This window comes from Streptomyces sp. GSL17-111 (genome assembly GCF_037911585.1).
Taxonomy (GTDB): Bacteria; Actinomycetota; Actinomycetes; order Streptomycetales; family Streptomycetaceae; genus Streptomyces.
The window spans coordinates 4,815,992-5,043,159 of record NZ_JBAJNS010000001.1 but is presented as its reverse complement, the minus strand read 5'-3'; the positions used below and the strand labels follow the sequence as shown (position 1 = coordinate 5,043,159).

Here is a 227,168-nt window from a genome sequence, read left to right as displayed (position 1 = left end):
GGCGGCTGCGGCGAGGGGAGCGGCGATGAGGCCGGCGGCGCGGACGGTTTCGACGGCGGTGAAGGCGGGGCCCGCGGTGCCGGTGGCGCGGAACATGCGCAGTTCCACGGCTATCTGGGCGAGGCCGAGGCCGAGGCCGAAGAGGATGCGTCCGGCGGCGAGGGTGGGGAGGTTGTCGGCGAGGTACTGGACGCCGAGGCCGGCGGCGGTGACGGCGAGGGCGGCCGGCAGGAGGGTGGGGCCGTAGCGGCCGAGGCAGTGGCGGGCGGTGGGAAGGGTGGCGAGGGCGGCGGCGGAGGGGAGGAGGAAGAGGGCGGCGGCGACGGTGGTGCTGGTGCCCAGTTCGGTGGCGTGGGTGGTGAAGAAGGGGCGGGCGACGCTGATGGCGAAGTCGAAGGCGACGCCGATGAGAGCGGCGGCGGCCAGCAGGAGGAGCCAGGCGGTGCGTCCGGCGGGGTGGGGGGCGCGGCGTCCGGGTTCGGGGGCGGGGAGGTGGCGGAGGGTGCGCAGGAGGAGGGCGGCGAGGAGGAGGTCGAGGAGGGCGAAGGCGGAGATGCCGAGGCGCGGTTCGGGGAGGGCGAGCACGGCGGCGCCGGTGGCGGTGGCCGCGATGGAGGCGAGGTGGAAGACGGCGACGATGGCGCGGATGCCGGCGAGGCGGGCGGTGTCGCTGTCGGGCTGGCCCTCGGTGGCGTGGCGGCTGTATTCGCCGATGAGGGCGGGGTAGGCGAGGAGGAGGGAGCAGTTGGCGGCGACGGAGGCGGCGGAGAGTGCGGTGAAGGTGGTGTAGGTGGGGGCGAGGCCGAGGGCGAGGTCGCAGGCTGCGGAGGCGAGGAGGCCGGTGAGGACGAGGCGGTGGGCGGGCCAGCGGCGGGCGGCGAGGCCCCACAGGGGGAGGGCGGCGAGGCCGATGATGCGGCATATCCACAGGTAGTAGCCGGTGGCGCCGGTGTCGGTGATGTCGTAGAGGCGGTGGAAGAGTTGGGGCAGGAAGGGGGCGAGTGCGGTTTCGGCGACGAGGTAGAGGGCGATGACGGCGATGAGGACGCCGCGCAGGTGGCGTGCGGGTGGGGAGGCGGCGGTGGCCCCCGTCGCGACGGCGGCGGGGGCGGTGGGCTGGGCGGGTTCGGCCGGGTGGGTGGTGGCGCCGCCGGGGGTGTGGGTGGTCACGGGCGGGTTCCCACGGTGGCCGGTGGGGTGGGGGTGTCGTGGTCGGGGGTGGCGTCAGTGGTGGGGGCGCCGAAGGTGGTCCACGAGGTGCGGCGGGGAACGGGGAGGGTGTCCTGGCCGGTGGCGGCGTTGAGGATGGTGGCGGCGCGCCAGGCGCCGAGGGTGAGGTCGGGGGCGCCGACGCCGTGGGTGTGCATTTCGGCGTTCTGGACGTAGAGGGTGCCGGTGACGCGGGGGTCGAGGGCGATGCGGTAGTCGCCGTCGATCTGGTAGCGGCCTCGGGGGTCGAGGTCGATGAGGTCGAGGAGGGGATCGAGGAGGGCGGGGCGGGCGGGTGTGTAGCCGGTGGCGGCGACGACGGCGTCGGTGGTGACGGTGAAGTCGCGCTGCTGTTCGGTGTGGTGGCAGGTGAGGTGGTAGCGGTGGCCGTCGTGGTGGGCGGCGGTGATCTCGACACCGGGGTGGAGGTCGGCGCGGGGACGGCCGCCGCCGATGGTGCGTTCGTAGAGTTCGTCGTGGATCTCGCCGAGGGTTTCCTCGCTGACGCCCTTGTAGAGCTGCCACTGCCGGCGGGTGAGGCGTTGCCGGGTCGTGTCGGGGAGGGCGCGGAAGTAGTCGATGTAGTCGGGGGTGAAGTGCTCCAGGCCGATCTTGGAGTACTCCATGGGGGCGAAGGCCGGGGTGCGGGCGAGCCAGCGGGTGTGGGGGCCGCCGTGGCCGTCGCCGTCCTGGTGGCGGATGAGGTCGAGGGTGACTTCGGCGCCGGACTGGCCGGCGCCGATGACGGTGACGTCGTCGAGTGCGCCGAGTGCGGTGCGGTGGGTGCGGTAGTCGGCGCTGTGGAGGACGCGGCCGGTGTGCTGCGGGGTGAGGAGGTGCTGGAGGGCGGGGGGCACGGTGGGGGTGGTGCCGGTGCCGAGGACGATCTGCCGGGCGGAGAGCCGGCTGGTGGTGCCGTCGGCGGCGCGGTGGGTGACGGTGAAGGTGTGGGTGGCCTCGTCCCAGGTGAGGGCGGTGACGTGGGCGTCGAAGCGGGTGTTGGGGAGGTGGTCGGCGACCCAGCGGCAGTAGTGGTCGTACTCGCGGCGCGGGATGTGGAAGCGCTCGGAGAAGAAGAAGGGGAACATCCGCCGGTGGTGGCGGAGGTAGTTGAGGTAGGACCACGGGTTGGTGGGGTCGGCCATGGTGACGAGGTCGGCGAGGAAGGGCACCTGGAGGGTGGTGCCTTCCATGAGCAGGCCGGGGTGCCAGGAGAAGGCGGGTTTGCTGTCGAGGAACAGCGTGGTGAGGGTGGGGACGCGGTCGGCGAGTGCGGCCAGTGACAGGTTGAACGGGCCGATGCCGATGCCGACCAGGTCGTAGGTGGGCTGCTGGGCTGTCACCGCTGGGCCTCCGCGAGGGGGTTGGGTAGGTCGATGTAGACGGACTGGGTGTGGACGTCGCCGACGAGTTCGTCGAGGCCGTCGACGCAGGTGAGGTAGTTGCCTTTGCAGCGCAGGGTGGGGGCGTCGAGGAGGAGGCCGAGGAGGCCGTCGGCGCCGGGGTGGGTGGTGCGCGCGGCGGTGAGGCGGGTGTGGAGGGTGGTCAGGAGGTGGGTTTCGTCGGCGAGGCCGAGGGCGCCGAAGGCGCCGACGAGGCCGAGGAGGTTGTTGATGCCGAGGTAGTAGGCGACGCGTTCGTCGACGAAGGTGTCGTCGAAGACGAGGTCGACGTCCTTGGTGGCGCCGGGGAGGAGTTCCTCGATGGCGTCGGCGTGGGAGGCGGCGAGGTAGTAGCCCTGGCTGTCGCGGTACCAGCCGGCGCGGGGCAGGCCGGTGTCGTCGAGGGTGACGAGGGTGTTCTGGTGGTGGGGTTCGAGGGCGATGCCGTAGTGGGCGTGGAGGGCGATGAGGGGGACGGCGAGGACGTCGAGGTAGCGGCCCAGCCACAGGTCGGCGGCCTGGGCGGGGGTGAGGTGGTGGGCGCGGGCCGCGCGGTGGACGGCGTCGGCGAGGTGGGCGCGGTGGGCGGGCGGCGTGCCGTCGCCGGTGCGTTCGGCGAGGAGGCCGGCGACGCAGAGGGCGTCGTCGGGGCCGCCGTGGAAGGGGTTGTCGCGCAGGGCGGTTTCGAGGCCGGTCTCGGTGTCGCCGGGGCCCGCGGAGATCCAGGCGTGGTCGCGGAGGATGCCGAAGGCGGGGTGGTGTCGCTTCAGCCACTGGGCGGGTCCGGCGGCCAGTAGGCGGGCGGCGCGGACGCCGAGGCGCATCTCGGCGCGCAGGTTGTTGCGCCGGGAGTTGGTGATGCGCATGCCGAGGGAGAGTTTGAGCTGGTGGGGGGCGTCCGGCCGGTGGACGGTGCGGACGGAGGAGGTGGGGTGCCAGGGGTCGCCGTGGGGGCCGAGGGGGGTGAGGAGGCCGTCGTCGATGAGGGCGCGGACGGCGGGGCGGCGGAGGATGTCGCGGGCCTGCCAGGGGTGGGCGGGGACGGGGAGGGTGCCGTCGGGGAGGGTCAGGCCGCGGGTGAGGGGGCGCAGGAGCTCGGCGGGGTGGTCGCCGGTGGTCGTCTCGCCGGTGACGATGTCGGGGTGGGCGGCGAACCAGTGGAGGGGGAAGGTGCCGCGCAGTTCGGGCGAGTAGGTGTCGAGTTCGGCGTCGGAGGCCTCTTCGCGGCTTTTCGGCGCGGGGTGGAAGGGGTGGCCGAGGAGGAGGGCCTGTTCGGCGTCGAGGAAGGGGGTGGGGCCGGTGGTGCCGGGGGGTTCGGCGCGGCGGGCGGTGAGGTGGGCGGCGGTGCGGCGGGCGGAGCCGAGGACGCGCGCGGCGGCGTCGGTGCCGTGGTGGGGTGGCAGGCCGCGGCCGAGGGTGGTCTGGCGGATGGTGGCGGCGGCGACGAGGGCGGCGTCGGCGGGCAGCGGCGCGGCGTCGGGGGCGTCGGGGCCGGGGAGGACGGTGGCGGGGCCGAAGCGGTGCCAGCCGGTGGGGCTGTGGTGGTGGACGGGCACGGTGAGGGTGATGCCGGTGGCGGGCAGCGGCAGGTGCAGGTCGTGCCCGGTGGGGGGTACGGGGGTGCGGGTCTCGCGGACGTAGGCGCGCAGCAGGGTCTCGGTGGCGGCGTGGTCGGCGGCCTGCTGGGCGTCGGGGTGGTCGAGGGGGTCGGGGGCGGGCGGGGGCGGGGTGTGCGGCATGGCGGGCTCCTGGGATGGGGTGTGCGGCCGGGTCACAGGACGTGACGTTCGGCTGCGGGGTGCCCGAGGAAGTGGGGCATGGCGAACTCCCAGCCGTAGGAGCCGGCGTTGGGGAAGACGACGAGGTCTCCGGCGCGGATGCGGTCGACGCGGACGTCGCGCAGGAGGGTGTCCTCGGGGGTGCACAGTTCGCCGACGACGGTGAGGGGGGCGTTCTCGGCGGTGGGGCGGGGCAGTTCGGCGGGCCAGTCGTCGACGGGCAGGACGGCGATGTTGTGGACGATGTCCCAGGAGGTGGGGAGCTGGAAGTGGTTGATGCCGCCGCGGAGCATGGCGTACCAGTGGCCGTAGGAGTTCTTGAGGTCGGTGACCTCGGCGGCGTACCAGCCGCACTCGGCGGCGAGGTAGCGGCCGGGTTCGAGGATGACGCGGACGCCGGGCGGGGGCGGGGTGTCGGCGATGAGGGTACCGAAGCGGGCGGTGTCGAAGGGCTTCTCGTCCTCGAAGGCGACGCCGATGCCGCCGCCGGTGTCGATCTGGCGGAGGTCGATGCCGTGGGTGCGGGCGGTGGCGGTGGCCCAGGTGACGCACCAGCGGACGTAGGCGGCGTGGGATTCGGCGTCGAGGTTGCCGGAGGCGGCGTGGATGTGGAAGCCGACGATGTCCAGGGCCGGGAGGGTGGCGGCTTCGGCGAGGACGGCGGGGACGTCGGGCTCGGGGACGCCGAAGGCGGACGGGACGCCGCCCATCTGGAGGGAGCCGGTGAGGGGGATGTGCGCGGGGTTGACGCGCAGGGAGACGCGGGCGGTGGTGCCGTGCCGCTGGGCGATGTGGTTGATGCGGTGGAGTTCGAGGAGGCTTTCGGCGTTGATGCTTTCGGCGTCGGCCCGGACGAGCGCGGTGAGGACGGCGGTGGACTTGGCGGGCCCGGCGGCCAGGACGGGGGTGGGCGGCGCGGTGGCCGCTCGGGGCGCGGTGGCCGGTCGGGGGTCGGTGCGGGAGTCCAGGGCGGTGCGGGCGAGGGCGAGTTCGCTGAGGGAGGCGACTTCGAAGCCGTCGACGTGGTCGGCGAGGCCGGCGAGGACGGCGGGGTGGGAGTTGGCCTTGACGGCGTAGTAGACGGCGGCCCAGTCGGGCAGTGCGGCGCGCAGTTCGCGGGCGCGGGCGGCGGCGGTGTCGGGGTCGTAGAGGTAGGCCGCCAGGGGTGCGTGGGTGCGGGCCAGTTCCGTGAGCCGCGTGCGGACCCGCTCGGGGAGGCGGGTGAGCGGGTAGGCGGCGCGGTGGGCTGCGGAGGGCGGGAGCTCGATCGACACGGAGTCTGCCTTGACTGGAGGGTGCGGGCCGGGGGACGGGGGCGGGGCGCTCGTCAGCGCAGGGCGCCGACGACCATGGTGTGGCGGCGCCATCCGGGGTAGGGCTCGACGGTGCCGACCTTCTCGAAGCCGTACTTGGCGTAGCGGTCGAGGACGACGTCGTTGCCGTCGGCGAGGAGGGCGGCGGCGCGCTCCTCGGTGCGGTCGGCGATGAAGGCCTGGAAGAGCGCGAGACCGACGCGGGTGCGGCGCCAGGCGGGGGCGACGAGGAGTTCGCAGACGCCGACGGTGCGGCCGGGGTGTTCGCGGACGTACTCGGGTGCGGGCTGCGGGGTGAGGCCCTCCCACCACAGGGTGTCGGTGGGGAGGGTGTAGCCGTAGATGTAGCCGGCGACGGGCGCGTCGGCTCCGTGGGCCTCGGTGGCGGGGGCGGTGTCGGTGGCGCGGGCGGCGACGAGGGCGAAGCCGGGGCGTCCGGCGTGGCGGGTGAGCCGTTCGCCGATGGGCGGGTCGCAGTGGTCGCTGAGGCCGATGGCGTGGGCGTAGACCTCTTCGTAGGCGCGGGCCCAGGGCTCTGGGTCGGCGGCTATGTCGGCGCCGGTGTGGTGTTCGATGCGGACGCCGGCGGGGAGGTGGGCGATGAGGCCGTCGGGTCTGACGTCGGTGAGGGCGGTGGCGGTGCCGGTGGGCATGGTGGTCCTCCAGGGGTGGTGCGGCTTTGCGCCAGGGATCGGTTTCGGTTAGGCGAGGCTAAGCTAAATCACAGGGCGCTGCTTTCCAAGCGGGCCTGGGGGGTGGGGAGGGTCACCACGTCGGCGGTGGGGGTGAGTTCGGCGCGTTCGGCGACGAGCTTGAGCAGCGCGTCGAGGTCGGCGGCGACGGTCTGCGGGTGCAGGAGGGTGGCCTTGAGCCACAGCCGCCGGGTGCCGTCGTGGTCCTCGGCGGTGGCGCGGCCGAGGACGGCGAGGCCTTCGGTGAGGAGCTGGCGGCGGATGCCGGCGACGAGTTCGTCGCCCTCCTCGGCCGGGAGCCGGTCGGCGGCGGTGGGGCGGAAGAGCACGGTGGAGATGCCGACGGGGCCGGGGCGGCGGCGCAGGGCGGGGTGGGCGTCGACGGCGTCGCCGAGGCGCTGGGCGGTGCGGACGCAGTGTTCGACGACGCGGCCGAGTCCTTCGCGGCCGAGGGCGCGCAGGGTGACGGCGATCTTGAGGGCGTCGGGTCGGCGGGAGGTGCGCAGGGAGCGGCCGAGGAGGTCGGGGAGGCCGGCTTCGGTGTCGTCGTCGGCGTTGAGGTAGTCGGCGCGCAGGGAGAGGGCGTGCAGCAGGTCGGCGTCGGGGACGGCGAGGACGCCGGCGGCGACGGGCTGCCAGCCCATCTTGTGCAGGTCGAAGGTGACGGAGACGGCGTGCTCGATGCCGCGCAGGGCGTCGGCGAGTTGGTCGCTGAAGAGGAGCGGGCCGCCGTAGGCGGCGTCGACGTGGAGTTCGGCGCCGTGCCGCTGAGCGGTGAGGGCGATGTCGGGGAGCGGGTCGATGAGGCCCTCGTCGGTGGTGCCGGCGGTGGCGACGACGAGCGCGCGGCCGGTGGTGCCCGTGGTGTCGGCGAGCTCGCGCAGGGCGGTGTCGAGGGCTGCCGGGTCCATGCGTCCGCCGGGGCAGCGGATGTGACGGGGTGCGGGCAGGCCGAGGATCCAGGCGGCGCGGTGGACGCTGTGGTGGGCGTTCTCCCCGCACAGGACGTGCAGCGTGCCCCGGCCGTCGGTGGCGGCGCGGGCGCGTTCGCGGGCCAGCAGCAGGGCGACGAGGTTGGACTCGGTGCCGCCGCTGGTGATGAGGGCGTCGGGCCGCTGTTCGGCGGGGTACATGAGGGTGGCGAGGGCGGCGGTGACCTCTTCCTCGACGACGGCGGCGGCCGGTGCCTGGTCCCAGGAGTCCATGGAGGGGTTGAGGGCGGAGGCGGCGAGGTCGGCGGCGGCGGCGACGGCGAGGGGCGGGCAGTGGAGGTGGGCGACGCAGTGGGCCTCACCGGGGTCGGCGGCGCCCTGGGCGGTGGCGCGGACGGTGTCGTAGAGGGCGTCGTGGGCGCCGACGCCCTGGGTGGGGAGGATGGGGGTGAGGAGGTGCCGGGTGCGGGCGGTGACGGCGTCGGGGCCGCCGGCGGGCAGCGGGCCACCACGGGCGGCGGCTCCGTCGGCGAGGGCGTCGAGCGCAACGGCGGTCAGGGCCCGCAGGGCGCGCGGGTCGCCCGGTCCGGCGGCGACGGCGGTGTCGGGGTGCTGGCTCATGCGGCGGGCTCCACGTCGGTGAGGGCGTCGGCGAGGCGGGTGAGGACGGTGTCGGCCTGGGCGTCGGTGAGGACGAGCGGGGGCAGCAGGCGCAGCACGGAGCCGTCGCGGCCGCCGAGTTCGAGCATGAGCCCGCGGTCCAGGCAGGCCTTCTGCAGGGCGCGCGCGTAGTGGGGGTGCGTGGGGCGGGCGCCGGTGGGGTCGGGGTCGGCGTCGGGCTGGACGAGTTCGACGCCGATCATGAGGCCGCGGCCGCGGACGTCGCCGATGACGGGGTGGCGCGTGGCGAGTTCGCGCAGGGCGCTGCGGATGCGGGCGCCGGTCTTCTCGGCGTGTTCGGCGAGCTGTTCCTCGGCGACGGTGCGCAGGGTGACCTCTCCGGCGACCATGGCGAGGGTGTTGCCGCGGAAGGTGCCGGTGTGGTCGCCGGGCTGCCAGGTGTCGAGGTCGGGCCGGTAGGCGATGAGGGCGAGCGGGAGTCCCCCGCCGACGGCCTTGGAGATGACGAGGATGTCGGGGGTGACGTCGGCGTGTTCGCAGGCCCAGAAGCGGCCGGTGCGGCCGATGCCGGTCTGGACCTCGTCGATGATGAGGAGGACGCCGTGTTCGGCGGTGATCCGGCGCACTTCGCGCAGCCAGCTCGCGGGGGCGGGGATGACGCCGCCTTCGCCCTGGACGGCTTCGAGGATGACGGCGGCCGGGGTGGCCATGCCGCTGCTGGGGTCGGTGAGGTAGGTCTCCAGGAGCCGGGTGGTGAGTTCGGCGCCCTGCTCGCCGCCGACGCCGAAGGGGCAGCGGTAGGCGTAGGGGTAGGGCAGGCGGGTGACGGGCTGGGCGGCGGCGGGGCCCTGGCCGTCGGCGCCTCGCATGCGCAGCGGGCCGGAGACGGAGGCGGCGCCGAGGGTCATGCCGTGGTAGGCGCCGGTGAAGGCGACGACGCCGTTGCGGCCGGTGGTGGTGCGGGCGAGTTTGAGCGCGGCTTCGACGGCGTCGGTTCCGGCGGGCCCGCAGAAGTGCAGCACGGCGTCGTCGCGCAGCTCGCCGGGGAGGCGGCTGAGGAGTTCGGTGGTGAAGGAGTCCTTCTGCGGCGTGATCATGTCGAGGGTGTGGAGGGGGGCACCGGAGCCGAGGGCGCCGTGGAGTGCGGCGATGACGGCGGGGTGGTTGTGGCCGAGTGCGAGGGTGCCGGCTCCGGAGAGGCAGTCCAGATAGGTGCGTCCGTCCGCTCCGGTGACCTCGGCCCCGGCGGCGGTGACGGGGGCGACGGGGAGGGTGCGGGCGTAGGTTCGGGCGGCTGACTCGCGTCGCGCCTGCCGGTCGAGGAGTTGAGCACGCAGCATGCGGCGAAGCCCTTCGGGTCACGGTGAGGGTGGTGCGGTGCGCCGTTTCGGCGCAGGGCCGCACAAGCAGAACTTAGGTTAGCCTAACCAACACCGTCGACGGTACGGGGCCTCCGGGGTAAGGGGCTCGCGGCCGACGCGTCCCCGACGGGGTTCCGCCGGGGTGGTCAACGGCCCTTCGCCCGCCCGGGTTACGACCTCGGGCCGGCCAGCGGGGAGGCGTCCAGGTGGGCGAGGAGGTCGGCGGGCCCGGCGTAGACGCGCGCGGCTCCGGCCTCCGCCAGGTCCGCGCGGGGGATGCCGCCGGAGAGGACGCCGAGGGCGGTGACGCCCGCCCGTCCGCAGGCCTTCATGTCCCACACGGTGTCACCGACGAAGACGGTGTCGCGCGTCGGCGCCCCGGCCCGGCGCACCGCCTCGGCGACGAGGTCGGGCGCGGGTTTGGTGGTGTCGACGTCGTCGCCGCTGGTGGCGTCGTCGATCACGTCGTCGGCGTCCAGCGCACGGCGCATCGCGGCCAGCTCGGTGCCGCTGGCGGAGCTGGCGAGGACGACGCGCCACCCGGCGCGGGAGACGGCGCGCAGCAGGTCGGCGGCGCCGGGGAGGGCCGTGAGGGTCGGGAAGTGCGCCGCGTACAGGGCCGCGTGCGCCTGCCGGACGGCCTCCTCGCGCGCGGGGTCGCGGGACTCCCCCAGCAGGTGGGCGGGCAGCCGGTCGGCGCCCATGCCGACGGTGCGGTGGATGTCCGCCATCGGCACGGTGTGGCCCGCCTGCCGGAACGCCTCCCACCAGGCCACGACGTGCAGGTAGTTGGTGTCCACGAGCGTGCCGTCGACGTCGAACAGGGCGGCTCGCGCCGCGTCCGCGCTGTGCACCATGGCCGGCTCCTCCGTACGCGATCACGCCCGGAGCCACCGGTTCCCCGCCCGGCGACGGCCTAATCCCGGCCCCGGCCGCGTGCCCCGAACGGCCGTCGCGGACGAGCGCCCCCGGTCAGCCCTTGGCGGGCCGGTCGTGGCGGCTGAGGGGGACGACGAGGGGTGCGCCGGTCTCCTCGTCGGTGCGGACGCGGGCCCGCAGCCCGAAGACGTCGGTGAGCAGGTCCTCCGTCAGCACCTGCGTGGGCGGGCCACTCGCGGCGATGCGGCCGTCCTTCATGGCGACGAGCCGGTCGGCGTAGCGGGCGGCCAGCGACAGGTCGTGCAGGACGAGGACGACCGTGCGGCCGGTGTCGTGGTGCAGCTCGCGCACCAGGTCCAGGACCTCGATCTGGTGGGCCAGGTCGAGGTGGTTGGTGGGTTCGTCGAGCAGGAGTAGCTCGGTGTCCTGGGCGAGGGCCATGGCGATCCAGGCGCGCTGCCGCTGGCCGCCGGAGAGTTCGTCCAGGGTGCGTTCGGCCAGGTCGTAGGTGCCGGTGGCGCGCAGGGCCTGTTCCACGACGCGCTCGTCGTCGCCGGACCAGCGGCGGTACCACGTCTGGTGGGGGTGACGGCCCCGGGCGACGAGGTCGGCGACGGTCAGCCCCTCGGGCGCGACGGGGCTCTGCGGCAGCAGGCCCACCAGGGAGGCGACCTGACGGGTGGGCATGGTGTGGACGGGCCGGCCGTCCAGCAGCACCCGTCCGGAGCGCGGCTTCATCAGCCGTCCGAAGGCCCGCAGGAGGGTCGACTTGCCGCAGCCGTTGGGCCCGATGACGGCGGTGACGGTGCCGTCGGGGATGTCCAGGTCCAGGTCGTGGACGACGGCGCGGTCGCCGTAGCCGAGGGTCAGCCCCTCGGCGCGCAACCGCACCGGCGGGGTGGGGGCGTCCGTCGTCGTGCCGGGGCCGGCGGGGGTGGAGGCCGGGGCGGTGGTGTCGGTCATGAGGTGCGGGCCTTTCCGCTGCGGACGAGCAGGTACAGCAGGTAGGGCGCGCCCAGGGCCGCGGTGAAGATGCCCACCGGCAGCTCCACGCCGCTGATCAGGGTGCGGCCGAGGAAGTCGGCCCACACGGTGACGGCGGCGCCCAGCAGCGCGGACGCGAACAGCGGGGGGTGGCCGGTGCGCAGGAGGCGCAGCGCGAGCTGCGGGCAGGCGAGGGCGACGAAGGCGATGGGACCGGTGGCGGCGGTGGCGACGGCGGTCAGGAGGACGGCGGTCAGGAGCAGGGCGGCGCGGGCGCCCGTCATGCGGACGCCGAGGCCCCGGGCGGTGTCCTCGTCGAAGGCGAGCGCCCCGAACTGGAGGGAGAGCAGGAGGGCGGCCGGCAGCAGCAGGGTGAGGGCCCAGGCGGCGGGGGCGGCGATGTCCCAGTTGGTGCCGTTGAGGCTGCCGTTGAGCCAGATCAGGGCGCGGCCCGCGTCGACGATGTCGGCCTTGACCAGCAGCCAGGACAGCACGCTCGTCAGCGCCGCGTTGACGCCGACGCCGACCAGCAGGACGCGGTAGCCGCTGATGCCCTGCCGGACGGCGAGGACGTAGACGAGGAGGGCGGCGGCGAGCCCACCGGTCACGGCGGCGGTGGGGATGCCCACGTCGCCCACGAGGCCACCGGCCGCGCCGTGGGAGCCGGCGAAGACGATCACACTGACGGCGCCGACGCCCGCGCCCGCGGTGATACCGAGGATGTCGGGGCTGGCCAGCGGGTTGCGGGCGATGCCCTGGAGGATGGCGCCGGCCAGGCCCAGGGACGCGCCGACGAGGGCTCCGACCACCGAGCGGGGCAGCCGCAGCTCCCACACGACGAGTTCGGCGACGCCGTCGGCCGTGCCGAGGAGCGCCTGGAGGACGTCGCCGGGGCTGAGCGGGAAGTCGCCGCGTCCGGTGTTGAGGACGACGGCGGCGCACAGCGCGAGCGCGATGGCGCACGGGACGAGGACCGTGCGGGGCCGCCACACCGCCGACAGCGGACCGATGCGCACCGGGGTGCGGCCGGGGACGCGGGACACGGTGCTCCCTTCCTTGGCGGGCCGGTGGCCTCCGGCGTCCGGACGGCCGGGCTCGGCCGGGGGCTCGGCGGCCGCCTCGCGGGCGGCGGGTGCCGGGCTCACAGCCGCACCGGCTTGCGGCGGCGGACGAGCTGGATGAAGACGGGCGCCCCGATGAGCGCGAGCATGATGCCGACCTGGAGTTCACCGGGGCGGGCGACGACGCGTCCCAGGACGTCGGCCACCAGGACGAGGGTGCCGCCGAGCAGCCCGGCGTAGGCGAGCACCCAGCGGTAGTCGGGGCCGGTGAAGTGGCGGGCGATGTGCGTGGCGACGAGGCCCACGAAGCCGATGGGCCCGCAGGCGGCCACGGCGGCGCCGGTGAGCAGGGTGATGGCGGCCATGCCGACGGTCCGGGTCGCGCCGACGCGGACGCCGAGGGTGCGGGCCACGTCCTCGCCCAGGGAGAGGGCGTTGAGGCCGGGCGCGTTGTACGCGGCGAGCAGGAGGCCGAGCACGATGAAGGGCAGGAGCTGGGCGGTGAAGTCCAGCGGGCGTCCGTTCACGGCGCCGACGGTCCAGAAGCGGTAGGTGTCCAGCGCCTGCCGGTCGAAGATGACCATGCCGGCGGTGATCGCGGTGAACAGGGCGTGCGAGGCGGCGCCGGCGAGGGCGAGGGTGACGGGGGTCGCACCGCCGCGGGTGAGGGAGCCGACGAAGTGGACGAGCAGGGCCGCCATCGCCGCTCCGAGGAAGGCGAACCACACGTAGCCGTAGAGGTCGGTGATGCCGAGGAGGAAGACGGCTCCGACGACCCACATGCCGGCGCCCGCGCTGAGCCCCAGGATGACCGGGTCCGCGATGGGGTTGCGGGTGTGACCCTGCATCAGCGCGCCCGCGACGCCGAGCGCCACCCCGGCCACGAGCGCGAGCACGGTGCGCGGGAGCCGCAGCGCGTGCACGATGACGTCGGCCTCGGCCGTGCCGCCGGGGTTGCCCAGCGCGCTCCACACCTCGCCCGGCGTCAGGGACTTGGATCCGAAGGCGACGCTGGCCAGCAGGGCGAGCAGCAGCGTCGCGATGAGTATGAGCAGGCCCGTCCAGCGCCGGTGGGCACGCTGCACGGCGACCTGTCGCCGCTTCCCCTCCCGGGGCGGCGCTGATAGCGCTTCGATCACAATCTCCTTCGCCGACACCATGCTGTAGGTTAGGCGAGCCTATCCTTAGGGCGCACCCCCCCGTGAACGAAGGGACCACCTGATGAGAGCCCGTTGGCTCCCCCGCATCGGCCGCTCCGTCGGCGCCGTCACCGTCGCCATCGGTCTGTTCGCCACCGCCGCGTGCAGCGGCAACGACGCGGACAAGAATACGGACGACACGGCGGACAAGCCCGCCGCGTCCGACGCCGCCTTCCCCCGGACCGTCGAGCACGCCATGGGCGAGACGGAGATCGAGGAGGCCCCGAAGCGGGTCGTCGCCCTCGACATGACCTTCGTGGACGCGACGTTCGCGCTGGAGGGCAACGTCGTCGGGTACACCACCTTCACCGGTCCCGAGGAGAAGCTGCCGCCGTACTTCGGCGAGGACATCGAGACCTACGGGGCCGAGGCCACGGAGGTCGGCACGCTCGACGAGCCCAGCCTCGAGAAGATCATCGCGCAGAAGCCGGACCTCATCCTCTCCGCGAAGGTCCGCCACGAGAAGCTGTACGACCAGCTCTCCGAGATCGCCCCGACCGTCTTCACCGAGGACACCGGCGCGACCTGGAAGGAGAACCTGGCACTGGTCGGCGAGACCCTGGGCAAGGAGGAGCTCGCCGAGGAGAAGGTCGACGCCTTCGAGACCCGCGCCAAGACGATCGGTGACGCCGTCCGGGAGAAGGAGGGCGCCAACCCGACCGTCTCCGTGGTGCGCTTCGTGGACGGCCCGACGCGGCTGTACAAGGAGGACACCTACGTCGGTGTCATCATCAACGACCTCGGCTTCGACGTCCCCAAGGACGCCCAGGGCACCGGCTTCAACGCCGACATCTCCGAGGAGCAGATCGCTAAGGTCGACGCCGACGACATCTTCGTGACCGCCTACCCGGACCCCGCCGGCGCCGGTGAGAAGAGCAAGAAGAAGTTCATGGCCAACCCGCTGTGGGAGCAGCTGGAGGGCGACGTCCACGAGGTCGACGACATCACGTGGATGATCGCGGTGGGTCTGTACGGCGCGGAGGTCGTCCTGGACGACGTCGCCACGACCTACGACGTGGACGCGGCCCGCGCGTAACACCGCACCCGACGGCGACCCGCCTTCCGGCGGGGTGCCCGGCACGCCCCCGTGCCCGGCACCCCGCCGCGGTCATGCCCACCCGCCGTCCGACCGCCCCTCCCCCGCCCTGGCACGGGCGACGGCGCGTCGGGAAGCGAGAGTGACGGTGAGAGAGGTCACCGCGAGAGCCGCCACGACGAAGCCCGGGTCCCCGTACTGGGCGAGGCCGCCCGCCAGCGCCGCTCCCAGCCCCTGCCAGGTCAGGCGGCCCGCCGACTCCACTCCCTGCACCTGTCCCCGCACGGCGTCCGGCGTCAGCGCGAGCAACTGCTCTTGGAGGGGCAGCGTGGCGGCGAACCCCGCACCGGCGGCGAACACCGCGACCGTCAGCACCGGCAGGGGCGGGTGGACGGCGAACAGCAGGAACGGCGCTGCCAGCAGCAGCCGGAGGGCGAACGCCGACCGGCCCCGCTGCACGGCGGTGAGCAGGCGGCCCACCGCGAGGTCTCCCAGGAGCATCCCCGCCGACGCCGCAGCCAGCAGAATGCCCGCGTGAGCTGGTGTGTAGCTGAGGAACAGGGCCTCGCAGCCGACGATGAGACCGTTGGGCACCCAGAGGTTCAGCAGCAGCGCCCGCCGGCCGGGGTGGGAGAACAGCGTCCGGTTCGCCGCCCACGTCGCCCGGAGCCCGGGACGACGCGTCAGTCGCACGGTGCGCTCCCGCACCGTCGTGGCGACGACGCACAGCCCCACCGCCGTCAGTGCCGCCGCCACGGTGAAGAGCTGGTACGGGGTCAGGTGGCGCAGCAGCAGCGCGCCGACGGCGAACCCGAGGACGGCCGTACCTCCTGCGGTGATGTTCATCAGGGAGCGTGCCGTCACGTAGGCGTGTGGAGGTGTGATCTCCGCGACCAACCCCATCCGCGTGCCCGTCGCGAGGGACTGGAAGAAACCGAGCACGAGGAGCAGGGCGAACCGCGCCGGCAGCGGGAGTCCTGGGGCCGTCTGTGCGGCGAGCGCCGCCAGGGACACGCCGTGTAGGCAGATCAGAATCCGGCGGGGCCGGGTGCCGTCGGCGACCGACATCAGCGTCAACGCGCCGAGGACCGTCGCGAAGGTGGCGCCGTACAGGCTGACCGCCGTCAGAAACGGCGATCCGGTCCGGTCACCGACGAGCGAGCCGAGCGCGTAACCCGACAGGGTGCTCGCGGCGACGCTGAGGGTGAAGCCGAGGTACAGTCCGGCGAATTCGCGGTCCCGCAGCAGGGCGCGGTAGCGGGGCGGTGGGCAGATGTGAGTGGACATGAAAAAAGCCTCCGCACGCCCGGTGGCGCGGAAGGCCGACGCGCACATCATCTCACGCTGACGCCGGACCTGTTGCCTTGGAGAAAGGCGGTCGTTTGTCGGTGGCTCCGTGGGGCGGGGATCAGCGGACGCGGGGGCAGGCGGCGCAGAGTTGGGCGGCGGGGAAGGTGTAGTAGAGGCAGCAGTTGAGGCGGGTGCGGGTGCCGTCGGGGCGGAAGCGGGCGGAGCCCGCGAACGGGGGTGTGCCGCCGGGCAGCAGCGCGTCGGCGGCCCGGGCGGCGGCGGGCCGGTCGCCCAGCAGGTCGCCCAGGTAGCCGAGGCCGTCGGCGAGTTCGTCGGTGGCCACGCCCCACATGCCGCGCGGCCCCCGGCGCAGCAGCGGACCGAAGGCGGTGAGCAGCGGCTCCAGATGCGCGGCCACGGCGGCGCGCAGGTCGGCCCGCAGCGCCTCCTCGTCGGGGACGGTGTGCGCGCCGGGCAGGGCGGCGGCCGGATCGCCGGGGAGGACGGTGACGCGCGCGGGCGTCACCGCGAGGACGCCGCGTGCCTCGTGGTAGGCGACCCCGTCCGCGTCCAGCCACGGGACGCGCCGTTCGAGGTACCAGGGCGCGCTCATCGCCAGGCACGCGACGAACGCGTACTGGTGCAGGACCTCCGTCGCCGCGACGTCCGGGCGCGGCGCCGCGCCCTGGGCGGCCTCCATGGCCCGGGCCTGACGGCTGAGGAGGTGGCCGCGCAGCGCGTCGTCGGCGGCGAGCGCCTGCCCGGTGAGCCAGCCGTCCCCGGTGGGGGGCTCGGTGGTGACGCGCAGCAGCGGGAACGCCGCCGCGAACCGGCGGTAGGTTTCGGCGGCCAGGTCCCCGGGCTCCGGCGGCGCGGGCACGGTCGGTACGTCCAGCGGTGCGGTGATGGTCGGCACGGGCACCCCTTGGTAAGCACGGTCAGCACGGTCAGCACGGTCAGCACATCAGGTAAGCCTCACCTTAGAGCCACGATCACCTCCGGCGACACCCCTGTCCGCGCGCATGGGGCACCGGGCGGACGGGTACCGCGTGCGGTCGGTCCGCCTCCCCTGCGAAAGGCACGCCATGCGCGACGTCCGCATCCTGCTGCGCCCGCTGGGCAGCCCCCTGCCGCTCGGCTTCACCGGCCTCGCCGGAGCGACGTTCGTGCTGGCCGGGCTGCAGCTCGGCTGGGTCGCCACGACGGAGACCTGGACGGTGGCGCTCGTCATGGTGACGTTCGCCGCGCCGCTGCAGGCCGTCACCTCCGTTCTCGGCTTCCTGGCGCGGGACGTGGTGGCGGGCACCGGCATGGGCCTGCTGGCCGCCACCTGGCTGACGGTCGGACTGACGAAGCTGGGCTCGGCGTCGGGTACGACCAGCGACGCCCTGGGCCTGCTGCTCCTGCTGGCGGCGACCGGGCTGCTGCTCGTCGTCGTCAGCGCGGGCGTCGGCAAGCTGCTGGCGAGCCTCGTCCTGACCGTGGCAGCCCTGCGCTTCCTCGCCACCGGCCTGTACCAGCTGACGGCCTCCTCCGCCTGGGAGACGACCGCCGGCGTCACGGGCCTCGTCCTCACGGCCGTGGCCCTGTGGGCGGTCCTCGCCTTCGCCTCCGAGGACTCGCTGCTCAGGCCCCTGCTGCCCACCCTGCGCTCGGGCCCGGGCCGGACGGCCACCGAGGGCACCCTCGCCGACGAGGAGCGCGGCCTCCGCCACGAACCCGGCGTCCGCCGCATGCTGTGAGCCGACCGCCGGCCCCGCGCCGTCAGTCGAGGCAGAACTCGTTGCCTTCGGGGTCGGCCATGATGAGGTGCCCGGCCGCCAACGGCGGGGACGGTTCGTGGCGGTGAAGCAGGGTGGCGCCGTGGGCGGCGAGCCGGTCGGCCTCGGCCTCCAGGGCCGCCATCCGGGCCTCGCCCTGAAGCCCGGGGGCCGCCCGAACGTCGAGGTGCACGCGGTTCTTGACCCGCTTGCCCTCGGGGACACGCTGGAAGAACAGCCGGGGCCCGGCGCCCTCGGGGTCGACCACGGCCGAGGCGTCGTTGCGCCGCTCCGGTGGTACGCCCATCGCCTCCAGTGCCTGTGCCCAGGTGGCGAAGCCGCCGGGCGGTTCCTGAAGGCGGTAGCCGAGCGCTTCGGCCCAGAACGCGGCCAGTGCGGCCGGGTCGGCGCAGTCGAAGGTGATCTGGACGTCGCGGGCCATGCCGGCTCGCCTCCCGCCAGTGCGAAGGGGTGGGTGTGCCCCGATGGGCACGCACCGACCAGCTTCGCCCGCGTTGCGGTCGGTTCCGTTCCTCAACCGACGGGTGGTGGCGCGTGTCCCCGGACGGCACCTGAGCGGGCGCACCGCGCGGGCCGTCCGGGCGGGCCGTCCGCTCGGTGACGGGCGCGTGGCCGGGGTGGGCCGGGGGCCGGCCCACCCCGGGGGTGGTCAGCCGTTCGTGGCGGCTTCGCGGACGCGGAGGGCGCGGGCCAGGTCGTCCAGTGCGTCGGCCAGCGGGCGGCGCAGGGCGGGGTCGGGCTCGCTCTGCGCCAGGCACTGCTCGCCCAGGGCGAGGACGTGCGGCTCCACCAGGGTGCGCGGGAAGGCGGCCCCGGCGGCGAAGTGGGCGAGCGAGGGCCCCCGGCGGGCGGCGAGTGCGACGGCGTCGTCGAAGTACCGGTCGGCGTAGGGGCGGACGAGGTCGGCGTGCTCGGCGTGCCAGAAGCCCTGGGCGGTGGCGTTGAACAGGTAGTTGGACAGTTCGTCGCCGGGGCCGAACAGGGCGTCCCAGGCCGCCGCCTTGGCCTCGGCCGTCGGCAGGGCGGCCCGGCAGCGGGCGGCACCCTCCCGTCCGGTGGCACTGGCGTCCCGCTCGGCCTCGGCACGGATCTCGTCCTCCCCCACGGCGCCGAGGACCGCGAGCCGGTGGAGGATCTGCCAGCGCAGTTCCGGGTCGAGGGACGGGCCGCCGGGGACGGTGCCCTCGACCATCCACCGGGTGCAGTCGGCGGGGTCGGTGGCGGTGGCGACGGCGGCGCGGACGGCGGTGAGCCTGAGGCCGGGGTCGGAGCCGTCGGCCGTCTTGGCCAGCAGCTCGCGGCACAGGGCGTGCAGTGTGGCCAGCGCGTCGGGGCGGCGTTCGGCGGGCAGCAGCCGGTCGGCGACCTCGGAGCGGGCGAAGGCGAGGACGGTCTGCACGACGGCGTTGTCCGTCTCGTGCGGGAGGTGGGCGCGGGCGGCGTCGAGGTACTCCTGCGGCGGGAGTTCGCCGTCGCGCACCATGTCGCGGGCGGCGTTCCACACGACGGCGCGGGAGAGCGGGTCGGGCAGGCCGGAGAGCGCGGCGCGCACGGTGTCCCAGGAGGCGGCGTCGAGGCGGATCTTGGCGTAGGTGAGGTCGCCGTCGTTGAGGAGCACCAGGTCGGGGCGGGGGCCGGGCAGGTCGACGGCGGTGGTGCCCGGGTCCTGCGGGACGTCGACGTGGGGGCGTTCGCGCAGCACGAGCTGGCCGGGCTCGGCCTCGGCGCGGTCGTAGACGCCGACGAGGAGCCGGTGCGGGCGGGTGCCGTCGTGGCGGATCTCCAGGCGCCACCGGTCGGGGGCGGCGTCGCCGACGGCGGGCACGAGGGTGTCGACGCCGCTGGTGCGCAGCCAGCGCTCGGCCCAGGCGTGGACGTCCTTGTCGGAGGCTCCGGCGAGGGAGTTGAGGAAGTCGGCCAGAGTGGCGTTGCCGAAGCGGTGGGCGGCGAAGTGGGCGTTGATGCCGGCGAGGAAGTCGGCGGGGCCCAGCCAGGTGACGAGCTGACGCAGCGCGGAGGCGCCCTTGGCGTAGGAGATGCCGTCGAAGTTGAGCCGGGCGGAGGCGGTGTCGGGGACGGCCTCGGGGTCGGGGGCGACGGGGTGGGTGGAGGGCCGCTGATCGGCGTCGTAGCCCCAGCTCTTGCGGGCGACGGCGAAGTCCGTCCAGGTGTCGGTCCAGCGGGTGGACTCGGCGAGCACCTGGTAGCCCATGTACTCGGCGAAGGACTCGTTCAGCCAGATGTCGTCCCACCAGCGCAGGGTGACGAGGTCGCCGAACCACATGTGGGCCATCTCGTGGGCGATGACCATGCCGCGGATCTGGCGCTGGGTGTCGGTGACGGCGGAGCGGAAGACGAACTCGTCGCGGAAGGTGACCAGGCCGGGGTTCTCCATGGCGCCCGCGTTGAACTCGGGGACGAAGGCCTGGTCGTAGGAGTCGAACGGGTAGGGCTCGTCGAAGAGTTCGTGGTAGCGGTCGAAGCAGCGCCGGCTGACGGCGAAGAGTTCCTCGGTGTCGGCGTCGAGGTGCGCGGCGAGCGAGCGGCGCACGTGCAGCCCGAAGGGGAGCCCGGCGTGCTCGGTGTGCACCGAGTGGTAGGGGCCTGCGGCGACGGCCATGAGGTAGGTGCTGATGGGCGGGGTCGTCGTGCACGTCCAGCGGCCGGGGTGGGCGGCGTCGCGGGTGGCGATGCCGTTGCCCAGCACCGTCCACTCCTCGGGGGCAGTGACGGTGACGGCGAACTCGGCCTTGAGGTCGGGCTGGTCGAAGCAGGCGAAGACCAGGGGGGCGTCGGACTGGCAGCACTGGGTGTAGAGGTAGGTCAGGCCGTCGGCCGGGTCGGTGAAGCGGTGCATGCCCTCGCCGGTGTGCGAGTAGGGCATGTCGGCGACGACACGCAGCTCGTGCTCGCCCGCGGCGAGGCCGGTCAGGGCGATGCGGCCCTCCGCGTGGGCCCCGGCGGGCAGCGGGGCGCCGTCGAGGGTGGCCGCGTGCAGGGCGTGCGGCCGTACCTCCACGAACGTGTCGCCCGCACTGCGGGCGGTGAAGCGGATGACCGTGGTGGCGCCGAACACCTCCTCACCCCGGGTGACGTCGAGGTCGACGGTGTAACGGTGGACGTCGAGGAGGGCTGCTCGGGCCTGCGCTTCGTCGCGCGTGAGTACGGACATGGCCACATCGTGCCTTACCGAGCGGGGCGCGCCCACGCAGATTCGGCCCTCTTCGGCGCTGCGGGGGCGGGTGGCCGACTCCGTTCCGGGCCGTGGCCGCGTGCCGGGGGGACGGCCGGCCAGTTGCACGAGACGGTGCGTATCGTCTAGCATCTCGGCATGCCCACACAACGCCCCGCCCACATCGCCGTGTTCAGCATTCCGGCCGCCGGTCACGTCCACCCCGGCCTGGAGGTGCTGCGCGAGCTCGTCGCCCGGGGCCACCGCGTCACCTACGCCGTCCCCGCCGAGTTCGCCGACAGCGTGACCGCCGTCGGCGCCGAGATACGCCCCTGGACGTCCACCCTCCCCACCGACGAGGCGCCCGAGGCGTGGGGCGAGGAGCTGATCGACCACCTGGAGCCGTTCCTCGACGACGCGATCCAGGCCCTCCCCCAGCTCGCCGCCGCCTACGCGGGCGACGAGCCCGACCTCGTCCTGTACGACATCGCCGCCTACCCGGCCCCCGTCCTCGCCCACCGCTGGGGCGTCCCGGCCGTCCAGCTCTCCCCCACCATGGTGGCCTGGGAGGGGTACGAGGAGGAGGTCGCCGAGCCGATGCTCGCGCCGCTGCGCACCTCACCGCGCGGCGTCGCCTACTTCGCGCGCTTCCGGCAGTGGCTCGCCGAGCACGGCCTGGAGGGCACCGACCCCGAACGGTTCACCGCCCGGCCCCGGCGCTCCGTCGTCCTCATCCCCCGCGCCCTCCAGCCGAACGCCGACCGGGTCGACCCGGCCGTCTACACCTTCACCGGCAGCTGCCAGGGGGACCGCACCCACCAGGGCGACTGGACGCGCCCGGCCGACGCCGAACGCGTCGCGCTCGTCTCCCTCGGCTCCACCTTCACCGACCGGCCCGCGTTCTACCGCGCCTGCCTCGCCGCCTTCGGCGGGCTGCCCGGATGGCACCTGGTGCTGCAGATCGGCAAGCACGTCGACGAGGCCGCGCTCGGCCCCCTCCCGGCGAACGTGGAGGTGCACCGCTGGGTGCCGCAGCTGCGCATCCTCCGGCAGGCCGACCTGTTCGTCACCCACGCGGGCATGGGCGGCAGCCAGGAGGGGCTGGCCTGCGGCGTGCCGATGATCGCCGTGCCACAGGCGACGGACCAGTTCGCCAACGCCGACGTCCTGGCCGGCCTCGGCGTGGCACGGCGCATCGACACCGACGACGCGACGGCCGACGCCCTGCGCGCGGCCGCCACCGAGCTGACCACCGACCCCGCCATGGCCGACCGCTTCGCCGCGCTCCACGCCGACATGGCCCACGAGAGCGGCGCCCCGCACGCGGCCGACCTCATCGAGGCCGAACTCCCCCGCTGACGCCCGTTACGCGACGTCCTCCGGTCCGCCCGCCAGCGTCTCGTGGTGGCGGATGACCTCGGCGATGATGAAGTTCAGCAGTTTCTCCGCGAAGGCCGGGTCCAGCTTGGCGTTCTCCGCGAGCTGCCGCAGCCGGGCGATCTGCCGGGCCTCCCGCCCCGGATCGGCCGGCGGCAGCCGGTGCGTCGCCTTGAGCCGACCGACCTGCTGGGTGCACTTGAAACGCTCGGCGATCATGTGGACGACGGCCGCGTCGATGTTGTCGATGCTCTCCCGCAACCGGTCCAGCTCGGCCTGCACGGCGGGGTCGATCTTGCTGTCGCTCATGCGGTCAGACCTTAGACGGCCGCCGACGGCGGTGGGCGGTGCCGTCCACACGCTGAACGGCACCGCGGGCCGGTCCCGTCCCCGGGCCGACCGCGCCCCCGTGCCCTCCCCTCCCCCGGAGGCAGGGGACGCCGGGCGGCGCACCGCCCACCATCGCCCGTTCCCACGCCCTTCGGGGGAGCGCGTGACCCGGAACGGGCGCGGCGGCGCGGGCACACGGCCCGGGCCGACGGCCGCGCCGCACCCCCGGTGCAACGCAGCACCGCCGACCGGTCCCCATCCCACCGGACCCGACGGGCCCCGGCACCGTCGTCCCGCTTCCGGAAGAAACGCTTCCGGAAACCGGGCTTCCGGCCCCGCCACCCCTGGTCGGGGAGGCGCCGAGCGTCCCACGACCGCACGTCGGCCGAGCCCCGATACCGTCTGCCGCATGGGGATTTCGAGCGCGGTGATCGTGGGCGGCGGGACGACGGGGGCGTGCGCGGCGGTGCTGCTCGCCCGGCGCGGCGTGCGGGTGGATCTCGTCGAGGCCCGGCCGGACTTCGGGGCGCTCGGCACCGGCGTACTGCTGCACGGCAACGCACTGCGGGTGCTGCGCGAGGCGGGGGTCTGTGACGCCGTTCTCGCGGCGGGGACGCCGTTCGACTCCCTCGCCATCCTCCGGCCCGACGGCACCGTCCTCGCCGAGCAGCCCGACCTGCGCAGCGGCGGCCCGGACCTGCCGCCGACGTGCGGCATCACCCGCCCCCGCCTCCAGCGCGTCCTGCGGGACGCGGTGACGGCCGCCGGCGTGCGGACCCACCTCGGACGGCGGGTCCGCCACGCCGAACAGGACGGACGGGCGGGCGCGGCGGTACTGGACGACGGGGAGCGGCTGCGCGCCGACGTCGTCATCGCCGCCGACGGCGCGCACTCCGCCCTGCGCCAGCTGGTCGACCCCGGCGAGCCGCAGCCCACCGGGTGGGCCGTGTGGCGGGCCCTGGTGCCCCGCCCGGCCGAGGTCACGCGCACCTGCCTGGCCTACGGCGGAGCCGCACACATCGCCGGGTACGCGCCCATGGGCGAGGACCTCGCCTACACGATGTTCGTCATCGACGCCCCCCTCCCCGACGAGGCGCCGCGCCGCGCGGAGTACACCGACCGGGTGACGCGGCTGGCCGCCCACTACGGCGGTCCGGTGTGGGCGGAGATCCGCCGCCACCTCGCCGACGCGGAGATCCACCACACAGCGTTCACCCACTACCAGGCCCGGCACTGGACGTCCGGCCGTCTCGCGCTCGCCGGGGACGCCGCCCACTGCATGCCGCCCACCCTCGCCCAGGGCGCGGCCATGTGCCTGGAGGACGCCCAGGTGCTCGCCGAGGTCCTGACCTCGGCCGAGCACGACGTGACCGGCGCGCTCGCCGCCTACGAGGAACGCCGCCGACCTCGCGTACGGCTCGTGGCCGACACCAGCATGCTGCTCGGCGACCTCCTCGCCACCGGGCGCCACCAGGAGGGCCCCGCGCTCATCCACCGGACGCTCACCGCGCTCGGCGCTCACCCGTGAAGCGACGGGCGCAACGCCTCCCACCGCTCGGCCCGCTCACCCCACTCCACCGGGGCGAGCACCACCATCCGGCAGGAGCGCAGCGTCTCCGGACGGCTCACCAGCGGCACGACCTCCATCTCACCCTTGACGGGGTGCCGCACCCCGCGCCGGTCCATCCCCTGGTGCAGGGCCGGGGCCGCGACGCGGGCCTCCCGCGACGCCCACAGCGCGGCGCTCTCCGGGCAGCCGAGCAGCTCGTCCACCAGCGCCCGCAGCGCGGGATCGTCGCGGTGCACCTGGTACGTCGACCAGACGATGTTGACCAGCGGCACGGCCCAGTCCTCCCGCCACCGCAGCAGCACGTCGCGCGCCTCGGGCCGCAGCAGCACCGCCCGGACGATGCTCGGTTCGGGCCGGGGCGCCCACGGCGCCGCCCAGGGGAACAGCTCGTGGTAGGCGTCGTTGGCGGTGACGACCTCCCAGGTGGTCACCGTCGCCAGGTAGGCGGGCGCGGGCACCATGTGCAGCAGCGCGCGCCACGCCGGGTCGGGCTCACCGACGGGGACGGGCAGCGGGTGCAGCAGTTCTAGCAACCACCGCGCCGCCCGCTCGTCCACGCCCAGCAGGGCGATCACGCGCTGCGCCACGGGGGCGGGCATGCGCTCCCGGCCCGACTCCCACTCCCAGTACCGGCGTTCGGTGTACCGCAGGAGGGTGGCCACCTGCTGCTGGCTCACGCCCCGGCTGCGCCGCCGCCCGCGCAACTGCTCCACCGACGGCGGATCGAGCCCCAGTTCGACGGCGGCCCGGTGCGCGTCCTCCAGCGTCCGCTCGGCCCGGTGGGCGCGTAACAGCTCCCGCACCGACCGTGCCGTCCCCGCGTCCAGCGCCCCACCCGAACTCCCGCCCATGCGCCACAGGCTAGGCGCCCCCGCCGACCGCTGGCTCACATCCACCCCGGGACCCCTCATCCCGCCGCCCAGTCGCGGACGTGTGACTGTGACGTGCACCACGCGGAGGTGGGAACCGGAAGCGAGTGCGTCGGTGCCGCTCCCGAAGAGAGGCGGTGGCCCTTCCCGTTGCTGCCGACAGCCTGACGCGAATCGGAATCCGCTCCGCCCCGTTGTCCCCGCAAGAGTGTCCTCGGCGGTCTTCCCGCATCCTTCGCACGAGCTTAGCCTCGCCGAGTCAAGGCACAGCGCGTCTTCCATGACTGAGGGAGCGACACCACAGTGACCCTGTACAGACGTACGGTGTGGGGCTTATCCACTGCCGTGGCCCTGCTCGTGGTCGCCACGAGTTCCGCTTTCGCACACACTCCTCCGGCTGAGACGAAGCCGTCCACGCCGGGAGCGACCACGACTTCGCTCGCGGCGACGAGCGAGGGCGCCCGGGTGAACTCGACGTCGGCCGGCGAAGCGGTCGAGCACTACTGGACGCCGGAGCGGATGCGCAACGCCCGCCCGGTGTCCGTCGACGCCGCAGGCCACGGCGAGTCCGGCCACGACCGGCAGCAGGCGCCTCAAGCGTCCGGCACCGCCGGTTCCACCCCGCCTGCTGCGCCTGCCTCCGGTGAGATACGGACGGCTCTCTACGAGACGTCCGTCGCCGGCAAGGTGTTCTTCACCGACCCTTCCGACGGACGTGACTACGTCTGTTCGGCCAGCGCGCTGAACAGCGCGTCGAAGCAGATGGTCATCACGGCAGGTCATTGTGTGCACGGCGGTGACGGCGGTGACTGGATGCGCAACTGGGCCTACGTTCCCAGGTACCGGGACGGAAACCGCCCCTACGGAACCTTCGCGGCGAAGGAGTTCCGGGCGTTCAACGGCTGGATCAACGACAGCGACCTCGACTGGGACGTCGCGATGGTGACCACGTGGCCGCGCGACGGCGACAAGCTCGTCAACGTGACCGGTGGAAACGGGCTGAGCTACAACTACTCCCGCGAGCAGGACGTGACCGTCAACGGCTATCCCGGGAACCGGGACAACGGGCAGAGCCAGTGGTACTGCACCGGCACAACGGAGCGCGTCAGCGTCTTCGACGGCAAGATCCAGCTTCGATGTGACTTCGGGGGCGGATCCAGCGGCGGCCCGTGGATGCGCGAGTTCGACGACTCCTCCGGACTCGGCTACACCAATGGGGTCACCAGCACCGTCAACGGCGACGGCTGGAACAAGAGCCCGTACTTCGGGGACAGCGTCAAGCAGATGTTCGACGACCAGGGTTCGGCCACCTAGCCATGCGCTGGAGGCGCCCGCCGCGCTGCCGTGGTTAGGCTGAGTGGGCGGGCGCCGCCCGCAGTGTCACGTCTTCCGGGAGGCCGGCATCGTGAAGCGTTCCGCACAGCGCAAGCTCATTCTCATCATCGGCGTGGCCGGAGCCGTCGCGACGGTCGTAGCCCTGCGCGCCGGCCAGTCACCCGACCCCGCACCCACCCCGCCCGGTGACACCTCGACCTCCGAGGTCCGGGAGCACCCCTCAGATGTGGAGGAGTACTGGACGGAGGAGCGCATGAGGGACGCCGACCCGGCACCCATGCCGGAGGAGAACTAACCGGGACAGGTCCGACGATGGGCCCGCGTCAGGGCAGGTCAGGGCTGTTCGGGAGCGCGCATTCGGCCCACACGGTCTTGCCGGGGCCGACACGGTCGCGGACGCCCCAGCGGGTGGCGAACGCCTCGATGAGGACCAGTCCCCGGCCGTGGTCCTCGCCCGACGCCGGAACGACGCGCGTCGGCTGAGCCGGGTGCGTGTCCGACACCTCGACCCGGATCACGCCGTCACGGGCGTCCCAGGTGAGGTGCAGCGCGAAGTCCCGCCCCGGAACACGGCCGTGCAGGACGGCGTTCGCGGCGAGTTCGCCGACGACGAGCGTGACCGCGTCGTGCGTCGACGTCCCGTATGGGTGTCCCCACGCGGTGAGCTGATGCGCGACCAGCAGACGAGCAAGACGCGCACCGCGCCGAGTCGCCGAGAAGCGCTGCGCGAAGCTGCGGACCGAGGGAACGCTGGGCGTGTGAGGGGCTTGCATGCGGTTGATGCTGCTGTGGGACGACATCCCGTCGGCAGGTCCGGCACCCATACAGAATCGCTTGTATCGGTTCACCCGCTGGACCGGGTGCGTAACCGTGCGTGACCATGGATCAGTCGTGCGTGACGCAGCACGGGCGACGCACGGTACGGCACGCAACGGGGACCGGTACAGGGGAAGGCGGCTGCGATGGCGACGGACAACGGCGGTGCGGGCGAGGGTTGGGGCAACGGCGGTGAGCCAGAACTGTCGGACAGCCTCAAGACGTTCGGGGCAGTCCTCAAGGCGCTCCGGGACGAAGCCCGGCTCACACAGGAGCAGTTCGCTCCCCTGGTCCGGTACTCGGTGGCGTACATCGCCAAGATCGAGCAGGGCAAGCGTTTCCCGCCGAGAGACCTGCTCGACCGCGTGGAATCGGTGCTCGGTGCCTCCGCTGCCCGGGTCCTCGCAGCAGCCGCCAAGAGCCTCACCCGCAAGGCGGGCCTGGCGTCCTGGTTCCGCCAGTGGGCGGGCATCGAGGAAGAGGCAGTGTCGCTGTACGCCTACGAGTGCCGGGCGATTCCAGGGCTGTTGCAGCCGGAGTCGTACATCAGGGCCGCGTTCGAACGCCGCTTGCCACCTTTGTCCGAGGACCAGGTAGAGCACCAGGTCGCGGCACGTCTGGAGCGACAGCAGCTCCTGGCAGAGCGGCCGAATACAGCCTTCAGCTTCATTGTCGAGCAGGCTCTCCTTGAACGCTGGATGGGGGGCCCGGAGGTCCAGCGTCAGCTACTGGATCACCTGCTGGAGGCGACCGAGCTGCGTAACATCGAGATCCAAGTCATGCCGCTTCGCCAGTATGAGCACGCGGGAATCGACGGGCTGATGTACCTCGCGGAGACTGCACAACACGAGTGGGTGGGCTACTCCGAAGGCCAACAATCGAGCATTTTGATCACAGCGCCCAAGGACGTCAGCGCAATGCTCCAGCGCTATGGCAAGCTGCGGTCGCAGGCTCTCGGCCGCGAAGCCACAGTAAGCCTGCTGGAGCAGATGCGAGGAGCGCTATGAGCACCACGGAACTGACTTGGGTCAAGAGCAGCTACAGCGGTAGCTCCGGCGACAACTGCGTAGAGGTCGCCGTCGGCCACGAAACCGTCCACGTCCGGGACTCCAAGGACACCCCACGCGGACCGCTCACCGTCTCCCCCGACGCCTGGACGGCCTTCACCGGCCTCGCAGCCGACGCACGCGTCTGACACCGGCACGAGGAACACACGATGAGCAGCACGGAACTGCCCTGGTTCAAGAGCAGCTACAGCGGAGGCGGAGGCGGCAACTGCGTAGAGGTCGCCGCCGACCACGACGCCGTCCACGTCCGGGACTCCAAAGACACCCCACGCGGCCACCTCACCATCTCCCCCGCCGCATGGACCGCCTTCACCGCACTCGCAACCGACGCACGGGTCTGACACGCTCGGAGCCAGGTCACGGCGTGAGGTCGAGGACGCGGACCGGTTCGCCGATCCACCGGTCGAGAGCGACGGTGGCGACGACCGCCCCGTCGGGGCGTTCCGGCGTCGGCTGGGCCGCGTACTGGCAATGGGCGGCCGCCCAGGTGGCGTGCCGGGACACGACCAAGGCAGCCGCGAGGTCCAGGTCGAGCACAGTGACCCCCGGGAGTGCGGCGAGGTGTTCCGCCGTGCCGGGCCGGGCCCGATCGGCTTCGACGAGCGCGCACGCGGGGGCGTACAGGTACCAGCCGGCCTGGGTGTGGGCGCGGTGGATGAGGCGCGAGGCCAGGACGTTGCCCCGACCGGCCGCCACCATCGCGGTGTCGTCCAGCACGATGTGCAGAGCATCGCTCACCGGGCGGCCGCCTGTGCCAGGCGGTGGTCCAACGTGCTGTCCAGTTCGTGTTCCTGAGCGGCGGTGGGCGCGTAGCCGTTCCACTTCTTCAGCGCGGCCCGGGCCTGCTCGGCGCGGGCGGACCGCTCCTCCGGGGTGAGCAGGGTTTCGGCGAGGCGGGCCAGGTAGGCGCGCAGCGACAGGCCCTCCGCAGCCGCTATGGCGGCCAGTCGGTCGCGAGCTTCCTCGGGGATGCGGATGTTCGCGTCAGACATGGAGACTCCTACGACGGACATGGGTACGGGTACGTACCCGTACCGTAGCGCACGTCGATCCCCTCGCCCAGACATCACCCTCGGGCCCGGACCTCCTCGGCGGCTTCAGGTCTCGCAGGCCAGTTCCGCGCCGCAGACCGCGCAGCGGGCGCGGAGGGGGCCGCGTCCGGCGGGTAGCCGGAGGTGCTGGAAGCAGGTGGGGCAGGCGAAGGAGACGCGCGACGGGACGTCGGGGGTGAAGGCGTAGGGCGCGCCGGACGGGGCGTGGCCGCGACGGCGGTCGTGGGCGTAGCGGTGCCGGGCCAGCCGGCCGGCGGCGGCGAGCGGTGGGCGGCGCGCGTCGGCCTCGGCCTCCTTGCGGCCGGCCGTGTACGCGTCGTACGCCTGGGGGCTGGTGAACCAGACGGCCGGGTCCTCGGCGAAGACGGCGGCGCGTTTGGCGAGGACGTAGCCGAACTCCTCGGGGGTGAGGTAGCCGAGCTTCTGGGAGGAGACGGCGTCCTGGCGGAAGGCGTCGAGCAGGAGCCAGCCCGCGCCGAGGTAGGTCGTGGCGGTGTCGGTGAGGATCTCGTTGTCGCGGGTGCCGGGGAACGTGAGGTCCAGCCGGTGCAGGGCGACGTGCATGATCTCGTGCGCGAGGGCGGCACCGATGTCGCGGCGGTGCTGCTTGAAGCGGGCGTTCAGCTCGATGAAGTACTCGGGTCCGGCTTCGAGCTCGACGGTCGCCGCGTGCTCCATGTCGCGGAATCCGACGATCATCCGGGCCTGCGGCAGGTGGAGCTGGGCGACGACCGCGGCGGCCACCCGCTGCACGGCGGCATAGAGCTCCTCGTCGGCGTCGATGGCGACGTCCGCCGGTTGCAGGCTGGTGTCGAACTGCGCGACGCCGTCGGCGGACAGGCGGCGGTACAGCGCGGTGAGCGCCGCGCGCACGGTGTCCAGATGGGGGAAGCCGCGTTCGACCCGGTCAGCCGTCACGCGGTCAACTGTAGTGCGCGGTCGTCGGTGTTCAGCCCTTGACGGCGCCCGCCGCGAGCCCGCCGGACAGGCGGCGCTGGGCGAGGACGAAGAAGACGAGGACGGGCAGGGTGATGAGGGTGGAGCCCGCCATGACCGGCCCCCAGTCGTTGCCGTGCTGGCCGAAGAAGCGGTGGAGCCCGACGGCGGCGGTGAACTTGGCGTCGTCCTGGAGGAAGGTGAAGGCGAACACGAACTCGTTCCAGGCGACGATGAAGGAGAAGACGCTGGTCGCCACCAGGCCGGGGGCGACCAGGGGCAGCAGCACCGAGCGGAACATGCGCGGCCACGTGCAGCCGTCGAGGTAGGCGGCCTCCTCGACCTCCTGCGGGACGGCGGCCACGAAGCCGCGCAGCATCCAGATCGCGAACGGCAGCGAGAAGGCCAGGTAGACGACGGTCAGGCCGAGGAGGCTGTTGAGCATCTGGAGGTTGCGCATCTGCACGAACAGCGGGATGACGAGGGCCTCCAGCGGCACCATCTGGACGATGAGCACCATGACGAGGACGGCCGTCCGGAGCCGGAAGGTGTGCCGGGCCACGGCGACGGCGGCCAGCAGGGCGAGGAGCCCGGCGAGCAGGATCGTCCCGGCGCCGACGAGGGCGGAGTTGAGCAGGAAGCGGCCGAAGCCGCCCTCGTCGAGGACGAAGCGGAAGTGGTCCCAGGTGACGCCGGAGGGCAGCGGGTCGGCGCCCCGGGTGTTGGCGCCGGGGTCGACGGCGGACGTCACCATCCAGTAGACGGGCAGGACGGTGAAGGCGAGCAGGGCGGCGGTGGCGACGGCCGTCCCGACGCGGCCGGGGCGGCCGACGCGGGTCGGGCTGACCGGGCGCGCCGGGTTCGCGGTCACAGGCGGTCTCCCTTCTCGGCGCCGCCCTCGGAGAACAGCGCACGCACGTAGCCGACCGTGATGCCGAGGAGGAGCAGCGTGAGGAGGACGGCGATGGCGGCGCCCATGCCGTACTGGCGCTGGGCGAAGGACTCGACGTAGGACCACACGCCGAGGTTGAGCACCTGCGGGTTGGCGCCGTTGCCGCCGGGCATGAGGTAGAGCTGCACGAAGACCTTGAAGTCCCAGATGGTGGAGAGGATGACCACCACGAGGAAGACGGGCTTGATGGACGGCACGGTGATCGTCCAGAACCGCTGCCAGGCGTTGGCTCCGTCGACGATGCCGGCCTCGGTCAGTTCGCGGGGGATGGTGAGGAGTCCGGCGAAGACGGTGACGGCGACGAAGGGGAAGCCGTGGTGGACGACGTTGAGCGTGGCGATGGCGTAGAAGGTGAACCGTCCGGTGAACCAGTTGGTCGCGGCCGGGTCGACGAGGCCGAGTCCGCCGAGGGTCTGGAGGACGGCGCCGTTCAGCGGGTCGAACAGCCAGATCCACACGTACGTCCCCGTGACGGCGGGCATGGCCCAGGCCATCATGATCGTGCCGGCGGTGAGGTTGCGCCAGAAGGGGCCGAGGCGCTGGAGCAGCAGCGCCACCAGGGTGCCGAGGACGACGGTGAGGACCACGCAGGCGGTGGCGAACAGCACGGTGTTGGGCAGGACGGTCGTCCACAGGTAGGACGAGCCCAGGATCTCGGCGTAGTTGTCGGTGCCGGTGAAGTTGGTGCGGCCGGAGACGATCTCGCGCAGGCCGTAGTCCTGGAAGGACATCCACACCACGCGGCCCAGCGGCCACAGCAGGAGCGCGCCGACGGCCAGCAGCGCGGGGGCCAGCAGGAGCCAGGGCCGGGCCCGTCGACGGCGGCGGGCCGCGCGGGCACTGCGGGCGCGGGCGGCGGCGGTGGCGCGGGGGCCGGGCGGGCGGCGTCCGGGGGCGGGCCCGCCGGGCCGCTGCGGGTCCTCGGCCGTGCGGGGGGCCTCGGGGGTCTCAGTGGCCAAAGGACCGGTCCATGTCGGCGGCGGCGGCGCGGGCCGCCTCCTCGACGCTCTTCCTGCCGCTGAGGATGGACTGCATCATCTGGGCGAGCGTCTTCTTGCCCTGGATCTGCCCGTAGGCGGGGGTGACGGGGACGGTGCGGCCCGCGTCGCGCATCTGCCGGGCGAAGGGGGCGACGAGCGGTCCGCCCTCTTCGGCGGCCTGTTCCACGAGGGAGGCGCGTCCGGCGAAGTAGCCGGACTGCTCGGCCCAGCGGGCGGCGTAGCGCTCGGAGGTCATCAGTTCGACGAACTCCCAGGCAAGGTCCTGGTCGGGCGCGGCGTTGAAGACGCTGAGGTGGGAGCCGCCGAGGAAGGAGGGGCTCATGCCGCCCTCCGGGCCCGGGATGGGGGCGGCGGCGAGTTTGCCCTTCAATTCGGGGCTGTCGGCGACGATCGTGGCCGGGGTCCAGCTTCCGGCGACGGCCATGGCGACCTTGCCGCCGGTGATCCCGGCGACGAGGTCGGCCTCGTCCCAGGTGGTGGCGGCCTCGGCGGAGGTACCGTCCTCGGTGGCGAGGGAGGTGTAGAACTCCAGGCCGCGCAGCGAGGCGGGGGCGCTGATGGCCGACGTCCAGCCGCCGCCGCCCTGGGTCGCGAGGTCTCCGCCGGCGCCCCAGACGAAGGCGTCGAGGACGTACTCGCTGTCCCCGACGACGGGGAAGGGCAGCATGTCCGGTTCCTCGCGCTTCAGCGTGCGGGCGACCTCGCGCAGTTCCGGCCAGTCGGTGGGGGCGGCGAGCCCGTGCCGTTCGAAGACGTCCTCGCGGTAGAGGAGGGCCCGCACACCGGCGTACCAGGGGACGCCGTAGAGCTTGTCCTCGTAGGTCCCGGCGGTGCGCAGGGCGGGCACCATGTCCTCGTCCAGGCCCGCGTCCCGGCTGCGGTCGGTGAGGTCGGCCAGGGCTCCGGCGTCGGCGAACTCGGCCGTCCACGTGGTGCCGACCTCGGCGACGTCCGGCGTGGTGCCGCCCGCCATCGCCTTGGTGAACTTGTCGTGCGCGTCGGGCCAGGGGACGTACTGGACGTCGAGCTCCGCGCCGGTGCGTTCGGTGAAGGCGCGGCCGACCTCGGCGAAGAAGGGCTTCGAGTCGGGGTTGGTACCTTCCATGATCCACACGGTCAGTGTGTCGTCGTCGTCGGCCGCGCCACCGCCGCAGGCCGCCAGGGTGAGCGACAGGGCGGTGACCAGGGCGGCGGCACTCCGCCGGAGGCACTTCCTCATGGGCCGGGCTCCTCACGCGTCCACTCCGTACAGTGCCGCCTCGGACACCGTGGGCGACACTGCCACTGTGCGTCATTTCATATGATTTCGCGCGGTGGGTCATGCGCTGCCGCCGCCATTCACCCGACCGACACGCCCCCCGATCCGGTGAGGGCGGCCCGGCCGGGCGGGAGCCGGGGCAGGGGTGCGTGCCAGGCCGATGCCCGGCCCGACGGTCGGTGGGGAAGGAGGCGCCGTGACGGGTCCGCCCCGGCCGCGCGTACTCGCGGGGCTCCTGGTGCTCACCGCGACGTCCGGGATGGTGGACGTCGTGGGCTTCCTCGCGCTCGGCCGGGTCTTCTGCGCCCTGACGACGGGCAACGTGCTCTTCCTCGGGCTGGCGCCGGCGGGTGAGCCAACAGCTCGCGGTGACGACCACGGGGCTCGCGCTGCTGGCGTTCGTGGGCTGTTCCGCGAGGGGCACGGCACCCGGGCGGAGCGGCGGAACTGGGCCCTGGCGGTGGTGAGCCTGGGCGCCGGTGCGGCGGCCGGTGGGCTGTTGCTGGAGGTGGCGGTCAGTGTCCCGATCGCCGTGGCCGCCGGGTGCGCGGCGGTGGTCGCGATGGTGTGCGTGCCCGGACGCACGACGGCGGCGGGCCGCTGAAGGCGCGGCCCGCCGCCGACCCGGTGGGTCACTCCAGGGTCAGGGTGGGCGTCACGAGGGTCTCGCCCGTCGCCGCGTCGACGACCGCGCGGTCGCCCAGCGGTTCGTCCAGCTCGACGGTCACCTTCTCGGTGAGGAGCTGCTCGGTGCAGGCCTCCGCCGTGCCCTCCTCGCGCCAGCCGCCGAGGACGACGAGGTCGTCGGACTCCGCGACGTGCACGCCGTGGTCGGCGTCGCAGGCGCCGTAGCCGACGGTCACGGTGAGGGTGTCGGCGGCCTTGGCCTTCTTGGCGGCGGGCACGGGCTGGAGGTCGGAGCCGGTGGCCCGGCCGTCGGCGGCCTCCACGTTGGGCCAGAAGTGCTCGATGGCGTCGGCCCGCTTCTCGAAGGGGGTGTCGCCGCTCGGCTTGAAGGGCTGGTCGTCCTTCTTCGGCTTCGTCGGGGCCTCCCCGTCCTCGCCCTGGACGCCGTCCGGCCCGCCGTCCTCGCCGGGGGCGTCCTTGCCGGGCCCGTCGTCCTGCCCCGCGTCCTTCGAGCCGTCGGAGTCGTCGGGCTCCTTCGGCTCCTCGGGCTGCTCGGACTGCTCCGACGTCTTCACCGAGTCGCTGTCGCTCTGGTTCGAGCCGTCGTCACCGCAGGCGGAGGCGGTCAGGGCGGTGGTGACCGCCAGAACGACCGCTACTGCCGTGCGCCGGGTCCTGCTGCGGGTGTGTCGCATGTTTCCTCCTCGCCGGGTGCGGGTTCGACGCGGCGGGTTCCGTTCCGGTTCCCGGTGCGGAGGGATATGCCGTTGAGCGCCCACCGGGCGGGCCGCAGGTTCGCGGGATGGACACGCATGCGCTGCTCGCGGCGGTGGCGGACCGCTTCGCCGTGACGGGGGCCGCCACTCCCCCGTGGCCCGACCCGCACCCGGAGCGCACGGCCCCGCGCGAGGAGGAGTACGCGCGTTGCTCGGCGCCGGAGCGGTACCGCATCCTCGCGGCCCGTGCCGAGGCGTGGACCCAGGCGCTGACGGCGGCCGGGCTGGCGTCGGCCCACAGGGCCGCGTGCGACGCGGGGCTGTGGCGTCGCCACGCGGCGCTGGACGGTGGTGGCCACCGGGCCGGGTGAGCGGTCGGCGCAGAACCTGCCCGGAGGGCTGGACCCCGAGCGGGTGCTGGAGGAGGCCAGGAGGGGCCGTTCGCGCCATCGCGTGGTGCGTGGCCCGGCCTGGGCGTAGGAACGGCCCCTGCCCGGGGCCGGAGTCCGAAGGGCCCGCACCCGGTCGGGGGTGGGGCGGGCCCTTCGGCGGTGTCCGCACGCCGTTGTACGGGACAACGGTCGCCGAGGAGGCGGGCTCAGACGGTCAGAGCCCGGTCCGTCGGCTTGACGGGAGACGGCAGCGCGCTGCTGCCGGTCAGGTAGCGGTCCACGCCGCGTGCCGCGGAGCGGCCCTCGGCGATGGCCCACACGATGAGCGACTGGCCGCGCCCGGCGTCACCGGCGACGTAGACGCCGTCGATGTTGGTGCCGTAGTCCGCGTCGCGGTTGATGTTGCCGCGCTCGTCCATGGCGAGGCCGAACTGCCGGACCAGGCCGTTCTCCTGGTCGGTGCCGGTGAAGCCCATGGCCAGGGTCACCAGCTGGGCGGGGATGCGCCGCTCGGTGCCCTCCTTCTGGGTCGGCTTGCCGTCGACGAACTCCACCTCGATCAGGTGCAGCCACTGCACGTCGCCGTTCTCGTCGCCCTCGAAGTGGGTGGTGGAGACGGAGTAGACCCGCTCACCGCCCTCCTCGTGGGCCGAGGTGACCTTGTACAGCATGGGGAACGTCGGCCACGGCTGGTGCGGGGCGCGGTCCTCGCCCGGCCGGGGCATGATCTCCAGCTGGGTGACGGACGCCGCGCCCTGGCGGTGGGCGGTGCCGACGCAGTCGGCGCCGGTGTCGCCGCCGCCGATGACGACGACGTGCTTGCCCTCGGCGGTGATCGGCGGGGCGACGAAGTCGCCCTCCTGCACCTTGTTGGCCAGCGGCAGGTACTCCATGGCCTGGTGGACGCCGTTCAGCTCGCGGCCCGGCACGGGCAGCTCCCGCGCCGTGGTGGCGCCGGCGGCGATGACGACGGCGTCGTAGCGGCGGCGCAGGTCCGTCGCGCTCAGGTCGCGGCCGATCTCGACCCCGGTGCGGAACTTGGTGCCCTCCGCGCGCATCTGCTCGATGCGCCGGTTGATGTGGCGCTTCTCCATCTTGAACTCGGGGATGCCGTACCGCAGGAGCCCGCCCACGCGGTCGGCGCGCTCGTAGACGGCGACGGTGTGCCCGGCGCGCGTCAGCTGCTGGGCGGCGGCCAGCCCGGCCGGGCCGGAGCCGATGACGGCGACGGTCTTGCCGGAGAGCCGCTCGGGCGGCTGCGGGGTGACGTCACCGTTGTCCCACGCCTTGTCGATGATGCTGACTTCGACGTTCTTGATGGTGACGGCGGGCTGGTTGATGCCGAGCACGCACGCGGACTCGCACGGCGCCGGGCACAGCCGCCCGGTGAACTCCGGGAAGTTGTTCGTCGCGTGCAGCCGCTCGCTGGCGGCCTCCCAGTCCTCGCGGTACGCGTAGTCGTTCCACTCGGGGATGAGGTTCCCGAGCGGGCAGCCGTTGTGACAGAACGGGATGCCGCAGTCCATGCACCGGCCGGCCTGCTTGCTGATGATCGGCAGCAGGGAGCCGGGGACGTAGACCTCGTTCCAGTCCTTGACCCGCTCCTCGACCGGCCGCGTCCTGGCACCCTCACGGTCGGTGGTCAGGAAGCCCTTGGGGTCAGCCATTGATCGCCGCCTCCATCATCTTCTCGTGGGTCTCGGACTCGGTGAGTCCGGCCCGCTCGGCGGCGTCCTTGGCGGCGAGCACGGCCTTGTACGTGGACGGGAGGACCTTGCGGAAGCGCGGCAGCGCCTCGGCCCAGTTCGCGAGGAGCTTCTCGGCGACGGTGGAGCCGGTCTCCTCCTGGTGCCGGCGCACGACGTCGTGCAGCCAGCGCTGGTCGTCGGCGTCCAGCTCCTCGACGGCGCCGGCCAGCTCCCGGTTGACGTTGTGGGCGTCCAGGTCGATGACGTAGGCGACGCCGCCGGACATGCCGGCCGCGAAGTTGCGGCCCGTCTCGCCCAGGACGACGGCCGCACCGCCGGTCATGTACTCGCAGCCGTGGTCGCCCACTCCCTCGGAGACGACCGTCGCGCCGGAGTTGCGGACGCAGAACCGCTCGCCGACCTTGCCGCGCAGGAACATCTCGCCGCCGGTGGCGCCGTAGGCGAGGGTGTTGCCCGCGATCACCGAGTACTCCGCCAGGTGGTCGGCGCCCCGGTCCGGGCGGACGACGATCCGGCCGCCGGAGAGGCCCTTGCCGACGTAGTCGTTGGCGTCGCCCTCCAGGCGCAGCGTGACGCCGCGCGGCACGAACGCGCCGAACGACTGCCCGGCCGAGCCGGTGAAGGTGATGTCGATGGTGTCGTCGGGCAGTCCGGCACCGCCGAACTTCCGCGTCACCTCGTGGCCCAGCATGGTGCCGACCGTGCGATTGACGTTGCGGATCGGGATCTGGGCCCGCACCGGCTGCGCGGTCTCGGCGCTGTCGGCGCCCAGCGCGTCGGCGGCGAGCCTGACGAGCTCGTTGTCGAGCGCCTTCTCCAGCCCGTGGTCCTGCTCCACGACCTGGTGCCGCACGGCGCCCTCGGGCAGCTCCGGCACGTACATCAGCGGAGCCAGGTCCAGCCCCTGCGCCTTCCAGTGGTGCACGGCGCGCGAGGTGTCGAGCAGTTCGGCGTGGCCGATGGCCTCGTCCAGGGTCCGGAAGCCCAGCTCGGCCAGCAGTTCGCGGACCTCCTCGGCGATGAACTCGAAGTAGTTCACCACGAACTCGGCCTTGCCGCTGTAGCGCGAGCGCAGCACGGGGTTCTGCGTGGCGATGCCGACCGGGCAGGTGTCCAGGTGGCAGACGCGCATCATGACGCAGCCGGAGACGACGAGCGGCGCGGTGGCGAAGCCGAACTCCTCGGCGCCCAGCAGCGCGGCGATGACGACGTCGCGGCCGGTCTTGAGCTGGCCGTCGGTCTGCACGACGATGCGGTCGCGCAGGCCGTTGAGCAGCAGCGTCTGCTGCGTCTCGGCCAGCCCCAGCTCCCAGGGGCCGCCGGCGTGCTTGAGGCTCGTCAGCGGGGACGCGCCGGTGCCGCCGTCGTGGCCGGAGATCAGCACGACGTCGGCGTGCGCCTTGGACACGCCCGCCGCGACGGTGCCGACCCCGACCTCGGAGACGAGCTTGACGTGGATGCGCGCCTTGGGGTTGGCGTTCTTCAGGTCGTGGATCAGCTGTGCCAGATCCTCGATCGAGTAGATGTCGTGGTGCGGCGGCGGCGAGATGAGGCCGACCCCGGGCGTGGAGTGCCGGGTCCTGGCCACCCAGGGGTAGACCTTGTGGCCGGGCAGCTGGCCGCCCTCACCGGGCTTGGCGCCCTGGGCCATCTTGATCTGGATGTCGTCGGAGTTGACGAGGTACTCGCTGGTCACGCCGAAGCGGCCGGAGGCCACCTGCTTGATGGACGAGCGCCGGGCGGGGTCGTAGAGCCGCTCGGGGTCCTCGCCGCCCTCGCCGGTGTTGGACTTGCCGCCGAGCTGGTTCATGGCGATGGCCAGCGTCTCGTGGGCCTCCTGCGAGATGGAGCCGTAGGACATGGCGCCGGTGGAGAACCGCTTGACGATCTCCGAGACGGGCTCGACCTCGTCGATCGGGATCGACTCGCGACCGGACGCGAACTGGAACAGGCCGCGCAGCGTCATCAGCCGCTCGGACTGCTCGTCCACGCGCTGCGTGTACTGCTTGAAGATGTCGTACCGGCGCTCGCGGGTGGAGTGCTGGAGCCGGAAGACGGTGTCCGGGTCGAACAGGTGGGGCTCGCCCTCGCGGCGCCACTGGTACTCGCCGCCGATCTCCAGGTCCCGGTGGGTCGCGGAGATGCCGGAGACCGGGTAGGCCTTGGCGTGCCGGGCCGCGACCTCCTTCGCGACGACGTCCAGCCCGGCGCCGCCGATCTTGGTGGCGGTGCCGTTGAAGTACTGCCGGGTGAACTCCTCGTCCAGGCCGACGGCCTCGAACACCTGGGCACCCCGGTAGGACGCCACGGTGGAGATGCCCATCTTGGACATCACCTTGAGCACGCCCTTGCCGAGCGCCTTGATGAGGTTGCGGATGGCCGCCTCGGGCTCCGCGCCCTCCAGGAACGTGCCGGCGCGGACCAGGTCCTCCACCGACTCCATGGCCAGGTACGGGTTGACGGCGGCGGCGCCGTAGCCGATCAGCAGGGCGACGTGGTGGACCTCGCGCACGTCGCCGGCCTCGACCAGCAGCCCCACCTGGGTGCGCTGCTTGGTGCGGATGAGGTGGTGGTGCACGGCCGAGGTGAGCAGCAGCGACGGGATCGGGGCGTGCTCGGCGTCCGAGTGCCGGTCGGAGAGGACGATGATGCGGGCGCCACCGGCGATGGCGGCGTCCGTCTCCCGGCAGATCTCCTCCAGCCGGTCCGCGAGGGCCGGGCCACCCCCGCCGACCCGGTACAGGCCGGAGAGGGTGGTGGCCTTCATGCCGGGACGGTCACCGTCGGCGTTGATGTGGATGAGCTTGGCCAGCTCGTCGTTGTCGATCACCGGGAACGGCAGCGTCACGCTGCGGCAGGACTCGGACGTCGGCTCCAGCAGGTTGCCCTGCGGGCCGAGTGAGGAGATCAGCGAGGTGACGAGCTCCTCGCGGATCGCGTCCAGCGGCGGGTTGGTGACCTGGGCGAACAGCTGGGTGAAGTAGTCGAACAGCAGCCGCGGCCGGTCGGAGAGCGCGGCGATGGGCGAGTCGGTGCCCATCGAGCCGATGGGCTCGGCGCCGGTGCGGGCCATCGGGGCCAGCAGGACGCGCAGCTCCTCCTCGGTGTAGCCGAAGGTCTGCTGGCGGCGGGTGACCGAGGCGTGGGTGTGCACGATGTGCTCGCGCTCGGGCAGGTCGGCCAGCTCGGTGATGCCCGCTTCCAGCCACTCCTGGTAGGGGTGCTCGGCGGCGAGGGCGGCCTTGATCTCGTCGTCCTCGATGATGCGGTGCTCGGCGGTGTCCACCAGGAACATGCGGCCGGGCTGGAGGCGGCCCTTGCGGACGACCTTGCCCGGGTCGATGTCCAGGACGCCGACCTCGGAGCCGAGGACGACGAGGCCGTCGTCGGTGACCCAGTAGCGGCCCGGACGCAGACCGTTGCGGTCGAGAACGGCTCCGACCTGGGTGCCGTCCGTGAAGGTGACGCAGGCGGGGCCGTCCCAGGGCTCCATCATCGTGGAGTGGTAGGCGTAGAAGGCACGCCGGGCGGGGTCCATCGACTCCCGGGACTCGGGGCTCTCCCACGCCTCGGGGACCATCATCAGCACCGAGTGCGGCAGCGAACGGCCGCCGAGGTGCAGCAGCTCCAGGACCTCGTCGAAGGAGGCCGAGTCGGAGGCGTCGGGGGTGCAGATCGGGAAGATCCGCTCCAGGTCCCGGCTCTCGCCGCCGAAGAGGTCGGAGACGAGCTGGGACTCGCGGGCGCGCATCCAGTTGCGGTTGCCCTTGACGGTGTTGATCTCGCCGTTGTGGGCGATGAACCGGTAGGGGTGCGCCAGCGGCCAGCTCGGGAAGGTGTTCGTGGAGAACCGCGAGTGGACGAGGGCGATCGCGGAGCCGAAGCGCCGGTCGGAGAGGTCCGGGAAGAAGGGCTCCAGCTGCCCGGTGGTGAGCATGCCCTTGTAGACGATCGTGCGCGCGGACAGGGAGGGGAAGTACACCCCGGCCTCCCGCTCGGCGCGCTTGCGCAGCAGGAACGCGAACCGGTCCAGCTCCAGACCCGTGCGCGGGCGGGCGCCGTTCCCGGCGGCGTCGGCCACGAAGAGCTGGCGGAACTGCGGCATGGTGGCGCGCGCGCCGTTGCCCAGCAGTTCGGGCGCGACGGGCACCTCGCGCCAGCCGAGGACGGTCAGGCCCTCCTCGGCGGCGATCGCGCCGATCCGGGAGACGGCGGCCTCGGCCTCGGTCTCGTCGGCGGGGAGGAAGGCGATGCCGACGGCGTAGCCGCCCGCCTCGGGCAGGTCGAAGGACACGGACTCGCGCAGGAAGGCGTCCGGGACCTGGACCAGGATGCCGGCGCCGTCACCGGAGTCCGGCTCCGAGCCGGTGGCGCCACGGTGCTCGAGATTGCGCAGAACGGTCAGCGCCTGCTCCACGAGCCGGTGGCTCGCTTCGCCGGTGAGGGTGGCCACGAAGCCGACACCACAGGCGTCGTGCTCGTTTCGGGGGTCGTACAACCCCTGCTTGGCAGGGTGGGCCGCCATAGACGCTGCACGCATCGGCTCTCCCGTCGTCGTCGTGGCATGAACAAGTGCCGAGGGACGACGTTGGCCCTCTGCGATCAAAATTTCGTGCAGATTACATGATGGTCAGTTTCCCGGAAAGTGGATAACCGAGTCCACCATACGGACGCCGAACGGGTGGTCCGTACTCTGCGGAAGAGGTGTTGCCCCTGCTCACGCGGGGGGGTGGTGCGGGCGTCATTGCTCGCAGCGCTATGCGCTTCTGCCCGGTGCCCACGATTCTGAAACCGCTGGGAAACGTGAAACCTTCCACGGAAGCGCGGGGTCACCGAGCGCGGTCAGCCGATCGCGGCGCCCAGGAGCGATCCCAGGACGTAGGTCACCGCGGCGGCGGACCCTCCCAGGATGAACTGTCGGAGCCCGGTGTACCACCAGGGACGGACGGTGACCTTCGACACGGCCGCCCCGCACAGGAACAGCCCGACGAGGGCCAGCGTCACGGCCGGCCACACCTGCGTCGCGCCCAGCAGATACGGCGCGACGGGCAGCAGGGCACCGAGCGCGAAGGCACTGAACGAGGAGACGGCGGCCACCAGGGGCGACGGCAGGTCCGTCGGATCGACGCCGAGCTCGTCGCGGGCGTGGATCTCCAGCGCCTGGTCGGGGTCGCGGGAAAGCTGCTCGGCGACCTCCTCCGCCAGCGGACCGGCCACCCCACGCGCCCGGTAGCGTGCGGCCAGCTCCCGCTGCTCGCCCTCCGGGTCCTCGCGCAGCTCGCGCCGCTCCACGTCCAGCTCGGCCAGGACCAGCTCCCGCTGGGAGGCCACGGAGGTGTACTCCCCGGCGGCCATGGAGAAGGCACCGGCGGCCAGCCCGGCCAGGCCCGTCAGGACGATGGTCTGCGGAGCGACGGAGCCACCCGCGACGCCGGTGATCAGGGCGAGGTTGGAGACCATGCCGTCCATGGCGCCGAACACGGCCGGACGCAGCCACCCGCCGTTGACGTCGCGGTGGGTGTGAACGCGGGGCCGCTCTCCTGGCAACACACGTCCGACGGTAGGCGGCGGCCGGGGCCGCCGCCAGCAAGGCAGGCCGAACTGACCTGCCTCACCGGCATCCGGTCACGCCCGGCCGGAAGGCCCCGCCGCGTCGGACGCCGCGTCGGCCGCGCGGTCCGGAGCGGCGTCCTTGCCGGAGGTCGCCCCGGAGGTGCCGTCGGCGGGGGTGTCCTTCGCGGGGGTGTCCTTCGACAGCGTTTCGGCGTCGGATGCGGGCTTCACCCCGTCCGGGTCGGGCTCGACGACGGCCTCGCGGCCCGGGCGACGCTTGGCGGAGACGACGATGAAGGCCACCGCCGCCAGGAACACCAGCAGGGACGTCCAGTTGTTCAGCCGCAGGCCGAGGATCTCGTGCGCCTCGTCGATGCGCAGGTACTCGATCCAGAACCGGCCCGCCGTGTATCCGGCGACGTACAGCGCGAAGGCCCGGCCGTGGCCGAGGCGGAAGCGGCGGTCGGCCCAGATGACGAGCGCCGCGACGCCGAGGCACCACAGCGACTCGTACAGGAACGTGGGGTGGAACGTGCCCTCGTGCGTACCGTTGTCGATCTCCACGGCCCACGGGACGTCCGTCGCCCGGCCGTACAGCTCCTGGTTGAACCAGTTGCCCCAGCGGCCGATCGCCTGGGCGACGGCGAGCGCGGGGGCGACGGCGTCGGCGTAGGCGGGCAGCGGGATGCCCCGGCGCCGACAGGCGATCCAGGCGCCGAGCGCGCCGAACGCGACGGCGCCCCAGATGCCGAGGCCGCCCTCCCAGATCTTCAGCGCGTCGACGGGGTCGCGGCCCTCGGCGAAGTAGAGCTGGTAGTCGGTGACGACGTGGTACAGCCGTCCGCCGACGAGACCGAACGGGACGGCCCACACCGCGACGTCGGCGACCGTGCCGGGACGGCCGCCGCGCGCCACCCAGCGCCGGCCACCGAGCCAGACGGCGACGAAGACGCCGAGGATGATGCACACGGCGTAGCCGCGCAGCGGGAACGGGCCGAGCTCGATCTCACCGCTCGACGGGCTGGGGATAGACGCGAGGATGTCCATGGCCCTTCAGACGCTACCCTGCCCGGCCCGGGAGGCGGTAACCGCCCGGGCCCCGCACCCGTGCGTCACGCGGCGTCGGCGGCGGCCTTCTCGACCTTGGCGCGCAGGCTCTCGGGGGTGAGCGGGTCGTTCGGGTCCCCGTAGAGGCTCTCGCCGTTCAGCAGGACGGTCGGAGTGGCGTTGTACTCGGAGGCGGTGAAGGCGTCGTTGGTGCGCGTCACCCGGGTGTCGTGGGTGCCGTTCTGGACGCAGGAGCGGAACTCGGGGCTGTCGAGGCCGGGGATCTCACCGGCGAGCTCGATCAGGTGGTCCTTGTCGGCGAAGGTGTCCTCCTGCTCCGGCGGCTGCTCGGCGTAGAGCAGGTCGTGGTAAGGGGTGAACAGCTCTGCGTCCTTGGCACAGTGCGCGGCGTTGGCCGCGTACTTCGAACCGTTCCCGCCCATGTTGCCGTCGATGATCGAGACCAGGTGGTACTCGACCCGGACCTTCCCCTCGTCGGTCAGCTCGTGGACGGTGTCCTTGAACGCCAGCTCGAACTGGGCGCAGCCCGGGCAGCGGAAGTCCTCGTAGATCGTGAGCGTGACGGGGGCCTTGCCCTTGCCCTCGGTGACGGGCGGCGCCGCCTTGCCGTCGCCCTTCTCCTGCGAGCCGCCGGCCGCCGCGTAACCCACCACGCCGACGACGGCGAGTACGCCCACGGCGACGAGGCCGGCCTTCAGTCCGCGCCTGCGCTTCTGCGACGCCTGCTCCCGCTCGCGCTGCTCCCGCAGCCGCGCGACGGCGGGGCGGCTTCCCTCCTGGCTGCTGTGGCTCATCACACCCGGGCCAACGACCGTGCGGCCGTTTCGCCCGCGCTCGGCGCCGCATTTCCCCCGAAGGGACGACGGCCGGGGGCGGCTTGACGACCGCTGGGCGTGGTTTCGGACCGGTCGTCGCACGGAGGTGTACCGCTTGTCGCGCGCCCGGAACGTTCACCGCACGTACCGGAGTGCCGCTTCCCCCGTGCTGTGACGCTGCTTACCTTCCCCCCAGTTCCCCCTGCCGAGGAGGCGTTCATGCCGACAGATCACCCACCGCACTCCCGCTCACCGGAGGAGGAGCGGGCGGAACGGACGGTAGCGATGCACACCGACGCGCGCTTCCTTGAGCTGAAGCGACGGCTACTGGTCTTCGTCTTCCCCATGAGCGTCGCCTTCTTCGCCTGGTACCTGCTGTACGTGCTGATGTCCGCGTACGCACGCGACCTCATGTCCACGGTGCTGTTCGGGACCGTCAACGTGGCGCTCGTCTTCGGCGTGCTCCAGTTCGTCAGCACCTTCGGCATCGCCGTCCTGTACTCCCGCTACGCGGGCCGGCGGCTCGACGCGCTCGCCGACTCCCTGCGCGAGGAGCTGCACGGGCAGGAGCCCGTGCCCGCCGGCCGTACCGCCCCCGAGGATTCGGAGCGTTCCGCATGATGCTCGCCGCTGAGACCAGCGATTCCAGCCGCGCCATCACGCTGCTGCTGTTCGTGTCGATGATCGCGGTGACCCTGATCATCACGGTCAGGGCCAGCCGCCAGACGAAGTCAGCCGCCGACTTCCACTCCGGCGGGCGCGGCTTCACCGGGCTGCAGAACGGCTTCGCGATCGGCAGCGACTACATGTCCGCCGCCTCCTTCCTCGGTATCGCGGGGATGATCGCGCTGTTCGGCTACGACGGCTTCCTCTACTCGATCGGCTTCCTGGTCGCCTGGCTCGTCGCCCTGCTCCTCGTCGCCGAACTGCTCCGCAACTCCGGTCGCTTCACGATGGCCGACGTGCTGTCCTACCGCATGAAACAGCGGCCGGTCCGGACCGCGGCGGCCGTCTCGACCCTCACCGTGTCCGTCTTCTACCTGCTCGCGCAGATGGTCGGGGCGGGCGCGCTCATCGCCCTGCTGCTCGGCATCGCCCCCGGCGAGACGTACCTCGGCATGGACGCGGACACCGCCAAGATCGCCGGGATCGTCGTCGTCGGCATCCTCATGATCGTCTACGTCACCTTCGGCGGGATGAAGGGCACCACCTGGGTGCAGATCATCAAGGCCGGGATGCTGATGGGCGGCGCGTTCCTGCTGACGGTGATGGTGCTGGGCGTCTACGGCTTCGACCTCGGCGCCCTGATGAACGACGCGGCGGGCGCGAGCGGAGCCGGACAGTCGTTCCTCGAACCCGGGCTGCGCTTCGGCACGGAGGTTCCGGGCGACGCGCTCCAGACGCTGTGGAACAAGCTGGACATGATCAGCCTGGGCCTCGCCCTGGTGCTCGGAACAGCCGGGCTGCCGCACATCCTGATCCGCTTCTACACCGTCCCCGATTCCAAGACGGCCCGGAAGTCGGTGAACTGGGGCATCGGGCTCATCGGCACCTTCTACCTGATGACCCTGGTCCTGGGCTTCGGCGCGGCGGCCCTCGTGGGCAAGGAGGCCATCACGGCCCAGGACGCGGCGGGGAACACGGCGGCGCCGCAGCTCGCCGAGGCGGCGGGCGAGCACTTCGGCGGTTCGGGGCTGGCCGCCGTGATGCTGGCGATCATCGCGGCGGTCGCCTTCGCGGCGATCCTCTCCACCGTGGCGGGCCTGACCATCGCGTCGTCCTCCTCCCTGGCCCACGACTTCTACAACAGCGTGCTGCGCGGCGGTAAGGCCACCGAGCAGGACGAGGTGCGGGTCGCCCGGATGTCGGCGTTCGGCGTGGGAGCGGTGGCGATCGTGCTGGCCATCTTCGCGCAGAGTCTCAACGTCGCCTTCCTCGTGGCGCTGGCCTTCGCCATCGCCGCCTCGGCGAACCTGCCGACGTTGCTGCTGAGCCTGTTCTGGAAGCGCTTCAACACGCAGGGCGCGGTGGCCGGTATCTACGGCGGTCTGATCAGCGCGGTGGGACTGGTGATCTTCTCCCCCGTGGTGTCGGGCTCGGAGAAGGCACTCGTCACCGGCGCCGACTTCGCCTGGTTCCCGCTGGCCAACCCGGGCCTGGTGTCGATCCCGCTCGGGCTGCTGTGCGCGGTGGTCGGGACGCTGCTCTCCGACGAGCGCGACCCCCGGCGGTTCGCGGAGCTCCAGGTCCGCGCCCTGACCGGGGCCGGCGCCGAACCGGCGGGCGACCACTGACCCACCCCGCCCCCGCGCCCACGGTGCCCCGGCCGACCCCGTCGGCCGGGGCACCGCCGCGTGGCACGGCGGGACGGCGGACGTCAGGGGGCGTGGAGGCGCAGGACGGCGCGGGTGGCGCCCTCGGGGGGTGAGCCCCAGCGCAGGGAGACGCCGACCATCGTGGCGAACGCCAGGGGGACCGTCCACGCCGCCGGCTGGGCGAGCAGGACCGTCAGGAGGCCGGAGGCGTACGTACCGGCCACCGAGGCGAGCGCCGCGCCCGTCGCCGAGACGCCGCCGACGACCAGGCCGCAGACCGCGCCCGGCAGGGTGAGGCGGGGCCACCAGATGCCGAGGACCAGCAGCGGGCAGAAGGTGGAGGCGGCGACGGCGAAGGCCCAGCCCACCATGACGTTGATGTCGACGTGCGCGGCGGGCAGGGACAGCAGCACCGCGACGAACGCTCCGGCGGCGACGGCCAGCCGGAGCCGGGAGAGGCCGCTGCCGAACAGGTCGTGGGAGAGCCCGCCCGCCAGGGCGAGCAGCAGCCCCGAGGACGTGGAGAGGAAGGCGGCGAAGGCGCCGGCGGCCACGAGGGCCGTGAGCAGGCTGCCCAGGGTGCCGGGGGCGACCTCGCCGGGCAGGACGACGGCGACCGTGTCCGTGGCGCCCTGGTGCACGAGGTGCGGCGTCAGGACGCGGCCGAACAGGCCGTAGACCACGGGGAAGAGGTAGAAGACGCCGAGCAGGGCGATCACCATGACGGCCACGCGGCGTGCCGCCCGCGCGCTGGCGCTGGTGTGGAAGCGCATGACGACGTGCGGCAGCCCGACCGCGCCCAGCGTCGTGGCGAGGAGGACGGACCAGGTGCTGAGCAGCGGGTACCCGGCGTCCCCGATGTCGAGCAGCGGCCGGCTCCAGCCGTCGGGGACGGTGACCGGTTCCAGGGCCCGCGCGCGGGTGTCCGCTCCCGCCCGCACGACGAGGAAGACGGCGGGCACGGCGATGAAGGCGAGCTTCACGAGGTAGTGGAAGGCCTGCACGTACGTCGCCGACCGCATCCCGCCCATCGCGATCGACCCGCTGACGACCAGCCCGGCCAGCACCACGCCCACCCAGTACGGTGTACCGCTGACCAGCTGGAGCACCACACCCGCGCCCTTGAACTGCGGCACCAGGTAGAGCCACATGATGACGAGCACCACGAGCCCGCACAGCCGCCGCACACTGGTGGACGCGAGCCGGTACTCGGCGAAGTCGGGGACGGTGAAGGCGCCCGAGCGGCGCATGGGACCGGCCACCAGCGCGGCCACGGCCACGTACCCGGCGGTGAAGCCGACGGCGTACCACATGGTGCCGATGCCGTCCTTGAGGAGCAGCCCGGCCAGGCCCAGCACGGAGGCGGCGGAGACGTACTCCCCCGCGATGGCCATGGCGTTCCAGCCGCTACCGACCCGGCGGGAGGCGACGAGGAAGTCGGGGGTGGTGCGCGCCGCCCGCACGCCGTACACGCCGATGGCCAGGCTCGCGGCGATGAGGAAGCCGATGGCCAGCAGGCCGGTCACGCGGGCCCGCCCGTCGTCGCGCGCGTCATGGGCCGCCGTCCCCGGTGGCACCGTCCGGGCCGTCCCCGGTGCGGGCGGGCGGGGGCCGCAGGCGGTCCTCCGTGCGCTCGGCGGTCCGCACGTGCCGCGCCGCGATGAGCAGCAGGAGCGGATAGGTGGCGGTGGCGAGCACCAGCCAGGAGAGCGGGACACCGCCGACCGTCAGCCGGTCCAGGGCCGGGAGGGCGGCGATGAGGCCGCTGGTGCCGAACAGGACGAGGGCGAGCAGGGCGACGGTGCGCACGGCGGCGCGGCGCTGGGCGACGAAGACGCGACGGGCCAGCGCGGGGTCGGCCGGGCCGGGCAGCGGCAGCGGACGCCGGACGCCGCGCACGCCCCGGGCCAGGGCGATGCGGGTCTGCGGGCTGGTGACCCGCACGCGCCGGGGGCCGGTCACCGCGCGGCCCGGCCCAGCTGCCCGCTGCGGGCGGCCTCGATGAGCTGTTCCTTCAGACCGCGTGCGTGGCGGCGGCTGACCGGCACGTCCCCGGCCGGGGTGGCGGCCACCAGCCCGGCGGAGCTGGTGACGCGCAGGTCGTGTACCCAGCCCACGGCGACGAGGTAGCCGCGGTGGACGCGGACGAATCCGGCGGGCGCCCACACCTCCTCCAGGTAGGAGAGGGAGAGCCGGATGAGGTGGGTGCCGTCGGCGGTGTGCAGCCGCACGTAGTCGCCGTGCGCCTCGGCGAACTGGATGTCGTCCCGCCGGACGAAGACGGTGCGCCGGCTGTGCTCGATCTGCACGACGGCCAGCTCGTCCGCGGGAGGAGCGCCCTCGGCGGAGGCGCGCCGGAGCCGGACGATGCGCGCCACGGAGTCGGTGAGCCGCTCGGGCCGGACCGGCTTGAGAAGGTAGTCCACGGCGCCGATGCCGAACGCCTCGATGGCGTGCGACTCGGAGGCGGTGACGAAGACGATCGCGGGCGGCCGCGAGAGCATGCTGATCACGCGGGCGACCGCCATCCCGTCCAGGCCGGGCATGGAGATGTCGAGGAAGACGGCGTCGAAGGCGACGCTGCCCAGCAGCCGGACGGCCGCCTCGCCGCTGTCCGCCGCCAGGACGTCGGCGACCTCGGGCATCTCGGCGAGGAAGGCGCCGAGCTCCTCGCGGGTGGACGGCTCGTCCTCGACGACCAGGACCTGCAACGTCACTCCGCCACCACTCCTCGCATGAAGCGCGGCACCCGGATGATCACCTTGGTACCGCTGTCGGGCGCGGTCTCGATGAGGAGGCCGTGCTCCGGTCCGTACACCGCACGCAGCCGCTGGTCGACGTTGGCGAGGCCCACGCCCCGGGCGGGCGGGCCGCCGCCGGCCAGGACGGCCCGCGCGAGGTCCGGGTCCATGCCGACGCCGTCGTCCTCGACCTCGATGACCACGAAGGGCCCCTCGCCGAAGCCGGAGACGCTGATGTGGCCCCGCCCGGCCTTGCGCTCCAGCCCGTGCCGGACGGCATTCTCCACGATCGGCTGCACGACCAGGAAGGGGACGGCGACGGGCAGGATCTCCGGCGCCATCCGCACGGTGATGTCGAGGCGGTCGTCGAAGCGGGCGCGCTGGAGTTCCAGGTAGGTCTGGGTGGCCTGCAGTTCCTCGGCGACCGTGGCGTAGTCGCCCTTGGTGGAGAAGGAGTACCGCAGGTAGTCGGCGAAGTCGGTGAGCAGGCCCCGGGCACGTCCGGGGTCGCTGCGGATGTGCGCGGCGATGACGGCCAGCGCGTTGTGCAGGAAGTGCGGGGATATCTGCGCCCGCAGGGTGCGCAGGTCGGCCGCGGCGATGCGGACCCGCGCGGTGCGCAGCCCGGCGTGGTCGAGGTGTTCCGCGACGAGCCGGGCGACCTCACCGAGGTCCTCCTCCCCCAGGTCGCCGGCCGCGACGAGGCAGCCGGAGAGGTCGCCCGCGACGATGAGGGGCGCCGCGCACAGCGGCGGCCGGCGCAGGGCGGTGCCGTGCTCGTACACCTCGGCGAGGAGCGCGTCGGTGTCGCTGCCTGCGGGCAGGGTGCCGTGCCGGGCGACGGGGCCGTCCAGGTCGGCCAGGAGGACGGCGTCGGCGCGCAGGAGCCGCCGGATGCGCCGGGCGGCCGGCGCACCGCCCGCCCGCAGCCCGGCCCGCAGGTCGGTGCCGAGCAGACGCGCCTCGCGCAGGGCGCCGATCGTCACCGGCAGCTCCGAGCCCGCACGGCGGCGCTGCCGGCGGCGGTACCAGGGCTGGGGTGGCGTGCTCGTTTCCACGGGCTGACGCTACTCGGTGCCCGGGGCGCACGTCACGGCCCCGGCGCCACCCGCTCCGGGCCGGAGCGGCGGTGCGCGACCGCCGCTCCGGCCCGGGCGGGCGCGGGGTCAGCCCCGGCGGACGCCGGCGGCGAGTTCGCCCGCCAGGCGCCGGACGCCCGCGAGGCCGGCGTCCAGGTCGTCGGGGTGGGCGAGGAGTTCCTTGACGAACGCCGAGCCGACGATGACGCCGTCCGCGAAGTCGGCCACCTCGGTGGCCTGCCGGGCACTGGAGACACCGAGCCCCACGCACACCGGCAGGTCGGTCGTCGCGCGGGTGCGGGCGACGAGATCGGCGGCCTCGCGGCCGACGGAGTCGCGGGTCCCGGTGACGCCCATCAGGGAGGCGGCGTAGACGAAGCCGCTGCCCGCCGCCGTGATGGTGGCCAGGCGGGCGTCCTGGCTGCTGGGCGCGACGACGAAGACGGTGGCGAGCCCGTGGTGCGCGGCGGACCGGCGCCAGGCGTCGGACTCCTCGACCGGCAGGTCGGGCAGGATGCAGCCGGCGCCGCCCGCGGCGGCCAGTTCGGCGGCGAACCGCTCGGGGCCGTAGCGGTCGACGGGGTTCCAGTACGTCATGCACAGCACCGGCTTGCCGGTGGCGGCGTGCGTCTCCCGCACGGTGCGCAGGACGTCGGCGATGCGGACGCCGCCGCGCAGGGCGATGTCGTCGGCCGTCTGGATGACCGGGCCGTCCAGGACGGGGTCGCTGTGCGGCAGGCCGACCTCGACGACGTCGCAGCCGCTCTCCAGCAGGGCCGTGCAGGCGGCGATGCCGCCGTCGACGGTGGGAAAGCCGGCGGGGAGGTAGCCGACGAGGGCCGCGCGGTTCTCAGCCCTGGCACCGGCCAGGGCGGCCTCGAGCAGCTCCAGGTTGCCCTTCGCCCCGGCGGGTACCTCGGGGAGCGTGTCGTGGTGGGCGGCGGGGGCGGGGGTGCCGTGGATGTGGGTGGTGCCGGCCATCACTCGGCCTCCGTCTTCTGCTGGGGCTGCGGGTCGGGGGCGGCGTCGGCGTCGGCGTCGGCGTCGTAGTAGCCGAAGTAGCGGGCGGCGGTGTCCATGTCCTTGTCGCCCCGGCCGGAGAGGTTGACGAGGATCACGCCGTCCGGGCCGAGTTCCCGGCCGAGGTCGAGGGCACCGGCGAGGGCGTGGGCGCTCTCGATGGCGGGGATGATGCCCTCGGTCTGCGACAGCAGCCGCAGGGCGCGCATGGCCTCGTCGTCGGTGACGGGGCGGTACTCGGCCCGGCCCGTGTCCTTGAGGTAGGAGTGCTCGGGGCCGATGCCGGGGTAGTCCAGGCCGGCGGAGATGGAGTACGGCTCGGTGATCTGACCCTCGTCGTCCTGGAGGACGTAGGAGCGGGAGCCGTGCAGGATGCCGGGTTCTCCGGCGGTGAGGGTCGCGGCGTGCTCGCCGGAGTCGACGCCGTGTCCGGCTGCCTCCAGGCCGACCAGCCGCACGTCCTCGTCGCCGATGAACGCGTGGAAGAGGCCGATGGCGTTGGAGCCGCCGCCCACGCAGGCGGCGACGGCGTCGGGCAGCCGTCCGACGCGCTGGAGGATCTGCCGCCGCGCCTCGACGCCGATGACGCGGTGGAAGTCGCGGACGAGGGCCGGGAAGGGGTGCGGCCCGGCGACGGTGCCGAAGAGGTAGTGGGTGCTGTCGACGTTGGCGACCCAGTCGCGGAACGCCTCGTTGATGGCGTCCTTCAGGGTGCGGCTGCCGGAGGTGACGGGGACGACCTCGGCGCCCAGCATGCGCATCCGGGCGACGTTGAGCGCCTGGCGCCGGGTGTCGATCTCGCCCATGTAGATGGTGCAGTCGAGGCCGAACAGGGCGCAGGCGGTGGCGGTGGCGACGCCGTGCTGGCCGGCGCCGGTCTCGGCGATGACGCGGGTCTTGCCCATGCGGCGGGTCAGCAGCGCCTGGCCGAGCACGTTGTTGATCTTGTGCGAGCCGGTGTGGTTGAGGTCCTCGCGCTTGAGGAAGACCCGGGCGCCACCGGCGTGCTCGGCGAAGCGCGGCACCTCGGTGAGCGCGCTGGGCCGGCCGGTGTAGTTGACCAGCAGGTCGTTCAGCTCGGCGGCGAAGGCGGGGTCGTCCTTGGCCTTGGCGTACTCGGCGGCCACCTCGTCCACGGCGGCGACGAGCGCCTCCGGGATGAACTTGCCGCCGAACGCGCCGAAGTAGCCGGCGGCGCTGGGCACCCGGCCTTCGGGGTCGGGAAGGAAGAAGTCTTCGGACATCGGAGCACTCCACGGTGAGAAGCGGGCCACGGCGGCGGCACGACGATGACGTCGGCACGGCGCGGCGCGGTCGGCGCGATCGCGCACCGGACGCTGTGGAAAGGGGGGAGGCGGTGGAACAGACGCCCGCACGGGCGGCACGCCGGTACGCGGGGGCCGGCCCGGAAGCGTGGTGTCACGCTCCGGTGGTCCGGCGCGCCCCGGGCCGGCTGCGGGACGGGGGCCTGTTCAGGCGCGCCATCGCCGCCCGTTGATCTGGCCGGGCTCGGCTCCGATGTGGTAGCGCACGCGCCGCCCGTGCACGCGCCGTGCGGGCGCGCGGCAGCCGCGCGGCCGGCAGCCGCGGGCGAGTCGGGCGAAGGTGCGGTTCACGCCGCTCAGCCTACCGAAGGTCAGCGGCCGTGCCGCAGCGCCGGGTGCGTCCCGGCGGCGACGAGGTCGGCCACGGCCGTGCGCGGGTCCTTGCCGGTGACCAGGGACTCGCCGACGAGCACCGCGTCCGCGCCGTCGTTGGCGTAGGCGATCAGATCATGCGGGCCGCGCACGCCGGACTCGGCGATCTTGACGACGCTGTCCGGGATGGTGGGGGCGACGCGGGCGAAGTTGCCACGGTCGACCTCCAGGGTCTTCAGGTTGCGCGCGTTGACGCCGATGACGCGGGCGCCCGCGTCGACCGCGCGGGCGACCTCCTCCTCGTCGTGCACCTCGACCAGCGGGGTGAGACCGATGGACTCGGCCCGCTCGATGAGGGAGACGAGGGCGTCCTGCTCCAGGGCGGCGACGATCAGCAGGGCCAGGTCGGCGCCGTGGGCGCGGGCCTCCCACAGCTGGTAGGCGGTGACGATGAAGTCCTTGCGCAGGACCGGGATCCCGACCCGGCCGCGGACGGCCTCCAGGTCGGCGAGCGAGCCGCCGAACCGGCGCTGCTCGGTGAGGACGGAGATGACGGCGGCGCCGCCCGTCTCGTAGTCGGCGGCCAGGCCCGCCGGGTCCGCGATGGCGGCGAGCGCTCCCTTGGAGGGGCTGGAGCGCTTCACCTCGCAGATGACCTTGATGGCGTCGCCCCTGAGCGCGGCCACCCCGTCCTGGGCGGGCGGCGCCTTCGCGACACGCTCCTTGAGTTCGTCGAGGCTGACGCGCTGCTGGCGCTCGGCGAGGTCTGCGCGGACTCCGTCGATGATCTCGGCGAGCACACTCACGCGAGCGGCCCCTTTCTGCTGAGGTACGGAACGTCGCGGACTATCCCTGTGATGGTATCCGGCCATGCACGGAGGACCCGCATCCGGTTGAGCCGGACCTCACATTACGGACAAAACACCCGGCGGACCTCCGGCTTCGGGGGTGAGCGCCGCACCGAGCGGCGTGTTGCGCACCACCGTGAAGGCCACCGCGAGCACGGCCGCCCACCGGACGTGCCGGGGGGCGGGCAGCAGGGGCGGCGCGGCGGGCCGGAGGAACCAGCCCAGCCACAGCACCGCGAGGACCGCCGCACCGCACACCACGGCGGCGTTGGCGCCGAGGGCGGTGAGCGGGTCGCCGGTGACGAGGGCGTGCACGGCGCGCAGCCCGCCGCAACCGGGACAGAACAGGCCCGTGTACCGCAGGAGCGGACAGGGCGGATAGTGGCCGGATTCGTTCGGGTCGACGCGGCCCACGTACGCGGCGCCCGCGCCGGCCACGGCCAGCGCGGCCAGCGGGAGGAGCCGGGCGGTCAGGGCCCCGGCGGCCGGGGAAGCGGTACGCGGCATCCGTCCAGACTCACCTGGGCGGGCCCACGCCGCACTCCGGACGCGCCCGTCGCCCACCCGCCCCACACGGACGGCGCCCGCTCCGGCGGCCGTTCGGGGCCGGGGCGGGCGCGCGGAGCCGCTGCTCCGTAGGGCTGTCTGACACATGACGCCGGTCAGGCCAGGCGGGCTGTGTCAGACAGGTCCTGGGGGCGTGCCGGTCAGTGCTGGGAGGTGGCGGCCTGCTGGCGACGGGCGACGAGCCCCTCGTCCTCCTTCGGCATGCCCATCCCCATGGCGCGCATCACGCCACCGACGACGCCGCCGAGGACGATCACGACCATCCCGGCCCAGAAGCCCACCGGCTCGGCCATGACCATGAACGCACCGGCGATGCAGAAGCCGATGAAGGCGATGGTGACGCCGGTCCATGCGGCAGGGGTGTGTCCGTGGCTGCTGTCCGCCATGAGTGGCTCCTCGGTCGATCTGCGAGACGGATGAGCGGGGCCCGCGCGGGTGCGCGGGGGCTCACCGGCACATTGTGTCAGGGCCCCTTCGGGCGCTCGTCCCCGGCCGTCCCGTCCGCCGCCGGACGGTCCCCGAAGCCGCCGTCCTCATCGCTGGAGTCGGCACCGGAGTCGGCACCGGAGCCGTCGCCGTGCCCGCCGGTGGGGTCCTCGCCCCGGTCGAGGGCCTTCCACAGGTCCTCGGGGCGGTCGGCGTCCGCGCCGGGCCCCGGGCGGGGCCGCCGCGCGCCGGAACCGCGCTCGTAGCGACTGCCCATGGCGGGCCAGCGGCGGCCGTGCCGCAGGGCGAGAAGGCCGACCAGCAACAGGAGCGCGCCCCCGGCTACGGCGACGTAGGGCCACCCGCTGTGGCCGACGTCCTGGAGCGAGCCGCCGCTCAGCCCCGTCGCGGTGGCCGCCGCGTCGCTGAGCGCCCCGGTGTCGACGGCTCCCGCCAGCGCGGCGGCGACGGTCCCCGCCCCGCACAGGGTCAGCGTCAGCGCGACCAGGAGCCGCGCGGCGCCCCGGACGGCGAAGACGGCGACCAGCGCGGCCAGGCCCACGAGGGCGAGGGCGCTGGGCACCCCCGTGACGTCGCCGCCACTCACCTCGATCGGCAACTGGCCGCCCGGGCCGGTGGCGACGGCCTCGCCCCACGTCTGGCCGGCCGAGACCAGGACGAGGGCGGCACCGAGCGCACCGCCGAACAGGGCGGCGCCCAGGGCGCGTCGGGCGGCTCGGTCGCGATCGGTCGCTGAGGGTGCGGTGCTCACCCCGCCACGCTACCTCCGAGCCGCCCGGCGGCATGGACCGCCCTCAGCACGGCCGCCGCCTTGTTCCGGCACTCGGTGTCCTCCGCGGCGGGGTCGGAGTCGGCGACGACGCCGGCGCCCGCCTGGACGTAGGCGGTGCCGTCGCGCAGCAGCGCGGTGCGGATGGCGATGGCGGTGTCGGCGTCCCCGGCGAAGTCCAGGTAGCCGACGCAGCCGCCGTAGAGCCCGCGGCGTACCGGCTCCAGCTCCTCGATGATCTGCAGCGCCCGGGGCTTGGGCGCGCCGGAGAGCGTCCCGGCGGGGAAGCAGGCCAGCAGTGCGTCGAAGGCGCTGCGGCCCTCGTCCAGCCGGCCCGTCACCGTGGAGACGATGTGCATGACGTGGCTGTACCGCTCGACGGTCATGAACTCGACCACCTCGACACTGCCCGGCGCGCACACCCGGCCCAGGTCGTTGCGGCCGAGGTCGACCAGCATGAGGTGCTCGGCGCGCTCCTTCGGATCGGCGAGCAGTTCCTCCGCCAGGGCGTGATCGCGCTGGGGCGTCTCGCCGCGCGGCCGGGTGCCGGCGATCGGGTGGAGCATCGCCCGCCCCTCCTCCACCTTGACCAGCGCCTCGGGGCTGGAGCCGACGACGTCGAACGCGGTGCCGTCGTCGGGCGCCGACGGGTCGCCGAAGCGGAACAGGTACATGTACGGGCTCGGGTTCGTCGTCCGCAGCACCCGGTAGACGTCGAGCGCGGTGGCGTCCGTCGCCGTCTGGAAGCGCTGGGAGGGGACGACCTGGAAGGCCTCGCCGGCCCGGATGCGCTCCTTGACGTCCTCCACCGCCGCCCGGTAGTTCGCGCCGCCCCACAACCCCTCGTACCCGGGGACGGCGGGCTCGGGCAGGGGCGTCGCGCCGGAGGGAGCGGGGCGGCCGAGGTCGGCCGTCATCGCGTCGAGGCGGGCGACGGCGTCGGCGTACGCCTCGTCGACGCCGGTGTCCAGGTCGTTGTGGTTGATGGCGTTGGCGATGAGGAGGACGGTGCCGTCGCGGTGGTCCAGCACGGCGAGGTCGGAGGCGAGCAACATGGTCAGCTCGGGCAGACCGAGGTCGTCCTCGGCGCTGTCCCCGACCCGTTCGAGGCGGCGGACGACGTCGTAGCCGAGGTAGCCGACCATGCCCCCGGTGAACGGCGGCAGTTCGGGGTCGCGCGGGGTGTGCAGCGTCTCGACGGTGGCCCGCAGGACGTCGAGCGGGTCGCCGTCGGTGGGGACGCCGACCGGCGGCGTGCCGAGCCAGTGCGCCCGCCCGTCGCGGACGGTCAGCGCTGCGGCGCTGCGGACACCGACGAAGGAGTACCGCGACCAGGTCCGGCCGTTCTCGGCGGACTCCAGCAGGAAGGTGCCCGGACGTTCGGCGGCCAGCTTGCGGTAGAGGGCGATGGGGGTGTCCGCGTCGGCCAGAAGGCGGCGGACCACGGGGATGACCCGCCGGTCCTTGGCGAGCGTGCGGAAGGTGTCGAGATCGGGGGAGGCGGTCATGCGGTGGCTCAGCGCTCCTGTTCCGGCGTGCCGGTCTGCGGGGACGGCGGGGCGGCGTCCGGGGCGGGGGTGGCCAGCGGGAGCCGGCCGGCGTCGAAGCAGGTCCGGTCGCCGGTGTGGCAGGCGGCGCCGACCTGGTCGACCTGGACGAGCAGGGTGTCGCCGTCGCAGTCCAGCGCCACGGACCGCACGTACTGCACGTGGCCCGAGGTGTCGCCCTTGACCCAGTACTCGCGGCGGCTGCGGCTCCAGTACGTGCACCGGCCCGTGGTCAGGGTCCGGTGCAGGGCCTCGTCGTCCATCCACCCCAGCATGAGGACCTCACCGGTGTCGTACTGCTGGGCGATGGCGGGGAGCAGGCCGTCGGCGTTCCGCTTGAGGCGGGCGGCGACGGCGGGATCGAGTGCGGTTGCGGGCATGGGAGCATTCTGCCGCTGAGGCGGCCGAATCGGGAAAGCCGACATAACACGCTTACCAGGACGGGTCGTTCGGGCGTGTCCGCTGTTCCGAACCTGTGACGGGCCCGGGACCTCGCACGCCCGTGGCATGGGGCATCCTTTCGTGCATGAGCTATCCTCCGCCGCCGAACAACCATTCCGGGTCCGGCGCCGGCGGCGGTTTCGGTCCGCCGCAGGGTTTCGGTCCCGCAGAGCAGCCCGGTCCGCCAGCCGGTGGTTACGGCTATCCCCAGCAGCCCGGGCCACCGGGCCAGCCGGGGCCCCCGGACGGCTACGGCTACCCCGGCCAGCCCGGCCAGCCCGGTGGCTACCCCGGCCAGCCGCCCTACGGCGGCCCCGGCATACCCGGTGGCCCGCCCGGTCCGCCCGGCGGGCCCGGGGGCTACCCCCCGCCGCCGCCGAGCGGGGGCAACGGGCCGAAGGTCGCCGTCATCGTCATCGCGGCCGTGCTGGTCGCCGCGCTCGCGGTGGGCGGCATCCTCATCGCCACCTCGGGCGACGACGAACCGGACGTGAAGGCCGACAGCAGCGCCACGCCGACCGCGAGCGGCACGCCCGATCCCGAGGAGACGTCGGAGGAGCCGACGGACGAGCCCTCGGACGAGACGACCGACGACCCGTTCGACATCGACGTCCCGACCGAGTCGCCGTACCTGGAGTTCGAGGTACTGGACCCGGGGACGTGCTTCGACCACCCGACGCTGAGCAGCGACGTCACCGAGATCGAGGAGAAGTCCTGCTCGGAGCCGCACGACGCGGAGGTCATCACCAACATCACGCTCTCCGGCGACTACGCCGACGACAGCGCGATCGGTGAGGAGTCCATCTCCCTGTGCGAGAAGGACGCGCAGGACAAGGTGAACTCCATGCCCGCCGACGGGAAGGTCTACTACCCCTTCGCGCTCTACCCGCTGCAGTCGACCTACGAGTACCAGGGCGAGGACACCGTCTCCTGCGCCCTGACGATCAGCGACGCCCAGGACGGTGACGAGCTCACCGGTTCCCTTCCCTGACACCGGCCGTAGGGTGGGCGGCATGTCGACTCATGCCCGGCGTGAACGCCTGCTCCTCGCCGACCTCCTGGAGGCGGCGGGTCCGGACGCCCCGACCCTGTGCGGGGAGTGGCGGACCCGCGACCTCGCCGCCCACCTCGTCGTCCGGGAACGCCGGCCCGACGCGGCCGGCGGCCTCCTGATCAAACCCCTCGCCGCCCGTCTCGACCGGGTGCAGGGCGAGTTCGCGGCGCGGCCGTACGACGAGCTCGTGGAGCTCGTCCGTACCGGCCCGCCGCGTCGCTCGCTCTACTCCCTCAAGCAGGTCGACGAGGCGGCCAACACCGTCGAGTTCTACGTCCACGCCGAGGACGTCCGCCGGGCCCGCCCGGAGTGGACGCCGCGCATCCTGGACCCGGTCTTCTCCGACGCGCTGTGGAAGAGGCTGGAGAAGATGGCCAGGCTGCTGGGCCGCAGGTGCCCGGTGGGCCTGGTGCTGCGGCGCCCGGACGGGCAGACGGCCGTGGTCCGCAAGGGCACGCCGGTCGTCACCGTCACGGGTGAACCGGGCGAGCTCCTGCTGTACGCCTACGGCCGCCAGCGGGTCGCCCGGGTCGACGTCGACGGTGACCCGGACGCCGTCACCCGCGCCGGGGAGGCCCAGCTGGGCCTGTGACCGGCCGCCGCGCGCACGCGACCGTCGAAACGGACCGACGCGAGCGGGCCGGCGTCAGCGGACCGGCCGGCCCGCCGCGCGCAGGGCGTCCTTGACCTCGGAGATCCGCAGGTCACCGAAGTGGAAGACGGAGGCGGCGAGGACGGCGTCGGCGCCCGCGCTGATCGCCTCCGGGAAGTCCGCGGGCTTCCCCGCGCCCCCGGAGGCGATGACCGGCACCGTGACGTGCCGGCGCACGGCGGCGATCATCTCGGTGTCGTAGCCGTCCTTCGTGCCGTCGGCGTCCATGGAGTTCAGCAGGATCTCCCCCGCGCCCAGTTCGGCCGCGCGGTGCGCCCACTCCACGGCGTCGATGCCGGTTCCCCTGCGGCCGCCGTGCGTCGTCACCTCGAAGGAGCCCGAGGGGGTGCGCCGGGCGTCCACCGACAGCACGAGCACCTGCCGTCCGAAGCGTTCGGCGATCTCCCGGATCAGTTCGGGCCGGGCGATCGCGGCGGTGTTGACGCCGACCTTGTCGGCCCCGGCCCGCAGCAGCCGGTCCACGTCGTCGGGGGTCCGGACGCCGCCGCCCACGGTGAGCGGGATGAAGACCTGCTCGGCGGTGCGGCGCACGACGTCGTAGGTGGTCTCCCGGTTGCCCGAGGAGGCGGTGATGTCCAGGAACGTCAGCTCGTCGGCGCCCTCGGCGTCGTAGACCTTCGCCATTTCCACCGGGTCACCGGCGTCGCGCAGGTTCTGGAAGTTGACGCCCTTGACGACCCGGCCGGCGTCCACGTCCAGGCAGGGGATGACTCGTACGGCCAGGGTCACGAACGTTCTCCTGAGACTTCTCGGTGTGCTTCCACTTCCACTTCCACCAGGACCCGGGAGTCGGCGAAGCCCGACACGACGACCAGCGTGGTGACGGGCCGCACCGCTCCGAAGACCTCCTGGTGGGCCCGGCTCACCGCGTCGACGTCGCGGCTGTGGGCCAGGTACAGCCGGGTGCGGACGACGGCGCCGACGTCCGCGCCGAGCTCGGCCAGGGCGTCGAGGGCGAGCCTGAAGGCCACGCGGGCCTGCGTGTACGGATCGCCCTCCCCCTCCACCACGCCGTCGAGGAACGGCAGGGCGGTGGCCGTGGCCCGGTCGCCCGCGGCGACCGCGCGTGCGGAGCCGACGGCCTCCTCGAAGGGACTGCGGCCTCGCACGCGCTCGATGGTCATCCCGACACCGCCTCCAGGGCCTCTTCCAGGGTGAACGCCTTCGCGTAGAGAGCCTTGCCCACGATGGCACCCTCCACGCCCTGCGGGACGAGCGTGGCGATGGCCCGCAGGTCGGCCAGTGAGGAGACGCCGCCGGAGGCCACGACCGGGCGGTCGGTGGCGGAGCAGACGTTCGTCAGCAGCTCCAGGTTCGGGCCCTGGAGGGTGCCGTCCTTGTTGATGTCGGTGACGACGTAGCGGGCGCAGCCCTCGGCGTTGAGGCGCTCCAGCGTCTCGTACAGGTCGCCGCCGTCCCGGGTCCAGCCCCGGCCGCGCAGCGTGGTGCCGCGGACGTCGAGGCCGACGGCGATCTTCTCGCCGTGCTCGGCGATGATCTTCGCGACCCACTCCGGGGACTCCAGCGCCGCCGTGCCCAGGTTGACGCGGGTGCAGCCGGTGGCCAGCGCCGCCTTCAGGGACGCGTCGTCGCGGATGCCGCCGGACAGCTCCACCTTCAGGTCCATGGTGCGGACGACCTCGGCGATGCGGTCCCGGTTGTCGCCGGTGCCGAAGGCGGCGTCCAGGTCCACCAGGTGCAGCCACTCCGCGCCGGCCGACTGCCAGGCGAGCGCGGCCTGGAGGGGGTCGCCGTAGGAGGTCTCGGAGCCGGACTCGCCGTGCACGAGGCGCACGGCCTGGCCGTCGCGGACGTCGACGGCGGGAAGCAGTTCGAGCTTCTGGGTCATCACAGGGTACCGATCCAGTTGGTGAGGAGCTGCGCACCGGCGTCGCCGGACTTCTCGGGGTGGAACTGGGTGGCCCACAGCGGCCCGTTCTCCACGGCGGCGACGAAGCGTTCGCCGTGCGTGGACCAGGTCACCTTGGCCGGCGCGATCGCCGGGTTGTGCACCTCCAGCTCCCACCCGTGCGCGGCGTAGGAGTGCACGAAGTAGAAGCGGGCGTCGGGGTCCAGCCCGGCGAAGAGCTGTGAGTCGGCGGGCGGTTCGACCGTGTTCCAGCCCATGTGGGGGACGACGTCGGCCTTCAGCGGTCCGACGGTGCCGGGCCACTCGTCCAGGCCCTCGGCCGCCACGCCGTGCTCGACGCCCCGGGCGAAGAGGATCTGCATGCCGACGCAGATGCCCATGACCGGGCGGCCCCCGGCGAGCCGGCGGCCCACGACCCAGTCGCCCCGGGCCTCCTTGAGCCCGGCCATGCAGGCGGCGAACGCGCCGACGCCGGGGACGAGCAGCCCGTCGGCGTTCATCGCCGCGTCGTAGTCGCGGGTGATCTCCACGTCGGCACCGGCCCGGGCGAGCGCCCGCTCGGCCGACCGGACGTTGCCGAAGCCGTAGTCGAAGACGACGACCTTCTTGGTGGCGGCCGTGCTCACTGCCACACCTCCAGACGCAGGATGCCGGCGATCAGGGCGAGGGCGGAGCCGGCTCCGAGGAGCCCGACCACGCCCTTGGGCAGGCCCTGCCGCCAGAACGAGATCGCCCCGCCGAGCAGGAACAGCCCGACGAAGACGAGAGCCGTGGAGACTCCGTTCACAGGGCGCCCTTGGTGGACGGGATGCCCGTCTGCCGGGGGTCGATCTCGCTGGCGTACCGCAGGGCGCGGGCGAGCGCCTTGAACTGGCACTCCACGATGTGGTGGGCGTTCCGCCCGTAGGGCACGTGGACGTGCAGCGCGATCTGCGCCTGCGCGACGAAGGACTCCAGGATGTGCCGGGTCATCGTGGTGTCGTAGTCGGGGCCGATCATCGGGGCCATGTTCTCGGGCTCGGCGTGCACGAGGTAGGGCCGCCCGGAGAGGTCGACCGTCACCTGGGCGAGGGACTCGTCGAGCGGCACCGAGGCGTTCGCGAACCGGACGATGCCCCGCTTGTCGCCGAGGGCCTGCCGGAAGGCGGCGCCGAGCGCGAGGGAGGTGTCCTCGATGGTGTGGTGGCTGTCGATGTGCAGGTCGCCCTCGGTCTTGACGGTGAGGTCGAACAGACCGTGCCGGCCGAGCTGGTCGAGCATGTGGTCGAAGAAGCCGACACCGGTGGCGACGTCGACCTTCCCCGTGCCGTCCAGGCCCAGCTCGACCACGACGGAGGTCTCCTTGGTGGTGCGCTCCACCCGTCCCACGCGGCTCATCGCTCGTACTCCTTCATCACTGCGCGTACTGCGTCCAGGAACGCGTCGTTCTCTTCGGGGGTGCCCGCCGTGACCCGCAGCCGGCCGGGCACCCCGTTGTCCCGCACCAGCACGCCGTGCTCCAGCAGCGCCTGCCAGACGGCGTGCGCGCCGCCCTCGCCGGCGAACCGGCCGAACTGCACGAAGTTGGCGTCGGACGCCGTCACCTCGCACCCGGCCGCCCGCAGCTCCGTCACCAGGCGGTCCCGCTCGGACTTCAGCCGCTCGACGTAGCCGAGCAGGGTGTCCGTGTGCTCCAGCGCGGCGAGCGCCGTGGCCTGGGTGACGGCCGAGAGGTGGTACGGCAGCCGCACGAGCTGCACCGCGTCCACGACGGCCGGGTCGGCGGCCAGGTAGCCGAGCCGGAGTCCGGCGGCGCCGAACGCCTTGGACATGGTACGGGAGAGCACCAGGTTGGGGCGGCCCTCCAGCAGCGGCAGCAGGGACGGGTGGTGGCTGAACTCGCCGTACGCCTCGTCGACGACGACGAGCGCGCCCTTGCCGCGCGCCGCGCGCTGGGCGGCGTCGTACACGGCCACCACGGTGTCGGCCTCGACGGCGGTGCCGGTGGGGTTGTTCGGGGAGCACACGAACACCACGTGCGGGCGGTGCCGGGCGATCTCCCGGCGGGCCGCGTCGACGTCGACGGTGAAGTCCTCCCGGCGGGAGCCGGAGACCCAGTCGGTGCCGGTGCCCCGGGCGATCAGCGCGTGCATCGAGTACGACGGGTCGAAGCCCAGTGCCGTGCGCCCGGGACCGCCGAACGCCTGAAGGAGCTGCTGGAGGACCTCGTTGGAGCCGTTCGCGGCCCAGACCCCGTCGGCGTTGACCGCGTACCCGCAGGTGCGGGTGAGGTAGGCGGCGAGCCGGGTGCGCAGCTCGACGGCGTCCCGGTCGGGGTAGCGGTTGAGGCCGCGCGCGGCCTCGGCGACGCGCTCGGCGATCCGCGCCACCAGCTCCTCGGGCAGCGGGTACGGGTTCTCGTTGGTGTTCAGCCGGACGGGGACGTCGAGCTGCGGCGCTCCGTAGGGGGACTGGCCGCGCAGCTCGTCCCTGATCGGCAGGTCTTCCAGGACGGTCACGCGCCGGGCACCTTCCCGTCGAAGCGGGCCGTGAGGGCGGCGCCGTGCGCGGGCAGGTCCTCCGCCTCGGCGAGGTTCACGACGTGGTGGGTGACCTCGGCGAGGGCGTCGCGGGAGTAGTCGACGACGTGGACGCCGCGCAGGAAGGACTGCACGGACAGCCCCGAGGAGTGGCACGCGCAGCCGCCGGTGGGCAGGACGTGGTTGGAGCCCGCGCAGTAGTCACCGAGGGAGACGGGCGCGTAGGGGCCGACGAAGACGGCCCCGGCGTTGCGCACCCGGGCGGCGACGGCGGCGGCGTCGGCGGTCTGGATCTCCAGGTGCTCGGCCGCGTAGGCGTCCACGACGCGCAGGCCGTGCTCGACGTCGTCGACGAGGACGACGCCGGACTGCCGGCCGGCCAGGGCCTCGGTGACGCGCTCGGCGTGCTTGGTCGCGGCGACCCGCGTGGACAGCTCCGCGTCGACGGCCTTCGCCAGCTCCTCGGAGTCGGTGACGAGGACGGCGGCGGCGAGCGTGTCGTGTTCGGCCTGGCTGATCAGGTCGGCGGCGACGTGCGCGGGGTCGGCGGTGGCGTCGGCGAGGATCGCGATCTCCGTCGGCCCGGCCTCGGCGTCGATGCCGATGCGGCCCTTGAGCAGCCGCTTCGCCGCCGCCACCCAGATGTTGCCGGGGCCGGTGACGAGCTGGGCGGGAGCGCAGTCCTCGGTGCCGTAGGCGAACATGGCGACGGCCTGGGCGCCGCCGACGGCGTAGACCTCGTCGACGCCCAGCAGCGCGCAGGCGGCCAGGATCGTCGGGTGCGGCAGCCCGCCGAACTCGGCCTGCGGGGGCGAGGCCACCGCCAGGGAGGGAACCTCGGCCTCCTGCGCGGGCACCACGTTCATCACGACGGAGGACGGGTAGACCGCCTTGCCGCCCGGCACGTACAGGCCGACCCGCTCCACGGGCACCCAGCGCTCGGTGACGGTGCCGCCGGGGACGACGTGCACGGTGTGGTCGGTGCGGCGCTGGGCGCTGTGCACGGTGCGGGCCCGCCGGATGGACTCCTCCAGGGCCGCGCGCACGGCCGGGTCGAGCTCCTCCAGGGCGCTCCGGAGCGCCTCGGCGGGGACGCGGACGCGGTCCAGGGTGACGCCGTCGAACCGCCGCGCGTAGTCGATGAGGGCCGCGGTGCCGCGATGCCGTACGTCCTCGCAGATGGGCCGCACCTTCTCCAGGGCGGCTTCGACGTCGAGCTCGGCACGGGGCAGCAGGTCCCGGTCGATCCCGCCGGGGCCGCCCGAGGAGGCGGTACCGCGCAGGTCGATGCGGGTCAGGGAAATGGTTCGCAGCACGGGTCCAGTCTCGCAGACGGCATGCGGTGGCCTCGCCCCGTATCACTGCGTGATACGGGTGTCCGTTGTCGGTGCTGACCGATAGCGTTGGTTCCGTCACACACCGGTACGGCCGTTCGACCGGCGGCCGTCGGCGGAGGGGGACGGGTGTGAGCGAGTCGCTGACCGACGGCGAGCCACCTGCGGAGTTGCGGCTGACGACGGCGGAGTGGGGCCTGTGGCAGGCCTTCCGCAACGGCAGCCGGCACGACCTGCGCACGGGCGACCCCGCGCTGGACGACCCGGGCGGTGACGGGCCCTGGGGCCCCCGCCGCACGATCCGGGCCCGCGTCATCGCGCTGCTGCTCCTGCACGGGCCGCCGCCGCTGCTCGGGCGCGTCGCCTCGCTCAGCCTTGCGGGGGCGCACATATCGGGGCGGCTGGACCTCTCCGGCGGCCGGGTGGGGGCGTACGTCGAGCTGACGCAGTGCCGCTTCGACGAGGACGTGCTGCTGACCGAGTGCCGGATGGGCACCGTCCGGCTGCTGGACTGCCGGCTGCCCCGGCTGGAGGCCGCCCGGGCCGGTACCGACGGCGACCTCCACCTCGCCCGCTGCACGGTCACCGAGGGGTTACGGCTGACCGACGCGTCGATCGGCACGGACCTGCTGCTCAACGAGGCGACGGTCGGCAGCGGGGGCCGCTCCCGCGCCATCGCCGCCGACGGGCTGACCGTCGGCCAGGACCTCCAGGCCAGCCTCCTGATGTGCGACGGGGAGGTGAGCCTGCGCGGCGCGCAGATCGGCGGCTCGCTCTACCTGTACGGCAGCGTCCTGCGCAACCACCGCGGCCGGTACGCGCTGCACGCCCCGGAGATGCACGTCGCCCGCTTCGCGCACTGCGCGACGTCCGGGCCCGGCACCGCGTACGTCGCCCAGGGCGTGACGCCGCCCGGCGGGGTGCCCTCGCCTCCGGGGCACCTCCCCCCGGGTCAGGACGGACGGCCCGCCGACAGCCCGGCGCGCGGGGTGAAGCGGTTCCAGTGCACCGGCGGCATGAAGCTGGACGACGGGCGCTTCGGCGACTCCCTCGTGGTGGACCAGGCGCGGTTCACCCTGCGCCGGGGCCAGGAGATCTCCCTGCGCCGCGTCCAGACGCCGGAGCTGTGCTTCACCCCCGAGCGGCCGCAGGAGGGGCGCGTCGTCCTGTCCGGGGCCACCGTGGGGAACCTCGTGGACAGCGTCGACAGCTGGCCCGTGCGCGACGGCCTGTGGATGGCGGGGTTCAGTTACGACCAGCTCATACCCGTGGGCCCGTTCCCGCTGGCGCGGCGGCTCGCCTGGCTGGCCACCGCGACCCCCGAGTACTCCCCCGGGCCCTACGAACAGCTCGCCACCGTCCTGCGCAACGGCGGCGAGGACGCCGAGGCCCGCCGGGTGCTCCTGGCCAAGCAGCGGCGGCGCCGGGAGACGCTGTCGCCCGCCGGGAAGGTGTGGGGCTACCTCCAGGACTGGACGGTCGCCTACGGCTACCGGCCGGGGCTGGCGGCGCTGTGGATGGCCGTCCTGTGGCTCGCGGGCACGCTGTTCTTCTCGGGCCGCCGTCCCGAGCCGCTGGAGCTGGACAAGTACCCGCACTGGAACGCGGCCGTCTACGCGCTGGACCTGTTGCTGCCCGTGATCGACCTCGGCCACGACCGGGCGTGGAACCCGGCGGGGGCCGGCCAGTGGGTGGCCGTCGGGCTCGTCCTGGCCGGATGGGTCCTCGCCACGACGGTCGCCGCCGGTGCGACACGCATGCTCCGGCGGCAGTGACGTCCGCCGCGCGGGCGGGCCGCCCGCGCGGCGGAACCGGACGGGGCGTGCGTCCGGCGCTCCTCGGCGCAGCCGGAGCACGCCGGAGCGCGCACGCGCCGTAAGGTGGCCGACTGTGACCATCGCGCTGCCTCTGTTCCCGCTCAACACCGTGCTGTTCCCCGGGCTGGTCCTGCCGCTCACCGTCTTCGAGCCGCGCTACCGCGCCCTCATGGGCGACCTCCTGGAGATCCCGGAGGACGAGCCGCGCCCGTTCGGCGTCGTGGCGATCCGGGACGGGCACGAAGTGGCACCGACCGCGCTCGGCCTGCCCGACGGCTCACCGGCGCCCGACCCCGGTCCGGCCGCCGGCTTCGGGCCCGAGCCGATGGCGTCGTTCCACGGTGTCGGCTGCGTCGCGGACGCCTCGACCATCCGGGAGCGGGAGGGCGCCGAGGGCTACGAGGTGCTGGCGACCGGCACCACCCGCTTCCGCCTGCTGTCGGTGGACGCCTCGGGCCCGTACCTGATCGGCGAGGTGGAGGAGCTGGAGGAGGACAGCGGTGAGGGCGCCGGGGCGCTGGCCGCCGGGGTGCTGCGGGCCTTCGGTGAGTACCGCAAGCGGCTGGCCGGGGCGCAGCAGCTGACCCTCACCACCGGCCAGGAGCTGCCCGAGGAGCCGTCGGTGGTCTCCTACCTCGTCGCCGCCGCGACCGTGCTGGACACGGTGACCAAGCAGCGGCTGCTCCAGGCGCCGGACACGGCGTCCCGGCTGGCCGAGGAGCTGCGGCTGCTGCGCCGGGAGACGGCGGTGCTCGGCGAGCTGCCCTCGCTGCCCGCCGTGGACCTCACGCACCAGCCGACGAGCCCGAACTGACACACCCGGCGCGGGTGCCGGGAGGAACGAGGGGAGCGCGATGGGCAGGAAGGCGCGCGGGAGCGGGGGCGGCACGCCCGCCACGGTGGCGCTGACGGCGGCGGGGGTGGCGTTCACCGTCCACTCCTACCCGCACGACCCGGCGGCCGGGTCCTACGGCGAGGAGGCGGCACGGGCGCTGGGCGTCGGCCCGGAGCGGGTGTTCAAGACGCTGGTGGCCGAGGTGGACGGCGCGCTGACGGTCGCCGTCGTCCCGGTGTCGGGCTCCCTGGACCTCAAGGCGCTGGCCGCCGCCGTGGGCGGCAAGCGGGCCGTCATGGCGGACCCGGCGGCGGCGGAGCGGTCGAGCGGCTACGTGCGCGGCGGCATCTCCCCGCTCGGGCAGCGACGGCCGCTGCCGACCGTGGTGGACGTCTCGGCGCGGGCCCACGCGACGGTGTGCGTCTCCGGCGGGCGCCGGGGGCTGGAGATCGAGCTGGCCCCGGCGGACCTCATCGCGCAGACGGGTGCCCGCACAGCCCCGATCGGCGGCTGAGCGGCCGGGGCCACCGTCAGGGACGGGGCGGCTCGCCGGGCGCCTGGGGCCGAGGGTGTTCCGGGGCCGGCGGGGGCGGGCCCTGCGGGGGCCCGTCCTGCGGTGGGCCCCAGCCCTGCGGGAGCACGCGGGGGGCCGGCTCGCGCGGCCCGAAGGCGGCGACGAGCAGCAGGTGCGTGGCGAGGGCGGCCAGCGGCCACAGCAGCCACAGCACCCAGCCGCTCAGCTCCAGCGGCCCCTCGAAGACGCCGCCCCGGCCGGCCTCGACGGCGCGGGCCGTCAGGTCGCCGTCCGGGCCGAGCAGGCCGCCGAACCAGGCGCCCAGCCAGGAGCCGAGCACCCCGCCCGAGGCGAGTCCGAGCACGACGCCCACACCTCCCGCGCGGCGCAGGAGGAAGGCGGCGAGGCCGCTCAGCACACCGAGGCCGGCGGCGAGGGCCGCGAACGTCCCCTGGACGCCGAAGGAGTCCTCGCTCTCGTTGTTGCGCAGGAAGGCGTCGCGCCCGTCGGAGATGTAGGCGACGTCCGGGGCGAGCCACCACCACAGCAGGCCGAGGAGCAGCCCGCCGACGGTGACGGCGACCGCCGTGACGATCCCCTGCCACAGGTCGGGCACCCCGACGACGTCTCCGGTGGGCCCGCCGCGCTCCGGCGTGTCGTCACCCTCCGGGACGGGGGGACGCGCGGCCCACGGGTCGTGGCGGGGCTGCCGCCCGGGCTCGGGCCCCGACGGGCGTCCTGGCTGGGGTGAGGAGGGGGTCGGTGCGGTCACACCGCCATCGTGCCAGGCTCCGCCCGCCGCGCGGGAGCGGGGCGGCCCGCTCAGCGGACGGCGGCCCGGCGGTAGGCCCAGGCGGCGGCGGTCAGGGCGAGGACCCCCACGGCGGCGCAGACCCCGAGGTCCACGGCGACGCGTGCCCAGTCGGGTGACGGGCCGAAGGTGGCGGCGAACGCCTCGACCCCGTAGGTGGAGGGAAGCAGGTCGCGCGCCCACCGCACCGCGAGCGGCAGCGAGGCCGCGGGGAGCACGCCGAGCAGCAGCGCCGCCGACATGCCCAGCTGCCCGCACAGGGTGGCGAGCTCGGGCCGGGGGGCGAGCAGCCCGAGGGCGGCGCCGAGGCCGGCCAGCGCGGCCCCGGTCAGCGGGATCACCCCGATCAGCACCCACAGCCCGGTCAGCGGCAGCGCGTACAGGACGCTGCCCGTCACGGCCGTCACGAGGACGCCGGGGACGGTGAAGGAGGCGTAGGCCCCGGCGGCCCCCAGCACGACGGCCGCCGGGGGGACAGGCAGCGTCGCGTAGTGGTCCAGGCCGCCGGAGGCGCGCAGTGAGCCGAAGTACTGGGCGAGCAGGTTCAGCGCGACGAAGGCGACGACGAGGACGCTCGACCCAGCCACCACAGCCCGCGCCTCCGGTCCGGGGCCGGGTTCGACGACGCCCCGCAGCAGCACCATGATCCCGATGGACTGGAAGGTGGCCACGAACAGCAGCGGGATGCGGGCGACACGGGCGCGGGAGAGCTGGGCGCGGTAGACGGCGCAGAGCGCGGGCCACAGCCGGACGGCGGGGGCGAGGGGGGCGGGGTCGTCCCCGGTGCCGCCCCCGCCGCCCCGGCTCCGGCTGCTCACCGCGGGCACGCGGTCGACGGATGCGGCACTCACGCCTTCACCAGACCTTCCGTTCGGCCGCCGAGGGCCAGGTACACGTCCTCCAGGCTCGGCGTGGCCAGGGAGAAGTCGTCGAGCGCCGCGAAGGCGGGCCCGCCGGTGACGGCGGCGACCGCGGCGCGGGCGGCGTCCGGGGACAGCCGCAGCGTCCAGCGCCGCCCGGAGCGCTGCGCGGCGGGGCCGAGGGCGGCCACCTCGGGGACGTGCAGCGGCGGCTCGTCACGCCAGACGAGCTCGACGCGCACGTCGTCGCCGACGAGGGCCTTGAGCCCGCCGGGGGTGTCGCAGGCGATGACCCGGCCCCGGTCGAGGACGGCGACGCGGTCGAGCACGGACTCCGCCTCGATGACGTTGTGGGTGACGAGGACCACCGTGGCGCCCCGCTCCGCACGGCGGCGGTCGACGGCCGCCCACACCGCGCGCCGGGCCACCGGGTCCATGCCGGTCGTCGGCTCGTCCAGGACCAGCAGCGGACGCTCCCCGACCAGGGCGGTGGCCACGCAGGCGAGCCGCCGCTGGCCGCCGGAGAGCCGCTTCAGCGGCCGGTGCGCCAACGGGGACAACGCGAGCTCCTCCAGGACGGCGCCGGTGGCCCGGCGGGCGTCGTGGGCCGGCAGGCCGCGCAGCCGGGCGGTGGTCTCCACGGCGAGCCGCACCGTCAGCTCGTCCAGCGCGGTGGACTCCTGCCCGAGGTAGGCCAGCAGCCGGGCGGCTCGTCCGGGATGCCGGACGAGGTCGTGGCCGAGGACGTCGATGTGCCCGGCGTCCGGCCGCAGCAGCCCGGTGAGCTGGCGCACGAGGGTGGACTTGCCGGCGCCGTTGGGGCCGAGCAGCCCGAAGAGCTCCCCGCGCCGCACGGTGAGGGAGACGCCGTCGCAGGCCCGCACGGCGGGAGCGGCGGGCGTCCCGCGCCGGGCCCGCTGGGCCGGGTAGGTCTTCACCAGGTCGCGTACGGCGCACGCCGGCCCGCCCTCGGTCTCGTCCTGTCGTGCGCCCGTCTCCACGAGCTACGAGGGTACGCGTCCGGCGGGGCGGTTTCGTCACCCACCCGGCCGAGGCCGCGCGCCGGGGCGCTCAGTGCTCGGCCGGAGCGCGTTCCTCGCCGGTGTGGGTGTCGACCTCGCGCCAGAACCCCGCCCGGATGGCGTAGCGGTCGTGCTCGTCGATCTGGTCGTCCTTGTGGGCGAGCAGGCCGAACCGGGCGGCGTAGCGCAGCAGCTCCCCGTCGATCCGGTGCGGGATGCGGGGGTACTGGAGGGAGAGGCTGCCCAGGTGCGCGGCGCCGCCGAGCCGGGCGATCCAGCGGCGGGCGAAGACCTGGCCGACCTCGAAGGGGTCGCCGCTGACGGTCGTGATGTCCTCCTCCCGGTCGGCCCAGCGCTGCTCGGCGGTGGTGAGCTGGGCGAGCATCGGCAGGGCGGCGACCTCCGGCGGTTCGGCCGGGGACCCGCCCCGGTCCACCCAGCCCTTGTCGGAGGACCAGCGCAGGGTGGCGTTCGGCGCGGCGGTCTGCGGAGGGCTCTGCGGGGCGGCGGACGGCCGTCCGAGCCCGGCCAGGTCCTTCGGCGTGGGCACCCCCTTGGCGGCGGCGGGTGACTCGCCCGCGTCACCGGCCTCCGGGGCGGGCTCCGCCGGGCGCTCGGCGGGGGCAAGGCCGTTGCTGCGGGCGGCCGTGGAACCCTTGCCCGCCGTGCTGGGCGGGTCGGGCAGCGGGGCGGAGAGGATGGCGGCGATGTCGGGCCGGGTGGCGGGCTGCGGGGCGCAGACCCCGGCCGGTTCCCTGGCCCGGACGGCATGGGTGATCCAGGTGCGGTCCAGCACCCGGCGTTCGTCGGCCTCCGCGACGAGGTCCTCGGACTGGTTGTAGTCCCCGTCGGCCGCCTGCACGGCCCACAGGTGGACGGCGACGCCGTGCTCCTTGGCGGACATCAGCCCCGGCAGCAGGTCACCGTCACCGGTGACCAGGACGATGTCCGAGCAGGCGCGGTTGCGGGCGAGTTCCGTCAGCTCGGTGTGCATGGCCGCGTCGACGCCCTTCTGCGCCCAGCGGCCGTCGGTGCGGGTGAGGGCGCCGAGGCGGACCGTCACCCGGGGCATGACGCGCAGCCGCCGGTGCTCGGGCTGCGGGACGCGGTCGGGGGCGCCGTCGAACCAGTAGATCCGCAGCAGGGCGCACCCCGTCTCCTGCTCGGCCCGTTCCCGCAGGGCCCGGATGAGCACGGAGTGGTCCACGGTGATCCGGGACCGGGAGGGCTCCCCCGCCAGCAGACTCGCGGCGGCACCCAGCAGGTACCCGGCGTCCACCAGGACGACGCAGCGGTCCACGGTTCACCCCACTTTCCTCGGAACTCTTTCGAGTCTGCCCGACCGTACCGGGGTTATCTGCCGGAACTCGATCTTCGGCGTGGCGAATCCGTGAGCGGAGCGCGCAGATCCGTGCACGGACAGCGGTACACACGAAGGGTATTGCCCGACATGCGAAGAGTGTCCCCCCGTGCGAATCTGATCACGGCCGAGTTCCAAGGACCTTGAGGAGGTTCATCGTGGCCAAGAACAAGAACCGAGATCGCCAGAAGCAGCAGCACCGCCCGGCCCAGGGCGGCGACGTGCAGAACCCGGGCGCCGACCGTCCCATGGACGAGGAGAACCCCGGCACGTCGGCCAAGCGCAAGAACAAGCCGCTCGGTCACAACTGACCGGACGCGGCACCGGTTTCACCTCGCACGCGGCACTGGTGAGTGAGGGCGCCCCGGAACACCGGCGCGCCCTTACTCCCGTTGACTCCCCATCGCCGCCCGACCGGGCGGGCGGTCAGCCGCTCAGCCCGCCAGGCAGGAGGGGCCGAGCAGTTCCTTGAGGTCCCCGAAGAGCGCCGGGTCGGCGGTGACGCGGTGGCGGTCCAGCCGCAGGACCGTCGTCCTCCGGGCGCCCTGGAGGCGGACCCGCACCTCCGTGGCCCCCCGGTGGTGGGTGAGCACCTCCCCCAGCCTGGCCACCAGCGGCGGGGTGACCTTCACCGACGGGATCGTGATCGTGACCGGCGCGTTGGCCGAGGCCTCGCTGAGGTCGGGCACCATCAGCTCCATCGCGACCAGCCGGGGCACGTCCTCCCGCTTGTCGAGCCGGCCCTTGACGAACACCACGGCGTCCTCCACGAGCTGGGTGGAGACCAGTTGGTAGGTGGCCGGGAAGAACATGCAGTCGATGGAGCCCGCCAGGTCCTCCACGGTGGCGATCGCCCACGCGTTGCCCTGCTTGGTCATCTTCCGCTGGAGGCCGGAGATGATGCCGCCGATGGTGACCGTCGAGCCGTCCCCGTACTCCCCGGCGGTGAGCTGCGAGATGCCCGCGTCGGCCCGCTCGTTGAGAACGTGCTCGATGCCGAACAGCGGGTGGTCGGAGACGTACAGGCCGAGCATCTCCCGCTCCTGGGCCAGCAGGTACGTCTTCTCCCACTCCTCCGGCGTGAACTCCACGTCCAGCCCGAAGCCGGGGCCGTCGCCCTCGTCCGCCCCGAGGTCGCCGAAGAGGTCGAACTGCCCCTCGGCCTCCTTCCGCTTGACCTGCACGACGTTGTCGATCATCGGCTCGAACTGGGCGGTCAGACCCTTGCGGGTGTGGCCGAGCGCGTCGAACGCGCCCGCCTTGATCAGTGACTCGACCGTGCGCTTGTTGCAGACGACGGCCTCCACCTTGTCCAGGAAGTCGGGGAACGACTCGTAGGCCCCCTTCGCCTTGCGGCACCGCACGACGGCGTCGACGACGTTCTGCCCGACGTTGCGCACGGCGGTGAGGCCGAAGACGATCGTGTCGTCGCCGCGCGGCGTGAAGTTGGCGTCCGACTCGTTGACGTCCGGCGGCAGGACCTTGATCCCCATGCGACGGCACTCGTTGAGGTACACCGCCGACTTGTCCTTGTCGTCGCGCACCGACGTCAGCAGCGCCGACATGTACTCGGCCGGGTAGTTGGCCTTCAGATAGGCCGTCCAGTAGGTGACCAGCCCGTACGCCGAGGAGTGCGCCTTGTTGAAGGCGTACCCGGCGAACGGCACCAGGACGTCCCACACCGCCTGGATCGCCTCGTCCGAGAAGCCCTTCTCGCGGGCGCCCGCCTGGAAGTTGACGAACTCCTTCTCCAGGACCTCGGGCTTCTTCTTGCCCATGGCGCGACGCAGCAGGTCGGCCTGGCCGAGGCTGTACCCGGCGAGCACCTGAGCGGCCTTCTGCACCTGCTCCTGGTAGACGATGAGGCCGTAGGTAATGTCCAGGACCTCTTTGAGCGGCTCCTCCAGCTCCGGGTGGATCGGCGTGATGTCCTGCTGGCCGTTCTTGCGCAGGGCGTAGTTGATGTGCGAGTTCATGCCCATCGGGCCCGGCCGGTAGAGGGCCGAGACGGCGGAGATGTCCTCGAAGTTGTCGGGCTTCATCATGCGCAGCAGGGAGCGCATGGGGCCGCCGTCGAACTGGAAGACGCCGAGGGTGTCGCCGCGCTGCAGCAGCTCGTACGTCTTCGGGTCGTCCAGCGGGAGGTCGAGCAGCTTGATCTCGACGCCCTTGTTCTTGGCGATGGCCTTCTGGGCGTCGTCCATGATCGTGAGGTTGCGCAGGCCCAGGAAGTCCATCTTCAGCAGGCCGAGGCTCTCGCAGCTCGGGTAGTCCCACTGCGTGACGACGACGCCGTCGTTCTTCGGGGAGAAGACCGGCACGTGGTCGATCAGCGGCTCGCTGGACATGATCACACCGGCGGCGTGCACGCCCATCTGCCGCACCAGCCCCTCGATGCCGCGCGCGGCGTCGATGACCTTGGTGACGTCCGGCTCGTTCTCGTACATCGAGCGGATCTCGCCCGCCTCGCTGTAGCGCGGGTGGCTCTTGTCGGTGATGCCCGACAGCGGCAGGCCCTTGCCCAGGACGTCGGCGGGCATCGCCTTGGTGATGCGGTCCCCGACCGCGTACGGGTAGCCCAGCACCCGGGCGGAGTCCTTGATGGCGTTCTTCGCCTTGATCGTGCCGTACGTGCCGATCATGGCGACCTTGTCGGCGCCGTACTTCTCCGTCACGTAGCGGATGACCTCACCGCGCCTGCGCTCGTCGAAGTCGATGTCGACGTCGGGCATGGAGACGCGCTCGGGGTTGAGGAACCGCTCGAAGATCAGCCCGTGGTCGATCGGGTCGAGGTCGGTGATGCCCATGGCGTAGGCGACGATCGAGCCGGCCGCGGAGCCGCGGCCGGGGCCCACGGCGATGCCCGCGTTCTTGGCCCACATGATGAAGTCGGCCACGACGAGGAAGTAGCCGGGGAACCCCATCTCGATGATGACGCCCATCTCGTAGGCGGCCTGCCGCTGGCGGTCCTCCGGGACGCCAGCGGGGTAGCGGCGCGCCATGCCCCGCTTGACCTCCTCCTGGAACCAGGAGACCTCGTCGTACCCCTCCGGCACGTCGAACCTCGGCATGAGGTTGCGCGGCTTGAACATGCCGGAGACGTCGACCCGGTCGGCGATGAGGAGCTGCGTGTTGCGGCAGCCCTCCTGCCAGGCGTCGGAGTTGTCGATCGCGTACATCTCGGCGGCGGACTTCAGGTAGTAGCCGGAGCCGTCGAACTTGAAGCGGTCGGGATCGGAGAGGTTGCTGCCGGTCTGGATGCACAGCAGCGTGTCGTGCGCGGCCGACTCGTGCTCGTAGGTGTAGTGCGAGTCGTTCGTGACGACGAAGGGCGCGTCCAGCTTGCGGGCGATCTCCTCCAGCCCCGCGCGGGCACGGCGGTCGATGTCGATGTTGTGGTCCATCAACTCGACGAAGAAGTTCTCCTTGCCGAAGATGTCCTGGAACTCCCCGGCGGCCTTCAGCGCCTCGTCCATCTGCCCGAGCCGGATGCGGGTGGAGACCTCGCCCGAGGGGCAGCCGGTCGTCGCCATCAGGCCCTCGGAGTACTCCGCGAGCAGCTCGCGGTCCATCCGGGGCTTGCGGAAGAAGCCCTCCAGACTGGCCCGGGACTGCGCGCGGTAGAGGTTGTGCAGCCCGGTGAGGTCCCGCGCCCACATCGTCATGTGCGTGTACGCACCGGCGCCCGCGACGTCGTCCCGCTTCTGGTGGGGCGCTCCCCACTTCACCGGCCTCGCGTACCGCCGCGACTCGGGGGCGACGTACGCCTCGATGCCCATGATGGGCGTGATGCCCGCGCCCTGCGCCTGGTGGAAGAAGTCGTAGGCCCCGTGCAGGTTCCCGTGGTCGGTCATGGCGATGTGGGACATCTCCATGTCGCCGCACGCCTTGAACATGTCCTTGAGCCGCGCCGCTCCGTCCAGCAGCGAGTACTGGGTGTGCACGTGCAGATGCGTGAACGGCTGGTCGGTCACGGGTGGGGAACCTCCGGCGCGGGTCTTCGAGGGGCGGTGTCGAAGTCTACGACCGGGCACCGACACCGGGGCCCCAGCGGGCCCACGGGGCGTCCCGGGTCACGGAAGTATTCCGGTGTGGACCTCCCTCACTCCACGTTTACACCCGGCGTGGCACACTCGGCCGCGATGGGCGTGTCGTCGAGTACCGGTATCCGGACAGCGAGGGCCGCGGTGTTCACCGCGGTCTGCGTCGTGCTGTCCGCGGGCACCCACGTGCTCCTCTCGGCGACCCCGGTCCCGCTGACGACGCTGCTCGCCGTCACGGGCGCCGTCTTCCTCTGCGCCTACCTGCTGGCCGACCGCCGGCGCGGCCTCGGCACCATCGCCGCGACACTCGTGCCGCTGGAGCTGGCGGCCGACACCGTCTTCACCTCCGGGCAGGCCACCTGCTACGGGACGGCGGGCGGCCCGGTCACCGGGCCGCTGCGCACCATGGGGGTCGACCTCGTCTGCGCGGGCGGCGGCTTCGGCACACCGCTGGCGCGGATGGCCGCCGACACCCCGGCCCCGGCGCTGGCGCAGCCCGCCGCGCCGTGGCTGCTCCTCGGGGCCCACGTCCTCGTCGGGCTCACCGCCGCCGTCTGGCTCTGGCGGGGCGAGGAGGCGTTCGTCCGGCTGCTGCGCGCGGCCGCCACGCACGCCTACGCGCTGCTATGGCCCCCGTCGGTGCGGGCCGTCGCCCACCCGCTGCCGCAGCCGCGCTCCGGCGCCCGGTTCCGTGCCGCGCACCGGGTGCGCGCCGCACGCGCCCTGCCCCTCCTGACGCACTCCGTCGTACGACGCGGGCCGCCCCGGCCCGTGGCCGGCTGACCCGCGCCGGCCGCCGCCGTCCGCCCGCCCACGCGGGCGCGTCCCCCGTCACGTACCGATTCCACGGAGTTATCCAGCATGAGCAAGCGCAACAGCCAGGAAGCCAAGAGGGCCGCCCGCGAGCGGCTGCGCGTCGAGCGCGAGCAGCAGGCCAAGAAGGAGAAGATGCGCCGCCAGCTCGGCGTCGCGGGCGCGGTCGTCGCCGTCCTGGTCGTCGCCGCCGGCATCGGCGTCGCCGTCACCAACATGACCGACAGCGGTGGCGAGGGCGACAACAGCGACTGGTCCGCCGCGTCCGCCGTCGCCGGGGAGCCGAAGAAGTCCGAGGGCGAGGGCGCGTACGAGGGCTACGTCGCCCCGGCGAACACGCAGGGTGAGCACGGCACGGACATCATCGTCGGTGACGAGGACGCCGAGGACACCGTCACCATCTACGAGGACATGCGCTGCCCGGTCTGCGCCGCCTTCGAGCAGAACGTCGGCGACCTCGTCCTCAAGGACGTCGAGGACGGCACGTACAAGGCGGAGTTCGTCTTCGGCACCTTCCTGGACGGGGACACCGCCGAGGAGATCGGGAACAGCAGCGGTTCCAAGAACGCCCTCAGCGCCCTCGGCGCGGCGCTGGACGTGAGCCCGGAGGCGTTCCTGGAGTACAAGAAGCTGCTGTTCTCCGCCGATGTCCACCCCAGTGAGCAGATGGACGAGTTCGCCGACGACGCGCGGCTCGTCGAGATCGCCCAGGACGTCGAGGAGCTCAAGGGCAACGCGGAGTTCGAGGAGAACGTCACCTCGGGCACCTTCGACCCGTGGGCGCTGAAGGTCTCGGACAAGTTCCGCTCCGCCGAGGGCGTCCAGGGCACGCCGACGGTCAAGGTCAACGGCGAGGTGGCGAAGAACCCCCAGGGCTACGCGCCGGGCACGCCGGAGGAGTACAACGCGGTCGTGACGCCGCTGCTGGAGAAGTGATCCACCGCAGCCGCTGAACGAGCCGACGGGCGGCGCCCCTGCGAGCCGGGGCGCCGCCCGTCGGTGTGTGGCGCCGCGTCGACGGTCGCGTGAACAGCCGGAAGTCGTCTACCCGTTCGCCCCGGCGGGCCTCTAGCCTGCGCCCGTGACCCACGCTGACGCAGACACCCCGACCGCCGGCCCCTCGGACAGACCCGGCCGGACGCCGCACCGCCCCCGCCGCCGGACGGTGATCGCCGCCGCCGCCACGACCGCCGCCCTCGCGTCGCCCCTCGCGGCGGGCACGGCGGCCCGCGCCGCCGGGGGCGGGCCCGCCTTCCACCACGGCGTCGCCTCCGGAGACCCGCTCCCGGACGGCGCCCTGCTGTGGACGCGGGTCACGCCCGAGCCCGGCGCCGACCCCGGCTCCGGCCGGGGCGGCGCCCTGGACGTCGCCTGGGAGGTGGCCACCGACGCGGGCTTCACCGACGTCGTCGCCCGGGGCAGTGTCCGCGCGGAGGCCGCGTCCGACCACACGGTGAAGGCCGACGTGCGCGGGCTGCGGCCCGCCACCGCCTACCACTACCGGTTCACCGCCGACGGCGTCACCTCCCCCACGGGCCGCACCCGCACCGCCCCCGCCGACGACGACGCCCCGGACCACCTCCGCCTCGGTGTGGTGTCCTGCTCGAACTGGGAGGCCGGGTACTTCTCCGCCTACCGCCACCTGGCCGGACGCGGCGACCTGCACGCCGTCCTCCACCTGGGCGACTACCTGTACGAGTACCCGACCGGCGGCTACGGCACGCGGGGCCGGACCATCCGGCCGCACACACCGGCGCACGAGATCACCACGCTCGCCGACTACCGCGCCCGGCACGGCCAGTACAAGACGGACGCCGACCTGCGGGCCCTGCACGCCGCGCACCCGGTCGTCGCGATCTGGGACGACCACGAGTTCGCCAACAACGCCTGGTCGGACGGGGCGGAGAACCACACGCCGGGCGCGGAGGGCGTCTGGGCGGAGCGGATGGCGGCCGCGAAGCGGGCGTACTTCGAGTGGATGCCGGTGCGGCCGTCCGTCGCCGGAACCACCTACCGGCGTCTGCGGTTCGGCACGCTGGCCGATCTGCACCTGCTGGACCTGCGCTCCTTCCGCAGCGAGCAGGCCGGGGTCGGGGACGGCGACGTCGACGACCCCGCCCGCACGGTGACGGGCCGGGCCCAGCTGGACTGGCTGAAGGCGGGGTTGGACGCCTCCACCTCCCGCTGGCGGCTGGTCGGCACGTCCGTGATGATCTCCCCGCTCGCCTTCGGTTCGGTCCCCGCCTACCTGCTGCGGCCCCTGGCCCGGCTGCTCGGACTGCCCGCCGAGGGGCTCGCGCTCAACACCGACCAGTGGGACGGCTACACCGACGACCGCCGGGAGCTGCTCACCCATCTGCGCTCACGCGGCATCGACAACACCGTCTTCCTCACCGGCGACATCCACATGGCCTGGGCCAACGACGTCCCCGTGGAGGCCGCGACGTACCCGCTCTCCCCGACGGCGGCCACGGAGTTCGTCGTCACGTCGGTCACCTCCGACAACATCGACGACATCCTGCGCGTGCCCGAGGGCTGGGCGAGCCCGGCGGCCTCGGGGGCCCTGCGCGCGGCCAACCGGCACGCGCGGTGGATCGACACCGACGCGCACGGGTACGGCGTCCTGGACGTGACGGCCGAGCGGGCGCAGATGGACTACCACCGCATCTCCGACAAGACCGACCCCGACGCGACCACCCACCCCGTGCGCTCCTACCGCACCCGGTCCGGCACGCAGCGTCTGGAGCGCGCGGAGCGGCCCGTACGCTGATCCCCATGAGCGGGGGAACACAAGAGCGTGTCGTGGACGGCCGGTTCGCGTTGCTGGAACGTCTCGGCAGTGGCGGGATGGGCACGGTGTGGCGGGCCCGCGACCTCGTGCTGCGGCGCGAGGTCGCGCTGAAGGAGGTCCGCGCGGCCGAGCCGTCCACGGACGGCACGGGCGCCGAGCGGCTGCGGGTCCGGGTGCTGCGCGAGGCGCGGGCCCTGGCCGCGCTGAACCACCCCAACGTGGTCACCATCCACCACATCGTGGACGAGCGGCCCCATCCGTGGCTGGTGATGGAGCTGGTGCCCGGAGTCAGTCTCCAGCAGCACTGTGCGGCCCAGGGGCCGCTCTCCCCGGCGCGGGCGGCGCGGATCGGCCGGGACGTGCTGGCCGGTCTGCGCGCCGCCCACGCGGCGGGCATCCACCACCGCGACGTCAAACCGGCGAACGTCCTGCTCCGGCCGGACGGCGGCGCCGTGCTGACGGATTTCGGCATCGCCGCCGTGGGCTCCACCGGGCGCGTCACGGTCACCGGCGAACTCGTCGGTTCGCCCGAGTACATCGCCCCCGAACGCATCCGGGGAGCGGCGGGCGACGCGGCCGACCTGTGGTCGCTCGGGATGCTGCTCTACGTCGTCACCGAGGGCCACAGCCCGCTGCGACGAGCCGACACCCTCGCCACCCTGGCGGCCGTGCTGGAGGAGCCCGTCCCGCCGCCCGTGCGCTGCGGCCCGCTCACCCCGGTGGTGACGGCGCTGCTGGTGCGGGAGCCGGGGGCCCGCCCGGACGCCGAGCGGCTGGACGCCCTGCTCGCCGAGGCGCAGGAAGCGGCGGAGGCGGGGGCGGGGGGCGGGGGCACGCCCGCCACACTCCCGGACGCACCACGTGCCCTCCCGCCCCTTCCACAGAACCTCCCGCCCGGCCCGCCACCGGGAACGGCGCCGGGTCCGCCGCCGGGGACCGCACCGGGGGTGGGCGTCCCGCCCCCTGCGACGACGCCACCGCCGTCCCCGTCGCGCCGACGGGGTGCGGTGCGGGTGCTCGGCGCCGCAGCCGCCGTGGCCGTCGTCCTGGGGGCGGTGGGGGGCGGCTTCCTGCTGGCCACCCGCGACGAGCCGCCCGCCGCGCGGGCACCGGGCGCCGAGGTCGCCCCCTCCCCCGGCACCGACGAGGCGGGCCCGGAGGCGAACGGCCCCGACGAGGCCGATGCCGGGGCGGACACCGCCGAACGCCCGGCCGAACGGACCGCCGACCCGGAGCCCCCGGCGTCGCCGACGCCCGACGCCGGGACGCCGACGCCGAGCGCCACACCGTCCCCCTCCGCCCAGGTGGACGACACCTGGATCGCCCAGCTCCACTCCGAGCCCGTCTCCTCCGGCGCGGCCGAGCGCGACCGGCGCCTCGCGGAGCTCCGGGCCACGGTTCCCGACGCGCAGGTGCTGCTCAGCGACGACTACGCCTCGCTCAATCCCGGCTACTGGGTGCTCTACGCCCCCGGCCCCTTCACCGACGGCCGGGACGCGGTGGCCTACTGCGCCGCCCGGGACCGGACGACCGGCGACTCCTGCGTCGGCCGCTACCTCAGCCGCGACGCGTCCGACCGGGACCTCGTCTGCCACCCGGAGGACGGCGGCAGCGGCCGGTGCATCCGACCGTGACGTTCAGGGCGTGGGCAGTTCGACGGTGAAGCGGGTGCCCGGGGCGACGGAGACGACGTGGTCGCCGAGCGCGAGGCGCAGCGGCGCCTGAGCGGAGTGCGGCACGTCGACGTGGAGCCGGCCGCCGTCGAGCCGCAGCCGGACGCCCCAGTGGCCCCGGTGGCGCAGGGTCACCGTGAAGTGGGACAGTTCGGGGAGCGCCACGGGGTCGAGCCGCAGCATGTCGCCCTCGGGCTCCAGCCCGGTCAGCCCGCGCTGCACCAGGTCCAGGGTCCCGCCCATCGCGCCCAGGTGGATGCCCTCCGGCGTGGTGCCGCCCTGGACGTCGGCCACGTCGCCCACGAGGGCCTCCTGGCAGAACCGCCAGCTCTCGGCCGGGTGGGCGCGGGCCAGCACCCAGGCGTGCACCACGCTGGAGAGCGTCGAACCGTGGCTGGTGCGGCGCAGGTAGTAGTCGACCGTCGTGCGCCACACGTCCGGGTCCAGGCGGTGTCCGAGCGAGCCGAGGACGTCGGCGAGCCGGGCGGCGGGGAAGAGGTGACCGAGCATCAGGACGTCGGCCTGCTTGGAGGCCTGGTAGCGGTTGACGCTGTCCCCCTCCGCCTCCAGGATGCGGTCCAGGCGGCGGATGGTGCCGTAGCGGCGGCGGTAGGCCTCCCAGTCGAGTTCGGCCAGGTCGCCGTAGCCCTGGAACTGGCTGATCACGCCGTGGTGCCACGGTACGTGGAGCATGCGGCCGACCTCCCGCCAGCGGTCGGTCTCGGCGGCCGTCAGACCGAGGTGCTCGGTCAGTTCCGCCCGGCGCGGCGCGGGCAGGTCGCCCAGGACGTCCAGCGCCCGGCCGAGCACCCACGCGGCGGTGACGTTGGTGTAGGCGTTGTCGTCGATGCCGGGGCGCTCGGCACCGGGGTAGGCGTCGTGGTACTCGTCGGGTCCGACGACCCCGCGGATGCGGTAGCGGCCCAGGTCGGCGTCCCAGGTGGCGAGGTCCCCCCAGAAGCGGGCGATCTGCAGCAGCATCTCCGCGCCCGGTCCGTGCAGGAACTCGGTGTCGCCGGTGGTGCGGGCGTAGGTCCACACGTTGTAGGCCACGGCGCAGCCGACGTGGTGCTGCAGCCGGGAGTGGTCGGGGAGCCAGCGGCCCGAGCGCGGGTTGAGGTGCAGGACCTGGGTCTCCTCCCGCCCGTCGCTGCCGCTCTGCCACGGGTACATGGCACCGCGGTGGCCGGCCGCGGCGGCGTCCTGCACCGCGCGTCCCAGCCGCCGGTGCCGGTAGCCGAGGAGGGCGCGGGAGACCTCCGGGAAGTGCAGGTTGAGATAGGGCAGGACGAACAGCTCGTCCCAGAAGACGTGCCCCCGGTACGCCTCACCGTGCAGGCCGCGCGCGGGGACGCCCACGTCGAGTTCGGCGGTGTGCGGGGAGAGGGTCTGCAGGACGTGGAACAGGTGCAGGCGCAGCAGCCGTCCCGGCTCGCCGGGGACCTTCAGCTCACCCCGGCGCCACAGCCGCCGCCAGGCGGCCCGGTGGCCGGCGCGGAGGACGGCGAAGCCGGGGGCGGCCGTGACGTCGTGCACGGCCGCGTCCACCGGATCGCTGATGGCGGCGTCCTGCGACGTGTGCAGGGCGACGGTCTTGTCGACGGTCACCGCCGGGCCGCCCGCGCGGAGCGGCACGAGCAGCCGGTGGGTGACGGACCGCTCCGCGCGCTCGGCCGCCACGGCCGGAACGCCGGGACCGGTGGACCGGCAGCGGGTCGCGAGCGCGACGTCGACGGCCGAGCTGCGGGTCCGGCACGCCAGCCAGAGGACGTCCTGCGGTGCCTCCCCGGTGCGCCACCCGGTCAGGTGGTCGCCGTTCAGCGCCCGGTAGCGGGCCACCCCCTCGTTGCGCACGTCCCCGTCGAGGGCGGCCCGGACCTCCAGCGTGCCCGTCCAGTTCTCGGCGGTGAACTCGGTGCGCAGGGCGGCCAGGTGGGGGTCGCCCATGTGCACGAGCCGCTCCTGGCGCACGGACAGCACCCGGCTTCCGGCGTCGCGCCACCGCGTCCACCGGGTGAGGACGCCGCCCGCGAGGTCGAGGACGAGCCGGTGGTCGAGCACGTGCTCCGTGTCCGGGCCGAGCCACGGCCCGGGCTCCCCGGTGTCCCGGGAACGGATCCGGAACCGCAGGGGGAGCCAGTTCGGCAGGTTGACCATGTCCTCGTTCTCGACGGTCCGCCCGGCGACCCGCGAGGTGAGCCGGTTGTAGCAGCCCGCGTGGTAGGTGCCCGGGTAGTGCACGGCGTCGGCGGCGCACTCGGGCGCGGCGCCCCGGGTGGCGAAGTAGCCGTTGCCCAGCGTGCACAACGCCTCCCGCAGCCGCTCCCGCGCCGGGTCGTACCCGTCGTACTCCCATCGCCAGGTGTGCTCGTCGGGGTCCGGGCCGACCGGGGGCTGGTCCGTCATGGTGGTTCCTCCCCCGGCTCGGCGGCCAGTTCCCCGAGATCGGTGACGACGACGTCGGCCCCGTGGGCGCGCAGGGCGGCGGCGCCGGCGGGGCTCGCGGACCGGTCCACGCCGACCACCACGCCGAACCCGCCCCGCCGGCCCGCCTCGACACCGGCCCGCGCGTCCTCGACGACGGCGCAGTCGGCGGCGGGTACGCCGAGCCTGCGCGCGGCCTCCGCGAAGAGGGCGGGGTCGGGTTTGCCGGGCAGGCCGAGCCGGGCCGCCTCCGCCCCGTCGACCAGCTCCGCGAGCCAGGGCCGCAACCCGGCGCGCTCCAGCAGCTCCGAGGCGTGCCGGGACGCGGACACGGCGGCGCACGGCACCCGGGCCCCGGCGAGGACGCGCAGCAGCCGCAGACTGCCGGGCCAGGCCGTTACCCCCGCCGCCGCCGCGCGGACGAACGCCGCCTCCTTGGCGGCGGCGACGGCGTGCACGCTGCCGCAACCGGGCGGCTCCCGGACATCGCCGAGGGGCAGCCGCAGCCCCCGGCCCGTCAGCGCGGCGGCGGCTCCGTCCAGCCGCGACCGGCCGTCGACCCACCGCCGGTACTCGACGTCCGCGTCGAACGGGGGCTGGCCGGCCGCCGTGAGGCACGGGTCGAGCGCCTGCCGCCAGGCGGCGGCGTGCAGGCCGGCCGAGTCGACGAGCACCCCGTCGGTGTCGAGGACGACCGCTCGCACGCCCCGCAGCACCTCCGGGACCTCCACGCTGCGCACCCCTCCACCTTCGCCGCTGCCGCACCGGCCCACAACCGCGCGCCGAGGGGGACCAGCCCGAGCGGAGGGCCGGGATACGGCGGACCATGGAAGCGAGAGGCCCGACGCCGCCTGGAGGAGCCATGAGCAGCTCACCGCACATCGTCAGCGACGTGATGACCCACACCGTGGTAGCCGTGAGCCCGGACGCCCCCTTCAAGGAGATCGTGCGGACGATGGAGGAGTGGAACGTCAGCGCCCTGCCCGTGCTGGAGGGCGACGGCCGGGTGGTCGGCGTGGTCTCCGAGGCCGACCTGCTGCCCAAGGAGGAGTACCGGGCGGAGGGTCCGTCCCTGTCCGGGACCGAGGGGCGGCTCGACGAGCTGGCGAAGGCGGGCGGCCTGGTGGCCCGGGACCTCATGACGGCCCCCGCGATCTCGGTCCGGGCGGACGCCACGCTCGCCCACGCCGCGCGGGCGATGGCGCGGCGCGGCGTCAAACGGCTTCCCGTGGTGGACACCGAGGGCCGGCTCGCCGGCCTCGTCAGCCGGGGCGACCTGCTGAAGGTCTTCCTGCGGCCGGACGAGGAGCTGGCGCGGGAGGTGCGCGAGCACGTCGTCGCCCCGCTCTTCCCGCACCGCGACGCGGGTCTGGAGGTGCGGGTGCGCGAGGGCGTCGTGACCTTCACCGGGCACGTCCCGGACGCCGCGCTCGTCCCGGTGGTCGCCCGCCTGGCCCGGGCGGTCGAGGGGGTGGTCGACGTGCGGTTCGAACCCGACGGCTCGGCGGCCTGACCGGACGAGGCGGTCGAGGCGGTCCAAACGGACGGCGAGCCCGGGGTCAGGGCCCGCTGCCGTAGGGGGCGTACAGGTCCAGGAGCCGGGTGCGCGTCCGCTGGAGACGCCGCCCGATGATCTCGGCGACCTGTACGGCAAGGGCCCGGCCCAGCTCAGGGTCGTCGTCGCACACACCCCGGACCGCCGCCGCGTCGAACTCCAGCGCGCTGACGTCCCCGGCGGCCTGGGCACCCAGCCGCCAGGTGTACGGCGGCACCATCCACGACCAGCCGAGCAGGTCGCCGGGGTGGAGCGTCTCGATGTGCGCGGGACGGCGTCCGGCCACGTGCAGGTCGAGGGTGACCGTACCGCTGCGGATGACCCAGAAGCGGTCGGCGTGGCGCCCCTCCCGGAAGATGCGCGTCCCGGCCGGGAACCGCACCGGCCGGCCCAGGGCGAGCAGCCGCTCGCGGCCGCGCGGCGGCAACAGACGGAAGGGATGGGTGACAGTGCTGACCACGGCGCACCTCTCACGGCCCGGCGACGGACTGACCTCTTCATCCTGACCCCGCCCGGGACCGTCCGCCAGGGCTGAACGGCCCGGTCGGCGGGCCCGTCCGGCCCCGGCGTCGCGGTCAGAACCCCGGGCGACCCGAAAACGCGTTGCGCCGAAGGAGGCGCGGGGCCAGGCTACGGCGATGACCTCGAACACCGGGAACCAGCACAGTGGTCCGGACTGGCGCGTGCGCCCCTACCGGTCGGGCGACTGGGCGGCCGTCTCGCGCATTCACGACGCGGCGCGGCTGGACGAGCTGCGCGACTCGGTCGGGATCGAGGCGTTCCTGTCGCTCGCCGACACCTACGAGAGCGAAGGGCTCTTCGACGACAGGGTCTGGGTGGCCGAAGGGGCCGAGGACCCCGCGGCCGGGGACGGCGGGGCGGTCGTCGGCTTCGTCGCCCTCGCCGACGACGAGGTCACCTGGCTGTACGTCGACCCGTCCCGCTACGGCGAGGGGGCGGGGACCGCGCTGCTGCGCCACGCCGTGGCCCACGGCGGCCCCCGCGTGGAGACGACGGTGCTGGCGGGGAACGAGCGGGCCCTGGCCCTCTACCTCCGCGAAGGCTTCGTCATCACCGAGACGAAGGAGGGCCGGCTCGTGGGCAACGAGGCCTACCCCGCCACCGGCCACATCATGGAGCTGCGCAGGCCCTCCCCGGCGCCGTACTCCTGAGCCCGGGTCAGCGGGCCGCCCGAGACGCGCCGCACGGCGGCCGTTCAGCCGCCGGCGTCGACCTCCGCCAGGAAGGCGAGGGCGAGCCGCCAGGTGCGCTCGGCGGCCTCGGCGTCGTGGTCCGGGAGGTCGGGGTCGGTGTAGAGGTGGCCCGCGCCGGGGTGGCGGAAGACCTCGACGTCCGCGCCGGTCCGGCCCATGTGCAGGTACCAGGTGTTCAGCCAGTCACCGGGCTCGAACGGATCGGGGTCGGCGACGTGCAGCTGCACGGGCAGACCGTCGGCCGAGGCGTCCTCGGCCACGTCGTAGGTGCCGTGCAGGAGCAGCAGGGCGCGGGCGTGCTCGTCGGCGAGCGCCAGGCTCTGGGCGAACGCGGCGCCGAGGGAGAATCCGGCGTACACCAGCCCCTTCTCCGACAGCGGTGCGGCGGCGGCGACCGCGCGGCGCAGCAGCTCGTCCCACCCGATCTCCTCCTGCACGGCCCGGCCCTCGTCGAGGGTCCGGGCGGTCCGGCCGTCGTACAGGTCGGGGGTGTGGACCTCGTGCCCGGCCGCCCGCAGCCGTTCGGCCGCGGCCTCCACGGCGGGCCTGCGTCCGTACACCGAGTGGAACAGCACCACGGTGGCCACTGCGTCACGTCCTTCCGTCTCTCCGCGCTCGCCCCTGCGGACCCGGGGCGGACGTCCACATCGTGCCAGGTACGGTCTGATGAGCCCATCGCCTGCAAGGAGTAGAGACCTCATGGAGAACGTGCTGCGACCGGTCATCGTGTTCGGCGGCGCGATCGTCGTGGCCTGGGTGGTCGCCTGGGCCGTGGACCGGCTGCTCGTGCGCATCGACGCACGGCACCCGGAGACCCCCATGTGGGGCCTGCTGCGCCAGGGACGCTCGCCGCTCGCGGCGGTGCTGTTCGTGGCGCTGGTGCGCGGCTTCTTCGAGAGCACGCACCTGGCCGTCGACCGGCGGCAGACCGTGGAGCTGTGGCTGACGATCATCATGATCGCCGCCTCCGCCTGGCTGGCCCTGCGCGTCGCGGCGGCGGCCATGGAGACGGCGTCCACCCGCTACGCGGGCGTGGCCCACGACCCGGCGCGGGCGCGCCGGGTGCGCACCCAGCTGACGCTGATCCAGCGGCTGGTGACGGCCGTCGTCATCGTCATCGCGGGCGCGGCGATACTGCTGCAGTTCGACGGTATGAAGACCATCGGCACGTCGATGCTGGCCTCCGCCGGTGTGCTCGGCATCGTGGCCGGTATCGCCGCCCAGTCGACCCTGAGCAACCTGTTCGCCGGGCTGTCGATCGCGTTCGGCGACATGGTCCGCATCGGGGACACCGTGGTGGTCGACGGCGAGTACGGCGTCGTGGACGAGATCACCATCTCGTACCTCGTGCTGCTCACCTGGGACGAGCGGCGGATCACCATGCCGGTGTCCTACTTCACGAACAAGCCCTTCGAGAACTGGTCGCGCGGTGGATCGCAGGTGATCGGCACGGTCTACCTGCAACTGGACCACACGACGCCGGTCACCGAGCTCCGCGCCCAGACGGAGAAGGTCGTCCGGGCCAGCGACGCCTGGGACGGGCGGAGCTGGAGCCTGGTCGTGACGGACACCACGCCGTCGACGATCGAGGTCCGGGCGGCGATGTCGGCCCGCACCGCCGACGACGTCTGGACGCTGCGCTGCGAGGTCCGCGAACAGCTGCTGGCCTGGCTGCGGGACGAGCACCCCTACGCGCTGCCCCGCGTCCGCACCAGCCGGGAGTCCGAAGAGCCGGGGCCCGTGCTCGACCGGAAGGGCTGACACGACGGCGGCCGGGGGGCGGGCCGGGCCGGGCCGGCGCCCCCGGCCCGCGTCCCGGTTAGGCGCTGTCCGCCCGGACGCGGTCGAGGGCGGCGCGCAGATCGGCCGGGTAGGTACTCGCGAACTCCACCCAGCTGCCGTCGGCCGGGTGCTCGAAGCCGAGGCGCACGGCGTGCAGCCACTGGCGGGAGAGCCCCAGCCGCCGCGCCAGCGTCGGGTCGGCGCCGTAGGTGAGGTCCCCGGCGCACGGGTGCCGGTGGGCCGCCATGTGCACCCGGATCTGGTGGGTCCGGCCCGTCTCCAGCTTGATGTCCAGGAGGCTGGCGGAGCGGAAGGCCTCGATGAGGTCGTAGTGGGTCACCGACGGCTTGCCGTCCGCGACGACGGCCCACTTGTAGTCGTGCTGCGGGTGGCGCCCGATCGGCGCGTCGATGGTGCCGCTGAGCGGGTCGGGGTGCCCCTGCACGAGCGCGTGGTAGCGCTTGTCGACGGTGCGCTCCCGGAACTGCTGCTTGAGCAGGCTGTAGGCGCGCTCCGACTTGGCGACGACCATGAGCCCGGAGGTGCCGACGTCCAGCCGGTGCACGATGCCCTGGCGTTCGGCGGCCCCGGAGGTGGCGACCGTGTATCCGGCGGCGGCCAGGCCGCCGATGACCGTGGGCCCGCTCCAGCCGGGGCTGGGGTGCGCGGCGACCCCGACCGGCTTCATGACGACGACGAGGTCGTCGTCGTCGTGCACGATCTCCATCCCCTCGACCGGCTCGGCCACCACCCGGACCGGCGCGGGCGGGGCGGGCATCTCGACCTCCAGCCAGGCCCCGCCCTGGACGCGGTCGGACTTCCCGGCCTCCGCCCCGTCGACCCGGACCTTGCCGTCCGCCGCGAGCTCGGCGGCCTTGGTGCGGGAGAAGCCGAACATGCGGGCGAGGGCGGCGTCGAGACGCTCGCCCTCCAGACCGTCGGGCACGGGCAGCGTACGGACGTCGGGGGATGGTGGGGTACTCACCCGGTCGAGTATGCCCGACTCCCGCCACCCGTCCGGACCGGCCCCGCGTGCGGCCGCCGCGACCGGGGGTGACGCTGCGACCACGTGACGGGAGCCGCCACCCCACCGTCACGGGAGGGAGGACGCCGTGGCCCGACGTGCCCGGGGACGTCGACGGACCGTGCGCCGTCGCGCCGGAGCCGCGCGGCTGGGTCGGCGAAGGGCCCTAGGACGGCCGACACCTGCGACCGCTGGGCGAGCAGACGGCCACCGTCCTCCTGGTCGACTTCCCCGACCTCCCCGCCCGCAGCCGCGCGGCCGAGCGGGCGGCCCACTTCACCGACTACGCCGCCGAGCACCTGCGCCGCTCCTCCCACGGGCGGTACCGTCCGCGCTTCGAGCCGTCGGACGGCTGGCTGCGCATGCCGCGCCCCTGGCCGGAGTACGGCATCGAGCGCGGCATCCCCACCGCGACCCTGCAGCGGTACGTGGAGGACGCGATCGGCGCGGCGACGGAGCGGGGCGCCTCGACGGAGTTCGTCGGCGCGTGGGACCCGATGAGCGTGGCGGCCCGCAGCGACCTGCTGGGCTGGCACAGCGGCAGCCTCCGGGCCGAGGGCGCGGGCGTGACGGTGCACGTGACGGAACGGACCGACGAGGGCCACCGGGTCCGGATCACCCGGTGACACCGGCCGGGCCGCAGGTCAGTCGCGGTGCAGCGTGCCGTCCGGATCGAGCCCCCGGAAGGACAGGATGACGATGAGGACGCCGCCGCAGACGATGGCCGAGTCCGCCAGGTTGAAGACGGCGAAGTGGGCAGGGGCGATGAAGTCGACCACCGCGCCCTGGAAGACCCCCGGAGAGCGGAAGACGCGGTCGGTGAGGTTGCCGAAGGCACCGCCGAGGAGCAGCCCGAGCGCGATGGCCCACGGCGTGCTGTAGAGCTTGCGCGCGATACGGAAGATCACCACGATCACGGCGGCCGCGATGACCGTGAAGACGATCGTCAGGGCCTCTCCCATCCCGAACGCCGCGCCCGGGTTCCGCACGGCGGTGAACCGCAGCAGGTCGCCGACCACCTCGACGGCCGGTTCACCCTCCAGGCGCTCCACCACGATGATCTTGGAGATCAGGTCGAGCGCGTAGGCGACGGCGGCCACCCACAGCAGCACGGCCACGCGGCGCCTGCCGCGCGGCTCCCCGCCCTCGTCCGCCACGTCGTCCGTGGACTTCTCCGGCACCTCGTCGATGGCCTGCTCCGCCTCTGCTGTCACGTGACGAGCCTACGACACCGCCCCCGGCCGGCCCTCAGTGCCGCTCCTGCTTCTGCTTGCACTCCACGCACAGGGTGGCCCGCGGAAACGCCTGCATACGGGCCTTGCCGATGGGGTTGCCGCAGTTCTCACACAGACCGTACGTACCGGCGGCGATCCGCTCCAGGGCCCGCTCGCTCTGGTACATCATCTCCCGGGCGTTCTCGGCCACGGCCATCTCGTGCTCCCGGGTGATGTTCTTCGTCCCGGTGTCCGCCTGGTCGTCCCCGGCGCCGTCGCCCGAGTCGCGCATCAGGCCGGCCAGGGCCCGCTCGGCCGCCTCGATCTCGGTGCGCAGCCGCTCGACCTCGGTCGCCAGTTCGCTCCTGGCCTCGACGACCTCGCTCTCCGTCCACGGCTCCTCGCCCGCCCGTACGGCCAGCTCCCCGGGTGTGGCCGCGATGCGGGCCTGCGGTACCGCCGTCTGCGTACCGGTCGTCGTCTTCTTCGCAGCCACCGTTCCGGCTCCCGTCTTCCGTGCGGCCTTCTTCGCCGCCGCCTTCGTGGGCTCGGCCCTCGCGGCCGGCCTCTTCGCGACCGTCTTCCCGGCGGACGCCTTCGTGGCCGCCGTCTTCTTCGCCGCCGCCTTCTTCGCCGCCGTCTTCTTCGCCGCCGTCTTCCTGGCGGATGTCTTCTTCGCGGGCGTCTTCTTGGCCGCCGTCTTCTCGGCCGCCTTCTTCGCGGGCGCCTTCCTGGCCGCCTTCCGCGCGGCGCCGCCGGACGGCGCGTCCTCCGGCTCCCCGGTGTCCGCCGTCCTGGCCGCGGGGCGGCCCTCGGCCGGCGTCGTACCGGCGGCTGCCTTCTTCGCCCGGCCTGCCATCGCCGCGACCCCTTCACATAGTGTGATCTTGCTCGCGAATCGTGCCGGAACGATAAATCGGCACGAAGCACGCGGCAACGGGACGCGCCGTCCGGGTGTGATCTCCGCCCCCGGCCGAGCGCCGCCGCCGGGCACCCGCGAGGGCGTTGTGCCCGGGGCCCCGGGCGGGGAAACCGTTCGGCAGCGCTTCCGGGCGGCCCGTACACTGGGCGTCAGCGAAGGCGTTGAAGGGGACGAGTAGCGTCGTCAAGCGGCCCAGAGCGACCCGGGGACGGTGTGAGCCCGGGGGCGAGCGCGACGTGAAGATCACCCCGGAGCTGCCGGAAGAAAGCCCTCCGTGCGGGGGCGAGTAGAGCCGGCCCGCAGGAGCACCTCCGGGTGCCCCGGCCCAACGAGCGGGCGGTGGTCACCAGCACACCGCCAAGGAGGGTGGTACCGCGGGAGGCGCCGTGCGGGCGCGTCTCGTCCCTCTGACGGAAGCTGCCCTGTCCGCCGGAGGAACCATCCGATGAGCCCCACCCCGCAGTACCGCCAGGTCCCCGCCCAGGTGGACCTGCCCGCGCTGGAGCACGCCGTGCTCGAGTTCTGGCAGGAGCAGAAGATCTTCGCCCGGACGCTGGAGGCGTCCGAGGGCCGCCCCGAGTGGGTGTTCTACGAAGGCCCACCGACCGGCAACGGCATGCCCGGCGCGCACCACATCGAGGCCCGGGTCTTCAAGGACGTCTTCCCGCGCTTCCGCACCATGCAGGGCTACCACGTCTCCCGCAAGGCGGGCTGGGACTGCCACGGGCTGCCCGTGGAGCTGGCCGTCGAGAAGGAACTGGGCTTCAACGGCAAGCAGGACATCGAGGCCTACGGGATCGCGGAGTTCAACGCGAAGTGCCGCGCGTCGGTGACGCGGTACACCGACGCCTTCGCCGACCTCACCCGGCGCATGGGCTACTGGGTGGACCTGGACGACGCCTACCGCACGATGGACCCGCAGTACATCGAGAGCGTGTGGTGGTCGCTGAAGGAGATCTTCGGCAAGGGCCTCCTGGTGCAGGACCACCGGGTGGCGCCGTGGTGCCCCCGCTGCGGCACCGGGCTGTCCGACCACGAGCTCGCGCAGGGGTACGAGACGGTCGTCGACCCCTCGGTCTACGTGCGTCTGCCGCTCACCTCGGGGCCGCTGGCCGGTACGGCCTCGCTGCTGGTGTGGACGACGACGCCGTGGACGCTGGTCTCCAACACCGCCGTCGCCGCCCACCCGGAGGTGACCTACGTCGTCGCCACCGACGGCACCGACCGGCTGGTCGTCGCGGAGCCGCTGCTGGGCAAGGCGCTCGGCGAGGGGTGGGAGGCCACCGGGCAGAGCTTCACCGGCGCGGAGATGGAGCGCTGGACGTACCGGCGCCCGTTCGACCTCGTCGAGCTGGAGGGCGCGAACTTCGTCGTGAACGCCGAGTACGTGACGACGGACGACGGCACCGGGCTCGTCCACCAGGCCCCCGCCTTCGGAGAGGACGACCTGAAGGTCTGCCGCTCCTACGGCCTGCCCGTGGTGAACCCGGTCCGGGCCGACGGCACGTTCGAGCCGGAACTCGACCTGGTGGGCGGCCAGTTTTTCAAGAAGGCCGACGAGGCCCTGGTGGCCGACCTCGACGCGCGCGGCCTGCTGTTCCGCCACGTGGCCTACGAGCACAGCTACCCGCACTGCTGGCGCTGCCACACCGCGCTGCTCTACTACGCGCAGCCCTCGTGGTACATCCGCACCACGCAGATCAAGGACGAGCTGCTCGATCAGAACGAGAAGACCAACTGGTACCCCGAGTCGGTCAAGCACGGCCGCTTCGGGGACTGGCTGAGCAACAACATCGACTGGGCGCTCTCCCGCAACCGCTACTGGGGCACCCCGCTGCCGATCTGGCGCTGCACCGAGGACCACCTCACATGCGTCGGCTCGCTGACGGAGCTCGGCGAGCTGACCGGGACGGACCAGAGCGGCCTCGACCCGCACCGGCCGTACATCGACGCGGTGACGTTCACCTGCCCGACCGAGGGCTGCTCGGCGGAGGCCACCCGCGTCCCCGAGGTCATCGACGCCTGGTACGACTCCGGCTCGATGCCGTTCGCCCAGTGGGGTTACCCGTACCGGAACAAGGAGACCTTCGAACAGCGCTACCCGGCGCAGTTCATCTCCGAGGCGATCGACCAGACCCGCGGCTGGTTCTACACGCTGATGGCGGTCGGCACGCTCGTCTTCGGCCGGTCCGCGTACGAGAACGTGGTGTGCCTCGGCCACATCCTCGCCGAGGACGGCCGCAAGATGTCCAAGCACCTGGGCAACATCCTGGAACCGATCCCCCTGATGGAGCAGCACGGTGCGGACGCCGTGCGCTGGTTCATGGCCGCCGGCGGCTCGCCCTGGGCCGCCCGCCGGGTGGGCCACGGCACCATCCAGGAGGTCGTCCGCAAGACGCTGCTCACGTACTGGAACACCGTCGCCTTCCAGGCCCTGTACGCGCGCACCGGCGGCTGGGCACCGACCGACGCCGATCCGGCGCCGCACGAGCGTCCGCTCCTGGACCGCTGGCTGCTCAGCGAGCTGCACGCGCTGGTCGACCTGGTCACCCGGGCGATGGAGAACTTCGACACCCAGCGTGCGGGCAAGCTCCTGTCGACGTTCGTCGACGACCTGTCCAACTGGTACGTGCGCCGCTCCCGCCGCCGGTTCTGGCAGGGCGACGCGGCGGCGCTGCGCACCCTGCACGACGTCCTGGAGACCGTGACGCGGTTGATGGCGCCGCTGGTCCCGTTCGTCACCGAGCGGGTGTGGCAGGACCTGGTCGTGCCGGTGACGCCGGACGCGCCGGAGTCGGTGCACCTGGCGAACTGGCCGGTGGCCACGCCGGAGGCCATCGACGAGCGGCTGTCCGTGGACATGCTGCTGGTGCGCCGCCTGGTGGAGCTGGGCCGGGCCACCCGGGCGGAGTCCGGCGTCAAGACCCGCCAGCCGCTGTCCCGCGCGCTCGTCGCGGCCCAGGGCTTCGAGCTGCTCGACGACGACCTGCGGGCCCAGATCGCCGAGGAGCTCAACGTCAGCCGGCTGGCGTCGCTGGGCGAGGTCGGCGGTTCGCTCGTGGACACGACGGCCAAGGCGAACTTCCGCGCGCTCGGCCGCCGCTTCGGCAAGCGGACGCAGCCGGTCGCCGCGGCCATCGCGGCGGCGGACGCGGCGGAGCTCTCCGCCGCGCTGCGCGCCGGTACGGCCGAGGTGACGGTGGACGGCGAGCGGGTCGGCCTGACCGCCGAGGAGGTCATCATCACGGAGACGCCCCGCGAGGGCTGGTCCGTCGCCTCCGACTCCGGCGCGACGGTCGCGCTCGATCTGGAGATCACCCCCGAGCTGGAACGGGCCGGGCTGGCCCGGGACGTCATCAGGCTCGTCCAGACGCAGCGCAAGGAGTCCGGCTTCGACGTCTCCGACCGCATCAGCCTGACGTGGTCGGCCCGCACTCCGGAGGCGGCCGAGGCCCTGCGCGAGCACATGGGGCTCATCGCCGAGGAGGTGCTCGCCGACGAGGTCGACGAGCGCGCCTGGGACGAGACGGAGTGGGTCACCCGGCACCGCGAGGAGACCGGCCACCCGGTCTCGCGGGACGACGAGCTGGGTGTGGCGTTCGGGCTGCGGAAGCTCTGAGCACGGCGACGCCCCGGGCGTCCGGCTCCGGCCGGACCCCGGGGCGTCCGCGTTCCCGGACAGCGGGCCCGAACACCACACGGCCCGGACGCCACCGACCGAACGACACCGGCCCGGGAACGGCGTGAGGGCCGGACCCCGATGGGGTCCGGCCCTTCACGTGCCGTGCGGCGGTGGTTGCCCTGCCGTCAGTTGTCGTCCTCGTCGATGAGGAAGCCTCGCATCGGCGACGGCGTCTGCTGCTGCATGGGCTGCGGGCCCTGCGGCCGGACGGGGGCCATCGGCTGGGTCATCGCCGGGGACATCTGCTGCTGACCGCCGTAGGTCTGGCCGCCGCCCTGGTTGTGTCCGCCACCGTGGCCGCCCATGGCCTGGCCGCCGCCCATGGACTGACCGCCCATCGACTGGTGACCGCCCATCGTGCCGCCCGACGGCGCGCCGGCGGACGCCATCGACGGCGAGGCCGGCAGGGACGCGGCGGCCGGGCTGCGCGGCGGGGCGAGCGAGTCGTCCGACTGGTTCTCCAGCTGACGCAGCTGGCTCTCCAGGTACGACTTCAGGCGCGTGCGGTACTCCCGCTCGAAGCCGCGCAGGTCCTCGACCTTGCGCTCCAGCGTGGCGCGGGCGGACTCCAGCGAGCCCATCGCGACGCGGTGCTTCTCCTGGGCGTCCCGCTCCAGCGCGTCGGCCTTGGCACGGGCATCCCGCTCCAGACCCTCGGCACGGCTGCGGGCCTCACCGACGATCTTGTTGGCCTCGGAACGGGCCTCGGCGATCGCCTGGTCGGCGGTCTGCTGCGCCAGGGACAGCACGCGCGCGGCGCTGTCGTTGCCGCCGCCCTGCTGCATCTGCGGCGGGCCGCCGTGGCCGCCCATCGGCCCCGGGCCCATCGGGCCGGGACCGTGCTGCTGATGCTGCTGGTGCTGAGGCTGGTGCTGCTGGTGCTGAGGCTGGTGCTGCTGCTGGCCGGGACCGTGCTGGCCGGACTGGGGTCCGCCGGGACCTGCGGGCAGCTGGGGTGCACCGGGGAGCTGGGGCGGGCCGCCCATCTGCTGCTGGCCGCCCATCTGCTGCTGTCCCGGAGGCACCGGCTGCGGACCTGATATGGCAGCGGGCACCGGGCCCTGCTGTGATCGGTCCTCCGGAGGTTTGCGCATACCCTGTTGCTGCTGGCTCTGCGCGGCGGCTCGCGTCGCGGCGGCCAGCTTGGCGCGCAGGTCCTCGTTCTCCCGCAGCAGGCGGGTCAGCTCGGCTTCGACCTCGTCAAGGAAGGCATCGACCTCGTCCTCGTCATAGCCTTCTCGGAGGCGGACGGTCGTGAACTGCTTGTTCCGCACGTCCTCGGGGGTCAGCGGCATCTCTTCACCTCAACGTAGGTCATCGGCATATCGGCAAGACCGTACTCGTTCACAGCCCGCCCACGATCCGGATCAGGATGAAAACGATGATCATCAGTACGAAGAAGGACAGGTCTAGCGCCACGCCCCCGAAGCGCAGCGGCGGAATGAACCGCCGCAAAAGCTTCAGCGGCGGATCAGTGACAGTGTAGGTCCCCTCCAGGACGACCACCATCGCCTTGCCGGGTTGCCATGAGCGGGCGAACATGAAGACGTAGTCCATGATCAGCCGGAAGATCAGCACGTACAGGAACAGGTTCAACGCGACGAGGACCACTTGTTGTGCGATGCCCATCGTGCGCTTCCCTCTCCCCTGGGACCTGCCCGGCCGCCTGTCGGCCGGGGCTGTTTCCGGTGTTGCGTCTCAGCTCTGGTTGAAGAACCCGCCCTCTGCGATGCGGGCCTTGTCCTCCGCCGTTACATCGACGTTAGCAGGAGACAGAAGGAAGACCTTCTGGGTCACCCGCTCAATGCTGCCGTGCAGACCGAAGACGAGACCGGCGGCAAAGTCGACAAGTCGCTTTGCGTCCGTGTCGTCCATCTCGGTGAGGTTCATGATCACCGGCGTGCCCTCACGGAAGTGTTCCCCGATGGTACGGGCCTCGTTGTACGTCCGCGGGTGCAACGTGGTGATCCGGTAGGGCTCCCGCTCGGACACGACCTTGGGCATGATCACCGGTGCGCTCTTCTCCAGATTCGGGCGTTCGGATGTGATGGACGACACGGGGGCGATCCTGCTCACCCGGCCACCGTCGCCCACCAGGGCAGGGGTCTGTTCGCGCTCCCGCTGAGCCGGAGGCTGGACCACCCGGACGGGCTCCTCCGGCGGGGGCTCGTGCGCGGGCTGCCGCCGGCGCTCCCGCTCGGGCTCGGGCTCGGGCTCGGGTTCGAACTCGTCGTCAGGGTCGTACCCCCGGCCGTCATAACCATCGTCCTCCACGAGGCCGAGGTAGACCGCCATTTTGCGCATCGCGCCGGCCATGCTCCGCACCCTCCGCTCTGTGGTGGATCGGCTCCGTCACCGGTGGCCGCGCATCCACATAGTCTGACCGTTTCGCCGGAAATGACCATATTTTCGTCTGTAGTCCGACTTTCTTGGCGACGTTACCCGAGGCGGGGACGGACTCCGAGTACCGCAGTGCCGACGCGTACATGTGTCGCACCGGCGGCCACGGCCTCCTCAAGGTCCGAACTCATCCCTGCCGACACCATGGTTGCAGCAGGATCGTTCCGTCGCAGCCCGCTTGAGATTTCCCCCAGGCGCTCGAACGCGGCGGCAGGACGGCCCGCGTAACGGCCGGTCAGCGGGGCCACGGTCATCACGCCGGCCAGTGAGAGCCCCGGCGCCGCCGTGACCGCCGCCGCCAACGCGTCGACGTCGGCGGGGGCGACGCCGCCCCGGGCGGAGGACTCCGCGCCGGCGTCCTCCTTGTCCAGTGCCACCTGGAGCAGGCAGCGCAGTTCACGCCCCCGTTGCCGGGCCGCGGACGCGAGGGCGTCCACGAGCCGGAGCCGGTCGACGGAGTGCACATAGTCACAGAAACCGGCCACCGCTCGGGCCTTGTTGGTCTGCAGCTGCCCCACGAAGTGCCACACGAGCGGGAGGTCGGCCAGCGCCTCGGCCTTCGGCCCGGCCTCCTGGTGGCGGTTCTCCGCCACGTGCCGCACCCCGAGGTCGGCCAGCAGCCGTACGTCGCTCGCCGGGTAGGTCTTGGTGACGACGACGAGCGTCACCTCCTCGCGTGCGCGGCCCGCCGCCGCGCACGCGGCGTTCAGACGCTCCTCCACCCGCGCGAGGTTCGCGGCCAGTTCCGCCGCGCGCTCCCCCGGGTCGGCGTCCGCGCCCGGTGCGCGTGTGCCCTCGGCCATCGTTCAGCCCTCCAGCCAGACGTAACTCGCCAGCCGCCCGGTGCGCTGCTCCCGGCGGTAGGAGAAATGGTCCTCCGACTCCAGGGTGCACACCGTGCTGTCGCCGATGTCGGCGACCCCCGCTTCAGCGAGCTGGGCCCGCACCCCGGCGGCCACGTCGACGGCCGCGGTGCCCCACCGGGTCGTGGCGTGGGCGGCGGGCGCGACGGCGGTCACCTCGGCCCGCATGGCCTCCGGCACCTCGTAGCAACGACCGCAGACCGCGGGGCCGATGCGGGCGGTGACGCGGGCCGGGTCCGCGCCGAGGGCGACCATGGCCCGCACGGTGGCGGGCACCACCCCGGCGACCAGGCCCGGACGTCCGGCGTGGGCGGCGCCCACGACCCCGGCCGTGGTGTCGGCGAGCAGGACGGGGGTGCAGTCTGCGGTGAGGACGGCCAGGGCCAGTCCGCGCCGGGCGGTGACCAGGCCGTCCACGGCGGGCACGGCCTCCGTCCCCCACGGGCGGTCGACCTCCGCGACGTCGGCGCCGTGTACCTGGTTCATCCAGACCACGCGCTCCGGGTCGAGGCCGAGACTCCGGGCCGCCAGGGCGCGGTTGGCCCGGACGGCCGCGGGGTCGTCCCCGACCGCGCCGCCGAGGTTGAGGGTGCCATAGGGAGCGGCGCTCACCCCGCCCCACCGGTCGGTGAAGGCGAAGTGGGCGCCGCTGCTGGTGTCGTGCTGTCGTATCACGTCGCGAGGGGCCGGTCCGTACGGTGGTGGCTACTTGAGGAAGTCCGGGACGTCGAGCTCCTCGGCCTGGCTGTCCTGGTAGTCACGGGCCGACGGGACGTGCGGCGGGGTGACGGGGGACGCCTCGGCGGCCGGCGCCGGATCGGCGGCCGGCTCGGGCTCCTCGTCGCGGGCCGGCACGCTGCCGAGGCCACCGAAGGAGGGGCGCTCGTCCGGCACCGGCGGGGCGGGACGGGGGCCGCTGCCCGCCGACTCGTCCTTCCCGTACGAACCGAGGGCCTTCTCGCGGTTCTTGGCGGGCGGCTGACCGCCGTCGAAACCGGCGGCGATGACGGTGACCCGGACCTCGTCGCCGAGCGCGTCGTCGATGACGGCGCCGAAGATGATGTTGGCCTCGGGGTGCGCGGCCTCGCTGACCAACTGGGCGGCCTCGTTGATCTCGAAGAGTCCGAGGTCGGAACCACCGGAGATCGAAAGCAGCACACCGCGTGCGCCGTCGATGGAGGCTTCGAGGAGCGGTGAGGAGATGGCCATCTCCGCCGCCGCGACCGCGCGGTCGTCGCCCCGGGCCGAGCCGATGCCCATGAGGGCCGAACCGGCCTCCGACATGACGGACTTGACGTCCGCGAAGTCGAGGTTGATGAGACCGGGGGTGGTGATGAGGTCGGTGATGCCCTGCACACCGGAGAGCAGCACCTGGTCGGCCGACTTGAAGGCGTCCAGGACGCTGACCTGGCGGTCCGAGATGGACAGCAGCCGGTCGTTGGGGATGACGATGAGGGTGTCGACCTCGTCGCGGAGGGCGGCGATGCCGTCCTCCGCCTGGTTCGCCCGGCGCCGCCCCTCGAAGGTGAAGGGGCGCGTCACGACGCCGATGGTCAGCGCGCCCAGCGAGCGGGCGATGTTCGCGACCACGGGCGCGCCACCGGTGCCGGTGCCGCCGCCCTCTCCGGCGGTGACGAAGACCATGTCGGCCCCCTTGAGGACCTCCTCGATCTCCTCGCGGTGGTCCTCGGCGGCCTTGCGGCCGACATCGGGATTGGCGCCGGCGCCAAGGCCCCGGGTGAGCTCGCGGCCGACGTCGAGCTTGACGTCGGCGTCGCTCATCAACAGCGCCTGAGCATCGGTGTTGATCGCGATGAACTCGACGCCCTTGAGACCGACCTCGATCATCCGGTTGATGGCGTTGACGCCACCGCCGCCGATACCGACGACCTTGATGACTGCGAGGTAGTTCTGCGGTGCTGCCACGTCGAAGGCCTCTCGCCTCGAGTTACGTGTCGTCGCGCCACACGTGGTGTGGCCGCCGACCTATGCCGATGGGGCGGTTCGAACGCCGACCCCTAACCCTAACGGTCAAGTTTAGGGTTACCAGTGCCTGTCATTCCTTGGAGTCTTAGGAACGGACACTAGGTCGACACGCACTGCGCGTTCAACGAACACGCCGAACCTCCCGTTTTTCTTTTCACCCTATGTGATCACCCTCGGTGGTAACCAACCAGGGTGCCCACCAGGCCGAAAGACCGTCAACCGAGTTGTCACGGCGGACGGGGACCGCGCGGCGGCCGGCGGGAAACGGGATCCGTGCCGACGCCCCGGCGGGCCGCCCGACGTCAACCGCCCGAGACGGCCGGGGCGGTGGGGACGCTGACGTTGTAGTGGGCCGCGTCCGGCTCCGCCTTCAGCAGAGCGGTGAGCGCCTTCGCCTTCGCCTCGCCCTCCTCGGCGCTGCCCCACAGCACGGTGCGGTCCCCGGTCAGCTCCAGGGTGACGGAGTCGTAGGAACGCACGCGCAGCGTTCGGGTGGCCTTGCGCGCGCCGGGGGGCAGGTCCGTCGCGACGCGCACCGCCGCCGCCCGCAGCCGTCCGGTACCGAAGAAGTCGTTGCTGCGCGAGGCGTCGAGGTCGAGGACGACCAGCGGCACGCCCGCCGGACGTTCCCGCGCCTCCGCGTAGCGCACCCCCTCGGCGTCGACCTCGTAGTACGTCCCCCGCTCGCCCGGTTTCTCCATCACCACCTCGGGCGTGCGTTCGGTGACGCGCAGGACGACGCCGTCGGGCCAGTCCCGTTCGACACGGATCCGCGCGATGCGGGTGAGCGCCTGCCGGGTCCGGTCCTCGACGGCGCCGGTGTCCAGCGCGGCGAGCGGTTCGCCGGGCGGGACGTCGGCCGCGTTGCGGACCTGGTCCCCGGTCAGCTCACGGACACCCTCGACCGTGACACGCTCCACGCGCAGCCACGACGAGCCGTACAGCACCCAGGTCCCCGACGCCGCGACGACCGTCACCAGGGCCGCCGCCAGGACGAGCCGGATGCGGCGACGGCTCGGGAGCCGCAGGCGGGGCGGGCGCGGCCGGGGCGGGCGCAGGCGCCGCAGCGGGCCGGGCAGCCACCGCCGCCGGCCCTCCGGTCCGTCCCCGGCGGACTCCGACTGCTCGGGCTCGCCGCCGCGGGGTTCCGCGGCGGCGACCGGTCCGGCTGCGCCGCCCACTGCTCCTGCCTTCCCGGCCGCTCGCCGTGCGGCTAGGCCGCCCGGCGCGACGCGATCGCCTCGTGCACCATGCCGACCAGCAGCTCGTCGGCGTCCCGCCGGCCGAACTCCGCCGCCGAGCGCGCCATGTCGTAGAGCCGGTGCGGGTCGGTGAGGACCGGAAGCACGTTGCCCTGGATCCACTCCGGCGTCAGCTCGGCGTCGTCCACCAGGAGTCCACCGCCCGCCTTGACCACCGGCTGGGCGTTCAGCCGCTGTTCCCCGTTGCCGATGGGCAGCGGGACGTAGGCGGCGGGCAGCCCGACGGCGGACAGCTCCGCGACGGTCATCGCGCCCGCGCGGCAGAGCATCATGTCGGCCGCGGCGTAGGCGAGGTCCATCCGGTCCAGATACGGTACCGGGATATAGGGGGGCATTCCGGGCATGTTGTCCGTCTGCGGCAGTTCGTTCTTCGGCCCGACCGCGTGCAGGATCTGGATCCCCGAACGCTGCAGGACGGGCGCGATCGCCTGCACGACCTCGTTGAGCCGCCGTGCGCCCTGCGATCCGCCGGTGACCAGCAGCGTCGGCAGGTTGGGGTCCAGCCCGAAGGCGGCCCGGCCCTCGGCGCGCACGGCCTGGCGGTCGAGGGTCGCGATCGAACGGCGCAGCGGGATGCCGACGTACCGGGCGTGCCGCAGCTTGCTGTCCGGCGTCGAGACGGCGACGTACCGCGTGTACCGGGAGCCGATCTTGTTGGCCAGGCCCGGCCGGGCGTTCGCCTCGTGGACGACGATGGGCACCCCGAGCCGTTTGGCCGCGAGGTAGCCGGGCAGGGCCACGTAGCCGCCGAAGCCGACGACGCAGTCCGCCTTCGTCCGTTCGAGGATCTGCTCCGCCGCCTTGACGGTGCCGCGCAGCCGCCCGGGGACCGTGATCAGCTCGGGCGTGGGCTTGCGGGGCAGCGGCACGGCCGGGATGAGACCCAGTTCGTAACCGCGCTCGGGTACGAGCCGCGTCTCGAGTCCGCGTTCCGTGCCCAGGGCCGTGATCCCCACGGTCGGGTCCTGCCTCCGCAGGGCGTCCGCGAGGGCGAGCGCGGGCTCGATGTGGCCGGCGGTCCCCCCGCCGGCGAGTACGACATGCACCGAATTTCACCGCTCTCCGGACGACCGCTTCCTGACGGGTCGTCGCATCGTCTTCCGTCTCGCGCCACCCGGCGTCCTCAGGACACCAGGCTGCCGCATGGCCAGCGCCGCGCGTGCGGCGGGGTCGCTGCGGGAGAACGCGATCAGCAACCCGACGGCACACATCGTCGGCAGCAGGGAGGAGCCCCCGTAGGAGAACAGCGGCAGGGGCACACCGGCGATGGGCAGCAGCCCGAGAACGGCACCGACGTTGATGACCACCTGGCTCGTGATCCAGATCGTCACACCCCCCGCGGCGTATCTCACGAAGGGGTCCTCCGTGCGTCCGGCCACGCGGATACCCGCATAGCCTAGAGCCGCGAAGAGCATGAGAACGGACAGCGTCCCCGCCAGGCCCAGTTCCTCACCGGTGATCGCGAAGATGAAGTCCGTGTGGGGCTCGGGCAGTTCGCCCCATTTCTCCACGCTCGCACCCAGACCGGAACCGAACCACCCACCCGAGGCCAGGGCGTAGAGGCCGTGCAGGGCCTGCCAGCAGCGGTCGTCGGGCCCGGGATCGGACGCCCCGAGGCAGGCGAGCCGGTTCATGCGGTGGGGCGCCACCGCGATGAGGACGACGGTGGCGGCCGCCGCGCACACCAGCGCGGTGCCGAACATGCGCGCGGGAGCTCCGGCCAGCCACAGCAGCCCGAAGAGGACGGCCGCGATGATCATGACCGTGCCCATGTCGCGGCCGAGCATCACCAGGGCGCAGATGAGCAGCGCCCCGGGGATCAGGGGGACCAGCAGGTGCTTCCACTGGGTGAGCAGGCCCCGCTCCCCCTTGCGGGCGAGCAGATCGGCCCCCCACAGCACCAGGGCGAGCTTGGCGAACTCGCTGGGCTGCAGCATGAACGGCCCGCCCACGCTCAGCCAGTTCGTGCTGCCGTTCACCTCCACGCCGATGCCCGGCACCTGTACCAGGACGAGCAGCACCACGGTGATCAGCAGCAGCGGGTAGGACAGCGCGCGCAGCAGCTTCACGGGCAGCCGGGACGCCACCAGCAGCGCGACGGTGCCGAGGGTCGCGGCGACGAGCTGCTTCTTGAAGTAGTACGTCGCCGGCAGGTCGAAGCGCAGCGCCTGGATCTGGGAGGCCGAGAAGACCATCACCAGGCCCAGGGAGGTGATGAGGAGGCTGCCGCCGAGGATGAGGTAGTAGGCGGTGAGCGGACGGTCCCAGGCCCGCCGGGCGCGGTCGTGCAGCCCCGCCACCCGCTGCCCCAGCGCTCCGCGCCCCGCGCGCAGGACGGATGCCGGGGCCGGGACGGGGCGCCGGGCCGGGGCGGGCGGCGTCCGGGCTACGGCGGCACGCGGGGCGTCGGGGGACGGACGCCGGGGCGCCCGGCCGGCGGGGCGGGGCCGCCGGACGGGGGCCGCCTCGCGGGTGGGCCGCTTGTCCGCCGTCATCTCGTTCTCCCCTTCCGCCGGGCCGCCGGACGGTCCGGTGGGCCGGGACGACCGGCGGGGGCCTACGCCTCCCGGTCCTTGGGCCGCACGCTACCGGCCGCGCCGCCGAGCAGGCCGACGGCCTCGGCGAACGCCTCGCCGCGCCGCCCGTAGTGGGTGAACATGTCCATCGACGCGCAGGCCGGGGCCAGCAGGACGGTGTCGCCTGACCGGGCCAGCCCGGCCGCCGCCCGCACGGCCTCCGTCATCGCCCCAGTGTCGGTCCGGTCGAGGTCGACGACGGGCACATCCGGGGCGTGTCGCGCCAGGGCCTCGGCGATCAGGTGCCGGTCGGCCCCGATGAGGACGACGCCGCGCAGCCGGCCGGCCGCCGAACCGACCAGCTCGTCGAAGGTGGCGCCCTTCGCCAGCCCGCCCGCGATCCACACCACCGGCTCGTAGGCGGCCAGCGAGGCCTGGGCGGCGTGGGTGTTGGTGGCCTTGGAGTCGTTGACGTAGGCCACGCCGTCCACCTCGGCCACCCGCGCGATGCGGTGGGCGTCCGGGGAGAAGGCGCGCAGCCCGTCCCGCACCGCCGTGGGCGGCACGCCGAACGCGCGGGCGAGCGCGGCGGCGGCGAGCGCGTTGGCGACGTTGTGCGGCGCGGGCGGGCCGGCCGAGGGGGCGATGTCGGAGAGCTCGGCCAGTTCCTGGGCCTGCTGGTGCCGGTTCGGCACGAACGCGCGGTCCACGAGCAGGCCGTCCACGACCCCCAGCTCGGACGGGCCGGGGGTGCCGAGGGTGAAGCCGACGGCCCGGCAGCCCTCGACGACGTCGGCCTCACGGACGAGCGCCTCGGTGGCCGGGTCGGCCGCGTTGTAGACGCAGGCGACCGTGTTGCCGGTGTAGACGCGGCCCTTGTCGGCGGCGTAGGCGGCCATGGAGCCGTGCCAGTCGAGGTGGTCGGGGGCCAGGTTGAGCACGGCGGCCGAGTGGGCGCGCACGGAGGGCGCCCAGTGCAGCTGGTAGCTGGACAGCTCGACGGCCAGGACGTCGTACGGCTCGCCGCTGAGGACGACGTCCACGATCGGTGTGCCGATGTTCCCCACCGCCGCCGTACGCAGCCCCGCCGCGTCGAGGACGGCGGCCAGCATCTGCACGGTCGTCGTCTTGCCGTTGGTGCCGGTGACGGCGAGCCAGGGCGCGTCGCAGGCCCCCTTGACGGCCCGCAGCCGCCAGGCCAGCTCGACGTCGCCCCAGACGGGGACGCCGCCCGGCCGCGCGGCGGCAGCGGCGGCGAACAGCGGGCCGTCGGGCCGCCAACCGGGCGAGGTGACGACGAGTTCCGTGCCGGGCGGCAGCGTCTCCCCGTCACCGAGCCGCGTGCTGATGCCGTCGGCGGCGAGCGCCTCGGCGCGCTCGCGCTGCACCGTGCCGTCGCCGCCGTCCACCACGGTGACGGCGGCCCCGAGCCGGGCCAGGGCACGGGCGGCGCTCACGCCGCTCACCCCGATCCCGGCCACGGTGACCGTGCGCCCGTCGACCTCGGGCGGGTGTCCGGCGGCGTCCCCGAAGGGCGGCGCGGCCGTCACTTCTGGGCCGCCCAGGCCGCGTAGAAGATGCCGACGCCGACGATCGCGCACATGCCCTGGATGATCCAGAAGCGGACGACGACGAGGACCTCGCTCCAGCCCTTGAGCTCGAAGTGGTGCTGGAGCGGCGCCATCTTGAACACCCGCTTCCCGGTCAGGCGGAACGAGCCCACCTGGATCACCACGGACAGGGTGATGAGGACGAAGAGGCCGCCGAGGATGGCCAGCAGCAGCTCGGTGCGGGAGATGATCGCCAGACCGGCGAGGGCACCGCCGAGGGCGAGCGAACCGGTGTCCCCCATGAAGATCTTGGCCGGCGAGGTGTTCCACCACAGGAAGCCGAAACAGGCCCCCATGAGACCGGCGGCGACGACGGCGAGATCGAGCGGGTCGCGCACCTCGAAGCAGGAGGGGCTGCCGGTGATCGCGCAGGAGTCCTGGTACTGCCAGACGCCGATGAAGGTGTAGGCGCCGAAGACCATGACCGACGCGCCGGTGGCCAGACCGTCCAGACCGTCCGTCAGGTTGACGCCGTTGGACATCGCGAGCGTCATGAACAGGGCCCAGATGACGAACAGCACCGGACCGATCTGCCAGCCGAAGTCCTGGGTGAAGGAAAGTCGGTCGGACGCCGGGGTGTTGCCTCGCAGATCCTCGAAGTTGAGTGCGAGGATCGCGAAGGTGACGCCGACGATGAGCTGGCCCAGCATCTTGGCCTTCGCCCGCAGACCCAGCGAGCGCTGCTTGACGATCTTGATGTAGTCGTCCAGGAAGCCGACCAGGCCCATGCCCGCCATCAGGAAGAGCACCAGCAGACCGGAGATGGTCGGTTCGCTGCCGGTGATCAGCTTGGTGAGGACGTAGGCCACGAGCGTCGCCAGGATGAAGGCGATGCCGCCCATGGTCGGCGTGCCGCGCTTGCTGTGGTGGTCCCGGGGGCCGTCGTCCCGGATGTACTGGCCGTACCCCTTGCGGGCGAGCAGTTTGATCAGCAGCGGGGTGCCGATCAGGGTCAGGAACAGACCGATGACCCCGGAGAAGAGGATCTGCCTCATCGCCCGGCGACCCCGCCCTCAGGGTCGGCCAGCAGTTCCTGCGCGACCTGCTCCAGCCCCACCGAACGGGACGCCTTCACCAGTACGACGTCCCCCGGGCGCAGCTCGCTGCGCAACAGGTCGATCGCCGCCCGTGCGTCGGACACGTGCACCGACTCCTCACCCCACGAACCCTCGTTCTTGGCGCCCATGTCCAGCCACGCGGCCTCCCGGCCGCCGACCGCCACGAGCCTGCTGACGTTGAGCCGGACGGCGAGCCGTCCGACCGCGTCGTGCTCGGCGAGCGCCGCCTCACCGAGTTCGGCCATCTCACCGAGCACCGCCCACGTGCGACGCGGCACACCGTCCGCCCCGCCCCCCGCCATCGCGGCCAGTGCGCGCAGAGCGGCCCGCATGGAGTCGGGATTCGCGTTGTACGCGTCATTGACGACGGTGACGCCGTCCGCGCGCTCCGTGACGTCCATCCGCCACTTGGAGAGACCGCGGGCATGGTTCAGCGCCTGTGCGATGGCGTCGGCGGGCATGCCCAGTTCATGGGCGACGGCTGCCGCGGCGAGCGCGTTCGACACGTGGTGCTCACCGTACAGGCGCAAGGTCACATCACTGCACCCGGAGGGTGTGTGAAGCGTGAAAGAGGGTCTCCCGCCGGCGCCCAGGGACACGTCCTCGGCCCGCACGTCGGCGTCGGCGGACTCGCCGAAGAGGACGACGCGGGCCCGGGTGCGGGCCGCCATGGCCCGCACCCGCGGGTCGTCGGCGTTGAGCACCGCGACGCCGCCGTCCTCGGCCGACGGCAGGCACTCCACCAGCTCCCCCTTGGCCTGCGCGATCTGCTCCACTCCCCCGAACTCGCCGAGGTGCGCGGTGCCGACGTTGAGGACGAGACCGATGCGCGGCGGCGTCAGACCGGTGAGGTAGCGGATGTGGCCGATGCCGCGCGCGCCCATCTCCAGCACCAGGTGACGGGTCGTGGCGTCGGCGCGCAGCGCGGTGACGGGCAGCCCGATCTCGTTGTTGAGCGAGCCGGGCGTCCACACCGTGGGCGCGTCGGCCTCCAACAGCTGGGCGAGGAGGTCCTTGGTGCTCGTCTTGCCCGAGGAGCCGGTGAGCGCGACCACGGCCGTGCCGAGGGCCGTCACGACGTGCCGGGCGAGGGCGCCGAGGGCGGCGGTGACGTCGTCGACGACGATGGCGGGCACGCCGACGGGCCGCGTCGCCAGCACCGCCACGGCGCCGGCCGCCACGGCCTGCCGCGCGAAGTCGTGGCCGTCCACGCGCTGGCCGTCGTAGGCCGCGAACAGCCCACCGGGGACGACCTCACGGGAGTCGTACACCACCGGGCCGGTCACCTTCACCTGGGCGTCCGGTATGTCGTGGGGACGGCCGGAGACGACGGTGGCGATCTCGGCGAGTGTCAGCGGGATCATCGGGCGGGCCGCTCCTCGTCGGTGGTGCCGTGCTCTTCCCGTGGTGCCCCGGCGGTGCCGGCCGCGCGGCGGCCGCGCTCCTCGATGGCGGCGCGCAGCACCTCGCGGTCGTCGAAGGCGCGGACGACCCCGGCGATGTCCTGGCCGACCTCGTGCCCCTTCCCGGCCACGATCACCGCGTCCCCGGGCTCGGCACGGGCGACGGCGACGGCGATCGCGGCGGCCCGGTCCTCCTCCAGCAGCACCGTGCCGCGCTCGTGGGACGGGACCTCGGCGGCCCCGGCCAGCATGGCGGCGAGGATGGCGAGCGGGTCCTCCGAGCGCGGGTTGTCGGAGGTCAGCACGGCGGTGTCGGACAGCCGGGCGAGGGCCGCGCCCATCGGGCCGCGCTTGTGGGGGTCGCGGTCGCCGCCACAGCCGAGGACGGCGTGGATGCGGCCGTCGGTGACCCGGCGCAGGGCCCGCAGCACGGACTCGACGGCGTCGGGCTTGTGCGCGTAGTCCACGACGGCCAGGTAGGGCTGGCCCGCGTCGACGCGCTCCAGCCGGCCGGGGACACCGGGGATGGCGGCGACGCCGTCGGCGGCCGTCTGCACGTCGATGCCCGCCACGACGAGCGCGGTGATGGCGCCCAGCGCGTTGGAGACGTTGAACGGCCCCGGCATCGGTGCGGCGGCGCGCACCCGCTGGCCGTCCGGCCCGAGGACCGTGAACACCGAGCCGAGCGGCCCGACCTCGACGTCGTCGGCGCGCCAGTGGGCGTCGGGGTGGCCCTCGGCGGAGAAGGTGGTGACGGGCACCCCGGCCTCGCGGGCGAGCCGCTGGCCGTACTCGTCGTCGAGGTTCACCACGCCGGCGCGGGACCGCTCGGGGGTGAACAGCTGCGCCTTCGCCTGGAAGTAGTCCTCCATGTCGGTGTGGAAGTCCAGGTGCTCCGGGCTGAGGTTGGTGAAGACGGCGACGTCGAAGACGCAACCGTCCACCCGGCCCATGACGAGCGCGTGGCTGGAGACCTCCATCGCCACCGAGGTGACCCCGCGCTCCCGCATGACGCCGAAGAGGGTCTGGAGCTCCGTGGCCTCGGGGGTGGTGCGCTGCGCCTTCAGCCGCTCGTCCCCGATGCGGGACTCGACGGTGCCGATGAGGCCGGTCAGCTCCCCCTCCTTGGCGGCGGCGCGCAGCCCGCCGTCCACGAGGTAGGCGGTGGTCGTCTTGCCGGAGGTGCCGGTGATGCCGATCTGGAGCAGGTCGCGGCCGGGGTCACCGTAGATGGCGACCGCCAGGTGACCCATGTGACGGCGCGGGTCGGGCACGGTGAGCACGGCGAGCCCGGCGTCCGCGCACCGCTGCGCGCCCGCCGGGTCGGTCAGGGCCGCGACGGCGCCGCGCGAGGCGGCCTGCGCGGCGAAGTCCGCACCGTGGAACCGGGCCCCCGGCAGGGCGGCGTAGATGTCACCGGACCGCACGGCACGGGAGTCGTGCGTGATGCCGGTGACGGCGGTCCGGGGAGGCTCGGCGGCGTCGCCGGGGCCCGCTTGGGGGGAGGCCGGGCGCGGCTCCGCGATCCCCAGCGACCGGGTCAGCTCCGCCAGCTCGACGGGCCGCACTCCGGAGGGGCGTGGGGGGGACGTAGGGGTCTGATCAGCTTGTGGCACGGCCGTGAGGTTACCGGGCGCGCCCGGTGCGCCGCGACGTGAGGGGCCGGCCCGGTGGGCGGTGCCCGCGGGGGCCGGCCGGTTGGCGGAGTCGCCGGTGATGGTGGTCACGTGGGGGGATCTTCCGTTCAGTCGCCCGGGGTGAAGGTGGTGGGCAGGTTCGGTGCCTTGACGCCGGTCGGCGGGGCCTGGAGGGTCTTCAGGGAGAACTGCAGGACGTGGCGGAACACCGGTCCGCACACGGAGCTGCCGTGGTAGCCGCCCTCGGTCGGGTTCTGCACCGCGCAGTAGACGGTGACGCGCGGGTCGTCCGCCGGGGCGAACCCGGCGAAGGAGGCGGTGTAGCCGTTGTAGCGGCCGGTCTCGGGGTCGACGCGGTTGGAGGTGCCGGTCTTGCCCGCCACCCGGTAGCCCGGCACGGCCGCCGGCCTGCCGGTGCCCTCCTCGTCGGTCACGACCTCCTCCAGCATCAGGCCCAGGGTGTCGGCCGTCTTCTCGCTGACCACCCGTTTCCGGTCGGGCTCCGGCGCCGGCTCGTAGCGTCCGTCCGGCCCGACCGTGCCACGGACCAGGCTGGGGGTGACGCGGACGCCGCCGTTCGCGATCGTGGAGTAGACGGACGCGGCCTGGAGGGCGTTGACGGACAGCCCCTGGCCGAAGGGGATCGTGTGCTGCTGGGCGGCGTTCCAGTCGCCGGGCGCGGCCAGGATGCCGGGGCTCTCGCCGGGGAATCCGAGGCCGGTGGGGCGCCCGACGCCGAAGGCCCGCAGGTAGCCGTGCAGGACCTCGTTGGCCTCCTGCTGGCTCTCACCGAGCCGCTCGGCCGCCAGGATGGTGCCGATGTTGCTGGACTTGGCGAGGACGCCGGTCAGCGTCAGGTGGTACGTCTCGTGGTCGTGGTCGTCGGCGAACTTGCGGCCGGCGCGGGGCAGCCGGTTGGGCACCGTGACGTGCGTGCCGGGGGCGGCGGCCTTCTCCTCCAGCACGGCGGCCATCGTCATGAGCTTGGCGGTGGAGCCGGGCTCGTAGACGTCCTGGAGGGCGGGGTTGCCGAGGTTCTTCGCCGAGACGGTGGACAGGTCGTTGGGGTCGAAGGCGGGGGCGCCCGCCATCGCGAGGATCTCGCCGGACCGCACGTCCTGGACGATGACGTACCCGCCGTCCGCCTCCGACTTCTTCACCTGCTCGGTGATGGCCTCCTGCGCGGCCCACTGGATGTCGCGGTCCAGGGTGAGTTCCACCCCGGTGCCGGGGGTGGGCGGCTGCTCCTGCCCCCCGGCCGTCGGCACCCGACGGCCGGCGGACTGGGCGTAGGTGATCGTGCCGTCCTCGCCCGCCAGCAGCGTGTCGAGCTGCGCCTCCAGCCCGCCGCCGCCCTCGCCCGCGGAGTTGACGAAGCCGAGGACGCCCGAGGCCAGCTCGTGGCCCGGGTAGACGCGCTTGGCCCGGGGCTCGGCGTAGACGCCCGCCAGGACGTTGACGCCCTCCTTCTTCTCCTGCTGGTCCGCCAGGGCCTTCTTGAGGTCCTGGATCTGCCGCCACACCTGGGGCGTCTGCTGGTACGCCAGCCGCACGTAGCGCGGTGCGGGCGGGTCGGTGAGCCTGCGCTCCAGCTCCGCCGGGTCCTCGCCCAGTATCGGGCCGAGCAGGGCGGCGGCCCGGGCCGGCGCGTCGGGCACGCCGGTGCGCTCCTCGCCGAAGAGGTAGGGGTCGGCGGTGATGTCGTAGGCGTCGACGGTGGTGGCCAGCTCGTGGCCGCCCCGGTCGGTGATCGTGCCCCGTTCGGCCGCGAGGGGGACGGTGACGTAGCGGTTGACGTCGGCCGCGGCGGCGAAGCTGTTCGCGTCGACGGCCTGGACCTGGAGCAGCCGCAGCCCGAAGACGAGCAGCACCAGGGTGACGGCCACGCTCAGCAGCCGCAGCCGGGTGCGCGGCGCGGCCAGCCGCAGCTCCCGGGGCGGGCGGGGCGGGGGCCGCCGCCCTGCGCGGGGGCGGGGCGGCGGCTCGCGACGTGCGGGGCGTCCGGGGGCGCGGCGCTCGTCGGCGCGTCCTGCCCGGGCCCGACGTTCGTCGGCCCGTCCGGCTTCGGCCCGGCGGTCACCGGCCGCCGGACGGGCCGAACGGCCGGGGCGGTCCGGGCGGGCGGGGCGCGGGACCCGGCGCCGGGGCGGCTCCTGCGGGCTCACCGGGCGTCCGCGGCCGGGGCGGGTTCGCCGAGGACGGTGCCGTCCGGGCGGAGGAAGACGGGGACGTCACCAGGGACCATGCCCAGCTCCCGCGCCCGCCGGTCCAGCGCACCGGGGGCGGAGAAGGAGTCCACGTCCTGCTGGAGACCCTGTTCCTCGTCCGTCAGCTCCCGCGTCTCCTGCCGCAGCTTGCCCAGCTCGAAGGAGCCCTCGTTGACGGCCGCGTTGAGCAGGAGCAGCGTCAAAAGGCCCGAACCGAGCAGGACGACGACCAGCAGGACGAACGGGGTGCGGGCCGCGGTGGAGCCGCCGCCCGGGACGATCCGGCCGATCACCGGCGGCCAGGTGCGCGGGGTACGTCCGGTCGTGCGGGTCATGCCGGTGCGACCTCCCGGATTCGTCGGGCGCCGCGCAGCCGGGCCGGGGCGGCGCGGCGGTTGCGGGCGACCTCTTCCTCGGTGGGCAGTTCCGCGCCCCGGGTCAGCAGTTCGAGCCGGGGCTGGTAGCGCTCGGGGACGACGGGCAGGCCGGGCGGCGCGGTGGTGGCGGCGCCGGCCGCGAGGACCTGCTTGACCAGCCGGTCCTCCAGCGAGTGGTAGGACAGCACCGCGATGCGGCCGTCCACCGCCAGGGCGTCCACGGCGGCGGGCAGGGCCCTCTCCAGCACGGCGAGCTCGCCGTTGACCTCGATGCGCAGGGCCTGGAAGGTGCGCTTGGCGGGGTTCCCGCCGGTGCGCTTGGCGGCCTGCGGCAGGGCGTTGCGGATCAGGTCCACCAGCCGGGCGCTGGTGTCGAACGGCTCCCGGTCGCGTTCCCGGACGACGGCCTCCACGATGCGCCGGGCCTGCTTCTCCTCGCCGTAGGTGCGCAGGATGCGCACCAGCTCCCCGGGCGGGTAGGTGTTGAGCACCTCGGCCGCCGACACGCCGCGGCTCTGGTCCATCCGCATGTCGAGGGGGGCGTCCTGCGCGTAGGCGAACCCCCGGGCGGCCTCGTCGAGCTGCATGGAGGAGACGCCGAGGTCGAAGAGGACGCCCTGGACGCGCGGGGTGCCCGTCCCGGCGAGCACGCGGGGCAGTTCGTCGTAGACCGCGTGCACCAGGGTGGCCCGGTCGCCGTACCGGGCCAGGCGTTCCCCGGCCAGCTTGAGCGCGTCGGGGTCGCGGTCGAGGGCGATGAGCCGGACGTCGGGGAAGGCGTCGAGCAGGGCCTCGCTGTGGCCGCCCAGACCGAGCGTGCAGTCGACGACGACCGCTCCCGGCCGGGTGAGCGCCGGAGCCAGCAGCTCCAGGCACCGCTGGAGCATGACCGGAACGTGCCGTTCGTCGTGGTTGCTGGTCATGCGCCCTCTCAGGTCCCGGCTCGGCCCCGGCCCGGTCCCGGCGGGCGACGGAGGCCGTCGTGGCCGTCGTACGCCCGGCTTCGTCGACGGATGCGGGGCGCTCAAGATGCCGGTGAGGGCCGGGAAGGTCGGGAGTGGCCGGAGCATCGGAGATGCTGCCCCGCTCGGCTCCCGCTCGCGTCACTCTAGTCCAGTCGTCGGCTCGGTCAATCAACCGGTCTGGCGCGTCCTGCGGGTGGTGGCGCCGATGTGCCCGTGCGCCCGCCCCGGCACGACGCGCGGGCGGCTCGCGGGGTGGGGCGGGAGCACCCCTGTGGACGCCTGTGGAGCCTGTGGAGTGCCTCACACCGCGCCTTCGGCTCGACCCCTTTTCCACCGAACGTCCGGTCTCACAGCGCGCCGGGAACGCGGGGCGCGGATACCGTCGGACCATGTCGACCTCACCCAACCCGCGCGCGGTCACCGACCGCCTCGTCGCCGCCAACGCCGAGTACGCGACCTCCTTCACCGACCCGGGCATGGACGCCGCCCCGGTGCTGAACGTCGCCGTCGTGGCCTGCATGGACGCCCGGATCGACCTGCACCGGGCGCTCGGCCTGCGGCTCGGTGACTGCCACACCATCCGCAACGCCGGCGGTGTGGTGACCGACGACGTCATCCGCTCCCTGACCATCAGCCAGCGCGCGCTCGGCACCCGCTCGGTCGTCCTGATCCACCACACCGACTGCGGGCTCATGAAGCTCACCGAGGACTTCCGGCACGAGCTGGAGCTCGAGGTCGGCCAGCGGCCCGCGTGGGCCGTGGAGTCCTTCCGGGACGTGGACCAGGACGTGCGCCAGTCGATCGAGCGGGTCCGCACCTCCCCGTTCCTCCAGCACACTGATGATGTGCGGGGATTCGTCTTCGACGTGACGACCGGTCTGCTGCGCGAGATCGCCCCCGGGATCGCCCCGGGAAAGTGACGTACGGCCGCCGGTCTGTGAAGAATGAACCGTCAACGGCTCCGAGCCGTACGGACCCGAGGGGTCCGTACCGGTCGGAGCCGGGACGATTCGGGGTGGCCGGCCTCGTGACCCGTGAGGTCCGGCCTTCGGGAACGGGCCTAGGAGGGCCGGGTGACGACGTATGACACGCGAGAGAACCTCAGCGACCTGACCGCCACGGCGGACGGAGTGCGCCGCTCGGTGGAGAGCGTGATCGAGGGCAAGCCGGAGGCCGTCCGGCTCGCCCTCACCGTGCTCCTCGCCGAAGGACACCTCCTGATCGAGGACGTGCCGGGCGTGGGCAAGACGATGCTCGCGAAGGCGCTGGCCCGGTCGGTCGACTGCTCGGTGCGCCGCATCCAGTTCACGCCCGACCTGCTGCCCTCCGACATCACGGGCGTCAGCGTGTACGACCAGGACCGGCGCGAGTTCGAGTTCAAGCCGGGTGCGATCTTCGCCCAGGTCGTCATCGGCGACGAGATCAACCGCGCCTCCCCCAAGACCCAGTCGGCGCTGCTGGAGTCGATGGAGGAGCGCCAGGTCACCGTGGACGGGCACACGTATCCGCTGCCCGCGCCGTTCATGGTGGTCGCCACGCAGAACCCGGTGGAGATGGAGGGGACCTACCCGCTGCCCGAGGCGCAGCGCGACCGCTTCATGGCCCGGCTGTCCATCGGCTACCCGAGCACGGCGGCCGAGCTGGAGATGCTGAACGTGCACGGCGGAACGTCCCCGCTGGAGGACCTGCGGCCGGTGGCGCACGCCGACGACGTCGCCAAACTGATCGAGGCCGTGCGCGGCGTGCACGTCTCCGACGCCGTCAAGCGGTACGCCGTCGAGCTGGTGTCGGCCACCCGCAACCACCCCGAGCTGCGGCTGGGGGCCTCCCCGCGCGCCACGCTCCAACTGCTGCGGGCCGCCCGCGCGGCCGCGGCGCTCGCCGGTCGGGACTTCACCCTCCCCGACGACGTCCAGTTCCTCGCCCTTCCCGTACTGGCCCACCGGCTGCTGCCCACCCCGCAGGCGCAGCTGAACCGGCGTACCGCCGAGCACGTCGTCTACGACATCGTGCAGCGCACCCCGCTGCCGGACGCGACGCCGGGGTGGGGCGGCGCGCAGGCCCAGGTGCAGGCCCGGGGGTACTGATGGCGTCCGCCCCCGGGGGCCGGGGCGCTGTCCGGCGGACGGGGTCGCTGCGCGCCTCGTTCGGCGGGCTCACCACACGGGGCCGGTCGTTCCTCGCCGCCGGTGTCGCGGCGGCGGTCTGCGCCTACCTCCTCGGCCAGCCCGAACTGCTGCGGGTGGGGGCGCTGCTGGCCGTCCTGCCGCTGGTGTGCGTCCTCGCCCTGCACCTCTCCCGCCACCGGGTGACCGGCGCGCGGCGCCTCACCCCCGCCCGCGTCGCCGTACGGTCCGAGGCACGGGTCCAGCTGCGCGTCGACAACGTCTCCCGCGTGCCCACGGGCATGCTCATGCTCCAGGACCAGGTGCCCTACGTGCTCGGGCCCCGGCCCCGGTTCGTGCTGGACCGGGTGGAGGGCGGCGGGCGACGCGAGGTGTCCTACCGCATCCGCTCCGACCTGCGCGGACGCTATCCCCTGGGGCCGCTCCAGCTCCGCGTCACGGACCCCTTCGGGATGGTCGAGCTGACCCGTTCGTTCAGCACCCAGGACCTGCTCACCGTCATACCGGCCGCACAGCCGCTGCCGCCGGTGCGGCTCGTCGGCGAGGCCACCGGGTACGGCGACGAGCGCCGCCGCGCGCTCGCCGTCACCGGTGACGACGACGTCATCCCGCGCGCCTACCGGCACGGCGACGACGTGCGGCGCGTGCACTGGCGCTCCACCGCCCGGCGCGGCCAGCTGATGGTGCGGCGCGAGGAGCAGCCGCGTCAGGCCAGGGCCACGGTGCTGCTCGACACCCGGCGCGGCGCCTGGGCGGGCTCCGGGCCGGACTCGCCGTTCGAGTGGGCCGTCACCGGCGCCGCCTCCGTCGCCCTGCACCTGCTGGAGCGCGGCTACCAGGTGCGGCTGCTGACGGACACCGGCGCGCTGACGCCCGGGCCGGACGGCGGCTCCGCGGGCGGCGACGGCTCGGACACCGCAGGTCTGGTGCTGGACACCCTCGCCGTCGTCGGCCACTCGGTCACACCCGGCCTGGACCCGGCCGCCGAAGCCCTGCGGGACGGGGCCGGCGGGCTGCTGGTGGCCTTCTTCGGCCACCTCGACCAGGCACAGAGCGGCGTCGCCGCCCGGATGCGCCAGCGCTCCGGCGGCGCGGTCGCGCTCGTCGCCCGGGGCCAGCGGGCGCCGCAGGCCGAGGAGCTGCAGATGCGTGCGCTGCGCGAGGCGGGCTGGTCCGTCCTGCCGTTCACCCCGCACGACGCGCTGCCGAACGTCTGGCAGCTGGCGGACCGGGCGAACGCGGCGGGCGCCTCCGCCGCGCCGGCACCGCCGGCCCCGCCCGTCGCGTCGGCCGCGCCGCCCCCGCCGCCGGGCACGCCGCCACCGCCCCCGGGGCCGCCGCCCACCTCGGCGGCCGCCGGTGTGCCGGCGGCGCCGGGACGCAGCGGGACGACCGGAACCCCGGGAGGGGAACGATGAGCGTACGGGCACGACTCACCCTCTGCGCCTGGGCCGCGACGCTCGCCGCCGCGACCGCGCTGCTTCCGCTGGTGGACGGCTACTCCTGGCTCCTGCAGGCCGCCGCCGTCCTCGGCGTGCAGAGCGCGCTCGGAACGGCGCTGCGGCGCGTCGCGGCACCACGCTGGCCGGTCATCCTGGCGCAGGCCGTGCTGGCCCTGCTCATGCTGACGTTCCTGTTCGTGCGGGAGTCCGCCGTCGCGGGCTTCCTGCCGGGGCCGACCGCGTTCGAGCACTTCGGCACCCTGCTCGTGCAGGGCGGCGACGACGTGAGCCAGTACGCCATACCGGCTCCCGTCACGGACGGCATACGCCTGATGCTGGTCGGCGGCGTCCTGCTCATCGGGCTGCTCGTGGACGTCCTCGCCGTCAGCTACCGCGCCGCCGCCCCCGCCGGGCTGCCGCTGCTCGCGCTCTACTCGGTCGCCGCCGGGCTCTCCGGGGACGGCGACGGGCGCTGGCTGTGGTTCCTGTGCGCCGCGGGCGGATACCTGCTGCTGCTCCTCGCCGAGGGACGGGAGCGGCTCACCCGGTGGGGCACGGTCTTCGGGGAGTCCCCGCCCCCCGGGGCGCCCGGCGCCCCGGTCCGGGTGCGGCGGGCCTCGCCGGTGCGCACCGGCCACCGGATCGGGGTGGCCGCGCTCGGCCTGGCCCTCCTGGTGCCGCTCGCGCTGCCGGCGCTCGGGACCGGTCTGCTGGACTCCGACGGGCGGGGCACCGGGGGGCGGAGCGACGGCGGGAACACCGTCACGGCCGTCAACCCCCTCGTCGCGCTGCAGGACAGCCTGAACCAGCCGGAGAACCGGACCGTCCTCACCTACCAGACGGACGCGGAGGACGTCTCCGACCTGTACATGCGGATCGTGGCGCTCGACGAGTTCGACGGGGAGGCCTGGCGTCCGTCGCAGCGGCGGATCACCGACGTCCCGCAGACGCTTCCGGCACCGCCCGGCCTGTCACCGGCGGTGGACCGGGAGGTGGTCACGACGCGGATCGCGGCGGCCGACTGGTACGAGCAGAGCTGGCTGCCCATGCCGTACCCGGCACGCCGGGTGGCCGTGGACGGCCGCTGGCGCTTCGAGCCCGAGGGCCGCACCCTCGTCGGCGACGGCGGGCAGACGACCGCCGAGGCGCGGTACGAGGTGCAGAGCCTGGTGCTGCGGCCGACGGCGGAACAGCTCGCGAACGCTCCGCGCCCGCCGGAGGGTTTGCTGAGCGAGTACACCGAGGTGCCCGACAACCTGCCCGGTGTCGTCCTGGAGCGCGCGCTCGCGGTGACCGCCGGGGCCGAGAACGACTACGAGCGGGCCGTCGCCCTCCAGGACTGGTTCGCCCGCGGCGGCGGCTTCACCTACGACACCGAGGTGGCGGCGGGCACGGGCAGCGAGGCCATCGCCCGCTTCCTGGAGCAGAAGGAGGGCTTCTGCATCCACTTCTCGTTCACCATGGCGGCAATGGCCCGCTCGCTGGGCATCCCGGCCCGCGTGGCCGTCGGCTTCACCCCGGGCGTCACGGCACCGGACGGCTCCCGCCTGGTGGGCCTCCAGGACGCGCACGCCTGGCCGGAGCTGTACTTCGAAGGCGTCGGCTGGACGCGGTTCGAGCCCACCCCCGCCCGGGGCACCACCCCGGAGTACGCGCTGCCCTCGCTGCCCGAGCCGGGCGCCACCGACGAACCGGACCTGCCGCGTCCCGAGGAGAGCACCGAGCCGTCCCCCGGGCCGGAGGACCAGGAGGACTGCCCGCCGGGCCTCGGCGGCTGCGAGGAGGAGCAGGATGCCGCGGGGGCCGCCGGCGGTTTCCCCTGGGACACCGTGCGGTTCGTCGCCCTGTGGACGGCCCTCGCACTGGTCGTCGGGGCGCTGCTGCTCTCCCCGCTGCTGTGGCGGGCGTCCGTGCGGCGGCGGCGCTCCGGCGGGGACGCCCTCGCGTCCTGGCAGGAGCTGCGGGACGCCGGGTGGGACGTCGGCATCCCGCCCGACGAGTCGGCCACGCCGCGCCAGAGCGCGGTGCGTCTGGTACGGGTCGGGCGGCTGGACGGCCCGGCGGAGGCCGCCGTGCACCGCCTGGCCGACGCCGTGGAACGGGCCCTGTACGCGCCCGCCCCCGGGGACGTCCCGGCGGGCGGTCACACGGCCGATGTCGAGCTGGCGCGGGCCGGGCTGCGAGCCGCCGCGCCACGGCGGACCCGGCTGCGGGCCACGCTGCTGCCGCGTTCCTCCGTCCGGGTGGTGTGGGCCGGCTCCGAGCGGTGGGCGGCGCTGACCGAGGCCCACCGGGCCTTCTGGTCCCGTACCGCCGGCTCCCTGCGGGCCCTGCTCCAGCGCGGCTGACAGCGGCCGCGCCCCACGCGCACGTCCGCCCCCCGCCCACGACGGGCGGGGGGCGGACGTGCGTGTGACGTCGGGCGACGTTCCGCAGTGCCGGACCGCTGCGCGGAAGTACCGGAATGAGCGCGAAAAAGGGGCCACCCGGGGGTGGCCGCTACCGCAGGGGCACCGGTCGGCGGGGACTTCAGGGGCCGGTCACGGAGGGTCTGGGCGCCCCGGCTCGGGCGCTCCGGCGGACGACGTGTCCGGCGGACGAGGTGCGGCGGGGAACCTCTACTGCTGCTCGTCGCGACGACGCTGCCAGCGGTCCTCGATCCGGTTCATCACGGACCGCCTGGGGGTGCGCTGCCGGCGACCCCGGCCCGCGCCGCGACCGCCGCCCTCACGGCCGTCACCACCTTCACCGTCCTGACGAGCGCCCTCCGCAGGGGCCTTGCGCCAGCCCGTCACCGCGAGAACGGCACACCCGAGCATCACGAGGAAGCCGACCACACCGAGCCAGACGATCTGGGCGACCATCCCGGCCATGAGGAGCGCGATGCCCACCACGAAGCCCGCCACCGCCTGGTAGACCCGGCGGCGGGACGGCGCCCGCAGGTCACTACCTTCGAGCGCTGTCGCGAACTTGGGATCTTCGGCGTACAGCGCTCGCTCCATCTGCTCGAGCATGCGCTGCTCGTGCTCAGAGAGCGGCACGGAGTCCTCCTACTCGTCGGTCGCGGGGGCGACCGGATGCGACCCTTCAAGGATAGGCAGGGAATCGCCCCCGTGAAACCCGCCCCTCTACGCCATTTCTCCCATCGGGTCCGGTATGACGGACCGCAGCAGTGGCTTGTTCATTCCCCTGCCCGCCGCCCGGCATGCCCCGGTGGTTCCCTCCGATCATACGGCGCCGTTGCGCTGATCGGGCGGTCTGCGGGGTTCTGTAAGCCAGTGCACTCGCCCGGCACTCCGGACGGACCCTCCGCGCGCCGGCTCAGCCCACTTCGGCCAGCACGTGCAGCTGCGTGGCGACGGCGTGGAAGGCGGGCATCTCGGCCGCCGTGGCCTCGAGCTGGGCGAGCGCCTCCAGGGCGCTCGGCTCGGTGTCCACCAGAGCGCCCGGGACGAGGTCGCTGAAGATCCGCACCCCGTGCACGGCGGCCACCTTCAGACCGGTGTCGGTCACCAGGGCGGACAGCTGCTCGGCGGTGAACCGCCGGGGCACCGGGTCGGAGTCCCCGTAACGCCCGTCGGGGTCGGTCAGGGCGTGGTGGGCGTCCGTGAAGTGCCCGGCCAGGGCGCGGGCCAGCACGGCGCCGCCCAGCCCGGCCGCCAGGACGGACAGGACGCCCCCTTCCGGCCGCAGGGCCGCGACGGCGTTCCGCAGGCCCTCGGCGGCGTCGTCCACGTACTCCAGGACGCCGTGGCACAGCACGGCGTCGTACCCGCCGCGCTCGGCGACGTCCAGCAGCCCGTGGGCGTCGCCCTGGACACCGCGCACCCGGTCGGCCACGTCCTCCTCGGCGGCGCGGCGCTCCAGCGCGAAGAGCGCGTTGGGGCTCGGGTCCACGACGGTGACGCGGTGGCCGAGCCGGGCCAGGGGCACGGCGAAGTGCCCGGAGCCGCCCCCGGCGTCGAGCACGTCCAGCTCGGAACGGCCGGCCGCCTCGGCCCGGCGATGGAGGGCTTCCCGCAGCACCTCCCAGACCACGGCGGTACGAAGGGCTGCGCGCGGGCGGGACATGACGTGGCTCCTCGGCGGCGGACGTGCGGGGCTGGCAGCCCCCACCCTATTGCCTCGCCACCGCCGGTGGTTCCGCCTCCACGCGGGCGCGCGGGAAGGCGGGCTGGGCTATGAGCATGCGCTCGACGATGCGCAGGAACACGGCGACGTCCCGCAGGAGGTCGTCCGCCTCCCGGGGGGTCACCGCGCCGCGTATCCCGGCCTCGGCCCGCGCGCGGCGCGGCGCACCGGCGGCGAACAGGGCGCTCCACTCGACGAGCTCGGGGGCGACCTCGGGCAGCACCTCCCAGGCGCTGCGGATGCGGCGGCGGGCCCGGGCGCCGCTCTCGGGACGACCGCGCACGGCCAGGACCGCCGCCGCGGTGCGCAGCGCCGCCAGGTGGGCGGTGGCGTAGCGCTCGTTGGGCAGTTCGTGTCCCGCGGCCTCGTCGAGCCCGTGCTGGGCCTGGGAGAGCAGGTCGAGCGCGGCCGGGGGCGCGGCGCCGCGGCGCGGGACGGGGTGGATGTCGCTCGGGGGGCTGTTCAGCTTCTTCATGACTGGTGCCTCCTTCGCTTCCTTCGCTCAACGGTTCGTATGCGCACATCGTGGACTGCCCCACTGACAATCGGCGCTGACCTGCTGCTACGCTTTTGAACTGACCGGTCAGTTCAAAAAGATTCGCGTGGGGAGGGCACATGGAGGGCGCGGCCGTCAGCGCCCGCGACCTGGGGCTGAAGGGCTCCAAGGGCGCGGTGTTCGAAGGGGTGAGCGTGGAGGCGCCACCGGGCTCGCTCATCGCCGTCACCGGCCCGTCCGGGTCGGGGCGGACGTGCCTGCTGCTCACGCTGACCGGCCGGATGCGCCCCACCTCGGGCCACGCCACCGTCGCCGGGCACCGGGTGCCGCAGCGGATGGGGTCCGTGCGGCGCGTCGCGGCGCTGGGGCCGGTGCCGGGCGTCACGGACCTGGAGCCGTCCTGGACCGTCACCGAGCACCTGCGCGAACGGGCCCTGCTGCGCCGCCCCCGGCGGGGCCTGCGCCGGGAGCGGGCCACCGAACGCCGGAAGCGCGTGGCCGAGGCCCTGGACCGGGCCGGGCTGCGGCTGGAGGACCTTCCCAAGGGCCCGCGCACCACGGTGCGGTACCTGGAACGCCTGGAGGCACTGCGCCTCGGCGTCGCCCTCGCCCTACTCGACCACCCGCGCCTGCTCGCCCTGGACGACGCGGACCTCAAGCTCTCCGACCCCGAACGCGCCGAACTGTGGGAGCTGCTGCGGGGACTGGCGGAGGAGGGGACGACCGTGCTGGCGGTGTGCAGCGAGCCGCCGCCGGACGTGCTCGTGGTCCACACCACGGCCGACGACGGACCCGAGGAACCGGACGCGGAACCGGACGGGAAGCGGGACGACGGACCGGACGCGGAGCCGGCCGACGACACCACCGGAGAGGGGGACGCGGACGATGCGTGCACCACGACTGGCCGCGCTTGAGCTCAGGCGCTTCGGGCGGGGACGGCTGCCCCGCGCGGCGCTCGTCACGATCATGCTGCTGCCGCTGCTGTACGGGGCGCTGTACCTGTGGTCCTTCTGGGATCCCTACGGACGCCTGGACCGCATACCCGTGGCGCTGGTCAACGAGGACTCCGGCGCGCGCGTGGAGGACCCGGCGGGCGACGGGGAGCGGCACGTCGACGCGGGCGACGACCTCGTCGAGGCGCTGCGCGACAGCGACACCTTCGCCTGGCACGAGACGACGCCCGAGGACGCCGAGCGGGGCGTGCGGGAGGGCCGCTACTACCTGTCGCTGACCGTCCCCGAGGAGTTCAGCACCAAGATCACGTCCAGCTCCGGGGACCACCCCGAGACGGGCGCCCTGCGGGTGCGCACGAACGACGCGAACAACTACATCGTCGGGCAGGTCGCCCGCACGGTCTTCTCCGAGGTGCGCGCCGCCGCGTCCAGCAAGGCCTCGCGCAGCTTCTACGACAACATCTTCGTCGCGTTCTCCGCCGTCCACGACGCCACCCAGGACGCGGCCGACGGCGCGAGCGAGCTGAAGGAGGGCATCGACGAGGCGAAGGACGGCTCGGGCGAGATCTCGGACGGCGCGGAGGACGCCGAGGACGGCAGCGGAGAGCTGACCGACGGGGTGGTGCGGCTCGACGAGGGCGCCGGACGGCTGGAGGACGGCGCACGGCAGGTCGCCGACGGCACCCAGCAGCTCGCCGACAAGGTGGGCGGCATCGCCGAGGGGGTCGGCCCCTTCACCCGCGAGGACGGCGAGGACGTCGCGACGGCCGCCGGGAAGGTGGCGGAGGGCGCGGAGACCGCCCGCAAGCACCTCGACAGCCTGCCCGAGGACGCCGCCCGCGCGGTGCGGCTCACCGAGGCGGCGGCCGACGGGATCGAGGGGCTGCACGAGCTGCTCTGCGTGCCCGGCCCGCAGGGGGGCGAGGACGGCGGCGCCCGGGACACGGCGCCGCGCTCCGGGGACCCCGATCTGCCGGATCTGCCGGACCTGCCGGACCTTCCGGCCGACGGGCCCGGCGGGACGCCCGCGCCGGACGGCTCCGTCCTGACCGACGAGCACTGCGCCGACCTGGCGCGGTACGCCGAGTACAGCCGGGGCGGCGCGGACACGGCGGCCGACGTCCAGGAGCACATCGACGGCTACGAGGACCTGGACGACCTCGGCAAGGATCTCGACGCGCTGCGCGACGTCGCCCTGGAGGTGCAGGAGCAGGCTCCGCACCTGGGTGAGAACGTGCGGAAGGCCGTCAAGCAGGTCAACGCGCTCAACGACGGCGCCCAGGAGGTGCACGACGGCACCAAGGAGCTGCACTCCGGCCTGACCCGGGCCGCCGGCGGCGCGGGCGCGCTGGAGAGCGGGCTGATCGAGCTGAGTGACGGGGCGGAGCTGCTGGACGGCGGCATGGTGAACCTGGCCGACGGCTCCCTGCGGCTCGCCGAGGGCCTGCACGACGGCGTCGAGCAGATCCCCGACCACAGCGCGGAGGAGCGCGCCGACCGCAGTGCCGTCATGGCCGATCCCGTGCGGCTGGCCTCCCGCAACCTGCACGCGGCCCCCAACTACGGCACCGGGTTCGCCCCCTACTTCGTGCCGCTCGCCCTGTGGGTGGGCGCCATGGTGGCCTACATGCTCATGCCGGCGCTGAGCCGGCGCGCGCTGGCCGCCGGTGCCCCGGCCGTGCGGACCGCACTGGCGTCGTGGCTGCCGGTCGCGGCCATCGGGGCCGTGCAGGCGTCGGTGCTGCTGGCGGTGCTGCACTGGGCGCCGGGGCTGGGCCTCCAGATGGCCAGGCCCGCCGGGACGCTCGGCTTCCTCCTCCTCGTGGCGGCCTGCTTCACCGCCATCGTGCAGTGGCTGAACGCCCGGTTCGGGCCGTCGGGACGGATCCTGGTGCTCGTCCTGCTGATGCTCCAGCTCACCAGCGCCGGAGGGACCTACCCGGTGCAGACGAGCCCGGACTTCTTCAACGCCGTCCACCCCTACCTCCCGATGACGTACGTCGTCGCGGGGCTGCGGCACCTGATCACCGGTGGTCCGCTCGGCCCGGTGTGGGAGGGCTGCGCCGTGCTGCTGGCCTTCACCCTGGCGGCCCTGGCCGCGACGGCGTGGACGGCGCGGCGCGGCTCGGTGTGGACGCTCAAGCGGCTTCACCCGGAGCTGACGCTGTGACCGGCACCGGAACCGGCGTCGGCACCGGCAGGCCGCGCGGCCCGGCGCGCACGGGAAGAGGACAATCATCGTCATGAAGAGCGCCAGCAACGGGCCGGGCGCCACGGCGGGCACGAGCGCCCGGCGCAGCGCCACCCGGCAGAAGCTGTACGAGGCGGCGGTGCACCTCATCGCGGAACAGGGGTTCTCGGCCACCACGGTGGAGGAGATCGCCGAGGCCGCCGGAGTGGCCAAGGGCACCGTCTACTACAACTTCGCCAGCAAGAACGAACTGTTCGAGGAGCTGCTGCGGCACGGCGTCGAGCTGCTGACCGGGCGGCTGGAGGCGGCGGCCACCGCCGTCCGGGAGCGCGGGGGCGGCAGGGTCGACGCACTGGACGCGATGGTCCGCGCCGGCCTGGAGTTCATCGACCGCTATCCGGCCTTCACCCAGCTGTACGTGGCCGAGCTGTGGCGCAAGAACCGCACCTGGCAGTCGACGCTGCTGGTGGTCCGGGCGCGGGCGGTGGCGGTGGTGGAGGAGCAGCTGCGGCTCGGCGTCGAGGAGGGGGAGCTGAGCGGTGAGATCGACGTGCAGCTGACCGCCGCCGCGCTGTTCGGCATGGTGCTCGTGGCGGCGCTGGACTGGCAGGCGTTCCAGCCGGACCGTTCGCTGGACGACGTGCACGCCTCGCTGTCGCTGCTGCTCCAGGGCCGCGTGGCCGGACGGCCCTGAACACCGCCGGACGGGCGGAGCCGTGCGGAGGAACCACCCGCCGGGGCCGGTGGGCCGGAAGCGGGCGGCCCCGGCCGCGCGATGACCGGTACCGCCCGCTCGCCCCCGTGCCCCCCGTGCCCCCCGTACCCCCGATCCCCCTTCGGTTCCCCCCTGCCGGGTGACGCGGTGCGGCTCCGCCGCCCCGTGCCGGCGGTGCCGCGCCGCGTCGTCCCGGTGCGCACCACTCTGCCGTCCGGGCAGGTCACCGCCCATCCGTGCGGGTACTCAACCGGCCCCCTAGGTAGCGCTACTCACCTCCTGGGGTGGTGCCCCTCCGCCGGACGGCCCCGCCCGGCGGAGGGGCGGGCCGGATGGCTAGAGTCGCTGGTCATGGCACGCGTGGTGGTGATCGGCGCCGGTCTGGGCGCACTGGCCGGGGCGGCACGGCTGGCGACGGCCGGACACCGGGTGACGGTGTACGAGCGGTCCCGGACGTACGGCGGTGGCGTCCGGGCGTTGACCCGGGACGGGTTCACGTGCGACACCGGGCCCGCGCTGCTGCACCTGCCCGCCGTCTGGCGGGACCTGTTCCTGAAGACGGGCCGCGAGCCGCTGGAGGCCCACGTCACGCTGCGTCAGCTGGATCCGGGGGCCGTGCACCGGTTCGCGGACGGCACCGAGGTGCCGCTGCCCGTCACGCGCTCCGGTCTGATCGGCGCGCTGGACGCGGGCCTCGGCGCGGGCGCGGGGCGGCGCTGGACGGACCTGCTGGTGCGGGCGCGCACCGTGTGGGACGCCACCCGCCGGCCGTTGCTGGAGGAGCCGCTGACCGACGCCCCGCCGCCGGCCGACCCGTACCCGGCGCTGCGTCGCCGGGGGCTGCTGCGCCGCCGCGTGCCGACGCTCGCCGAGGTGGCCGCCGACGAACTGGCCGACCCGCGGGCGGCGGCGCTGCTGGAGAGCTACGCCGTGGCGTACGGCCTCGACCCGCGCACGGCCCCGGCGAGCGCGACGGTCCTGCCCTACGTCGAGCACACCTTCGGCTCCTGGTGGGTCTCCGGCGGGCTGCGTGCACTGGCGGACGCCGTGTACCGGCGCGGCGTCGAACGCGGGGTGGAGGTCGTCCTCGGCACCGAGGTGGCCGACGTCCCGGTCCGGGCCGGGCGGGCCTGCGGCGTGGTGCTGGCCGACGGCACCGAGGTGGCGGCGGACGCGGTGGTGGACGGCCGGTGCCCGCACACCGGCACGGCCCCCGGACGGGCCCGGCTGACGGTGCTGCTCGCCCTGCGGGGCGGCCGGCCGCCGGGCGTGGCGCACCGCACCGTCGTGCACGCCCCCGACCGGGACGCGGCGCTGGCGGGCCTCTTCGACGGAGCGGATCCGCTCACCGCCCCGACCGTCACGGTGCTGCGGCCGGACGACGCGTCGACCGTGCCGGACGCGGGGCACGAGGCGGTGAGCGTCACGGCGACGGTGCCGCCGCACGCACCCGTCACGGCGGCGGGGGCCCCGCACGCCACGACGGACTGGTCGGACCCCGCGACCGTGGCGGCGGCGGTGGAACGGCTCACGGCCGCGGCCGGATCGGTGGTGCCGGAGCTCGCGGAACGCCTGCTGTGGCACGCCGTGCACACCCCGGCGGACGCCGAGCGCGAGACGGGGGCGCCGGGCGGAACCGTCCCGGTGCCGGCCCTGGCGGGGGCACCGGCCGCCTACCGCCAGGCGCCCAACCTGGCGGCGCCGCCAGGCCGTTACGCCGTGGGCGGCTGGGCGCACCCGGGCGGCGGACCGGCGCACGCGGGCATGTCTGGCGCCCTCGTGGCGGGCCTCATCACCGAGGGACCGCAGTGGCGCGGCTCCAGCTGACCGCGCCCGGACGGCACCCGGCGCCCGTGGCCGCCGTCGTGCACCACGGTCGTGAACGGGCGTCGTGAACGGGCGTCGAACCGCTGCCGGGGACCGCTCAGTTGCGGGGCTGCTGGCCGGGGGCGGGGTAGCCGTACCCGTAGTCGTAGCCGTCCTGGTACGGGTAGGGCTCCTGCTGCGGTGCGGCGTCCCGCTGGTGCGGCACCTCCGCCCAGGAGCCCGTCTCCTGCGGGTACCGGCCATAGGGGTCGGGCTGCTGGGCGGAGGGAGCGGCGGGGTAGCCGTAGGTCTCGTAACCGCCGGAGTCGTAGCCGCCGGACGGATGTCCCCCGCCCGGGTAACCACCCTGCGGGCCGGGGTCGCTCAGAGGATCGGGACCGCCCAGGGGGTCGTAGCCGCCCGGCGCGGGCGGGGCGGGGTAGCCGTACAGGTCGCCCTGGCCACCACCACCGCCCTGGTAGCCGTCGTAGGTCGCGTAGGAGGCGTAGGCGCCGGTGTCGGACTGCGGCGCCGGGGTCGGGTACCCGCCGCCGTAGGGCTGGTCGTCACGGTGGTCCCCGGTGTACGGGGTGGAGGGGGTGCCGGGAGCGTCCTCTCCGTAACCGGCGCTCGCGTACTGGTGCTCGCCGTGGTCGCCGAGCGGATCGGACACACCGCCCGGGCCCTGCGGGCTTCCGTACGGCGTGCCGTAGCCGCCGTCGTACCCGTACCCGGTGTCGTACCCGCCGTCGTAGCCGTAGCCGCCCGGTGCCGCGTACGGATCGGGTGATGCCGCCGCGTAGGGGGCCGCCTCCGGCTGCTCCCGCCGCCCGGCCTCACCGCCGTGGCCCTCGCCGCCCTGACCGTCCCGGTCGTACACGCCGTACTGCCCGGTGTCCTCCTCCGGGAGCGGCTCCATGCGGTAGGCGGCCGTCTCCTCCAGCTCGGAGACCTCCAGGACGGGCGGCGCGTCGGCGGGTTGGGGCGGTGCGTCGGCCTCGGAGCCGCCCTTGGCCCGGCGGCGACGCGTCCCGGGAACGTTCTCCAGCGCCCAGCCGTGGTCGAAGCCCCGACGGAAGGAGAGGGTGACGAGGAACTGGCCCACGGCGAAGCCGGCCGTGCCCAGGGCGATCACGGGGACGGAGCCCAGCAGCACCCCGAGGACGACGGTGAGGAAGCCGAAGAAGGCGGTGAGGCGCCAGCGCAGTCGCGCCTTGTACTGGAGCAGGACCTCGCCGAGCAGCCACAGCGCGACCACTCCGAACAGGATGTAGAGGACCGTCCAGCCCATGTACGCCCCTCTCGCAGAACCCCTAGGACCGCGCGTGCAGTCCGAGGTTCTCGTAGATTTCCAGGGTCGCCGTGGAGTGGTTGAGCGTGATGAAGTGCAACCCGGGGATGTCCTCGGCCATCAACGTCGCGCTCAGCTCCGTGGCGTACTCGATCCCGACCGAGCGTACAGCCGCCGGGTCGTCCTTGACCGCCAGGATCCTGTTCGCCAGCTCCGGGGGGAAGGTCGCGTTGCTCAGCTGGGCGAAACGCTCGATCTGCCGCACGTTGGTGACCGGCATGATCTCCGGGATGATCGGTGTGTCGCAGCCCGCCGCCGCGACGCGGTCACGCAGCCGGAGGTAGTCCTCGGGGTAGAAGAACATCTGGGTGATCGCGTAGTCGGCCCCGGCGCGGCACTTGGCGACGAAGTGCCGGACGTCGGTGTCCCAGTCCGTCGACCGGGGGTGCATCTCGGGGTAGGCGGCCACGCCCACGCAGAAGTCCCCGGACTCCTTGATCAGTTCGACCAGTTCGTACGCATAGGACACGCCCCGCGGGTGCCGCACCCACTCCCCCATCGGGTCACCCGGGGGGTCGCCGCGCAGGGCCAGCATGTTGCGGATGCCCGCCCCGGCGTACTGGCCGATGACGTTGCGCAGGTCGGCGACGGAGTGGTTGACGGCCGTGAGGTGGGCGACGGGCGTCAGCGTCGTCTCGGTCGCGATGCGCTCGGTGGCCCGCACGGTGCCGTCCCGGGACGAACCGCCGGCGCCGTAGGTCACGGAGACGAACGTGGGGCCGACGGCCTCGATGCGGCGGATCGCGTTCCACAGGGTCCGCTCCCCCTTGGCCGTCTTCGGCGCCATGAACTCGAAGGAGTAGGAGCGCTTCCCCGAGGCGAGAAGCTCGCGGATCGTCACCGCTCGGTCGGTCCTGGTGGAGGAGATGCCGTGGGCCATGAACGAAGGCTAACCGCCAGTAGGGTCCGGGCCAGAGCCATGTCCACACCCTGGACGCCCGGGTGGACGCCGTCGGCCCGGGAAACCGCAGGTCAACGGGATCGCAGCCGCTCCGCGAGCGAAGCCGCCGCCGCGTGCGGATCCGTCGCCCCGGTCAGCGCGCGGACGACGACGACGCGGCGGGCCCCGGCGTCCAGGACGGCGTCCAGGTTCTCCGGGCCGATGCCGCCGATGGCGAACCAGGGGCGCTCGTCGCCGAGCGCGGCGCTGCGTTCGGCCGCGTACCGCACCAGCGCCAGCCCCGGCGCGTGCCGGCCGGGCTTGGTCGGGGTCGGCCAACAGGGGCCGGTGCAGAAGTAGTCCACCCCCGGGTCGGTGAGGGCGGCGTCGACCTCGCTCTCGGCATGCGTGGACCGGCCGATGAGCACGTCCTGCGGCCCCTGGCCCAGGAGGGCCCGGGCGGCCGGGACGGGCAGGTCGTCCTGGCCGAGGTGGAGGACGTCGGCCCCGGCGGCGTGCGCGACGTCCGCGCGGTCGTTGACGGCGAGCAGCTTGCCGTGCCGCCGGCAGGCGTCGGCGAGGACGGACAGGTGCCGCAGCTCCTCCCCCGCCTCCATCCCCTTGTCCCGCAGCTGCACGATGTCCACCCCGCCGGAGAGCACCGCGTCCAGGAACTCCGGGAGGTCCCCCTGGCGGGTGCGGGCGTCGGTGCACAGATACAGCCGGGCGTCGGCCAGCCTCCGCACGGCGGAGTCGGACGCGGCGGTCGTGGGCTGCGCGGACATGAGGTTCTTCTCCCCCTGGTGGGACGGCGGGGCGGGAGCGTGCGCCCCCGCCCCGCCACCGGGACGGTTCTGCGGCTGGGTGGACGTCGGTCAGACGGCGAGCGCCTGGGCCCGGCGCTTCACCTCGGTCCCGCGGTTCTCCCGGAGCGCCTGCGCCGGGGTGCCGGGCAGGGAGTCGTCCGGAGTGAAGAGCCACTCCAGCATCTCCTCGTCGCTGAAGCCGTCGTCCCTCAGCAGCGTGAGCGTACCGGTGAGCCCCTTCGTGATCCGGCCCTCGCCGATGAAGTCGGCGGGGACCATCAGGACCCGGTTCTCGCCACGGCGTACCGCGATCAGTAGCCCTTCCTTGACGAACTGCCGCACCCGCGTCACCTCGACGTCCAGCCTCTCGGCGACGTCGGGGAGGGTGAGCCAGCTCGGCACGAGCGCATCGATCTTCGCGTCAATCTCGGTCACGCCCCCAAGCCTGCCATCCGCCGCCGACAGTGTCGGCACCGCGGTCCGCCCGGCTTGGGCCAACCGCCTCCTCAGCCGGCCGCGCCGAAGGGCGACGCCTGCCGTCCCGGGGCCAGCGCGGCCCGCTTCAGGGGCACCGCCGGGTCGGCCGCCAGGGCGCGGTCCAGCGCGACGCGCTGCCGGATCAGCTTGCGGCCCTGCGCCAGGTCCCGGGGACGGCCGACGGCGAGCAGCGCGTCGAGCACGCCGTCGCGCAACCAGCACACGGCCCAGGAGACGCCGTCCGGATCGCCGCGCCACAGCACTTCGTCCGCCGCGCCGTGGTGCCCGGCGTACTGCACGAAGCGGCCGAACTGCTCGGACCAGAAGTACGGGACCGGGTCGTAGACCTCGGACCCGGCGGCCACGGCCTGGCCCGCGTCGCCGACGAGCCCGACGGCGACCGCGCGCGGGCCGCCCCGGGCGTTGTCCCAGTGGTGGACGAGCAACCTGCGGCCGTAGCGGGCCGAGGGGAACGACGCGCAGTCCCCGACGGCGTACACGTCCGGCACGGACGTGCGCAGCCGCTCGTCGGCGAGGACGGAGCCGTCGGCGGCCAGCTCCACGCCGGAGCCGGCCAGCCAGCCGGTGGCCGGACGGGCACCGATGCCGACGAGGACGGCGTCGGCGGCCAGCACCCGCCCGTCGGCCAGCTCCACCTTGCGGTCGGGCTCGGCCCGGACTCGGGCCACCGGGACACCGGTGATCAGCTCCGCACCGCTCTCCGCGTACCAGCCCCGCATCCGGGCGGCGATGTCGGCGGGCAGCGCGCCGGACAGCGGCTGCCCGGCGGCCTCGACGACGGTGACCGGGCACCCGGCCTCCCGCGCCGCCGTGGCGAACTCCGCCCCGATCCAGCCCGCGCCGACGATCACGACGCGCCGCCGGCCGCCCAGCACCGGCCGCAGCAGCTCGACGTCGTCCAGCGTGCGCAGCAGGTGCACGCCCGGCACGTCCGCACCGCCGGGCAGCGGCACGGGCTCCGCGCCGGTGGCGACGACCAGCCGGTCGTAGGGCACCGGCCCCCGGGCGGTGTCGACCTCGTGGGCGTCCGGACGCAGGCCCGTGACGCGGCGGTCCAGCTCCAGCCGGACCCCGAGGGCGTCGAAGTCCACGTCGAAGGCGGACCCCTCCGCCTTGCCGCTGAGCACGGCCTTGGACAGCGGCGGCCGGTCGTAGGGCCGGTGCCGCTCGGCGCCGAGCAGGGTGACGGAGCCGGACCAGCCCAGCTCGCGGAGCTGCACCGCCGTCTGGACACCGGCCATCCCGGCGCCGACGATGACGACGCGTTCCGCGCCCTGAGGGCCTGGCCGGCCCGGTCTGCGCTGCTCGTGTGGTGAGGTCACACGATCACTGTAGACCTCGGTCTACGCGCGCAGTCCGGCCCTGCACCGGCCTTCCGCGTGACCCGTCACACCCGCGCCGGGCGGCCACCACCGCCACTCCCGCGCCGGAGGCCGCGCATCCGCTCCTCGGCCCGCAGCCGCTCCGCCACGTGGTCGAGCGCCTGCCGGCCGGTCTCCGCGAAGAGGACCAGCTCCGCGAGCGGGACGGACAGGAAGCCCTCGGCCTCCATCCTCTCCAGCTGGGCCCTGAGGCCGTCGTAGTAGCCGGCCGTGTTCAGCACCACCAGCGGCTTGCGGGTCAGTCCGTGCCTCCGCAGCTCCAGCAGGTCGGTCATCTCGTCCAGCGTGCCCGTGCCGCCGACGAGCACGACGATCGCGTCGGCCTGCTCCAGCAGCAGGGCCTTGCGCGCGCCGAGGTCCTCGGCGATCACCATGTCCGCCACCCCGGGCCGGGCGACATGGGCGAGGAACTCGACGGAGACCCCGCACAGCGTGCCGCCCGCCCGCTCCACGCCGTCGGCGACGACCTTCATCAGCCCGACGTCGGAACCGCCCCACACCAGCGTGTGACCGCCCTGCCCGAGCAGCTCGGCGAACTCCCGCGCCGGAGCCGTGTACCGCTCGTCGAGGTCGGCGGCGGAGAGGAACACGCAGATCTTCATGGCGGCGACGCTCACAGGGACGGCTCGTACGTCCCTGGGCCTCGGCTCGCCTCCGGCTCACGTCCGGCTCCGGGGCACGGCGCCCGCTGCGGGGCGACCGGGCACCGCAGTAGGGTGGTCCGCGCAACGCACACGCGGGAGCCCGGCGCACCGGGCTGAGAGGGAGGCGGACGGCCTCCGACCGTACGAACCTGATCCGGGTCATGCCGGCGAAGGGAGGAGCTGGAACCCATGCACGTGGTGATGGTGGGCGGCGGCGTGATCGGCCTGGTGACGGCCTGGCGGGCGGCGCAGCGCGGGATGCGGGTCACGGTCGTGGACCCGGCGCCGGGCGGCGGCGCGGCCCGGGTGGCCGCCGGCATGCTGGCGGCGGTGACCGAACTGCACTTCGGCGAAGAGCGGTTGCTGGCCCTCAACCTGGCCTCGGCCGAGGGCTACGCGGACTTCGCCGCCGAACTGACCGAGGCGACCGGGCAGGACGTCGGCTACCGCGCCTGCGGCACCCTCGCCGTCGCGCTCGACGCCGACGACCGGGCCCACCTGCGGGACCTGCACGCCCTCCAGCAGCGCTGCGGGCTGGACGCGCGCTGGCTCACCGGGCGGGAGTGCCGGCGGCTGGAGCCGATGCTCGCGCCGGGCGTGCGCGGCGGCCTGCGCGTCGACGGCGACCACCAGGTGGACCCCCGGCGGCTGGCCGACGCCCTGCTGACCGCCGGTGGGCGGGCGGGCGTCACCTTCCGGCGGGCGCGGGCCGAGCGGCTGCTGCTCGCCGGGGACGCCGGGGGTCGCGCGGTGGGCGTGGCCCTCGACGACGGCACCGAGCTGGGCGGCGACACCGTCGTGCTGGCCGGGGGCAGCGAGAGCGGCCGCCTCGCCGGGGTGCCCGACGGCGTCCTGCCGCCGGTGCGGCCCGTCAAGGGCCAGGTGCTGCGGCTGCGCATGCCCGAGGCGCCGGGGCCGCCCTTCCTCTCCCGCACCGTGCGGGCCGTGGTGCGGGGCGGGCAGGTGTACCTGGTGCCGCGCGCGGACGGCGAGCTGGTCATCGGGGCCACGAGCGAGGAGCTGGGCTGGGACACGACCGTCACGGCCGGCGGCGTCTACGAGCTGCTGCGCGACGCCCATGAGCTGGTCCCCGGTCTGACGGAGCTGCCACTCGTGGAGACGCGTGCCGGGCTGCGCCCGTGCTCCCCGGACAACGCGCCGGTGCTGGGTCCGAGCGCGCTGCCGGGCCTCCAGCTGGCCACCGGCCACTACCGCAACGGCGTCCTGCTGACGCCCGTCACCGGTGACGCCCTGGCCGCGTCGCTGGCCACGGGCGTGCTGCCGGACGTCGCCCGCCCCTTCAGCCCGCTGCGCTTCCGCTCCGGCGACGCCGCGTCCGCCGTCCCGCCCCGACAGGAGCTGCCCGTATGAGCCGGATGACGATCCGCGTCAACGGCGAGGAGCGCTCGGAGGCGGCCGGGACCACCCTCGACGCCCTCGTCGCGACGCTGACCACCGCCCCCTCCGGCGTCGCCGCCGCCGTCAACGAGACGGTCGTGCCGCGGGGCCGCTGGGCCACCACCGCGCTCGCCGAGGGCGACCGGGTGGAGGTCCTGACCGCAGTCCAAGGAGGCTGACCCATGACGACGGACACCCCGACGGTGCGCGCGGCCGACGACCCGCTGAGGATCGGCGACCTCACCCTCTCCTCCCGGCTCATCATGGGCACCGGCGGCGCGCCGAGCCTGGAGACCATGGAGCGTGCCCTCATCGCCTCCGGCACCGAGCTGACCACCGTGGCGATGCGCCGCGTGGACGCCTCGGTGCACGGCTCGGTGCTCTCCGTGCTCGACCGCCTCGGCATCCGCGTCCTGCCCAACACCGCCGGCTGCTTCACGGCGGGCGAGGCCGTCCTGACGGCCCGGCTGGCCCGCGAGGCCCTGGGCACGGAGCTGGTGAAGCTGGAGGTCATCGCGGACGAACGCACCCTGCTGCCCGACCCGGTGGAGACGCTGGACGCGGCCGAGACCCTCGTCGACGACGGGTTCACCGTGCTCCCCTACACCAACGACGACCCCGTGCTCGCCCGCAGGCTCGAGGACGTGGGGTGCGCGGCGATCATGCCGCTGGGCTCACCCATCGGCTCGGGCCTCGGCATCCGCAACCCGCACAACTTCCAGCTCATCACCGAACGCGCGGGCGTCCCCGTCGTCCTGGACGCCGGGGCCGGGACGGCGTCCGACGTCGCGCTCGCGATGGAGCTGGGCTGCGCGGCGGTGATGCTCGCCTCGGCCGTCACGCGGGCGCAGGAGCCGGTGCTCATGGCCGCCGCCATGCGGCACGCGGTGGAGGCGGGACGCCTGGCCCGCCGCGCGGGACGCATCCCGCGCCGGCACTTCGCCCAGGCGTCGTCCCCGGCGGACGGCGTCGCCGACCTGGACCCGGAGCGGCCCGCGTTCACGCACTGACGTACGATCCGGCGACCCCCGTTCGATGATCGCCGAAGGACGCCTGCTGCATGAGTCACCACCCCCCGTTCGGTCCGGCGTACGGCGGGAGCCCGTACGCGCCGCCCCGCCCGACGAACGGCCTGGCGGTCGCGTCCCTGGTGTGCGCGCTCACCTGCCTGCCGCCGGTGGGCCTGGTCCTGGGCGTCATCGCCCTCGTCCAGCTCCGTCGGCGCCACGAGAGCGGCAAGGGCATGGCCGTGGCCGGCGTGGTCGTCTCGGCCGTGTCGTTGGTGATCATCGCCGTGTCCGTGGTGCTGGCCGTGATCGCCGGGGAGGAGCCGGACGAGGACGGCCGCGCGGCCGGGACCACCGCCCCCACCCGCATCGACCCGGCCACCATCGAGCCGGGTGACTGCTTCAACCTGGGCACCCTCTCCTCGGAGGAGGAGACCGAGCACGGCTCCGCAGGGCTCGTTCCGTGCGACGAGCCGCACCAGGCCGAGGCCTACGCCGTCCTGAGCATGGACGAGGGCCCCTGGCCGGGTGACGACGCGGTCGCCGAGTGGGTCGGTGAGCACTGCGAGCAGCGCGTCGACGACTACATCCTCGACAGCTGGACCGTGCCGTTCGACGTCTTCCCCTACCACCTGCAGCCGACGTCCCTCACGTGGGCGAACGGCGACCGGGGGGTCATCTGCTCGTACGCCCACGAGGAGCGGGCGCTGGAGGGCTCGCTGCGGGTCGACGCGAGCATGCTCGACGAGGAGCAGGTCTTCTTCCTGACGCGCATCGGCCACGTCGACGCGGCCTACGGGGAGCAGCCGGCCTTCGAGGACCTCGACGCGCAGCGGCAGTGGGCGGAGGACCTCTCCGGGACGCTCACCTACGAGGCGGACGTGTTGCACGGGCACGACTGGGAGGACGCGGCGCGGAAACCGGCGGCCGGGCTCGTCGAGGAGATACGCGCGGCGGCGGCGCTCTGGGAGGACGCGTCGGGTGCCGCGGACGCCGCCGCCTACGAGGACGCCTACGACGCCGCGTTCGCCGCTCTGGACCTGGAGACCGAAGTCTCGCTGCGCCGGGCACTCGACCTGGAGTCGGACCCGTCGATCGCCTTCCCGTCGGACGACGAGTACACGACGGAGCCTGCCGACGAGGCGCCCGCCGCCGACGTCTGACGTCCCGCCCCGGCGGGCGCGGCGGGCCGGTGGGGAGGGGGCCGGGAGCCGACGGCACGGGGAGGGTGCGGGTTCGTCACCGTTCCGCTGCAGTGCGGCGCGGGGCCTGGCGGTCCGCACACGGCGTCCGTGGCGGCTCGTAGAATCCCCGTGTGGATGCGACCCTTCAGGACCCGATGATCGGGCACGTGCTGGACGGGCGGTACCGCGTCGAGGCGCGGATCGCGGCCGGCGGCATGGCGACGGTCTACCGGGCGGTGGACACCCGGCTGGACCGGGTCCTCGCCCTGAAGGTGATGCACCCGTCCCTGGCGCACGACGGCAGTTTCGTCGAGCGGTTCATCCGCGAGGCCAGGGCCGTCGCCCGCCTCGACCACCCCAACGTCGTGGGCGTCTTCGACCAGGGCATGGACGGCTCGTACGTGTACCTGGCGATGGAGTACGTCGCCGGATGCACTCTGCGGGACGTCCTCGTGCGGCGCGGGGCGCTCCAGCCGCGGGCCGCGCTGGACATCCTGGAGCCGATACTGGCCGCGCTGGGCGCCGCCCACCGGGCCGGGCTCGTGCACCGGGACGTGAAGCCGGAGAACGTGCTGATCGGCGACGACGGCCGGGTGAAGGTCGCGGACTTCGGCCTCGTGCGGGCCGTGGACGCGCAGACGGCCCTGTCGACGACGTCGGTGATGGGCACGGTCTCCTACCTCTCCCCCGAGCACATCGAGCACGGGATCACGGACACCAGTGCCGACGTCTACGCGTGCGGCGTGATGCTCTACGAGATGCTGACCGGACGCAAGCCGCACACGGGGACCACCCCGGCGCAGGTGCTCTACCAGCATCTGCGGGAGGACGTGCCGCCGCCGTCCGACGCCGTGCCGGGGCTGGCGCGCCCGCTCGACGCCCTGGTGGCGCGCGGCACGGCACGCGACGCCTCGGCGCGCCCGGCGGACGCCGCCGTGATGCTGGCCGAGCTGCGGGCCGTCCGGGCCGGGCTGACCGTGGCCGACCTGGACCTCGTCCCGCCGCAGGCCCGTGCCGACGACGGCGGGGGCGACCGGGCCACGACGGTGCTGCCCCGGGTCGGACGACGGGGCGGACGACGGGGCGGTGCGCGGGCCGACGCCGCCGAGCACACGAGCGTCCTGCCCTCGGCCCCGCTGCTGCCGCGTCTGGAGGAGGAGGAGGAGCCCCCTGCGGGGCCGCATCGCCGCGCGACGGCCCCGCGCGGAGGCGGGCGCCGCTCCCCCGGGCTGCTCGTGGGCCTGGTGCTGCTGCTCGTCGTCGGGGTGGGGGCGGGCGTCTGGTACATCAACTCCGGGCAGTTCACGCGGACGCCCAGCGTGCTACGGCTGCCCCTCGCGGAGGCGGAGCGCCGGCTCGACGAGGCGGGGCTGCGGACGCGGGTGGAAGAGGTGCACAGCGCGAGCGTCGACGAGGGGCTGATCGTCAGCAGCGACCCCGGTCCCGGCACGCGCGTGCGGGGCAACGCCACGGTGACGATCAGGGTCTCGCAGGGGCCGGACGTGGTCGCCGTTCCCGAGCTGGAGGGCGTACCGCTGGCGGACGCCCGTCGGCGGCTGACGGACGCCGAGCTGGAGCCGACGACGGTCACGCGCGAGTTCAGCTCCTCCGTGGACCGGGGCGCCGTCATCCGCACCGAGCCACCGGCGGGTACCGAGCGTCGGCCGGGCACCGCGATCGAACTGGTCGTCTCCAAGGGCGAGCGCGTCGAGGTGCCGGACGTCGCCGGGGCCGACCGGGAGGACGCCCGCAAGACGCTGGAGCGGGCCGGCTTCGAGGTGGAGTTCTCCGCCGAGCGGGCGCACTCGGCGCAGGAGCCCGGGACCGTCGCCCGTCAGTCGCCGCGTGCGGGGGCCACGGCGGCGGAGGGCGACACCGTGACGCTGACCGTCTCCAAGGGGCCGGAGTCGGTGACCGTGCCGGACGTCGTCGGGCAGGACCAGGACGCGGCCGTGGCGGCGCTGGAGGAGGCGGGCTTCAAGGTCACCGTGCGGAACCTCTTCTTCCTGGGCACGGTCTTCAACCAGTCCGTGGACGGCGGCGAGAAGGCCCCGAAGGGGTCCAGCATCACGATCTGGGTCCGCTGAGGCGGCTCGACCGCGCGGGACGGCCGGGCGTCGCGGCGGGCCGGGCACGACTGCCGCCCCAGCGGTGCGGGAAACGATCACGAGAGGCCCGCGCTACCGTGCGGCCCTCCGGGGAGACGCGACGGCAGGAGGGCCGATGACCGGCGACGACGGGGACCGGCTGCCGCCCGACGAGGTGCTGGCGGCGATCGCCTATGTGGAGGCCGCCTTCCGGGGCGACCGGGACGCCCAGCGGGCACTCGTCCACCGCGACGAGGACGAGCGGCCGATGCCCGTCGTGCTGGCCGCGTTCGCGCAGCAGGTCATCGGCGCGCTCATGGACACCGTGCACGGCGTCGGCGACGACCTGCCCCCGCCCGAGCTGGCGGCGGCGCGGGCGCGCAAGGAGGCCGACGTGACGGTCCGCGTGTCGGCGGTGCTGTCCGCCACGCTGGCGGCCTGGGCCGCCAGCAGCGACGAGCGGGCGTCGGACGCGATGGCGCACAGCGTCATCGCCTACGTCCAGGCGGTCGGGGCGGCGCCGAACGACGACATCCTGCCGCTGCTCGCCCGGCTGCGGGCCGCCGCGCTGCGCGCCGCCGGGCGCTCCTGAGATCCGTTCACAGTGCGTGCGAAAGCAACTTCGGGCGGTCTCCCACGCTCCCCGGCGCTGTGATCCGCCGCATAGGGCGCACGTCACGTACGACCGGGATTAGTGGACATGTCGCCCATTAGGCAGGGCGGAAACGGACAAACCAGCCCCCATGGCCTACGACGCCGGATCGTAGGTCACACCTTTGCCAGCGGGTTTTCCAGTCGCTAACAATCATTCACGTCGCATGGCGCCGTAGACGTGAACGGCTCCGCGCCGCTCAGGCCTGCGACATCAGCGATCTGGAAGAGGTTCGACCCCGCATGCCCAGCATCAAGCCGGAATCCAGGATTTCGACCGAGCTCCGCATGATCCCGGAGCACCTCCGCAATGAGCTTCCCGGTTACCTCCAGGAGCTCAAGGCAAACATCAAGGCCGTTCCCGGTCAGCTGCGCGAGACGCCCGCCCACCTGCGCGAGGTGCCCGCCCACCTCCGCGACGTCCCGGCGTTCGCCCGGAGCCTGACGCGCGACCAGCGGCACTCCGCGGCCGTCATATCCGGCGCCGCCGCCGCGGCCGTCGCCCTGACGCTGGTGCCGACGACCAGCTCCGCGCAGGAGAACACCACCGTGGCCGAGGCTCCGGCCTCCGTCGTCCTCGGCGAGGGCGCGGGCGGCCAGCTCAAGAGCCTGCAGGAGCAGCAGGAGGCCGCCGACACCCGCGCCGCCGAGGCGGCGGCGAAGGCGGCCGCCGAGGCCGAGAAGGCGGAGAAGGCCGAGCGGCAGGCCGCCGCCGAGGCCAAGGCGAAGAAGGAGCGCGAGGCGCAGGCCGCCGCCGACCGCAGCAAGCGCGCCGAGAAGCCGGCCGCCGCCGAGCAGCCGAAGCAGTACCCGAACAACCTCGACGGGTGGATCAGCGAGGCCATGGACATCATGGACGAGCACGACATCCCCGGCAGCTACGACCGCATCAAGTGGAACATCATGCGGGAGTCCAGCGGCGACCCGAACGCGATCAACGACTGGGACATCAACGCCCGCAACGGCGTGCCCTCCATCGGTCTGCTCCAGGTGATCAAGCCGACCTTCGACGCCTACCACGTCGAGGGCACCGAGCGCAGCCAGTGGGACCCGGTCGCCAACATCGTCGCGGCCTGCAACTACGCCGCCGACCGCTACGGCTCCATCGACAACGTGTGGAGCGCGTACTGAGCCACCCCGGAGCGGGTGAACACGGGGATGGCACCCTGAGCGGGTGAACGATTCCCCCCAGCAGCGACACCACGACGCGGCGCCCGGACCCTCCGGGCGCCGCGTCCGCAATCCCGTCGGCGCCCACGTCCCCGTGGCCGGCGGACTGGCCGCCGTCGGGCTCCCCTACGCCCGGGAGCTCGGGGCCGAGGCCGTGCAGGTCTTCGTCGCCAACCCCCGGGGCTGGGCCACGCCCACGGGGAACCCGCGGGAGGACGAGCGGTTCCGGGAGCACTGCGCGGCCGAGGGCCTCCCGGCGTACGTGCACGCGCCGTACCTGATCAACTTCGGTTCCCACACCCCGGCCACGGCCGAGCGTTCCGTCGCCTCGCTGCGCCACTCCCTGCGGCGCGGCCGCGACATCGGGGCGCTCGGCGTCGTCGTGCACACCGGGTCGGCGACGGGCGGGCGGGAGCGGTCCGTCGCGCTGGAGCAGGTGCGTGAGCTGGTCCGCCCGCTGCTGGCGGAGCTGACCCACGACGACGACCCGTGGCTGCTGCTGGAGCCCACGGCCGGGCAGGGTGCCTCCCTGTGCTCGCTGGCCGAGGACCTGGGGCCGTACCTGGACGCCCTGGACCGGCATCCCCGGGTGGGGGTGTGCCTGGACACCTGCCACGCCTTCGCGGCCGGACACGACCTCGCGGCGCCGGGCGGAACGAAGGCGCTGCTGGACGAGCTCGTGGACGTCGCCGGTCCCGGCCGGCTGCGTCTGATCCACGCGAACGACTCCCAGGACGTCGTGGGCGCGCACAAGGACCGGCACGAGAACATCGGCGCCGGGCACATCGGCGCGGAGGCGTTCGGGGAGCTGTTCGGGCATCCGGCCACCGACGGCGTGCCGCTGGTCATCGAGACGCCCGGCGGGACGGCCGGGCACCGGGCGGACGTGGCCCGGCTCAAGGCCCTGCGGGCGCGCCGGACCCCCTGAGCGCGGCCCCTGAGCGCGGCCCGTACGCACGAACGGTGGGCCCGGACGGTCCGCACCGTCCGGGCCCACCGTCGCGTGACGAGGGGTGCCGCGCCGTGGCTCAGCCGGCGGACTCGGGGCCGCCCAGCATCGCCGAGGCGTGCTGGAACGGGCTGAGGCCGGGCTGCGACGAGGCCTCGGCGGCCTCCTCGGGGGCGGAGCGGCAGGTGAAACCGAGAAGCGTCATGGCCCGGCGGACCTCGCCCGCGCTGAAGTCCCTGCGGTCCTGGCCGGTGACGACCTGGCCCACCTGCTTGAGGGGGTAGTGGCGGCGGCCGATGATGACGGACTCTCCGGTCACCGGCTCGGGCTTGACGCCCTTCATCGTCTCCAGCACGGCGCTCTTGGTCAGGTTGAACGGGAAGCGGGCGATGATGCAGCGCATGAGGACCTCACGGGGGATGGGGTACGGACGGCCGGACGTGCGGTGGGGGTGCGGCGAGTGCGGACGGCCGCTCAGGCAGCGGTGTCGTAGGGCGGACGGCGACGGGCGCTGCGGCGCGTGGCCTGCCCGGGACGGCCGCCCCGACGGCCGCGCGACGCTCCGCCGGACTCGGCGCGGGCGGGCGCGGCGATGGTGACCGGGATGCCGGAGGGTGCCTGAGCGCCCGTGATCCGCTGGAGTTCGACCTCTCCCGAGCGCACCTGCGTGGTCTGCGGGACGATGCCCGCCGCCGTCATCAGCCGGGCCATCGCCCGGCGCTGGCTGGGGGTGACGAGGGTGACCACGCTGCCGGACTCGCCGGCCCGCGCGGTACGCCCGCCACGGTGCAGGTAGTCCTTGGGGTCCGTGGGCGGGTCGACGTTGACGACGAGGTCCAGGTTGTCGACGTGGATGCCGCGCGCGGCCACGTTGGTCGCCACGAGCACCGTGACGTGCCCGGTCTTGAACTGCGCGAGCGTCCGGGTGCGCTGGGGCTGGGACTTCCCGCCGTGCAGGGCGGCGGCGCGCACCCCGCTGCCGAGCAGGTCCCGGGTGAGCCGGTCCACCGCGTGCTTGGTGTCCAGGAACATGATGACCCGGCCGTCGCGGGCGGCGATCTCGGTCGTCGCGCTGCGCTTGTCCGTGTCGTGGACGTGCAGCACGTGGTGCTCCATCGTGGTGACCGCGCCCGCCGAGGGGTCGACGGAGTGGACGACGGGGTCCGTCAGGTAGCGGCGGACCAGCAGGTCGACGTTGCGGTCGAGCGTCGCGGAGAACAGCATCCGCTGTCCCTCGTCACGCACCTGGTTGAGCAGGGCCGTGACCTGGGGCATGAAACCCATGTCGGCCATCTGGTCGGCCTCGTCGAGCACGGTGATGGCCACCTGGTCGAGGCCGCAGTCGCCCCGGTCCAGCAGGTCCTTCAGCCGTCCCGGGGTGGCGACGACGACCTCGGCGCCCGACCGCAGGGCGCTCGCCTGCCGGCCGATCGACATGCCGCCGACGACCGTGGCCAGCCGGACCCGGACCGCCCGGGCGTAGGGCGTGAGGGCGTCGGTGACCTGCTGGGCGAGCTCCCGGGTGGGGACGAGGACGAGACCGAGCGGCCGACGCGGCTCGGCCCGCTGTCCGGCGGTCCGGGCCAGCAGGGCCAGGCCGAAGGCCAGCGTCTTGCCGGAGCCGGTCCGGCCCCGCCCGAGCACGTCACGCCCCGCGAGGGTGTTCGGGAGGGTGGCGCCCTGGATCGGGAAGGGCACGCTCACGCCCTCGGCGCTCAGCGCGGCGAGCAGCGGCGCCGGCATGTCGAGATCGGCGAACGACTCGACGGCGGGCAGCGGGGGCGTGGTCGTGCGGGGAAGGGCGAACTCCCCCTGGACGGGCACGGGCCGGCGGACGGGACCACCGGAGCGGACGGGCCCGCCGGAACGGCCGGCGCCGGAGGGGCGGGGGCGGCCGACGCGGCCGGAGCCGCCGGTGCGCTGGGAGAAGCGGTCATTGGAACGTGTGCGGTTCATACGGAACCTTCCTTGATGCGGCACGTATCAAGGAATTCCCGCAGCGAAAAAGAGCAGCGCGGAGGATCACGAGAACGGGCCGAGTGCAAACTCAGATGGCCCGACCGGAGAAAGAATCAGCATTCCGCATGGATACGGTTCGAAGGGCCGGCGAGTTCGCCGGGTTCAACGGTTTCCTGCGGAGTGCGGTCCGGAGCTGGGCCTGATGTCGGATGGCCGGGGCGGTCGGATCATCCCGGCCTGCGGGATGATCGGGAAAAGCGGCCGACCGCGCCGGTTTCGCGGAACGAGCCGGGGCCCGCACCCTTCAGGTGCGGGCCCCGGCTCTTCTGCAGTGCGTGTCGCGTCAGGCGACGGAGATGTTCTCCGCCGTCGGGCCCTTCTGGCCCTGCGCGATGTCGAAGGTCACCTTCTGACCCTCGAGCAGCTCACGGAAGCCCTGGGCGGCGATGTTCGAGTAGTGGGCGAACACGTCAGCGCCGCCACCGTCCTGCTCGATGAAGCCGAAGCCCTTTTCCGAGTTGAACCACTTCACGGTACCAGATGCCATAACAATTCTCCTTCGGGGCAGTGCCCGGGGCTCCGCACCGTGCGGACCCCGCGTCGCCGCGATGATTAGCCCGTCCGGAAAACCGGAAATACATAAGTGCTGCTCCCGGTTTTGGCGTCCGGGAGCGGCACTCGAAGTCTGGGGAACCACAACTGCAACTGATATCGACAGTAGCACGGGGCGACCGGCCCCGGCGCGGTGAACATTCTCCCCGGTCCGCCGTACGAGGTAGCGCTCTCGCGGCCCGGCCGGGTTTCTCATTCCGCCGTCGCAGTTTTTGCCAGGCCCGGACCGGAGCGTTCTGCCGAAGGGGCCACCCGTGCCGGTGCCGGCGTCGGGGGCTGCGGGCCCGACCCGAGGGGTGCGGCGTCAGGCGGTGTCGGCGTCGCGCCGGGGCCCGGCCTCCGAACGCCGCAGTTCCTCGTTCATGCGCCGGGCCTCCTCCAACTGGTCCTCAAGGATGACGATCCGGCAGGCGGCCTCGATGGGCGTGCCCTGGTCGACCAGTTCCCGGGCGCGGGCGGCGATCTTCAGCTGGTAGCGGGAGTAGCGGCGGTGCCCGCCCTCCGAGCGCAGCGGGGTGATCAGGCGAGCTTCGCCGATCGCCCGCAGGAAGCCGGGCGTGGTGCCGAGCATGTCGGCGGCCCGGCCCATCGTGTAGGCGGGGTAGTCGTCGTCGTCGAGACGGTCGAAGGAGTCTTCTGCGGTCATGGGCACCTCTGGTCGGACAACACATCGAGGGGCCCTGGTGCCGTACGGCACCAGGGCCCCGAGGGACGTGAACACCATCTCCCGGCCTATCGCGGGGCCGGGTTCCTCAGTGCGCACTCCCCTGAGTCAGGGGACGTGCGCGGGGATCGCGGATTCGTGACCGTGTGACCACCTTCCGTTCCGGGGCCTGCGGTTCCCGGGCCGACCGCGGCCGCCCCGGGCGATCCTGATGGCGTCTACCTCCTTCTCTCTTTCCTCACTCCTGCACTGCGGAACACGCGGCTCTCCCGAGCCGCAGGCCCGGCGGCCAGCGACAGAGCCCTCACACTCGCCCGGCTCCAGCACTCCACCGCCGTGCCACAACCTCTGGTACGGCTGCGCGGCAGTGCATCCCTGCCGCGCCGTCTTTGATCTCTTGGCTACAGAAAGAACACTAAGCCCGACCGAACCCGGATGTCTACTCTCGCCGCGACAGTTTTTCTCTCCGTCTCGCCCGTGGAGTGCTCGGTCGCCCCTCGGGCGAGCGCGCGAGACCACCGTCGGAACCGACGCGAGGAGAGGATCGAAGGAGTGCGGGGTCACACCGGACCGGCCGGGCGCTTCGGCGCCACGCGACCGTCTAGAGCTCGGGGCCCTCGCCCGGCTCCTCCTGGTAGGAGTAGCGCTGCTCGCGCCAGGGGTCGCCGAGGTTGTGGTAGCCGCGCTCCTCCCAGAAGCCGCGACGGTCGGCCGTCATGTACTCCACGCCGCGCACCCACTTCGGGCCCTTCCAGGCGTAGAGGTGGGGCACGACGAGACGGATGGGGAAGCCGTGTTCGGCGGTCAGGAGTTCTCCGGCCCGGTGGGTGGCGAACACGGCGTGCTCGGCCGTGAAGTCCTCCAGCCGCAGGTTGGCGCTGTAGCCGTACTCGGCCCAGACCATGACGTGCGTGACCCCCTCGGCCGGGGGCGCCAGGGAGAGGAGGGTGCGCGCCCGCACGCCGCCCCACTCGACGCCGCGCATGCTGAACTTCGTCACGCAGTGCAGGTCGGCCGTGACGGTGTCGTAGGGCAGCGCGGAGAACTCCTCGTGCGTCCAGGCGTGCTTGTCGCCGTCCACCGTGGCACCGAAGACGCGGAAGTCCCACCGCTCGGGCTTGAACTTGGGGACGGGCCCGTAGTGCGTCACCGGCCAGCCGCGCTGGAGCCGCTGACCCGGCGGGAGCTCTGCGTTCTCCGCTGCGCGGCTCTCCGGCTGACCCATGGTTCCATGGTGACAGACCCGGGCACACGGCCAGGACGAGGCCCCGTCCAGCCCCTGGAATCAGGGCATTTCGGTAAGCCTTCACTTACTGGACGCACCCGTGCGCGGGTGCGAGGATTCGGCGCACCATACGCCGATCTTCGTGATGGGAAGGAGCCCGTGCCATGCAGGGCGACCCCGAGGTCATCGAGTTCCTCAACGAACAGCTGACCGCCGAGCTGACCGCGATCAACCAGTACTTCCTGCACGCCAAGATGCAGGAGAACTTCGGCTGGACGAAGCTCGCCACGTACACGCGCGCGGAGTCCTTCGACGAGATGAAGCACGCCGAGCGGCTCACCGACCGCATCCTGTTCCTGGAGGGGCTGCCGAACTACCAGCGGCTGTTCCACGTGCGCGTCGGCCAGACCGTCACGGAGATGTTCCAGGCCGACCGGCAGATCGAGGTCGAGGCCATCGACCGGCTGCGCCGGGGCATCGAGGTGATGCGGGCCAAGGGCGACATCACCTCGGCCAACATCTTCGAGGAGATCCTCGCCGACGAGGAACACCACATCGACTACCTGGACACGCAGCTGGAGCTGATCGAGAAGCTCGGCGAGGCGCTCTACATCGCGCAGTTGATCGAGCAGCCGAGCACGTGACGGCGGCGGGCGTCCGGCCCGTCAGGCCGCTTCGGCGACCGCGTCGGCCGGCTGCGCCTCGGCGCTGAGCGCGGGCAGCCCCTGCTCGACGCGCTCACGGCGGGGGCAGGACCCCCGGCCCAGGATGCCCTGGATGCGGCGGACACAGGACCCGCAGTCCGTGCCCGCCTTGCAGGCGGAGGCGATCTGCCGCGGCGTGCAGGCCCCGGCGTCCGCGTGCTGACGTACCTGCTGCTCGGTGATCCCGAAGCACGAGCAGACGTACACGCGGTCACCTCCCGGGGCACGGACGGGCCCAGGAGGGCCCGTGATCAATTAGGTTAACCTAACCTTACCCTGTTGCCCAGAACCCGAAAAGCCCACTGGGGCGCGGATCGCTGTGACCCGCGCCCCAGACGCATGCGGTGAGCGCCGCCGTGGCGGCCCCTCACTGGTGGCGATACATCTCCGCGACCAGGAAGGCGAGGTCGAGCGACTGGCTGCGGTTCAGCCGGGGGTCGCAGGCCGTCTCGTAGCGCTGGTGCAGGTCGTCGACGAAGATCTCGTCCCCGCCGCCCACGCACTCGGTGACGTCGTCACCGGTCAGCTCCACGTGGATGCCGCCCGGGTGCGTGCCCAGCCCCTTGTGCACCTCGAAGAAGCCCTTGACCTCGTCCAGCACGTCGTCGAAGCGCCGGGTCTTGTGGCCGGAGGCGGCCTCGAAGGTGTTGCCGTGCATGGGGTCGCACACCCACGCCACCTGGGCGCCGGAGGCGGTGACCTTCTCCACCAGCGTGGGGAGGCGGTCGCGCACCTTGTCGGCGCCCATGCGCGCGATGAACGTCAGCCGGCCGGGCTCACGGTCCGGGTCCAGGCGGTCGATCAGCGCGAGCGCCTCCTCCGGCGTCGTCGTCGGGCCGAGCTTGACGCCGAGCGGGTTGCGGATCTGCGCACAGAACTCCACGTGGGCGTGGTCGAGCTGGCGGGTGCGCTCACCGATCCACACCATGTGCCCGGACACGTCGTACAGCTTGCCGCTGCGCGAGTCCACCCGGGTGAGGGCGGCCTCGTAGTCGAGCAGCAGCGCCTCGTGGGAGGCGAAGAACTCGACCGTCTTGAACTCCTCCGGGTCCACCCCGCAGGCGTTCATGAAGTTGAGCGCCCGATCGATCTCCCGGGCGAGCGCCTCGTAGCGCTGACCGGAGGGCGAGTTCTTGACGAAGTCCTGGTTCCAGGCGTGCACCTGCCGCAGATCCGCGTAGCCGCCGGTGGTGAAGGCGCGCACCAGGTTCAGCGTCGAGGCGGACGCCTGGTACATGCGCTTCAGCCGCGCCGGGTCGGGGCGGCGGGCCTCCGGGGTGAACTCGAAGCCGTTCACCGAGTCGCCCCGGTAGGTCGGCAGCGTCACACCGTCGCGCGTCTCGGTGGGCTTGGAACGCGGCTTGCTGTACTGGCCGGCGATGCGGCCGACCTTCACCACGGGGACGGACCCGGCGTAGGTGAGAACGGCACCCATCTGCAGGAGCGTCTTCAGCTTGTTGCGGATGTGCTCCGCCGACACCCCGTCGAACGCCTCCGCGCAGTCACCGCCCTGCAGGAGGAACGCCTCGCCCCGGGCGACGGCAGCCAGGCGGTCCTTGAGCTGGTCGCACTCACCGGCGAAGACCAGCGGCGGATAGGACTCGAGCTCGGCGATCACATCGCGCAGAGCCGTCGAGTCCGGGTAGTCGGGCTGCTGCGCCGCGGGAAGATTCCGCCAGGTGGCGGTCGAGGTGCTGCTCTCAGCGTTCACGGTCACGGCACCCAGGTTACGGCGTCACGGCGGACCTTCCGGCCCCCGACCGCCAGATGAGACGGCGTTCTCATCCGGCCACCCGGCCGCGTGACGCCGGTCACGGGAGGCCGGGGACGGGAACGGCGCCACCCCGGCGGGACGGAACCCGCCGGAGTGGCGCCGTGGAGCCCTCGGGCCTCAGTCGAGGGAGGCCAGCGCCTGGTTGAGGGTCTTCGACGGCCGCATCACGGCGGCGGTCTTCGCCTCGTCGGGCTGGTAGTAGCCGCCGATGTCGGCCGGGGAGCCCTGCACGGCCACCAGCTCGTCGACGATGGTCGACTCCTGCTCGGCCAGCGTCCGGGCGAGGTCGCCGAAGGCCTCGGCGAGCTGCGTGTCGTCACTCTGGCGCGCCAGCTCCTGGGCCCAGTACAGGGCCAGGTAGAAGTGGCTGCCACGGTTGTCGATTCCGCCGACCCTGCGGCTGGGCGACTTGTTCTCGCTGAGGAACGTGGCCGTCGCACGGTCCAGCGTGTCGGCGAGGACCTGGGCGCGGGCGTTGTCGGTGCTCTGCGCGAGGTGCTCGAAGGAGACGGCCAGCGCCAGGAACTCGCCGAGGCTGTCCCAGCGCAGGTAGTTCTCCTTCACCAGCTGCTGCACGTGCTTGGGGGCCGAGCCGCCCGCACCCGTCTCGAAGAGGCCGCCGCCGTTGATCAGCGGGACGACGGACAGCATCTTCGCGCTGGTGCCCAGCTCCAGGATCGGGAAGAGGTCGGTCAGGTAGTCGCGCAGGACGTTGCCGGTGACGGAGATCGTGTTCTCCCCCCGGCGGATGCGCTCCAGCGAGAACGCGATCGCGTCGACCGGCGCCATGATCTCGATGCGCAGGCCCTCGGTGTCGTGCTCCGGCAGGTACTCCCTGACCTTGGCGATGAGGTTCGCGTCGTGCGCGCGGCCCTCGTCCAGCCAGAACACGGCCGGGTCGCCGGTGGCCCGCGCGCGGGTCACGGCCAGCTTCACCCAGTCGCGGACGGGGACGTCCTTCGTCTGGCACATGCGCCAGATGTCGCCCTCGCTGACGGTGTGCTCCAGCACCAGGGCGCCGTCCTGGTCGGTGACGCGGACGGTGCCGGTGGCCGGGATCTCGAAGGTCTTGTCGTGGCTGCCGTACTCCTCGGCCTTCTGCGCCATGAGGCCGACGTTGGGCACCGAGCCCATCGTCGACGGGTCGTAGGCGCCGTTGGCCCGGCAGTCGTCGACGACCACCTGGTAGATGCCGGCGTAGCTGCTGTCGGGGATGACCGCGAGCGTGTCGGCCTCCTCGCCGTCCGGGCCCCACATGTGCCCGGAGGTGCGGATCATCGCGGGCATGGACGCGTCCACGATGACGTCGGAGGGCACGTGCAGGTTGGTGATGCCCCGGTCGGAGTCGACCATCGCCAGCTCCGGCCCCTCGGCCAGCTCGGCGTCGAAGGACGCCTTGATCGCCTCGCCCTCGGGCAGGTTCTCCAGGCCCTTCCAGATGCCCCCGAGGCCGTCGTTGGGCGTCAGGCCCGCCGAGGCCAGCACCTCGCCGTAGCGGGCGAAGGTCTTCGGGAAGAAGGCGCGCACGACGTGGCCGAAGATGATCGGGTCGGAGACCTTCATCATCGTGGCCTTCAGGTGCACGGAGAACAGCACGCCCTCGGCCTTGGCGCGCGCCACCTGCTCCTTCAGGAACTCGCGCAGCACGGCGACGCGCATGACGGCGGAGTCGACGATCTCGCCCGCCTGCACGGGTACCGACTCGCGCAGCACCGTCGTGGAGCCGTCGTCGCCCACCAGCTCGATGCGCAGCGCGCCGTCCTTCACGATGACGGCCGACTTCTCGGTGGACCGGAAGTCGTCACCGGTCATGTGGGCGACGTTGGTCTTGGAGTCGGGGCTCCACGCGCCCATGCGGTGCGGGTGCGCCTTGGCGTAGTTCTTCACCGAGGCCGGGGCGCGGCGGTCGGAGTTGCCCTCCCGCAGCACGGGGTTCACCGCGCTGCCCTTGACCTTGTCGTAGCGGGCGCGGACGTCGCGCTCCTCGTCGGTCTTGGGGTCGTCCGGGTAGTCGGGCAGGTCGTAGCCCTGCTCCTGCAGCTCCGCGATCGTGGCCTTCAGCTGCGGGATGGACGCCGAGATGTTCGGCAGCTTGATGATGTTGGCCTGCGGGGTCTTGGCCAGCTCGCCGAGGGCGGCCAGGGAGTCCTCGACGCGCTGGGAGGCGTCCAGCCGCTCGGGGAAGCTCGCGAGGATCCGGCCGGCGAGTGAGATGTCGCGCGTCTCCACGCGGACCCCGGCCGTCGCGGCGTACGCCCTGACCACCGGCAGGAACGAATACGTCGCCAGGGCCGGCGCCTCATCGGTGTGCGTGTAGATGATGGTCGAGTCTGTCACCGGGTGCTCCGCTCCACGATTGCAACATTGCTCGACATCAAGATATCTCGTGCCCCGCCCCCGCCTCGACCGGGCTCCAAGCCACCTTCCCGCCCCGACCCACCCTCCACACCGCCCTCGGCCCGGTGGGGTCAGAGCCAGCCTGCCGTGAGGGCGAGGGTGGCGGGGACGGGCACTAGGACGGCGGCACCGAGCCAGCGGCGCAGCGGCCAGCCCTCCTGACGGGGCATGGCCACGTCGACGACGAGCAGGGCCCCGAGGACCACGACACCGCCGACGGCCGCCCCGGCCATGGCCCCGGCCACGTGGTCCTCGGCCTCCTTGTCGCAGCCGAGCCCGCTGACGCAGTCCACCAGCGGGTACTCGACGACGAGCCAGTGCAGACAGAAGGCGGGGACGATCGCGAGGACGCCGATCAGCAGGTTGGCCAGGGCGGCCACCACGACGCCGCCTCCCGGGGCGTCCTCGCGGTCGCGGTGCACGGCATCCCCCTCCGTCGGGCCCGGTGTTCCCTTCCGGCCCGGTAGATGAACGACAGGGAGGGCGGGTTCCGCCGGTCGGGGCGCGGCTACCGCGCGTGGTGGGCGGCGGCCGAGAACGTCAGCAGCTGGGCGTCGAGCAGGGTGAGGTCGCCCTGACGGGCGGCGGAGGCGTAGGCGTTGAGCAGGGCCTTCGTCGAGCGCAGGGCGGCCGGGGAGCGTCGCAGCAGGGGCTTCGTCCACTGACCGACGACCTTGTCCAGCTCCGCGTCGGGCACCACGCGGTGGGCCACGCCGATCCGCTCGGCCTCGGCGGCGTCGAAGATGCGGGTGGTCAGGATGAGTTCGCGGATACGGGCGGCCCCGACCTCGTACAGCAGGCGCTGGAGGGCGCCGCCCCAGGCGGTGGGCAGACCGAGGCCGAGTTCGGGCAGCCGGAGGCGGGCGCCCTCGGCGGCGACGCGCAGGTCGCAGTGGAGTGCCAGACCGAGGCCCGCGCCGATGACCTTGCCGTGCAGCCGGGCGATCGTGGCGACGGGGGCGCTGGCCAGGGCCTCGCAGACGCGGCGGGCCTTGCCGCCGAGTGCGTGGAGGCCCGCGCCCGTGGGGTCCTGGTCGAGGAGGGTGCCGAACTCCTCGCGCGCTCCTCCCTGGCAGAAGTCGTCCCCGGCCCCGGAGAGCACCAGGACGCGGAGGTCGGTGCTGTCGTGCACGGCGGCGAGCACGGTGAGGAGGTCGTCGAGCATGGGGACGTCGACGGCGTTGCCCGCCTCGGGGCGGTTCAGCCGGACGTTCAGGACGGCGCCGTCCCGCTCGACGTGGAGGGTCTTGAGGTCACCGGCGGGGAAGGGCTGTTCGGACACAGGGGTTCCTTGGTTCTGGGGAGCGTGGGCCTGGGGGGTGGCGTGGGGCGTGGTGTGTGTGGGGGGTGTGTGTGGGGGGGTGGCGTGGTGTGTGGGGGGGGGTGGCGTGGGGCGTGCGGGCGGACGGCTCAGCGCACGGCGACGGGCAGCGAGGCGAGGTACCGGAAGGCGGCGCGGGGCGCGACCCACGTGGGCGGCGCGGCGACACGGAGCGTGGGGAAGCGGCGCAGCACGGCGCGGATGAGGACGGCGGCCTCCATCCGCGCGAGGGGCGCCCCGAGGCAGTAGTGGATGCCGCCGCCGAAGGCCAGGTGGGAGCCGCCCCGGTGGATGTCGAAGGTCCCGGGGTCGGGGAACTGGACGGGGTCGTGGTGGGCGGCGCCGATCATGACGTGCACCATCTCGCCCCGGGCGACGGGGACGCCGGCGAGCTCCGTGTCCTCGGCGGCGATCCGGCCGTGGACGTGCACGGGGGCGTCGTAGCGCAGGCACTCCTCGATGGCCGTGGGGACGTCCTCCGGGTGCGCGCGCAGCCACGCGCGCGCTTCCGGGTTCTGGTCGAGCAGCCAGATCACGGTGGACAGCACGGAGGAGGTCGTCTCCAGCGCCGCCATGACGACGAACTTGGCGAGGTGGTGGACGTTCCGGTCGGCCTGTTCCCGGTCGGGCTCGATGGAGTCCCACATGCGCAGCCAGTCGGAGACGGCGTCGTCCCCGGGGTGCTCGCGGCGTGCGCGGACCACGTCGGCGATGTACTCGCCCAGCCGGATGGCGGAGCGGTCTGCCTGGGCGAGCTGGCTCTTGGTGGGCACGAGTTCCTGCGGCAGGGCCTGGTCGTGCGTGAGGACGATCAGTTCGTCGTAGTCCTCGGGGGGCAGCCCCAGCCAGTGCCCGATGACGGAGACGGGGAGCTGTTCGCTCACCAGGGTGGCGAAGTCCGCCTCTCCGGAGGCCAGTTTCTCCTCCAGCCGGTCGAGCAACCGCTCGGATATGCGCTCGATCGGGTCGTACAGCGCTTCCAGGGCCGTTCTTCCGAAATATCCCGCGGGGACGCTGCGTTGTTGCGTATGTTCAGGGGGGTTGAGGCCGGGCAGGCTGCGACTCCACTCCACCGAGGAGGGGTTGTTCCAGCGTTCGGCCGCGTTCTCCTGGCGGTTCCGCCAGGCGGTGTCGGGGGTGAGCCACTGCCGGGAGCGCCGCAGCACCTCGTCGCACGCCTCGTAGGAGGTCGCCAGGTACCCGCCCCAGGGGGCGGGTACCACTGGACCGAGGGCGAGCAGCTTCGCGTAGACGGGCCGGGGGTCGGCCTGCCCGTTCGCGGAGCGCAGTCGGGAGATCAGTGCGGCGACGGTCCGCCGGTCGACTCGGGGGGCAAGGGCTGTTCGCTCCACGGAGGCTCCTCATCTGCGATGTGATCAAATCCGCGGAGCGACCTACCCCTCTGCTCGAACGTTCATCCAAACCGGTCGAGTTTTTCGAATCGTTGCCTTTCTCACACCCTGCGCAACGGGTCTGTCACTGCCTGCGCCAGGACAGGAAGGTGCTCCACCAGCTGCTCTTCGCGGGCTTCTCCGGCGGCGCGGCGGGTGCCGAGGCAGCCGTGGGAGCCACTCGAACACCGTCGCGCCACACGGAGTTGGCGGGGCTGCCCTCCGGACGGCTCGGTGCGAACCGGGCCGGCAGGCTCTGCAGCGCCCGGTGGAAGGCTCCCTGACGCCAGACCAGCAGATGCGCCGGGACGGCCAGTTCGACGTCCGGCAGCCGGTTGAGCAGCTTCTCGATGGCCGTGACGGCGATGAGCTGCGCCGGGTCCTTGGCCGGGCAGGCGTGCGGACCCGCGCCCCAGGCCAGGTGGGCCCGCTTGCTGAAGGTGTAGCGGGAGGCGGACAGGGCCGGGTCGGTGTTCGCCGCGGCGAAGCTGACCATGACGAGGTCGCCGGTCTGGAGCGGCACGCCGCCCAGGTCGACGTCCCGGGTCGGGTAGTGCGCCGCGTAGTTGGCCAACGGCGGACTGTTCCACAGCACCTCGTTGATGGCGTCCTCGACGAGGAGTCCGGCGCCGTGGTGACCGCCGGAGTACCGCTCGTCGGAGAGCAGCAGGCGCATCGCGTTGACGATGAGGTTCTGCGTCGGGGCGGTGCCACCGCCCAGCAGGGTGACGAGCTGGTGCACCATCTCCTCGTCGGAGAGGCCCGCGTGGTGGCGCATGAGCCACGAGGTGACGTCATCGTCGGGCTGCCTGCGCTTGAGGGTGACGAGGCTCAGGAGGCTCTGCGTCAGCTCGGCGTTGGCCTCCTCCGCGTTCACGCCGTCGAACATGTCCGACATCGCCGAGACCAGGCGGTCGCCGATGTCGGCCGGGCAGCCGAACAGCTCGTTGAAGACGAGCAGCGAGACCAGCTTGGCGTACTCGGCGAGCAGGTCGGCGGTGCCGCGCTCGCAGAACTGGTTGACCAGGTAGGCGGAGACGTGCTCGACGTGCCGGCTCAGCCGGTGGGAATCCACCCGCGCGAGGCTGTCCGTCACCGCCTGGCGCAGCCTCATGTGCTCGGCGCCGTCGGAGAACAGGCAGTTCGGACGGTAGGCGAGCATGGGCAGGACGGGGCTGTTCACGGGGACCTCGCCGTCGTTCAGGGCGCGCCAGCGGCGGGAGTCGCGGGCGAAGAGGTCCGTGTTCTGCAGCACCTTCAGCGCGGCGGCGTACTCGGTGACGAGCACGGCGTCCACGCCCGGCGCGAGCTCGACGTCGGCGGCCGGGCCGTACTTGCGCAGGTGCTCGTAGAACGCCTGCGGGTCGGCGGCGAACTCCGGCCCGTGCAGCGGTATCCGCCCGCCGGCGCCGCCGCCGTCGTGTGCGGGGCACCCAGGAGGGGGGTTCTGGGCGTCTGAGTGGGGGTGCATGGGGGGGCTCCTAGCTGATGCGGGTCTGCAGGTAGCGGATGAGAACCATCAGCGAGTGCGCCGACGACTTCGGGTCCCGCGCGTCACAGGCGACGACGGGGGTCTCCGGAAGCAGGTCGAGTGCCTCGCGCAGTTCCTCGTCGGGGCGGTCCGGCGTGCCGTCGAAGCGGTTGACGGCGATCGCGTAGGGCAGCCCGTAGTGCTCGACGAGGTCCATGACGGGGAAGGACTCCTCCAGTCGCTCGGGGTCCACCAGGATCAGTGCTCCCAGTGCCCCCCGGCTCATGTCTTCCCACACCTGGACGAACCGCTGCTGACCGGGGGTACCGAACAGGTACAGGACCAGCCGGTCGTTGATCGTGAGACGGCCGAAGTCCATCGCGACCGTGGTGGTGGTCTTGCCCCGGACGCCGCCCAGGTGGTCGACTCCGGCGGCCGCCTGCGTCATCGTCTCCTCGGTGCGCAGCGGAGGAATCTCGGACATCGTTCCGATGAAGGTGGTCTTGCCCACCGCGAAGTGTCCGACGACGAGGATCTTCGCCGCCGTCTGCACCGCCGAGCGCACATAGGCGCCGTCATCCAAAACGGGCCTGGAGTCCATCCAGTACCTCCTGAAGCAGCTGTCTGTCGACAAGCGTGGCGCGGGGCGCCGGAGCACGGGTGACGAGGTATCCGCCGTCGGCGAGGTCGGAAAGCAGGATCTTCACGACGCCGACCGGGAGCCGCATGTGCCCCGCGATCTCGGCGACGGAAAGGTAGCCTCCCGCGCACAGCTCCAGCACCGCCCGCTTCTCCGGGGAGAGCCGTACCATGCGCTGTTCGTGATCGGCGGAAGCGGTGACCAGGGTGATCAGACTGAATCGGTCGTCCTCCGGAAGACCGCGGCCATCGGTGATCACATACGGTCGGACTAATTCCGCCGCCTCCGGCTCCTGCTCACCAGGGTCGATCATGAGAGCTGGCCGGTGTTCTCGCGCGGCGGCGTGGACATCGCCTTGCCGAGCTGTCCGACGAGCTGCTGCATCCGGAAGGTGATGTCCGCCATGTCGACGTCCGGGGCGGCCGACACGGCCAGGTAGGCCCCCTCGCCGGCGGAGATGAGGAAGACCCAGCCGCCGTCGAACTCGACGAGCGTCTGACGCCACCGTAGGTGCGGGGTGCCGCAGAAGCTCGCCACCGTACGGCTGAGCGACTGCATGCCGCTCATCGCCGCGGCGACGGTGTCCGCGTGGTCCTTGTCGACCTCGTTCGAGCGTGCCATCAGCAGGCCGTCGGCGGAGACCAGGATGGCGTGACGGGCCCCGGGTACCTCCAGGGCGCTGTCAAGCATCCACGAGATGTCGTTGTTCACTGAACGCCATGCCCTTCGCTGTTCGCGTGGCTTGGATTGCCTGGGTCGGCCGCGTCGGTGGTGGGGACCGCGCGACCGGATCGGGTACCGCGCTGGAAGGCGCCCATGATCGAGGCGGTCTCCTCCTGTGAGCGGTGGGGGGTGCCGTCGGCCTCGCCGCCGGCCGGGTCCGGCACGATCGCCATGGCGCCGCGCCTGCGGCGCTTGGGGAGACCGCCGGAGGTGGTCGCGAGCGGGGCCGCCGGCTCGGGCCCCGCGGACCGCGGGCCGGGCACGGGGCCGGGTGCCGGTGCGGGTGCTGCTGCCACGGGCGGCTCCTTCGCTTCGGGCATGCTCGTGAGCAGGTCGTCGGGCAGGAGCACCACGGCCCGCACACCGCCGTAGGGCGAGGTGGAGTCGACGGAGACGTTGAACCCGTACTGGGCGGCGAGCACGCCGATCACGGCGAACCCGAACTGCGGCGGGTTACCCAGACCGGCCACGCCGGAGGACCGCTGGCCGGAGAGGAGCCCGGTGGCGCGCTCCTTCTCCTCCTCGTTCATACCGACGCCCGCGTCGTCGATGATGATGCAGACGCCCTTGGGCACGGACCGGATGTTGATCTCGATCATCGTCTCCGGCGCCGAGTAGCTGGTCGCGTTGTCCAGCAGTTCGGCCAGGGCTACCGCTATCGGCTCCACGGCACGGCTGACGATGGCGAAGCCGGTCTGCGAACGGATCTCCACCCGCTTGAAGTGACGGATGCGGCCCTTCGCGCTGCGCACGACGTCATAAACGGACGCGACGGCCCGTTGCCGGCCCAGCCAGCCGTCACAGAGAACGGCGATGGACTGCGCGCGCCGTCCGAACTGTGAATTCGTGTGATCGATTTCCATCAGGTCCTGGAGAATCGCCGACTCCCCGTATTTGCCCTGAAGTTTGGAAATGACCAGCTGCTGCTCGCCGGCGAGGCCCTGAAGCGTTCGCATGGCGGCCTTGAGTGCGCTTTTCGTTTCCTCTTCCGCCCGAAGCTTGGCGTCCTCGACCGACGCGGAGTACTGGTGCTCCAGTCCGGCGTAGTGCTCCCTGAGTTCGCTCTGTTCCTTCCGCAGTCTCTTGGCGGTCCTCCTGCCTCGCACGATGGCTGTCACGGCGAGGGGAGCGCCGACGGCGAGGCCCCAGACTGCGGGGTCCTGGATGTATTGCGTCATAAGACTCTCTTCAAGCGACTGGACCGCCAGGCGCTGGACGCTTGAGCAGGATCGGCGCACCGAATCCAGCGCCCGGACGGCGCCCCCTGGCCTGGAGGCATTCACTCGTCTTGCCGACGCAGCGCACGGGGGGCGGTTGGGCTTTGGGGCCCCCTCGGGCAGGTCGACAAAGTTCGGTGATCGTATCACCCGACGGGGGGTCGGCATGTGACAACTACGTGTCCTACACGTGTGGTTGACGGGCCGTCCGCAATGCTGGCATTTCCCCCACGCGGACCCGGGGGCCGACACCCCCGGAGCGGGACGAGTTCACCCACGTTTCCCCCGACTCGACGTCCGTATCCCGCGAGCGCCGGACCCCGGGCCGCACGCAGACTCGGCGCATGAAGACCTACACCGCACTGCCCATCCCGGAGGCGACGCTGACCGCACTGCGGCGGCGGGACGACGCCGGCCACCGCCCCCGACCGGCCACCGGCGACGAGGGCGGTGAGCCGCTGCGCTGCTGCCTGCGCCCGGCGCTTCCGGGCGAGCGCGTCGTGCTGCTGACCTACGCCCCGCTACGGCGGTGGGCCGCCCGCACCGGCGCCGACCCCGGCCCGTACGACGAGCAGGGTCCCGTCTTCATCCACGCCGACCCCTGTCCGGGGCCGGATCCGGGGACGTCCGGCTACCCGTTCAGCAGGCCCGGGGCGTTGCGCGTCCTGCGGCGGTACGACACGGCCGGGCGTATCGCCGGAGGGCGCCTGCTGACGCTGCCCGACGAGCCCGCCCCCGCCCTGGACGCCGCCTTCGCCGAGGCGTTCGCCCTCCCCGGCACGGCGCTGGTCCACGTCCGTGCCGTCGAGTACGGGTGCTTCCACTACGCCGTCACCCGGCCGTGAGGACGACCGGGTGACGGGAGGAGCGGGTGGCGGGGGCGCGGGCGACGGGGTGCGTGGCGCCGGGGGTCAGCGGCGGAAGGGCCCGCGCACCTCGTAGGTGACGCCGTCCGTCCCGGCGACGAAGCCCGACGCGCCACGCTGGGAGGAGAAGTAGAGCCGGGAGCCGTCCGGGGAGAAGGCCGGCCCGGTGATCTCGGACTCCTCGTGCCCGTCGACCCGCACGACCGGCGCCACGACGCCGTCGGGGGTGATGATGTTGATCTCCATGTTGCCGCCGTCCTCGGCGACGTAGAGGTCCCCGCCCGCCGTGCCGGTGACGTTGTCGACGCCGTCCAGCGTGCCGCCGTCGGCACGGCCGTCGTAGACGACGCCGAGCTCCTCGCGGCGGGCGTCGTAGGCCCAGACGCGGCCGTCGCCCTTGGTGGTGAAGTAGCAGACGCCGTCGTGGTAGTGGCAGCCCTCGCCGCCGTCGAAGTGGCGGGCCCCGGCGACCTGGTGCCGGGTCTGCGGGCCGAAGATCCACGCGTCCGGGTCCGGGACGCGCCGCCACTCGACGCCCTCGCCGTCCGGCGTGGCGCACAGGACGTCGAGCCGCCCGGCGGACAGGTCGCCCCAGCGCTCGGGGGCGAAGCGGTAGAAGCAGCCGTCCTCCTCGTCCTCGGTGAGGTAGACGACCTGCCGTTCGGGGTCGCAGGCCGCCGCCTCGTGCTTGAAGCGGCCCATCGCCGGGCGGGCGACGGCCTCGCGACGGCCGTAGGGGTCGGTCTCGAAGACCTTGCCGCGCCAGGTCTCCTCGCAGGACAGCCAGGTCTGCCACGGGGTGGCGCCGCCCGCGCAGTTGAGGGTCGTGCCCCACAGGGTGCGGTAGGCCCGGTCGACGGAGCCGTCGGCGCGGAAACGGATCGCCGAGACCCCGCCGATGAGGGGGAGTTCGGAGTTGGACACGTAGATCCACCCGTCCCCGTCGGGGAAGCAGGCCCCGCCGTCGGGCGCGCCGTGCCACAGGATGCCGCCGACGGGCCGTCCCGAACGGGCCACCACCCGGCTGGTGAAGCCCTGCGGCAGGGCGACACCGTTGCGGTCGGGCGGCAGGAGGGGGCCGTAGGGGCCGGCGCCCGGGACGGCCGCGGCGGACGCCGTCGCGGCGCCCTGCCACAGGACGCCCGACACGGCGACGGCGCCCGCTCCGGCGGAGGCGGCGCGGAGGAAGACACGACGCTGCATAAGTTACTCCCCAGTCAGACCGATGCCGTGCCACAGTGCCGCAGGGATCCTGCTCCGTACAGGGGGGTTGCGGCGAAAGCCCGGTGAACGCCGCGCGACGGGGGTGGTGCGCTCAGTCGGTGGGCGCGCCGAACCAGGTGTGCAGGCGGCCCTCCAGCTCCCGCTGGTGCGTGCCGACCCACGCCACGTGGCCGTCGGGCCGCACCAGCGCGGCGGGCACGTCGGAGGCGGGGCCGAGTACCCCGACGGCCGCGGCACCGCCCCCGCCCCCGGTGCCGTCGTACTCGGCCCGGTCGACGCGGTCCGTCCAGCCGGCCGCCGAGAGCCGGCCGGTCCGGTCGAGCAGCAGCCCACGGCCGCCGCGCAGTCGCTCGTAGAGGCGCTCCCGCCCCAGCGGCACGTCCCGCATCCGCCGGCCGACCAGCGGGTGCTCCTCCCCCAGGTCGTACCGGATGCCGATCGCCGCGATCTTCTCGACGAGGTGGCGGTTGACCTCCTCGATGTCCATCAGCTCGGAGAACAGCCGGCGCACCGCGCGGGCCCCGGGGCCCGGGGACAGCAGCTCGCTCTGCGCGCGGGTGTTGTCCAGCACGTCGGCGGCGACCGGGCGCCGCTCGGCCGCGTAGCTGTCCAGCAGCCCCTCCGGTGCCCGTCCGGCCACCTCGGCCGCCAGCTTCCAGCCGAGGTTGAACGCGTCCTGGAGACCGAGGTTGAGGCCCTGCCCGCCCATCGGCGGGTGCACGTGCGCGGCGTCGCCGGCCAGCAGGACACGGCCCACGCGGTACCGCTCGGCGAGCCGGGTGGCGTCACCGAAACGGGTCAGGAAGCGCGGCGTGTGCACGCCGAAGTCCGTTCCGGCGAGCTCCCGCAGCCGCCGCGTGAACTCCTCCAGGGTCGGCGCGACGGTCCGGTCCTCGGCCACCCCGGCGGTGCGCACGACGAAGCGGAAGACCCCCTCCTCGTGCGGGGCGGGCCCGCACATCAGGCGCGTCGTCCCCAGCTCGGCCACCGCGGCGGTCAGTTCGTCCGGAGGGACGGCCGCCTCCAGTTCGCCCAGCAGCCACTGCGCGCGGGCGGGCTCGCCGGGGAAGCCGATGCCGAGCAGCCTGCGCACGGTACTGCGTCCGCCGTCACAGCCGACGAGGTATCCGGCCCGCAGCCGGGTGCCGTCCGCGAGCTCGGCGGTCACTCCCTCGTCGTCCTGCGCGAGCCCCACCAGGGCGCGGTCGCGCCGGAGCTCGGCGCCGAGCCCGGTGGCGTGCTCGGTCAGCAGCCGCTCGGTGACGGTCTGCGGGATGCCGAGGAGGTAGGCGTGCGCGGAGTCCAGGCCCGCCGGCTGCGGCTTCGCGATGCCCGCGAACACACCGCCGACGGGGTACCGCCGTCCGTGCGCGAGGAACCGCTCCAGCAGACCGCGTTGGTCCATCACCTCGATGCTGCGCATGTGCAGACCGAGCGCGCGGACCTGGCGGGTCGGCTCCGCGTCCTTCTCCAGCACGAGCACCCGCACCCCGTGCAGCCGCAGCTCCGCGGCGAGCATCAGCCCGGTCGGCCCGGCGCCGACCACGATCACGTCCGGCATGAATCCCCCTGATGAGAAAGCGGGTTCGGCCATACCGCCATCAAACATATGAATGCGGATGAAGGGCCGATTCCCGTGGTTTCCGGTGTCGGCTGGAGATTCTGCGCCACACCGGGGGCCTTGCCGCAAGGCCCCCGGTGCGCTATACGTTGAGCATGGCAAGGAGAGCGGGAAGCCTCCTTGCTTTTGTCATGTGCGGGCTTTTGTCACGTGCGGGCCCCTGCCATGTGCGGGTGCGCCCGCTCGGCGTCAGGGAACGACGACGATCTTCCCGGGGGTGTGGCCCGCCTGGTTCAGCGCGAAGGCCTCGGCCAGCCGGTCGAGGGGGAAGACCTCGGCCACCGGGACGGTCAGCCGCCCCTCGTCGGCCAGCGCGGCGAGGGCGCTGAGGTCCGCCCGGCTGGGCCGCACCCACATCCACTGCCCGCCCCGCTCCAGGACGGCGGGGTCGGCGACGGAGGCGTGCCGGCCGCCCTCGGCCAGGGCGCCCACGGTCGCGTCGAGGACACCGCCGACGAAGTCGGCTACGACGTCGGCGCCCTCCGGGGCGAGGGCACGGACCCGCTCGACCAGCCCCTCGCCGTAGGCGACGGGCTCGGCACCCAGCTCCCGCAGCCGGTCGTGGTTGGCCGGCGAGGCCGTGCCGATGACCCGGGCGCCGAGGGTCCGCGCGATCTGCACGGCGAGCGACCCCACACCCCCGGCCGCGTTGTGGATCAGGACGGTGTCGCCCTCCCCGGTGCCGAGGCGGACGAGGGTCTGGTAGGCGGTGAGCCCGGCCAGCGGCAGCCCCGCCGACTGCTCCCAGGAGAGCGCGGTCGGCCGGGGCGCCAGGCAGCGCACGGGTACGGAGACGTACTCCGCGAAGGTGCCGCCGTGCACGTGGTCCTTGCGGGCGTAGGCGATCACCTCGTCGCCGACCGCGCACTCGGGCACGTCGATGCCCACCTGCTCGACGACGCCCGCGACGTCCCACCCGGGGACGACGGGGAAGACCGTGTCGATCATGTCCTTCAGGCCCCCGGACATGATCTTCCAGTCGACCGGGTTGACCGCCGCGCAGCGCACCCGCACGAGCACCTCCCCCGGGGCCACCCTGGGCCGTGGCTGCCGCGTCCCGGACAGGACCTCGGTTCCGCCGAACCGGTCGTAGGTCATCGCCCGCATCGTGCTGCCGCCGGTGTCCTCGCTCATCCTCACGCCTTCCGTCGCGATCCGTTCCGTCTCGGTTTGCCGCATCCCCACAGGTCAAACACGCCGGGCCGACCGGGATGCGGACGCGTCCCGCGTCCGGTCGGCGGCGGACGGTAGGGTGCGGGCATGTTCGCGCAGACGCACACCGACTGGTGGTGGCCCGCTCATCCGGCGGCCACCTGACTGCGCGTACCCCAGGACCAGACGCGAAGGCCGCCCGAGGGGCGGCCTTCGCGCGTTGACGGCACGGGTCGCTTCCTCCTCCGGGCACGGAAGGAAGAAGACCGATGGTGATCGAGAGACTGCTCGACGAGCTCGACGGGCACGCCCGCCCCTTCGCGCTGCTGCGCCGCAGGACGCCGGGGCTGGAGCGGGACGTGGTGGAGGTGCTCGTCGGGGAGGTCCGGGAGGTCGAGCGGCTGGCCGAGATCCCGGACGACGGCCTCGGCGCGCTGGCGCTCGTCCCCTTCCGGCAGATCAGGGAGCGCGGGTTCAGCGTCGCCGACGACGGGACGCCGCTCAGCGTGCTGGTGCCCCGGAAACGCCACGAGGTGCCCGTCGCGGAGGCGATGGCGGCCCTGCCCGCCCACCCGGTGCACGTGCGGGACGGGGCGTTCGACGTGGACGACGCCACCTACGAGGAGGTGGTGCGGCGCGTCGTGCGGGACGAGATCGGGACGGGCGAGGGCGCCAACTTCGTCGTGCGCCGGACGTTCGAGGGCTTCGTCGAGCGTGCCCACGACCGCACCGGCGACGGCCCCCACGGCGCCAAGTACGGGCCACGGGACGCGCTGGCCCTGTTCCGCCGGCTGCTGGCCGGGGAGCGCGGCGCGTACTGGACCTTCGTCGTGCACACCGGGGAGCGGACGCTGGTCGGGGCGAGCCCCGAGGTGCACGTGCGGATGAGCGGCGGCACGGTGGTGATGAACCCCATCAGCGGCACCTACCGCTATCCGGCCGAAGGGCCTGGTGCCGAGGGGCTGCTGGAGTTCCTGGCGGACGGCAAGGAGACGGCGGAGCTGTCGATGGTCGTCGACGAGGAGCTCAAGATGATGTGCACGGTCGGCGACATGGGTGGGGTGGTGGTCGGCCCCCGACTCAAGGAGATGGCCCATCTGGCCCACACCGAGTACGAGTTGCGCGGCCGCAGCACGCTGGACGCCCGCGAGGTGCTGCGCGAGACGATGTTCGCGGCGACCGTCACCGGCAGCCCGGTGGAGAACGCCTGCCGGGTGATCCGGCGCTACGAGAGCGGCGGCCGACGCTACTACGCGGGGGCGCTGGCGCTGCTGGGCCGGGACGCGGGCGGGGCGCAGACGCTGGACTCCCCCATCCTCATCCGCACGGCCGAGATCGACGCGGCGAGCGGACGGCTGCGGGTGCCGGTGGGCGCCACGCTCGTCCGCGACTCCGACCCGGCGAGCGAGGTCGCGGAGACGCACGCGAAGGCCGCCGGGGTGCTGACGGCGCTCGGCGTCCGGGCCGGACGCCCCCGTCCGGAGGGCCCGGAGGTCCGGCTGGCGGACGATCCGCGCGTGCGGGCCGCGCTGGCGCGGCGGCGGGCGGACCTCGCCCCGTTCTGGCTGCGGATGCGGACCGAGGAGGAGCGCGGCCCGCTGCGCGGGACGGCGCTGGTGATCGACGCGGAGGACACGTTCACCTCGATGCTGGCCCACCTGCTGCGCTTCACGGGCCTGGACGTTGCGGTGCGGCGGTTCGACGAGCCGGGGGTGCGGGAGTCCGCCCTCGGCCACCGGGGCCCGGTCGTCCTCGGGCCCGGACCGGGCGACCCGTCGGACTCCGGGCACGCGAAGATGCGGTTCCTGCGGTCGCTCGCCGGTGAGCTGCTGCGCGGGCACCCGCACGGCGTGCTCGGGGTGTGCCTGGGCCAGGAGCTGCTCGCGGCGGAGCTGGGGCTGGAGCTGGTCCGCAAGGAGGTGCCGTTGCAGGGGGCGCAGGAGCGCATCGAGCTGTTCGGGCGGTCCCGCACGGTCGGCTTCTACAACTCCTTCACCGCCCGCTGCGACGCGTCCGTGGCCGAGCGGCTGGCGCTGGACGGCGTCGAGCTGAGCCGGGACGCGCGCACCGGCGACGTGCACGCGCTGCGTGGTCCGGGCTTCGCGGGGGTGCAGTTCCACCCGGAGTCGGTGCTCACGTCGGCGGGTTCGGCGATCGTCACCGAACTCCTGGCGTCGGTGCGGGTGTAGGGGCGGCTGCGGGAAGGGCTGAGGGGCGGACGCGTCCGGGTGCGGCGCCGGAGCGGACCCGTCCGCGCCGGCGCCGGGATCAGCCGAAGAAGACCTCGTTCTCGGCGTACCGGCTCCGGTCGACGGTCTTGGGGGCGGCGACGGCGTCGGCGAGGCGGACGCGGGTCACCTCCGTGCCGTGCAGGGCGACCATCCGCCCCCAGGCCCGGTCGTGGACGGCGTCGATGGCGTGCAGCCCGAAGCGGGTGGCCAGCCAGCGGTCGAAGGGCGTGGGCGTGCCGCCGCGCTGGATGTGTCCGAGCACGGTGGCGCGGGCCTCGTGGCCGGTGCGGCGTTCGATCTCCCGGCCCAGCCACTCGCCGATGCCGGACAGGCCACCGAGCCGGACGGTGGTGTCGGCGGGCCGGGCGTTGTCGGCGACGACGACGATGGGGGCGTAGCTGGCCCCGAAGCGGGAGGTGACCCAGGAGCAGACCCGCTCCAGGTCGAAGGGGTACTCGGGGATGAGCACCCCGTTCGCGCCGCCGGCCAGGCCCGCGTAGGTGGCGATCCAGCCGCTCTCGCGGCCCATCACCTCCACCACCAGCACCCGTTTGTGGGACTCGGCCGTCGTGTGCAGGCGGTCGATGGTCTCCGTGGCGACGGTGACGGCGGTGTCGAAGCCGACGGTGTAGTCCGTGCGGGAGACGTCGTTGTCGATGGTCTTCGGGACGCCGACGCAGGGCAGCCCGTGCTCGTCGGCGAGGGAGGCGGCCGCGCCGAGGGTGTGGATGCCGCCGATCACGATGAGCCCGTCCAGCCCACGGGACTCCAGGGTCGCCCGCACCCGCGCGGGGCCGTCGGCCTGGGCGAGGGGGTCGGTGCGCGAGGAGCCGAGGATGGTGCCGCCGCGCGGCAGGGTGCCGCGCACGTCCGTGATGCCCAGCTCCGTCGCGTCGTCGACGAGCACGCCGCGCCAGCCGTCCCGGAACCCGACGAAGGTGTCGCCGTGGTCCTGGACGCCCTTGCGCACGACGGCCCGGATGACCGCGTTGAGCCCGGGGCAGTCGCTCCCCCCGGTGAGCAGTCCGACGCGCATGCCGTGCTCCCTTCTGTGATGATTCCGCGACGGTACGTTACCGGGCGCTACGCGTCGTCGAGCCCGGTCTCGATGGCATAGCGGACCAGCTCCACCCGGTTGTGGAGCTGGAGCTTGCCGAGGGTGTTCTGCACGTGGTTCTGCACGGTGCGGTGGCTGATCACCAGACGCTCGGCGATCTGCTTGTACGACAGGCCCTTGGCGACCAGCCGCAGCACCTCCGTCTCCCGCTCCGTGAGGTGCGGGGTCTCGGGGCCGTCCGCCCCGCGCGCCGTCGCGCCCGCACCGGCCTCCCCGGCCTCCCCGGCCTCCCCGGCCAGCCGCCGGTACTCGCCGAGCACCAGCCCGGCCAGGCCGGGGGTGAAGACGGGGTCGCCGACGGCGGTGCGCCGGACCGCCTCGATCAGCTCCTCGGGGCCGGCGGACTTGACCAGGTACCCGGTCGCGCCGGACTTGACCGCCTCCAGCACGTCGGCGTGCTCGCCGCTCGCCGACAGGACGAGGACCCGCAGCGCGGAGCCCTCCCCCACCAGCCGCCGGCAGACCTCCACACCGGGCAGACCGGGCAGGTTGAGGTCGAGGACGAGGACGTCGGGCCGCACCGCCTCGGCCCGGCGGACGGCCTGCGGGCCGTCCCCGGCGGTCGCGACGACGTCGAACCCGGCCGCCGCGAGGTCGCGGGCGACGGCGTCGCGCCACATCGGGTGGTCGTCGACGACCATCACCCGCACGGGTGCTGCGGCCGTCCCGCTCCGGGAGTCAGTCATGTTTCGGCACCTTCAGCTCAACTTCCGTCCCCTGTCCGGGGATCGTGAGGACCTCCGCGCTGCCGCCCAGCTCCCGCAGCCGTCCCCGGATCGAGAGTGACACACCCATCCGGCCCTCCGCCTCGGCCGCCGCGAGTCGTCCGGCGGGGATGCCGGGGCCGTCGTCCCGGACGGTCACGAGGACGGCGTCCGGCTCGTCCTCCAGCAGGACCCACGCGCGGGCCTGCGCGCCCGCGTGCCGCCGGACGTTGTCCAGGGCGGCGGTGACGGCGGCGGCGACGGCCCGCGCGGTCCGCGGGGGCAGCAGCACGGGGGCTCCCGGTTCGGCGAGGGTGACCCGGTGACCCGCGTGCGGGGCGAGCAGCGACCGGAGGTCGACCGGCCCGCCGTCCGGTGCCGGACCGGACGGGGGCCGCGGGCTCCGCCGGGGCCCGGGCAACCGCCCTGCGGGCGGTGACGCGGGCGGTGACGCGGGCGGCTGTGGGCCCGGGCCGCCGGAGACGAGCGAGCGCAGCGCCACCTCCTGCTCACCGGCCAGCCGGCCCAGCTCCGCCGCCTCACCGCCGAGCGCGGAGCCCCGGCGCTGCACCATGGCCAGGACCTGGAGGACGCTGTCGTGGATGTCGCGGGCCAGCCGCTCCCGTTCCCGGGTCGCGGCCTCGATGCGCAGCGCCTCGGCGAGCGTGCGCTCGGAGACGCGGGCCACCTCGACGACGTAGCCGATGCCGATGCTGGCGACGGTGACGAGCAGGATGTTGTGGACCGTGTCCCGTGACAGTTCACCGCGTTCGACGACGTTGGCCGCGCCGATGATCAGGGAGGCCGCCGTCGCCCAGCGCCAGCCGCCCTTGATCGCGAACGCCAGCACCGCGCCCGCCACCCACACGGAGGGCAGCGTCGGCCCCACGGCGTCCCGCGTGTCGGCCAGCGGCGTGATGAGGACGCCGGTCAGCGCGACGGCCAGGTCGGCGGCGAGGAAGCGCGGCGTGCAGCGCTCGGCCGAGGAGACGTGGCCGAGGGTGGCCAGCGTCCACAGCGCGAGGACGGCCAGGTACACGGCGCCGGGCAGCGGACGGGCGTAGGCGTCGCTGTTCCAGCTGAAGACGGCGATGGCGTAGGCGCTGGTCAGCACCCGGTACCCGGCGAGCGCGCGCCACAGCGGGGCCTCCACCGACATCCCGCCGGCGATGCGCGGGGACCACCACGGCCGACCGCGCCCGCGCGCGGTCCCGGCGTCCGCCACACCCTCCACTTCCGAGGGCGTGCGCCCCTCGCCCCGTGCTTCCGTGCCCGTCATCGATACCCCCCCGGGTGACGTCAGGCCGCGTGGCCGCCCTGGTCCGTTTCGCCCTGCCCGGCCCCGTCCTGCCCGGTGGGCCGGTCCGCCTTCCGCGCGGCCTCCTTGGCCGCCGCCTTCGCCGCCTTCTCCTCCTCGGCCTCCCGTTTGGCGGCCTCGGCGATCTGGCGCTTGGCGGCCGTGGCGTACATGTCCACGTACTCCTGGCCGGAGAGCTTCATGATCTCGTACATGACCTCGTCGGTCAGCGAACGCTGGATGAAGCGGTCCCCCTCCATCCCCTGGTAGCGGCTGAAGTCCAGCGGCTTCCCGATGCGGATGCCGGGCCGCATGAGCTTGGGAACGACCTTGCCGGGCGGCTGGATCTTCTCCGTGTCGATCATCGCGACGGGGATCACGGGAGCCCCGGTGGCGAGCGCGATCCGCGCCAGCCCGCCGGGCTTGCCCCGGTACAGCCGCCCGTCGGGGGACCGGGTGCCCTCGGGGTAGATGCCGAAGAGGCCGCCGCCCTCCAGGACCTCCACGCCGCTCCTGATCGCCGCCTCGGCCGCGCCACGCGCACCGGACCGGTCCACCGGGAGCTGGCCGACGCCCTTGAAGAACGCGGCCGTCAACCGTCCCTTGATCCCGGGGGTGGTGAAGTACTCCGCCTTGGCCACGAAGGTGACCTTGCGGTCCAGCACGGCGGGCAGGAAGAAGGAGTCCGAGAAGGACAGGTGGTTGCTGGCGAGGATCGCCGGCCCCTCGGACGGGACATGCTCAAGGCCCTCCACCCAGGGGCGGAAGGCAAGCTTCAGCGACCCTCCGATGGAGACCTTCATCGCTCCGTACAACAACCCGGGAACCTCCTGTGTCGACGTCCAGCACCTTATCCCGCCCCCGAGCGCCGTCCGCCGGGCGTACCGGACTACCCGGTGCCGGTACGTGCGCGTAGGGTGGCAGGACCCCCTCAAGGCTCCACGTGTGCCCCGAATGGAGAACCACCGTGCCGTTGCTTCCCGGGTGCGAGCCGATGCGTCACGACGGCTCCGACGAGATCGGCGTCCTCATCAGCCACGGCTTCACCGGCGCCCCGCAGTCGGTACGCCCCTGGGGGCAGTACCTCGCCGACCAGGGGCTGAGCGTGAGCGTTCCGCTGCTGCCGGGGCACGGCACCCGCTGGGAGGACATGGCCGTCACCGGCTGGCAGGACTGGTACGCGGCGCTCGACCACGAGCTGCACCTGCTGCGGCGGCGCTGCCGCCAGGTCTTCGTCGGCGGCCTGTCCATGGGCGGCGCCCTGGCCCTGCGGCTGGCGGCCCGGCACGGCGACGCGATCAGCGGCATCACCGTCGTCAACCCCGGCATGACGTTCCCCCGGCTCCAGGGCTACGCCCTGCCGGTCCTGCGCCACCTCGTCCGCTCGACGCGGGGCATCACCAGCGACATCCGCAAGGAGGGGCCCGAGGAGATCGGCTACGCACGGGTGCCGCTGCACGCCGCGCACTCCCTGCGCGCCTTCTTCCGGCTGACGCGGGGCGAGCTGCCGCAGGTCACCCAGCCGCTCCTGGTGATGCACAGCCGGGTGGACCACGTCGTGCCGCCGTCGGACTCGGCGCTGATCCTGCGGTCCGTCTCGTCCACCGATGTGACGGAGACCGTGTTGGAGAACAGCTACCACGTCGCCACACTGGACCACGACGCGGAGCGCATATTCGCCGACTCCCACGCATTCATCACCCGCCTGGCAGCGAGGAAGACCGCACGTGACGGAACGTGAGCAGGGCCCCGGCGAGGGCCGGGAGCCGCTGGACGAGGACGCCGCATGGGCGCAGATCGTCGCCGGTTACGGAGCCGAGCCGCCGGATCCGCCGGGCGTCTGGGCGAAGGCCGAGGCCCGGGACGGAACCGAGCGGTCCGCCGACACCCCGGGCAGGGCCGCCGGGGAGAGCGGGGACGCCGCGGAGCCGGGGGACGCCAGGGGCACCGGGGAAGCCGGTGATTCCGGGGACGTCGGGGACGTCGGGGACGTCGGGGACTCCGGTGACGTCGGTGACTCGGGGAAGGCCGGTGCGGCGACCCGGGAAGCGCCCGACGGTACGGCCGACGACGCGGCCGGCACCGGGCACGACGGGGGCTCCGCCCAGGGCGACCTGCCGGAGCGCAGCATCACCGTCTACTCGGCGGGCAACGGCCCCCGGGACTGGGTGGCGCCCGAGCGGGAGGAGGACGACCACTTCGTCCCTCCGGAACCGCCACCACTGCCCCCGGCGGACGCGACGACGAAGTTCGCCTGGCTGGCCGTGCTGGGCGGCCCCGCGCTGCTGCTGGCGGCCGTGCTGTTCGGCTGGGACATGACGTGGTGGATGTCCATGCTGGGCATCGGCGGCTTCCTCGGGGGCTTCGGCACGCTCGTCATGCGCATGCGCGACGGCCGTGAGGACGACGACTGGGACGACCCGGGCCGGGGCGCGGTCGTCTGACCGGTGCGGCGGCCCGGTCCGGGCCGCTCGTCACCGCAGACGCAGTGCCGCCAGCACCGGGCGATGGTCGGACGCCGCGCGCAGCGCCTGCGGGGTGACGCCCGGAAGACCGGCGGGGACGCCGCAGCCGAGCACCTCCACGTCGGCGTCGGCGAGGACGGCGTCGATCCGCTGGTGCGGCCGGGCGGCGGTCGAGGTGTACTCCTCCCCCCACGGCCTGGCGACCCAGCCGTCCCGCAGCCGCTCCCCGAGCTGCCGGAAGGCGGCGCCGTCCGGCCGCTCGTTGAGGTCACCGGCCACGACGACGGGCCCCGGCATGGCGGCCACCCGGTCCAGCAGCGCGGCGGCCTGCTGCGCCCGCTCCCACGCGGCGAGGCTCAGGTGGCAGCTGACCACCGACAGCCGCGCCCGCTCGCCGAAGCGCAGCACCGCCGTGGCCAGGCCGCGCCGGTGCAGCCCGGGGGTGCGGGGCAGCAGCACGTCCTCGGCGCTCTCCACCGTCGCGCGCAGGGAGGAGAGGATCATCGGCCCGCACGCCGTCGCACCCCCGGTGACGTGGACCAGGCCGGTCCGTCGGGCCAGCCGGGACGCGTGCTTGCGCCAGCGGAAGAAGCGCGGGGCCTCCTGGACACAGACGACGTCGGGGGCGCAGGCCCGGATGACCTGGGCCAGCGCCCCCTCGTCGTCCCGCAGGGAGCGGATGTTGTAGCTGAGCAGACGGATGACGGCCGAGCCGTCGGCATCGGTACGGGATGCGGGCAGGTCCGCGAGCGGCGGCGTCATGCCCTTACCGTACGACGCGGTGTGACGGGCCGTCAGCCGCGCCCTGCCGGGCGGTGTTCAGCCCTGCCGGGAGGCGTTCAGCCCTGCCGCGCCAGGTCGGCCGCGCCGACCAGCCCCGCCTTCCCGCCCAGCTGCGCCGCCAGCACCTGCGCCTGCGGCCGCCACTGGGCGCCGACCAGCCAGCGGCGGTAGGACTTGCGGATGGGCTCCAGCACGAGCTCGCCCTCGTCCGAGACGCCGCCGCCGACGATGAACGCGCCGGGGTCGAAGAGCGTCGCCAGGTCGGCCAGCCCGGCACCGGCCCAGCGGGCCAGTTCCCGGAAGGAGTCGATCGCCACCGGGCACCCTTCCCGGGCCGCCTGGCTGACGTGCTTGCCCTGGACGCCGCCGGGCGTACCGTCGCCCAGGCCGAGGAGGATGTCGGCGTTCTCGGGGGTGGCGGCGGCGCGCTGCCGCGCGTACCGCACGAGGGCGCTGCCGGAGGCGTACTGCTCCCAGCAGCCCTGGTTGCCGCAGCCGCACAGCAGCCCGTCCGGCACCATGCGGATGTGCCCGAACTCGGCGGCCACTCCGTACCGGCCGCGGTGCAGCCTGCCGCCGATGATGATGCCGCCGCCCAGGCCGGTGCCGAGCGTGATGCACACGACGTCGTCGTGGCCCTTGCCGGCGCCGAACCGGTACTCGCCCCAGGCCGCGGCGTTGGCGTCGTTCTCGATGACGACGGGCAGGCCGATGCGCTGCTCCACCCTGTCCTTCAGCGGCTCGTGCCGCCAGGTCAGGTTGGGGGTGAAGAGCACCGTCGCCCGCTTGTCGTCGACGTACCCCGGCGCGCCGATGCCGACGGCGTCCACCTGGTGCTCGGCGCTGGCCGCGCGCACCGCGTCGGCGATGCCGTTGATCACGCCTTCGGCTGTCTGCGGGGTCGGTACCGTACTGGTCTCGAGAATGTTCCCGGCCTCGTCGACGACGCCGGCCGCGACTTTGGTACCGCCGATGTCGACGCCAATGGTGAGTCCCATATGTCCCTCAGCTTTAGGTAGAGCCCCGCTGAACTCAACGTTACCGGAGCGGCCGGGACCCGGGCGCCCACCGCCCGCAGTGCGGGCACTCCGCAGGGGGCGCCCGCAGGCGGCGGGGCCGGAAGCGGAAGGAGTCAGTCCAGGTCGATGTGCTCGGTGCCCGGCGGCTCGTCGCGGCGGTCGTCCCCGGAGTCGGCCTCCGGGCGGGCGGTGGACCGGTCCGTGCCGTCCGGACGCCGGGTCCAGCGCTGCTCGGCGTCCGTCACCGCGGAGCGGTACGCGGCCAACAACTCGCCGCCGGCGGCCGACAGGTGCTCGAAGACCTGCGGGTTCCGCTCGACGACGGGTTCCACGGCCGCCCGGGCGCTCTCCACGAACTGCCGCGCCCACCGCTCGCCCTGGCCCGCCGCGCCGAACGCCTGCCCGGCCAGCGGCGCCGCGACGTCCGCGATCCGGTCGGCGACGGACTCCGCGAGGCGGCGCAGCTCCTCGGCGGCGCTGCCCGGCTGCGGACCGTACTTCTCGCGGCGGCGTGCCCGCTCGGCCGCCAGGTCCTCGGCGCACGCACCCGCCCAGGCGTCACCCTCGGGCTCGCGTTCGGTGGCGTCACTCATCGCGGCCTCCTGCGGCAGGTCTCGGTCACGGTCCGGGGGCACTCGGGGACCTACGGGGTTCCCGGGTCCCGGGCCTTCGGACTTCCGACAGTACCGGTCACCGCCCGCGCGGCCACAGTGCGGGGTCGGGGCGGAAGCGGACCGCGAGTTCTCCGTCCGCGAGGCGCGCTCCGACGACCGTGCAGCGGGCGAGGGCCCCGTCCAGCGGAAGGGCGCGGCGGCACGGACCGACCGTGACGATCACCTCGTCGCCGCGCCGTACCAGGTCGAGCCGCTCCCGGACGGCGCCCGGCAGCGGGAGCCGCCACACCAGCTCGTCCTCGGCGTCCCTGCGGTCCTCGACGCGCGGCACCGGACGGGGGCCGGGCGCCGACGCGGGGGCGGGCACGCCGAGCGCGGCCAACTCCTCGGGCGTGCGCGGTGCGCCGGGGCGCCAGGGGAGCTCGCGCAGCGGCACCGGCCCCAGCGCGGCGCGCAGTTCCCCGACGACCTCCCGCTGCCCGCCGCTCAGCGCGGCCAGGAACGGATCGGGGGACGCGGCGGGCAGCATCCGGTTCACCGTGACGGCGTCCAGCGGCACGCCGTAAAGCGCGAGCCCCGCCCGCGCCTCGGCCACGGCGGCGGGCGTTCCGGCCTCGGCGCCCACCACCAGCTGAACCGACGTGCCGGGCGCCGCCAGCACCTCCCGGACCCCGGCCAGCGCGTCCTGCCAGCGGGCGGCGGTGTCGTAGAGCCGGTCGGCGGGCGCCGGCACGCCCGCGAGCTGGGCGAGCATCGGACGCAGGGCCCGGGCCGCCTGCCGCTGCGGGGGCAGCAGGCGGTCCAGGTAGCGGGCGAGCTGCTCGGGCAGGGCCAGCTGCGCGAGGGCGTCGGCGACGGGCGGCAGGTCGGCGACGAGGACGTCCCAGCCGCCCCCGGCCCCCTCCCCGTCCCCGTCGTCCCCGTCGTGCAGGGCCCGGAGGGTGTGCAGGAGGGTGAAGGCCGCGGCGCCCGGTGGTTCCGTCAGTTCGTCCTCCTCCAGCGCCGACGCGCCGAGGAAGTCGAGGGCGGCCTTGCCACGGCTCTGGAGGTCCAGCGCCGCCGAGCGGAACGTCCGCGCCGCGTCGAGCCGCACGTGCCGCAGTCCGTCGACGGCGTGCAGGGCCTCGGGGAGCGGTTCGGGGCCGATCAGCACCGTGCGACGGCCCTCGCGTGCGGCGGCGAGCGCCGTGGCCGCCGCCACCGTGCTGCGCCCGGCCCCGCCGGTGCCGGTGACGAGGACCGTGCGTCGCACGTCAGCCCTGGTCGGCCCGGCCGGCGCCGGACTCGACGCGCTGCTTCAGGCCCTCCAGGGCGCGGTCGATGATGACCTTCTCGGCCTTGCGCTTGATCATGCCGAGCATGGGGATCTTGACGTCCACCGTCAGCTGGTACGTGACCTCGGTGTGGTCGGGGCCGGCCGGGGCCAGGCGGTAGGAGCCGTCGAGCGCGCGCAGCATCTGCGACTTCACCAGCGACCAGCTGACCTCGTGCGCCGAGTGCCAGGTGTAGGCGAGGGTGTGCTCGTCGCGGATGGCGCCCGCGTCCAGCAGCAGCCGCACCCGCTCGGCGCGGCCCTCGGCGTCCGTTGCGAGGACCTCGGCCTCCTGCACCTCCCCCGTCCAGTCCGGGTAGCGGGCGAAGTCGGCGATCACGCCCATCACTTCGGCCGGTGCCGCGTCGATGGTGATGCTCGACCTGGTGTGTTCCGCCATCGCTGTGGTCCTCCGCGTGACCCGTTCGAACTGCTGGAGCCGGTGCCGCTGAAGGCTACCGCGCGCCGGGGACGCACACGTCACCACTCCAGGACGAAGGGCTCCCCGGTGGCGTTGAAGTGGCCGACGTTGACGCATTCGGTGGCGCCGATCCGCATGCGCCGGGCCAGCGGCTGGTGCACGTGACCGAAGAGGGCGTACCGGGGCCGCACCGTGTGGATGGCCTCCAGGAGGGCGCGGCTGCCGTGCTCGAAGCGGCGGGCGACCGTGTCGTAGCACAGCTCGGGGACGTCGGGCGGGATGTGCGAGCACAGCACGTCCACGGGGCCGAGGGCGGCGACCTTGGCGGCGAACGTCTCGGGGTCCAGCTCGTAGGGGGTCCTCATCGGGGTGCGCAGCCCGCCGCCGACGAAGCCCACGGTGAGGCCGCCGATCTCCACGGTCTGACCGTCCAGGACGGTGATGCCCTCACCGGCGTACTCCGGCCACAGCCGGGGCACGTCCACGTTCCCGTAGGTCGCGAACGTGGGGGTGGGCAGGGCCGCGAACAGCTCGGCGTACTGGCGGCGGACGGCGGCCTCGATCGCGGCGGCCCGGTCCGTCTCGCCCCACAGGTCCCGGGCGAAGGCGCGGGCCTCGGCGTAGCGGCGCTCGGTGCGCAGCGCCACGTAGCGGCCGGCGGCCTCCGCGCCGAACAGCTCCGGGAAGATCCCCCGGCTGTGGTCGGCGTAGTCGAGGAAGAGGACGAGGTCGCCGAGGCAGAGGGTGACGTCCGCACCCTCGCCCGCCCGCGCGAGGGCCTCGGCGTTGCCGTGCACGTCGCTGACCACGTGAACCCGCGTACGTCGCATGGCCCAACCTTACGGAAGCCGTCTCGGCGCTCCTCGGCCCGTGCGGGGCGGCGCCCGGACCGGCGCGCGGGGACCGCCGTGCCGGGTGGGCCGGGTGTAGGGGGGTTACTACCGGTTTACCGGCTTCGTGGACTAGGGTCGGTGGGCGGTCAGCCGCGCGGAACCCCTGCGGCCCGGCCGGTGTGACACAGGGAACATCTGCCACCCAGCCCTGTACCGGTACCCGTACCGATGGGTAACGTCCGGGCCGTCCCGCACGCGAGACTCGTCCCGGTCTCGCCGCAACGGCAACACCCCGGCGCCGACGAGGAGCAGCAGTCTTGCGTGAGTTCAGCCTTCCGGCCCTGTACGAGGTCCCCGCGGACGGCAACCTGACGGATCTGGTCCGGCGGAACGCCGCGCGGTACCCGGACCTCGCCGTGATGGCCCGCAAGGACCCACGCGACCCGGCCCGCTGGGTGGACGTCTCGGCGACGGAGTTCCTCGCCGAGGTGGAGGCCGCCGCCAGGGGTCTGATCGCGGCGGGCGTCGCGGCGGGCGACCGGGTCGCCCTGATGTCGCGCACCCGCTACGAGTGGACGCTGCTGGACTACGCGATCTGGTGCGCCGGCGCGGTGACGGTGCCGGTGTACGAGACGAGCTCCCCCGAGCAGACGGCCTGGATCCTGGGCGACTCGGGCGCGGTGGCCGTTCTCGTGGAGAGCCCGGAGCACGCCAAGGCCGTCGAGGCGCTGCGCGACCGGCTGCCGGAGCTGCGGGACGTGTGGACGATCGACGACGGCGCCGTCGCCGAGCTGACCGAGCGCGGAGCGGCGGCCGGTGTCACCGAGGAGGCGCTCGCCGAGCGCGGTGCGGCCACCCGCGCCGACTCCCCCGCGACGATCGTCTACACCTCAGGGACCACGGGCCGTCCCAAGGGCTGCGTGCTCACCCACCGGGCGTTCTTCGCCGAGTGCGGCAACATCGTCGAGCGGCTGAAGCCGCTCTTCCGCCCCGGCGAGGGCTCGGTCCTGCTCTTCCTGCCCACCGCGCACGTCTTCGGACGCATGGTGCAGAACGCCGCCGTCATGGCGCCCATCCGGCTCGGCCTGGTGTCGGACATCAAGACGCTCACCGACGAGCTGGCCTCCTTCCGGCCGACGATCGTGCTCGGTGTGCCCCGCGTGTTCGAGAAGGTCTACAACTCCGCGCGGGCCAAGGCCGAGGCCGACGGCAAGGGGAAGATCTTCGACAGGGCGGCGGCCACCGCCATCGCCTACAGCGAGGCCCTGGAGGCGCCGGGCGGCCCGTCGCTGGGGCTCCGGCTCAAGCACAAGGTCTTCGACCGGCTCGTCTACGCCAAGCTCCGCGCCGTCCTCGGCGGCCGCGCCACGCACGCCATCTCCGGCGGCGCCCCGCTCGGCGCCCGGCTCGGCCACTTCTACCGGGGCATCGGCTTCACCGTGCTGGAGGGCTACGGGCTCACGGAGTCCTGCGCGGCGACGGCGTTCAACCCGTGGGACCGGCAGAAGATCGGCACCGTCGGCCAGCCGCTGCCCGGCAGCGTCGTGCGGATCGCCGACGACGGCGAGGTCATGCTCCACGGCGACCACCTGTTCTCCGGCTACTGGAACAACGAGACGGCCACGGCCGAGGTGCTCTCCGAGGGCTGGTTCCACACCGGTGACATCGGCACCCTCGACGAGGACGGCTACCTGTCGATCACCGGCCGCAAGAAGGAGATCCTGGTGACGGCGGGCGGCAAGAACGTCGCCCCCGCCGTGATCGAGGACCGCATCCGGGCGCACGCGCTGGTGGCCGAGTGCATGGTCGTCGGCGACGGACGGCCCTACGTGGCCGCGCTCGTCACCCTGGACGAGGAGTTCCTGCCCCGCTGGGCCGAGGAGCACGGCAAGAGCGGGCTGAGCCACCAGGACCTGCTGGCCGACCCGGAGCTGCTGGCGGCCGTCCAGCAGGCCGTGGACGACGGCAACGCGGCGGTGTCGCGGGCGGAGTCCATCCGCAGGTTCCGCATCCTGCCCGCGCAGTTCACCGAGGAGTCGGGGCACATCACGCCCTCGCTCAAGCTGAAGCGCAACGTCGTCGCGAAGGACTTCGCGCACGAGATCGAGGCGCTCTACACCTGACGGCTACCGCCGACGCCCGGGACGCCCGCCGGCCGGCTCCGGCGGGCGTCCGTCGGCGGCCCAGGCCAGCAGGGCGTCCGTCTCCCAGGTGTTGACGACGCGCTCGACGGGCACGCCGCACTCCACCGCCCGCAGGCAGCCGTTCCCCTGCCAGTCGAGCTGGCCGGGCGCGTGGGCGTCGGTGTCGACGGCGAACAGCACCCCGGCGTCCACGGCCTGCCGCAGCAGCCGCCGGGGCGGGTCGAGCCGCTCGGGACGGCAGTTGATCTCCACCGCCGTGCCGCCGGCGGCGCAGGCGGCGAAGACGGCCTCCGCGTCGAACTGGGACTCCGGGCGGCCACGACGTCCGCTCAGCAGCCGTCCCGTGCAGTGGCCCAGGACGTCCACCAGCGGGTTCTCCACGGCGGCCACCATGCGGCGCGTCATCGCGGGCGCGGGCATCCGCAACTCGGAGTGGACGGAGGCGACGACGACGTCGAGCCGGTCGAGCAGCTCCTCCTGCTGGTCCAGCGAGCCGTCGCTCAGGATGTCGCACTCGATGCCCGTCAGCAGCCGGAAAGGGGCCAGCTCCTCGTTGAGCGCGGCCACGACGTCCAACTGCTCGCGCAACCGCTCCGGTGACAGCCCCCGGGCCACCGTCAGCCGCGGCGAGTGGTCGGTGAGCACGGCCCAGCGGTGCCCGAGGCCGGCCGCCGCACGCGCCATGACGTCGATGGGGCTGCCGCCGTCGGACCAGTCGGAGTGCGTGTGGCAGTCGCCGACGAGGGCCGCGCGCAGGGCCCGGGCGGCCTCGGGCAGCTCCGGCGTCCGGCCGGCCTCGTCCTCCAGCCGTGCCAGGTAGCCGGGCACGGCCCCGGCGAGCGCCTCGCGCACGACTTGCGCCGTGGTGTCCCCCACGCCGTGCAGAGCGGTCAGCGAGCCGTCCCGCGCCCGCCGTGCGATCTCCCCCGACGGGAGGTCCGCCAGCACGCCCGAGGCCCTGCGGAAGGCCCGGACCCGGTAGGTGGGCGCCTGGGCCCGTTCCAGCAGGTACGCGATCCGGTCCAGCGCCGCGACGGGGTCCATGGGACTCCAGCGTCGTCCCCCCCGGAGCCGCGCCGCAACGCGGACCGGGTCCTCGGGCGGCACGACGGAGCGGCGCTCACGGGGAGCGTCGGACGGTACGCGGGGCCTCAGGGGGCCCGGAGCAACTCCTTCAGCCGCTCGGCGAGCAGGTCCCAGCGCCAGCGCTCCTCCACCCAGGCCCGGCCGCGCTCCCCCATGCGCCGCGCCAGCTCGGGATCGCGGAGCAGCGCCGACACGCGCTCCGCCGTCTCACGCGGGCTGTCCCCGCGCACGACCCAGCCCGTCTCCCCGTGCAGCACGGCGTCGGGCGCGCCCCCCGAGTCCCCGGCCACGACCGGCAGCCCGGTGGCGGACGCCTCCAGGTAGACGATGCCGAGCCCCTCGACGTCCAGGCCGCCGCGCCGGGTGCGGCACGGCATGGCGAACACGTCACCCGCGCCGTAGTGGGCGGGCAGCTCCTCCCAGGGCACGGCGCCGGTGAACCGCACGGAACCGGCGACGCCGGTCTCCTCGGCCAGCCGGCGCAGCTCGCGGTCGTAGGGGCCGCCGCCGACGATCAGCAGCACGGCCTCCGGCACGTCGGCGAGGACGCGCGGCAGCGCCCGGATCAGGGTGTCCTGCCCCTTGCGCGGCACCAGCCGGGAGACGCACACCACGACCGGGCGGTCGGTCAGGCCGAGCCGCTCACGCACCGCGTCACCCCCGGAGTCCGGATGGAACGCCTTCTCGTCGACGCCGGGGGGCAGCTGCGTCATCCGGGCGGCGGCCTCCGGCGTCAGGGCCCGCGCGATCCGGGAGCGCGTGTACTCCCCCAGGTAGGTGAGCGTGTCCGTGGACGTGCCGACGCGCCGCAGCAGCCCCCGGGCCACCGGGAGCTGGGCCCAGCCCGCCTCGTGCCCGTGCGTCGTGGCCACCAGCCGTTCGGCCCCCGCCGCGCGCAGCGCGCCGCCCATCAGCCCGAGCGGGGCTGCCGCGCCGAACCACACGGCGCGGCAGCCGTGTTCACGCAGCAGCCCGGCGGCGCGCCGGGTCACGCGGGGGGTGGGGAGCAGCATGGTGGCGCGGTCCCGGACGACGGTGAACGGCTGCTCCGCGTCGAACCGGGCGGTCGCCTCCCGCCCCTCGGCCGTGCGGTTCCAGGTCGAGGCGTAGACGACGACCTTCTCCGGGTCCAGCCGCAGCGCCATGCTGTGGAGGAACGCCTGGATTCCGCCGGGCCGGGGCGGGAAGTCGTTGGTGACAATCAACGTCTTGTGCATCGCGCACGACAGTACCGCGTCGCCGGTGTCCGGCCCCGGCCACCACCACGTACGGTCGGTGCCATGCGCCTGCCCCTGGTCGTCTGGGCCCTGACCCGCACCGCCCTGCTCCTGTGCGTCTTCGGCGTGGTCACGCTGCGCGGGCCCGACGTGACGACCGACGTGTCGGTGATCTACCAGAACTGGGCGGAGACGCTGCGGACGGGCACCTTCCCGCAGGCGGACGTGACCTGGCAGTACCCGCCCGGCGCGGCCCTGCCCGTCCTGGCCCCGGACCTGCTGCCCTTCCTGTCCTACCCGGCGGCCTTCTTCGTCCTGGTCTGCGCCGCCGACGCCGTCGTCCTCGGCCTCCTGCTGCGGCCCGCGCGCCCCCGGGCCGGTGCCTGGACGTGGATCGCGGGCGTCCCGCTGCTCGGGCCGACGGTGTACGCGCGCTACGACCTCCTGGTGACGGCGCTCGCCGTCGGCGCCCTCCTCGCCGCCGCCCGCCGACCCCGGCTCGCCGGGGCCCTGGTCGGGCTCGGCGCGCTCGTCAAGGTGTGGCCCGCACTGCTGCTGACGGGGTACCGGACGGGCCGACCCGCGCGGCGGCTGTGGCTCGCGGCCGGGGCCACCGCCGCCGGGGTGGCGGCGCTGCTCACGCTGGCCCTCCCGCACGGTTGGGACTTCCTCTTCGCCCAGCGCGACCGCGGTCTGGAGGTGGAGTCCGTCGGCGCCCTCGTCTTCCACGTCGCACGGCACTTCGGATGGTCGGGCCACGTCAGCCTGCACTACGGCTCGATGGAGTTCCTCGGCCCCGGCGTGGGGGTCGTCGCGACGGCGTCACTCCTGCTGACGCTGGCGGCGTTCGGCTGGCTCCTCCTGTGGCGGACGCGCGCCGAGTGCTGGGGCCCCTCCACCCCGGCCGACGCCGCGTTCGTGGCGGTGCTGCTGTTCACGGTCACCAGCCGCGTCATCAGCCCGCAGTACCTGGTGTGGCTGACCGGCCTGGCCGCCGCGTGCCTGGCGCTCGGCTCCGCGCGGCAGCGGACCCCGGCCCGCCTGGTGCTGGCCGCCACGGCGGTGACGGTGCTGGAGTTCCCGCTGTTCTTCGACGCCGTCGTGACCAGCACCCCCCTGGGCATCGCGCTCCTCGTCCTGCGCAACGGGCTCCTGGTGGCGGCCGCCGGCCTGGCCTGCGCGGAGCTGTGGCGCTCGACCGTCCCCCGGGTCCGGGGCGGGGATCAGGGCCGCGCCACCGCGCTGACGGGCATCATGCCCACGGGGTCGTAGCGGACGCCGGCGCCCGGGTAGGGGGCGTGGATGACCCGGCCGCCTCCCGCGTACATCGCCACGTGGCTCGCGTCACTGCGGTAGATGACGAGGTCGCCCGGCCGCACCTCGGAGAGGGGCACCCGCCGCCCGGCGTGCGCCTGGCCCTGCGAGGTGCGCGGGATCGAGACGCCCGCCTGCCGGTAGGCCCACTGCGTCAGCCCCGCGCAGTCGAACGCGCCCGGCCCCGCCTGCCCCCACGCGTAGGGGCGGCCCAGGGCGCTGTGCGCGGCGCTCAGGGCCGCGCCCCACCGTCCGGAGACGGACTCCGGCGGCACCGCACCGCGCCGCTCGGCGCCCCGGGAGGCCCGCTGCTCGCGTTCGCGGCGCTCCTCCGCCGTCAGCGTGTTGAGCAGCCTGCGGGCGGCGGTGAGCTTGCTGCGCACCGACTTCTTGTGCCGGCTCAGGCGCCCGCGCTCCTCCTCCAGCCGCTCCAGCGTGCCCTTCGCCCGGTCCCGTTTGTCGTCCAGCAGCCGCTGGGCGGCGCGCAGTTCGCGCAGCTCGCCCGCCTTCCGGCTGCCGATGCGATCCAGGGTCGCGACCCGGCCGAGGTAGCCGTCCGGGTCGCTGGAGAGCATCAGCGCGATCGTCGGTTCGAGCGCGCCCGAGCGGTACTGCGCTCCGGCCAGCGCACCGAGCGCGTTGCGCAGGCGGTTGACGCGGCCCTGGCCCCGGGCCACCTCGTCCTGCGCGTGCTCCACCTGGGCGCGCAGGTCGGAGACCTTCTCCTGGACGGCGTTGTACTTCTCGGTGGCCCGTTCGGCCTCGGCGTACAGCCCGTCCACCCGGGCGTTGACCGAGGCCACCGAGGGTTCCCCCGGCTCCGCCCCGGCCGGAACGGCGGTCATCACGGCGGCCGAGGCGGCGGCAGCCGTCAGGACGGTGGCCCGCATGCCGAATCCGGGCTGCGGGGTGTGTCGATGCGTGCCCACGGCTGGCCGCGCTCCTTCCGCTGACATCCCCTCCTCCTCGGACGGGCGCCCGCACAGTAGCGGCCTCTCGGGTGCGGCTCAAAGCACCCCGGGGTGACGCTCAACGGCGTGATGTTGACGCTCCGGGCCCCTCACCGGTGCCGTTGCGGCCTGGGAGCGGTGGGCACGGCAAGCGCGACCCGCCATGATTCACCCTCAGGAGGGAAACGGCGCGTCCCCGTGGACGGCGGAACGCACACGGCCGCGGACGGCGGAACGCACACGGCCGCGGACGGCGGATCAGATCCGCACGCCCCACATGAACGGCATCCCGGACCGCGCTATGGACTCGTACCGCACCTGCGCGCCCGGCTTGGGCGCGTGCAGCATCTGGCCGTTGCCGGCGTAGAAGCCGACGTGGCCGAGGTCGTTGCGCAGGATGACCAGGTCGCCGACCTGGAGGTCGCTCATGGAGTTGATACGGGTGCCCGCGTTGGCCTGGGCCTGCGAGGTGCGGGGGACGGAGATGCCCGCCTGCTGGTAGGACCACACGACGAGACCGGAGCAGTCGAAGGAGTTGGGGCCCTTGGCTCCCCACGCGTAGGGCATCCCGACGCGCGTGGTGGCGGCCTGGTAGGCGGAGGCCGCGCGTCCGGGTGCCGCCTCCTCCTTGCCCATCTCGACCCGCTCACCGGCGGCCCGGCTGGCCCGCTGCTCCTCGGCGCGCATCTCGGCGCGCTCCTCCTCGGTGAGCTTGTTGAGGAGCTTCTGCGCCTCGGCGAGCTTGTCCTGGACCTTCTGCTTCTGGTCGCCGAGCTCCTTGCGGGTGTCGGCGAGGTCCTCGAGCTTCTCCGCCGCGTCGTCCCGCTGCTGCTTGAGCTGCCGCTGCTTGCTGCCGATCTTCTTGAGCGCGCCGACCTGCTTGACGCTGAGCTGGTCCAGCGAGGAGGCGCGGTCGAGGTAGTCGTCCGGGTCGGCGGACAGGAGCAGCTGCACCGAGGGGTCGAGCCCACCGTTGCGGTACTGCGCGGTGGCGAGTGAGCCGAGGCCGTTGCGGAGCTCGTTCAGGTCGTCCTGGCCACGGGCCACGGAGTCCTGGAGCTCGTCGACCTCCTCCTGGAGCTTGTCGGCCTTCTCCTTCGCCCCGTTGTACTTCTCGGTCGCCGCCGCCGCGTCCTCGTGCAGCCTGTCGACCTCGGCCTTGACGCCGCGCTTCGTCGGATCCGGAACGGGGTCGGCCATCGCGGAGTTGGAGGACAGGGCAACCGCCGCGGCGGCCGTCGCGGTCAGTACGGTCGCGCGGGTACGGCCCGGCTGCTTGGGACGACGGTGGGACGCCACTGGGGCGAGCTCCTTCTTCCTCAGCCGCCTGCCGGACCCCGGACGGGCGAACCCTGCCCGGTGGACCGGCTCCGCTTGCGCGCTGCGGACTCGGCGGTTCCTCCGCTGTCACCCCGGATGGGCGATCAACCGTGCGGAGGTTCGAAGCCAGACAGTAGCGAGGTGCCGACGACTGCTTCAAATCCTTGGGGCGAAAATCTCACCGCACACCGCCATCCTTTACCAACATCACACAGGTAGCAACAGCCACTTGACGTTGGGTGAGCCACAACCGCTCACGGATGCCCCCACATCACGGGATACCGGGAAAAGCGGACTCTCCGCTCACGACCGGGCAAGTCGCCTGAGCAGCAGGGCCGATGCGACGGGGCGTGCGCCGGCCTCGGCCACGCCGTCGGCCACCTCCCGGTCCGTGGAGACGACGACCACCGGACGCCCCCCGGGCTCGGCCCGCACCAGCCGCCGGATCAACTCGTCGGCCGTCTGTCCGGGCTTGCTGAACAGCACCCGCACGCCGCGCGGCGGGGCCAGCAGCACCGGCGCGGCCAGCTCGGCCCCGTCGAAGACACAGGTGACCTCCGCCCCGGACTGGGCCGCGAGCCCCGCCAGCCCGCCGAGCAGCCGCAACCGCTGCTTCTCCAACGGCATGGACGGATAGCCGGTCTTGGTGACGTTGTACCCGTCGACGAGGAGGTGCACCTGCGGCAGCGCCAGCAACTGGTCCAGCAGCGCCGGGTCCTCCTCCGACAGCGCCCGGTGGGCGACGTCCTTCGGGCTCATCCGGCCCGGCTCCACCGCCTCCACGGTGTCGGCGGGGTGCTGCGCCGCCGGGGGCAGGGCGAGCTCCCGGCGGAGCCCCTGCGCGGCGTCCAGCACGGTGTCCAGCAGCAGCCGCACCCGCATGTCCGCCACACCACGGCCCTCCCGCGCGGCGCGCCGTCCGGCCTCCAGCGCCGACTCCGCCTCGGCGACCCGCCCCCGCAGCCGCCGCGCCTCGCTGTCGGACGCCGCCTTCTGCGCCTGGGCCTGCCCCCGGACCTCCTCCAGCTCGGCGGCCAGCTTGCGCAGCGCCGCCTCGCCGCGCTTGACGTCGGCCTGGGCGCTGCGCAGCCTCCGGTGCAGCCCTTCCATCTCGCGGCGGGCGGCGTCCAGCTCGGCGCGCAGCCTGCCGTTGTCGTCGCGCCCGGCGGCGCGGGCCTCGGCCAGTTCCGCGCGAAGCCTTCCCAGCTCCCGTTCGGCCTCCGCCCCGGCCCGCTCGGCCTGCGCGCGTTGCGCCTCCTCGCCCGCGGCGGCCACCAGCTTCGCCCAGCCCTCCGGCCGCAACACGTAGGCGAGGGCGGCGACGTCGACGGGGTCGGCGGCGGCGGGGGGCGAACCGTCCGCGACGGCCTCGGCGAGCTCCGGGAGGAGCTCCCGCAGCCGGCCCGCGACGCGCTGCCGGAAGACGGCGTCCGTCTCCAGCGCGGTGGCCATGGCGTTCCCGCCGAACTTCGCCCGGCGGGCGGGGGTGAACTTGGCGTACTGCCGCAGGGGGGCGGGGAGTTCCGCGACGGTCAGCCCGCCGAGCGCGTCGCCGGTCAGGGACACGACCTTGCGGCGCACCCGCTCGGGCAACGGACGGTCCAGCGCCTCGGCGGCACGCGACCGCTCCCCGGCGCCGCGCGGCCGCTCCTCGCGCGGCTCACCGCCCGTCGTCTCCTGCACGGCTCCACACCCGTCCGTCTCTGTTTCAGACCTCGGCGCCGGGCCGGTCCACCAACTCGATCTGGTCCACGGCGTTGCACCAGCGGCACCGCACGGACTCGATCGCCTCGCTCAGCACCTCGCGCTCCTCGATCCTGGGCTCACCGGCCAGATCGAGGTGAACGTACTCCACGACCCTGCTGCTGCGCGTCACGTCGAAGCGGGTGAGGTTCCCGCACAGGGTGCAGCGCCACCGCGTCTCGGCCGTCGGCTGAGGGACCGGCATGGTTCGTCCTCGACTTTCCTCGGGGCTGTCCGGGATGTGCTCACGGGCACGACGTTGTGCGGCGCAGGCTCCTACCTGCAACCCTACGGCCTGGAGCCTGCCCCGTGTGCCGGGTGGCCACGCCGTGGCCGAGCCGTCACCTGGGCGTGAGGCTAGAGTGAGGCCCGACCAGGCGAGTGAGGGAGACGAGACCGTGATCACTTCGATCGTGCTCATCAGGACCAGCACCGATGCGATCCCCGAGGTCGCCGAGCAGATCGCCGCCCTGGAGGGCGTGAGCGAGGTGTACTCGGTGACCGGCGCGCACAACCTCATCGCGATGGTCCGCGTCGCGCGCCACGACGATCTCGCCGACGTCATCCCCGGACGCATCAGCAAGGTGCCCGGCGTCCTGTCCACCGAGACGCACATCGCCTTCCGGACGTACTCGCAGCACGACCTGGAGGCGGCGTTCGCCATCGGCCTCGACTCCTGAGGAGCCCGGGCGCCCACCGCGTCAGGGCCGGGACGGGCCGCGGCGCAGCAGCTCCTCGGCGGCCGTCAGGAACCGGTCGACGTGGCTCTGCGGGGTCCCCGCCCCGAAGCTGACCCGGACGGCGCCCAGTTCACCCTCCTCCGGAGCGCCCCCGCACTCCCCCGGGGTCACGGCGTCGGCACCCAGCAGCGCCCGCAGCAGCGGGTGGGCGCAGAACAGTCCGTCGCGCACCCCGATGGCGTACTCGTCCGCCAGCGCGGTGGCGAACTCCCGGCAGGACCAGCCGCGCACGGTGAACGACACGACGCCCACGCGCGGCGCCTCCGCCCCGAACAGGGACAGCACCCGGACCTGCGGCAGCCGGGCGAGCCCCGCGCGGAGCCGGCCCAGCAGCCGCTGCTCCCGGGCGACGAGGCGGTCGGTGCCGGCCTCCGTCAGGGCCCGGCAGGCCGAGGCGATCGCGTAGGCGCCGATGACGTTCGGCGAGCCGGCCTCGTGCCGGGCGGCGGAGGTGTGCCACTGGACGCTGACCGTCCCGTCCGCGCCGCGCACGACGCTGCGGCTCGCCCCGCCGCCCGCGAGGTACGGCTCGGCCTCCCGCAGCCAGTCCGCCCGGCCCGCCAGGACGCCGGCCCCGAAGGGCGCGTAGAGCTTGTGACCGGAGAAGGCCGCGTAGTCCACGCCGAGCGCGCCGATGTCGACGGGGTGGTGCGGGGCGAGCTGGGCGGCGTCCAGGGCGATCCGCGCGCCGTGCCGATGGGAGACCGCGGCCAGGTCCGCGACGGGCCACAGCTCGCCGGTGACGTTCGAGGCCCCCGTGACGCACACCAGCTTCGGGCCCTCCGGGGCGCCGCCGAGCGCGTCGTCCAGCAGGGCCACCGCCTCCTGCGGGCTGCGCGGAACGTCCAGCCAGGTCACGGCGCGGCCGCGCCAGGGCAGCAGCGCGGCGTGGTGCTCGGACGCGAAGACGAACACCCGGGTCCCGGCGGGCAGCACGGCGGCCAGCAGGCCCAGCGAGTCCGTGGTCGAACGGGTGAAGACGACGTCGTCGTCCGGGCGGCAGCCGAGGAAGTCGGCGACGGTGGCCCGGCTCTGCTCGAACAGGTCGGTCGACAGCCGCGAGAGGTGGCCGGCGCCCCGGTGGACGCTGCCGTAGTAGGGCGCGTAGTCGGCGACGTCCTCCCACACGCGGCGCAGGACGGGGGCGCTGGCCGCGTAGTCGAGCGCGGCGTAGGTGCGGTCGCCCGCGCCGCAGGGAACGCGCACGTCGACGCCCAGCACGGGCAGCGGATCGTCGCCACCGGTGTCGGGCGACGGACGGAGGGTGACGGAGGCGGGGAAGGCAGGGGTGGCGACAGTGGCTGCGGACATGCTGAGGCTCCAGGGACAGGGGCGAGGGAGTTCGGGACGCGGACCGGAGCGCTCACGGGGACGTCCGGTCGATGAGCTGCGGGGCCGCACGGGGCCCGGGGGCACAGGCCCTCAGACAGGCCCTAGCGCATTCGCTGATGCATCGGAGAACTCCCTCGACCGCGCTTGCCGCCGACCTTGCTGTCGTGCGGCCCGGTCATCACCCGGGGCACCCCGCCACGGTTGGAGGGTTGCCGGACAGCGGGCCGGGGCCGTTGTCGCTGTCACTCGTGACCTGCGCCGAGTATGCCACAGGGGGCGGCGTCGCCCCACCCCGCCGGAAGGCGTCCGGCACGAACCCGGCCGCGGTGGCCGCCCGTCCGGGACGCGCGGCCACCGCGGCCGTCAGAGGTGCGTCGCGGCGGCCCAGCGGTGCAGCGTGGCCTTGGCGGCACCGGAGTCGATCGACTCCGCCGCGCGGGCGATCGCCGCCGGCAGCTGCTCGGCGAGCGGCGCCTCACCCGGCGTCAGGGCCACCAGCGCGGCGGCCGAGTTGAGGAGCACCGCGTCCCGGACCGGACCGCGCTCGCCGTCCAGCACCCGGCGCGCCACCTCGGCGTTGTAGGCGGCGTCGGCCCCCCGCAGCGCTTCGACGGGCACGAACTCGATGCCGACGTCACGGGGGTCGAAGGACTCCTTGCGCACGGCGCCGTTGTGCACGACGTACACGGTGGACGTCGAGGTGACCGTCAGCTCGTCCAGCCCGTCGTCGCCCCGGAAGACCAGGGCCGAGGTGCCGCGTTCGGCGAGCACCCCGGCGACGATGGGCGCCATCCGGGCGTCGGACACCCCCGTCGCCTGGGCCCGCACCCGGGCCGGGTTGGTGAGCGGGCCGAGGAAGTTGAACGTCGTGGGGACGCCCAGCTCGCGGCGGGCACCGGCGACATGGCGCAGGGCGGGGTGGAACTTCACGGCGAAGCAGAAGGTGATGCCCGCCTCCTCCGCGACCTCCGCGACCCGTGCGGGGCTCAGGTCCAGGTTGACGCCCAGCTGTTCCAGCACGTCGGACGCCCCGCTCGCGGAGGACGCCGCCCGGTTGCCGTGCTTGACGACCCGGGTGCCCGTCCCGGCCACGACGATGGCCGACATCGTCGAGATGTTCACCGTCTTGGCCTGGTCACCACCGGTGCCGACGATGTCGACCGAGGGGCCCGCCACCTCGATGGTCCTGGCGTGCTCGTACATCGTGCGGACGAGACCGGCGACCTCCTCCACCGTCTCGCCCTTGGCCCGCAGGGCCACCGCGAAGCCCGCGATCTGGGCGTCGGTCGCCTCGCCGCGCATGATGCGGTCCATCGCCCACGCCGTGTCCCCGGCGGTGAGGTCACGGCCGGCCAGCAGGGAGTTCAGCACGCTCCGCCACGAGCGCTCCGCCATGGTGTCGCCTCCGGCGGGGGTCACAGCGCTCATCGGGCACGCTCCTGTCGACTTGGCGTAGGCGGCCTGCGTGCGCACGCCGCGTCCCCACACTATCGGCCCCGCGTGACGCCGCAGGGCCCCGTCCACCGTCCGGACGTGGACGGGGCGGGGCCCTGCGGGGTGGAGCGGGCGGCGTTGTGGCGACGCCGGGGGATCAGTGGTGGCCGTGGCCGGACATGATCTCCTGGTACTCCTTGGGCGTCGGCTTGGGGATCTGCGCGTGGGGGCCGAAGTAGCCCCGGCTGACACGGACCCGCAGCCGCTCGATCGGGCCGACCTTGCGCTTGACGCCGTTCTCGTCGACGGCGGGCGGCAGCTCGGCCGGCTTGCGCTGCTCGTGCTGGGTCAGCAGGTGCAGCTGCTCCTGCGAGAGGGGCTCGTGCACCTCGACGAACTCACCGTGCGGGAGCCGCTTGATGATGCCGGTCTCGCGGCCGTGCAGCACCTTGTCGCGGTCCCGGCGCTGGAGACCGAGGCAGATGCGGCGCGTCACGACGAACACCAGGACGGGCACGACGAAGAAGCCGATCCGGACGAACCACGTGATCGCGTTGATCGACAGGTCGAAGAAGATCGCCCACAGGTCGTTGCCACCACCCACCAGCAGCACGAAGTACCAGCTGATCCACGCGGCACCGAACGCGGTGCGCGTCGGGGCGTTGCGCGGCCGGTCCAGCAGGTGGTGCTCCCGCTGGTCCTTGGTGACCCAGTTCTCGAAGAACGGGTACACGGCGATGGCGGCGAGCACCAGCGGGAAGATCATCAGCGGGATGAACACACCGAAGTTGATGGTGTGCCCCGTCGGGATGACCCACTCCCAGCCCGGCATGACGCGGATGAGGCCCTCGGAGAAGCCCATGTACCAGTCCGGCTGGGCGTTGGTGGACACCTGGTCCGGCCGGTAGGGCCCGATCACCCACACCGGGTTGATCTGGACGGCGGCCGACATCATCGCGATGACGCCGAAGACCAGGAAGAAGAAGCCACCGGCCTTCGCCATGTACACCGGCATCAGGGGGAAGCCGACGACGTTGGAGTTCGTCCGGCCGGGACCGGGGTACTGCGTGTGCTTGTGGTAGAAGACGAGGATCAGGTGGGCCACCACGAGGCCCAGCATGATGCCCGGCAACAGCAGCACGTGGATCGAGAAGAACCTCGGGATGATCTCCGTCCCGGGGAACTCGCCGCCGTAGAGGAACATCGCCAGGTACGTGCCGACGACGGGCACGGCCAGGATCGCGCCCTCCATGAACCGGACGCCGGTGCCCGAGAGCAGGTCGTCCGGGAGCGAGTAGCCGGTGAAGCCGGTGAACATGCCCAGCACCAGCAGCAGGAAGCCGAACAGCCAGTTCAGCTCGCGCGGCTTGCGGAACGCTCCGGTGAAGAACACCCGCATCATGTGCACGAACATGGCGACGAGGAAGATCAGCGCCGCCCAGTGGTGGATCTGCCGGACGAGCAGACCGCCCTTGACGTCGAAGCTGATGTCCAGGGTGGAGGCGAACGCCTCCGACATCAGGACGCCCTGCATCGGCACGTACGAGCCCTCGTAGTGGATCTCGGCCATGCTGGGCTTGAAGAACAGCGTCAGGTAGACGCCGGTCAGGATGATGATGATGAAGGAGTAGAGCGCGATCTCACCCAGGAGGAAGGACCAGTGGTCCGGGAACGCCTTCCGGATGTTCTTCTTCGCGGCTCCGTAGATGCCGAGCCGGCCGTCGGCCCAGTCGGCGATCCGCTCTCCGCGGGGCGCGCTGGCCCGGGGGCGGACGTTGTCGGCTGCGTTACTCATCCGCGCTCCCAGAAGCTCGGTCCGACGGGCTCGGCGAAGTCGTCCAGCGCCATGAGGTAGCCCTCGTCGTCCACACCGATGCGCAGCTGCGGCAGCGGGTGGCCGGCCGGGCCGAAGATGACGCGGGCGCCGTCGGCCAGGTCGAAGGTGGACTGATGGCAGGGGCACAGCACGTGGTGCGTCTGCTGCTCGTACAGGCTGACGGGGCAGCCGACGTGCGTACAGATCTTCGAGTACGCCACGATCCCCTGGTAGGACCACTCCAGTTCCTGCTGGTCCTTGATGTCCTCCGGCTCCAGCCGGACGAGCATCAGGGCCGCCTTGGCGATCTCCTTCTGGAAGGAGTGGTCGTCGTGCTCCAGCCCCTCGGGCAGCGCGAAGCTCAGCGACCCGATGGTGATGTCCTCGGGCCGCAGCGCCTCGTGCGTGTTCTCGTTGACGAGACGCTTGCCCCGGGCCCAGGCGGTGTGCCGCAGCTTGGTGCCGGGCATCGGGCCGAGGCTGCCCAGCAGCACGACGCCGGAGAGCGGCACGAGCGCCAGCGCGCCGAACATGGTGTTGCGGATCAGCTTGCGACGGCCGAGCTGCGAGTCACGGGCGCCATCGCCGAAGGCGGCCAGCGCCCCCGCCTTGTCCTCGTCGCCCGCGCCGATGGGGTAGCGGTCCTGGACGATCTCCGCGCCGCTCATCAGGGTCCGCGACCAGTGGACGGCGGCGGCACCGATGCAGAAGAGCGCGACACCCAGCGTCATGCCCAGCGCGAAGTTGAGGGCGCTGATACGGCCGATCGGGAAGATGTAGACGTACTCGTCGACCGGGATCATCGCGTAGGCGACGATGAAGGCGAGAGTCGCCAGCATGGAGACCGTGAACAGCATGGCCACCGTGCGCTCGGAGCGCTTGGCCGCCCGCTCGTCGATGTCCTGGATGCGCGGGTCGTGCGGCGCCAGCCCCGGGTCGGCGAACGGGTTCGTGTGCACCTCCGGCTCCGCGCCGGATGCGTCCTGCGCGGAGGGCAGGTTCTTGTCGTCTGACACGTTCTCGTGTGGTCCAGTCTCGCTACTCATGACTTCCTGGCCTTGGCGTTGTGGGCCGCGATCCAGACGGTGATCCCGATGAGGATGGGCAGGCCGATGGCCCAGGCGAACAGGCCCTCGGCGACGGGGCCGAAGCCGCCCAGCTTGTACCCGCCGGGGGTCTTGGCCTCGGAGGAGTTGACCTGGCCGAGGTAGGCGGCGATCTCCCGCTTGTCCTGCTCCGTGAGCACGGTGTCGGGGAAGGACGGCATGTTCTGCGGGCCGGTCTGCATGGCCTCGTAGATGTGCTTGGGGTCGACGTCGTCCAGCCCCGGGGCGTACCGGCCCTCGGTCAGGGCGCCGCCCTCACCGGTGAAGTTGTGGCACTGCGCGCAGTTGGTACGGAAGAGGACACCGCCCTCGGCGATCTCCTCGGCACTGAGCCCCTCGGGGCTGTACTGCTCCTCCGTCGGGATGGCCGGGCCGGGGCCCAGGGAGGCGATGTAGGCGGCCATCTGGTCGATCTCGGCCTGCGAGTACATCACCGGCTTCTTGGGCGCCTGGGCGCCCGGGGCCTGCATGGGCATCCGGCCGGTGCCGACCTGGAAGTCGACCGCGGCGGCGCCGACGCCGACGAGGGTCGGGCCGTCAGAGGTGCCCTGGCCACCGGTGCCGTGGCAGCTGGAGCAGCCGACGGCGTAGAGCTTCTTGCCCTCCTCGATGGCGAGGGACTGGGCTGCGGGCGTCTCGTCGGCCTTCGCCTCGCCGGCGGGAGCGAACGCGGCGTACAGCCCCCCGGTGGCCGCCAGCGCGAAGAGGAGAACGACGATCGCCGCCAGCGGATGGCGCCGTCGTGCGGAGAGCTTTTTCACGGATTACCCCGGTGTCAGGATCTTCTGCGTCGATGTCTATGGCTCTGCTGTCAGGCCCCTGGCCCGACTACTTGATCAGGTAGATCGTGGCGAAGAGGCCGATCCAGACGACGTCGACGAAGTGCCAGTAGTAGGACACGACGATGGCCGCGGTCGCCTGGTGGTGGGTGAACCTCCGCGCCATGTACGTCCTGCCCAGGACGAACAGGAACGCGATGAGGCCGCCGGTGACGTGGAGCCCGTGGAAGCCCGTGGTCAGGTAGAACACCGACCCGTAGGCGTCCGAGGCCAGGGAGAGGCCCTCGTGCTTCACGAGCTCGACGTACTCCACGATCTGCCCGCCGATGAAGACGGCGCCCATCACGAACGTGATCGCGAACCACGAGCGGAGCTTCTTGACGTCCCCACGCTCGGCCGCGAACACACCCATCTGACAGGTGAGTGAGGAGAGCACCAGGATGGTGGTGTTCACCGCCGCGAAGGGAAGATTGAGCGCATCCGCCTTCTCGGTCCAGAACTCGGCGCCCATCACCGAACGAGCGGTGAAGTACATCGCGAAGAGTGCCGCGAAGAACATCAGCTCCGAACTGAGCCAGATGATCGTCCCGACGCTGGTGAGGTTCGGCCGGTTGACCGACGGGTGCGCGTGCCCGGTTTCTACTGCTGTTGCTGTCGCCACGACCGACATTATGTCGGTCGCTTATTCCGTACTCACTTCGGGGGGTCCGGTTCGGTGTGTCCGCCCGCCCCGCGCGGCGCGGACGCGGGGCCGGGGGGCGCGGCGGGAGTCGTCCGGAGTGCTGCCCGCCGGGCCCCCGGAGGAGTAGCATCCCCGGTAGCCGGGGAAGCCTGGGAAGCCCGCACCACCTGTTCATCCCTGTCCCACCTGTCCCACGTGTCCCAGCAGAAACGAACGCGGAGGAACGATGCAGCCGACGGCCACGGTGCTGGTCTACAGCGATGACGCGAACACGCGGGAGCAGGTGCGGCTCGCGGCCGGACGGCGGCCCTCGGCGGACGCGCCGTCGGTGGAGTACGTGGAGTGCGCGACGCTGCCGGCCGTGATCGCCGCGCTGGACGCCGGGGGGATCGACGCCTGCGTGCTGGACGGCGAGACCGCTCCGGCGGGCGGGATGGGCGTGTGCCGCCAGATCAAGGACGAGATCTTCGACTGCCCGCCGGTGCTGCTGCTCATCGGGCGGCAGCAGGACGCCTGGCTGGCCACCTGGAGCCGCGCCGACGCCGTCACCGCGCACCCGGTGGACCCGGTGGCCCTGGCGGACGGTCTGGCGGGCCTCCTGCGCGAGCGGACGGCCCAGCACGCGGGCTGATCCCCCCGGGCCCCCCGAGCCGTACGTGCCGCCGCTGACGGCCGGGACGGCCCCTACGGCCTCGGCGGCGGAGGGGTGGGGCACCCGAGCGGCACCCCACCCCTCCGCCGCACCGCTCACGCGGTGGGGCGCAGGCGCCCCGCCCCGCCGCCGCTCGCGGCGGCCTCGGAGGTGTCCGGGGCCTCGGCCGTCTCACGGTCCCCGGGCTCGTCGGTGTCACCCGAGTTGCGGGGGTTGTGGAGGGCGCTGCCCTCGCGCCACTCCTTCCAGGAGAGGTTCCAGTCGCCGAACCCGTTGCCGAAGGCGGGCATGTCGGTCCCCTCGGTGTTGACGTGGGTCACCAGGTCGCCCTGGCGCACGTTGTTGAAGAACCACTCGGCGTTCGCGGTGCTCATCCCCGTGCAGCCGTGGCTGACGTTGGAGTAGCCGTGTGAGCCCGACGACCAGGGCGCCGCGTGCACGTACTCGCCGCTCCACGTCAGCCGGGTGGCCCAGTGCACCGGCAGGTCGTAGGACTCCGAGCTGCCCGGCGCGATGCCGATGCTCGTGCTGGTCATCCGGACGAAGGACTGGCGTCCGAGGATCACCTTGACGCCGTTGCGGGTGCGGAATCCGGCCTTGCCGGTGGTGATGGGGAAGGTGTTGACGACCTCGCCGTTGCGCTTGACGGTCATCTGGAGGGACGCGGCGTCCGCGACGGCCTCCACCCGGTCCCCGGTCTTCAGTTCGAGCTTCTCGGTGGCGGCGCCGTAGAGGTTCTTGCGCACCCGCACACCCCGCAGCCGGCTCTCCACGGTGATCTCGGCGTTGGTGGGCCAGTACTCCTTCGGGCGGTAGTGCAGCTTCGTGCCGTCCACCCAGTGCCAGGAGCCGGTGACCTTCGGGGTGGAGGTGACCCGCAGGGCCCGTTCGACGACGCGCCGCTGGGCGTTCTCGTCGACGGGCTTGCTCAGCTCGGCGGTGAGGGGCTGCCCGACGCCGTACGTCCCGGCCTCCGGGCCGAACGTCACGTCGAGCCGGTGCTCCTTGGGCGCCTTGCGGGTGGTGAACGTGCGGTCGGTCCGGCCGGCGTGGCCGTCCTCGTTCTCGGTGCTGACCTTCACCGTGTACTCGGCGCCGGCGACCAGGGGCGTCGTACTGCGCCATCGGCTCCCGTCGGCGCTGAGCTCGCCGCGGACGTAGCGGCCCTCCGTGTCGACGACGAGCACGTCCGTGATGCGGCCCTCCTCCCCCGTGGCCGTGACCTCCAGCGGCTTCTCGGCGTCGACGGCGCCCCGGCCCTCGGTGTCCGCGCTGACGGCGACCTGGTCGGCGGCGTCGTACGGCTTCCCGCCCAACGGATGGGAGGAGTCTCCGCAGGCCGTCAGCACCACCGCCGACGCCAGCAGCACCGCGCCGCTTCGCGTGATTCGTTGCGATCCATGCGTCCCGTGCCTCATGCAGTAAAAAGTATGAATAGTGGGCAGAACGGGCGCGTTGTGTACGTACAAACGGGTCATCCCCGGAGGACACTCCGGGGATGACCCTTGACTTGCGGGCCGTGTGTGTCACACGGCAGCGGTCCTACTGGTTCTGGCTCTCGCCGTGGTAGTACTCGAAGACCCAGCCGAAGATCCCGACGAGGATGACGGGCGCCGAGATCCACATCAGCCACCAGCCGAAGACCACGCTCATGAAGGCGAACGCGCTGCCCACACCGAGGGCCAGGGGCTGCCAGCTGTGCGGGCTGAAGAACCCGAGCTCACCCGCGTCGTCGGCGACGTCCGCCTCTTCGCGGTCCTGCGCCCCGGTGTCCACGCGGCGCGCGGTGAAGGCCAGGTAGTAGCCGACCATGATGGACAGGCCGAACGCCATGAACAGCGCGGTGGTGCCGACCGGCTCCTTCGACCACATGCCGTAGACGATGGCGATGGCCAGGATGAAGAGGGCCAGCCAGATGAACATCTTGCCCTGGATCTTCACTTGCCGGTCTCCTTCTCACCCTCGGAGCCGCCGGTGACGGAGCCCGCCACCACGGCATCCTCCGCGGCGTGGTTCTGCAACTGGTCGACCGCCGCGATCTCCGGGTGGTGCAGGTCGAAGGCCGGGGACTCCGACCGCACCCGCGGCAGGGTGAGGAAGTTGTGCCGCGGCGGCGGGCAGGACGTCGCCCATTCCAGCGAGCGGCCGTACCCCCACGGATCGTCGACCTCGATCTTCTCGCCGTACTTGGCCGTCTTCCAGACGTTGTAGAAGAACGGCAGCATCGAGGCGCCCAGGAGGAACGAGCTGATCGTCGAGATCGTGTTCAGCGCGGTGAAGCCGTCGGCCGCCAGGTAGTCGGCGTACCGGCGGGGCATGCCCTCGGCGCCGAGCCAGTGCTGCACCAGGAAGGTGCCGTGGAAGCCGACGAACAGCGTCCAGAACGTCATCTTGCCGAGGCGCTCGTCCAGCATCTTGCCGGTGAACTTCGGCCACCAGAAGTGGAAGCCGGCGAACATCGCGAACACCACGGTGCCGAACACCACGTAGTGGAAGTGGGCCACCACGAAGTAGGAGTCGGAGACGTGGAAGTCCATCGGCGGCGAGGCCAGGATGACGCCCGTCAGACCGCCGAAGAGGAACGTGATGAGGAAGCCGACGGTCCACAGCATCGGGGTCTCGAAGCTGAGCGACCCCTTCCACATGGTGCCGATCCAGTTGAAGAACTTCACGCCGGTCGGAACGGCGATGAGGAACGTCATGAAGGAGAAGAACGGCAGCAGCACACCGCCGGTGACGTACATGTGGTGCGCCCACACGGTGATCGACAGTCCCGCGATGGCGATCGTCGCACCGATGAGGCCGACGTAGCCGAACAGCGGCTTGCGCGAGAAGACCGGGATGACCTCGGAGACGATGCCGAAGAACGGCAGCGCGATGATGTACACCTCGGGGTGGCCGAAGAACCAGAACAGGTGCTGCCACAGCAGCGCCCCGCCGTTGGCCGGGTCGAAGATGTGCGCCCCGAAGACGCGGTCCACCATCAGGCCGAACAGCGCGGCGGCCAGCACCGGGAAGGCCAGCAGCACCAGCACGCCGGTGAGCAGGACGTTCCAGGTGAAGATCGGCATGCGGAACATCGTCATGCCCGGAGCGCGCATGCAGATGATCGTGGTGATGAAGTTGACCGCACCGAGGATCGTGCCGAAGCCGGAGAGCGCGAGGCCCATGATCCACATGTCCGCGCCGACACCCGGCGAGTGCTCCACGCTGGACAGCGGGGTGTAGGCGAACCAGCCGAAGCTGGCGGCGCCGTTCGGCGTGAGGAAGCCGGCCACCGCGATGGAGGAGCCGAACAGGTAGAACCAGTAGGCCAGCATGTTCAGCCGCGGGAACGCCACGTCGGGCGCGCCGATCTGGAGCGGCATGATCCAGTTCGCGAAGCCCGCGAAGAGCGGCGTGGCGAACATGAGGAGCATGACCGTGCCGTGCATGGTGAACAGCTGGTTGAACTGCTCGTTCGACACCAGCTGGCTGCCGGGGCGGGCCAGCTCGGCGCGCATGACCAGGGCCATGACGCCGCCGATGATGAAGAAGACGAACGACGTGACGAGGTAGAGCGTGCCGATCGTCTTGTGGTCGGTGGTCGTCAGCCACTTGACCACGACGTTGCCGGGCTGCTTGCGCCGCACGGGCAGCTCGTTCTCATACGAGTCGTCTGCCGCGTCGGCACCCTGAGGTTCGTTGAGGATGCTCACGGGTTGTTCGTCTCCGCATTCTTGGCCGCTTCCGACTGCTCGATGGCCGCGGGCAGATAGCCGGTGTTGCCCTGCTCGGCCAGTTCCTCCAGGTGCTGCTGGTAGCGCTCAGGAGAGACGACCTTGACGTTGAACAGCATCCGGGCGTGGTCCGTGCCGCACAGCTCGGCGCACTTGCCCAGGAAGGTCCCCTCCTTGTTGGGGGTCACCTCGAAGACGTTGGTGTGGCCGGGGATCACGTCCTGCTTCATCAGGAACGGCACCACCCAGAAGGAGTGGATGACGTCCCGCGACGTGAGGATGAACTGCACGGACTCGCCCTTGGGCAGCCACAGCGTGGGGCCCGGGTTGCCGGTCTGCGGGTTCCTGTCGGCCGGGGTGCCGGCGACGTGCACGCCCTCGGCGCCCTCGGGGACGGCCTCCATCATCCGGTCCGGGATGCCGACGAGTTCCTCGGCGTCCCGGTTGTCGGTGGAGACGTCGCCGTCGACGTCCTCGAGGTAGTTGAAGCCCCAGCTCCACTGGTAACCGACCACGTTGATGACGTGGTCCGGCTTCTCCGAGGTCTCCAGCAGCTCGGACTCGTCACGTGCCGTGAAGTAGAAGAGCACCGAGACCATGATGAGCGGGACCACGGTGTACAGCGCCTCGATGGGCATGTTGTACCGGGTCTGCGTCGGCACCTGGACCTTGGTGCGGGAGCGCCGGTGGAAGATGACGCTCCACAGGATCAGGCCCCACACGAGCACGCCTACGGCGAGCGCGGCGGCCCAGGACCCCTGCCACAGGGAGAGGATGCGCGGCGCCTCCTCCGTGACGGGGGTGGGCATGCCGAGGCGGGGGAGGTCCTCTGAAGTGCAACCGGTGGCGGTCGCCAGGACCAGGGCCGCGGTCAGCGCCGGCGGCAGCATCCGCCGCATCGGGCGCCGCGACGAGCGGTCGGAGCCGTTGGGACTCACGTAGCGCCTTCCCGAGAGTCTCGCCCGCTCAGCCGGGCGCGGACCTGGGTGACCGGGCTCCGGCCCTGGTGCGGGCAGGGTTTGGATGTTTATGCGGACCAAACCCTACTGGACACGATCTGAGCCCGTGCGGGGAGGGGGGCTAACGCGCCGACCCGCCGTCCGATGGGGTGGAGTGCCCCGGTCCGCCGGAGCGCGGAGGCCGCGCCGGGACGCGTTAGCGTTCCCCTGTGCCCTACTTCGACGCCGCGTCCGCCGCCCCCCTGCACCCCCTGGCCCGGCAGGCCCTGCTGGCCGCGCTGGACGAGGGCTGGGCCGACCCGGCCCGGCTGCACCGCGAGGGACGCCGGGCGCGTCTGCTGCTGGACGCCGCCCGCGAGACGGCCGCCGAGGCCGTGGGCTGCCGCCCCGACGAGCTGGTCTTCACCCCCTCGGGCACGCACGCGCTGCACACCGCCGTGGCCGGTGCGCTGGCCGGACGGCGCCGGGTGGGCCGGCACCTGGTGGTCTCGGCCGTCGAGCACTCGGCGGTGCTGCACGCCGCCGCCCACCACGAGGCGGCGGGCGGCACGGTCGGCGAGGTGCCGGTCGACCGGACCGGGCGCGTCGCGGCCGAGGAGTTCGCCGAATTGCTCCGCGCGGGTGGCTCCGCTGCTCCGTCGGAGGGTCGCGGCACCGCCCGGGGCCCGGCGTCCGGCGGCGGGGCCACCGCGCTGGCCTGCCTGCAGTCCGCCAACCACGAGGTGGGGACCGTGCAGCCGGTCGGGGACGTGGCCGCCGCCTGCCGCGAGGCGGGCGTACCGCTGCTCGTCGACGCCGCCCAGTCCCTGCCGTGGGGTCAGGTCGGCGGGGAGTGGTCGATGCTGGCGGCCAGCGCCCACAAGTGGGGCGGGCCGAGCGGGGTGGGGCTGCTCGCGGTGCGCAAGGGCGTCCGCTTCGCGCCGCAGGGCCCGGGTGACGAGCGGGAGTCGGGCCGCTCGCCCGGCTTCGAGAACCTGCCGGCGATCGTCGCCGCCGCCGCCTCCCTGCGGGCCGTCCAGGCCGAGGCGGCGGCGGAGGCCGAGCGGCTGCGTCCGCTGGTGGACCGCGTCCGTCGGGCCGTGCGGGACGCGGTGCCGGACGTCGAGGTGGTCGGCGACCCGCTGCGGCGGCTCCCCCACATCGTCACCTTCTCCTGCCTCTACGCCGACGGGGAGGCGCTGCTCCACGCGCTGGACGCCGCCGGGTTCTCCGTCTCCTCCGGGTCCTCGTGCACGTCCAGCACCCTGACGCCCAGCCACGTGCTGCGGGCCATGGGCGTGCTGTCGGAAGGCAACGTCCGCGTCTCCCTCCCCCGGGGGACGACGGCGCAGGAGGTGGACGCCTTCCTCGACGCCCTGCCCGGGGTCGTCCGCTCGGTGCGGGGGCAACTCGCACCGCAGGCCACCCCGGGAGACGCCGCGCCGGGGCGGGAGGCGCGTGGGGAGGAGGACTCCCTCACGGTGGACGCGCTCGGCAAGCGCTGCCCGATCCCGGTGATCGAGCTGGCCAAGGTCATCGACCGGGTGCCGGTCGGCGGCGTCGTCACGGTGCTCTCGGACGACGAGGCCGCCGGTCTGGACATCCCCGCCTGGTGCCACATGCGGGACCAGGAGTACCTGGGCGCCGAGGGCACGGCCTACCGGGTCCGCCGCCGCTAGCGGCGGCGGACCGGCGGGACGGCGGGTCGCCGGGGTCGGCGGGCGGGCGTCAGCGGATGTGGGCCTGGACCTCGGCGGCGGCGTCCGCCCCGTAGGCCTTGGTGAAGCGCTCCATGAAGTGGCTGCGGCTGAGGGCGTACTCCTGCGTGCCGACGGTCTCGATGACCAGCGTCGCGAGCATGCACCCGACCTGGGCCGACCGCTCCAGGCTGACGCCCCAGGCGAGGCCGGAGAGGAAACCGGCGCGGAAGGCGTCGCCCACGCCCGTCGGGTCGGCCTTCCTCTCCTCCTCCGGGCAGCCGACCTCGATCACGGGCTCGCCCGCGCGCTCGATCCGCACCCCGCGCGCGCCGAGCGTGGTGACGCGGGTGCCGACACGGGACAGCACCTCGTCCGCCGACCAGCCCGTCTTGCGCTCGATGAGCGCCGTCTCGTACTCGTTGGCGAAGAGGTAGGCGGCGCCGTCGGTGAGGTCGCGGATCTCCTCGCCCTCCATCCGGGCGAGCTGCTGCGAGTAGTCGGCGGCGAAGGGGATGTCCCGGCTGCGGCACTCCTCGGTGTGCCGGAACATCGCCTCGGGGTCGTCCGCGCCGATGTGCACGAGGTCCAGCGCGCCCACCCGGTCGACCACGGACTGGAGCTCGATGAGGCGGGCCTCGCTCATCGCCCCGGTGTAGAAGGAGCCGATCTGGTTGTGGTCCGTGTCGGTGGTGCAGACGAACCGGGCGGTGTGCAGCACCTCGGAGATGCGCACGGAGCCGGTGTCCACACCGTGCCGGTCGAGCCAGGAGCGGTACTCCGCGAAGTCCCCTCCGGCGGCGCCGACGAGCACCGGGCGGGCACCGAGCTGGCCCATGCCGAAGCAGATGTTGGCGGCGACGCCGCCCCGGCGCACGTCGAGGGTGTCGACGAGGAAGGACAGCGAGACGGTGTGCAGCTGGTCCGCGACCAGCTGGTCGGCGAATCGGCCGGGGAACGTCATCAGGTGATCGGTGGCGATGGAACCGGAGACGGCGATGCGCACGGCGGGCTGCTCCTGTCGGGGCGGAGGCGTAAGGACGGCAGACTCACGCTACCCGTTCGAGCGAACATCGCGGCACGTGTACCTACCGGCGGTTACTACCCGAAAGTAGCTCTTACTCGGCGGTGGATCCGTCGCTAACGTCGGACCCATGACCCACGACAGCGGTGCCTCCACGACCGCCGGTTCCCCCGAGCCGGAATCCCTCGACGAGCTGCGCGGCGACTGCGCCCGCATGGCCGGGCGCTGGACCTCCGGCGCCAAGGCGTCCGGCCGCTCCCGTGCGGCGGCCGAGCCGCTGCACGGCGTCCGGGTGCCCGACCGGTCCAGCCGGCTCGTGGAGGGTATGTCCGACTACGGGGACTGACCCCGCCCCGGCACGGAACCGGAAACACTCGCTGCCCGTCCCATCCGCGTCAGCACGACGGCGACGCCGAAGGAGCGATGCGGTGAGCACGGTGAAGACGGGCCCGCGGCCGGACGACGCACCGGTCGGACCCGGCCGCGGACGGCTGACCGCCGTCGCGGTGACGGTCGCCGTCCTGCTGGCCGGGGGCGGCACCTTCGCCGCCGTCGGCAACGGCGGGAAGCCCGACGGCGGGAAGCCGGACGCCGCCGCGCCGGGCGACCCCGTTCCCCTGGTGCTGGACGCCTACCCGGCGCCGGAGTCGACGGACCGGGCCCCGGCGTACCGGGCCGAGGGCGACCTGCCCGCCGGGCCGGACCGGGCGGCCGTGTACCGGCCCGGCGGTGGCGCGGACGAGGAGACCGTGACCGCGCTGGCCCGTGCGCTCGGCATCACCGCGCAGCCGCGTCAGCAGGACGGTTCCTGGGTCGCCGCCGACGGCACCGACGGCATGGGCCCGGCACTGCGGGTCGCGGCGGCCGACGGCGCGGCGTGGTCGTTCGTCCACTACACGGCGGAGGGCGACGACCTGGGCGGGCTGCCGAAGGGGGAGCGGGAGCCGGCCGCACGGACGCCGCCCTTCGACGGGGACGCGCGGCCCGGGAGCGCGCCCGCCGCGCCGATCACCCCTCCGGTCACGGCGGAGGAGGCCGAGGAGGTCGCCGCGCCCGTCCTGGCGGCCGCGGGCGTGGCCGGGAGCGTCACCGACGCCCGGGAGACGACGGGATCGCTGCGCACGGTGGGCGTCGACCCGGCCGTCCGGGACCTGCCCACACGGGGCTGGCGGACCACGGTCACGGTCGGAGCGGACGGCCGGGTGGTCCGGGCGGCCGGACACCTGGGTGCGGCCGAGCCGCTGGCCACCTACCCGGTCATGGACGCCGCCGAGACGCTCCGGGTGATGAGCGCACGCGGGGTCCCCACGACCGTCCACTGCGTCACGGCGCCGTGTCCCCCGCAGCCGGTGGGGCCGGCCCCGGGCGAGGAGGAGGTGGTCGTCACCGACGCCACGTTCGGCCTGAGCGCCCAGCCGTCGCAGGGGCGGACGGTCCTGGTGCCCTCCTGGCTGTTCCGGCTCGGAGAGGGTGGCGGGGACGGCCACACGCTCGCCTTCCCGGCGCTGGAACCGGCGGACGTGACCGCCGGGCGCGCGGCCCCCGTCGATCCGGGGGCGCCGGGGAGCCCCGACGACAGCACGGCCGCCCCCGCCGAGCCCGGCCCCGGGGACCCACAGCCGGCCGACCCGCCCCGCGCCGGCCTGGCGGTGGACGCCTACGGCGCCTCGGACCGCGAGCTGACCGTGCACTTCACCGGGGGCGTGTGCGGCACGTACTCCGGCGTCGCGCGGGAGACGGGCGACGAGGTGCGCGTGACCGTGACGGAGGAGCCGGACGGCTCCGGGCAGCCGTGCATCCTGCTCGCGCAGGAGATGAGCGTCGAGGTCGAGCTCGACGGGCCGGTCGGGGACCGGAGGGTCGTGGACGCGGAGGGTGATCCCGTGCCGCGCCGCTGAGCCGCCCGGCGCCCTCCGCAGCGGGCACGGACGCAAAAAGGGCGGCGCCCCTCCCTGGGGAGGGGCGCCGCCCTTCGTGTCCTGCCGACCCGGCCGCCGTGCGGCTCGGGCTCAGCTGAAGGAGTCGCCGCAGGCGCAGGAGCCGGTGGCGTTCGGGTTGTCGATGGTGAAGCCCTGCTTCTCGATGGTGTCGACGAAGTCGATCGACGCACCGCCGAGGTAGGGGGCGCTCATGCGGTCGGTGACGACCTTCACCCCGTCGAAGTCCTTGACGACGTCTCCGTCGAGCGAGCGCTCGTCGAAGAAGAGCTGGTAACGCAGACCGGAGCAGCCACCCGGCTGAACAGCGACGCGCAGCGCCAGATCGTCCCGGCCCTCCTGCTCCAGCAGGCTCTTGACCTTCGCCGCGGCGGCGTCGGACAGGATGATGCCGTCAGTCGTCGTAGCGGTCTCGTCCGATACGGACATCTGCTTCTCTCCCGGGTTGTTCGGACTGCTCTGCCACCTGGGGAACAGGCGGGCCCCCGGATTCATTCCGGTGCCGAGGTCGTTCTTGTTCCGCTTATTCCGCCTTCATGCTCGCACACCGCAGGGGGGACGGTCACGGTTGCGCGGGGAGCGGGCGCCGATCGGGGCGGGGTGTGCGTCACATCGCGGGGCCGGGCATCGTCACCCTGACGCGAAGGAGCTATCATAATAACGTCAGATAGACGAGAAACGGTGAAGTGACATGAGCCTCCCCCTCACCGTGGCGGCTCTGAGCCAAGGGTGCGTGCCGTCAGCTTCCGAGGCGCCCGGTTCGCCAAGAGGAGTGAACAACGTGAACGCAGTACAGCCGCTGGACGTCCAGCCCACGCCGCTGGCCCTGCTGCTCCTCGGCCGGGAGGCCGACCCGAGGAGCGAACGCGGCGTCGAGTGCCCCGGCGACCTCCCCGCGCCCTCGGACCCCGACCTGGTGGCACGCGCCCGGGCGGCCAAGGAGGCGCTCGGTGAGCGGGTCTTCGTGCTCGGCCACCACTACCAGCGCGACGAGGTCATCCAGTTCGCCGACGTGACGGGCGACTCCTTCAAGCTGGCCAAGGACGCCGCCGCCCGTCCGCAGGCGGAGTACATCGTCTTCTGCGGTGTGCACTTCATGGCCGAGTCGGCCGACATCCTCACCTCCGACGACCAGCAGGTCGTCCTCCCCGACCTGGCGGCCGGCTGCTCGATGGCCGACATGGCCACGGCGGAGCAGGTCGCCGAGTGCTGGGACGTGCTGGGCGAGGCCGGGGTGGCCGACGTCACCGTGCCCGTCTCCTACATGAACTCCTCGGCCGACATCAAGGCGTTCACCGGCCGGCACGGCGGCACCATCTGCACCTCCTCCAACGCCCGCCGCGCCCTGGACTGGGCCTTCGAGAACGGCGAGAAGGTCCTCTTCCTGCCCGACCAGCACCTCGGGCGCAACACCGCCGTGCGCGACATGGGCCTGTCCCTGGAGGACTGCGTCGTCTACAACCCGCACAGGCCGAACGGCGGGCTGAGCACGGAGGAGCTGCGCGCCGCGAAGATGATCCTGTGGCGCGGCCACTGCTCCGTGCACGGCCGGTTCTCGCTGGACTCGGTCAACGACGTCCGCGCGCGGATGCCCGGAGTGAACGTGCTGGTGCACCCCGAGTGCAAGCACGAGGTCGTCGCCGCCGCCGACTTCGTCGGCTCGACGGAGTACATCATCAAGACCCTCGACGCGGCGCCCGCCGGGTCGAAGTGGGCGATCGGCACGGAACTGAACCTCGTGCGGCGGCTGGCCAACCGTTACGCCGCCGAGGGCAAGGAGATCGCCTTCCTGGACAAGACGGTGTGCTTCTGCTCGACGATGAACCGCATCGACCTGCCGCACCTGGTGTGGGCGCTGGAGTCGCTGGCGGCCGGCACGGTCGTCAACCGGATCCAGGTCGACCCCGAGACGGAGAAGTTCGCCAAGCTGGCGCTGGAGCGCATGCTGGCCCTGCCTTGACCGTCCCCACCGGCGGCTGACGGCGCCGGGTGGCTCCACCCTGAGCCACCCGGCGCCCGGCGTGCGGTGCTCGGCGGCGCGCCCGACCGACCCGTCGGCCGGGTCAGTCGCGCGTCGCGCAGAGGTGGAGGAGCGGGGCGACGGCGCGGTAGGGATCGGTGCTCCCCGCACGCTCCTCCGCCGCCAGCAGCGGCTCCAGCTCCGCCTCCGACGGCGGCTGGTACGCGGTGGGGGTGGGCTCCGCCCGGTGGCCGGTGAACACCCCCACGCCGTACCAGGTCCGCAGGGGCACCCCGGTACCGGCGAGGGTCGCCGTCAGCGCGCCGAGCCGGTCGGCCCGCGCGGCCACGCCGGCGCGGTCGGTGTAGTGCGGATCGTCGAACGCCGTCAGCGCTTCCGCCCAGTCCCCCGCCAGCCCCGGCCCCACCGCCAGCGCGTCGGCGTTGCGGACCAGCAGCGAGAGCAGACCGCCGGGTGCCAGCACCCGGGCCAGCCCGGCGAGCAGCGGGCCGGGTTCCTCGACGTACATGAGCACGCCGTGGCCGAGGACCGCGTCGAACGTCCCGGGCCGGAAGAGCGCGCCGGTCGCCCGGGCGTCCCCGGCGAGGAGACGCACGCGTCGGCGGACGCCGGGCGGCTCGCACTCCAGCGCGTCCCGGGCCGACCGCAACATGCGGGGGTCCAGGTCGAGCCCGGTGACCTCGTGGCCGAGACGGGCCAGCCGCAGCGTCTGCACGCCCTCACCGGCCCCCACGTCCAGCACGCGCAGACGTCGGCCGACGGGGAAGCGGGCGGCCAGCTCGGCGTCGAGCCGACGGGAGACGAGTACGCGTTCGACGAGGTCACGCAGGGACGCGGAACCGCCGGGCAGGCGTCCGTCGACACCGAACGCCTGAGCGGGAACGGCCATCAGCGGCGCGGCGACTCGCCACGGGCGATCTGCGGCTTGGGCAGCCGCATCCGCCGCATCTGGAGCGTGCGCATGATCGCGTACATGGTGACGCCGCGCAGGTTCTCGTCGGGGAAGCGCTCCCGCAGGGCCTTCTTCAGACGGCGCGCGGTGAGGACCGAGTCGACGATGATCATCGCGATGACGCCCATCCACAGCACCAGCGAGATGTTCTTCGCCTGGACGCTGGGCACGATGCTCAGGATCAGGATGAGCACGGCGATGGGCAGGAAGAACTCCGCGACGTGCCACTTGGAGTCGATGAAGTCGCGCGCGAACCGGCGCGGCTGCCCCCGGTCGCGCAACGGCAGGTAGCGCTCGTCACCGGTGGCGAGCGCCTGGCGCTGCCGGGCCATGTCGGCACGGCGCGCCTCGCGGGCCCGCTTGGCGGCCTCCTTGCGGTCGGCCGGCGGCTTGGAGATCGAGCGGCGCTGCGCCTGCGCCTCGCGCCGCTTGGGCGTGGGACGGCCCTTGGGCGCCTGCGGGTCGCGCTGCGGGGTCAGATCCTCGACCGGCTCGGTGGCCGGGGACTGAGCTTCCTTGGAACGGCTTCGGAACACGTGTCCCAGCCTACGGTGTGCGTGCGTGTGTCCCCCACCCGCACGGGGAACGATCCCGCAACGGTGACCTTCCGCCGGTGCGCCGGGGCGGATCTTTGGCTTCCGCCGCAACGGTCGGGCCCTTCCCGGCGTCTCCACCCCTGGCGGGAGGCACCGGCGTCACGATCGTCCTGGAGAAGGAGCGCATCGGGGCGCGCACGGTGCGGTAATGGAAGCAGGGCCCGTACTGTGGGTTCTGTAGGGATGCCGAGGCGAACAGTCCGAAGGGGGCGCGCGAGGCCCATGAGCGGTGTCATGAAGCGGATGGGGATGCTGTTCCGCGCGAAGGCCAACAAGGCCCTGGACCGGGCCGAGGACCCGCGCGAGACGCTCGACTACTCCTACCAGAAGCAGTTGGAGTTGCTGCAGAAGGTGCGGCGCGGCGTGGCCGACGTGGCGACGTCACGCAAGCGCCTGGAGTTGCAGCTCAACCAGCTGAACCAGCAGTCCGGGAAGCTGGAGGAGCAGAGCAGGAAGGCGCTGTCGCTCGGCCGGGAGGACCTGGCCCGCGAGGCACTGACCCGCAGGGCGGCGCTGCAGCAGCAGGTCACGGACCTGGAGACGCAGCACCAGACCCTGCAGGGCGAGGAGGAGAAGCTCACCCTGGCGGCGCAGCGGCTCCAGGCGAAGGTCGACGCCTTCCGCACGAAGAAGGAGACGATCAAGGCCACCTACACGGCGGCCCAGGCGCAGACGCGGATCGGTGAGGCGTTCACCGGCATCTCGGAGGAGATGGGCGACGTCGGTCTGGCCGTGCAGCGGGCGGAGGACCGCACGGCGCAGCTCCAGGCCCGGGCGGGCGCGATCGACGAGCTGCTGGCGTCGGGCGCGCTGGACGACCCGACGGGCACCGCCAAGGACGACCTCAGCGCGGAGCTGGACCGCATCTCCGGCGGCTCCGACGTGGAGCTGGAGCTCCAGCGGATGAAGGCCGAGCTGTCGGGCGGCTCCGGCGGTGGCCAGCAGGCCATCGAGGGCGGCGCCCCCGGCACCGGCCAGGGGCAGTCCCAGCAGGACGCCCCCCGGTTCGACAAGCAGTGACGGCCGCGGGCCCCGCACGAAGGAGCGCGACGTGATCGTACGGATCATGGGGGAAGGCCAGGTGAGGCTCGACGACGGCCACCTGGCGGAGCTGGACAAGCTGGACGACGAGTTGCAGCGGGAGCTCGACAGCGGCGACGAGGCGGGGTTCCGCCGCACGCTGCTGGGCCTGCTCGACGCCGTCCACCGGCTCGGTAGGCCGCTGCCGGACGACGCGCTGGAGCCGTCCGAGCTGATCCTTCCCGAGCGCGACGCGACGATCGACGAGGTCCGCGCGATGCTCACCGAGGACGGTCTGTTCCCGAACGCGTGACGGGCCGCCCGGCGCGCACCCGGCATCCCTGACGAGGGCGCCGGGGCCACCCCTTCCCGGGGTGTGGCCCCGGCGCCCTCGCGTGCGTGGGACACGCCCCGGAACGGGTGGCGGACCCGCCGTTCGGCCGCGCTCCCCGGGCGGGCGAGGGGGCGCCGAGGCGACAATCCGCTCATGACGGTTGCCCTGGTCCGCTCCCCCGCACGACGGTCCGGTGTCCTCTGCGCCGCCGCGCTGTGCACGGGCGCGCTGCTCGCGGGCTGCGCGGGGATCGAGGGGAGCGACGCCTCAGCGCGCCGGTCCTCCGGTGCGCCCGCGCCCGCGTCGTCCACCCCCGGCGCGCCCCCGGAACGCCCCGACGCGCCGGACCCGACGGATCCCGACGCGCTCCAGGAGCGCTACCAGCAGGTCGTGCGCGACGTCCTGCCGTCCGTCGTCCAGATCACCACGGAGGAACAGCTCGGCTCCGGCGTGGTCTACGACGCCGAGGGGCACGTGGTCACCAACGCCCACGTGGTGGCGGACGCCGAGACCTTCGAGGTCAGCCTGGCCACGGGCGGCGGTCCGCTGAAGGCCGAGCTGGTCGCCGCCTACGAGGACCAGGACCTGGCCGTCATCCGGCTGACCGATCCCCCGCGCGCGCTGCACCCGGCGGTGTTCGGCGACTCGGCGAAGGTGCGGGTCGGGCAGATCGTGCTGGCGATGGGGAACCCGCTGGGCCTGTCCTCCAGCGTCACGCAGGGCATCGTCTCGGCGGTGGGCCGCTCGGTGAGCGAGGGCGAGGGGAGGGCCACCATCGGGAACATGGTGCAGACGTCCGCCGCGATCAACCCGGGCAACAGCGGGGGCGCGCTCGTCGATCTCGCGGGGCGGGTCATCGGCATCCCGACGCTGGCGGCGCGCGACCCGCAGTTCGGAGCGGCTCCGGCGCCGGGGATCGGCTTCGCCATCCCGGCGGCGACGGTGCGCGACCTGGCGGGCCAGATGATCCGGCACGGCGAGGTCGTCGACCCCGACAAGGCGGCGCTGGGCGTCACCGTGCGCACCGTGCTGGGTGACGACTTCGAGCCCGCGGGCGTGTCGGTCGTCGACGTGACCGGCGGCGGGCCGGCCGACGCGGCGGGTCTCCGTCCCGGGGACCTGATCGTGCGGGTCGACGGGGACGAGATCACCGACGTCGTCGGCCTCGCGGAGGCGCTGGCCGGGCACAGCCCCGGCGACCGCGTGGCCGTCACCGTCCGCCGGGGCGGGGCCCGGGAGCGGGCCACCGTGACCCTCGGCGAGGCGTGAGGCCGCCGCCGAGGAGCCGGGGACACCCGGAAGCCGGACGGGCGCCCCGGCTACTCGGCGGCGGCGTGCAGGCTCATCGGGCCGTAGACCTCGGTGCCGTCCTCCAGCAGCCGGACCTGGTCGACGCCGCCGTCCAGCAGCTCCTTCCAGTTCTCCCCGACCCAGGACTCCGCGTCGCCCTGGGTGGAGAAGTCCTCGACGGCGACCGGTGAGTCCACGCGGTTGCCGTCGACCGTCTCGAACTGCCACGTCCATGCCATGTCCGCCTCCTGGGCGCGCTCGGAGATTGCCGGAAGATCACGGGCATCCTGCCCGCAGCGTACGCGGGCCATCCCCGCCGGAGGGAGGAACCCCGGCACGGCGACGGCGGAGGTCCCCGCGCCGTTCCCGGGCGGACGCGAGACGATCGAGGCGTGGACGTGACTCTGCTCGGCACCGGCGCACCGGCCGGTCTCCCCCGCCCCGACTGCCCCTGCGCCGTGTGCGCGAGCTCGACCGGCCCCCGGGCGCGGGCCGCCACCGCGGTGCTGGTGGACGACACGCTGCTCATCGACCTGACGCCCGGCCCGGCCTTCGCCGCCGCCCGCGCGGGCCGGTCGCTGCACGGAGTGCGGCAGGTCCTGCTGTCCCACCCGCAGGACGGGCCCCCGATGGAGGTGCCGGCCGGACTGCCCGCGCCCGTGCGCGTCCCCGACGGGCAGGACTTCGCGCTGATCAGCGGGCACCGCGTGCGGGCCGTCGCCCTGGACGCGCCGGGCACCGGCTACGCCGTCACCGGCCCGGACGGCCGGCGTCTGCTGTACCTGCCGCCCGGCGCCGCCACGGCGGGCGGGGGCGTGCCCCCGGCCCCCTACGACCTGGTGCTGCTGGACGTCCTCGGCCGCCCCGAGGCACTCGCCCGGCTGCGGGCCTCGGGCGCCGTGGGACCGGCGACCGACGTGCTGGCCGTCCACGTGGACCACACCGTGCCCCCGGGGGCGGAGCTGCACCGGCGGCTGGCCGCGCTCGGGGCCCGCGCCGAGCCGGACGGCACGACCCTCACCGCCGCCGCCTTCCGCGACGTGCCGGACGTGCCGCGACGCACGCTCGTGCTGGGCGGGGCCCGCTCGGGGAAGTCGGTGGAGGCGGAGCGACGGCTGGCCGCCGCTCCGGACGTCGTCTACGTCGCCACCGGCGGCACCCGGGAGGGCGACGAGGACTGGGCCGCGCGGGTCGACGCCCACCGGCGGCGCCGCCCGGCCTCCTGGCGCACGGTCGAGACGTGGGACCTGGAGCCCCTGCTCGCCGAGGACGGGCCGCCGCTGCTCGTCGACTGCCTGTCGCTGTGGCTGGCACACGCGATGGACGCGGTGGACGCCTGGGACGACACCGTCTGGGAGAACGGCGGCGCGCGCCGGCTCGCCGAGCGCACGGGGGCGCTGACGCGGGCGGTGCGGGCGACGCCCCGCACGGTCGTCGCCGTGAGCAACGAGGTCGGCTCGGGCGTCCACCCCGCGACCGCCTCGGGCCGCCGGTACCGGGACGAACTGGGCCGCCTGAACGCCGCGTTCGCCGCCGAGTGCGAGCACGTCCTGCTCGTCGTCGCCGGGAACGCGGTCGTACTCCGGGGCGCGGACTGAAAGCCCCGGCACCGGGCCCGCCGACGCGTCCGCCGCGCCGGGTAACCTCGCCCCCATGAGCGAAGACCGCCTCAACCTGGACGACTTCGGCGACCTCATCGAACGGCCCGACGGCGGCGTCCGGCGGGACGCGGAGGAGCGCCGGCTGCGCACCGCGCCCCCGCGCGGCGCCCTCGGGCGGCTCGACGAGCTCGGCGTGTGGCTCGCGGCGGCCCAGGGACGGGTCCCGGTCACCCCGGTCGAGCGGCCGCGCCTGGTCGTGTTCGCCGGGGACCACGGCGTCGCGGAGCTGGAGGTCTCCCGCCGCCCGGCGGGCTCCGCCCACGCCCTGGTGCGCTCCACGCTGGACGGCACCGGCACGGCGGCGATCCTGGCCCGGCTGGCGGACGTGCCGGTGCGGGTCGTCGACATGGCGCTCGACTGCGACCCCGGTGAGCTGCCCGCCGAGGTGACCCGGCACCGGGTCCGGCGCGGGAGCGGGCGCATCGACGTCGAGGACGCGCTCACCCCGCAGGAGGCCGAGCAGGCGTTCCGGGCGGGGATGGCCGTCGCCGACGAGGAGGCCGACGCGGGCACCGACGTCGTCGTGCTCGGCGACCTGAGCGTCGGCGGTACGACCGCCGCCGGTGTCCTCATCGCCGCGCTCTGCGGCACGGACGCCTCCGTGGTGACCGGCCGGGGCGGCACCGGGATCGACGACCTGGCGTGGATGCGCAAGTGCGCCGCCGTCCGGGACGGGCTGCGGCGCGCCCGTCCGGCCCTGGGCGACCCGTTGCGGCTGCTGGCCGTCGCGGGCGGCGCGGACCTCACGGCGATGACGGGCTTCCTGCTCCAGTCGGCGGTCCGCCGCACGCCGGTGATCCTCGACGGCGTCGTCTCCGCCGCCTGCGCGCTGGTCGCGCAGCGGGTGGCCTTCCGGGCCACCGACTGGTGGCTGGCGGGCCAGCGCAGCGGCGAGCCCGGCCAGGCCAGGGCGCTCGACCGCATGGCACTCGACCCGCTGCTGGACCAGGGCGTGACCGTCGGCGAGGGCGCCGGGGCGCTGCTCGCGCTCCCGCTCGTGCGGGCCGCCGCCGCGCTCGCCGCCGAACTGCCCGCCGACTCCCCCGCCGACGTGCCCGTCGACACCCACGCCGGGCCGGACGCCGTTCTCGACGCGACCTGACGCCGCGCGCCACCCGCCGTGGGGCGTCGGGCGCAGCCGTCAGCAGTGGGCCGTCAGCCGTCAGTCGGTCGGTCTGCCGCCGAGGGCGTTCTGGAGGCGGCGGGTGAGCGCGCCCCAGCGGGCGTCGTGCCGGGCGGCCCGGCGCCGCGCCCGCTCCAGGGCGCGCGGACGGCGGCGGTACACGCGCCGCGCCCACGGCGATTCGGGGCGGGCCAGGCGGAGCGCGGCGAAGAGCGCGAGGAAGGGGACCAGCACGCCCAGCACCGCCAGCACGAAACGTCCTTTGACCAGCGCGACCGCCGCGCACAGGACGTTGACACCGATGACGGAGAACAGCTCCGCCCGGTTCTCCCGCTGTTCCTGCGTCAGTTCCTCCGTGCCGAACGGGGCGTAGCCGAGGAGCAGCAGGCCGAGGAGCGCGGCGGTGAGGACGACCGCCTCGACGCTCTTGCGGCCGTTCTCCGTCCAGTAGACGTCGCTCAGGTAGACGATCAGCGCGAACTCGTCCAGGACCAGTCCGGCCCCCACGCCGAACAGCACGGCGAGCACCGGTGCGATCTCCTGCTCACGGCCGGTGGTCATCGCCCCGAAGCCGCCGATCATCATGAGGACCACGCCCGGGACGACGTGGTGGATGTGCACGCCGCCGGCGGACTCGACGTTCCGGAAGGGCCCGTGGCCGGCCCGGATCAGCCGGGTCACCGTGCGGGTGACGAGGAACGTCACGAGGAAGGCGACGAGCGCCAGCAGGAGCGGTAGCTTGCCCGCGTCCACGATGTCCCGGCTCCACCACTCACCCATCGGCCCAGGGTCCGACGGCGCGCACGGCTAGCCTGTCCCGACCATGAACGACACACCGCCGCGTCCCACGGACGGACTCCGTTTCGCCTTCGGCACCCTCACCGTGCTGCCCGTCCCCGTCCGGCGGTGGGACCGCGCCGCCGCCCGCGCGGGCATGCTGTGGGCGTCGGCCGCCGGGGCCGTGGTGGGCGTGGCGGCCGGGGCCGTGGGCGCGGCCCTGCTGGGGCTGGGCGCCGGAGCCCTCACGGCGGCGGTGGCCACCGTGGCCGTCCCCGCCGTGCTGACGCGGGGGCTGCACCTGGACGGACTGGCCGACGTGGCGGACGGCCTGGGCAGCGGCAGGGACGCCGAGGGCGCCCTGGCCGTCATGAAGCAGTCCGACATCGGGCCCTTCGGCGTCGTCACGCTGCTGCTGGTGCTGCTGGGACAGGTCGCCGTGCTCGCCGAGCTGTACGCGCGGAGCTGGCCGACGGGCGCCTGGGCGTACGTCGTGGCGGCCACCACGGCCCGCGCCGCCCTGACGCTCGCCGCGCGACGCGGGGTGCCCGGGGCGCGACCGGAGGGGCTCGGCGCCGTGGTGGCCGGGACCGTGCCCCGGGCGCGGGCCGGGCTCGTCGTCGCGGCGGTGGCGGTGCTCGCCGCCGGGGGCGGCGCGCTCGGCGGCCTCGGGGACGGCGGGGCCACGACCGGGACCGCACTCGGGGCCGCGTCGTGGTGCGCCGCCGCCGTGCTCGTCGGACTCGCCGCCGCCGAGCTGCTGCTGCGGCGGTGCCGGCGGCGGCTGGGCGGGGTCACCGGGGACGTCTTCGGCGCGCTCGCCGAATGCGCCGCCACCGCCGTGCTGTTGACCCTGGCGCTGGGCTGACGGAGGGTCCGGGGGCCCGGCGGACGGCGGCGGTTCTCAGCCGGTTCGCGGCCGCCCGTCCACCGCGGCGGGGTGAGGCGTAGGCTCGACGTCACCCGACCCCCAGGGAATTCACACGAATCTCCGACGAACAGGATCGCCAGGACCGTGACTGCTCTGACCCTCAGTACCTCGTCCGCCGCAACGACGCGCGTGGACGCCATCGTCATCGGTATCGCCAAAAGCGCCGACGGCTCCGGCACCCCGGTCATCGCCCCGGGTGCCGAGACGGTGGACCAGGCCTTCGACGGGCGGCTCGCCTCCGTCCTGGAGACGCTCGGCGCGAGCGGCGGCGAGGGTGAGACCACCAAGCTCCCGGCGCCGGACGGGCTGAAGGCACCGCTGGTGCTCGCCGTGGGCCTCGGCTCCGCCGACTCCGCCCAGGAGGGCGACGGCTACGCCCCCGAGACGCTGCGCAGGGCCGCCGGTGCCGCCGCCCGGGCGCTCACCGGGACGCGCAAGGCCGCCTTCGCGCTGCCCGTCGCCGACGGCGCGGAAGGCCTCGCGGCGGTCGCCGAGGGCGCGCTGCTGGGCGCCTACTCCTTCACCGCCTACCGCGGCAACGAGAACACCGAGAAGGCCCCGAAGTCCGGCGGCAAGGGCGGCAAGGGCGGCAAGTCCACCCAGTCGGCCAAGGACTCCGCGCGGGACGACGCGAGCGCCCCGCTCGCCGAGGTGACGCTGCTGGGCGGCAAGCCGCGCGACAAGGCCCACAAGGCCGCCGTCGAGCGGGCCGCCGTGCTCGCGGAGGAGGTCGCCCGCGCCCGGGACCTGATCAACACCCCGCCGAACGACCTGTACCCGGCCTCGTTCGCCACGCACGCGCAGGACGCGGCCAAGGAGCACGGCCTGAAGGTCGAGGTCCTGGACGAGAAGGCGCTCGCCAAGGGCGGCTACGGCGGCATCCTCGGCGTCGGCCAGGGCTCCGGCAGGCCGCCGCGCCTGGTGCGGCTCAGCTACACCCACGCGAAGGCGGCCAAGACGCTCGCCCTCGTCGGCAAGGGCATCACCTACGACTCGGGCGGCATCTCGCTGAAGCCCGCCGGTCACAACGAGACGATGAAGTGCGACATGAGCGGCGCCGCCGCCGTGTTCTCCGCCGTCGTGGCCGCCGCGCGGCTGGGGCTCAAGGTGAACGTCACCGGCTGGCTGGCGCTCGCGGAGAACATGCCCTCCGGTGACGCCATGCGCCCGGGCGACGTGCTGACCATGTACAGCGGCAAGACGGTCGAGGTGCTCAACACCGACGCCGAGGGACGGCTCGTCCTGGCCGACGCCCTGACCCGCGCCTGCGAGGAGTCCCCGGACGCCCTGGTGGACGTGGCGACGCTGACCGGTGCGATGGTGCTGGCCCTCGGCAACCGCACGTTCGGTGTCATGTCCAACGACGACGCGTTCCGCGCCGAGGTGCACGAGACGGCCGACCAGGCCGGCGAGCAGTCCTGGGAGATGCCCCTGCCGCCGGAGCTGCGCAAGGGCATGGACTCCTCCGTCGCCGACATCGCCAACATGGGCGAGCGCATGGGCGGCGGCCTGGTGGCGGGCCTGTTCCTGCAGGAGTTCGTCTCCGAGGGCACGCCGTGGGCGCACCTGGACATCGCCGGCCCGGCCTTCAACGAGTCGGGGCCCTTCGGCTACACGCCCAAGGGCGGCACCGGGTCGGCGGTCCGGACGCTGGTGCGGCTGGCCGAGCGCACGGCCGACGGCGAGCTGGGCTGAGCGTCCGGACGCACCCCTCCCGGCGCCGACCGTCCGGGACGTGACGCGGGGGCCCTCCACGCGGCCGTGATGGCCGCGCGGAGGGCCCCCGCGCGTCCGGCTCCGGCCGCGCGGCCCCTTCCCGGCCCCGACCACGCGCGGACGGGGCCGGGAAGGGGCCGCGCCGGTGTTCGCCCTCAGCGATCAGCCCGGCCCGGTAGGCCGGTGGACGGAGGCTGGAGCGCAGGCCGGGGGCGCTGTGAGACGTTCCCGACGTCTCACACACCGGCCCCGCGTCCCGCCCGGTCCCGACAAGTGCGAAGATGGGTTCTCGGCAGGACAGGGGCCCGCTCAACCCACAGGGCCGAAGCAGTACAGCGGCCGAACGCACAGCCGCCCGGTCACAGTCGACCGGCTCCGGCGCACCCATGCATGGAGGACGTGACGTGGCGAACGACGCCAGCACCGTTTTCGACCTAGTGATCCTCGGTGGCGGGAGCGGCGGGTACGCCGCCGCCCTGCGCGCTTCGCAGCTGGGTCTCGACGTCGCTCTGATCGAGAAGGACAAGGTCGGCGGCACCTGCCTGCACTACGGATGTATCCCCACCAAGGCGCTGCTGCACGCCGGCGAGCTGGCCGACCAGGCTCGCGAAGGCGCCGAGTTCGGTGTGAAGACCTCGCTCGAGGGCATCGACATGGCCGGCGTCCACAAGTACAAGGACGGCGTGATCTCGGGGCTCTACAAGGGCCTCCAGGGCCTGATCGCCTCCCGCAAGATCACCTACGTGGAGGGCGAGGGACGGCTGTCCTCCCCCACCTCCGTGGACGTGAACGGCCAGCGCTACGAGGGCCGGCACATCCTGCTGGCCACCGGGTCGACTCCGAAGACCCTCCCGGGGCTCACCATCGACGGTGACCGCGTCATCTCCTCCGAGCACGCCCTCCTCATGGACCGGGTGCCGAAGTCGGCGATCATCCTGGGCGGCGGCGTGATCGGCGTCGAGTTCGCGTCGGTGTGGAAGTCCTTCGGGGCGGAGGTCACCGTCGTCGAGGGCCTGCCGCACCTCGTCCCGCTGGAGGACGAGAACAGCTCCAAGCTGCTGGAGCGCGCCTTCCGCAAGCGGGGCATCAAGTCCTCGCTCGGCTCGTTCTTCGAGAAGGCCGAGTACACCGACGGCGGCGTCAAGGTCACCCTGGCCAACGGCAAGGAGTTCGAGGCCGAGGTCCTGCTCGTCGCGATCGGCCGCGGGCCCGTCTCGCAGGGTCTGGGCTACGAGGAGGCCGGGGTCGCCATGGACCGCGGCTACGTCCTCACCGACGAGTACTGCCAGACCAACGTGCCCTCCGTCTCGGCCGTCGGCGACCTCATCCCGACCCTCCAGCTGGCGCACGTCGGCTTCGCCGAGGGCATCCTCGTCGCCGAGCGGCTCGCCGGACACAAGGTCGTCCCGATCGACTACGACGGCGTCCCGCGCGTCGCCTACTGCCACCCGGAGGTGGCCTCCGTCGGCCTCACCGAGGCGAAGGCCAAGGAGAAGTACGGCGCCGACGCCGTCGTCACCCTCAAGTACAACCTCGGGGGCAACGGCAAGAGCAAGATCCTCAAGACGCAGGGCGAGATCAAGCTCGTCCAGGTGCGTGACGGGGCCGTGGTCGGCGTGCACATGGTCGGCGACCGGATGGGCGAGCAGGTGGGCGAGGCCCAGCTGATCTACAACTGGGAGGCGCTGCCGGCCGAGGTCGCGCAGCTCATCCACGCCCACCCCACGCAGAACGAGGCCCTCGGCGAGGCGCACCTGGCGCTGGCCGGGAAGCCGCTGCACTCCCATGACTGACCTGTCGGGCGCGACTCACATCCGTACCTTTCGTTAGGAGCAACCGAAACCATGCCGGTTTCCGTAACCCTTCCGGCGCTCGGCGAGAGCGTCACCGAGGGCACCGTCACCCGTTGGCTCAAGGCCGAGGGTGAGACCGTCGAGGCCGACGAGCCGCTGCTCGAGGTCTCGACCGACAAGGTCGACACCGAGATCCCCGCCCCGGCCGCCGGTGTGCTGTCCTCCATCAAGGTCGCCGAGGACGAGACGGTGGAGGTCGGCGCCGAGCTGGCCGTCATCGACGACGGCTCCGGCGGCGGCTCCGCCCCCGCGCAGGAGCAGCCCGCACCGCAGCAGGCCCAGCCCGAGCCGCAGCCCGAGCCCGCTCAGCAGCAGGCCCAGCAGCCCGCCGAGCAGCCCGCCCCCGAGCAGCCCGCCGCCCCCGCCGGTGGCGGCGCGTCCGGCACCGACGTCGTGCTGCCCGCGCTGGGCGAGTCCGTCACCGAGGGCACCGTGACGCGGTGGCTGAAGGAGGTCGGCGACGACGTCGAGGCCGACGAGCCGCTGCTGGAGGTCTCGACCGACAAGGTCGACACCGAGATCCCCGCCCCGGCCGCCGGCACGCTGCTGGAGATCCTGGTCGGCGAGGACGAGTCGGCCGAGGTCGGCGCCAAGCTCGCCGTGATCGGGGAGAAGGGCGCGGCCCCCGCCGCGCAGCCCGAGGCCCAGACCCAGACCCCGGCCCCGGCCCCGGCCCCGGCCCCGGCTCAGCCCGAGGCGAAGCCGGAGCCGCAGCCCGAGGCCAAGCCCGAGCCCGCCCCGGCGCCCCAGGCCCAGCCGGAGCCCGCTCCGGCCCCGGCCCAGGAGGCCCCCGCACCGGCCCCGCAGCCGGCGCCTGCCCCGGCGGCGCAGCCCGCCCCGGCCCCCTCGGCCGGTGACGGCGGCGCCTACGTCACCCCGCTCGTCCGCAAGCTCGCGGGCGAGAACAACGTGGACCTGTCCACGGTGAAGGGCAGCGGCGTCGGCGGCCGTATCCGCAAGCAGGACGTCCTCGCGGCGGCCGAGGCGGCCAAGGCACCGGCTCCGGCGGCGGCCCCGTCCGCGCCGAAGGCCCAGGCGGCCCAGCCGTCCGAGCTGCGCGGCCAGACGGTGAAGATGTCCCGCATCCGCAAGGTCATCGCCGAGAACATGATGAAGGCGCTGCACAACCAGGCGCAGCTCTCCACCGTGGTCGAGGTCGACGTCACGCGGATCATGCGGCTCCGGGCGCGGGCGAAGGAGTCCTTCCTGGCCCGTGAGGGCGTGAAGCTCTCGCCGATGCCGTTCTTCGTGAAGGCCGCCGCCGAGGCGCTGAAGGTCCACCCGGCCGTCAACGCCAAGATCAACGACGACGGCACCATCACGTACCACGACGTGGAGAACGTCGGGATCGCGGTGGACTCGGAGAAGGGCCTCATGGTCCCCGTCATCAAGGGCGCGGGCGACCTGAGCCTGGCGGGCATCGCCAAGCGGACGGCCGAGCTGGCCGGCAAGGTGCGCGGCGGCGGCCTGAGCCCGGACGACATGTCCGGCGGCACGTTCACGATCAGCAACACCGGCTCGCGCGGTGCGCTGTTCGACACGATCATCGTGAACTACCCGCAGGTCGCGGAGCTGGGCATCGGCGCCACCGTGCGCCGCCCGGTCGTCGTGAACCACCCGGAGCTGGGCGAGACCATCGCGATCCGCGACATGGCCTACCTGACGCTCTCCTACGACCACCAGCTGGTCGACGGTGCCGACGCGGCCCGCTACCTGGCGGACGTCAAGGCGCGCCTGGAGGCCGGGGAGTTCGAGGGCGAACTCGGCCTCTGACCCTCCCGCACCACCGGCGGCCCGCCCCGAACACCTCGGGGCGGGCCGCCGTCGTACGCCGTCAGTCCCGCAGGGTGGCGAGCCAGTCGGTCAGCAGGCGGTTGACCTCGTCGGGCCGCTCCTGCTGGATCCAGTGCCCGCAGCCGTCCAGGATGTGCGAGGAGGTCAGGCCGGGGAGGGTGACGGGGTAGGCGTCGATCGCCTCGGCCATCCAGGTCGTGGAGGCGTCCAGGGAGCCGCCGACGAACAGGGACGGCTGCGGGATCGGGGCACCCCGGTGGGGAGCGAGGTCCTCCCAGTCGCGGTCCATGGCGCGGTAGCGGTTGAGCGCCCCGGTCATACCGGTGCGCTCGAACTCCCCGGCGTACACGTCGAGGTCGTCCTCGCTCAGCCAGGCGGGCCGTGCACCGCGAGGGAAGCGGTCGCGCAGCCGGCCACCGCGGCGGGCCAGGAAGTGCGGGTCGGGCTCGCCCCGGGCGGGCATGGTGTCGGCGGACATGGCCGCGTAGAAGCCCGCCAGCCAGCCCCGCACGTCGGGCTCGATCTCCGCCTCGGCGCGGCCGGGCTCCTGGAAGTACGAGACGTAGAACTCCTCGTCGTCACCGCCCATCCCCGTGAAGACGTCGCTGGGGCGGGGGCCGCCCGGCGGCGCGTAGGGGACGCTCAGCAGTCCGACGGCGCGGAAGACCTCGGGGTGGAGCAGGGCGGAGAGCGCCGCGATGGTGGAGCCCCAGTCGTGCCCGACGACCACCGCTCTCTCCTCGCCCAGGGCGCGCACGAGGGCGACGTTGTCCTCGACCAGTTCCAGCAGCCGGTAGGCGTCGATCTCGGCGGGCCTGGACGAGCGTCCGTAGCCCCGCACGTCCGGCGCCACGGCCCGGTATCCGGCCGCGGCGAGGGCCGGGAGCTGGTGGCGCCAGGAGTACCAGGACTCGGGGAACCCGTGGACGAGCAGAACCATTGGTCCGGTGCCCTGTTCGACGAGGTGCAGGCGCCCGGCGGGTGCCTCGATCGTGCGGTGCTGCGTGGCGGCGGGCGACGCGGGCTGGTGCATGGCTTCTCCTCGCTCGGCGGGGTGGCCGTTGTCCCCGTGATCATGCGGTGCGGCGTCCGTCCCACGCGAGCGCCGTTGCCGACCTGGCAAACGCCCGGCCCGGCGGCGCCGGTCCCCGCCCACCGGCCCCCATCGCAGGGGCGGCGGCGCCGCAAGGATTGCGGCACATCGGCGTGGAGGAGAACGTTCCGTGCGTTCTGACGCCGCGTCACCGGACGACCGCCGCCGAAAGCTCCGTCCCGTCGCCCGTCCACGCGTTGTCCTCGGACGTCAACAGGTTGCTGATCCTCTGTAAAAAACCGGCGGTCGCAGGAGCCTTGCGGTGCGCCTGCGCGAACGAGCAGAGTCTCAGCCGCGGAACCCGTTCACACCGGTGTTCCGCCGGACCCCGGCCACCCCGCGTGCCCTCTTCGGCATGCCTCAACCCCCCAGCCGGCCGCGGTCCGTGACCTGAAGGAGCATGTGGTGAGACTCTCCAAGAAGCATGTCGTCGCGGCTGTCGCAGCGGGCGTGGTCATGGCGGTGACCGCTCCGGTCAGCGCCCAGGCGAGCGACTCCGGCGGGACCCCGCGCTACCAGCCGGAGATGGTCACGGCCCTGGCGGCGTCGCTCGACGTCACCGAGGACGACGCCGTGGCCCTGCTGGACGACCAGGCGCGGCAGCAGGACGCGCTGAACGCGCTGGAGGCGAAGGGCCTGGAGACCGAGGGCGCCTTCTTCGACGACCGGGGTGACCTCGTCGTCAACGTCGCCGACACGGCCGCGCGGGCACGTGTCGAGAAGGCCGGGCTCGACGGCCGCATACCCGAGCACGGTGATGACGCCCTTCAGCGTGTCATGAGCACGCTAAACAAGGCCGCGGCCGACCGGGTGCCCTCGGGCGTCACGTCGTTCGGCGTCGACCTGGAACACGACGCGGTGACCATCGAGGTGCGCGACGCCGGCGACCCGGCCACCCGGGCGTTCCTGAAGAAGGCCGAGAAGTTCGGCGACGCCGTGCGCACCGAGCGGACCGACGAGCAACTGACCGCCCAGACGACGGTCTACCCGGGCAGCCGGATGAACCCGAACAACAACCGCAACAGCTGGTGCTCGGTCGGCTTCGGGGCCCGCGACCGCTCCGGAAGCCAGTACCTCGTCAGCGCCGGGCACTGCGTCGACCCGGGCACGGGGCTGTACTTCGACGGCGACCGGTTCGCCGTCGGCGAGCACACCCGCTACCGCCTCGGCAGCCGCAGCGTGGACATGGGCGTCGCCCTGGTGGACCGCGGCGACTCCATCGCCACCTCGGTCGGCACCTGGGGCAACAGCCGGCCCGTCGCCGTCCGCGGCTCCGAGCGCGCGCGCGTGGGCTCGACCGTCTGCAAGTCCGGTGCCACCACCGGCTGGACGTGCGGAGAGATCAGCTCGTACAACCAGACGGTCACCTACGTCGACCGCTCGGGCGGCCCCGACACGGTGGTGACCGGCCTCGGTTCGGCCTCGGTGTGCACCGAGGGCGGCGACAGCGGCGGAGCGTACATCTCCGGCGACCAGGGCCAGGGCATGACCTCCGGCGGGCCCCTGAACCAGCGGTGCGACGGCAGTGTCTACGCTTCGGGCACCTCGCACTTCCAGCCGCTGGACGACGCCCTGAACCACTACGGCCTCACCCTGAACACCAACTGATCACCACCGGCACAACGGGGCGGCTCGCGCACGAGGCGGGCCGCCCCACGCGGTGCTCCGCGCCGCGCCGCACCTCCCGGAGGAACCCATGACGTCCGAGCCGCACCACCGGGCGGGCGACACCGCCGGTCCGGCGACGTTCGCGGACGCCTTCCGCGGCGCGCTGCGGGGACGCGGGCTGACGCTGGAACGCGTCTGCGACCACCTGGCGCTGCGCGGCATCAGCGTCAGCCCGGCCACGCTCAGCCACTGGCAGCGCGGCCGCAGCCTGCCCGAGCGGCCGCAGTCGCTGCGCGCGCTGCGCGAGCTGGAGAGCATACTCGGCCAGCCGCCCGGCGCGCTGACGTCGCTGCTGCGGGCGCGGCGTCCGCGCGGACGGACTCCGCAGGCCGTTCAGGACCTGCGCTCCTCCCGGCGGCTGTACGGCGCCGACTCCCCGGTCGAGCAGTTGCTCGGGGCGTCCTTCGAGCGGTTCAACGCGGACCTCCACGCGCTGTTCATCCACGACACCATCCACCTCGACGCCCGGCGCCGGGTGCGGCGGACGAGCGTCACCCAGGTGGTGCGCGCGGTGCGGGACGGGGTGGACCGGCTGGTCGTGGCGCACGTCCTCGGGCAGGCCGTGCCGCCCACGCTCCAGGTCAGCTGCGGGCAGCTCGGCGACGTCCGGTTCGACGCCGGGGGGAAGTGCCTGATCGCGGAGATCCACTTCGGCCGCCCCCTGGCCGGGAACGAGACCGCGATCATCGCCTACACGGTGCTGAGCGGTACGGAGGCGGCCGTCGAGCACTGCTACGAGCGCGGCACCCGGGTCGACCTGCGCGAGTACCTGCTGCACGTGCACTTCGACCCGGCGGCGCCGCCCGCGCGCTGCTACCGGTCCTACCGGGAGAGCTTCCACACCGACGTCCGCGAGACGCGCCCCGTCGCCCTGGACGCCTCGCACTCCGCGCACCTGCTGCCGCCGAAGTGCCCCGTGGGCGTCCACGGCGTCCTGTGGGAGTGGCCGGACCTGCCCCCGGGCTGGTGACGGCGGTAGCGGTGCCAAAAAGCCTGAGAGGAGCTTTTTTAGAACGCGCGCATCGGTGGCGTCCTGGGGAAATCTGTGGCGACGTCTGAGATGCCGATCCACGCAGCCAGGGCAGTCGGATCCGGTGGTGCCTTGGTGAGAGTGGCGATGCGGGCGTGGACTGCGCGGATGGCTTCAGGACGGTGGGTCAGCGCCCGCTTCGCCGTGCCAGTGCCAGGGCACGTCGTGAGATCGGGCCTTCGCAAGGCGAGAGCGAGCCGGACCCAGGGCTCGTTGTGCTGAGGTCGTCGTGTGCACTGGTCGGTGGCGAGGCGGCGGGCCGCATCGGCATCGCCGCGATGGCGGGCCAGGTCGGAGGGATCGTGGGCGTCGTGGACTGCTCCGTCGAACGACGTTCGGTAAGGAGGGGAGGGGGCGGCCGCGATTCGGCCCAGCAATGCCGTGTAGTCGTTCAAGGACGGTACGGCTGGGTCGGGTGCCAACACGCCGGGGATGTCCGGAGAGGGCGGTCGGGGCGCGCCGGACGACCATGCCTCGGCGAGGGCCGCCACAGTGCGGGGGTCCGGCTGAAGGTGGTGCAGCCGCCAGCGGATGCGGTGCGCGACGACGGCCTCCTCGGCGAGGACAGTCACTTCGTCGGGCAGGGCCGTCGGGATCCTCGCCTGCGCCATGTCGGCGCCCATCCTGACGGTGAACTCTCGACCGGCCTCCGTCAGGCGAGGGGACGAACAAAGCTCGTTGTACGCCTCCCCTGTCTGCGCGCGCCAGTAAAGCAATTGGAACTGAGCACGCCGACGCAGCCTCTCGTTGTCAGCCCGGTGTGCCAGCCGCCGCCAGAATTCGACTACGCCGAGGAAGGCGAAGACTCCATGGAAGAAGCCGGGAAGCGGACGCGGGTAGTCGCGCCACGGAGCGTAGTACAGCTCCGTCGGTCCCTCGTCGTCGTACAGGTCGAGCGAGTCGAGCACGGCGTTCAGTTTCATGTGCCGGAATTCGTGGACCAACGTGACGGCGAGTTCTACGGCATCCGGTGGTGTGCTGAGTCCGGCCCCACCGAAAGCGTCGCTCGACGAGACAGAGGTCACCGTGCCGCCGTTTGACTCGGGCAGGGGTGTGAGGGCGATGAGGCCCGCCGCCAGGGCGTCTGCCTGGTCGGGGTCAACGACATCGGTCAACAGTTCTCCTGCGTCGCCGATATTCTGTCTCCATCGGGTGACGTCCGCAGGGGCGAGGCGACGCGACGGCGTGACACCGTGGGCTTCCCGGTATGGGTCCATGTCCTCCAAGACGAGGTCGAAGCGGCCTCGGCCGACGGGCGTCTGCACACGGTGCACAGGAAGCCAACCTGGGGGGAACGGATCCTTCAGGCTAGGCAGGCGCACTACCTCGCCCGAGCACCTGATATGGGCTGAGTCATCCTTCGACACGACATATGCGGTGGTATCCGTGGTGCCGCGGAAGTCGGCAGCTCCCAGTGCGGGCAGGAAGACCAAGCCGTCGCGTACGGGTACGGGCAGCGTGAACGCGATTTTGGCCTTGACAGCTGCTGCAGCCGCGACAGCGTGGAGGTGAAGAAGGTGTTCCGATGGTGTGCCGACTCCGATGCGTGGCCCGCCGGGCGAAGTGTTCAGAGCGCGCAGCGCGCTACTCAACCATCGCCCGACGGACGGATGCAGCAGCACGGTGGCGACTGCCCCGGCGTTGGCCCGCTCGGCCTGCAGGAGCAGTTCCCTAACCTCACCAACCCTCGGCAGCCCGCCCTCGCGGCCCAGTGAGGTCCCATTCGCCGGACGTAGCAAGCGCAGCAGTTCGGCCAAGGCCACCGTGCGTGTCCCGCTTTGCTCGGCCCGTAGGCGCTCGACCAGTGATCGGTCCTCCTGGCCGCCAGCGACGTTGCGCACGTCGGCGGGGCTGGGGAAGGGCAGTACGGGACGGGGCTCGGGGGTGCGGAGGTTGTCGACCGGCCGATACTCGACGGGCGTACCGCTCTCTCCGCCGCCCGTGCCCTCGGAATAGCCCGCAGGGCTTTCCCCGCCGCGGCAGATACGGGGGCGGAGGTAGCGGCCCAGGAGTCGTGCGGCATCAGGGCGCGCATCCGGCGAGTGCGTGTCGGACAGGGCCTGTTCGAGCGTGACTGCGGTCAGATCGAGGGTGCGGTGGGTGAGGGCATCCTGTGGCTCCCGCAGGCCGTTCATCGATTGGCTTTCTTGCTCGTTGAGTTCGGCGAGCACTGTGGCGAGGTTGCGTGCACACAAGATGACGTCGGGGTGGTGCTCACCCAGCCGCGTCTTGCCGGTCTCCAGAGCGGCCCGGTAATGCTCCGCAGCCTGTTCGGGCCGTCCGAGCAGGTGCCAGACCGTGGCGAGCTCATGCCGGGCGGCGATGGTGTCCGGATGTTCTGGTCCCAGCCGGCGCTCGTTGATCTGCAAGATTTCGGTGAACTCGTCCCGCGCCCGCTCCAGAGACTCGGAATCGGACTCGTGATCCCTGATGAGCCGGGCGCGTTCGTGACGGGCAAGGAGCACCTCGGGGTGGTCGTGTGACAGGAAGGTCAGATACACCTGTACGACGTCTTCGGCGGCGTTCCCGGCTTCAACGGCGTGACCGGCATCGCGCAGGGCCCGCACGAGGCTGACCTTCATGGCAAGGGTGTCTCGGTTCGCAGGCCCGGCCAGTTCCTCATGCTGCCGGGTGGCGATCCGTAGTTCAGTGGCCGCTTCAGCGACCCGACCGCGCTTGTGGGCGAGCGTCGCCAGGTCGTGCTTGATCCGCAGGATGCCTCGCCGGTCCGCCTGAGGATCACTTTGGCGCATAGCGAGAGCGGCGAGTAACTCCACCTCGGCGGCTTCGTACCGACCCAACTCCCGAAGGACCAGGGCCCGTCCGGTCTTGGCCGACTGCACGTGAGGATGCCCGTCTTCCAGAACCCGCTCGCACGTCCTGTCCACGTCCTCGTAGAGCCGGTCGGCCTGGTCGAGGTCGCCGTTTTCGCGCAGTGCCCAGGCCAGGCACAAACGGGCGGCGATCGTGGCGCGATCCTCGTCACCGAGCAGACGCGCCCTGGCCTCGGCCACGGCTGCGAGTTCGGTGACAGCCTCGCAGTACATCCCCAAGTAGGTGTGGTACTGGGCTGCGCGCAGGGCGGGCCCGGTGGCCGCGGCGACGAGGTCGGCTTCCGTGGCGACGCTGGTCTCGCGCTCTTGCAGCAGCACGCGGGCGGCGACACAGTGGGGCGCGATCGCCCGCCACAGAGGCCAGTCGGCGGTGCTGTTCTCTGTCAGGGGGTCGGTGAAATGGTGCAGCAAATCCGTGACCAGTCTGAGCAGCAGCGGTACCCGGGTGATGAAGTCGGGGTGGCTGCGGCTGGCGGCACGGACCATCGGGTGCAGGGTGATCCACCTCAGCGGACCAACCGTCGATCCGTTCGTGGCCTCGCTGTCACGCGTCATCTCGATGGTGATCAGCTTGAGGCCTGCCAGGCCCTTCAGCGCGTCATTGATCCGTGGTTGCGTCGGGTCGGTGAAGAGGCCGCTTGCCGCGAGTATCTCCGGATTGAGCAGTTTCTGATAGGGAATAGGAGCAGGTCCGAAAGCGGACAGCAGCCGCAGGAGCGGGCGGGCGTGGTGGGCACCTTGGTGGTGCAGCAGATCGAGGGAGAGTTCCCACGTGCTCAGAATGGTTCGGCGACTCCGTTCAGCTGGCCCCAAGTCCATGTCCGGATCAGCCGCCATCTCCGCCAGGCGGGTGTCGAAGTTGCGGAGATACTCGGCGAATGTGACCGGCGTCGATGGGGACGGCCAGGGATCCTCCCGCACCTGCGCCAAGTAGGAGCCGGCAAGGTTGAGCGCGAGTGGAAGCCCCCCGAGGTGTTCGGCAAGGTCCTGGGCGTCCCGCACGGTGCCTGCCTCCGGAGCCAGGTCGCCTAGGACCTGGGCACCATGCTCGTTGGAGAGCAGGTCGACGCCGACCATCTGCACCCACCGCCCCCACCGTTCGGCGCGGGAGTCCTGGCTGGTAATCAGCACGGTCCCCCAGGGGTGTGCGGGTGGCCGCAGCCATCCGATGCCCTCGGCGGCTCGGGAGGGCGCTGCCCCGAGAAGTGCGGGGTCATCGACGTTGTCGAGGACCAGCAGCCACGGTGTGGCGAGGGCGTTGAGATGCCTCCATAGAACGTCTGCCTGATGAGCCCCGACGAAGTCGGCTGCCTTGGCGCCCGCGGCGAACGCAACTGCACACAGCGCCCCAGACAAACCTTCGCCATCCACGCCTGACACCCACCAAACCCGGGTCGAGGAGCTCGCCAGCCGGTGTGCCACCTCCAGGGCGATCGTCGTCTTACCGCACCCGCCCATCCCGCACAGCAGCCACACACCCGGCACACCCGCGTCACCTTTGACGCGCTGTGTCACCGCACCGGTCAGCTCGGCCACCAGCCCTTGGCGTCCCCGCAGCCGATCCGCCGCGACCCTGCGTTGCGGAACAGCCAAGGGAGCAACTGCTCCAGGGAGGGCAAATTCCGGC

At 73.4% G+C, this 227,168-nt stretch carries 208 protein-coding genes, 1 pseudogene and 2 riboswitches (1 of these 211 cut by a window edge); of the genes and pseudogenes, 68 read left to right on the top strand and 141 right to left on the bottom strand.

The window, feature by feature from the left end; translation table 11 throughout:
• The 11 genes from V6D49_RS22505 to V6D49_RS22455 form a co-directional block, all read right to left on the bottom strand.
• On the bottom strand, positions 1–1,170 hold the 5' portion of the coding sequence (locus V6D49_RS22505; RefSeq protein WP_340562357.1) for a hypothetical protein. 123 nt of this gene lie to the left of the window's left edge; only the first 1,170 of its 1,293 coding nucleotides appear in the window; it begins with the start codon at positions 1,168–1,170; its stop codon lies beyond the left edge, outside the window.
• Positions 1,167–2,552 carry a lysine N(6)-hydroxylase/L-ornithine N(5)-oxygenase family protein gene (locus V6D49_RS22500; RefSeq protein WP_340562356.1) on the bottom strand — a complete coding sequence of 462 codons (1,386 nt, stop codon included), beginning with the start codon at positions 2,550–2,552 and terminating at the stop codon, positions 1,167–1,169. The genes V6D49_RS22505 and V6D49_RS22500 overlap by 4 nt, the downstream gene beginning before the upstream one ends.
• Entirely contained in the window at positions 2,549–4,330 is a 1,782-nt protein-coding gene (locus V6D49_RS22495; RefSeq protein ID WP_340562354.1) for an IucA/IucC family protein, read from the bottom strand. Before V6D49_RS22495 ends, V6D49_RS22500 begins: the two co-directional genes overlap by 4 nt.
• 32 nt (positions 4,331–4,362) lie before the next feature.
• Positions 4,363–5,643: an alanine racemase gene (locus tag V6D49_RS22490; protein WP_340562352.1), complete on the bottom strand. Its 1,281-nt coding sequence runs from the start codon at positions 5,641–5,643 to the stop codon at positions 4,363–4,365.
• Between the two features lie 53 nt (positions 5,644–5,696).
• On the bottom strand, positions 5,697–6,335 hold the full coding sequence (locus V6D49_RS22485) for a hypothetical protein (protein WP_340562351.1): 639 nt from the start codon (positions 6,333–6,335) through the stop codon (positions 5,697–5,699).
• A 68-nt stretch (positions 6,336–6,403) separates the two neighbouring features.
• On the bottom strand, positions 6,404–7,927 hold the full coding sequence (locus tag V6D49_RS22480) for a pyridoxal phosphate-dependent decarboxylase family protein (RefSeq protein ID WP_340562350.1): 1,524 nt from the start codon (positions 7,925–7,927) through the stop codon (positions 6,404–6,406).
• Positions 7,924–9,267: a diaminobutyrate--2-oxoglutarate transaminase family protein gene (locus V6D49_RS22475; RefSeq protein ID WP_340562349.1), complete on the bottom strand. Its 1,344-nt coding sequence runs from the start codon at positions 9,265–9,267 to the stop codon at positions 7,924–7,926. Before V6D49_RS22475 ends, V6D49_RS22480 begins: the two co-directional genes overlap by 4 nt.
• Before the next feature lie 191 nt (positions 9,268–9,458).
• Positions 9,459–10,145 carry an HAD family hydrolase gene (locus tag V6D49_RS22470; protein ID WP_340562347.1) on the bottom strand — a complete coding sequence of 229 codons (687 nt, stop codon included), beginning with the start codon at positions 10,143–10,145 and terminating at the stop codon, positions 9,459–9,461.
• A gap of 115 nt (positions 10,146–10,260) precedes the next feature.
• On the bottom strand, positions 10,261–11,130 hold the full coding sequence (locus V6D49_RS22465; RefSeq protein ID WP_340562346.1) for an ABC transporter ATP-binding protein: 870 nt from the start codon (positions 11,128–11,130) through the stop codon (positions 10,261–10,263).
• Positions 11,127–12,296 carry a FecCD family ABC transporter permease gene (locus V6D49_RS22460; protein WP_340562345.1) on the bottom strand — a complete coding sequence of 390 codons (1,170 nt, stop codon included), beginning with the start codon at positions 12,294–12,296 and terminating at the stop codon, positions 11,127–11,129. Before V6D49_RS22460 ends, V6D49_RS22465 begins: the two co-directional genes overlap by 4 nt.
• Positions 12,293–13,351, bottom strand: coding sequence for a FecCD family ABC transporter permease (locus V6D49_RS22455; RefSeq protein ID WP_340562344.1), 1,059 nt, complete (start codon positions 13,349–13,351; stop codon positions 12,293–12,295). Before V6D49_RS22455 ends, V6D49_RS22460 begins: the two co-directional genes overlap by 4 nt.
• A gap of 82 nt (positions 13,352–13,433) precedes the next feature.
• On the opposite strand from V6D49_RS22455, the gene V6D49_RS22450 reads away from it, so the two are divergent.
• Positions 13,434–14,447 carry an ABC transporter substrate-binding protein gene (locus V6D49_RS22450; RefSeq protein ID WP_340562343.1) on the top strand — a complete coding sequence of 338 codons (1,014 nt, stop codon included), beginning with the start codon at positions 13,434–13,436 and terminating at the stop codon, positions 14,445–14,447.
• A gap of 72 nt (positions 14,448–14,519) precedes the next feature.
• Here the strand turns inward: V6D49_RS22450 and V6D49_RS22445 are convergent, their stop codons facing one another.
• Positions 14,520–15,734 carry an MFS transporter gene (locus V6D49_RS22445; protein ID WP_340562341.1) on the bottom strand — a complete coding sequence of 405 codons (1,215 nt, stop codon included), beginning with the start codon at positions 15,732–15,734 and terminating at the stop codon, positions 14,520–14,522.
• A 121-nt stretch (positions 15,735–15,855) separates the two neighbouring features.
• On the bottom strand, positions 15,856–16,653 hold the full coding sequence (locus V6D49_RS22440) for a (2Fe-2S)-binding protein (RefSeq protein ID WP_340562339.1): 798 nt from the start codon (positions 16,651–16,653) through the stop codon (positions 15,856–15,858).
• Between the two features lie 169 nt (positions 16,654–16,822).
• Here V6D49_RS22440 and V6D49_RS22435 point away from each other — a divergent pair, with 169 nt between their 5' ends.
• A complete protein-coding gene (locus V6D49_RS22435) occupies positions 16,823–17,479 on the top strand; it encodes a hypothetical protein (protein WP_340562337.1) in 657 nt (218 codons plus the stop codon).
• Positions 17,480–17,501: 22 nt separating this feature from the next.
• Here V6D49_RS22435 and V6D49_RS22430 read toward each other — a convergent pair whose 3' ends face one another.
• Together V6D49_RS22430 and pepN are read right to left on the bottom strand one after the other, a co-directional pair.
• On the bottom strand, positions 17,502–17,939 hold the full coding sequence (locus V6D49_RS22430) for a VOC family protein (RefSeq protein ID WP_340562335.1): 438 nt from the start codon (positions 17,937–17,939) through the stop codon (positions 17,502–17,504).
• A gap of 228 nt (positions 17,940–18,167) precedes the next feature.
• Positions 18,168–20,690, bottom strand: coding sequence for an aminopeptidase N (pepN, locus tag V6D49_RS22425; protein WP_340562333.1), 2,523 nt, complete (start codon positions 20,688–20,690; stop codon positions 18,168–18,170).
• A 159-nt stretch (positions 20,691–20,849) separates the two neighbouring features.
• On the opposite strand from pepN, the gene V6D49_RS22420 reads away from it, so the two are divergent.
• Entirely contained in the window at positions 20,850–22,049 is a 1,200-nt protein-coding gene (locus V6D49_RS22420; RefSeq protein WP_340562331.1) for a macrolide family glycosyltransferase, read from the top strand.
• Positions 22,050–22,055: 6 nt separating this feature from the next.
• Here V6D49_RS22420 and V6D49_RS22415 read toward each other — a convergent pair whose 3' ends face one another.
• Complete coding sequence (locus V6D49_RS22415) at positions 22,056–22,376, bottom strand: chorismate mutase (protein WP_340562329.1); 321 nt, start codon at positions 22,374–22,376, stop codon at positions 22,056–22,058.
• Between the two features lie 430 nt (positions 22,377–22,806).
• Between V6D49_RS22415 and V6D49_RS22410 the strand changes: the two genes are divergently transcribed.
• Positions 22,807–23,925 (top strand): FAD-dependent monooxygenase, encoded by a 1,119-nt coding sequence (locus V6D49_RS22410; protein ID WP_340562327.1) that lies wholly within the window; start codon positions 22,807–22,809, stop codon positions 23,923–23,925.
• On the opposite strand, the gene V6D49_RS22405 is transcribed toward V6D49_RS22410, so the two are convergent.
• The gene (locus tag V6D49_RS22405; protein ID WP_340562324.1) at positions 23,916–24,818 is read right to left on the bottom strand and encodes an MmyB family transcriptional regulator; all 903 of its coding nucleotides are present in this window, start codon (positions 24,816–24,818) and stop codon (positions 23,916–23,918) included. The two genes, V6D49_RS22410 and V6D49_RS22405, sit on opposite strands and share 10 nt — an antisense overlap.
• 483 nt (positions 24,819–25,301) lie before the next feature.
• Here V6D49_RS22405 and V6D49_RS22400 point away from each other — a divergent pair, with 483 nt between their 5' ends.
• Positions 25,302–26,150, top strand: a complete 849-nt coding sequence (locus V6D49_RS22400) for a trypsin-like serine peptidase (protein WP_340562322.1) — start codon at positions 25,302–25,304, stop codon at positions 26,148–26,150.
• A 91-nt stretch (positions 26,151–26,241) separates the two neighbouring features.
• Entirely contained in the window at positions 26,242–26,466 is a 225-nt protein-coding gene (locus V6D49_RS22395) for a hypothetical protein (RefSeq protein WP_340562320.1), read from the top strand.
• Between the two features lie 28 nt (positions 26,467–26,494).
• Here the strand turns inward: V6D49_RS22395 and V6D49_RS22390 are convergent, their stop codons facing one another.
• Positions 26,495–26,944, bottom strand: a complete 450-nt coding sequence (locus tag V6D49_RS22390; RefSeq protein ID WP_340562319.1) for an ATP-binding protein — start codon at positions 26,942–26,944, stop codon at positions 26,495–26,497.
• 189 nt (positions 26,945–27,133) lie between these two features.
• Here V6D49_RS22390 and V6D49_RS22385 point away from each other — a divergent pair, with 189 nt between their 5' ends.
• The 3 genes from V6D49_RS22385 to V6D49_RS22375 are packed head-to-tail and all read left to right on the top strand — an operon-like array spanning position 27,134 to position 28,395.
• Positions 27,134–27,994, top strand: coding sequence for a helix-turn-helix domain-containing protein (locus V6D49_RS22385; protein ID WP_340562317.1), 861 nt, complete (start codon positions 27,134–27,136; stop codon positions 27,992–27,994).
• A complete protein-coding gene (locus tag V6D49_RS22380; RefSeq protein ID WP_340562316.1) occupies positions 27,991–28,182 on the top strand; it encodes a DUF397 domain-containing protein in 192 nt (63 codons plus the stop codon). Before V6D49_RS22385 ends, V6D49_RS22380 begins: the two co-directional genes overlap by 4 nt.
• A 21-nt stretch (positions 28,183–28,203) precedes the next feature.
• Complete coding sequence (locus V6D49_RS22375; RefSeq protein ID WP_340562315.1) at positions 28,204–28,395, top strand: DUF397 domain-containing protein; 192 nt, start codon at positions 28,204–28,206, stop codon at positions 28,393–28,395.
• A 16-nt stretch (positions 28,396–28,411) separates the two neighbouring features.
• Here V6D49_RS22375 and V6D49_RS22370 read toward each other — a convergent pair whose 3' ends face one another.
• The 6 genes from V6D49_RS22370 to V6D49_RS22345 all read right to left on the bottom strand — a co-directional run bounded on the left by V6D49_RS22370 (position 28,412) and on the right by V6D49_RS22345 (position 33,214).
• Positions 28,412–28,792, bottom strand: a complete 381-nt coding sequence (locus V6D49_RS22370; RefSeq protein WP_340562313.1) for a hypothetical protein — start codon at positions 28,790–28,792, stop codon at positions 28,412–28,414.
• Positions 28,789–29,046, bottom strand: a complete 258-nt coding sequence (locus tag V6D49_RS22365; RefSeq protein WP_340562311.1) for a hypothetical protein — start codon at positions 29,044–29,046, stop codon at positions 28,789–28,791. The genes V6D49_RS22370 and V6D49_RS22365 overlap by 4 nt, the downstream gene beginning before the upstream one ends.
• Positions 29,047–29,151: 105 nt before the next feature.
• Positions 29,152–30,024, bottom strand: coding sequence for a hypothetical protein (locus V6D49_RS22360; protein WP_340562309.1), 873 nt, complete (start codon positions 30,022–30,024; stop codon positions 29,152–29,154).
• A gap of 31 nt (positions 30,025–30,055) precedes the next feature.
• The gene (locus V6D49_RS22355) at positions 30,056–30,913 is read right to left on the bottom strand and encodes a carbohydrate ABC transporter permease (RefSeq protein ID WP_340562307.1); all 858 of its coding nucleotides are present in this window, start codon (positions 30,911–30,913) and stop codon (positions 30,056–30,058) included.
• Positions 30,910–31,953: a carbohydrate ABC transporter permease gene (locus V6D49_RS22350; protein ID WP_340562305.1), complete on the bottom strand. Its 1,044-nt coding sequence runs from the start codon at positions 31,951–31,953 to the stop codon at positions 30,910–30,912. Before V6D49_RS22350 ends, V6D49_RS22355 begins: the two co-directional genes overlap by 4 nt.
• Positions 31,943–33,214, bottom strand: coding sequence for a sugar ABC transporter substrate-binding protein (locus V6D49_RS22345; protein ID WP_340562304.1), 1,272 nt, complete (start codon positions 33,212–33,214; stop codon positions 31,943–31,945). Before V6D49_RS22345 ends, V6D49_RS22350 begins: the two co-directional genes overlap by 11 nt.
• Positions 33,215–33,449: 235 nt before the next feature.
• Between V6D49_RS22345 and V6D49_RS22340 the strand changes: the two genes are divergently transcribed.
• The gene (locus V6D49_RS22340) at positions 33,450–33,857 is read left to right on the top strand and encodes a DUF1275 family protein (RefSeq protein WP_340562302.1); all 408 of its coding nucleotides are present in this window, start codon (positions 33,450–33,452) and stop codon (positions 33,855–33,857) included.
• A gap of 28 nt (positions 33,858–33,885) precedes the next feature.
• On the opposite strand, the gene V6D49_RS22335 is transcribed toward V6D49_RS22340, so the two are convergent.
• Positions 33,886–34,575 (bottom strand): hypothetical protein, encoded by a 690-nt coding sequence (locus V6D49_RS22335; protein ID WP_340562301.1) that lies wholly within the window; start codon positions 34,573–34,575, stop codon positions 33,886–33,888.
• 107 nt (positions 34,576–34,682) lie between these two features.
• Between V6D49_RS22335 and V6D49_RS22330 the strand changes: the two genes are divergently transcribed.
• Positions 34,683–34,967, top strand: coding sequence for a DUF6226 family protein (locus V6D49_RS22330; RefSeq protein WP_340562299.1), 285 nt, complete (start codon positions 34,683–34,685; stop codon positions 34,965–34,967).
• A 227-nt stretch (positions 34,968–35,194) separates the two neighbouring features.
• Here V6D49_RS22330 and V6D49_RS22325 read toward each other — a convergent pair whose 3' ends face one another.
• From V6D49_RS22325 to V6D49_RS22305, 5 genes are all read right to left on the bottom strand, one after another.
• On the bottom strand, positions 35,195–36,655 hold the full coding sequence (locus V6D49_RS22325; RefSeq protein WP_340562298.1) for a glutamate synthase subunit beta: 1,461 nt from the start codon (positions 36,653–36,655) through the stop codon (positions 35,195–35,197).
• Complete coding sequence (gltB, locus tag V6D49_RS22320; RefSeq protein ID WP_340562297.1) at positions 36,648–41,237, bottom strand: glutamate synthase large subunit; 4,590 nt, start codon at positions 41,235–41,237, stop codon at positions 36,648–36,650. Before gltB ends, V6D49_RS22325 begins: the two co-directional genes overlap by 8 nt.
• Positions 41,238–41,539: 302 nt before the next feature.
• Complete coding sequence (locus tag V6D49_RS22315; RefSeq protein WP_340562295.1) at positions 41,540–42,247, bottom strand: VIT1/CCC1 transporter family protein; 708 nt, start codon at positions 42,245–42,247, stop codon at positions 41,540–41,542.
• Between the two features lie 75 nt (positions 42,248–42,322).
• The gene (gene lgt, locus V6D49_RS22310) at positions 42,323–43,297 is read right to left on the bottom strand and encodes a prolipoprotein diacylglyceryl transferase (RefSeq protein ID WP_340562293.1); all 975 of its coding nucleotides are present in this window, start codon (positions 43,295–43,297) and stop codon (positions 42,323–42,325) included.
• 65 nt (positions 43,298–43,362) lie between these two features.
• A complete protein-coding gene (locus V6D49_RS22305) occupies positions 43,363–44,112 on the bottom strand; it encodes a DsbA family protein (RefSeq protein ID WP_340562291.1) in 750 nt (249 codons plus the stop codon).
• Between the two features lie 240 nt (positions 44,113–44,352).
• Between V6D49_RS22305 and V6D49_RS22300 the strand changes: the two genes are divergently transcribed.
• On the top strand, positions 44,353–44,754 hold the full coding sequence (locus V6D49_RS22300; RefSeq protein ID WP_340562289.1) for a DUF485 domain-containing protein: 402 nt from the start codon (positions 44,353–44,355) through the stop codon (positions 44,752–44,754).
• Positions 44,751–46,427, top strand: coding sequence for a solute symporter family protein (locus V6D49_RS22295; protein WP_340562287.1), 1,677 nt, complete (start codon positions 44,751–44,753; stop codon positions 46,425–46,427). The genes V6D49_RS22300 and V6D49_RS22295 overlap by 4 nt, the downstream gene beginning before the upstream one ends.
• An 83-nt stretch (positions 46,428–46,510) precedes the next feature.
• On the opposite strand, the gene V6D49_RS22290 is transcribed toward V6D49_RS22295, so the two are convergent.
• The 13 genes from V6D49_RS22290 to hisI form a co-directional block, all read right to left on the bottom strand.
• Positions 46,511–48,025 (bottom strand): sodium/solute symporter, encoded by a 1,515-nt coding sequence (locus V6D49_RS22290; protein WP_340562286.1) that lies wholly within the window; start codon positions 48,023–48,025, stop codon positions 46,511–46,513.
• Positions 48,000–48,392 (bottom strand): hypothetical protein, encoded by a 393-nt coding sequence (locus tag V6D49_RS22285; RefSeq protein ID WP_340562284.1) that lies wholly within the window; start codon positions 48,390–48,392, stop codon positions 48,000–48,002. Before V6D49_RS22285 ends, V6D49_RS22290 begins: the two co-directional genes overlap by 26 nt.
• Positions 48,393–48,406: 14 nt before the next feature.
• Positions 48,407–49,165 carry a LytR/AlgR family response regulator transcription factor gene (locus V6D49_RS22280; RefSeq protein ID WP_340562282.1) on the bottom strand — a complete coding sequence of 253 codons (759 nt, stop codon included), beginning with the start codon at positions 49,163–49,165 and terminating at the stop codon, positions 48,407–48,409.
• The gene (locus tag V6D49_RS22275) at positions 49,162–50,247 is read right to left on the bottom strand and encodes a sensor histidine kinase (protein ID WP_340562280.1); all 1,086 of its coding nucleotides are present in this window, start codon (positions 50,245–50,247) and stop codon (positions 49,162–49,164) included. Before V6D49_RS22275 ends, V6D49_RS22280 begins: the two co-directional genes overlap by 4 nt.
• Positions 50,248–50,355: 108 nt before the next feature.
• Positions 50,356–51,249 (bottom strand): tryptophan synthase subunit alpha, encoded by an 894-nt coding sequence (gene trpA, locus V6D49_RS22270; protein WP_340562279.1) that lies wholly within the window; start codon positions 51,247–51,249, stop codon positions 50,356–50,358.
• Positions 51,249–52,532, bottom strand: coding sequence for a tryptophan synthase subunit beta (gene trpB / locus V6D49_RS22265; protein ID WP_340562277.1), 1,284 nt, complete (start codon positions 52,530–52,532; stop codon positions 51,249–51,251). The genes trpA and trpB overlap by 1 nt, the downstream gene beginning before the upstream one ends.
• A 228-nt stretch (positions 52,533–52,760) precedes the next feature.
• Positions 52,761–52,904, bottom strand: coding sequence for a tryptophan biosynthesis modulator TrpM (gene trpM, locus V6D49_RS22260; protein WP_340562275.1), 144 nt, complete (start codon positions 52,902–52,904; stop codon positions 52,761–52,763).
• Between the two features lie 20 nt (positions 52,905–52,924).
• The gene (gene trpC / locus V6D49_RS22255) at positions 52,925–53,731 is read right to left on the bottom strand and encodes an indole-3-glycerol phosphate synthase TrpC (RefSeq protein WP_340562273.1); all 807 of its coding nucleotides are present in this window, start codon (positions 53,729–53,731) and stop codon (positions 52,925–52,927) included.
• A gap of 99 nt (positions 53,732–53,830) precedes the next feature.
• The gene (locus tag V6D49_RS22250; RefSeq protein WP_340562272.1) at positions 53,831–54,280 is read right to left on the bottom strand and encodes a DUF2752 domain-containing protein; all 450 of its coding nucleotides are present in this window, start codon (positions 54,278–54,280) and stop codon (positions 53,831–53,833) included.
• 200 nt (positions 54,281–54,480) lie between these two features.
• Positions 54,481–54,726, bottom strand: coding sequence for an HGxxPAAW family protein (locus tag V6D49_RS22245; protein ID WP_340562270.1), 246 nt, complete (start codon positions 54,724–54,726; stop codon positions 54,481–54,483).
• 77 nt (positions 54,727–54,803) lie between these two features.
• Positions 54,804–55,538, bottom strand: a complete 735-nt coding sequence (locus V6D49_RS22240; protein WP_340562269.1) for a TIGR02234 family membrane protein — start codon at positions 55,536–55,538, stop codon at positions 54,804–54,806.
• Positions 55,535–57,064, bottom strand: a complete 1,530-nt coding sequence (locus V6D49_RS22235) for an anthranilate synthase component I (protein ID WP_340562268.1) — start codon at positions 57,062–57,064, stop codon at positions 55,535–55,537. The genes V6D49_RS22240 and V6D49_RS22235 overlap by 4 nt, the downstream gene beginning before the upstream one ends.
• 8 nt (positions 57,065–57,072) lie before the next feature.
• On the bottom strand, positions 57,073–57,528 hold the full coding sequence (hisI, locus tag V6D49_RS22230; RefSeq protein ID WP_445330579.1) for a phosphoribosyl-AMP cyclohydrolase: 456 nt from the start codon (positions 57,526–57,528) through the stop codon (positions 57,073–57,075).
• 101 nt (positions 57,529–57,629) lie between these two features.
• On the opposite strand from hisI, the gene V6D49_RS22225 reads away from it, so the two are divergent.
• Positions 57,630–58,535: a hypothetical protein gene (locus V6D49_RS22225; protein WP_340562266.1), complete on the top strand. Its 906-nt coding sequence runs from the start codon at positions 57,630–57,632 to the stop codon at positions 58,533–58,535.
• Between the two features lie 22 nt (positions 58,536–58,557).
• Entirely contained in the window at positions 58,558–59,190 is a 633-nt protein-coding gene (locus tag V6D49_RS22220; protein WP_340562265.1) for a TIGR03085 family metal-binding protein, read from the top strand.
• Positions 59,191–59,244: 54 nt separating this feature from the next.
• Here V6D49_RS22220 and hisF read toward each other — a convergent pair whose 3' ends face one another.
• From hisF to hisD, 8 genes are read right to left on the bottom strand one after another with little or no spacing between them, the layout of a single operon-like run.
• Positions 59,245–60,000, bottom strand: coding sequence for an imidazole glycerol phosphate synthase subunit HisF (hisF, locus tag V6D49_RS22215; RefSeq protein WP_340562264.1), 756 nt, complete (start codon positions 59,998–60,000; stop codon positions 59,245–59,247).
• Positions 59,997–60,395, bottom strand: a complete 399-nt coding sequence (locus V6D49_RS22210; protein ID WP_340562263.1) for a Rid family hydrolase — start codon at positions 60,393–60,395, stop codon at positions 59,997–59,999. Before V6D49_RS22210 ends, hisF begins: the two co-directional genes overlap by 4 nt.
• On the bottom strand, positions 60,392–61,120 hold the full coding sequence (gene priA, locus V6D49_RS22205; protein WP_340562262.1) for a bifunctional 1-(5-phosphoribosyl)-5-((5-phosphoribosylamino)methylideneamino)imidazole-4-carboxamide isomerase/phosphoribosylanthranilate isomerase PriA: 729 nt from the start codon (positions 61,118–61,120) through the stop codon (positions 60,392–60,394). Before priA ends, V6D49_RS22210 begins: the two co-directional genes overlap by 4 nt.
• On the bottom strand, positions 61,120–61,767 hold the full coding sequence (gene hisH, locus V6D49_RS22200) for an imidazole glycerol phosphate synthase subunit HisH (RefSeq protein ID WP_340562261.1): 648 nt from the start codon (positions 61,765–61,767) through the stop codon (positions 61,120–61,122). Before hisH ends, priA begins: the two co-directional genes overlap by 1 nt.
• Positions 61,764–61,928 carry a hypothetical protein gene (locus tag V6D49_RS22195; protein WP_191207495.1) on the bottom strand — a complete coding sequence of 55 codons (165 nt, stop codon included), beginning with the start codon at positions 61,926–61,928 and terminating at the stop codon, positions 61,764–61,766. The genes hisH and V6D49_RS22195 overlap by 4 nt, the downstream gene beginning before the upstream one ends.
• The gene (gene hisB, locus V6D49_RS22190; RefSeq protein ID WP_340562260.1) at positions 61,925–62,518 is read right to left on the bottom strand and encodes an imidazoleglycerol-phosphate dehydratase HisB; all 594 of its coding nucleotides are present in this window, start codon (positions 62,516–62,518) and stop codon (positions 61,925–61,927) included. Before hisB ends, V6D49_RS22195 begins: the two co-directional genes overlap by 4 nt.
• A complete protein-coding gene (locus V6D49_RS22185; protein WP_340562259.1) occupies positions 62,515–63,639 on the bottom strand; it encodes a histidinol-phosphate transaminase in 1,125 nt (374 codons plus the stop codon). Before V6D49_RS22185 ends, hisB begins: the two co-directional genes overlap by 4 nt.
• Positions 63,636–64,976 (bottom strand): histidinol dehydrogenase, encoded by a 1,341-nt coding sequence (hisD, locus tag V6D49_RS22180; RefSeq protein ID WP_340562258.1) that lies wholly within the window; start codon positions 64,974–64,976, stop codon positions 63,636–63,638. Before hisD ends, V6D49_RS22185 begins: the two co-directional genes overlap by 4 nt.
• Positions 64,977–65,125: 149 nt before the next feature.
• Between hisD and V6D49_RS22175 the strand changes: the two genes are divergently transcribed.
• From V6D49_RS22175 to ybaK, 3 genes are all read left to right on the top strand, one after another.
• Positions 65,126–66,769: an oxidoreductase gene (locus V6D49_RS22175; RefSeq protein WP_340562257.1), complete on the top strand. Its 1,644-nt coding sequence runs from the start codon at positions 65,126–65,128 to the stop codon at positions 66,767–66,769.
• 115 nt (positions 66,770–66,884) lie between these two features.
• Entirely contained in the window at positions 66,885–67,625 is a 741-nt protein-coding gene (locus tag V6D49_RS22170) for an LON peptidase substrate-binding domain-containing protein (protein ID WP_340562256.1), read from the top strand.
• A gap of 40 nt (positions 67,626–67,665) precedes the next feature.
• On the top strand, positions 67,666–68,160 hold the full coding sequence (gene ybaK / locus V6D49_RS22165; protein ID WP_340562255.1) for a Cys-tRNA(Pro) deacylase: 495 nt from the start codon (positions 67,666–67,668) through the stop codon (positions 68,158–68,160).
• Positions 68,161–68,176: 16 nt separating this feature from the next.
• On the opposite strand, the gene V6D49_RS22160 is transcribed toward ybaK, so the two are convergent.
• From V6D49_RS22160 to V6D49_RS22145, 4 genes and pseudogenes are all read right to left on the bottom strand, one after another.
• A complete protein-coding gene (locus V6D49_RS22160; protein WP_340562254.1) occupies positions 68,177–68,932 on the bottom strand; it encodes an ABC transporter permease in 756 nt (251 codons plus the stop codon).
• Between the two features lie 50 nt (positions 68,933–68,982).
• Positions 68,983–69,798: an ABC transporter permease gene (locus V6D49_RS22155; RefSeq protein ID WP_445330657.1), complete on the bottom strand. Its 816-nt coding sequence runs from the start codon at positions 69,796–69,798 to the stop codon at positions 68,983–68,985.
• 20 nt (positions 69,799–69,818) lie between these two features.
• Positions 69,819–70,694 (bottom strand): annotated as a pseudogene (locus V6D49_RS22150) (ABC transporter ATP-binding protein); the annotation flags it as partial.
• 208 nt (positions 70,695–70,902) lie between these two features.
• The gene (locus tag V6D49_RS22145; protein ID WP_340562252.1) at positions 70,903–72,153 is read right to left on the bottom strand and encodes an NYN domain-containing protein; all 1,251 of its coding nucleotides are present in this window, start codon (positions 72,151–72,153) and stop codon (positions 70,903–70,905) included.
• Positions 72,154–72,371: 218 nt separating this feature from the next.
• Between V6D49_RS22145 and V6D49_RS22140 the strand changes: the two genes are divergently transcribed.
• Entirely contained in the window at positions 72,372–72,524 is a 153-nt protein-coding gene (locus tag V6D49_RS22140) for a hypothetical protein (RefSeq protein WP_191207505.1), read from the top strand.
• A 123-nt stretch (positions 72,525–72,647) separates the two neighbouring features.
• On the opposite strand, the gene dnaE is transcribed toward V6D49_RS22140, so the two are convergent.
• Positions 72,648–76,187 carry a DNA polymerase III subunit alpha gene (dnaE, locus tag V6D49_RS22135; protein ID WP_340562251.1) on the bottom strand — a complete coding sequence of 1,180 codons (3,540 nt, stop codon included), beginning with the start codon at positions 76,185–76,187 and terminating at the stop codon, positions 72,648–72,650.
• 168 nt (positions 76,188–76,355) lie between these two features.
• Between dnaE and V6D49_RS22130 the strand changes: the two genes are divergently transcribed.
• The 4 genes from V6D49_RS22130 (at position 76,356) to V6D49_RS22115 (ending at position 81,494) form a co-directional block, all read left to right on the top strand.
• Positions 76,356–77,039, top strand: a complete 684-nt coding sequence (locus tag V6D49_RS22130) for a hypothetical protein (protein WP_340562250.1) — start codon at positions 76,356–76,358, stop codon at positions 77,037–77,039.
• Positions 77,040–77,117: 78 nt separating this feature from the next.
• Positions 77,118–78,005 (top strand): thioredoxin domain-containing protein, encoded by an 888-nt coding sequence (locus tag V6D49_RS22125; protein WP_340562249.1) that lies wholly within the window; start codon positions 77,118–77,120, stop codon positions 78,003–78,005.
• A 145-nt stretch (positions 78,006–78,150) separates the two neighbouring features.
• On the top strand, positions 78,151–79,839 hold the full coding sequence (locus V6D49_RS22120) for an alkaline phosphatase D family protein (RefSeq protein ID WP_445330578.1): 1,689 nt from the start codon (positions 78,151–78,153) through the stop codon (positions 79,837–79,839).
• Positions 79,840–79,844: 5 nt separating this feature from the next.
• Complete coding sequence (locus V6D49_RS22115) at positions 79,845–81,494, top strand: serine/threonine-protein kinase (RefSeq protein WP_340562247.1); 1,650 nt, start codon at positions 79,845–79,847, stop codon at positions 81,492–81,494.
• Between the two features lie 3 nt (positions 81,495–81,497).
• On the opposite strand, the gene V6D49_RS22110 is transcribed toward V6D49_RS22115, so the two are convergent.
• Together V6D49_RS22110 and V6D49_RS22105 are read right to left on the bottom strand one after the other, a co-directional pair.
• A complete protein-coding gene (locus V6D49_RS22110) occupies positions 81,498–83,939 on the bottom strand; it encodes a glycoside hydrolase family 65 protein (protein WP_340562245.1) in 2,442 nt (813 codons plus the stop codon).
• A complete protein-coding gene (locus V6D49_RS22105) occupies positions 83,936–84,697 on the bottom strand; it encodes an HAD family hydrolase (RefSeq protein WP_340562244.1) in 762 nt (253 codons plus the stop codon). The genes V6D49_RS22110 and V6D49_RS22105 overlap by 4 nt, the downstream gene beginning before the upstream one ends.
• 122 nt (positions 84,698–84,819) lie before the next feature.
• On the opposite strand from V6D49_RS22105, the gene V6D49_RS22100 reads away from it, so the two are divergent.
• Positions 84,820–85,470, top strand: a complete 651-nt coding sequence (locus V6D49_RS22100) for a CBS domain-containing protein (protein ID WP_340562242.1) — start codon at positions 84,820–84,822, stop codon at positions 85,468–85,470.
• Between the two features lie 46 nt (positions 85,471–85,516).
• Here the strand turns inward: V6D49_RS22100 and V6D49_RS22095 are convergent, their stop codons facing one another.
• Complete coding sequence (locus tag V6D49_RS22095; protein WP_340562241.1) at positions 85,517–85,972, bottom strand: cyclic nucleotide-binding domain-containing protein; 456 nt, start codon at positions 85,970–85,972, stop codon at positions 85,517–85,519.
• Positions 85,973–86,150: 178 nt separating this feature from the next.
• On the opposite strand from V6D49_RS22095, the gene V6D49_RS22090 reads away from it, so the two are divergent.
• Positions 86,151–86,684, top strand: coding sequence for a GNAT family N-acetyltransferase (locus V6D49_RS22090; RefSeq protein WP_340562239.1), 534 nt, complete (start codon positions 86,151–86,153; stop codon positions 86,682–86,684).
• A 44-nt stretch (positions 86,685–86,728) separates the two neighbouring features.
• Here the strand turns inward: V6D49_RS22090 and V6D49_RS22085 are convergent, their stop codons facing one another.
• The gene (locus tag V6D49_RS22085) at positions 86,729–87,313 is read right to left on the bottom strand and encodes a dienelactone hydrolase family protein (protein WP_340562237.1); all 585 of its coding nucleotides are present in this window, start codon (positions 87,311–87,313) and stop codon (positions 86,729–86,731) included.
• 112 nt (positions 87,314–87,425) lie between these two features.
• On the opposite strand from V6D49_RS22085, the gene V6D49_RS22080 reads away from it, so the two are divergent.
• On the top strand, positions 87,426–88,487 hold the full coding sequence (locus V6D49_RS22080; RefSeq protein WP_340562236.1) for a mechanosensitive ion channel family protein: 1,062 nt from the start codon (positions 87,426–87,428) through the stop codon (positions 88,485–88,487).
• A gap of 58 nt (positions 88,488–88,545) precedes the next feature.
• On the opposite strand, the gene V6D49_RS22075 is transcribed toward V6D49_RS22080, so the two are convergent.
• Positions 88,546–89,493, bottom strand: coding sequence for an RluA family pseudouridine synthase (locus tag V6D49_RS22075; protein ID WP_340562235.1), 948 nt, complete (start codon positions 89,491–89,493; stop codon positions 88,546–88,548).
• A gap of 401 nt (positions 89,494–89,894) precedes the next feature.
• On the opposite strand from V6D49_RS22075, the gene V6D49_RS22070 reads away from it, so the two are divergent.
• On the top strand, positions 89,895–90,158 hold the full coding sequence (locus V6D49_RS22070) for a hypothetical protein (RefSeq protein WP_340562233.1): 264 nt from the start codon (positions 89,895–89,897) through the stop codon (positions 90,156–90,158).
• A gap of 18 nt (positions 90,159–90,176) precedes the next feature.
• Here V6D49_RS22070 and lspA read toward each other — a convergent pair whose 3' ends face one another.
• Positions 90,177–90,722 (bottom strand): signal peptidase II, encoded by a 546-nt coding sequence (lspA, locus tag V6D49_RS22065; RefSeq protein WP_340564212.1) that lies wholly within the window; start codon positions 90,720–90,722, stop codon positions 90,177–90,179.
• Between the two features lie 58 nt (positions 90,723–90,780).
• Entirely contained in the window at positions 90,781–91,605 is an 825-nt protein-coding gene (locus V6D49_RS22060; protein ID WP_340562231.1) for a TraR/DksA family transcriptional regulator, read from the bottom strand.
• Between the two features lie 508 nt (positions 91,606–92,113).
• On the opposite strand from V6D49_RS22060, the gene ileS reads away from it, so the two are divergent.
• Positions 92,114–95,287, top strand: coding sequence for an isoleucine--tRNA ligase (ileS, locus tag V6D49_RS22055; RefSeq protein ID WP_340562229.1), 3,174 nt, complete (start codon positions 92,114–92,116; stop codon positions 95,285–95,287).
• Positions 95,288–95,475: 188 nt separating this feature from the next.
• On the opposite strand, the gene V6D49_RS22050 is transcribed toward ileS, so the two are convergent.
• The 16 genes from V6D49_RS22050 to rsmH form a co-directional block, all read right to left on the bottom strand.
• Positions 95,476–96,645, bottom strand: a complete 1,170-nt coding sequence (locus V6D49_RS22050; protein ID WP_340562227.1) for a DivIVA domain-containing protein — start codon at positions 96,643–96,645, stop codon at positions 95,476–95,478.
• 49 nt (positions 96,646–96,694) lie between these two features.
• Positions 96,695–96,979, bottom strand: a complete 285-nt coding sequence (locus tag V6D49_RS22045) for a YggT family protein (RefSeq protein WP_340562225.1) — start codon at positions 96,977–96,979, stop codon at positions 96,695–96,697.
• Positions 96,980–97,048: 69 nt separating this feature from the next.
• Positions 97,049–97,666 carry a cell division protein SepF gene (locus V6D49_RS22040; RefSeq protein WP_340562224.1) on the bottom strand — a complete coding sequence of 206 codons (618 nt, stop codon included), beginning with the start codon at positions 97,664–97,666 and terminating at the stop codon, positions 97,049–97,051.
• 122 nt (positions 97,667–97,788) lie between these two features.
• Positions 97,789–98,553 carry a YggS family pyridoxal phosphate-dependent enzyme gene (locus V6D49_RS22035; protein WP_340562222.1) on the bottom strand — a complete coding sequence of 255 codons (765 nt, stop codon included), beginning with the start codon at positions 98,551–98,553 and terminating at the stop codon, positions 97,789–97,791.
• Positions 98,554–98,556: 3 nt separating this feature from the next.
• Positions 98,557–99,288 carry a peptidoglycan editing factor PgeF gene (gene pgeF / locus V6D49_RS22030; protein WP_340562221.1) on the bottom strand — a complete coding sequence of 244 codons (732 nt, stop codon included), beginning with the start codon at positions 99,286–99,288 and terminating at the stop codon, positions 98,557–98,559.
• A gap of 30 nt (positions 99,289–99,318) precedes the next feature.
• On the bottom strand, positions 99,319–100,539 hold the full coding sequence (ftsZ, locus tag V6D49_RS22025; protein ID WP_340562219.1) for a cell division protein FtsZ: 1,221 nt from the start codon (positions 100,537–100,539) through the stop codon (positions 99,319–99,321).
• Positions 100,540–100,901: 362 nt separating this feature from the next.
• Positions 100,902–101,780 carry a cell division protein FtsQ/DivIB gene (locus V6D49_RS22020; protein ID WP_340562217.1) on the bottom strand — a complete coding sequence of 293 codons (879 nt, stop codon included), beginning with the start codon at positions 101,778–101,780 and terminating at the stop codon, positions 100,902–100,904.
• Positions 101,781–101,812: 32 nt separating this feature from the next.
• The gene (gene murG / locus V6D49_RS22015) at positions 101,813–102,907 is read right to left on the bottom strand and encodes an undecaprenyldiphospho-muramoylpentapeptide beta-N-acetylglucosaminyltransferase (protein WP_340562215.1); all 1,095 of its coding nucleotides are present in this window, start codon (positions 102,905–102,907) and stop codon (positions 101,813–101,815) included.
• Between the two features lie 6 nt (positions 102,908–102,913).
• The gene (ftsW, locus tag V6D49_RS22010; RefSeq protein ID WP_340562214.1) at positions 102,914–104,356 is read right to left on the bottom strand and encodes a putative lipid II flippase FtsW; all 1,443 of its coding nucleotides are present in this window, start codon (positions 104,354–104,356) and stop codon (positions 102,914–102,916) included.
• A 62-nt stretch (positions 104,357–104,418) separates the two neighbouring features.
• Positions 104,419–105,927 (bottom strand): UDP-N-acetylmuramoyl-L-alanine--D-glutamate ligase, encoded by a 1,509-nt coding sequence (murD, locus tag V6D49_RS22005; RefSeq protein ID WP_340562212.1) that lies wholly within the window; start codon positions 105,925–105,927, stop codon positions 104,419–104,421.
• The gene (mraY, locus tag V6D49_RS22000; protein WP_191207528.1) at positions 105,924–106,982 is read right to left on the bottom strand and encodes a phospho-N-acetylmuramoyl-pentapeptide-transferase; all 1,059 of its coding nucleotides are present in this window, start codon (positions 106,980–106,982) and stop codon (positions 105,924–105,926) included. The genes murD and mraY overlap by 4 nt, the downstream gene beginning before the upstream one ends.
• On the bottom strand, positions 106,979–108,409 hold the full coding sequence (locus tag V6D49_RS21995) for a UDP-N-acetylmuramoyl-tripeptide--D-alanyl-D-alanine ligase (RefSeq protein WP_340562210.1): 1,431 nt from the start codon (positions 108,407–108,409) through the stop codon (positions 106,979–106,981). The genes mraY and V6D49_RS21995 overlap by 4 nt, the downstream gene beginning before the upstream one ends.
• The gene (locus V6D49_RS21990) at positions 108,406–110,175 is read right to left on the bottom strand and encodes a UDP-N-acetylmuramoyl-L-alanyl-D-glutamate--2,6-diaminopimelate ligase (protein WP_340562208.1); all 1,770 of its coding nucleotides are present in this window, start codon (positions 110,173–110,175) and stop codon (positions 108,406–108,408) included. The genes V6D49_RS21995 and V6D49_RS21990 overlap by 4 nt, the downstream gene beginning before the upstream one ends.
• Before the next feature lie 17 nt (positions 110,176–110,192).
• Entirely contained in the window at positions 110,193–112,250 is a 2,058-nt protein-coding gene (locus tag V6D49_RS21985; RefSeq protein ID WP_340562206.1) for a peptidoglycan D,D-transpeptidase FtsI family protein, read from the bottom strand.
• Positions 112,247–112,627, bottom strand: a complete 381-nt coding sequence (locus V6D49_RS21980; RefSeq protein WP_340562205.1) for a hypothetical protein — start codon at positions 112,625–112,627, stop codon at positions 112,247–112,249. The genes V6D49_RS21985 and V6D49_RS21980 overlap by 4 nt, the downstream gene beginning before the upstream one ends.
• The gene (gene rsmH, locus V6D49_RS21975; RefSeq protein ID WP_340562203.1) at positions 112,624–113,592 is read right to left on the bottom strand and encodes a 16S rRNA (cytosine(1402)-N(4))-methyltransferase RsmH; all 969 of its coding nucleotides are present in this window, start codon (positions 113,590–113,592) and stop codon (positions 112,624–112,626) included. Before rsmH ends, V6D49_RS21980 begins: the two co-directional genes overlap by 4 nt.
• A 431-nt stretch (positions 113,593–114,023) precedes the next feature.
• On the opposite strand from rsmH, the gene V6D49_RS21970 reads away from it, so the two are divergent.
• The 4 genes from V6D49_RS21970 to V6D49_RS21955 all read left to right on the top strand — a co-directional run bounded on the left by V6D49_RS21970 (position 114,024) and on the right by V6D49_RS21955 (position 119,550).
• Positions 114,024–114,554 carry a beta-class carbonic anhydrase gene (locus tag V6D49_RS21970; RefSeq protein ID WP_340562201.1) on the top strand — a complete coding sequence of 177 codons (531 nt, stop codon included), beginning with the start codon at positions 114,024–114,026 and terminating at the stop codon, positions 114,552–114,554.
• 153 nt (positions 114,555–114,707) lie between these two features.
• The gene (locus tag V6D49_RS21965) at positions 114,708–115,721 is read left to right on the top strand and encodes an AAA family ATPase (protein ID WP_340562199.1); all 1,014 of its coding nucleotides are present in this window, start codon (positions 114,708–114,710) and stop codon (positions 115,719–115,721) included.
• A complete protein-coding gene (locus tag V6D49_RS21960) occupies positions 115,721–117,178 on the top strand; it encodes a DUF58 domain-containing protein (protein ID WP_340562197.1) in 1,458 nt (485 codons plus the stop codon). The genes V6D49_RS21965 and V6D49_RS21960 overlap by 1 nt, the downstream gene beginning before the upstream one ends.
• Positions 117,175–119,550: a transglutaminase TgpA family protein gene (locus V6D49_RS21955; RefSeq protein WP_340562195.1), complete on the top strand. Its 2,376-nt coding sequence runs from the start codon at positions 117,175–117,177 to the stop codon at positions 119,548–119,550. The genes V6D49_RS21960 and V6D49_RS21955 overlap by 4 nt, the downstream gene beginning before the upstream one ends.
• Positions 119,551–119,820: 270 nt before the next feature.
• On the opposite strand, the gene V6D49_RS21950 is transcribed toward V6D49_RS21955, so the two are convergent.
• The 3 genes from V6D49_RS21950 to V6D49_RS21940 form a co-directional block, all read right to left on the bottom strand.
• Positions 119,821–120,243 (bottom strand): DUF3040 domain-containing protein, encoded by a 423-nt coding sequence (locus V6D49_RS21950; protein ID WP_340562194.1) that lies wholly within the window; start codon positions 120,241–120,243, stop codon positions 119,821–119,823.
• 280 nt (positions 120,244–120,523) lie between these two features.
• Positions 120,524–121,273: a methyltransferase gene (locus tag V6D49_RS21945; RefSeq protein ID WP_340562193.1), complete on the bottom strand. Its 750-nt coding sequence runs from the start codon at positions 121,271–121,273 to the stop codon at positions 120,524–120,526.
• A gap of 46 nt (positions 121,274–121,319) precedes the next feature.
• Entirely contained in the window at positions 121,320–121,808 is a 489-nt protein-coding gene (locus V6D49_RS21940; protein ID WP_340562192.1) for an SAV_6107 family HEPN domain-containing protein, read from the bottom strand.
• Positions 121,809–121,948: 140 nt separating this feature from the next.
• On the opposite strand from V6D49_RS21940, the gene V6D49_RS21935 reads away from it, so the two are divergent.
• From V6D49_RS21935 to V6D49_RS21920, 4 genes are all read left to right on the top strand, one after another.
• Positions 121,949–122,743: an ATP-binding cassette domain-containing protein gene (locus V6D49_RS21935; RefSeq protein ID WP_340562191.1), complete on the top strand. Its 795-nt coding sequence runs from the start codon at positions 121,949–121,951 to the stop codon at positions 122,741–122,743.
• Positions 122,715–124,952, top strand: a complete 2,238-nt coding sequence (locus V6D49_RS21930) for a YhgE/Pip domain-containing protein (RefSeq protein ID WP_340562190.1) — start codon at positions 122,715–122,717, stop codon at positions 124,950–124,952. The genes V6D49_RS21935 and V6D49_RS21930 overlap by 29 nt, the downstream gene beginning before the upstream one ends.
• A gap of 73 nt (positions 124,953–125,025) precedes the next feature.
• Complete coding sequence (locus V6D49_RS21925; protein ID WP_340562188.1) at positions 125,026–125,667, top strand: TetR/AcrR family transcriptional regulator; 642 nt, start codon at positions 125,026–125,028, stop codon at positions 125,665–125,667.
• Positions 125,668–126,039: 372 nt separating this feature from the next.
• Complete coding sequence (locus V6D49_RS21920; protein WP_340562186.1) at positions 126,040–127,515, top strand: phytoene desaturase family protein; 1,476 nt, start codon at positions 126,040–126,042, stop codon at positions 127,513–127,515.
• A 97-nt stretch (positions 127,516–127,612) separates the two neighbouring features.
• Here the strand turns inward: V6D49_RS21920 and V6D49_RS21915 are convergent, their stop codons facing one another.
• The 6 genes from V6D49_RS21915 to V6D49_RS21890 all read right to left on the bottom strand — a co-directional run bounded on the left by V6D49_RS21915 (position 127,613) and on the right by V6D49_RS21890 (position 133,013).
• Entirely contained in the window at positions 127,613–128,785 is a 1,173-nt protein-coding gene (locus V6D49_RS21915; RefSeq protein ID WP_340562184.1) for a hypothetical protein, read from the bottom strand.
• Positions 128,786–128,807: 22 nt separating this feature from the next.
• Positions 128,808–129,725: a methylenetetrahydrofolate reductase [NAD(P)H] gene (metF, locus tag V6D49_RS21910; protein WP_340562183.1), complete on the bottom strand. Its 918-nt coding sequence runs from the start codon at positions 129,723–129,725 to the stop codon at positions 128,808–128,810.
• 92 nt (positions 129,726–129,817) lie between these two features.
• Positions 129,818–130,510, bottom strand: a complete 693-nt coding sequence (gene thiE / locus V6D49_RS21905; RefSeq protein ID WP_340562182.1) for a thiamine phosphate synthase — start codon at positions 130,508–130,510, stop codon at positions 129,818–129,820.
• A 90-nt stretch (positions 130,511–130,600) separates the two neighbouring features.
• A complete protein-coding gene (locus V6D49_RS21900) occupies positions 130,601–130,966 on the bottom strand; it encodes an Rv2175c family DNA-binding protein (RefSeq protein ID WP_340562180.1) in 366 nt (121 codons plus the stop codon).
• 71 nt (positions 130,967–131,037) lie between these two features.
• Positions 131,038–132,270, bottom strand: a complete 1,233-nt coding sequence (locus tag V6D49_RS21895; protein WP_340564210.1) for an NAD(P)/FAD-dependent oxidoreductase — start codon at positions 132,268–132,270, stop codon at positions 131,038–131,040.
• Between the two features lie 146 nt (positions 132,271–132,416).
• Positions 132,417–133,013: an LOG family protein gene (locus V6D49_RS21890; RefSeq protein WP_445330577.1), complete on the bottom strand. Its 597-nt coding sequence runs from the start codon at positions 133,011–133,013 to the stop codon at positions 132,417–132,419.
• Positions 133,014–133,137: 124 nt separating this feature from the next.
• A riboswitch (TPP riboswitch) is annotated at positions 133,138–133,249 on the top strand.
• Between V6D49_RS21890 and thiO the strand changes: the two genes are divergently transcribed.
• The 8 genes from thiO to V6D49_RS21850 all read left to right on the top strand — a co-directional run bounded on the left by thiO (position 133,245) and on the right by V6D49_RS21850 (position 141,480).
• The gene (gene thiO, locus V6D49_RS21885; protein WP_340562179.1) at positions 133,245–134,426 is read left to right on the top strand and encodes a glycine oxidase ThiO; all 1,182 of its coding nucleotides are present in this window, start codon (positions 133,245–133,247) and stop codon (positions 134,424–134,426) included. (Overlaps the previous riboswitch by 5 nt.)
• Before the next feature lie 5 nt (positions 134,427–134,431).
• Positions 134,432–134,632 (top strand): sulfur carrier protein ThiS, encoded by a 201-nt coding sequence (gene thiS, locus V6D49_RS21880; protein WP_445330656.1) that lies wholly within the window; start codon positions 134,432–134,434, stop codon positions 134,630–134,632.
• A 3-nt stretch (positions 134,633–134,635) separates the two neighbouring features.
• A complete protein-coding gene (locus V6D49_RS21875; protein WP_340562177.1) occupies positions 134,636–135,463 on the top strand; it encodes a thiazole synthase in 828 nt (275 codons plus the stop codon).
• Between the two features lie 50 nt (positions 135,464–135,513).
• On the top strand, positions 135,514–136,623 hold the full coding sequence (locus V6D49_RS21870; RefSeq protein WP_340562175.1) for a DUF4190 domain-containing protein: 1,110 nt from the start codon (positions 135,514–135,516) through the stop codon (positions 136,621–136,623).
• Positions 136,624–136,775: 152 nt separating this feature from the next.
• The gene (gene pknB / locus V6D49_RS21865; protein ID WP_340562173.1) at positions 136,776–138,731 is read left to right on the top strand and encodes a Stk1 family PASTA domain-containing Ser/Thr kinase; all 1,956 of its coding nucleotides are present in this window, start codon (positions 136,776–136,778) and stop codon (positions 138,729–138,731) included.
• A gap of 136 nt (positions 138,732–138,867) precedes the next feature.
• Positions 138,868–139,323 (top strand): hypothetical protein, encoded by a 456-nt coding sequence (locus V6D49_RS21860; protein ID WP_340562171.1) that lies wholly within the window; start codon positions 138,868–138,870, stop codon positions 139,321–139,323.
• A gap of 302 nt (positions 139,324–139,625) precedes the next feature.
• Positions 139,626–140,513, top strand: a complete 888-nt coding sequence (locus V6D49_RS21855) for a transglycosylase SLT domain-containing protein (protein WP_340562170.1) — start codon at positions 139,626–139,628, stop codon at positions 140,511–140,513.
• Between the two features lie 43 nt (positions 140,514–140,556).
• Positions 140,557–141,480 carry a deoxyribonuclease IV gene (locus V6D49_RS21850; protein WP_340562169.1) on the top strand — a complete coding sequence of 308 codons (924 nt, stop codon included), beginning with the start codon at positions 140,557–140,559 and terminating at the stop codon, positions 141,478–141,480.
• A 100-nt stretch (positions 141,481–141,580) separates the two neighbouring features.
• Here V6D49_RS21850 and V6D49_RS21845 read toward each other — a convergent pair whose 3' ends face one another.
• The 5 genes from V6D49_RS21845 to V6D49_RS21825 form a co-directional block, all read right to left on the bottom strand.
• The gene (locus V6D49_RS21845; protein WP_340562167.1) at positions 141,581–141,904 is read right to left on the bottom strand and encodes an SCO5918 family protein; all 324 of its coding nucleotides are present in this window, start codon (positions 141,902–141,904) and stop codon (positions 141,581–141,583) included.
• 71 nt (positions 141,905–141,975) lie between these two features.
• Complete coding sequence (locus V6D49_RS21840) at positions 141,976–143,457, bottom strand: DEAD/DEAH box helicase (protein WP_340562166.1); 1,482 nt, start codon at positions 143,455–143,457, stop codon at positions 141,976–141,978.
• A gap of 346 nt (positions 143,458–143,803) precedes the next feature.
• Positions 143,804–144,007: a cold-shock protein gene (locus V6D49_RS21835; RefSeq protein ID WP_340562164.1), complete on the bottom strand. Its 204-nt coding sequence runs from the start codon at positions 144,005–144,007 to the stop codon at positions 143,804–143,806.
• A 369-nt stretch (positions 144,008–144,376) separates the two neighbouring features.
• A complete protein-coding gene (locus V6D49_RS21830) occupies positions 144,377–144,718 on the bottom strand; it encodes a MerR family transcriptional regulator (RefSeq protein WP_340562163.1) in 342 nt (113 codons plus the stop codon).
• Between the two features lie 619 nt (positions 144,719–145,337).
• Positions 145,338–145,961: a sulfite oxidase-like oxidoreductase gene (locus tag V6D49_RS21825; protein ID WP_340562161.1), complete on the bottom strand. Its 624-nt coding sequence runs from the start codon at positions 145,959–145,961 to the stop codon at positions 145,338–145,340.
• 164 nt (positions 145,962–146,125) lie between these two features.
• Here V6D49_RS21825 and bfr point away from each other — a divergent pair, with 164 nt between their 5' ends.
• Positions 146,126–146,605 (top strand): bacterioferritin, encoded by a 480-nt coding sequence (gene bfr / locus V6D49_RS21820; RefSeq protein WP_340562159.1) that lies wholly within the window; start codon positions 146,126–146,128, stop codon positions 146,603–146,605.
• A gap of 21 nt (positions 146,606–146,626) precedes the next feature.
• On the opposite strand, the gene V6D49_RS21815 is transcribed toward bfr, so the two are convergent.
• The 11 genes from V6D49_RS21815 to V6D49_RS21765 all read right to left on the bottom strand — a co-directional run bounded on the left by V6D49_RS21815 (position 146,627) and on the right by V6D49_RS21765 (position 157,560).
• Complete coding sequence (locus V6D49_RS21815; RefSeq protein WP_340562157.1) at positions 146,627–146,872, bottom strand: (2Fe-2S)-binding protein; 246 nt, start codon at positions 146,870–146,872, stop codon at positions 146,627–146,629.
• 160 nt (positions 146,873–147,032) lie between these two features.
• Positions 147,033–148,382, bottom strand: a complete 1,350-nt coding sequence (locus V6D49_RS21810) for a class II 3-deoxy-7-phosphoheptulonate synthase (protein WP_340562156.1) — start codon at positions 148,380–148,382, stop codon at positions 147,033–147,035.
• A 174-nt stretch (positions 148,383–148,556) separates the two neighbouring features.
• Positions 148,557–150,776 carry an NADP-dependent isocitrate dehydrogenase gene (locus V6D49_RS21805; protein WP_340562154.1) on the bottom strand — a complete coding sequence of 740 codons (2,220 nt, stop codon included), beginning with the start codon at positions 150,774–150,776 and terminating at the stop codon, positions 148,557–148,559.
• Between the two features lie 131 nt (positions 150,777–150,907).
• The gene (locus tag V6D49_RS21800) at positions 150,908–151,258 is read right to left on the bottom strand and encodes a hypothetical protein (protein ID WP_340562153.1); all 351 of its coding nucleotides are present in this window, start codon (positions 151,256–151,258) and stop codon (positions 150,908–150,910) included.
• Positions 151,259–151,344: 86 nt separating this feature from the next.
• A complete protein-coding gene (locus tag V6D49_RS21795) occupies positions 151,345–152,118 on the bottom strand; it encodes an enoyl-CoA hydratase/isomerase family protein (RefSeq protein ID WP_340562151.1) in 774 nt (257 codons plus the stop codon).
• A gap of 128 nt (positions 152,119–152,246) precedes the next feature.
• Positions 152,247–153,509, bottom strand: a complete 1,263-nt coding sequence (locus tag V6D49_RS21790; protein WP_340562149.1) for a cytochrome P450 — start codon at positions 153,507–153,509, stop codon at positions 152,247–152,249.
• 124 nt (positions 153,510–153,633) lie between these two features.
• Complete coding sequence (locus V6D49_RS21785) at positions 153,634–155,019, bottom strand: cytochrome P450 (RefSeq protein WP_340562147.1); 1,386 nt, start codon at positions 155,017–155,019, stop codon at positions 153,634–153,636.
• Between the two features lie 10 nt (positions 155,020–155,029).
• Positions 155,030–155,620 (bottom strand): GTP-binding protein, encoded by a 591-nt coding sequence (locus tag V6D49_RS21780; protein WP_340562145.1) that lies wholly within the window; start codon positions 155,618–155,620, stop codon positions 155,030–155,032.
• Entirely contained in the window at positions 155,595–155,972 is a 378-nt protein-coding gene (locus V6D49_RS21775; RefSeq protein ID WP_340562143.1) for a DUF742 domain-containing protein, read from the bottom strand. The genes V6D49_RS21780 and V6D49_RS21775 overlap by 26 nt, the downstream gene beginning before the upstream one ends.
• A complete protein-coding gene (locus V6D49_RS21770) occupies positions 155,969–156,370 on the bottom strand; it encodes a roadblock/LC7 domain-containing protein (RefSeq protein WP_340562142.1) in 402 nt (133 codons plus the stop codon). Before V6D49_RS21770 ends, V6D49_RS21775 begins: the two co-directional genes overlap by 4 nt.
• Positions 156,367–157,560 (bottom strand): ATP-binding protein, encoded by a 1,194-nt coding sequence (locus tag V6D49_RS21765; protein WP_340562140.1) that lies wholly within the window; start codon positions 157,558–157,560, stop codon positions 156,367–156,369. Before V6D49_RS21765 ends, V6D49_RS21770 begins: the two co-directional genes overlap by 4 nt.
• Positions 157,561–157,943: 383 nt before the next feature.
• On the opposite strand from V6D49_RS21765, the gene V6D49_RS21760 reads away from it, so the two are divergent.
• A complete protein-coding gene (locus V6D49_RS21760) occupies positions 157,944–158,444 on the top strand; it encodes a DUF1203 domain-containing protein (protein WP_340562138.1) in 501 nt (166 codons plus the stop codon).
• Positions 158,445–158,510: 66 nt separating this feature from the next.
• Here V6D49_RS21760 and V6D49_RS21755 read toward each other — a convergent pair whose 3' ends face one another.
• From V6D49_RS21755 to V6D49_RS21745, 3 genes are all read right to left on the bottom strand, one after another.
• On the bottom strand, positions 158,511–159,668 hold the full coding sequence (locus tag V6D49_RS21755) for an alkaline phosphatase PhoX (protein ID WP_340562136.1): 1,158 nt from the start codon (positions 159,666–159,668) through the stop codon (positions 158,511–158,513).
• Positions 159,669–159,780: 112 nt separating this feature from the next.
• The gene (locus tag V6D49_RS21750; protein ID WP_340562134.1) at positions 159,781–161,250 is read right to left on the bottom strand and encodes an FAD-dependent monooxygenase; all 1,470 of its coding nucleotides are present in this window, start codon (positions 161,248–161,250) and stop codon (positions 159,781–159,783) included.
• A 249-nt stretch (positions 161,251–161,499) separates the two neighbouring features.
• Complete coding sequence (locus V6D49_RS21745; protein ID WP_340564208.1) at positions 161,500–162,417, bottom strand: NADP-dependent oxidoreductase; 918 nt, start codon at positions 162,415–162,417, stop codon at positions 161,500–161,502.
• Positions 162,418–162,731: 314 nt separating this feature from the next.
• Here V6D49_RS21745 and V6D49_RS21740 point away from each other — a divergent pair, with 314 nt between their 5' ends.
• On the top strand, positions 162,732–164,651 hold the full coding sequence (locus tag V6D49_RS21740) for an anthranilate synthase family protein (RefSeq protein WP_340562132.1): 1,920 nt from the start codon (positions 162,732–162,734) through the stop codon (positions 164,649–164,651).
• 79 nt (positions 164,652–164,730) lie between these two features.
• On the opposite strand, the gene V6D49_RS21735 is transcribed toward V6D49_RS21740, so the two are convergent.
• From V6D49_RS21735 to V6D49_RS21720, 4 genes are all read right to left on the bottom strand, one after another.
• Positions 164,731–165,729, bottom strand: coding sequence for an ATP-dependent 6-phosphofructokinase (locus V6D49_RS21735; protein ID WP_340562131.1), 999 nt, complete (start codon positions 165,727–165,729; stop codon positions 164,731–164,733).
• 47 nt (positions 165,730–165,776) lie between these two features.
• Positions 165,777–166,496, bottom strand: a complete 720-nt coding sequence (locus V6D49_RS21730) for a response regulator transcription factor (RefSeq protein WP_340562130.1) — start codon at positions 166,494–166,496, stop codon at positions 165,777–165,779.
• Positions 166,489–167,673, bottom strand: coding sequence for a MacS family sensor histidine kinase (gene macS, locus V6D49_RS21725; protein WP_340564205.1), 1,185 nt, complete (start codon positions 167,671–167,673; stop codon positions 166,489–166,491). Before macS ends, V6D49_RS21730 begins: the two co-directional genes overlap by 8 nt.
• A gap of 140 nt (positions 167,674–167,813) precedes the next feature.
• Positions 167,814–168,629 carry a lysophospholipid acyltransferase family protein gene (locus tag V6D49_RS21720; protein WP_445330576.1) on the bottom strand — a complete coding sequence of 272 codons (816 nt, stop codon included), beginning with the start codon at positions 168,627–168,629 and terminating at the stop codon, positions 167,814–167,816.
• A gap of 149 nt (positions 168,630–168,778) precedes the next feature.
• Here V6D49_RS21720 and V6D49_RS21715 point away from each other — a divergent pair, with 149 nt between their 5' ends.
• Together V6D49_RS21715 and V6D49_RS21710 are read left to right on the top strand one after the other, a co-directional pair.
• Complete coding sequence (locus V6D49_RS21715; protein ID WP_340562126.1) at positions 168,779–169,552, top strand: alpha/beta hydrolase; 774 nt, start codon at positions 168,779–168,781, stop codon at positions 169,550–169,552.
• Positions 169,539–170,255 (top strand): hypothetical protein, encoded by a 717-nt coding sequence (locus V6D49_RS21710; RefSeq protein ID WP_340562124.1) that lies wholly within the window; start codon positions 169,539–169,541, stop codon positions 170,253–170,255. Before V6D49_RS21715 ends, V6D49_RS21710 begins: the two co-directional genes overlap by 14 nt.
• A 30-nt stretch (positions 170,256–170,285) precedes the next feature.
• Here the strand turns inward: V6D49_RS21710 and V6D49_RS21705 are convergent, their stop codons facing one another.
• From V6D49_RS21705 to V6D49_RS21680, 6 genes are all read right to left on the bottom strand, one after another.
• Positions 170,286–171,038 (bottom strand): endonuclease/exonuclease/phosphatase family protein, encoded by a 753-nt coding sequence (locus V6D49_RS21705; RefSeq protein WP_340562122.1) that lies wholly within the window; start codon positions 171,036–171,038, stop codon positions 170,286–170,288.
• Between the two features lie 77 nt (positions 171,039–171,115).
• On the bottom strand, positions 171,116–172,057 hold the full coding sequence (locus V6D49_RS21700) for an ROK family glucokinase (protein WP_340562120.1): 942 nt from the start codon (positions 172,055–172,057) through the stop codon (positions 171,116–171,118).
• 134 nt (positions 172,058–172,191) lie between these two features.
• Positions 172,192–172,671, bottom strand: coding sequence for a DUF5304 domain-containing protein (locus tag V6D49_RS21695; protein WP_340562119.1), 480 nt, complete (start codon positions 172,669–172,671; stop codon positions 172,192–172,194).
• Between the two features lie 97 nt (positions 172,672–172,768).
• The gene (locus V6D49_RS21690; RefSeq protein WP_340562117.1) at positions 172,769–173,944 is read right to left on the bottom strand and encodes an ArsA family ATPase; all 1,176 of its coding nucleotides are present in this window, start codon (positions 173,942–173,944) and stop codon (positions 172,769–172,771) included.
• A gap of 1 nt (position 173,945) precedes the next feature.
• Positions 173,946–174,404: an SRPBCC family protein gene (locus V6D49_RS21685; RefSeq protein WP_340562116.1), complete on the bottom strand. Its 459-nt coding sequence runs from the start codon at positions 174,402–174,404 to the stop codon at positions 173,946–173,948.
• Between the two features lie 80 nt (positions 174,405–174,484).
• Positions 174,485–175,255 (bottom strand): metallophosphoesterase family protein, encoded by a 771-nt coding sequence (locus V6D49_RS21680; protein WP_340562114.1) that lies wholly within the window; start codon positions 175,253–175,255, stop codon positions 174,485–174,487.
• A 320-nt stretch (positions 175,256–175,575) separates the two neighbouring features.
• Between V6D49_RS21680 and V6D49_RS21675 the strand changes: the two genes are divergently transcribed.
• Positions 175,576–177,381 (top strand): AMP-dependent synthetase/ligase, encoded by a 1,806-nt coding sequence (locus V6D49_RS21675; RefSeq protein WP_340562112.1) that lies wholly within the window; start codon positions 175,576–175,578, stop codon positions 177,379–177,381.
• A 3-nt stretch (positions 177,382–177,384) separates the two neighbouring features.
• On the opposite strand, the gene V6D49_RS21670 is transcribed toward V6D49_RS21675, so the two are convergent.
• Together V6D49_RS21670 and V6D49_RS21665 are read right to left on the bottom strand one after the other, a co-directional pair.
• A complete protein-coding gene (locus tag V6D49_RS21670; protein ID WP_340562110.1) occupies positions 177,385–178,446 on the bottom strand; it encodes a PHP domain-containing protein in 1,062 nt (353 codons plus the stop codon).
• A gap of 107 nt (positions 178,447–178,553) precedes the next feature.
• The gene (locus tag V6D49_RS21665; protein WP_340562108.1) at positions 178,554–179,705 is read right to left on the bottom strand and encodes a glycosyltransferase family 4 protein; all 1,152 of its coding nucleotides are present in this window, start codon (positions 179,703–179,705) and stop codon (positions 178,554–178,556) included.
• A gap of 63 nt (positions 179,706–179,768) precedes the next feature.
• On the opposite strand from V6D49_RS21665, the gene V6D49_RS21660 reads away from it, so the two are divergent.
• Positions 179,769–180,977: a glycosyltransferase family 87 protein gene (locus tag V6D49_RS21660; RefSeq protein ID WP_340562107.1), complete on the top strand. Its 1,209-nt coding sequence runs from the start codon at positions 179,769–179,771 to the stop codon at positions 180,975–180,977.
• Here V6D49_RS21660 and V6D49_RS21655 read toward each other — a convergent pair.
• From V6D49_RS21655 to V6D49_RS21640, 4 genes are all read right to left on the bottom strand, one after another.
• On the bottom strand, positions 180,929–181,948 hold the full coding sequence (locus V6D49_RS21655) for an NlpC/P60 family protein (protein WP_445330575.1): 1,020 nt from the start codon (positions 181,946–181,948) through the stop codon (positions 180,929–180,931). The two genes, V6D49_RS21660 and V6D49_RS21655, sit on opposite strands and share 49 nt — an antisense overlap.
• Positions 181,949–182,227: 279 nt before the next feature.
• Positions 182,228–183,268, bottom strand: a complete 1,041-nt coding sequence (locus tag V6D49_RS21650; protein WP_340562106.1) for a C40 family peptidase — start codon at positions 183,266–183,268, stop codon at positions 182,228–182,230.
• A gap of 324 nt (positions 183,269–183,592) precedes the next feature.
• Positions 183,593–184,972 carry an NYN domain-containing protein gene (locus tag V6D49_RS21645; RefSeq protein ID WP_445330574.1) on the bottom strand — a complete coding sequence of 460 codons (1,380 nt, stop codon included), beginning with the start codon at positions 184,970–184,972 and terminating at the stop codon, positions 183,593–183,595.
• 25 nt (positions 184,973–184,997) lie between these two features.
• Positions 184,998–185,237: a hypothetical protein gene (locus tag V6D49_RS21640; protein ID WP_340562105.1), complete on the bottom strand. Its 240-nt coding sequence runs from the start codon at positions 185,235–185,237 to the stop codon at positions 184,998–185,000.
• A 193-nt stretch (positions 185,238–185,430) separates the two neighbouring features.
• Here V6D49_RS21640 and V6D49_RS21635 point away from each other — a divergent pair, with 193 nt between their 5' ends.
• Positions 185,431–185,712, top strand: a complete 282-nt coding sequence (locus V6D49_RS21635; protein ID WP_191207597.1) for an Lrp/AsnC family transcriptional regulator — start codon at positions 185,431–185,433, stop codon at positions 185,710–185,712.
• Positions 185,713–185,733: 21 nt separating this feature from the next.
• Here V6D49_RS21635 and V6D49_RS21630 read toward each other — a convergent pair whose 3' ends face one another.
• The 6 genes from V6D49_RS21630 to ctaE all read right to left on the bottom strand — a co-directional run bounded on the left by V6D49_RS21630 (position 185,734) and on the right by ctaE (position 192,909).
• Complete coding sequence (locus tag V6D49_RS21630) at positions 185,734–187,083, bottom strand: aminotransferase class V-fold PLP-dependent enzyme (RefSeq protein ID WP_340562104.1); 1,350 nt, start codon at positions 187,081–187,083, stop codon at positions 185,734–185,736.
• 156 nt (positions 187,084–187,239) lie between these two features.
• Positions 187,240–187,358, bottom strand: a riboswitch (SAM riboswitch).
• A 109-nt stretch (positions 187,359–187,467) separates the two neighbouring features.
• Positions 187,468–188,532: an anthranilate phosphoribosyltransferase gene (gene trpD, locus V6D49_RS21625; protein WP_340562102.1), complete on the bottom strand. Its 1,065-nt coding sequence runs from the start codon at positions 188,530–188,532 to the stop codon at positions 187,468–187,470.
• 163 nt (positions 188,533–188,695) lie between these two features.
• The gene (gene qcrB, locus V6D49_RS21620; protein WP_340562100.1) at positions 188,696–190,333 is read right to left on the bottom strand and encodes a cytochrome bc1 complex cytochrome b subunit; all 1,638 of its coding nucleotides are present in this window, start codon (positions 190,331–190,333) and stop codon (positions 188,696–188,698) included.
• Positions 190,330–191,400, bottom strand: coding sequence for a cytochrome bc1 complex Rieske iron-sulfur subunit (gene qcrA / locus V6D49_RS21615; protein WP_340562098.1), 1,071 nt, complete (start codon positions 191,398–191,400; stop codon positions 190,330–190,332). The genes qcrB and qcrA overlap by 4 nt, the downstream gene beginning before the upstream one ends.
• Positions 191,397–192,221, bottom strand: a complete 825-nt coding sequence (gene qcrC, locus V6D49_RS21610; protein ID WP_340562097.1) for a cytochrome bc1 complex diheme cytochrome c subunit — start codon at positions 192,219–192,221, stop codon at positions 191,397–191,399. Before qcrC ends, qcrA begins: the two co-directional genes overlap by 4 nt.
• Before the next feature lie 67 nt (positions 192,222–192,288).
• Complete coding sequence (gene ctaE / locus V6D49_RS21605; protein ID WP_340562096.1) at positions 192,289–192,909, bottom strand: aa3-type cytochrome oxidase subunit III; 621 nt, start codon at positions 192,907–192,909, stop codon at positions 192,289–192,291.
• Positions 192,910–193,147: 238 nt separating this feature from the next.
• Between ctaE and V6D49_RS21600 the strand changes: the two genes are divergently transcribed.
• Entirely contained in the window at positions 193,148–193,552 is a 405-nt protein-coding gene (locus V6D49_RS21600; RefSeq protein WP_340562095.1) for a hypothetical protein, read from the top strand.
• Positions 193,553–193,668: 116 nt separating this feature from the next.
• Here V6D49_RS21600 and V6D49_RS21595 read toward each other — a convergent pair whose 3' ends face one another.
• The 4 genes from V6D49_RS21595 to ctaC all read right to left on the bottom strand — a co-directional run bounded on the left by V6D49_RS21595 (position 193,669) and on the right by ctaC (position 198,230).
• A complete protein-coding gene (locus V6D49_RS21595; protein ID WP_445330573.1) occupies positions 193,669–194,991 on the bottom strand; it encodes an Ig-like domain-containing protein in 1,323 nt (440 codons plus the stop codon).
• Positions 194,992–195,115: 124 nt separating this feature from the next.
• The gene (locus V6D49_RS21590) at positions 195,116–195,514 is read right to left on the bottom strand and encodes a cytochrome c oxidase subunit 4 (protein WP_340562093.1); all 399 of its coding nucleotides are present in this window, start codon (positions 195,512–195,514) and stop codon (positions 195,116–195,118) included.
• Entirely contained in the window at positions 195,511–197,271 is a 1,761-nt protein-coding gene (gene ctaD, locus V6D49_RS21585; protein ID WP_340562091.1) for an aa3-type cytochrome oxidase subunit I, read from the bottom strand. Before ctaD ends, V6D49_RS21590 begins: the two co-directional genes overlap by 4 nt.
• A complete protein-coding gene (gene ctaC, locus V6D49_RS21580; RefSeq protein WP_340562090.1) occupies positions 197,268–198,230 on the bottom strand; it encodes an aa3-type cytochrome oxidase subunit II in 963 nt (320 codons plus the stop codon). Before ctaC ends, ctaD begins: the two co-directional genes overlap by 4 nt.
• A gap of 230 nt (positions 198,231–198,460) precedes the next feature.
• Here ctaC and V6D49_RS21575 point away from each other — a divergent pair, with 230 nt between their 5' ends.
• Positions 198,461–199,909 (top strand): cysteine desulfurase/sulfurtransferase TusA family protein, encoded by a 1,449-nt coding sequence (locus V6D49_RS21575; protein ID WP_340562088.1) that lies wholly within the window; start codon positions 198,461–198,463, stop codon positions 199,907–199,909.
• Between the two features lie 49 nt (positions 199,910–199,958).
• Here the strand turns inward: V6D49_RS21575 and V6D49_RS21570 are convergent, their stop codons facing one another.
• Positions 199,959–200,933, bottom strand: coding sequence for a carbohydrate kinase family protein (locus V6D49_RS21570; protein WP_340562087.1), 975 nt, complete (start codon positions 200,931–200,933; stop codon positions 199,959–199,961).
• Positions 200,934–201,081: 148 nt separating this feature from the next.
• Here V6D49_RS21570 and V6D49_RS21565 point away from each other — a divergent pair, with 148 nt between their 5' ends.
• Both V6D49_RS21565 and V6D49_RS21560 read left to right on the top strand, forming a co-directional pair.
• Positions 201,082–201,297: a hypothetical protein gene (locus V6D49_RS21565; protein ID WP_340562085.1), complete on the top strand. Its 216-nt coding sequence runs from the start codon at positions 201,082–201,084 to the stop codon at positions 201,295–201,297.
• An 82-nt stretch (positions 201,298–201,379) separates the two neighbouring features.
• Positions 201,380–202,849, top strand: coding sequence for a hypothetical protein (locus V6D49_RS21560; protein ID WP_340562083.1), 1,470 nt, complete (start codon positions 201,380–201,382; stop codon positions 202,847–202,849).
• Positions 202,850–202,960: 111 nt separating this feature from the next.
• Here the strand turns inward: V6D49_RS21560 and erpA are convergent, their stop codons facing one another.
• Positions 202,961–203,317 carry an iron-sulfur cluster insertion protein ErpA gene (gene erpA, locus V6D49_RS21555; protein WP_340562081.1) on the bottom strand — a complete coding sequence of 119 codons (357 nt, stop codon included), beginning with the start codon at positions 203,315–203,317 and terminating at the stop codon, positions 202,961–202,963.
• A gap of 352 nt (positions 203,318–203,669) precedes the next feature.
• Here erpA and nadA point away from each other — a divergent pair, with 352 nt between their 5' ends.
• Complete coding sequence (gene nadA, locus V6D49_RS21550) at positions 203,670–204,848, top strand: quinolinate synthase NadA (RefSeq protein ID WP_340562079.1); 1,179 nt, start codon at positions 203,670–203,672, stop codon at positions 204,846–204,848.
• Positions 204,849–204,951: 103 nt separating this feature from the next.
• Here the strand turns inward: nadA and V6D49_RS21545 are convergent, their stop codons facing one another.
• Together V6D49_RS21545 and V6D49_RS21540 are read right to left on the bottom strand one after the other, a co-directional pair.
• Positions 204,952–205,758 (bottom strand): class I SAM-dependent methyltransferase, encoded by an 807-nt coding sequence (locus V6D49_RS21545; protein ID WP_340562078.1) that lies wholly within the window; start codon positions 205,756–205,758, stop codon positions 204,952–204,954.
• On the bottom strand, positions 205,758–206,357 hold the full coding sequence (locus V6D49_RS21540; protein WP_340562077.1) for a DUF3043 domain-containing protein: 600 nt from the start codon (positions 206,355–206,357) through the stop codon (positions 205,758–205,760). The genes V6D49_RS21545 and V6D49_RS21540 overlap by 1 nt, the downstream gene beginning before the upstream one ends.
• 294 nt (positions 206,358–206,651) lie before the next feature.
• On the opposite strand from V6D49_RS21540, the gene V6D49_RS21535 reads away from it, so the two are divergent.
• From V6D49_RS21535 to V6D49_RS21525, 3 genes are all read left to right on the top strand, one after another.
• Complete coding sequence (locus tag V6D49_RS21535; RefSeq protein ID WP_340564197.1) at positions 206,652–207,437, top strand: PspA/IM30 family protein; 786 nt, start codon at positions 206,652–206,654, stop codon at positions 207,435–207,437.
• 31 nt (positions 207,438–207,468) lie between these two features.
• Entirely contained in the window at positions 207,469–207,750 is a 282-nt protein-coding gene (gene pspAA / locus V6D49_RS21530) for a PspA-associated protein PspAA (protein ID WP_340562074.1), read from the top strand.
• 174 nt (positions 207,751–207,924) lie between these two features.
• Entirely contained in the window at positions 207,925–209,040 is a 1,116-nt protein-coding gene (locus V6D49_RS21525; protein ID WP_340562073.1) for a S1C family serine protease, read from the top strand.
• 50 nt (positions 209,041–209,090) lie between these two features.
• Here the strand turns inward: V6D49_RS21525 and V6D49_RS21520 are convergent, their stop codons facing one another.
• Positions 209,091–209,300 (bottom strand): hypothetical protein, encoded by a 210-nt coding sequence (locus V6D49_RS21520; RefSeq protein ID WP_340562071.1) that lies wholly within the window; start codon positions 209,298–209,300, stop codon positions 209,091–209,093.
• A 153-nt stretch (positions 209,301–209,453) separates the two neighbouring features.
• Between V6D49_RS21520 and V6D49_RS21515 the strand changes: the two genes are divergently transcribed.
• A complete protein-coding gene (locus V6D49_RS21515; RefSeq protein WP_340562069.1) occupies positions 209,454–210,659 on the top strand; it encodes a bifunctional adenosylcobinamide kinase/adenosylcobinamide-phosphate guanylyltransferase in 1,206 nt (401 codons plus the stop codon).
• Between the two features lie 55 nt (positions 210,660–210,714).
• Positions 210,715–211,824: a nicotinate-nucleotide--dimethylbenzimidazole phosphoribosyltransferase gene (gene cobT, locus V6D49_RS21510; RefSeq protein ID WP_340562067.1), complete on the top strand. Its 1,110-nt coding sequence runs from the start codon at positions 210,715–210,717 to the stop codon at positions 211,822–211,824.
• 60 nt (positions 211,825–211,884) lie between these two features.
• On the opposite strand, the gene V6D49_RS21505 is transcribed toward cobT, so the two are convergent.
• Positions 211,885–212,625, bottom strand: a complete 741-nt coding sequence (locus V6D49_RS21505; RefSeq protein WP_340562065.1) for a hypothetical protein — start codon at positions 212,623–212,625, stop codon at positions 211,885–211,887.
• A 43-nt stretch (positions 212,626–212,668) separates the two neighbouring features.
• Between V6D49_RS21505 and V6D49_RS21500 the strand changes: the two genes are divergently transcribed.
• The 4 genes from V6D49_RS21500 to sucB all read left to right on the top strand — a co-directional run bounded on the left by V6D49_RS21500 (position 212,669) and on the right by sucB (position 218,895).
• Positions 212,669–213,490, top strand: coding sequence for an adenosylcobinamide-GDP ribazoletransferase (locus V6D49_RS21500; protein WP_340562063.1), 822 nt, complete (start codon positions 212,669–212,671; stop codon positions 213,488–213,490).
• 147 nt (positions 213,491–213,637) lie between these two features.
• Positions 213,638–215,248: a leucyl aminopeptidase gene (locus V6D49_RS21495; RefSeq protein ID WP_340562061.1), complete on the top strand. Its 1,611-nt coding sequence runs from the start codon at positions 213,638–213,640 to the stop codon at positions 215,246–215,248.
• Between the two features lie 425 nt (positions 215,249–215,673).
• Complete coding sequence (gene lpdA, locus V6D49_RS21490) at positions 215,674–217,062, top strand: dihydrolipoyl dehydrogenase (protein WP_340562060.1); 1,389 nt, start codon at positions 215,674–215,676, stop codon at positions 217,060–217,062.
• A 51-nt stretch (positions 217,063–217,113) separates the two neighbouring features.
• Positions 217,114–218,895, top strand: a complete 1,782-nt coding sequence (gene sucB, locus V6D49_RS21485) for a 2-oxoglutarate dehydrogenase, E2 component, dihydrolipoamide succinyltransferase (RefSeq protein WP_340562059.1) — start codon at positions 217,114–217,116, stop codon at positions 218,893–218,895.
• A 61-nt stretch (positions 218,896–218,956) separates the two neighbouring features.
• On the opposite strand, the gene V6D49_RS21480 is transcribed toward sucB, so the two are convergent.
• On the bottom strand, positions 218,957–219,949 hold the full coding sequence (locus tag V6D49_RS21480; RefSeq protein WP_340562057.1) for an alpha/beta fold hydrolase: 993 nt from the start codon (positions 219,947–219,949) through the stop codon (positions 218,957–218,959).
• 465 nt (positions 219,950–220,414) lie between these two features.
• Between V6D49_RS21480 and V6D49_RS21475 the strand changes: the two genes are divergently transcribed.
• Positions 220,415–221,617 (top strand): S1 family peptidase, encoded by a 1,203-nt coding sequence (locus tag V6D49_RS21475; RefSeq protein ID WP_340562055.1) that lies wholly within the window; start codon positions 220,415–220,417, stop codon positions 221,615–221,617.
• Positions 221,618–221,705: 88 nt separating this feature from the next.
• Positions 221,706–222,647, top strand: a complete 942-nt coding sequence (locus tag V6D49_RS21470; protein ID WP_340562054.1) for a helix-turn-helix domain-containing protein — start codon at positions 221,706–221,708, stop codon at positions 222,645–222,647.
• A 38-nt stretch (positions 222,648–222,685) separates the two neighbouring features.
• Here the strand turns inward: V6D49_RS21470 and V6D49_RS21465 are convergent, their stop codons facing one another.
• Positions 222,686–227,077 (bottom strand): aKG-HExxH-type peptide beta-hydroxylase, encoded by a 4,392-nt coding sequence (locus tag V6D49_RS21465; protein ID WP_340562052.1) that lies wholly within the window; start codon positions 227,075–227,077, stop codon positions 222,686–222,688.
• Positions 227,078–227,168: the final 91 nt, after the last annotated feature.

Bases quoted from the DNA above. Each gene is read 5' to 3' on its own strand.
- V6D49_RS21895 (WP_340564210.1), bottom strand. From the start codon at position 132,270: ATGGCCGGTGTCCAGACGGCGGTGCAGCTCCGCGAGCTGGGCTGGTCC.
- V6D49_RS21890 (WP_445330577.1), bottom strand. From the start codon at position 133,013: ATGAAGATCTGCGTGTTCCTCTCCGCCGCCGACCTCGACGAGCGGTAC.
- thiE (WP_340562182.1), bottom strand. From the start codon at position 130,510: ATGTCCGCGCAGCCCACGACCGCCGCGTCCGACTCCGCCGTGCGGAGG.
- trpA (WP_340562279.1), bottom strand. From the start codon at position 51,249: ATGGCCGGCACCACCCACATCCACGGCACCCCCGCCCCCGCCGCCCAC.
- V6D49_RS22475 (WP_340562349.1), bottom strand. From the start codon at position 9,267: ATGCTGCGTGCTCAACTCCTCGACCGGCAGGCGCGACGCGAGTCAGCC.
- V6D49_RS21735 (WP_340562131.1), bottom strand. From the start codon at position 165,729: ATGCGCGTCGGACTGCTCACCGGGGGGAGCGACTGCCCCGGGCTCAAC.
- ileS (WP_340562229.1), top strand. From the start codon at position 92,114: ATGAGCCCCACCCCGCAGTACCGCCAGGTCCCCGCCCAGGTGGACCTG.
- V6D49_RS22345 (WP_340562304.1), bottom strand. From the start codon at position 33,214: ATGAGGAAGTGCCTCCGGCGGAGTGCCGCCGCCCTGGTCACCGCCCTG.
- V6D49_RS22090 (WP_340562239.1), top strand. From the start codon at position 86,151: ATGACCTCGAACACCGGGAACCAGCACAGTGGTCCGGACTGGCGCGTG.
- bfr (WP_340562159.1), top strand. From the start codon at position 146,126: ATGCAGGGCGACCCCGAGGTCATCGAGTTCCTCAACGAACAGCTGACC.
- V6D49_RS21685 (WP_340562116.1), bottom strand. From the start codon at position 174,404: ATGGCGGAACACACCAGGTCGAGCATCACCATCGACGCGGCACCGGCC.
- sucB (WP_340562059.1), top strand. From the start codon at position 217,114: ATGCCGGTTTCCGTAACCCTTCCGGCGCTCGGCGAGAGCGTCACCGAG.
- V6D49_RS21855 (WP_340562170.1), top strand. From the start codon at position 139,626: ATGCCCAGCATCAAGCCGGAATCCAGGATTTCGACCGAGCTCCGCATG.
- V6D49_RS21970 (WP_340562201.1), top strand. From the start codon at position 114,024: ATGTCGACCTCACCCAACCCGCGCGCGGTCACCGACCGCCTCGTCGCC.
- V6D49_RS21730 (WP_340562130.1), bottom strand. From the start codon at position 166,496: ATGACTGACTCCCGGAGCGGGACGGCCGCAGCACCCGTGCGGGTGATG.
- V6D49_RS21835 (WP_340562164.1), bottom strand. From the start codon at position 144,007: ATGGCATCTGGTACCGTGAAGTGGTTCAACTCGGAAAAGGGCTTCGGC.
- V6D49_RS21920 (WP_340562186.1), top strand. From the start codon at position 126,040: ATGGCACGCGTGGTGGTGATCGGCGCCGGTCTGGGCGCACTGGCCGGG.
- V6D49_RS21640 (WP_340562105.1), bottom strand. From the start codon at position 185,237: ATGCCGGTCCCTCAGCCGACGGCCGAGACGCGGTGGCGCTGCACCCTG.
- V6D49_RS21750 (WP_340562134.1), bottom strand. From the start codon at position 161,250: ATGCCGGACGTGATCGTGGTCGGCGCCGGGCCGACCGGGCTGATGCTC.
- V6D49_RS21500 (WP_340562063.1), top strand. From the start codon at position 212,669: ATGAACGACACACCGCCGCGTCCCACGGACGGACTCCGTTTCGCCTTC.
- V6D49_RS22445 (WP_340562341.1), bottom strand. From the start codon at position 15,734: ATGTCCACTCACATCTGCCCACCGCCCCGCTACCGCGCCCTGCTGCGG.
- V6D49_RS22450 (WP_340562343.1), top strand. From the start codon at position 13,434: ATGAGAGCCCGTTGGCTCCCCCGCATCGGCCGCTCCGTCGGCGCCGTC.
- V6D49_RS21505 (WP_340562065.1), bottom strand. From the start codon at position 212,625: ATGGGTGAGTGGTGGAGCCGGGACATCGTGGACGCGGGCAAGCTACCG.
- V6D49_RS21825 (WP_340562161.1), bottom strand. From the start codon at position 145,961: ATGGGTCAGCCGGAGAGCCGCGCAGCGGAGAACGCAGAGCTCCCGCCG.
- V6D49_RS21665 (WP_340562108.1), bottom strand. From the start codon at position 179,705: ATGCACAAGACGTTGATTGTCACCAACGACTTCCCGCCCCGGCCCGGC.
- metF (WP_340562183.1), bottom strand. From the start codon at position 129,725: ATGGCCCACGGCATCTCCTCCACCAGGACCGACCGAGCGGTGACGATC.
- gltB (WP_340562297.1), bottom strand. From the start codon at position 41,237: ATGCGTGCAGCGTCTATGGCGGCCCACCCTGCCAAGCAGGGGTTGTAC.
- qcrA (WP_340562098.1), bottom strand. From the start codon at position 191,400: ATGAGTAGCGAGACTGGACCACACGAGAACGTGTCAGACGACAAGAAC.
- hisB (WP_340562260.1), bottom strand. From the start codon at position 62,518: ATGAGCCGCGTGGGACGGGTGGAGCGCACCACCAAGGAGACCTCCGTC.
- rsmH (WP_340562203.1), bottom strand. From the start codon at position 113,592: ATGACCAGCAACCACGACGAACGGCACGTTCCGGTCATGCTCCAGCGG.
- V6D49_RS22040 (WP_340562224.1), bottom strand. From the start codon at position 97,666: ATGGCCGGCGCGATGCGCAAAATGGCGGTCTACCTCGGCCTCGTGGAG.
- pepN (WP_340562333.1), bottom strand. From the start codon at position 20,690: ATGTCCGTACTCACGCGCGACGAAGCGCAGGCCCGAGCAGCCCTCCTC.
- V6D49_RS21870 (WP_340562175.1), top strand. From the start codon at position 135,514: ATGAGTCACCACCCCCCGTTCGGTCCGGCGTACGGCGGGAGCCCGTAC.
- ftsW (WP_340562214.1), bottom strand. From the start codon at position 104,356: ATGACGGCGGACAAGCGGCCCACCCGCGAGGCGGCCCCCGTCCGGCGG.
- trpD (WP_340562102.1), bottom strand. From the start codon at position 188,532: ATGAGCGCTGTGACCCCCGCCGGAGGCGACACCATGGCGGAGCGCTCG.
- macS (WP_340564205.1), bottom strand. From the start codon at position 167,673: ATGTCGGTGGAGGCCCCGCTGTGGCGCGCGCTCGCCGGGTACCGGGTG.
- V6D49_RS21945 (WP_340562193.1), bottom strand. From the start codon at position 121,273: ATGTCCCGCCCGCGCGCAGCCCTTCGTACCGCCGTGGTCTGGGAGGTG.
- V6D49_RS21565 (WP_340562085.1), top strand. From the start codon at position 201,082: ATGACCCACGACAGCGGTGCCTCCACGACCGCCGGTTCCCCCGAGCCG.
- V6D49_RS21660 (WP_340562107.1), top strand. From the start codon at position 179,769: ATGCGCCTGCCCCTGGTCGTCTGGGCCCTGACCCGCACCGCCCTGCTC.
- V6D49_RS21935 (WP_340562191.1), top strand. From the start codon at position 121,949: ATGGAGGGCGCGGCCGTCAGCGCCCGCGACCTGGGGCTGAAGGGCTCC.
- V6D49_RS22465 (WP_340562346.1), bottom strand. From the start codon at position 11,130: ATGACCGACACCACCGCCCCGGCCTCCACCCCCGCCGGCCCCGGCACG.
- V6D49_RS21830 (WP_340562163.1), bottom strand. From the start codon at position 144,718: ATGACCGCAGAAGACTCCTTCGACCGTCTCGACGACGACGACTACCCC.
- V6D49_RS22330 (WP_340562299.1), top strand. From the start codon at position 34,683: ATGGACACGCATGCGCTGCTCGCGGCGGTGGCGGACCGCTTCGCCGTG.
- V6D49_RS21480 (WP_340562057.1), bottom strand. From the start codon at position 219,949: ATGCACCAGCCCGCGTCGCCCGCCGCCACGCAGCACCGCACGATCGAG.
- V6D49_RS22410 (WP_340562327.1), top strand. From the start codon at position 22,807: ATGGGGATTTCGAGCGCGGTGATCGTGGGCGGCGGGACGACGGGGGCG.
- V6D49_RS21995 (WP_340562210.1), bottom strand. From the start codon at position 108,409: ATGATCCCGCTGACACTCGCCGAGATCGCCACCGTCGTCTCCGGCCGT.
- V6D49_RS22305 (WP_340562291.1), bottom strand. From the start codon at position 44,112: ATGAGCCACAGCAGCCAGGAGGGAAGCCGCCCCGCCGTCGCGCGGCTG.
- V6D49_RS21535 (WP_340564197.1), top strand. From the start codon at position 206,652: ATGAAGCGGATGGGGATGCTGTTCCGCGCGAAGGCCAACAAGGCCCTG.
- V6D49_RS21525 (WP_340562073.1), top strand. From the start codon at position 207,925: ATGACGGTTGCCCTGGTCCGCTCCCCCGCACGACGGTCCGGTGTCCTC.
- V6D49_RS21545 (WP_340562078.1), bottom strand. From the start codon at position 205,758: ATGGCCGTTCCCGCTCAGGCGTTCGGTGTCGACGGACGCCTGCCCGGC.
- erpA (WP_340562081.1), bottom strand. From the start codon at position 203,317: ATGTCCGTATCGGACGAGACCGCTACGACGACTGACGGCATCATCCTG.
- V6D49_RS21925 (WP_340562188.1), top strand. From the start codon at position 125,026: ATGAAGAGCGCCAGCAACGGGCCGGGCGCCACGGCGGGCACGAGCGCC.
- V6D49_RS21705 (WP_340562122.1), bottom strand. From the start codon at position 171,038: ATGACGCCGCCGCTCGCGGACCTGCCCGCATCCCGTACCGATGCCGAC.
- V6D49_RS21745 (WP_340564208.1), bottom strand. From the start codon at position 162,417: ATGCGGGCGATGACCTACGACCGGTTCGGCGGAACCGAGGTCCTGTCC.
- V6D49_RS22100 (WP_340562242.1), top strand. From the start codon at position 84,820: ATGAGCAGCTCACCGCACATCGTCAGCGACGTGATGACCCACACCGTG.
- cobT (WP_340562067.1), top strand. From the start codon at position 210,715: ATGAGCGAAGACCGCCTCAACCTGGACGACTTCGGCGACCTCATCGAA.
- V6D49_RS21845 (WP_340562167.1), bottom strand. From the start codon at position 141,904: ATGCGCTGCATCATCGCCCGCTTCCCGTTCAACCTGACCAAGAGCGCC.
- V6D49_RS21980 (WP_340562205.1), bottom strand. From the start codon at position 112,627: ATGACCCGCACGACCGGACGTACCCCGCGCACCTGGCCGCCGGTGATC.
- V6D49_RS22250 (WP_340562272.1), bottom strand. From the start codon at position 54,280: ATGCCGCGTACCGCTTCCCCGGCCGCCGGGGCCCTGACCGCCCGGCTC.
- mraY (WP_191207528.1), bottom strand. From the start codon at position 106,982: ATGAGGCAGATCCTCTTCTCCGGGGTCATCGGTCTGTTCCTGACCCTG.
- V6D49_RS22130 (WP_340562250.1), top strand. From the start codon at position 76,356: ATGGGCGTGTCGTCGAGTACCGGTATCCGGACAGCGAGGGCCGCGGTG.
- ctaE (WP_340562096.1), bottom strand. From the start codon at position 192,909: ATGTCGGTCGTGGCGACAGCAACAGCAGTAGAAACCGGGCACGCGCAC.
- V6D49_RS22415 (WP_340562329.1), bottom strand. From the start codon at position 22,376: ATGAGCGACAGCAAGATCGACCCCGCCGTGCAGGCCGAGCTGGACCGG.
- V6D49_RS21695 (WP_340562119.1), bottom strand. From the start codon at position 172,671: ATGAGTGACGCCACCGAACGCGAGCCCGAGGGTGACGCCTGGGCGGGT.
- V6D49_RS21740 (WP_340562132.1), top strand. From the start codon at position 162,732: ATGGTGATCGAGAGACTGCTCGACGAGCTCGACGGGCACGCCCGCCCC.
- ybaK (WP_340562255.1), top strand. From the start codon at position 67,666: ATGGGCAGGAAGGCGCGCGGGAGCGGGGGCGGCACGCCCGCCACGGTG.
- V6D49_RS22390 (WP_340562319.1), bottom strand. From the start codon at position 26,944: ATGCAAGCCCCTCACACGCCCAGCGTTCCCTCGGTCCGCAGCTTCGCG.
- V6D49_RS22480 (WP_340562350.1), bottom strand. From the start codon at position 7,927: ATGAGCCAGCACCCCGACACCGCCGTCGCCGCCGGACCGGGCGACCCG.
- V6D49_RS21520 (WP_340562071.1), bottom strand. From the start codon at position 209,300: ATGGCATGGACGTGGCAGTTCGAGACGGTCGACGGCAACCGCGTGGAC.
- V6D49_RS21755 (WP_340562136.1), bottom strand. From the start codon at position 159,668: ATGCAGCGTCGTGTCTTCCTCCGCGCCGCCTCCGCCGGAGCGGGCGCC.
- V6D49_RS21680 (WP_340562114.1), bottom strand. From the start codon at position 175,255: ATGCGACGTACGCGGGTTCACGTGGTCAGCGACGTGCACGGCAACGCC.
- V6D49_RS22235 (WP_340562268.1), bottom strand. From the start codon at position 57,064: ATGACCGCCTCCCCCGATCTCGACACCTTCCGCACGCTCGCCAAGGAC.
- V6D49_RS21600 (WP_340562095.1), top strand. From the start codon at position 193,148: ATGCAGCCGACGGCCACGGTGCTGGTCTACAGCGATGACGCGAACACG.
- thiS (WP_445330656.1), top strand. From the start codon at position 134,432: ATGACGATCCGCGTCAACGGCGAGGAGCGCTCGGAGGCGGCCGGGACC.
- V6D49_RS21630 (WP_340562104.1), bottom strand. From the start codon at position 187,083: ATGTCCGCAGCCACTGTCGCCACCCCTGCCTTCCCCGCCTCCGTCACC.
- V6D49_RS22325 (WP_340562298.1), bottom strand. From the start codon at position 36,655: ATGGCTGACCCCAAGGGCTTCCTGACCACCGACCGTGAGGGTGCCAGG.
- V6D49_RS21765 (WP_340562140.1), bottom strand. From the start codon at position 157,560: ATGACGCAATACATCCAGGACCCCGCAGTCTGGGGCCTCGCCGTCGGC.
- V6D49_RS21785 (WP_340562147.1), bottom strand. From the start codon at position 155,019: ATGCACCCCCACTCAGACGCCCAGAACCCCCCTCCTGGGTGCCCCGCA.
- V6D49_RS21700 (WP_340562120.1), bottom strand. From the start codon at position 172,057: ATGGGACTCACCATTGGCGTCGACATCGGCGGTACCAAAGTCGCGGCC.
- V6D49_RS22295 (WP_340562287.1), top strand. From the start codon at position 44,751: ATGATGCTCGCCGCTGAGACCAGCGATTCCAGCCGCGCCATCACGCTG.
- V6D49_RS22115 (WP_340562247.1), top strand. From the start codon at position 79,845: ATGAGCGGGGGAACACAAGAGCGTGTCGTGGACGGCCGGTTCGCGTTG.
- V6D49_RS22380 (WP_340562316.1), top strand. From the start codon at position 27,991: ATGAGCACCACGGAACTGACTTGGGTCAAGAGCAGCTACAGCGGTAGC.
- V6D49_RS21940 (WP_340562192.1), bottom strand. From the start codon at position 121,808: ATGAAGAAGCTGAACAGCCCCCCGAGCGACATCCACCCCGTCCCGCGC.
- V6D49_RS22300 (WP_340562289.1), top strand. From the start codon at position 44,353: ATGCCGACAGATCACCCACCGCACTCCCGCTCACCGGAGGAGGAGCGG.
- V6D49_RS22080 (WP_340562236.1), top strand. From the start codon at position 87,426: ATGGAGAACGTGCTGCGACCGGTCATCGTGTTCGGCGGCGCGATCGTC.
- V6D49_RS21875 (WP_340562177.1), top strand. From the start codon at position 134,636: ATGACGACGGACACCCCGACGGTGCGCGCGGCCGACGACCCGCTGAGG.
- V6D49_RS21860 (WP_340562171.1), top strand. From the start codon at position 138,868: ATGACCGGCGACGACGGGGACCGGCTGCCGCCCGACGAGGTGCTGGCG.
- V6D49_RS21930 (WP_340562190.1), top strand. From the start codon at position 122,715: ATGCGTGCACCACGACTGGCCGCGCTTGAGCTCAGGCGCTTCGGGCGG.
- V6D49_RS22050 (WP_340562227.1), bottom strand. From the start codon at position 96,645: ATGCCGCTGACCCCCGAGGACGTGCGGAACAAGCAGTTCACGACCGTC.
- V6D49_RS22485 (WP_340562351.1), bottom strand. From the start codon at position 6,335: ATGCCCACCGGCACCGCCACCGCCCTCACCGACGTCAGACCCGACGGC.
- V6D49_RS21470 (WP_340562054.1), top strand. From the start codon at position 221,706: ATGACGTCCGAGCCGCACCACCGGGCGGGCGACACCGCCGGTCCGGCG.
- V6D49_RS22210 (WP_340562263.1), bottom strand. From the start codon at position 60,395: ATGACCATCGAGCGCGTGCGAGGCCGCAGTCCCTTCGAGGAGGCCGTC.
- V6D49_RS22045 (WP_340562225.1), bottom strand. From the start codon at position 96,979: ATGGGCATCGCACAACAAGTGGTCCTCGTCGCGTTGAACCTGTTCCTG.
- thiO (WP_340562179.1), top strand. From the start codon at position 133,245: ATGCACGTGGTGATGGTGGGCGGCGGCGTGATCGGCCTGGTGACGGCC.
- V6D49_RS22245 (WP_340562270.1), bottom strand. From the start codon at position 54,726: ATGGCGGACAGCAGCCACGGACACACCCCTGCCGCATGGACCGGCGTC.
- V6D49_RS22435 (WP_340562337.1), top strand. From the start codon at position 16,823: ATGCGCGACGTCCGCATCCTGCTGCGCCCGCTGGGCAGCCCCCTGCCG.
- V6D49_RS22060 (WP_340562231.1), bottom strand. From the start codon at position 91,605: ATGGCAGGCCGGGCGAAGAAGGCAGCCGCCGGTACGACGCCGGCCGAG.
- qcrB (WP_340562100.1), bottom strand. From the start codon at position 190,333: ATGAGTAACGCAGCCGACAACGTCCGCCCCCGGGCCAGCGCGCCCCGC.
- V6D49_RS22470 (WP_340562347.1), bottom strand. From the start codon at position 10,145: ATGGTGCACAGCGCGGACGCGGCGCGAGCCGCCCTGTTCGACGTCGAC.
- V6D49_RS22035 (WP_340562222.1), bottom strand. From the start codon at position 98,553: ATGGCCGAGGGCACACGCGCACCGGGCGCGGACGCCGACCCGGGGGAG.
- hisI (WP_445330579.1), bottom strand. From the start codon at position 57,528: ATGTCGGCTTTCCCGATTCGGCCGCCTCAGCGGCAGAATGCTCCCATG.
- V6D49_RS22070 (WP_340562233.1), top strand. From the start codon at position 89,895: ATGCCGCGCCCCTGGCCGGAGTACGGCATCGAGCGCGGCATCCCCACC.
- V6D49_RS22495 (WP_340562354.1), bottom strand. From the start codon at position 4,330: ATGCCGCACACCCCGCCCCCGCCCGCCCCCGACCCCCTCGACCACCCC.
- V6D49_RS22125 (WP_340562249.1), top strand. From the start codon at position 77,118: ATGAGCAAGCGCAACAGCCAGGAAGCCAAGAGGGCCGCCCGCGAGCGG.
- V6D49_RS22225 (WP_340562266.1), top strand. From the start codon at position 57,630: ATGAGCTATCCTCCGCCGCCGAACAACCATTCCGGGTCCGGCGCCGGC.
- V6D49_RS22365 (WP_340562311.1), bottom strand. From the start codon at position 29,046: ATGTCTGACGCGAACATCCGCATCCCCGAGGAAGCTCGCGACCGACTG.
- V6D49_RS22430 (WP_340562335.1), bottom strand. From the start codon at position 17,939: ATGGCCCGCGACGTCCAGATCACCTTCGACTGCGCCGACCCGGCCGCA.
- V6D49_RS21960 (WP_340562197.1), top strand. From the start codon at position 115,721: ATGGCGTCCGCCCCCGGGGGCCGGGGCGCTGTCCGGCGGACGGGGTCG.
- trpB (WP_340562277.1), bottom strand. From the start codon at position 52,532: ATGTCCGAAGACTTCTTCCTTCCCGACCCCGAAGGCCGGGTGCCCAGC.
- V6D49_RS21595 (WP_445330573.1), bottom strand. From the start codon at position 194,991: ATGAGGCACGGGACGCATGGATCGCAACGAATCACGCGAAGCGGCGCG.
- V6D49_RS22375 (WP_340562315.1), top strand. From the start codon at position 28,204: ATGAGCAGCACGGAACTGCCCTGGTTCAAGAGCAGCTACAGCGGAGGC.
- V6D49_RS21955 (WP_340562195.1), top strand. From the start codon at position 117,175: ATGAGCGTACGGGCACGACTCACCCTCTGCGCCTGGGCCGCGACGCTC.
- V6D49_RS21915 (WP_340562184.1), bottom strand. From the start codon at position 128,785: ATGGGCTGGACGGTCCTCTACATCCTGTTCGGAGTGGTCGCGCTGTGG.
- V6D49_RS22420 (WP_340562331.1), top strand. From the start codon at position 20,850: ATGCCCACACAACGCCCCGCCCACATCGCCGTGTTCAGCATTCCGGCC.
- V6D49_RS21780 (WP_340562145.1), bottom strand. From the start codon at position 155,620: ATGGACTCCAGGCCCGTTTTGGATGACGGCGCCTATGTGCGCTCGGCG.
- V6D49_RS21760 (WP_340562138.1), top strand. From the start codon at position 157,944: ATGAAGACCTACACCGCACTGCCCATCCCGGAGGCGACGCTGACCGCA.
- V6D49_RS22335 (WP_340562301.1), bottom strand. From the start codon at position 34,575: ATGCGACACACCCGCAGCAGGACCCGGCGCACGGCAGTAGCGGTCGTT.
- V6D49_RS22385 (WP_340562317.1), top strand. From the start codon at position 27,134: ATGGCGACGGACAACGGCGGTGCGGGCGAGGGTTGGGGCAACGGCGGT.
- V6D49_RS21670 (WP_340562110.1), bottom strand. From the start codon at position 178,446: ATGGACCCCGTCGCGGCGCTGGACCGGATCGCGTACCTGCTGGAACGG.
- priA (WP_340562262.1), bottom strand. From the start codon at position 61,120: ATGACCCAGAAGCTCGAACTGCTTCCCGCCGTCGACGTCCGCGACGGC.
- V6D49_RS21840 (WP_340562166.1), bottom strand. From the start codon at position 143,457: ATGAACCGCACACGTTCCAATGACCGCTTCTCCCAGCGCACCGGCGGC.
- lgt (WP_340562293.1), bottom strand. From the start codon at position 43,297: ATGGACATCCTCGCGTCTATCCCCAGCCCGTCGAGCGGTGAGATCGAG.
- V6D49_RS22405 (WP_340562324.1), bottom strand. From the start codon at position 24,818: ATGGGCGGGAGTTCGGGTGGGGCGCTGGACGCGGGGACGGCACGGTCG.
- V6D49_RS21775 (WP_340562143.1), bottom strand. From the start codon at position 155,972: ATGATCGACCCTGGTGAGCAGGAGCCGGAGGCGGCGGAATTAGTCCGA.
- V6D49_RS22220 (WP_340562265.1), top strand. From the start codon at position 58,558: ATGTCGACTCATGCCCGGCGTGAACGCCTGCTCCTCGCCGACCTCCTG.
- V6D49_RS22110 (WP_340562245.1), bottom strand. From the start codon at position 83,939: ATGACGGACCAGCCCCCGGTCGGCCCGGACCCCGACGAGCACACCTGG.